Here is a 171216-nt window from a genome sequence, read left to right on the forward strand (position 1 = left end):
GGCCCGGTGTCTCCAGCTTCATCGAGCGCAGCGGGATAGTCACGGCCCTGAGGGCCGATGGGGCCTACTCGATGTCGCTGGACGGTGGGGCGACGTGGTCACCGATCTCGGTCCCGGCGCCGTAGCTTGGCCACTCGGCTCGGAGCAGCGAGGGAGAGGACAGATGTCCAGCGTCATCGCCGGAGTGGACCCGCACAAGCGGTCGGCCACCATCGAGGTCATCGACCTGCGGGAACCTGCCCTGAGCCAGATCCGCCACCGGAGTCGGAAAGTCGGGCCGCCTAGCGAGCTGGTACACCCGCTGGCGGCCTGATGTACATGGCCAACGTTCGGATGTTCGGCTGGTTGACGTCCTTGCCGCGTACGAGCGCCATTTCAACGATCACCGGCCACACCAGAGCGCAGCCGTTTCGCCGCCTCGGCGATGGCGGCTTCGGGGTCGGTTCCGAAGCCGACGGTGATGTCGTAGCCGTTCATCGCGAGGCTCCGGTCGTCGGCAGGGCGAGCAGACGGGCGGCGTTGCCGCCGCGGATCGCGTCGGTGGTGGCGGCGTCGAAGCCGGCGGCTTCCAGGCGGTCGACCGGGTCGTCGACGCCCATGTCGAACGGGTAGTCGCTGCCGAGGGTGACCTGCGTGGCCCCCATTACGGCGACGAGGTGGCGCAGTTGTTCGGGCGTGTAGACCAGTGAGTCGACGAACGTGCGCCGCAGCAGCTGCGACGGCGGCAAAGTGGTGGTACGAGCGTCGGTGCGGTTCGCCCAGGCGTGGTCAGCCCGGACGATGTAGCTGGCCAGGTAGCCTCCGCCGTGCGCCGACCAGAGGCGCAGCCGCGGGTGGCGTTCGAGCACACCGCTGAACAGCAGCCGGGACAGCGCGAGCGCGGTCTCGGTCGGGTTGCCCACGGTGTTGAACAGGTAGTAGGCGTTCAGGCGCGCGCCCAGCGTGCAGCCCCAGGGGTGGATCAGTACGGCCAGATCCAGTTCCTCGGCGGCGGCCCAGAAGTCCGCGAGCGAGGGATCGTCCAGCTCCCGGTCTGGTCCTGCCGCTGTCGAGATCTGCACACCGCGGATGCCCGCGGAGGCGGCCGAGCGAAGCTGTTCGACGGCAAGGTCGGGATGCTGCAACGACACTGTGCCGATCGGGATCAGCCGGTTCGGTTCCTTCGCGCAGTACCCGACGAGGTTCTCGTTGCTGACCGCGACGACCCGGGCCGCCAGCTCCCGGTCCGCCCAGGCGTGCGGCAGCGGTACCGCGCTCACCGCCTGCACGTCCACCCGTGCCGCGTCCATGGCGGCCAGGCGGATCCCGAGGTCGGTCAGCCGGGGTCCCAGTGCGGCGATCTGCCGGACGTTGACGGCGAGTGACGCGGGACCGAGCGCGGCCGCGTCGAGGTGACGCTGCTGTGCCAGACCGGGCAGGCCGACGATCAGCGCGTCGACGGCCGGGATCGCCAGGTGAGCGTGAACGTCGATCGCGGGGACCGGGCTGGAACCGATCGGTGGGCGCGCAACGGTCACGAGTCACTCCCTTCGTCACCGCGACGGCGTTGCCACGGGGTGGTGACAGCATCAGACGACGGCGGCGCCGGGGGAACTCGCCATTTCTTTTACCTGGCATTCAGCGCGTCAATGGCTAATGTCTGCGGCGACGGCGAGCAGCTCCTGGCGCAGCCACACGTGCCCGGGGTCGCGGTCGCGCCGGGAATGCCAGTACGCCGACTGGTGCAGCGGCTGCAGCGGCATCTCGGGTTCGAGGATGCGGATGTCGGCGGCACCGGCGACCCGCCGGGCCAGTCGTTCCGGGAGCACGGCGACCAGCTCGGTGTCGGCCAGCATGAACGGCATGGTCATGAAGCCGCTGGCGGTCGCCACGACGGGCCGCTCGCAGCCGGCGGCGTCGAGCTCGTCCTCGATGATGGAGCGCCGGCCCTCGACGCTGTACATCAGGTAGGGCGAGGACGCCAGCAGTTCGGCGTCCAACCGGTCCTTGCGGGTGGGATGCCCGTTCCACACCGCGCCGACGAAGCGATCGGTGAGCACCCGCAACCGGGAACACTCGGGCAGGCCGTCACCGACGAGCCGGTCCGGCAGCACCGCGATGTCGAGCTCGTCGCGTTGCAGGGCGGTCAGGTAGCTGCTGTCGACCGGCGTCGCGTCCAGCCGCAGACCGGCCGCCACCCCGGCGAGCCGGCCGAGCAGGGGACGCAGCAGCATCACCCCCACGTAGTCGCTGGCGATCACCGTGAACCGCCGGGTGTCGGTCGCCGGGTCGAACACCGGCGGCCGGACGATGGTCTGCTCGATCGTGGCCAGGACTTCCCGCACGGGGTCGATGAGTGCCTGGGCGCGAGGCGTCAGCTCCAGGTGGCGGCCGTGTTTGGTGAGCAGCTGGTCGCCGAGGACCTTGCGCAGCCGGGCCAGGGCCGTGCTGGTGGCCGGCTGGGACAGGTGCAGCCGCTCAGCGGCCCGGGTGACGTTCTTCTCCCGCAGCAGGGCGTCCAGCACGACCAGCAGATTGAGGTCGACCTGTCCGAGTTTCATCGCTTCTCCCAGCACACGCAGTTGATCGTGCGGCGTGTGACTCCAGTCATATCACCGATGAATTGGAGCGATAGCAACCATGCATTTCCGCCCGGCGCGGTCGCTTCCTAGCGTCCTCAACAACACCGAAACACCGCCGACATCGAGGAGACACCATGACCAGCCTCATCGCGAAACTCGGTTACGTCGGCGTCCAGACCCCCCGTTACGAGGAGTTCCGCACCTGGGGACCCGAGGTCCTCGGCTGCATGCTCGGCCCGGACGGGGAGGACGGCGCCGTCCGGTTGAAGATCGACGACGCGGATTACCGTCTGTCGTTCCACCCGGGTGAGGAGTACCGCACCGCCTACGCCGGTTGGGAGGTGCTCAATCACCGGGATCTGGACGCGGCGATCAAGCGGCTGGAGGACAACGGCGCCAAGCCGCGCTACGCCGACGACGCCACCACCAAGGCCCGCGGCGTGCAGCGGCTCGTGCAGTTCGAGGACCCGTTCGGCCTGCCGCTCGAGCTGTTCTGCTACCAGGAGTCGAACTACCACTACTGGCACCCGCCGCGCCCGCACGCCGGATTCGTCACCAAGGAGCAGGGCCTCGGGCACGTCGTCTTCGCCGTCCCGGACGCACGCAAGGCCGTCGACTTCTACATCGACGCGATGGGCTTCATTCCCAGCGAGGTGCTGACGATGAACGAGCCGCTGGGTGAGATGTGGTTCCTGCGGGTCAACCCGCGTCACCACAGCGTCGCGTTCCTGGAGGTGCCGAACTCGGTCGGCCTGCACCACGTCTACCTCGAGTCGGTGGACATCGACGACGTCGGCTACTCGTACTTCGACGTGCTCGGCGGCGACGCCAACCCGGATCTGCAGATGGCGTTCGGGCGGCACATCGGCGACCAGGTCATCTCCTACTACATCCACACCCCCGGCGGCTTCATGATCGAGTACGGCTGGGGTGGCGCGGCCATCGACGAGATGGACAAGCGCTCGCCGAACAACCTCAACTTCCGCAACGGCAAGCGCCAGGAGATGTGGGGTCACAAGTTCCGCTTCCAGCCGAACGAGGCCGTGCACCCCTACCAGGCCTGACGGAGTCCTGCCATGCCCGCAGTGAACAACGTCCTGGTCGTCGGCGCCGGCGCGGCTGGAGCCGCCACCGCCATCCTGCTCGCCGACGCCGGTGTGGCCGTCGACCTCATCGAGATCAAACCCGGCGTCACCGCCCTCGGATCGGGCATCACCCTGCAAGGCAACGCACTGCGTGTGCTGCGCCAACTCGGCGTGCTGGACGACTGCCTCGCCCTCGGCTACCCATTCTCCCAGCTCGTCATCCGTGCGCCGGATGCGTCAGCCACCGTCGTCGCCCAGGTCGACGACATTCCGTTCGGCGGTCCCGACCTGCCGTCCACCATGGGCATGTACCGGCCGGATCTGGCGCGCATCCTGATGGACCGCGCCGAACGCGCCGGCGTCAAGGCGCGATTCTCCACCATCGTCGACGCCGTCGAGCAGGACGGCGACGGCGTGGACGTCCGGTTCTCCGACGGCACGTCGGGCCGCTACGACGTGGTCGTCGGCGCCGACGGAGTCCGGTCAGCGATGCGGCGCACACTGGGTGTCGAACTGACGACCCGGTCCGTGGGGCTGGGCGCCTGGCGCATGTTCGGTCCACGGCCGGCCGGGGTCACCGCCTTCAACGTCGTCTTCGGCGGTGCCTCGCACATGGTCAGCGTATGCCCGACGTCGGCCGACACCGCGTACTGGTCACTGCTGGAAGACGCCCAGGACCGCGCGACGTTGAGCCCGCAGGAGCGGCTGGCCGAATTCCGGAAGCTGATCAGCCACTATCACGGTCCGTGGGACGAGGCCCGCGACGCCCTCACCGACCCGGCGAAGCTGCACTACACCTGGTTCGAGACGCACCTGCTGGACCCGCCGTGGCATCGCGGCCGGGTGGTGCTCATCGGCGACGCCGTGCACGTCTGCCCGCCGACCATCGCGCAGGGCGCGGCAATGGGCCTGGAGGACGCCGTCGTGCTCGCCGAGCTGCTGACCACGGCGGACCGCATCGACGACGCGTTGTGGAGCGCGTTCATGGCCCGCCGCTACGACCGGGTCAAAACCGTCGTCGAAGCCTCCCTGCAGATCGCGCAGTGGAACCTCGACCACGTCCGCGGCGACGTCCCCAGCATCACCCGCAAGGTCGCCGCCATCGTCAGCCAGCCGGCCTGACCCCCCAACACTCGCAGGGAGAAACTACATGGGCGCACGCGTCCTGGTGACCGACGTCGCCTGGCCGACGACCGACGTTGAACGGTCGGTGCTGGCCGGCGCCGGCGCGGAGCTGATCCTGGCGCCGCCCGGCGACACGGCGGCGCTGGCCGCGCTGGCCGTTGACGCCGACGCCATCCTGACCTGTTTCCGCACCGTCTCGGCCGAGGTGCTCGACGCGGCGGTCCGGTGCCGGACGGTGGCCCGCTACGGCGTCGGCGTCGACAACATCGACGTCGGCCACGCGACCCGGCTCGGCATGCTCGTCAGCAACGTGCCGGTCTACTGCGTCGACGAGGTGGCCGACTCGGCACTGCTGGGCATCCTGGCGCTGGCCCGCCGGCTGATCCCGCTCACCCGCGACGTCGCCGCCGGAGGGTGGGGGCGCACCGTACCGGGGTCGGGGAGCCGGCTGCGCGGCAAGATTCTGGGGCTGGTCGGACTCGGCTCGATCGGCAGCGCGCTGGCCGAGCGTGCCCACGCCCTGGGCCTGGACGTGGTGGCTTTCAGCCGGTCACCACGACCGGTGCCCGGCGTCCGCTGGGCCGCCTCGCTGAAAGACCTGCTCGCCGAGGCCGACATGGTGTCGCTGCACATGCCGCTCACCGACCGCACCCGGCAGCTGATCGGCGCAGCCGAGCTGGCCGCCATGAAGCCCACCGCCTGGCTCGTCAACACCGCCCGCGGGCCGCTGGTGGACACCGCCGCCCTGCTCAAAGCACTGGAACACGGCACGATCGCCGGCGCCGCCCTCGACGTCACCGACCCCGAGCCACTACCGGCCGACCATCCGCTGCGCACCCGCGACGACGTGGTCCTCACCCCGCACACGGCGTTCTCCTCCGACGGTTCGCTCGCCGAACTCGCGCGCCGGGCGGCGACCAACGTCGTCGACGTGCTCGCCGGACGGCTACCCGCCACCATCGTCAACCCCGGCGTGCTCACCTCCGCGGCGCTGCGTACCCCGCTGGCGGCGCGATGACCACCGAGGTGGACGACCTGGCCGGACATCTGCACCGGCGAGGACTGACGACGTCACGCGACGTCCAGGTACGGCCGCTCGCCGGAGGCGTCTCCAACGACGTCGTCGCGGTCACCGCCCCCGACCTCGACGCGGTGGTCAAGCGGGCCCTCGGCCGGCTGCGGGTCGCCGAGGAATGGCTGGCCGACCCGGCACGCCTGACCACCGAGGGCCGCGCCCTTCAGACCGCCGGGCGGCTGCTGCCCGGCGCGGTCCCCCGCGTCTACGACCTGGCGGACGGCTACCTGGTGATCGAACGAGCACCGGACACGTGGCGGACCTGGAAACAGGACCTGCTCAACGGGGCGGTCGACACCCGGGTCGCCGCACGCCTGGGCCGGGCGCTGGGAACCTGGCAGCGCCGCACCGCCGGAGACGCCGCGATCGCCCGGGAATTCGCCGACCGCACCGCGTTCGACCAGTTACGCACCGACCCGTTCCACCGCACCGTCGCCGCACGTCATCCCGGCCTGGCCGACGTCGTCAACCACACGACCGCGGTGATGCAGGAGTCGACGGTGTGCCTCGTGCACGGCGACTACACCCCGAAGAACGTTCTCGTCGAACCCGGCGGGGACGGCGCGTGGGTGATCGACTGGGAGGTCGCCCACCTCGGCGACCCCACGTTCGACCCCGCCTGGACCATCGGCCACCTGCTGCTCAAGACCGTGCACCGGCCGGCCGCCACCCAGGGCTACGCGGCAGCGGCCCGCACTTTCCTCGACAGCTGGGCGGCCGAACTGGCCGGCGCGGTCCGCATCGATGCCGCGCAGCTGGTCCGCCAGACCGGCTGCCTGCTGCTCGCCCGCGTCGACGGCAAGAGCCCGGCCGCCTACCTGACCGAAACCGATCGGCAGCGCACCCGGGCCCTCGCCCGCCGGCTGCTGTCCGATCCCCCGCCGACCACGCTCGACGCCTGGGAGCTGATCGCATGAGCGACACCACCATCATCGGCCTGCTCGCCTGGGAGGCCCTGGACTCACGCGGCAAACCCACCGTCGGCTGCGAAGTGCGCCTCGACGGCGGCGCGACCGGCCGGGCCGCCGTCCCGTCCGGCGCCTCCACCGGCCGCCACGAAGCCCGGGAACTGCGCGACGGAGAGGCCCGCTACGCCGGGAACGGGGTACGGCTCGCCGTGGCCAACGTGACCGGTGAGATCGCCGACGCCGTCCGGGGATGCGACGCCACCGATCAGGCCACCCTCGACGGGCTTCTGCGGGACCTGGACGGCACGCCCGATCTGCGGCGGCTGGGCGCCAACGCCGTCCTCGCGGTCTCGGTGGCGGCGGCACTGGCCGGGGCGGCCGCCCGCGCTGTTCCGCTGTACCGGGCTGTCGCCGACGAGGGCGCCGCCCCGCTGTTGCCGCTGCCGATGGTCAACATCATCTCCGGTGGGGCGCACTCCGGCCGCTCGATCGACGTGCAGGACTTCCTCGCCGTACCCGTCGGTGCGCGCTCGTTCGCCGAGGCCATCGAATGGGCGAGCCGGGTGCGCGCCGGCGCCGCCGAGGAACTGACCGGTCGCGGCCTGCCGGTCGCCCTGGTCGCCGACGAGGGCGGCCTCGGGCCGCTGCTGCCCACCAACCGGGCGGCGCTCGACGTGCTCGTCGCGGGCATCCAGCGCGCCGGCCTGCGACCGGGCGACGACGTCGCCATCGCCATCGACGTGGCCGCGACCCAATTCGTACGCGCGGACGGCCGCTACGTGCTGGCCACCGAGAACCGGGAACTGACCGCCGACGGTCTCGTCGACGAACTGGCCGCCTGGTGCGCGTCGTACCCGATCGTGTCGCTGGAGGACGCGCTCGCCGAGGACGACTGGGCCGGCTGGCGCATCGCCACTCAGCGCCTCGCCGGGCGGCAGTTGCTCGGCGACGACCTGTTCGTCACCAACCCGGACCGGCTCGACCGCGGCATCGGCGAGCAGGTCGCCAACGCGGTGCTGGTCAAACCGAACCAGATCGGCACGCTGGACACCGCCCGCTCGGTGGTCCGCCGGGCCCACGCGGCCGGCTACGCCACCGTGCTGTCGGCCCGCTCCGGCGAGACCGAGGACGACTGGCTGGCGGACCTCGCCGTCGGCTGGCGGACCGGCCAGATCAAGGTCGGCTCCACCACCCGCTCCGAACGCACCGCCAAGTGGAACCGGCTGCTGCGTCTGGAGGCCGAGTTGGATGAGCACGCCGAGTACGCCGGCGGCGCGGCACTGGCCCAGGTCAACGGAACGGAGATCGTACGATGACGCGGTTCGTGAACGGCTGGGCGCTGGGCCGCTTCGACGACGGGGCGCGACAGTTCGTGGCGGTGGTGGTGGGCGACCGGGCGATCCCGTTGCAGGACGACGGGCTGACCGCCGGCCCGGCCACGCTGCGGGCCCTGCTCGACAACTGGGCTTACATCCACCCGAGGCTTGCCGAGCTGGCCGGCTCCGCCACGCCGGGCGACGGTGTCCCGCTCGACGTGCTGCGCACGCTCGCCCCGGTGGAACCCCGGCAGATCCTGCAGGCCGGTGCGAACTACCGCACTCACGTCGCCGAGATCATCGTGTCCAGCCGGGCCGCTGACGATCCCCGCTCCGATGACGAGTTGCGCCGCGCGGCGGAGCAGATGATGGACGAGCGTGCGCGTAGCGGCAGCCCGTTCCTGTTCAGCGGCCTTCCGGCGGCGATCTGCGGCCCGGATGACGACGTGCTGCTGCCGGCCGAGGCGAGCCAGGTCGACTGGGAGGCCGAACTCGCTGTGGTCATCGGCGCGCCCGCACGGCGGGTCTCCCGCGAGCAGGCGATGGATTACGTGGCCGGCTACACGGTGTGCAACGACATCAGCGCCCGGGACCTGCAGTTCCCGGCCGAGCACAAGGCCCTCGGCGGCGACTGGCTGCGAGCGAAGAACCGGCCGACGTTCCTGCCGACCGGCCCGTTCCTGGTGCCCGCCGACCAGGTCGGTGACCACCGCAAGCTCGAGATCACCTTCGAGCTCAACGGCGAGCGCCTGCAGCAGGACGTACCCGGCAACATGCTCTTCGACGTGCCCACGCTGATCGCCGAGGCGTCCGCCGCGACCACGCTCTACCCGGGGGACCTGATCCTCACCGGCAGCCCGGCCGGCAACGGCGGGCATTGGAAGCGCTGGTTGCGGGCCGGAGACGTGATGCGTACGGCGATCGCCGGCCTGGGCGAGCAGCGCAACACCTGCGTACCGGAGCAGTGACCGTGCGGCCGCCGGTCGCCGGGCAGCTGGGCCGTGCCCTGCTCGTCCGCGGCCGGCGGCTGGTCGGCCCGGCCACGATCGAGCTGCGGCTGGGGCCTGCCGACGAGGCCGCTCTGCCGCGCTGGGCGCCGGGTGCGCACATCGACCTGGTTCTTCCTGGCGGCCTGGTCCGCCCGTATTCGCTGTGCGGGGACCCCTACGACGCCACCTCCTGGCGGGTGCTGGTGCGCCGTCGAACCGATGGTGGCGCCTCCGCCTACCTGCATGACCGCCTGCGGGTCGGGGACATCGTCCACGCCCGGGGACCGCGTGACCGCTTCGGTCTCGTCGGCGCCGGCCGCTATCTCTTTCTCGCCTCCGGCGTCGGCATAGCGCCGCTGCTGCCGATGGCACGCTGGGTCGACGCCGCCCGCATCTTCCCGTGGACGCTGCTTCACCTCGACCATCGCGATTCGGTGCTGGCGGACGAGGTTCGCTCGCTCGGCGCGGGCGCGGACCTGGCCAGCGACCTGGATGCCGTCGCGGAGGCGGTGATGGCCGCGGCCGACGGCACCGCGGTGTACGCCTGCGGAAGTGCCCGCTTCGTCGACGCGGTCACCGGGCTCACCGCCGGCCGGCCCGGGCTGACACTGCACCGGCAGCAGTTCGACGGCCGGCCGAGCGGGCCGGGTGAGACGCCCGGCTGCGAGCTGGTCCTCGCCCGGCGCGGCGACCGGATCCGGGTGCCGGCGAACACTCCGCTGCTCGAGGCGCTGATCGACGCCGGCGTCGACGTGCCGGCGTCGTGCGGCTCCGGCATCTGCGGCGCGTGCATCGTTCCTGTCCTGCACGGTGCCGTCCGGCACCGCGACTCGGTGCTCACGGACACCGAGCGGGCATCCGGCCGGCACGTGGTCGCCTGCGTCTCGGCTGCGGCCGGCGGGCGGCTCGTCCTGGACCTCTGATCTGCTGATCGTCGGCACGCGCCGATGCGCCGGGGTCCCTTGGCGGAGGGCCCGGCGCACTGGCAGATGCCGGCTGATCAGTCGGTGATGAGGGCGAGCTGCTTGTTGATCTCGGCGGGGTTGGTGTCGCCGACGACCTTCTGCAGGAACGGTGTGCGGTCGAAGATGAAGTCGCGGACCGGCCGCAGCAGTCTCGGGGTGTGGTGGAACATCTGCCCGTTGCGGTAAGCCATCGTGACCTGGAACGCCGTGTGCGGCTTGCGCGGCTCCTCGTACGCCTGCAGCGCCTGCCGGACAGCGGCGAAGTCGGTCAGGTCGACGCCGCGCAGTCGGCGGCCGATGAAGTAGCCGTCCTCGATGGCCATGCCCGCGCCATACGCGGCGTACGGGGAGGTGGCATGTGCCGCGTCCCCGGCGAGCGTGATCCGGCCCTGCGACCACTGCGGCAGGAAACCACGGTCGCGCAGCACCCAGCGCTGGACATGCTGCGCCTCGGTCCGCTCGATCAGCTGCGGCAGCGGGTGCGGGAACGTGCGGCCCAGTTGCTTGGCCCGGGCCAGCAGGTCGGCCGGCGCGGGGGCGTCCGGGTCGCAGGCCTCGAGCACCCACCACTGGTAGCCGTCGCGGCCCTTGTAGCGGATCGACGTCCAGCTGCCCTGCACCTCGCGACCGTGCCCGATGACGCAGTAGCCGGTCTCGCCGCCGATGTCGTCGGCGAAGGTGTAGCCGGCGATCGCGTGCAGACGATGCTCACGCTTGGGGCCGTCACCCCACAGCGTGCGGCGCACGACTGAGTCGATGCCGTCGGCGCCGACCAGCACGTCGGCTTCGTAGGTGCTGCCGTCGGCCAGGTGCAGGGTGACGGCCCGTTCGTCCTGCTCGATCCGGTCGACGCTCTGGTTGGTGCGCAGCACGCCGGGCGGCAGCGCCGCGAGCATCCGCTCGTACAGCTCGGGTCGTAGCAGGCCGATGAAGCCACCGCCGCGACCGTACTGTTTCTCGATCTCGGGGTCGCTCTTGATCGTGGCGCGCACGCGCCCCTTGTCGTTGCGGAACTGCGACAGGCACGGCGCACCCAGGTCGGTCGTGTCCACCCCCATCAGCCCGAGAGCTTTCAGCGGCGGCGGCCACAGGTTCAGAACGTTGCCGGCCGGGCGGGCCTCCCGGTAACGCTCGAAGATCGCCACGTCGTGGCCGGCCTGATGTACGGACAGCGCGGTGGCCATGCCGGCCGGTCCGCCGCCGATGACGGCGACGCGTCCACGTCTCGGGGATGGTGAAGAAGCAGACATCGTTGTTCTCCTCGGTTGCGGATCGGCCGGCACGTCGGCGTCAGTTCCGGAACGGATGCACCGTTCAGCGAGTTCAGGAGCTCTGCCATCAACGGCTACCGCGTCACTGATGTGTGATGTGCATGACGCTAGGAATTAACCCGGGCGAGGGGAAATCCGCGCTGGCTATCGCTCCAATTCACGGCGGCTATGGCCGCGAGGGCGCGGCGATACCGCACGCTTGCCACCCTGACGTCCCGATGTGATTCCCGCGGCATCTAGGGGTATCCGTGGCATATGACTCGGACGAAGGTCGGCCTGTGCGGAGCCAGCATGGCGCTGACGTCCTACTCGCAACGCTTCCGGGTGCTGGAGGTGCAGCAGACGTTCTACGAGCCGCCCCGCGAGGCGACGCTGCGGCGGTGGCGGGCCAGCGTTCCACCGGCGTTCGAGTTCACCATCAAGGCGTGGCAGTTGATCACGCATGAGGCGAAAAGCTCCACATACCGGCGGCTGCGCACCCCACTGACAGCCGAGGAACGCACCCAGGTCGGCGGTTTCCGGTGGACGCCCGTCGTTGCGCGCGCCTGGGAGACCACGCTCGGCTGCGCCGCGATCCTGGAAGCGACCGCGATCCTGCTGCAGTGCCCGGCGAGCTTCCGGCCGACCGAGACCGCCATCGCGCGGCTGCGTGAGTTCTTCGCCAGAGCGCGCCGGCCGGCCGGTGTCCGGCTGTTGTGGGAGCCGCGCGGCCCGTGGCCGGATGAGGTGGTCCGGGGCTTGTGCGAGGAACTCGACCTGACCCACGCCGCCGACCCGTTCCTGCGCCGCAGCCTGACGCCGATGGCCTACTACCGGCTGCACGGCATCACCGGCGCCCGGCACATGTACACGGATGCTGAGCTGGCGCACCTCGCCGACACCGTCGGCGACGGCCCGGCATACGTGATGTTCAACAATCTGCCCCGGGCCGCCGACGCCTGGCGGTTCAGCCAGCTGGTGCGCCGGGATGCGGGCGCCGCCCGACCGACGCTGGTCGACGCCGGCCTCGACTGACCGGCGCCCTTTCCTCTACAGCCGGCGCCGTGCGGGCCGAGAACACATCTACTGGGCGCACGGAGAAGGCTCTGTCAAACCTAGTTGGTGACGGACTCGGCGACGGCCATCTCTTTCTCCGTCGCCGGGCGTGGCGACGGAGAGGCCGGAGACCGGTTCCGTCAGTTCGATACTTGGACCAGGGACCACTGCTGTTCGGTTAGGTTCTGGTCCGGCCATTGGATGACTGGGGCGCCGTCGGCAGCTGAGCCACCGGACACGGTCAGCAGCTTGCCGCTGTGGCGGGCGCGGATCTCGTAGTAGCCGCCGACGGCTTCCAGCGTGTAGGCCTGATCGAATCCGGTGTTGTGCACCCATTGCACCGCTTGTGCCCCGTCGGCGGTGCTCGTCTGCCAGATCGACACGGCCTGACCGCTGTTGCGGTTGAGCAGCGTCCGGTAGCCGCCGCCGATGTCGCTCACGTGCCAGTGCTGGTTGATGCCGCCGTTGTCGGCCCACTGCACCAGGTTCGCGCCGTCGGTCAGGGTGGCGCCGTACGCGTCGAGGACCTTGCCGCTGCGCCGGTTGACCAGCTTGTAGTACGCCCCGGCGGAACGCCCGAAGTCGATGTCGGCGTGCTGGATGTGGCTGGCACCGGAGAGGACCAGCACTCGTCCGGTGCGGGGCACATACGTCAGGTTGCGGCTGTACCCGGCCCCGATGGTGGTGAGCTGGCGCGTCCAGGGACCGGTGCTGCTTCCGGTCGGGTTGACCCACACGTCGCCGCTACCGGCGGCGTTGAACAGCAACCGGCCGTCCGGCAGCCGGATGATCACCGGGCTGCCGCCGGTGGTGAGCGCGGGTGACCCCGCGGTGACCGGCAGGGTGGTGATGTTCGTTCCGGCGGCCCCGCCGACGGCGAAGAACCGCAACGGATCGGACGAGATCTTGTAGCGCGTGTTGTCGCCGCCACCGAAGTACTCGTAGGTCATCATCCAGCGGCCGTCGCTGGTCGGTACCACGTTGGGCATGCCGGGTCGCCCGCCGCCGATCTGGTTGACGCCGCCGACGTTCTGGGTGAGGCCGGCGACGTCGACCACGGGCGCGCTCCACCCGCCGGCGGTGTTGCCGTTCCAGGTCCGGTGGGCGATGACCTGCCCGTGGGAGTCACCAGCGGTGTTGTTGTCGGCACGCATGGCCAGAACACCTGTGGACGCGTCGTAGCCGGTGTAGTCGTTCTCGTCGGAGTAGTAGGCGACGAGCTGGTTGTTGTGAACCATCAGGTACGGCTCCCAGATGGGGTCGACCTGCCGGTACGTGTTGGCCCGGGCGATCCGCTGACCGATGGCGCCGGCGCTGCCGCCCTGCCACCCGCCGGTGGTGATGATGTTCAGGAAGCTCCAGGAGGCGCCCTGGTTCGTGCTGGCGTACAGGGCGATCGCCATGTCGCGGCGATCGCCGTCGTTCGTCGGCACCCAGTTCGGGTCCGCCGCCTTCTGCTCGGTGTAGTACACGTCCTCGCCGGACACCACGGTGGACAGCAGCAGGGTACCCGCGCTCAGGTTGCCGACGTTCTGCGGCAGGACGTAGAAGTACGGGTTGGTCCAGCTGCTGGTGTACCGGGCATGGGCCGGGTCGCCGGATGCGTAGGCCGGGGCGGGAACGTCGGACAGCCACTGCCAGGTGGTGCCGTCGTCGTCACTGCGGTACACCGGGATGACCTGGCCGGCTGCCGTGCCGGTCGGGCCGACGGTGGCCTTCTCGAACGCGGCCACCAGGCGTCCGCCCGGCAGTGCCGCGGCCTTCGGGTACACGCTGCAGTTGCTGAATCCCTTGGTGCACCTGGCGTCGGTGGGAAGTTGGAAGAGGGTCCGCGGCGTCGGGCTTACGGCCTCGGCGGGCAGCGCGGGCCCGGCGAGCGTCAACAGCATGGCGAACAGTACGGCCACGGCACTGCGCAGCGGTCGGCTTCGGGAGCGGTCGTTCATGACATTTCCTTTCCGCCGGGCGCGAGGACGGGGTGCCCGGACGATTCGGGGATGCGGCGTCAGGTTTGCGGCGGCTGCTCGACGAGGACGCGGACGTCCCATGCAGCAAGCTGGAGGTCGTCGCCGGCCGGTAGCGGTTTGCCGGTCAGTACGTCGCGGCAGTCGATCGGCACGGTGACGGTGGCTGGGTCGAAGGACCAGTTGTGCACGAACCGCAGCCGGCTGCCGTCGGCCGCGGTGGCCCCGGTACAGGTGACGGAGGTGGGCAGGTCGCGCCATGCGGAGGTACGCCCGGAGGCTGCCCATCGCAGCAGAGCCTCGCCGAGTGCGAGGTCGGGCACGGTGCCGACGTGGGTGATCCGGCCCCGGCCGGCGGTGCGGGTGGTGACGGCCGGCCATCGGCCGAAGTGCGGGTGCCGGTAGTGGGCGAGAACAGTTGCTCCGTCGACGGTGAGACCGTCCACCCAGCGGGTCGCGGTCGAGCCGTCCGGGATCGGAAACTCTGCGGGATCGGCGGTGGCCACCTCGATCGGGGTGTGGATGGTGCTGAACTCGTCGTACCAGGCTCCGGCCGCGTCAGCGAGCCGGGCCGGCATCCGATCAGTGCGGGCCCGGGCCTGTTGGTCCGCGTATCCGGTGCGCGGCCCGAGGATCAGGTGCCCGCCGGCGTGGGCGTAGTCGCGCAGCCAGTCGAGGGTTTCGTCGTCGGTGAGGTAAAGGCCGGCGGCGATCAGCACCGGGAACTGGCGGACGGCGTCGTCGATGGTCGGGAGCCGGGTGGCGTGGATGATGCGGACCTGGAGTCCGGCATCGAATGCGCCGCGGTAGAACGGCTCGATGAGTCCCTGATAGGCGCGCTCGTCGGGGGTGCCGTCGGGGTGGGACAGGGCCGGATACTTCTGCATGATCCAGCGGGTCGGCATGGAGAACAGCAGGGCGACGTCGGCGTCCGGGGTCAGGCCGGCGACCAGCTCACCGGCCTGCTGGAACTCGGCGCCCAGCTCGGCGAGCTCGGTGTAGGTGCGCCCCGGTTCGCCGCTGTGCGGCAGGATGCCACCCCAGTAGGTCTCGGTACCGAAGTGCAGCGTGTGCCAGTGCCAATAGCCGATCATGCGGGCGCCGCGGGCCACCAGGGCCCACGCGGCCTGGCGCCACTGGCCGTCGTAGGCCGGCCGGCTGTCCCAGGAGAAGCCGATGTGCGACGCATTGGTCTCGGTGACCAGGAACGGCGCCTGCTTCGAGGAGTACATGCGGTCGGCGCTCAGATACAGCGCCCAGGTGCCGTCGGTGGTCCACGTCTGCGTCGGTGTGCGCCGGTCCGGCAGGGCGAGTCCGTCCTGCATGACGTAGTAGGCGTTGCCGGCGGTGACGTCGAGCGCCTCGGTCAGCTGGTCGTCGTCGAAGGCGGGCCGGTCGTAGGCCAGGCAGGTGGTGACGAACTGCTCGGGGCGCGCGTATTCGCGTACGATCTCGGCCTGCCAGCTGATGAACTGCTCGGTCTGGCTTGCCTGGAACCGTCGCCAGGCGATCTCGTATTGGGGTTGGGCGTTGCCGTCGGGCCGCCACAGGTCGGCCCAGGTCGACAGCCGGTGCGACCAGTAGACCAGGCCCCATTGCTCGTTGAGGTTCTCGACGGTGCCGTACTCGTGGCGCAGGTGGTCGGTGAACCGCTGGAAGACCCCGTGGTTGTGCAGCAGTTCCAGGCCGGGCTCGTTGTCGACCTGAAAGCCGATGACCGCCGGGTGCCGGGCGTAGCGGCTGATGACGCGGCGGATGATCCGCTCAGCGTGGAAGCGGAACGCGGGATGGGTGAAGTCGACCTCCTGCCGGGCGCCCCAGCCGATCGGCTCGCCGGAACTGCGCTCGCCGGCGATCTCCGGATACAGCCGGGCCAGCCAGGGCGGGACCGCGTAGGTCGGGGTGCCCAGGATGACGGCGATTCCCCGCCGCTGGGCGCCGTCGAGGACCGGTTGCAGCCAGTCGAGGTCGAACCGGCCCTCCTCCGGTTCCCAGGTCGACCACACCGACTCGCCGACGCGGATGACGGTGAACCCGGCGTCGGCCATCAGGTTCAGGTCGCGTTCCAGGCGGTCGGTGGGCTGGTACTCGTGGTAGTAGGCCGCCCCGAAGAGGACATGGTTCGGCAGCTGAGGCATGTGTCGTGACTCCGATTTCATTCCTTGACGGCGCCGGCGGACAGACCGGACTGCCAGTACCGCTGCAGCAGGAGGAAGGCGGCGATCAGCGGGATGATCGACAGCAGGGAGCCGGTCACCACGGAGGCCAGCAGTTCAGCGTTGGAGCCGTTGCCGCCGACGGCCTGCGCGGACCAGGAGCTGAGGCCGACGGTGATCGGGTAGTAGCTGGGGTCGTTCAGCATGATCAGTGGCAGGAAGTAGTTGTTCCAGGTCGCCACGAGGGTGAACAGCAGCACCGTGACGAAGCCGGGGACCAGGCTGCGCAGGGTGACCTTGAAGAAGATGGTCAGTTCGCCGGCGCCGTCGATGCGGGCGGCTTCCAGGACGCTGTCGGAGACGGCGTCGCGGGCGTAGACCCACATCAGGAACAGGCCGAACGGGCTGACCAGTGACGGCAGGATGATCGCCCACGGGGTGTTGACCAGGTCGACCTTGCTGAACAGCAGGTAGGTGGGGATGGCCAGGGCGGTGGTGGGGACCATGATGGTGCCCAGGATCAGGCCGAGCAGTGGTCCGCGGCCGCGGAAGGTGTAGCGGGCGAAGCCGTAGCCGGCGAACGTCGCGAGCGAGGCCGCGCCGACGGCGCTGACCACCGCGTACACCAGGGTGTTGGCCATCCAGCGGGCGTACTCGCCGTGGTTGTGGGTGAAGGTGGCTTGGATGTTGCTGAACAGGGAGAAGTCCTCACCCAGCCACAGGCCGAAGGTGGAGAACAGGTCGCCGGTGTTCTTGGTGGCGGCGATGACCAGCCAGAACAGGGGGAACAGGAAGTAGACGAGCAGCGCGCCCATACCCAGGGTCAGCAGGTTGCTCCGGCGTTCACTTCGCGGTCGCCGGGCGACATGGCTACCGGCGGCCGTGCGGCGGCGCGAGCGCGGTCGTTCGATGGTGGTGGTCATCGGCGGGGCCTCCTGGTGGTCAGCAGGAGCACCGCGTAGGAAACGACCAGGATCACGAACCCGAGCAGGAAGGAGACCGCGGCCGCGTAGTTCACCTGCTGGGAGGTGAAGGCGAGGCTGTAGGCGTACAGGTTGGGGGTGTACGACGAGTCGATCACCGTCGGGGCGAGGCGCTGGATGAGGTTGGGTTCGGCGAACAGCTGGAAGCTGCCGATGACCGAGAAGATGAGGCAGAGCAGTAGTGCCGGTCGCAATGCCGGGATCTTGATGTGCCAGGCGATCCGCCAGGGGCCGGCGCCGTCGACCGCCGCGGCTTCGTAGCGTTCGACGGGTACGGTGCGCAGCGCCGAAAACAGGATGATCATGTTGTAGCCGGCGAATTCCCAGGTCACGATGTTGCCCAGCGACGCCAGCATCCAGCTGTCGCCCAGCAGCCGCGGTGCGGCGAACCCGAGACGCTCGCCGAGCTGGGTGAGCGGGCCGAAGTCAGGCCCGTACAGGTAGCCCCACATCAGAGCCGCCACGACGCTCGGCACCGCATACGGGATGAACACGCCCAGCCGGAACATGTTCGCCAGGCGCAACAGGCCGCTGTCGACGGCTAGGGCGACGGCGAGCGCGACCAGCAGCATAATCGGCACCTGGATCAGGAAGAACAGGGCCACCCGCAGCACGCCGTCGAGCAGGCGGGCGTCCTGCACGGCGCGCAGATAGTTGTCGAGGCCGACGAACACGGTGCCGCCGACCAGTTGGTCCTTGAAGAGGCTGAGGTATCCGGCGTACGCGAGGGGCAGCAGGAACAGCAGCACGAAGCAGACGAGGAACGGGGTGATGAACAGGTAGGCGCGGTTGCCGGCCTGCGGCCGACGCGGCGCCGCCGCGCTCAGAGGCATGGCGGATTTCCATTCGAGCGGGAGGGGCGCCTCCCGCCGCCGGGCGGCGGGAGGCGAGGTGGCGAGGCCTATCCGGCGCTGACGGTGAAGCCCTGATCCTTGGCGTACGCGGTGAGCCGGGACTGCCACTCGTCGGTGGCCGCGGCGACGTCCCCGGAATCGGTGAGCGCCTTTCCGGCGGTCTCGGTCCAGTCCTTGACCGACTGGTCCAGGAACGGCGGCCACTGCCAGCCGACGTCGACGGTGCCGCTGATCTCGGCGAACAGCTTGTTGACCTGCTGGCCGCCGAAGAACTCGGACTTCTGGCCGGTGAACGCCGGGTCCGCCAGCAGCGACTTGGACGCCGGGAAGAAGTTCTGCACGGTGCTGAACATCGTCGTGGTTTCCGGGTCGGTGTTCAGGAACTCGGCGAACTTGGCCGCGGCGATCGGGTTCTTCGTGCCGGTGATGACCGCCGACGTGGAACCACCCCAGTTACCGGAGACCGGTTTGGCCGCATCCCACTGCGGCAGCGGCGCGGCCCGCCACTTGCCGGCCGTCGACTTGGCGCTGCCGCTGAGGAAGACCGGCCCCCATGCGGCGGTCAGCCAGGTGGCGTACTTGCCGCTGTTGAAGCCCTGGAACCAGTTGTCGGTGAAGTCCGGGTCGGTGGAGACCACGCCCTCCTTGGCCAGCCCGCCCCAGTAGCCGGCCACCTTCCTCGACGCCGCGTCGTTGACGCCGATGCCGACCTCGGTGCCATTGACCGTGTACGCCTTCGACCCGGCCTGCCACATCAGCCCGTGCCAGCCGGCGGCCTCGTTGGCCGCCATGTTGGTCAGGTACACCTTCGGATCGGCCGCGTGCAATTTGCGGGCCGCGTCCGCGAACTCGTCCCAGGTCTTCGGCACCTCGATGCCGTACTTCTCGAACAGGTCGGCCCGGTACAGCATGCCCATCGGGCCGGTGTCCTGCGGGTACGCCAGGATCTCCCCGTTCGGGCCGGTCACCTGTCCCCAGGTCCAGTCCACGAACTTCGACTGGTTCGCCGCGGCACCGTACGGCCGTAGGTCGACCAGGCTCTTGGTGATGGAGAACGTCGGGATGTACTGGTACTCGATCTGAGCTATGTCCGGGGCGCCGGTGCCAGCCTTCAGCGCGGTCCGCAGCTTGGTGTAGGCGTCCAGGCCCTGCCCGGCGTTCACCACCTCGACCTTGATGGCCGGGTACTTCTTCTCGAACAACGCCACCTCCTGGTCGATGTTCGGCACCCAGGTCCAGAAGGTCAGCGTGGTCGGCGTCGTCATCGCCTTGTCGATGTCCGCCTGACTGACCGCCTCGGCCGGAGCGGAGGCCGGGTCCGGTGACGAGCCCGAACAGGCGGCCAGGGTGACGGCCGCGACGGCCGCCGCGGTGACGGTCAGCAACCTTCGACGGTTAAGATGGCGAATGGAAGTCGGCATGGGAGATCGCTCCTCCGTGCTTATCGACGGGCGTTTCGCGCACGTCGGGATGACTCCCGGCAGAGCTGGCAGGCTGTGTGCCGGGAGCAGGATGGCTTCTACGTCGGCCGCATCCGTCACAGGGATGTGGCCGACATTTGTGTCAGGCCCGGTGGGCCTCCTCTCCGGCGGTGGGCGGGCGGGACGTCGAGGCGCGGACCACCAGGTTGTGCACGTGCTTGGGTGGCGGCGCCGGCGGGCTGTCCGGGTTGTTCAGGAAATCGACCAGGTAGGTCAGGCCGACCGTGGCAAGTTCGGCATTGTCGGAACTGACCGTGGTCAACGGCGGCCACACGTGCGCCGCGACCGGGATGTCGTCGAAACCCACCACGCTGACGTCGCCGGGCACTGACCGGCCCGCCTCGTGCAGCGCGTGGATCACCCCGATCGCCATCTCATCGTTGGCCGCGAAGATCGCCGTGACACCGGGATCACGCGCGAGCGCCTTGCCGGCGGCGTATCCCCGCGCCGCCGTCCAATCGCCCTCTACGGCCTGCGGCACCTCGGCGCCCGCCGCGATCAACGTGTCCTGCCAGTTCTGCAGTCTCTCCCGGGCCGCCCACCAGCGCTGAGGCCCGGCAATGTGGTGAACGGTACGGTGGCCGAGCTCCAGCAGATGCCTGGTCACCTCCGCTGCGGCATCGCCGCCCTCGGCCGCCCGCACGGACAGCACCGTCGGCGCGTGCACCACCGGCGCCGCACCGAGCGTCAGCACCGGCACGTCCACCACCAGCGGCTCGTCACCGTCGTCGACCGGCTCGGAGAGGATGACCGCGTCGACGCCCTGGGCCAGCAGATTGTCAACCGCCTCCGCAAGCCCCGAAGGGTCGTCCTCGAAGGAGTTGGCGATACTCAGCGCGTAGTTGATGGTGCGGGCCGCGCGCTCGAGCGCTACCAGCAAGGATGACGGCCCGAAGTGTGAGGTGCCCAGCGCGACGACGCCGAGCCGATGAGTGCGGCCGGTAAGCAGGGCGCGGGCCGCACCGTTCGGCCGGTAGCCGAGTGTCTGCGCGGCGGCCAGCACACGGTCGCGGGTGTCGGCCGAGACGTTCGATTCGCCGTTGAACACGCGCGACACGGTCTTCTGCGAGACACCGGCCAGGCGGGCCACATCATTCCCGCCGGGACGCCGGTCCTGGCGGGTGCGCTTCGACCCTGTATCGCCCACCGAACCTCCGACCCTCACGATGTCTACGTAGTCACAATGTCTACGTAGTCACGGCCGAAGTCAAGAATTTCGGCACTTCTCATTGCGAGCTTGTTGCGGAGTTTGATCCACGCTGGTCCACTCGGCCATTCCCGCAACGCCGGAGCGGGCGATCAGAAGATCGCCCGCTCCTGGACGTGATGCCTATCTGATGGTGATCGTGGTGGATTGGAGCTGGTTGTCGGCGGTGTAGGCGTCACGGTTCGGGTCCGGGTCGGCGCCCGCCTTGAAGATCAGTTTGCCGGCGACCAGATCGTCCTGGGTGACGGTGTAGGTGAAGGTGAAGCGGGTGCTCTGCCGGGGACGTCCGACCGGCACGACCTTGCGGGCCTCGTCGACGGCGGTCCACCCGGCGTTGCCGGCGGCCTTCTCCAGCATGACGCGCACGTTCTCCTCGTAACGGAGGTTCTGCACGTCGGCGTGCACTTGGATCACCTGGCCCACGCTCGCCCGCCTGGGCACCGTCAGCTTGACGATGCCGACATCGTGCGTGCGCACCGGTACCACCTTGGACTCGGTGGCAGTGCGGCCGTCCTCGGTACGCACGGTCAGGCTGACCGGGTAGTCACCGTCGGCTGGCAGCCGGTGCACCGGATTCGCCTCGGTGGAGGTGGTGCCGTTGCCGAAGTCCCACGCGTAGGAGACGATGCCGGCGCCCGCCGGGTCACCGCCGGAGCTGCTGAAACTGATCGGGTTGAGTGAGTCCGGCTGCTCCGGTGAGTGGTAGAAGGTCATCTCCGGCGGCGGCGCCACCTCCAGGTGCAGGGTGTGTTCGTCGTTGCCGTCGGCCAGCACCGCGATCTGGTAGGTGCGGCCGGCCTGCGCGGCGAAGGTGATCGGGGCGTAGCTGTACATGGTGCTGCACTTCTGCAGGCCGAGGCTGCCGAGCGTGGACCCGGTGTAGAGCGCGATGCCGGCGCTGCCCGGATTGGTCCGCAGAGTGACCGAGCCGGTGGTGGCCGGCGTCCAGGTGTACCAGCCGGTGAAGCCGGATGAACACGACACCGGTTCACCCGCTTCCCGGGTGGCGGCGCGGTAGTCGCGGGTGTCGGCGTACGGCAGGCCGGCCGACGGAATGGTGATACGGCTGGCGAAGTCGTCGTGCGCCGGTGCCGCCTCGGCCGCCTGGGCCGGTGCGGGCCCGGACAGCAGGGCGATCACCCCCGCTACGACCACTGTTGATCGCCTCACCCCGTGTCTTACCACTGTGGACTCCCCTCGATCGATAGAGCCCGAAGTCTTGGCCGGGCCGGGTTAAGGCCCGGCTAAGGCAGCGCTAAAGGCACGGATGGATAGAAGTAAATGCGCCGGCGAACGAATCGAGGGGAATCCGCAGCTGTTGGGCAGGCTCCCGCAGGCCCGCCACGAACGCCTTGCCGAGCCGGTGCAGAACCTCGTCGATCTCGGTCACGCCGGGATTGTGTCAGCTGCGCGCGGGCCGAGACAGCTCCGCGTGACCTCGGGAAACCGCCGGTGTAGCGGGGGTTGGTCAGGATGGTCCGGACCGCGCTCTTGGACCAGGCGACGCCACTGCGGTGCTGCCATGGTCTTGCCGTCGGCGACGATGCTCGACCAGCCGCCCGGCTTGGGTGGCACACCATCGGCGTGCCACCCAAAGCCACAATCGGCCGGGTGCTCAGTGGTGGGGTTCTTGCGGTGCCGTGCGGGGCATCAAGGCAACGACCGGGAAACTGAGGACAGTGACGGCCAGAACGACGATAAGACTGACTTTCATCGCATAGGCCAGTCCGGAGGTTGCGGCTTGGAAGAAGATCGACGTGACCGCGGCCGAGCCGATCGCTGAAGCGAGTTGCTGAATCGAGCTGAGCGAACCGCTGGCGCTGCCGGCTTCGTCAGGTTTCGCGTCGCCGAGAGCGACGGTGGGGATCGTGGCGAAGCAGAGGCCGGTACCGATGCCGATGACGAAGAACGCTGGGGCCAGCGCCCAGAGGCTGATGTTCGTCCCGGAGTGATCGACGAGGGCCAGGACCCAACCGCAACCGACGAGGGAGACGGCCAGGCCGATGAAGACGAGCCTGCGACCGAGCTTGGCAACCAGGCCACCCATGGCGCCGAACGCGGCGGCGATGAGCCCCACGGTGAGCGGCACGAGGCCGACCGAGGCGTCCCGCGGGCTGGCGTGCAACCCCTCCTGCAGGAACAGCGACAGCACGAAGAAGAGGCCGGTGCCAGCGGCGAAGACGGCCAGGCCCACAAGCATTCCGGAGGTGAAACCCCGGTTCTGCAAGAGCGAAGGCTTGATGAGCGGGTGGGTTGCGGTGCGCTGACGGTAGGCGAAGGCGGCGAAGAACCCGACGCCGACGGCGATCGAGATGACAGGGATGGCGCTCCAGCCGTTGGTCGAGCCCTCGATCAGGCCGTACAGCAGTCCGAACATGGCTGCGGCAAGCAGGCCGGAGCCCCAACCGTCGACGACGGTGGACCGGTCGCCGTCGTCACGCGGCAGGATTTTGGCGGCTATGACCAGCCCGATGCCGCCAAGGATGATGTTCGCGAGGAAGATCGGGCGCCAGGACAGACCGAACAGATCGGCGCTGATGATGAATCCGGCGAGGACTGGGCCGACGACACTGGAGATACCGAGAACCGGGCCGAACAGTCCGAACGCCTTGGCGAGCATGTCGCGGCTGAACGCTTTCGTCATGATCGCCATGCCTTGCGGGATCAGGAGAGCCCCGAACGCTCCCTGGGCAATCCGGGCGGCGATGAGCAGGGCAGGGTCCGGTGAGAAGCCGATGACTGCCGAGGCCAGGGTGAACCCGCCCATGCCGATCAGGAAGAGCCTGCGTTGGCCGAACTTGTCACCCAGCCGTCCGCCGACCACGAGCAGGACACCCATGGCGAGCATGTACGCCGGCCCCAACCACTTGATCAAACTCTCACCGCCGTTGAGCTCGTTGGCAATGGTGGGGGCCGCGATGTTCGTGATCGTTGCATCGATCACGTCGATAGCGTCGGCAAGCAGCACCAGCCCCAGGATCGCCCACATCCGGCGGCTGGAGCGGCCCGCACTGACGGTGCCCGGCTCCGTCGAGGTAGTCATATAGAACGTCCTTCGCTTACCAGGGCGCCCCTCCTGGGCGGCCTCTCACCCCCACTACGAACACCCCTGACCCGATCCGACACCGCCGCGAGATTTCATCGAGATCTTCCGGCTCGCGTCTGGTGAGCGAACCAACCGCGGTGGTGTGGAGGCACCTACGCACGCTTCTCAGCCGCGTGCGACAGCTATACCTCTTTCTGGGTCGAGGTCTGCGCGCCGGTCCCGCTTCTTCGCCGGTACGCGCAACCGGCGTCCCGCCGAAGCCGACCCGTGCCCGCTCTCCCGGCGCGAGCCCGGCTTCCCCTCACCGCCCGAGCGCGACCGCCGGGAAACAGCATCACCTGGCGGACACGGCGGCGAACGTGGGCAACAGCGGCCCGCCGCCTGGGTACGTGCCGCGGTCGCCACACGGGTTGGCGCACGGCTGAAGTGATGTGGGGTAGCCGGCGTTGGTCGGGTTGCGGGCCCACCGAGCAGTACCGCGCGAGTCGTGGCCGGTCGACGACACGCCGAGTCTCTACGGCCGCCGCATGCCGGCGCCCCGGCATCAAGTGCGCGCTTCAAGCGCGGGCGCTACTGCAGCTGGTCGCGGCGGCGAGTGAGGTAGGCGGTCTCGCCGGTATTGCCGGCCAGCTCGATGGCCCGGTTGTAGGCCGCGCGTGACTGCTGACTTCGGCCCAGCCGGCGCAGCAGGTCGGCGCGGGTGGCGTGGTAGGCGTGATAGCTGGCCAACGCCTCGGCGAGGCGGTTAACGGTGGCCAGTGCCACCTCCGGCCCGTCGAGCTCGGCCACGGCGACGGCCCGGTTGAGGGCGATGATCGGCGAGGGGTCGAGGCGGATGAGCTGGTCGTAGAGGGCGAGAACCTGCGACCAGTCGGTGTCGCGTATGTCGGGGGCGGAGGTGTGCACGGCGTTGATCGCCGCGAGAATCTGGTAGCGGCCCGGAGCCGCCCCGGCGGCGGCAGCGGCGAGGCGCTCGCGCACCAGCCGGTGGCCCTCGGCGATCAGCGCCGCGTCCCAGGCCCCACGGTCCTGCTCGTCGAGGGCGACCAGTTCGCCGTTCGCCGAGACCCGGGCGGCCCGGCGGGCCTCGGTGAGCAGCATCAGCGCCAACAGCCCGGCCACCTCTCCGTCCTCGGGCAGGAGCGCGCGGATCAGACGAGTGAGCCGGATCGCTTCGCTGGTCAGGTCGTGCCGTACGGGGTCGGTGCCGGGGCCGGTGGCCAGGTAGCCCTCGTTGAAGACGAGGAACAGGACGGCGAGGACGCCCGAGACACGAGCCGGCAGATCGTCGGCGGACGGTATCCGATAGGGGATGCACGCCGCTTTGATCTTGGCCTTCGCACGGGTGATGCGCTGCTCCATGGTGGTCGCCTGCACCAGGAAGGCACGGGCGATCTCGGGCACGGTCAGACCGCCGACCATGCGCAGCGTCAGCGCCACGCGGGTCTGCATCGCCAGCGCCGGGTGACAGCAGGTGAAGATCAGCCGGAGCCGGTCGTCGTCGATGGCACCGAGAGGCTCGGGTGGGGTGTTGTCGTGCAGCATCTGAGCCTCCTTGTGCTTGTCGTCGCGTTTGTTCTCGCGCCGGATCCGGTCGATGGCCTTGCGGTTGGCGGTGGTGGTCAGCCAGGCGCCGGGGTTGGGCGGCACGCCGTCGGCCGGCCACCGCTCGACGGCGGTCGCGAATGCCTCGGCCACCGCCTCCTCCGCGATGTCGAGGTCCCCGAAACGCCTGGTCAGGGCTGCGACCATCCGCGCCCACTCCTCGTGGTGGGCCCGGGTGATCGCCTCCTCGACGTCGCTCACCGGAACGGCCGCACCTCGATCTTCCGATCGCAGATCTTCGACGCCTCGGTGGCGAGCTTGAGCGCCACATCCAGATCGGGGGCCTCCCACACCCAGACGCCGGCGAGGTACTCCTTCGACTCCACGTAGGGCCCGTCGCTGAACACCGGCTGCTCGCCTCGGTTGTCGATGACCGTGGCCGCGTCGGTGTCCGCGAGTCCGCCCGCGAAAACCCAGTAGCCCTCGGCGATCAGTCGTTCGTTGAACGCGCTGATGGCGGGCTGCCTATCCGTGCTGCCGGGATTGCTCTTGTCATCGATCACGGAAACCAGGTACTTCATCTGAAGATCATCTCCTGTGGTGTCGGGTACGCGGGGTTCGGTCATCACCCTTCCCCGGGGCCCATCCGCCGCGCTCGAACCCGTTCCCGCGGTCCTCGTCCGACGCGGCGCCGTTTCCCTGCATCACTCCATCGATGGTGACCTGGGTCATGGTCGTCAGCTTCATGATCGCGGTTCCTTTGCCTTGGCGCCGCCCCTTGTCGGCGGTCTTACCCCTGCTACGAACACGCCCCTCCGGATCCGACACGCCTTCCGTACTTCTTTGGCGAACCTTCCGCACGTCGCGGTTGTCGCCGAGGTCGCCGGGCAGGGCTTCGTCCGAGTCGCGCCACCGGCCGGCACCTTCCCCAAACCTCCCGGCGGTGCAGGGCCTCGCGCAGCGCGGTCAGCATGCACAGCTCGTACGGGACACGTTCGATCCGGCCGTCCGCTCCGGTGACCGCTTCCAGCGACGCCTACGGACCATGTCAGCCAGATTTACGGCCGGTGGCTATCGGGCGGTGAACCCACCGTCGACGTAGACGGTGGTTCCGGTCATGGCAACGGCGTCGACAGCGAGGTGGCCGACGGTGAGCGCCACGTCCTTGGGCTCGATCAGCCCTCCGAGCAACATCCGGCCGCTTTCCACTGCGAATGCGCGGTCGGCCAGTTCTGGAGCGGTTCCTTGCCGGTAGGCGTTGACGTAGTCGGCGGTCATAGGTGTACGAGTGCCGCCGGGACTCACGCAGTTCACCCGCACGCGAGGCGCAAGATCGGCGGCCAGGTTGACCGTTAGGCCGAGCAGGGCCGCCTTGCTCGCCCCATAGGGTGCGTGACGGTCGATCCCACGCACTGCGGCGGTGCTGCCGATGAAGACGACACCGGCTCCATCCGCGAAGAACTCCAAGAGTGCCTTGGTGAGCAGGAAAGGTGCCGAGATGTTGGCGTTCCAGAGGTGATCGAGTTCGGCCCGAGTCGTCATGGCCGGCTCGCGTACATGGTCGATGCCGGCCGAGTGAACAAGTGCGGTAACTGGACGTCCGGCGACCGCGGTGGCCACGTCGGCGATGCCGGCGTCGGTGGTGAGGTCGGCCACGACGGATTCGAAGCGGCCGGGGCCGCGGATCTGCGCCCCGGTCTTCTCAAGCGCCATGGCGCGACGGGCAACGCCGAGCACGGTTAGGCCTCGTTCGGCTAAGTGCTGAGCGACGGCGGCGCCGATACCGCTACTCGCCCCGGTGACCACTGCAAGTGTCATAGCGAGCTCCGTCCGATAGATTGACAGGTTCCTGACGAGTATTTGAGTTCGTCAGGAACCTGTCAATGGGGGTTCGGGATGGACGACAGCGAGATCTGCCTTAGCTTCCTCGTGCGCCAAGCCTGGTTGAATATGCGTTCAGCCGTGGACGACGCACTCGCTCCGCACGGTTTATCCGTAGCCCAGTACGCCACGCTCCTCGTGCTCGACGAGCAGCCCGGCGCCTCGATCGCCGACGTCGCCCGCGTTGTCGCCAGTACCCGGCAGTCCGCCAACGAGCTCTTGGCCGGGATGGAGCGCGCCGGACTCGTAGAACGCCGCCCCCACTCGAGGGACCGCCGCACCCAAGAACTCAACCTGACCGCGTTGGGCCGACAGCGGCTGAAGGCCGCCAAGCCATCGGTTCACGCCCGGGAAGGCGAACTCGAGGCGGCTCTCGACGCCAGGGAGCGCGCCGCAGCCCGCACGTGGCTGGCCCACATGGCGAGAGCAGGTCATCTGCCATAGCGAGCAGGACCGCCATGGCTGCCGCGGGATCTGCTGAACTTCCCGATCAGCACGCGATACTGCTCGCATCGTGTCCCGACGATGCCGCGGTCGCCATCACACTGATCACTTCGACAGCTCGGCGTTCACACCCACGGCCTCAATTCAGTTTCCCCACTTCGACGGAGCGCGGTGGTGATCCTCGAGGCGGTGCACGCCCCGATGCGCCCGTGACCGTGAGGACGCCGATCGCATCGTTGGAGGGCCCGGGGGCGAGCCCACCGACCTGACGGCACCTTTCACGACCTGACGGATGTAGTTGCGGAGGGTAATTCGCTGTTGGGTCTCACCGAGCCGAGCCGATCCGAGCCGATCCGGTTCGGCCCGCATAACGCCCCCTCGACCAGGTTGTCGGCTGCGCGTTGCTGCCGTACCGAGTCGTCGGGCGTGTTGCCGAGCACGCTGTTGACCGAGAGCACGACGCTGCGCCGACCATCGGCCGTAACACCGTTGTCGGTGATGTATCCGGCCCAGCCTCCGGTGTGGCTCCAATACGTGCCGCCACAGGGCAGCGGGCGCTGGAAGATACCCAAGCCGTACCGGGCTCCGGGCATGATCGCCTGCACCTCGGGTCCGACCGGGATGGTGCGCTTCATCTCGGCGAGCTGCGCCGGGCGCAGCAGCCGGCCGTCGAACAGCGCCCTGAGGAAGGTGTTGATGTCCCGGGTCGTGGAGATGATGGCCGAGCCTGCGTCCGGGATAATCTGTTCGGTGACGTCGATCGGAGCGCCGGTCCCGAACGGCTGGTATCCCCGGGCGTGTGGGCGCGGCATCGCGGGGGCGGCTCCCGGCCAGGATGTCTGGGTGAGGCCGAGCGGCCGTACGATCCGGCGGTCCACCTCGTCGTACCAGTGCCGACCGGTGATCCGTTCGATGATCATGTCGAGGAGGATGTAGCCGGTGTTGGAGTAGTGCCACACCATGCCCGGCCGGCCGACCGGCCGGTGTGCCATCGCCCGCGTCACCAGCTGTTCCGGCGTGTACACGTCGTACCGGTGGCGCTGGAAGCCGGCCTCGGTGGTGTAGTGCGGGATGTCGTCGTCGATACCACTCGTGTGCTGAAGCAGGTGGCGCACGGTGATTTGTCGGCCGTCATTGCCGTTGCCGCGCACGACACCGGGCAGCCAGCGCTCCACCGCATCGCTCAGGTGCAGCCGCCCTTCCCTGACGAGCTGCAGAACGACGGTGGCCGAGAACGTCTTGCCGGTGCTGGCGATGCGGAAACGTCCGTCCGGCGGCACCGGCAGTCCGGTGCGCAGGTCAGCGACGCCGCTGGTGACCACATGGTGTCGGCCGTCTCCGGCGACGAGGCGGGCCTGCACTCCGACGACGCCGAGCGCGTGGATGACATCGGCATGCCGTTGCAGCCCACCATTGGGCTGCAGCTCACTGGGCGGCGACGAGGCGCAGGCGGCGGTCGTCGAGGCCATCAACGCGGTGCCCACGAGAGCGATGCGGGTGAGGAAAGGTCGCATGCCGACACGCTAGGTCGGACACAGTGGTCGATCCGATACAGCGAACCACCGCATGAAAGGTGCCCCTAGCTGTAGTGCACAAGCCCACGACAGCGTCCGCGCGATCCGCGGCGGCCTCTTCATCTCCCGATTGAGCACACCCGCACAACTGAGGACCTTGACCGCCCGATCGAGAGCGCCCTTACGCCGTAGTGCGTGCTTTGCGGTAGACCAGTAGGCGAATCGACCGCCTGCGGCTCTTGCGGACCAAGCGCCAAAACGTCCGCTCGCTCGCGGCCAACCTCATGGCCACAAGCACCCGGCAGGCTCGACAGCTGCCCCCGCTTGCGCCACATCCTGAGTAACCAATGAAAGGTCGGGACAGACCGCGCAGTGCACAACACGATCAAGCGTGCCCCGCTATCGTCCGCCCGTGAACGGCGCCGGCCAGCAAGCCGAGGTGGGCGCCTGCCAAGGCTGGCCGGTCAGTCCACGGACCGTCCGGCCGACTATCTCGACTGCCCGAGAGTGGACGCAGCCACCCGGCTCCGAAGTATTTGTGCGGTGCCCTCGTCAGCCGGTAGCCACGCCTCCAGATGTAGCTCCGCGAGGGTGACGTCGACCGCTGTCGCGAACGATGTCAACGTTGTGATCAACTGTAGTGGGCCGTCAACCGTGCGAAGGCGCAACGGGACCGCGAAACCAACGTAGTCTTCCGCTGCGGGCACCAAAGCCGGTAGGTAGCCGGACAGTTCGTTGACCAAGTCGTCGAGTTGTGGGTCCGGATGGCGCACGGACTCGGCGCGGAGGCCTTCAACAATGTGCCGACCCCAAACACTGAGGTTATCCACCCGCGCCGCCATACCGCGTGGATGCAGAGCGAGCCGCCAAATGTTGATCGGCTCTGTCACCAGTTCGGACGCGGCCCCCTCGGTGAGCACCTCGACTGCGGTGTTGGCCGCAAGCACCTCGCCATGCCGGCCGGCGACCAATGCCGGATACGGCATGTGCCCGGCGAGCACCTGTCCCAGCGCGTGGCGGACGGGCCGCAGCCGTGGGTCATCGAAGCCGGATTCGGCGAACGCGGGCGCGTAGCCAGCCGCGTCCAGCAGCGCGTTGCGCTCGCGCAGCGAAAGTCCTAGCGACTCGGCGAGGCGCAGCACCAAAGACCGTCCGGGCAACGAACGACCCGTTTCCACGAAGCTCAGATGCCGTTGTGTGGTACCCGCACGGACTGCCAGGTCCAGCTGAGTCATTCGGCGGGCGTCTCGCCAGCGGCGTAGCTCGGTGCCCACCTCTCGAGTCGACGTCGTGATCGTTGGCACGCTCTCTTCATATCTCGCCTTGGTGCCGCGCGGCTATTCCCTGGAGGGAATTGACCGGCTGTCCCAGCCGTCGGAGGCTTGGCGGCATGTTCGATACGGCTGAGGTTATTCGGCGGTTCAATGCCGCCTTCGTTAACCATGACGCGGCGTTGCTCGACGACCTGATCGGCGACGATTGCGTCATGGAGGCGGTGGAGCCGGCTCCCGACGGTGCGCGCACTGTCGGGAGAGAGGCGTGCCTGGCGTTTTGGCGGGCGCTTGCTGACGACCGCACCACACAGTTCGAGCCGGACGAAGTCGTGTTCGCCGGTGACCGCGCCACGATCCGGTGGCGTTACCGGTTCGGCGACGGCCCGCGCGATTACGTCCGGGGCGTGAATCTGATGCTGGTGCGAGACGGATCTATTGTCGAGGCGCTTGGCTACAGCAAGACACCAGGAGTCGGTTCGGCGCAGCTTGCGGCATTGACGGACGACACCGGTGCGTAGCTGGCTTGCCAACAGCGGCGCGGGTTGTGTTTCCAAACTCAGCGGCCAGATACGGACGCCGCGCGATAGCGCCCGTTCGGCAAGGCGCTTCATGGTTCAGGAGCGTGATTTCAGGCCCCGACCGGGCCGGGTCCGGGCGCAATCCCGGTCGCGGCCGCACTCAGAGGGCGGTTCGAGATCCTTGGGGTCGATCTATGTGTTGGGTCCATTGGGAGATCGTTCTGCGGGTTCGCCTTAGATAGTGATCATTCGATGGCGTGAAAGATGAATACCGGTCATGACCGGGTCATTGGCTGCGGCGTTGGGCTGGCATGGGTGATCTTCGGGAGATCGTGAACGCGATCTCCTACCAGAACCGGACGCTCACGGGTCGGCATGCCGGGTCATGTGGTGATACGACCGGACGGCGTCGTTCAATAGGCTGGGCCCCATGGACATCGTCATCGTGCTCTTTGACGGCTTCGAACCGCTCGACGCGATCGGCCCGTACGAAATTTTGGCCTATGTGCCGGGGGCGAAGGTGCGCTTCGTCGGGCCGGAGCCGGGCCTGCTCACCGACGCGTTGGGCGCGCTGACGGTCGACGTGCGCACGCGCTACTCCGACGTCGAGTCGTGTGACGTGCTGCTCATCCCCGGCGGAGGCGGCGCCCACAAGGTGATCGCCGACTCGCAGTTCCTCGATTGGGTGCGCCGGATGCACGCCACCACCCGGTTCACCACCTCGGTCTGCACCGGCTCGCAGGTGCTGGGCGCCGCCGGGCTGCTCGACGGGCTCAGCGCGACCACGCACTGGGAGGCCGTCGCTGACCTGCAGAGCTACGGCGCGGCGTACACGAGCGAGCGGGTGGTCCGGCAGGGCCGGATCATCACCTCGGCCGGGGTCTCCTCGGGCATCGACATGGCCCTGCAGCTGGCGGGTCTGCTCACCGACGACACCACGGCGCAGGCGATCCAGCTCTACACCGAGTACGACCCGCAGCCGCCGTTCGACAGCGGCTCGGTGGCCAAGGCGCCGGCCGCCGTGCTTGAGCGCGCTGGCACCCTCAACCGCGACCGGCTCAGCGGCTGACACCCGTGATGGATCCACGGCTGGGCAGCTGTCCGCCGGTGGGTGGGCAGCAGCAAGACGAACTCGTCGCCGCCGAGGCGCCCGGCGATCCTGCCTGGCCGTGCTGGTCGATGGCCCGGTAGACGTAGCGCCACACGCCGTTGACTTTCGCGTAGGTCTCGTCGACGAACCAGCGGTCACCCGGCGCGTGCCGGGCGAATCGGGCGGCGTCGGCCAGCAAGGGAGTAAAGCGCTGCACCCACCGGTAGATCGTCACGTGATCTACCTCGACCCTAGGTCCGGCGAGCAGCTCCTCCACCTCGCGGTAGGAGAGGCCGTAGCGCAGGTACCAACGCACCGCCGGCAAACGCCGAGCGGGTTGCAGTCCAAGCGCGCGACCGTACAGCATGCTTCACCGGTCAAGCCTGCCCCGGTCCCGTCCGATCGGCGAACGCAGCAGAGCCTCTCCGCGTCCTTGTCCCGGTCGTTGCCCGGCAGCAGCCGCAGCAGTCCGAACGCATTGGTGATGCCCAGGTACGCCAGTCGCAGCAGCATGACGCGGCATCATCGCGCAGTCACCAACGACGTTGAACACGGAAGACGCCGGGGCAGAGCCAAGATTGATTCCACGACCAGAGGGTGCCTCTTACCAGGACGGATGCAGAATCCGGCAGGTACAGCGTCACGGTGTGACCGGCGGGTCGGTACAGGAGAGGTGCTCCGGATCCAGGGCGGCGCTGAGGGCCTCCATCTGCTCTCGGTTCGGTGTCGCGTTCAGCTGCGAGCGCATGTCGTCGACGGTCTGCCGGGACAGGGTCCACCCGAGAGGCGGCTCCGGTCCCGGCTGGCCGTACAGGGCGATGTGGAACCATGACCGGCCCGGCGCCCCGGAAACGGTGACGGTCCGTCCGTCCGCGGAGGTGAGGCTCTGGAACGTGGCGGCGGCGCCCGCCTTCGCGTACCGGTCCCGGCTGGAGATCTGGTTCATGGTGGCGGTGAGTGGCGCGAACACCTCGTTCGGGCGGGCGTCGGCGACCGAGCTGACCGCCGACGACGGCGGCGAGCTGTCGATCTGCAGGAAGAGCGGCACCAGGCAGGAGTTGTGCTGGGCGGCCAGCGGCGCCAGCGCCCGCCACGTGTCGACGGCCGTGCTCGCCCCGGAGTTGTCGAACAGGCCACCGTCGGCGTCGTAGGACAGCGCCGGCGCGCGGACCAGGCCGTTCTCGTCGGCGCAGCCCCGGCGTTCGATGCGGCCGGTCGGAGACACGTACGGGAACCGGGCGGACAGGTGCGCCGCGGTCGACATCGGGACATCCTCACCGGGGCACAGATAGTCGATCAGCTCGTTGGTCGAGGGCAGGATGTCGGCGGCCGCACCGGCCGAGGTGCCGACACTGCGGCACGCCGCGTCGTTGGGCCGGTCGTCGCGGGAGCTGACGTTCCCGCCCGGCTTCCGGGGCAGCGTGAAGTCGACGGCGCTGGTGACCAGGCGGCAATTGTCCTCGACGCTCACCCCGTTGAACGCCAGCACCGGGGCGTGCCATCCGCGGGCGTTGGTGAGCTCCCACGTCGCCCGCATGCCGCGGGAGAGGCCCCGCTCCTCGGGCCACGGCTGTTCCCAGGCGCGTTCCAGCATGGCCGCCCGGTCGTCGCGGTCCCAGGCCAGAAACGTGTGCGGCACGTCGGCGAGGAAGAGCCGGGCGACGTCGGCGGCGACGAAGTCGTGCTGCAGGGCGTCCTCCATCACCAGCGGGGTGTCGCTGGCGGCGCCGTCCTGGAGCAGGTCGGCCCGGCGCGCGGTCCAGGCGGCGAGCCCGACACTTCCGCCCGAGGTGCCGCTCGCCAGGAAGACCGGTGTCGGCTTGCCGGCCTCCACGGCGAGGTCCGTTGTGCGCGGTTCCCCGGTGCCGTGCGCACAGGGTGCCTGCGAACGCACCGGTCCAGGCCCGAACAGGCATTCCATCACCAAGGCGGTCCAGACCGCCGCCCGCAACCCGCCGCCCTGCGCGGCGACGAGGACCACCGGCCGGGGGCCGGTGCCAGAGACCGAGGAGAGGTACGCCTGCCAGGCCGCGCCCAGCGTCGGAGCGGCCGTGGCCGGACCGTACTTGTTCCGGCGTACGTCGTGGTAGCCGCCGGCGTCCAGGAGCGAGACGGCGAGCACCCACACCAGGAGCAGGAGCACCACCGGGAAGCGCTTGAACCGCAGCGCCCGCAGCGCCGGGATCAGCCGGTACTCGGACACCGGTCCCCTGCGCACCGCCGAGGCGAGGAGCGCGAGCAGCCCCACACCCAGGGCGAAACCGGCCAGGAAGATCCCTACCGTCCCGACGTTCTGCGGCCAGCGCACGGCGTTGGCGTCGGGCAGCAGGAACAGCCCACCGCCCAGCAGCGCCAGGGTCACCCAGAACCACAACGACTCGTGGAGCCGGCGGGAACGCCGCAGGCGGTAGGAGACCACGACGACCCCGATGACGGCCATTGCCACGGCCGCCCACACCGGCCACCGGACGACCGGTGCCGGGTCCTCCCGCACGTAAGCGTCGAGGGCGGTCGCGCGGGCGATGGTTGCCACCACCGCGGCGGCCACCACCCCGCCGGCGAACCGGCCGGCCCGGTCACCCCAGAGTGCGATCGCGCCGTTCGCGGGCGTCTGGCGGGTGGGCGGCTCCGGCCGCTTCCAGACACCCCGCGTCCACCAGGCGGCCAGGACGACCAGACCACCGAACGCGCCGAGAACGGCGCCCAGGACGACGACACCGTCCAGCAGGACCGCGGCGACGATGCCGAGCAGGAGCCCGGCCACCGCGGCGCCGAACTGCCGCCAGCCGAGCCGAGCCGGCCGGTCGCTGCCCGGCCGCGGCGGCCACGTGGGCGGCTCGTCGAGCAGGCTGCCGATCAGCCAGAGCACCGCGAGGACGGCTCCCGCGGCGGACAGGCCCCAGCCCCAGCCGAGGATCCGTAGCAACTGCCCGAGGAGGATGAGCAGCACCGCGCCGCCGAGCAGCAGACCCTGGGCACTGCGTCCGGCGTCCGGAGCCACCCGCTCCATCGCCGGGCCGCTGAGATAGCGCGCCACTCCCGCGACGGTGAAACACACCGCCCCACCGGCGAGGACAGCGGCGGCCGCATCCCAGAAGTCCCACGCCCGGATCACGTCGTCGACCTGGGCGGCGCCGATCCCCGCGGAAAGCACCAGCAGGAGCACGCCGACCGCGTAGAGCACACCGCGCATCGAGGCCAGCGCCTTCAGCAGCGTCTTCTGGCGGGCGACGAGGACGACGGCCACGAAGATCGTGGGGAGCAGCACGCCGACGGCAAGCAGCCACTTCGCCAGCGACATCAACGGACCGACCGCGATGTCGAACGGCAGCCGGGCGAGCTCCTCGCCGTACACCAGCGAGCGGTAGAGCTGCCGGTCCTCCACCAGGTCGACCAGGACCAGCAGGCCCAGCACGGCAAGCGCACCGCGCAGCATCCGGTCCCGGCGGTAGCGCTCGGCGTCGGTGCCCATGACCGCGTTGACCCGGCGCAGCGTCACCAGCAGGCCGGTGAGCAGCAGGCCGTACACCAGGACGAAGCACAGGTCGAGCAGCACCAGTTGCCGGGCGATGGTGAACGGGCTGTGCAGCACCGTGCTGGCCGCGACGTCGGTCTCGTAGCCGATCCACGCGGAGCGGGTTGCCAGCAGCGGCTGTTCCGCCGACGAGGTGAGCGCCGCCCAGACGTTGCTCAGCGGGACCGAGAAGCCCAGCCCGCCGCCGGGACGGGTGTCGCCGACGGCCATCTGCTGCAACGCGGAGTCGACCCGGTGCAGGATCGCCCACAGGGCCCAGGCCACGACGGCGAGCAGATACAGCACGGCGGCGAGCGTCACCCTGCGCCACCCGCGAGGCGCGGGATCGTTCTGTACGCGTCCGCGGGCCAGAAGGGCGACCAGCGGCTCCGGCAGGCGCTCGCCGGCGCCGGTCGGGGGCGCCGGCACAGACCGGCGTGGCGCGGGTTCCGGCCGGCTCAGCCAGTGTCTGGGATGCCGGCCCAGCCACGGCCCAACGGCCAGCACCGGGGCGACCAGCGTGGTGAGAGCGAGTTGCAGCACCTGGCCGAACGCATCGATCACATCGATGGGCCGGAGACGCGGATGGCTCATCACACCTCCCGAGCCATGTGTTGTCACTGACGGCGGGCTTCGGGGCCAAGCGCAGCGGTTGGGATATCAGTCTCGCTCGGGTCCTGCTGCCGATGTCGGGTCAGTCCGAGAGTCGACACCGCCGGCGCTCAGAAATGCTCAATGCCGAGCCGCCGGCGGAGGTGGTCGTCGACCAGGTCGTCGTGGACGGCCTGGGCGAAGCGGTCGGCCCGCGGTTCGGCCACGGCATCAGGACTCCGCTGGAACTGAAGGTCCCGTGGTTCGAGCACCGTTTCCCGTACGCGTCCACACTGGCAGGTGTGCACATCGCTTCGACCGGGCACCAGACAGGCCCCGGTCTACGCGGTGGCTGGCCGACCTGGGCCGCGGCCTGGAGCGGTGGCTGATCGGCGTGGCCGCCGGCGGCCTGGATGCGGCCGAGGTAGCCGCGGTCCGGGCCGAACTGGACCGCTGACGTCTGCTCCGGTCCGCTGCAATGGATCCTTCTTGGCGAGCTTCCATTCCGCAGGCCGGCGATCGCCGCGAGCTGGCCGCCGGCTGATTCGCCGAGCGCGGCGAGTCGGGCAGGGTCGATGCGCAGTGCCGGGGCGTGGTGGCGCAGCCAGCGGATGGCCGCGTCGATGTCGGCCTGCTGGGCGGGGTAGGCCGCCTCCATCGCCAGCCGGTAGTTGACGTCCTCTCTGACTCGCCGGTGGTAGATATCGGCTGCCCTGTCACAACCGGAACGGGTTGCTGCCCAGCGCGGCCAGCAGGAACCAGGCCGTCGCGCCGGTGTGCAGGCTGGCGTAGTAGAGGTCGCCGAAGCCGGTGTCCAGGCCGTCGCTGGAGGCCGCCGGAATTCCGCGGCCGTCGCCGTTCGGTGTGGTGGCCTGGGCCCGCCCGATGTTCCAGAGCAGTTTCCTGCCGAGCAGGTGATCGCCCTTGCCGTCGCGTGCGGCGAGGGCGAGCGCCGTGTGCGCGCTGCCCTCCAGCCACACCTTGCTGGTGTCCGTGTTGCTGTAGCTGACGCCGGCCACCCCGGCGTCGTGCGCCGCGAGATTGTCGACGACCCAGCTCACGGCCGCGTCGTAGCGATGGTCCAGGGTGGCGAGGTAAGCCCAGGTCTGCACGTCCTCCGGGATCGGGTTGCGATTGGTCGTCACCCCGTCGGGGTCGGTGCCGGTCCACACGTGACCGCCGGTCCGGTCGTGCATGGCGGCGACGAACGCGTACGCCGCCCGCGCCCGGGCCCGCCAGACCTGCCGGCCGGTCAGCTGGGCGAGCATCGTGAAGAAGGCGCCGACGTCGATGTTGTGCTCGGTCGCCTTGAAGGTGTTCGGCTCGTCCTGCGCGTTGCGCCCGCCGGTGTAACCGTGCGGAGCGCGTACGCCGTCCCAGGTCTTGTCCTGGATCCAATCGGCCTCGCGCAGCGCTGCGTCGAGGAAGCGGCGCTGCCGGGTGCGGGCGTAGAGATGGGCAAAGGCCATGCCCACCCAGGCCTGGTTGCCGGTGTACGCCGCCGGCGAGCCGATGTCCAGGGTGCCGTTCAGGACGGTGAACGAGTCCGGCTGGTAGGAGGCCCGGGTGCGGCCGTCTCCGATCGGGTCGTGCTGCTGGGCGTAGAGCAGCGTGTCGCCCAGGATGGTGGCCCGCCGCACGTCGCCCCGGGTGCCGCGGGCCAGCCAGGCCAGGATGACGAGCGCGTCGTCGTACGCGAACGAGGAGACGTACGTCCAGGTCGGTGTCTCGAAAAAGCCGCCGGTGTAGCTGCGCGGAACGCGCAGTGCGTCGCCCGAGCCGTACTCGTCGAACTTGATGTTGAGGAAGGCGTACGCCTTGCGGATCGAGTCGCGGGGGGGGGGCGCCCCCCCGCGGGGGGGGGCCGCGCGGCGGGCGGGGGCGGCGCCCGGCGCCCCCGGCCCGGGCGCCCGCGGCCGCAGCGGGAGCGGAAACGAGGGTGCCGGTGAGCAGGGCGGTGAACGCGCTGGAGGTGCCGACGAGCAGGCCCCGGCGGCCCAGGTTGAGCGGTCGTTGCGACATGAGTGCCCCCTTCAGGAAGTGCGGATGTTCGCGACCAGTCGCGCAATGTGCTCGGCGCGCTGCTCGCGGGTGACGGGCCGCCCGGGTACGCCGGGGCGGCGCTGCCAGGGCCGGGGTCCGTCGGCGTGCCGGTACTCCACACCCAGCGCGTCCAGGCGGTGCAGGTGTGCGGGGAGCCGGCGTTCGAAGTCGCTGAAGTCGCGTTCGGCCGGGCTCCACAGCGCCTCGGCGATCGCGCACAGCCGGGGGAAGGCGAGGTAGTCGACCGTACGGGGCGAGTCGGCGTGCTCGGTCCAGATGTTGGCCTGGCCGCCCAGGATGTGGCGCGCCTCGCCGGGGGTGAGCTGTGGCGGTACGGGATCGAAGGCGTACACGTCCTCGACGCTGAGCGGGATCGCCACCGGGATCGGCTCGTCCGGCGACTCCGATTGGCGGTAGTCCAGGTAGACCTGGTCATCCGGGCAGGCCACCACGTCATGACCGCGCCGGGCGGCGGCGACCGCACCGGTCATGCCCCGCCAGGAGGCGATCGTCGCGCCGGGCGCCAGCTCCCCTTCGAGGATCTCGTCCCAGCCGAACAGCCGGCGCCCGGCGGCGGTCAGGTGGTCGTCGAGGCGGCGCATGAACCAGGCCTGCAGCCCGGCCTCGTCGCTGACGCCGAGTTCCGCCATCCGCTGCCGGGTACGCGGGTCGGCGCGCCACTGGTCCTTGGGGCACTCGTCGCCGCCGACGCCGATCCAGCGCGACGGGAACAGCTGCATCACCTCGTCCAGCACGCCGGTGAAGAAGTCGACCGTGGATTCCTCGACGTTGAGTACGTTCGGGTTGATGCCCCAGCGGGTGAAGACCTCCAGCGGCCGGCCGCTCACCCCGAGCTGTGGGTAGGCGGCCAGGGCGGCCTGCACGTGGCCGGGCGACTCGATCTCGGGTACGACCGTGATGAAGCGCTGGGCGGCGTACGCGACGATCTCGCGTACGTCGTCCTGGGTGTAGAAACCGCCGTGCGGGCGCCCGTCGGAGGGAGCCTCCTGGACAGCGCCGACCTGGCTCTCGTGCCGCCAGGCGCCGACCTCGGTCAGCCGGGGGTAGCGCAGGATCTCGAGGCGCCAGCCCTGGTCGTCGGTCAGGTGCCAGTGCAGTGTGTTGAGCCGGTGCATCGCCATCAGGTCGATGAAACGCAGCACGTCGTGCTTGGGCATGAAGTGGCGTGCGACGTCGAGCATCACGCCGCGCCAGCCGAAGCGCGGGGCGTCGTAGACGCGTACCGCCGGAAGCGCCCACCGCACGCCGGGCACCGGAGCCCGGCGGTACACCTGCGGTGGCAACAGCTGCACCAGCGCCTGGCAGCCGTAGAAGACGCCGGCCGGACCGCCGCCCCTGACGGTCGCGCTCTCCGCGCGGACCTCCAGTTCGAAGGCCTCGGCACCGAGTTCGTCGGCGAGCGTCAGGGTGATGGTGCCGTGCCCGGCCTGCCGTAATGGCAGGCCGGTGGCGGGACGTAACGCCCCCTGGAGCCAGGCGAGGACGTCGCTCAGCTCGTCAGGGGCCGCCAGCGTGGTACCGGAGTCCAGGACCAGTTCGCCGGTGCCGGGGGTCCACGTAAGCGGGCGGGGAATCATTGAACTTTTTTCAACGTGGCCAGGGCCGCGCGGCCCGGCACCGGCCAGCGGCCTTGATCCCTTCGGCCCGTCGTCAGGTTGAAAAAGGTTCATAGAGCTAGCCCTTCACGGCGCCGGCGGACATGCCGGCGACCAGATTGCGCTGGATGGCGAGGAAGAAGACGATGACCGGGACGGCGAAGATGACCGAGGCGGCCATCTGGCTGCCGTAGTCGGTGCCGGTGTGCGGGTTGGTGAACGAGGCCAGCCACACCGGCAGCGTGTAGCGGCTCTCGTCCTGCATGAACGTGTAGGCGATCAGGTAGTCGTTCCATGCCGCGATGAACGAGAAGATGCCGGTGGCGATGACACCCGGCGCGACCAGCGGGAACAGGACACTGATCAGGGTCCGCCAGTTGCCGGCACCGTCGATGTGGGCGGCCTCCTCGATCTCAGCCGGGATCATGACGAAGAAGCCGCGCATCACCCAGATCGAGAACGGCAGCACGGTCGCCACGTAGGCGAGCACCAGGGCCGCGAAGGTGCCCAGCATGTCCAGGCTGTTGAACATCACGAACATCGGGATCAGCAACGCCGTGGCCGGCAGCATCTGCACCGCCAGGATTACCACCATGATCACGCGGCGGCCGCGGAACCGGAACCGGGACAGCGCGGCGGCGGCGAAGATGCCGAGCACGATCGAGACGATCACGGTCGCGGCGACCACGATCACGCTGTTGCCCAGGTTGGTGAGGAACTGCTTCTGCGACAGTGCCGTGCTGAAGTTGCCCAGGGTGGGATGCCGCGGCCAGAACAGCGGCGTGCTGGTGAAGATCTCTGAGCGTGGCTTGAACGCCGTGTTCACCATCCAGTAGACCGGGAAGGCCCAGACCAGGCAGAACGCCGCCGCCAGCGCTTTCGCTTTCCAGCCTCCGCGCGTCATAGGTCTTCTCCCGACTTGAGCAGGTTGCGGATGTAGACCGCGGTCAGGCCGAGCAGGATCAGCGTGGTGACGACCGAGACCGCCGCACCGTGGCCGATGTGGAACCCGACGAAGGCGGTCTTGTAGGTGAAGACGCCGAGCGTGGAGGTGGCGTCGCCGGGCCCGCCACGGGAGATCAGCCAGATCTGGTTGAAGACGTTGTAGTCCCAGATCACCGACAGGATCGTGACCAGCAGCAGGGTCGGCCGCAGATGGTTGAGCGTGACGATGCGGTAGATCGCGTACTCGCTCGCGCCGTCCAGCCGGGCCGCTTCCAGGTATTCCTTCGGCACCTGCGTCTCGGCGGCGTTCAGGGTCAGCGCGATGAACGGAACGGCCTGCCACACGATGAGCAGCCAGATCGCGATGTAGGCGAGCATGGGGTCCTGCGCCCAGTTGAGGCTGGTGGTATCACCGAAGATGCCCAGCCGGGCGAGTGCCCAGTTGGCGACGCCGTACCCGGGCTGGAAGAGCCAGTTCCACACCAGCGACGAGGCCACGTTCGGCATGGCCCAGGCCACGATCAGCACCACCGTGACGGTGTAGCGCCATCCCCGCCCGAGGCGGGTGAGCAGGTGGGAGACGCCCATGCCGATCAGCACGCTGCCGGCCACCATGGCCGCGGTGAAAATTACCGTACGCAGCAGCGAGGTCCAGAAGTCGTTGTCGGAGAGCAGTTCGGTGTACTGCTGGAGGCCGACGTTCGCGTACTCGCCGGTGAACAGCGTCCGCTGGTTGTAGTCGGTGAACGACGTGGCGACGAGGAAGCCGATCGGGGCCAGCGTCACGACGGCGAGTACCAGGCAGGCTGGGCTGAGGAGCACCAGTGGTGCCAGGTCCCGCCGCCGGCGGCGGGACCTGTGCGCAGGGGCGGGGGAAGGGCCCGGCGGTGCGTCGAGCGCACCGCCGAGCACTGTGCTGGTCCGCACGAGAGGTCACCGGCCGCCGGCGAGGGTGGTGTTCAGATGCTCGTCGAAGCCCTTGGCGGCGTCCGCCGGCGACTTGGCGCCGGAGGCGATGTCGGCGAAGACCTGGTTGATGCTCTTGTCACCCTCGATGGCCGACCACTGCGCCGCGGCGGGGGTCGCCTTGGAGATGAGCGCGGCGGTGAAGAAGGCCTTCTGGTGTTCGTCGAGGCTGCTCTGCGCGGCCTCGATGCCCTGGGTGCTGTTCGGGATCCAGCCGTCGACGCCGAAGACGTTCTTGTCCTGCACGGTCGGGCTGGCGGCGATCTTGACCCACTGCAGGGCCAGGTCGTGTGCGTCGCTCTTGGCGGCGATGCCCCAGTCCGAGCCGCCGAGCATCACCGGCTGGTTCTTGCCCGACTGGCCGGGGAACGGGAAGGTGCCCAGGTCAGCGTCGGTGATCTTCGGGTTGGCCTTCTTGATCAGGCCGATCGCTCCGGCGGTCGCCATGATCGCCGAGGTTTTTCCCTGGGCGAACAGCTGGGTCTGGTCCGGGTTGATGGTGTCGATCGTCTGCGACGCCTTGCTGGAGTACGTGTTCTGGAAGGTCTTGAAGTCGTTCAGGCCCTTCTGGCTCTCCGGCGAGGAGAAGGTGCCCTTCCAGGTACCGCCCTCGTTCTTGGCGATGTCGCCGCCGGCGTCCCACATGAACTGGAAGCCCGCGAACCAGTACTGCCCGGGCAGGTAGTAGGCGGAGAAGTCGGGCGCCGGGTTCTTGGCCTTGATCTTGTCGAGGGCGGCGGTGAGGTCGGCGTACGTCTTCGGGGCCTCGGTGACCCCGGCGGCCGCCCAGGTCTTCTTGTTGTAGATGACCGCGCGGGCGCCGGCGAAGCCCGGCGCGGCGTACAGCTTGCCGTCCACGGTGGCGGGCTCCTCCAGGCCGGCCAGCCAGGTGCGGCCCTGCTGCAGATCAGCCTTGTACGGGGTCAGGTCCAGCAGCGCGCCGTTGGCGGCGAAGGCGGGGACCTGGGTGTTGCCGAGGTCGAGCACGTCCGGCGTGCTCGAGGTGGACAGCGCCGTGCTGACCTTGGTGGTGATGCCTTCCCACTGCTGGATCTGCACGTCCACCTTGGCCCCGGTGGCCTGGGTGAACTCGTCGTTGATCGCCTTCATGGTGGCTTCGGTGTAGTCGCCGTCCATCACCCAGACGGTGAGTGTCTTGCCCTCGCCCTTGACGGCCGGGACCCCGGCCGGGGCGCCGTCACCGGAGGTGGAGGAACCGGAGCTGCCGCACGCACCGGCGGTGAGGATCGCGGTGAGACCCACGGCGACTGCCGCGGTGAAACGATGGTTGCGCATGTGAACTCCCCAAAATAACCGAAAAAGTGTAAAAAATTAGGTTGTACGGGCGCAGAGCAGCGCCCCACCGGGCCTGCCCGGCAGTCGAGGGGTATTCAGTTAGGTGTGCTCTACTTCCGTCCCCGCTTGCGGGTCGGGATCTTCTCGGGCAGCCGGTGGGCGTCGACGGCACGCACGGTGAGTTCGAGCGCCTCCGCCGTACGCTCGTAGGTGCGCTGCGCCACCGCGACGTAGATCAGGTCGAGGACGAGCAGTTGCGAGTGCAGGGCCGCCAGCGCGGCCAGCCGGAACGTCGTCTCCTGCACCGCGGTGGTGAAAACGACGTCGGCCACCTCCGCCAGCGGGGAGCGGCTGTGACTGGTGACGGCCACGGTCAGCGCACCGTGGTCCGCCGCCTCGGCGAGGGTCTCGATGACCTCCCGCGTACGCCCGGAGTGCGACAGGCCGATCGCGACGTCCCCGGGCAGCAGCAGGGCGGCGTTGGTGAGCGCGGTGTGCGAGTCGGTGCGGTGCCAGACCGGTACCCTGATGCGCTCGAGACGGAACGCCATCTCGCGGGCCGAGGTGCCGCTGCTGCCCAGGCCGAAGATCTCGACCCGGTTGGCTTCCGCGATCGCGGCGGCGACACGCTCGACGGCGGCGGTGTCGAGGCCTGCGGCGGTGTCCTGGATGGCCCGCGTGTCGGCGGCCGTCACCACGCTGAGCACGTGGGTGAGCGGGTCCTCCGGGGCGATGTCGCTGCTGATGTCGGTGTCCCAGCGGGCCTGCGCGGCCCGCCCGGTCTCGGTCGCGATGGCGACGCGCAGATTGGCGTAACCTCGGAAACCGAGCGTACGGCTGAACCGGGTCACGGTCGCCGTCGAGGTCCCGGAGCGATCGGCCAGGTCCACGATGCTCGCGTGGGCCGCGGTCTCCGGGTCTTCCAGGATCGTCGCAGCGATCTTTGCCAGAGCCTCCGGCATGCCGGGGCCCTCGACCCGGAGCTTGCCGAGCAGCCCGCCGCTGTCACCCATGCGGTCATCCTTTTCATCTGTCACCGTTGTCGGTGAAAATTACTACCGTCTCGAACCTCCGGTCAACGGGTCATCTCCATCGTTCGATCCGGGCCGCGGTGCCGGCGGCCCGCGAGGGTGGGCACCCAGGCCGCGGATGCCGGATTTCTACCAGGCGAGATATCCCACGCAGGCGCGCGATGCCGGCGGGGTTGATCGCGAACACGGTGGTGGCGATGCTGTGGGCGTGGAGTACGTGTCCAGAGTGCCGCGACCGCCGCTGGACGGGCTGATCGACGACCTCTACTACCTGGAGGGTGCGCCGCCGTACGCCCGGCTGACGCTGCCGCCCGCGCCGTCGGCGCTGCTCATCCTCAACCTCGCGGCGCCGTTCCGCATCCGCGGCGGCACCGACATCGAGACGGCCGAGTACGCCGACGGCTGCGTGATCACCATTCCCACCCGCGCGTGGGAGTTCGGCTACCCACTCCGGACCCGGTCCGTCGGCGTGCACTTCAAGCCGTGGGGGCTGGCGCCGTTCCTGCCGATGCCCGCGGCCGAGCTGTGTGACCGGCCGGTGACGGTAGAGCAGGTTTGGGGTCGGCCCGCCGTTGCCGAGCTGCGAGACCGGCTGGCCACGGCGCCCGGACCGCACGAGATGCTGACGCTGCTCGAGGAGGAGCTGATGCGACGGCTGCGCGAGACCGCCGGACTGGGGCTGGTCCGCCACACGAGCAGCGTCATCGCGGCGACCAGCGGGGCGGTGGCGATCGGCGGCCTGAGCGTGGCAGCCGGTGTCAGCAGCACCCATCTGGCACAGCGGTTCAAGGAGCTCATCGGCGTCACGCCGAAGCGGCTGGCCCGCGGCTACCGCTTCACCGCCACCGTGTTCGCGATCAACCCCGCTGAACCGATCGATTGGGGCGAGCTCGCCGGCGGCGCCGGCTATTTCGACCAGGCCCACTTCGGCCACGAGTTCCGGGAGTTCACTGGGCTCACGCCGACCCGGTACGTCGAAGTCCGGCGGCGGTTCCTGCGCGAACATCCCGGCCACGCGCTGGACGGCTGGCCGCTGCCGGCCGATTGATTTCTTACAAGACCGACAGCTCACGACACGCTAATTTGAGGGGCACCTAGAGCAGAGGAGAGCCCCGTGGGCAAGGTGGTCATGTACAGCTCGGTGTCGGTGGACGGCTTCATCGCGGACGAGAATGACCAGCCCGGACCGCTGTTCGACTGGTTGTCCAGCGGTGACGTCCCGTTGGACGAAAGCGGTATGGTGAAGGTGTCGCAGACCTCCTACGACTACACCCGGCCGTACTGGGATCAGATCGGGGTGACAATCGCCGGCCGCCACGTCTTCGACATGACGGACGGCTGGGACGGGAAGCCTCCGAGCGGGATCGACCACGTCGTCGTCGTGACCCACCGGGGCAGGCCCGAGGGCTGGGACCCCGAGGCGCCGTTTCACTTCGTCGACGGCGTCGAGGCAGCCGTGGCCAAGGCGCAGGAGCTCGCGGGCGACCGCATAGTCGAGGTCGCCGCCGGCGACGTCGGTGGCCAGGCGCTTGCCGCGGGCCTGGTCGACGAGGTGCGCATGGACGTCGTACCCGTCGTGTTCGGGTCCGGCAAGCGCTACTTCGGGTCGGTCCACGCGCAGCACCTGCTGGAGGATCCTGACGTGGTGATCCAGGGCGACCGGGTGCTTCACCTGCGCTATCGGGTGCGCCGTTGAGCTAATTCGGCGGCATCCACTGATAGTGCGTCGAGGTGGTGATCTCATGGAAGCCGCACCGGCGCAGGATGGGCGCGCTGGCCGGGGACGCGTCGACGTGCAGCAGCCGGAAGCCGCGGGCGACGGCCTCCCGGGCCCGGGCGGCGATCATGGCGCGGTAGAGCCCTCTCCCCCGCCAGTCCGGCAGCGTCGCACCGCCGAGCAGCGCGACGAAGTCGGTGCCGGGGCAGTAATCCACCAAGGCGGTGCAGACGAGCCGGTTACCGGCTTCGGCGACCAGAATGGTGATCTGGTCGGGATCAGCCGACACCCGGGCGGCGAGGTCGGCCGCCACCCAGGAACAGTCGAGCCCCAGCACTTCGGTCTGCTGGTCCGCGAAGCGGCGCAGGTCCTCAGTGTCACTGACCCGCCGCAGCACGACGCCGTCGGGCAGGACCGGTTCGGCGGCCACCTCTTCGGCGAAGCCGAGCAGCACCGTCGCCGGCTCCTGAGGTACGAACCCGGCCGCGACCAGTCGCTCAGGAAGATCCGCTGGCAGGTCGTGAGCCCGAAGCTTCCACTCGACGCCCTGGCCACGGGCCTGGAAGTAATCCCGCTGGCGCATGATCAGGCGGTCGAGATCAGCGCCGGTTACGCCGACGTCACGCGGCGCCCGGATCCGACCCACATGCCCACCGACGATCCGCAGGACCGGACCGTCGTACTCGTAGATCATGCCGGACGGGACGGCGCCTGTCGGCAAGCGCATCTGCGCGTCGTAAGCGGCCAGCAGAGCGGCGGTATCAACCATGGTCACACGGTGCCAGACCCGGACGAGGCCACGCGGGCAGGTTCCGGTTGGCCGGGCCTGGCGTCCAGGCCGCCAGGGCGGCGCTCGAACACCACCGCCAGCGGCGCGGCCAGAAACACCGTGGAGTACGTGCCGACGACGATGCCGATGAGTAGCACCAGCGCGAAGTCGACGAGGGAATCCTCCCCGAGCACGGCGAGCGCGGTGAGAATGAAGACCGCGCCCAAACCGGTGTTGACGGTGCGCGGCACGGTCTGCAGGCTGCCGGTGTTGACCAGCCGCGCGAATGGGACACCACGTCTGTTCTTCGCCCGTACCAGCTCCCGGATCCGGTCGAAGTTCACCACCGAGTCGTTGACCGAGTAGCCGATCACGGTCAGCAGGGCGGCCAGGAAGATCCCGTCGATGGGCCGGCCCAGCCAGGCGAACACGCCGACTACCAGCAGGACGTCATGGAACATGGCCAGCACGGCCGCGGTTCCCCACTGCCAGCGGAACCGTATCGCCAGGTAGGCCAGCTGGGCGGCCAGCGCCACGGCGAGTGCGATCAGGGCGTTGCGGCGCAACTCCTCGCCGAGGGTCGGGCCGATCTTCTCGTCCCGCAGCCGCTCGATCTCGCCGCCGCCCGCTTGGACCAGCGCGGACCGTACCTCGGCCTCGGTCGCGTCGCCGAACTCCCCGGCCCGGACGCTGATGTTGCCGTCGCCGGACGTGTTGACAACGGCACGTTCCAGACCCGTCGACTCGACCGCGTCCCGGGCGGCGTCGGCGGACAGCGGGGCGGTGGCGGCGTACTCGACGAGCCGGCCGCCGGTGAACTCCACGCCCAGGTTCAGCCCCCGCACGGCGACACCGGCCAGCGCCAGCACGACCGCTGCGACCGAGATGGCCAGCCATAGCCGCCGGCGGCCCATGATGTCCGGGTTCCGGGTTTCCAGCCTGCGCCGGACCCAACCGATGCCGCCCAGACCGCTCCAGTTCGGGCGGTGTTCCAGCCAGCGGGCGTTGACCAGAGGAGTGGCCAGCGCTCTAGTCAGCACCAGCGCGGTGAACATCGACACCAGCACACCGATCGACAGGGTGACGCCGAAGCCGCGTACCGGGCCGGAGGCGAGGAGGAACAGCAGCCCGCCGGCGAGCAGTGTGGTGACGTTGGAGTCGGCGATCGCCGACCAGGCGTTGGCGAAACCGGCCCGCATGGCGGTGCGCAGGCTCCGCCGAGGGCCGCCGGCGGCGTACTCCTCGCGGGCTCGTTCGAAGACCAGCACGTTCGCGTCAAGCGCCATGCCGATCGCAAGGACGAATCCGGCCAGGCCGGGCAGAGTGAGGGTGGCGCCGATGGCAAGCAACGCGGCGTACGAGATGACGCCGTAACAGAGCAGCGCGACAGCGGCCACCCCGCCGACGAACCGGTACACGGCGACGATGAACAGCATCGTGGCGATCATCCCGAGGACGGCGGCCGTCGCCGACGCGTCGATCGCCGACTCACCCAGGCTCGGGCCGACCGTACGCTGCTCGATGACCTCGACCGGGACCGGCAGCCCGCCGGCGCGGACGAGCAAGGCCAAGTCCTTAGCTTCCGCCTCGGTGAACTCGCCGGTGATCTGGGTGCGGCCGCCGGCGATCCCGGCGCCGCAGGCGACATCCTCATTGACCTGCGGTGACGAGATCACCTCCTGGTCCAGGACGATCGCCACCCGCCGGGACGGGTCACCGGGTGAGGCGCAGGCGGCGTCGGCGGTGAGCTTCCGCCAGGACTCGCCGCCGGAGTCGCGGAAGTCGAGGCTGACCTGCCAGCCGGTGAACTCACCGATCCCCGCGGTGGCGCTGTCGACCTGCTGACCGGTGAGCGCGGCAGGTCCCAGCCGCAGCCTTTCGCCGCTCTCCGACGGCAGCACGATCTCTCCGCCGGGTCTCGGCTCGGCGGCCGCCGGGTCGACACCGAGGACCGGGTGGAACGTCAGCTGGGCGGTACGACCGATGACGCGTACCGCCTCGGCCGGTTCGGTGATGCCGGGCAGTTCGACGATGATGCGGCGCTCGCCGGAGCGGGCCAGCGTCGGCTCGGATACCCCGAGCTCGTCGACGCGGCGGCGCAGCACCTCGAGCGCCTCGTCAGTGGTGGCGGCTGTCGCCTCGGCGAACTCACCGTCACGGGTTTCAAGGACTATCTGGGTTCCGCCGCGCAGGTCAAGCCCGAGCCGGGGCGGGCGGGTGGCCAGCAGCCACCCGGACACCGCCAACACGACCAGAGCGAGAACCACGCGCACGGCAGTAGCGCGCGACATGGGGAATGCTCCTCAACACGGATGAAGCCCGCGAGCGCCGGCGGCGCCACCGCGGGGTGGGGAAGAAAGGGCCTCGACTACGCCGACAGGCGTGGCGGGGCCCGCCCCCTCACCGTGTGCAGATGCAGCGATGGCGTCGCCGAGGAACCCATCCCCGCGGCGGCCCGCCACCGAACGCGTCGCCCGGCGCCGAACAGCAGCGCCACGATCGCGGCCACGAACAAGAACAGCGCCGCTTGCGAGGGCTTGCCGGCCAGCCGGGCGTCCGGCACCACCGGCACGACCGACTGCGGCGCCAAGGTGGACACCACCAGGCGGGGCAGCTCGCCGGCCTTGATCGTCTCACTGCGGCCGACGCCGAGCAGCGCGCCCCAGCAGAACCCAAGCATCAGTACGAGCGGCAGCACGACAGCACGGCACGCCCGCCGTACTCGCTGCTCACCCCACACGCTGGACCTCCTCGTCCCGAAGGCGAGCCTACTCGGCCGGGGCAATTCCGGCCCGCACTGTCCTACCTGGCGGGGTCGCCGTGCATTGCGGTGCGGACCCTGTCGACGACGGCATCGGTGGACAGCCCGTACCGCTCGTGCAGGGTGGGCAGCGCTCCGGCGGCGAGGAACTCGTCGGGCAGGGCGACGGGCACGATGTTCCGGGCCTTCCCGGCGAAGGCGAGGGTGGCGGCAACTGATTCGCCGAGGCCGCCGCGGATGGTGTGGTTCTCGCACGTGACGACGAGCCGGTCGGTGTCGGCGGCGCGCAGGATCGCCGTGGTGTCCAGCGGTTTGATGGTCGGCACGTGCAGCACGGCCACGTCGATGTGGTCGGTCGCGAGGCGGTCAGCGGCGGCCAGGGCCCGCATCGTCATCAAGCCGGTCGAGATCAGTACGACGTCGCGGCCGGTGCGCAGTTCGGCGGCCTTGCCGAGCTGGAAGCGGTAGTCGTACTGGTCGAGGACGGTGGGCACGTTGCCGCGCAACAGGCGCAGGTAGGTGGGGCCGGGGTGGGCGGCGAGTGCGGGCACGCATTGTTCGATGTCGACGGAGTCGCACGGGTCGACGATGGTCAGGTTCGGCATGCCGCGCAGGATCGCCAGATCCTCGGTGGCCTGGTGGCTGGGGCCGTACCCGGTGGTCAGCCCGGGCAGGGCGCCGACCACGTTGACGTTGAGGTTCGGCTCGGCGATGTCCAGGCACAGGAAGTCGTAGGCGCGCCGGGTGGCGAACACCGAGTAGGTGGAGGCGAACGGCACCAGCCCGACCTCGGCCATCCCGGCGGCCGCGCCGAGCAGCACCTGCTCGGCCATGCCCATCTGGAAGAACCGCTGCGGGTGGGCGTCGCGGAACACGTGCATGTCGGTGTACTTGGCCAGGTCGGCGGAGAGTCCGACGATGTCGGGGCGCTGATCGGCGAGCCGGGCGAGCGCGTGCCCGAACGGCGCGCTAGTGGTCTTCTGCCCCGGGTCGGCGAACGACGCGATCATGGCCGAGGTGGTCGGTTTAGGCATGGTGGTAGCCCTCCGAGAGCTGGTCGCGGGCGATCTGCCATTCGTCCGGATCGACGCGCATGAAGTGCGCCTTCTCGCGGTCCTCCAGCAGCGGCACGCCGCAGCCGATCCGGGTGTCGCAAATCAGCACAGCGGGAGAGCCGCGGTGCGTACGCATGTCGTCGAATGCGGCCAGGAGCGCGGCGGGATCGTTGCCGTCCACCCGGGTCGCGTGCCAGCCGAAGGCCCGCCACTTGTCGGTGACCGGCTCGGTGCGCAGCACCCCGGCGGTCGGTCCGTCGGCCTGCAGCGCGTTGACGTCGACGATCGCGGTCACGTTGTCCAGACCGTGGTGGGCGCAGGCCAGCGCGGCTTCCCAGGTGGATCCTTCGTCGAGTTCGCCATCGGAGAGCAGGTTGTAGACCCGGGCCGGGTTGCCCTGATGGCGCAGACCGAGGGCCATCCCGGTGGCGACGGTGAGGCCGTGGCCCAGCGAGCCACCGGAGATCTCCATGCCGGGCGTGTACGACGCCATCCCGGACATCGGCAGGCGGCTGCCGTCCGACCCGTACGTCTCCAGCTCCTCGACCGGGATGAACCCGGCCTCGGCGAGCGCGGCGTAGAGGGCGATCGCGTAGTGACCGATGGACAGCAGGAACCGGTCGCGGCCCGGCCAGTGCGGGTCGTCGGGCCGGTGGTGCAGCTGGTCGGTGTAGGCGACGGCGAGGATGTCGGCGACGCCGAGGGCCTGGCCGATGTAGCCCTGGCCCTGCACCTCGCCCATGTCCAGGGCGTGGCGCCGGATCCGGTACGCGGCCGCGCGTACCCGATCGAGCCGGTCGGTGGTGATCGCGGTGGTCACGGTGTCTCCTCAGACGGAGGTGTCGGCGCGCCGGGCCCAGGAGGCGCGTTGCGGCAGGTGCGGGTTTCGGGCGACCTGTTCGGCGAGCCGGTCGACCTCGGCGCGTTGCGCGGGTCCCCAGGTCTCGCTGGTCAGCAGAGCGGCGACCAGGCCGAGCACGCCGTACCCGATGAACAGCACCGCGGGGCCGGCCCAGCCGAAGCGGTCCAGCAGGGCGGTGGCCAGCAGCGGGGTGAAGCCGGAGACGACCGCGGACATCTGGTACGCCAGGGAGGCGCCGCTGGTGCGGGTCTTGGCGTTGAACAGTTCGGAGAACCAGGCGCCCTGCACACCGGCGAGCGAGTTCTGGCAGACGGCGTAGCTGATGATGAACGCGATGATGATCAGCGCGGTCGATCCGGTGTTGATGCCGAGGAACAGGGGCACTCCCCAGGCCACCGTGACGGCGCAGCCGAACAGATAGACCGGTCGCCGGCCGACCCGGTCGGTCAGGTTTCCCCAGGCGATGGTGGCGGCGATGCCCACCCCGGCCGCGATCAGCAGGGCGGTCAGCGTGACCGGGCGGTCGGCGAGGTCGTTCAGGCTGATGTAGGAGAGCATGAACGTCACCGACACGGCGTAGCCGGCGGTCTCGGTGATGCGCAGGCAGAAGGCGCGCAGGACGTTGCGCCAGTCGTCGCGCAGTACCTCCAGCAGCGGGTTCTTCGAGACCGCGCCCTCGTCCTTGAGCTCCTCGAACTCGGGCGACTCGTCGATCTTCAGCCGGATCATGATGCCGACGACGATGAGTACGGCGCTGAGCAGGAACGGCACCCGCCAGGCCCATTGCGGCCCGAGCGGCACGCTGGCCAGGAAGGCGAGGTTGGCCAGCAGCAGACCGACGGGGAAGCCGGCCTGGGTGATGCCGGTGTAGAGGCCGCGTTTGCGCCAGGGGGCGTGCTCGAAGGTCATCAGGATCGCGCCGCCCCATTCGGCGCCGAACGCGAGGCCCTGGACGACGCGGACCGCGACGAGCAGGACGGCCGCCCAGATGCCGACCATCTGGTAGGTGGGGAGCAGGCCGATGAGGACGGTGGCGATGCCCATCAGCAGCAGGGAGCCGACGAGGACGGGCTTGCGGCCGATGCGGTCGCCGAGGTGGCCGCCGATGATGCCGCCCAGGGGCCGGACGGCGAAGCCGATGCCGAGCGTCGCGAACGACAGCAGGGTGGCGGAGAGCGGGTCGGATTCGGGGAAGAAGACGTCGCCGAAGTACAGCGCGGCCGCGGTGCCGAAGCCGATGAAGTCGTAGGTCTCGATGGTCGCGCCGACTCCGCAGCCGATGGCGACCCGCTTCTTCTCGGGGGTGCCGTCGATGGGGTGCCACTGCGCGACGGTCTGGTTCGGGGGATTCGTCATGAGGACCCCTCACGCCGTGCCGACCGTTGACTGTTAACAGTCGGCTGTTGGGAGTCGATGCTGAGTCGAGGGCGCCGGCGTTGTCAACCCCGCGTTACGAAGAAATGCGGAAGATGTAAATCGATCTATGCGGCCAGGCGTTCGGCGGCCCGCTCCATGTGCTGCTGGAGCACGTCGACGGCGGTACCGGCGTCTCCGGCCTCGATGGCGTCCACGATCGGCGCGTGGTAGCCGCCGGACATCAGCGTGGTTTGCTCCTCGCCCCGCGCCATGACCGTGGTCCGGATGCGGCCGGCGAGCTGCTGCCAGGAGGTGGTCAGCATCGAGTTGCCGGACAACTCGCAGAGAAGCAGGTGGAACGCCATGTCGGCGTCGACGTGGGCGATGAAGTCGCGATGCCGTTCGTCGAGGCGCGCGACGGCGTGGCGCAGCGCGGTCACCGCGGTGTCCCGCTGGGGTGAGGCGATGATCAGGCGGACAGCGAGCCCTTCCAGAGCCGCCCGGACCTGGAACAGCTCACGGATCTCGGTGGAGGTGTAGGCGCGCACCCGCAGCATGCCACGGGCGCTGGGCGTCACGAGGCCTTCCTGCTGCAGGTGGCGCAGCGCCTCGCGGACGGTGCCCCGGCTGACGCCGAGCCGCCCGGCCAGCTCCACTTCGCCGAGATGATCGCCCGGCCGGTACTGCCCCGATGTCACGGCATATCGCAGCGCGTCCAGGGCCCGCTCGCGCAGAGTGCTGCGATCCAGGCTGGTCAGCGGCTCGGTGGCCATGCGTACTCCGTTCGTCGAGGACGTACCGCGATCGTAGAGGTGGAGTCAGCGGCCAACAAACCACTCGTCAACATCAAATCTGTTGACTGTTGACAGTCGGCATCGGGGCGGCTTTCCTGGAGGGACCACCGCTTCTCCTGGAGGGCCGCATGTCCGTCTCCGACAGAACCGCCATCGTCACCGGCGCCGGCTCCCGGCGCGGCATCGGCCGGGCCACCGCGCACGCCCTCGCCGCCGCCGGCTGGAGCGTGGCCATCCTCGACATCGATGAGGCCAGCGCCAAGGACGCCGCCACCGAGATCGCCGAGCGCCATCGTGTGCAAACCCTCGGCGTGAACTGCGACGTCACCGACGAGCGGTCCGTGGAACAGGCACTTGGTGCGCTCGCCGACGCGATGCCGCCCGTCGGAGCCCTGGTCAACAACGCCGGCATCACCTCACCGACACCGTTCCTCCAGGTGACCGGCGAGGAGTGGGACCGGATCTTCGCGGTGAACGTCCGCGGCGCGTACAACATCACCCGCGAGGTCGTGGCCGGCATGGCCGAGCGGGGATTCGGCCGGGTGGTGTTCCTGTCATCGGTCTCGGCCGAGCGTGGCGGCGGCATCTTCGGCGGGGTCGCCTACTCGGCGGCCAAGGCCGCGCAACTCGGCTTTGCCCGAGCCCTGGCCCGCGAGGTCGGTCCCTCGGGAATCACGGTCAACTCGGTGGCTCCCGGCTTCGTCGACACCGACATCACCGCCGGCAAACTGGACCCGCGGCGAAAGGCCGAGCTCGTCGCGGGGATCCCGGTCGGGCGCGCCGGCCAGGTGGACGACGTGGCGGATCTGATCGCCTATCTGTGCCGCGAGGAATCCGGCTACATCACCGGAGCCACCTACGACGTCAACGGCGGAGCGCACATTCACTGACCGCAGCTCGGAGCTCGTCGGCCCAGATCGACGATCTTCATCGATCCGAAACGGCTTCGCCGTCCGTATTCCGTACCGGCGGGACAGGCGTCCCGGCGATCGGAGGTGCCGGGTGGCTGACCAGTCCGACCAGAGGGAATCGGGTCGGCGACGGGCGAATGTCGTATGGCGCTTCCTGTCGCCGGCTCGTCACGGTGCAGCGCCGGAGGCCCCCGAATTCCGTCAACGGCACTTCACCGGCGCCCCGGCCAGCGGTCCGCCATCCGGCCGCCCCACGGTCCCCCTCCCCGGCCGCCGTTCAGCCGCCCCGAACGCAGCCGGCCAACCGGCTGTCCCGCCACCCGCCGCGAGACGCCCGACCTCGCTCGCCGACGCGCCGACCGCCCGCACCCTGCCGCGCCGCCCACCGGCGCTTGACGCGGGACGCGTGGTGCTGATCTATGAGCAGCAGATCCGCAGGCCATGGCGGCTGCTGGGCTTCACGGCGGTCATCGTGTCGTTGACCGTGGGTGTGATCCTGGGCCAGACCGAGGCCTACCAGCCGCCTGCGCCGCGGCCGGCGGCGACCGCGCAGGCCGGCGGCAGCGTCCCGGCACCGCAGCCGTCCGGCGCGATCCCGACGCCGGCACCGCTGACCGCCCCGCTCGGCACGATCAAACAGCGGCGGCTGGAAGTCACCGGCGCGGCCACCGCTCTGCGTATCCGCACGGCGGACCTGGGCGAGGCGCTCTTCTCCGTCACCGCGTTCGACCCGAGCGCCGTACCCCAGGTGGTCGACGCCGCCGGCGGCTCGCTGCTCACCCTGGCCCCCGGCGCGGTCGTCACCGCGGGCGCGGAGGTGGTGCTCAACTCCACGGTCGCCTGGACGCTCAAAGTCACCGACGGGGCGAATGAACTCGACGTGGACTCGCGGGCCGGCGGTCTCGCAGGCCTCGAGATCGCCGGTGCGGTGTCGAGGGGTGTGCTGCACCTGGCCAAGCCCCAGGGGACGGTCAAGCTGGCCGTCACCGGCACGCTGGGTGAGCTGATCGTTCGTACCGAAAAGGATGCTCTCGTCAGGATGCGCCTGGACGAAGGCGCCGGCTCGGCCACCATCAACGGCGCCGCGCGGCGTGACATCAAGGCCGGCGCCACCCTGCGCGACACCGGGTGGGCCGCCGCCACCGGCAAGTACGATGCCCGCTTCACTGCCCAAGTGAAATCCGTCCTGGTCGAACGCCTGACTTCGGACCGTTGACAGCGCCTCGATCGAGCGCCGGGGCGATCGCCGGGTTCGGTACGGTCGCCCGGTGAGCGACGACGACTTCGCCCGGCGGATCGAGCAGCACCGGCGCGAGCTGCGCGTCCACTGTTACCGCATGCTCGGCTCCTACGACGAGGCGGAAGACCTCGTGCAGGAGGCTTTCCTGAAGGCGTGGCGGGCGCGGGACGGGTTCGAGGGCCGGTCGTCGCTGCGCAGGTGGCTCTACCGCATCGCCACCAACGTCTGCCTCGACGCGCTCGACGGGCGCAGGCGGCGGCTGCTGCCCGATCAGGCCAACCCGGACTACCTGCCGGGGCAGCCGGCGGCGACCCTGGTCACCGGCCCGTGGCTGCAGCCGTTCCCCGACGCGCTGCGGGAGCCGGTCGCGCCGCGACAGGACGAGCCCGAGGCGGCGGCCGTGGCCCGGGAGACCCTGGAACTGGCGTTGCTGGCGGCGATGCAGCACCTGCCGCCCCGGCAGCGCGCCGCGGTGATTCTGTGCGACGTGCTCGGCTGGCCGGCGCGGCAGACGGCCGAGGTGCTCGACGGTAGCGTCGCGTCGGTCAACAGCGCACTGCAGCGGGCCCGTGCGACGCTGCGCGAGCACCTCCCGCAGGGCCGGTCGGACTGGGCGCCGGCCGCGCCGCCGACCGAGGAGGACCGGCAGGTGCTGCGGCGATACATGGACGCGGTCGAACGCGGCGATCTCGACGAGGTGGCCGAACTGCTGGCGAAGGACGTGCGGGCCACGATGCCGCCGTACCCGGAGTGGTTCGCCGACCGCGAGTCGGTCCTCGCGGCGCTGGCGGCGACCTGGGACGCGGGCTCCCCCGAGTACATCGGAGCGCTGCGCATGGTCGCCACGAGCGCTAACGGGCAGCTCGCCGCGGCGAGCTATCGGCGCCCTCCGGGGCGGCAGATCTTCGAGCCGTTCGGGATCGGGGTGCTCCGCGTGCGCGACGGCCGGATCGTCGAGATCGTCGCCTTCCACGAGCCGGCGCTCTTCCCGGCGTTCGGGCTGCCGCCGACCCTCGACCGATGAGGTTTCGTCGCGGGTGCCGTCTCTTCTTGTATACGAGCTCTTTTTGTACGAGCGAATCAACGCACCGGGAGGACGGCATGAGCGACTTCGAACCGCAGACCGCGAACGGCAAGGTCCTGTGGCACTTCACCATGTCACTGGACGGGTTCGTGGCCGGGCCGGACCACGACATGGACTGGATGAGCACCGGCATCTCCGAGCGGCCCGGCTTCATCGATCAGTACGTCGAGACGACAGGCGCCGTCCTCGGCGGCCGGCGGGGCTGGGACCATTTCCCCGACGCCGGCGGCGTCTACGGCGGCGCCTGGACCGGGCAGGTCTTCGTGCTGACCCACCACCCCGAGGACGCCAAGCCCGCCGACGGGGTCACCTTCCTCAACTGTGACGTGGCGGAGGCGGTGCGGATCGCGCTGGCGGCGGCCGGTGGCAAGAACGTGGAGGTGCTGTCGGCGGACATCGGCCGCCAGCTCCTCCAGCGTGGACTGATCGACGAGATCGACCTGCACATCGCGCCGGTGCTGCTGGGTGACGGCATCCGGCTCTACGACCACGTCGGCGGTCGCCCGATCTATCTGCACCGCGTCGGAGCCGACGACCCGACGGCCGAGTTGGACGTGCGGTACCGACCGGCGGCCGCGTAGTGCGCCGGAGTCCGGTGGCGGCGAACGCGGCCACCGGACTCACCGGCGACCCGGTGCCGGCCCAGCGCCTAATCTGGCGCTCATGGCCATCGACCTGACCGCCCTGCGGGCGCACTTCCCCGCCCTCGACCACGGCCTCGCCTTCTTCGACGGCCCAGGTGGGACGCAGACCCCGCGCGCGGTCGCCGACGCCATCGCCGCGACACTGACCGGCCCTCTGTCCAACCGCGGAGCGGTCAGCATCTCCGAGCTCAACGCGGAACGTGCCGTCACGAGGTTCCGGGCCGCCTACGCCGACCTGCTCAACGTGCCCGCCGCCGGTGTCGTCCACGGCCGCAGCGCGACCCAGCTGACGTACGACTTCTCCCACCACCTGGCCAAGAACTGGCAGGCCGGCGACGAGATCGTCCTCAGCCGTCTGGATCACGACTGCAACGTACGCCCCTGGATCCAAGCGGCCGAGCGCATGAGCCTGAAAGTGCGCTGGATCGAGATCGACACCAAAACCACAGAGCTGGACCTCGATTCGTACGCACGGGTGCTCTCCCCTCGTACCCGGCTGGTCGCGGTCACGGCCGCCTCGAACGTGCTGGGCACCAAGCCGCCGGTCCGCCGGATCGCCGATCTGGCGCACGAGTGCGGTGCCCTGGTGTTCGTGGACGGCGTGCACTACGCCGCTCACGACCTGGTGGACGTGCCCGCGATGGGCGCGGACGTGTTCGTCTGCTCGCCCTACAAGTTCTTCGGACCGCACTGCGGTGTGCTCGCGGCGGCACCGGAGCTCCTGGAGACCATCCGGCCGGACAAGCTGCTCCCCTCCTCCGACGCCGTGCCGGAGCGCTTCGAGTACGGCACCCTGCCCTACGAGATGCTGGCGGGCGCCTCCGCCGCCGTGGACTTCCTCGCCGCGATGGACCCGGGCCCGCGGCCCGGCCGCCGGGAGAGGCTCGCGCACTCGCTGGGCTCCCTGCATGACCACGAACGGGTGCTGCGCGCGAGGCTGGAGGACGGCCTGCGATCCCTCGGTGATGCCGTCACTCTGCATTCCAAGGCTGCCGACCGCACCCCGACGCTGCTGATGACCCTCGACGGTCGCGATGCCCGCCAGGCCCAACTCCATCTGGCCGCCCGCGACGTCCTGGCCCCCGCCGGGTCCTTCTACGCGTACGAGCCGTTCACCGCATTGCGGCTGACCGGCGCCGCACTGCGGGTCGGCCTGGCGCCCTACAACACCGCCGACGAAGTGGACCGGTTCCTCGACGGTCTCACCGCCTTCCTCGAGCGTTTTCCGCCGGCGGCTCGGTAAGATCCGGCTTCCGCCGGATCAGCCAGAGGAGCCTCGTGAGACGTACGCTGCTCCTCCTGCTCGTCCTCGCGGTCGGCGGCGGCTGGCTGATCCTCGGAGCCGGTCACGACCTGCGCCGGGAGCACGCCGCCTCCGCCGGGGTCCCGCTCGAGGAGGTGCATCCGCCGGCGAGCGGGCCACACCCGGGCGTCGTCGTCGCGCACGGCTTCTCCGGATCCGCGAAGCTGATGGCCTCGTTCGGCGACACCCTGGCGGCCCGCGGCTATGTGGTAGTCCTGCTCGACTTGACCGGCCACGGCGCCAACCCGCAACCGTTGCCGGACGAGGCCGCGGGCTCGTCCGGCTCCACCTCGGCGCTCCAGCGTGACCTGGACGTGGCGGTGGCGCACTTGCGCTCGCTGCCGGACGTCGACCCGGCCCGCATCGCTCTGGTCGGGCACTCGATGGGCGCCGGCGCCGTCACCCGGTACGCGGCCGCCCACCCCGAGGTGACCGCCACCGTGGCGATCTCCCTGCCGGACTCGTCCGTCGCCTCCGCCGAGGGCCCCGCCCGCCTGCTCACCATGGTGGGCGCTCTGGAGTTCCCCGGCTTCCACGCGGCCGCCACCAGCGCCGCCGCCCAGCGCGGCGACCGCGCCGTCCACGTCGTCCGCGGCACCGAACACATCACTGTCCTGTACGCCCCCGAGACCCACCGGGAGACGGTCGCGTGGCTCGACCGTGCGTTCGGCGGACCACGCGACGACAGCGCGATCCCGTTCCCCGGACGGCGCCTGGTCGGCGCGGCGCTGCTGGTGCTGGCGTTGGTGCTCGCTTTCGCTCCGATCGCGGCCCGCCTCGCCGGCTCGGGCGACAGCCCGTGGCCGCTCTTCGCGAGGCCGAAGGCGCCACCGTGGGCGGCGACGATCCGGATCGCGGCGGTGACGGCAGCGGCGGCGGTGGCCGGGGCGGTGACGGCCCGGTTCCTGCCCACGACCGCGCTACCGCTGGCGATCGCCGGCTACGTCATCGGATATGCGGCGGTCACCGGGGCACTGCTTCTCGCGTACGCATCCCGGCGTCCCGGGCACGGGCCCACGATCAGCCGTCCCCGTCTCCTGCTGGCCGTACCCTATGCGGCAGTCGCGATCGCCGTACCGGTGCACCTGGGACTGACGCACGCCCGGCCGGTCGGCGATCGCTGGTGGCTCCTGCTGATCGTCTGGGCGGCTTTCGCCCTGTTGGCATACGCCGCCGAACGCGTCGCCGGTGGCGTCGTACTGCATCTGCTGCTGATCGCGGCGATCTTCGTGATCGTCCTGGCGGCCGCCGCGGTCACCGGGCTGACCCACGGCTTCGTGACCCTGGTGCTGTTCCCGCTGGTCGGCCTGATGCTCTGGCAGGCGGTGTGGAGCGCATTCCTCAACCGGTTCGCCGTGTCCCCGTGGGTGATCGCCCTGACCGGTTCCGTCGTCGTGGCCTGGCCGCTGACGGTCACCCTGCCCCTCGCCGGCCACTGAAGCACCCGTCCGGATCGGTCTTCGGCGCGGGGAGGGGCATCAGGCGTCGGAGGCCGGCTCTTCGAAACGCCGGATGACCGCGCCCGCACTGCGCAGCGCTGAGCGGACCCGGTCGCCCCAGCCCGCGTCGCCGAGCAGGAGAACCGCCTCGCCGCCGAGGAAGGACAGGCCGATCAGCATGGACAGGTCCGCGGGCCGGATCGGCCCGAGTGAGCCGAACCGCTCCTCGGCCTCCCGGGCCACCTCGCCGAGCACGTCGAACCAGCTCTGCAACAGTGCCAGGACCCGGGCGGCGAGTTCGGTGTCGGCCCAGCCGGCGGCGATCATCTCCTGCAGCACGCGTACGTACCCCGAGGCCAGGTCGTCCTCGAGGAAGTCGCAGGCCTGCTCGTAGCGCCGCCACAGCGGGGTGTCCGAACCGTACATCTCGCGCTGGCGGGCGACCAGCTGCCGGTTCTCGTGATCCAGCAACGCCAGGATGACGCCCTGCTTCCCGCGGAAGTGATAGTGGATCTGGCTGAGCGGAACGCCGGCGACCTCGGCCACCCGCCGGGTCGACAGCGCGGCGTAGCCGTCGGCGAGCAGGCAACTGCGGGCGGCCTCGATGATGCGCAGCGGTGTCGGATTCACGGCGCTCCCTGTTCGGTCGATCGACCGAATGGTAGCTTGCAGCTGATTCGGTCGATCGACCGACCGCTCCGCCCGCGGGAGGTGGATGATGTACGCGCGACTGCCCGACAGTGACGGCTTCGTCGACCACGACGGCGTAAAAATCCATTACGAGGTGTACGGCAGCGGCGGGCCGACCATCCTGCTGCTGCCCACCTGGACGATCGTCCACAAGCGGGTCTGGAAGCTGCAGATCGGCTTTCTCGCCCGCCATTTCCGGGTCGTCGTCTACGACGGGCCGGGCAACGGCCGCTCGGACCGGCCACTGACCAGCGAACCGTACGCGCAGGCGGCGCAGGTCGGGTACGCGCTCGCCGTACTCGACGCGACCGGCACCGACCGGGCGGTCCTGGTGGGGCTGTCCCGGGCGGTGAACTGGGCTCTCGAGCTCGCCGCCGAGCACCCCGATCGGGTGCACGGCACGATCACGATCGGCCCGTCGATCGCCCTGCCGCCGAACGCCGCCCGGTCCACCCTGCTCGACATGGACGCGCCGCTGCCGGACCTGACGCCGTCGGCGGTGCCCCGGCTCGGTTCGGACCCGCAACGGCACTGGGCGAAGTACAACCGGGCGTACTGGCTCAACCATTACGAGGACTTCGCCTGGTTCTTCTTCGGCCAGTGCTTCCCGGAGCGCCACTCCACCAAGGCGATCGAGGACGGCGTCGGGTGGGCGCTGGAGACCAGCGGCGCGGTGCTCGTCGCGGAGAGCCAGGCGTACCGGCCCGACCAGGCCACCATCGAACAATGGTGCCGCCAGGTGAAGAGTCCGCTGCTGGCCATCCACGGCACCGAGGACGCGCTCGCCCCGCTCGCGCGCAGCGAGCGGCTGGCCGAGCTGACCGGCGGCACGCTCGCGGTGCTCGACGGCGCCGGGCACATCCCGAACGCCCGGGACGCGGTCCAGGTCAACGAGCTGATCGCCGAGTTCGCCGGGCGCTTCGGCCGGCCCGAGCCGCGCCGCACCTGGCCACGGTGGGACCGGCGCGGCAAGCGGGTGCTCTACCTGTGCTCGCCGATCGGTCTCGGTCACGCACGGCGCGATCTGGCGATCGCCCGGCAACTTCAAGAGCAACACCCGGGCGTACGCGTCGACTGGCTCACCCAGCACCCGGTGACCCGGATGCTGCACGACGCCGGCGAGCGGGTCCACCCGGCGAGCCGCTGGCTGGCCAACGAGTCGGCGCACGTGGAAAGCGAGGCCGGCGAGCACGACCTGCACTGCTTCCAGGCGCTGCGCGACATGGACGAAATCCTGGTCAACAACTTCATGGTGTTCCGCGACGTGGTCAGCGACGAGCGATACGACCTGGTCGTCGGCGACGAGGCCTGGGACGTCGACCACTTCCTCTTCGAGAACCCCGAGCTCAAGCGGTTCGCGTACGCCTGGATGACGGACTTCGTCGGCTTCCTGCCGTTCCCGGACGGTGGCGAGCGCGAAGCGCTCGTCGCCGCGGACCACAACGCCGAGATGATCGCGCATGTCGCCCGGTTCCCGAGGATGCGCGACCGGGCGGTGTTCGTCGGCGACCCGGACGACATCGTCGACGAGCGGTTCGGCGCCGACCTGCCGTTCATCCGCGACTGGACGCAGGCGAACTACACGTTCTCCGGCTACGTCGCCGGGTTCGACCCACTTTCCTACCCCTCCCCCGCGGCCGATCCGGACGAGAAGGTGTGTGTGGTGAGCGTGGGCGGCTCGGGGGTCGGCGGCGATCTGGTACGCCGGGTCATCGACGCGTACCCGCACGCCGCTCACCTCGTGCCGGGGCTGCGGATGGTGGTCGTGACCGGCCCGCGCCTCGATCCGGCTCAGTTCCAGGTGCGGCCGGGCCTGTCCGTGCACGGCTACCTGAGCGACCTGCCCGCCCGCCTGGCCACCGCCGACCTGGCCATCGTGCAGGGCGGGTTGACCACGACGATGGAACTGACCGCGCTCGGCCGGCCGTTCATCTACGTGCCGTTGCGACACCATTTCGAGCAGCAGTTCCATGTCGCACACCGGCTGCGGAGGTACGGCGCCGGGCGGCGGATGGACTACGCCGATCTGGAACCCGAGGTGCTGGCCGAGGCGATCGCGGCGGAGATCGGGCGGAAGGTGGATTACCGCCCGGTGCCGATGGACGGGGCACGGCGGGCGGGTGCGCTGCTGGCAGAGTTGTTGTGATCGGATGTGGTGGCATTCGCCGGATCAGACAGTGAATGTCGCATCGAAGTCGCCGCCGTGGTTGGTGAACCGCACGCGTGCGCCGGTCACCCGGTGATCGACGCCGTCGACCCGGACCTCGTGCGGGTGCGCGCCGCGGATCACCAGGACGAATGCTTCGCGGACGAACTCGGGGTAGCCGTCCCCGCTGGTACGAGCGTGCACGGTCACTACGCGCCCGGTCCGGGTCAGGGTGAAGACCGTACGCCGGACGGCCCCGCCCTCGGCCGCGATGGTGGTGCCGTCGTCCTCGACCAGCACCGAGGTGTGCGTACCGTCGCCGGCCGGCACCACCACGTGCAGCTCCGTGCTGCGCGGCTGGTACCCGTCGGCGTGCTCGGGGGCGTGCGGCCACATCGGGATCACCGCGCCGCCGCGGGCGTACAGCGGGATCCGGTCCATCGGTGTCGCCGCGGTCACGAACCCGGGCCCGGACAGGACGGTCCCGTCATACCAGTCGACCCAGGTGCCCGCCGGCAGGTACACCCGCCGGTCGGTCATCCCGGCGGCCAGCACCGGCGCGACCAGCAGGTCGGGGCCGAACAGGTACTCGTCGTCCACGTCGCGGGCCAGCGGGTCGTCCTGGTGGTCGAACACCAGGGGCCGCTGCACCGGCGCGCCCGTCCGGCTCGCCTCCACGAACGCCGCGTACAGGTACGGAATCAACCGGTACCGCAGCCGGACCGCCTCGCGGACCAGGTTCGCCATCACCGGTCCGAACGACCAGGCGTACTGGTCGACGTGTTGGATCGCCGAGTGGTTGCGGCAGAAGGGTGTCAGCACTCCGTACTGCATCCAGCGCAGGAACAGTTCGGGGTTCGTGTCCCCCATGAACCCACCGACGTCGGCGCCGACGAACGCCTGCCCGCTCAGCCCGAGCCCGGCGGCCATCGGCATGCTCATCGCGAGGTGGTCCCACCGGGAGAGGTTGTCGCCCATCCAGTTGGCGGCATACCGCTGGATCCCGGGAGACCCGGCCCTCGACAACACGAACGGTCGCCGGTCCGGGGCCGCCGTACGCATGCCCTCCACGGTCGCCATCGCCATCAGCAGCGCGTACTGGTTGTGGAACCGCGCGTGCGAGTGCCGGCCGCGACCGAACAGCATCGCTTGCGGGTCGATCGCCCCGGTGGCCGGCTCGTTCATGTCGTTCCAGATTCCCGACACTCCCGAGCGCACCTGCTCGGCGGTCAACTGCCCCCACCACGTCCGGGTCTCCGGCAGAGTGAAGTCGGGAAACGCCGTGTCGCCGGGCCACACCTGACCCACGAACACTCCCCCGCCTTCCGTGCGGCACAGCAGGTCGGCTTCCACCGCCTCGTCGAACACCCGGTATCCGGGGTCGTGCTTGATGCCCGGATCCACGATGGTCACCAACCGATAGCCGGCGTCCGCCAGCCTGCTCAACATGGCCGCCGGGTCGGGGAACCGTTGCGGATCCCAGGTGAACACCCGATAGCCGTCCATGTGTTCGATGTCCAGCCACAGGCCGTCGCAGGGGATCTGTTCCTGCCGGTGCCGGTGAGCCAGCGCCTCGACGTCGGCCTGGCGGTAGGCGAACCACCGGCACTGCTGATATCCCAGCGACCACACCGGGGGGATCGCGATCCGGCCGGTCAGCCACGTGTAGGCGGCCAGGATGTCCGGCATCCGGGGACCGGCGAAGACGTACTCGACGTACTGGCCGCCGTCGAACCGGATCGAGTACTGCTCCGGACCGGAGAAGTCGTACCGGGCGCGATAGGGATTGTCGACGAACGAGCCGGCCATCGTCCCCGACGCGGCGTCCAGGTGATAGAAGAAGGGGATGGACACGTAGTACGGATCGAACTCGGTGCTCGTCGGGTCCGCCCGCGGATCCGTCTGCGCCCGCGCGGCGGCGAACTCGCCCGAGGCACGCGGGTCCAGGACGTCGACGTTCCACAGCGAGTAGTCGCGCCCGCGCCGGTTCAGCGGGCCGGTCTTCTCACCCAGACCGTAGATCGCGTCGGCGCCGCGGCACCTGCGGCGGATGACGAAAGCGTCGTTCAAGATTGCGTACGCCCCGTCGGCACCGACCGCTACCGGGGAACCGTCGGGGCGATGCACGTCCAGCCGGAACGGCGCCATTCCCACCGTGACCACCAGCCCGGACGTTCGCAACCGCACGACACGGCCGTCGTCCCCGGTCGTCTCCTCCACCGTGAACGGCACTGCGGCCGCCAGCGGATCCACGCACACCGCGTGGGAGGGATACTCGTCGAAGACGCCGCCCCGGCTGATCGCGAACCGCACGACGTCGGCACGCACGACATCGACACGCAGTCGCTCGCCGTGCAGTTCGGCCGACAATCCCTGTGCGGTCTTCTCGACGGAGTCGACACGCGTGAAATTACGGAAGTACTGAGCGTCGGACACGCCTGCCCTTTCGACGGTGGGACTCAACCCTTGACGGCGGCGCTGGCCGCCCCGGCCACGAAACGCCTCTGGAAGATCACGTAGACGATGACGACCGGGATGATCGACACCGTCGTGGCCGCGAACAGGCCGCCGTAATCGGTGCTGTACTGCCCGCTGAACGTGGTCAGGCCAACCGCGAGCACCTGTTTGGACGGCGTGGTGATCATCAGGTACGGCCACAGGTAGTCCTCCCAGACCCACAGGAACTGGAAGATGGCCAGCGCCGAGATCGCGTTGACGCTCAACGGGGCGACGATGCGGTGGAAGATGTACAGCTCGGAGGCGCCGTCGATCCGGGCGGCCTCGAGGATCTCGTCCGGCACGTTGTCCATGCTCTGGCGCATCATGAAGATGCCGAAGGAACTGATCGCGGCCGGAATGATGATCGACGCGTAGCTGTCCTGCAGTCCGGCGTCGGTGAACATCGTGTAGCGGGGAATCAGGACGACCGCCCACGGGATCATCGTGGTCGCCAGGACCACCGAGAACAGCAGGCCGCGCCCCCGGAAGCGGTACTTTCCGAACACGTACCCGCCGAGCAGGCTGGTGTAGACGGCGATCGCGGTGATCACCACCGCGAGCAGCAGCGAGTTGCCGAACAGCCGCACCACGTCGAAGTGCTCCTGGATCGACCGGTAGTTCGCCAGGGTCCAGACGCGCGGCAGCAGGTGCTGGTCGACCGCGGCGATCTCGTCGGCGTGCTTGAAGCTCGACAACAGCATCCACACGAACGGGAAGATCGTGACGGCTGCGATGACAAGCAGTCCCACGTTCAGGCAGATGGCGGTGATCCTGAGACGCATCAGTGTGCCTTTCCGCGTAACGGGCCGGTCTGCGCCCGGTACCACAGCATGGTCAGCACCGCGGTGCCGATGAACAGCACGAACGCGGCCGCCGAGGCGTACCCGAAGTTGTAGTTCTCGAATGCCTGCTGATAGATCAGGTACGAGATCAGGCTTGTCGCATCGCCCGGACCGCCGGCCGTCAGGACGAAGACCTGAACGAACGCCTGCAGGTACCCGATGATCGACGTCACCACGACGAACAGGGTCGTCGGGCGCAGCATCGGCCAGATCACCTGGCGAAACCGTGCCCAGGCGCCGGCGCCGTCCACGTCGGCCGCCTCCAGCACGTCCGCGGGCAGGGCGTACAGCCCGGCGAGGTAGAGGATGACCGCGAACCCGAAGTCCTTCCAGATGGTCATCACCATGACGGCGGGCAGGGCGAACCGGCTGTCGTAGAGCCAGTTGACGTCGAGTCCGAGGAACGAGTTCACCGCGCCGAACTGCGGGTTGTACATCAGCCGCCAGACGTACGCCACAGCAACCAGCGGGGTCACGGTGGGCAGGTAGAACAGGGTGCGAAACAGGGTTTTGGTACGGGTCAGCCGCGAGTACACGGCGTAGGCGAGGGCCATCCCGAGGACGACCCGGCCGATGATCGCGCCGGTCATGAAGACGACGGTGTTGACCGACGAGGTCCAGAACACCGGATCAGCGAACAGCCGCCGGTAGTTCGCCAGGCCGACCCACCGGTAGGTGTCGTTGAGCGGGTTCCAGTCGTGCAGGCTGCCCAGCAGCGCGGCCACGATCGGCCAGGCCACCAGGGTGAGGATCGCCACGATGATCGTCGTGACGACGACCAGGCGCAGCGGGCGCTCCCCGCGTGCGGTCGAGGTGCTCCGGCGGCGTCCCGGCGCAGCGACCGGCGGCGCCACAGCGGGCGTGGTTTCGGTGGTGGTCATCAGGCCCGGGCCGGACGGGGCCGCGCGGGGCGCGGCCGGCCGTCCGGCCACCTCCTCTCGGGGGACCGGCCTCAGTTCGAGGGCGCGTACGCGGCGTACGACTGCTCGGCGGACTGGAAGTTCTTGCCCGCCAGATCGGTGGTGATCTTCTGCTGCGCCGCGGCGAGCGCCTTGGCCGGATCGACCTTGTTGTAGAGGATGTCCTGCCACATCTTCGTGAAGTTGTCCTCGAAGGTGGACGGGATGGTGCCCGGCCAGATGTAGCGCTCGATGTCGCCGTAGGCCTGCAGCGCGGGGTCGGCCTTGATGTCGGGGTCGTCGGCGAGCGGCTTGTACGCCGGGAAGACGCCGTAACTCAGGTTGAGCGCTTTCATGTTGGTCTTGTCGGTGAGGTAGAACTTCAGGAAGTCCTGGGCGGCCGCCTGCTGGTCGGCCGGTGCGTTCTTGTTGATCCCCAGGGTCGACTCGCCGTTGTACCGATCGAAGGCGTACGGCGTCGTGCCGGCGGTGGGTACCGGGGTGCGGAAGACCCCGAACTTGATCTTCGGGAAGTCGTTGCGCAGTGTGCCCTCGTACCAGCCCCAGGCGTAGACCATGGCGGTCTGACCCTGCCCGAAGCTGGTGGTGGCCTCGGTGCCGAAGTCCTTCGAACCGCTTCCGTCCGCGTACATCTGCAGGAAGCGCTGGATGACCTGCAGGTTCGCGGGGTTGTCGACGGTCGGCGTCTTGCCGTCGGCGGCGAACATGTTCTGCCCCAGCTGGTAGGCCATGCCGGACTGGAAGGCGCTGAACGAGGCGTTGAAGTTGAACCCGGCCTGCTTGAGCTTCGAACCGTCGCGCACGGTGAGCTTCTTGGCCACCTCGCGGAACTGGTCCCAGGTTTCCGGGATGTCGGCGTCGGTCAGGCCCGCCTTGGCCCACATGTCCTTGTTGTAGTAGATGGCCCCGCTCATCAGCCCCAGGTCGATGTAGTAGACCTTGCCGTCGATCACGTGCGGCTGGACGTTGATGTAGTCCGCCGTCAGCTGGTCGAGCGGGACGTCGTACGGTGCCATGTATTTGATGATGTTGTCGTGCTCGCTGTTGTGAACGTTGAAGATTGCGGGCCCTTTGCTGCCCTGTAATTGCAGCGGCAGTTTCGTCCAGTAGTCCTCCCACGGCTGGTTGACGACGGTGATGTCAACGTTCGGGTGGATCTTCTGGTACGCGTCGGCGAACGCCTGCATCTGCGGGATGTTGCCCCAGGCCCACCAGTCAAGATGGATCGGATTCCCGTCGTTGACCAGCGTGTTCGGGTCGTACTTCAGATTCTCGCCGACGATCGGCAGGCCTTTGGCCGCCGTGGTGTCCTTCACCCCGTCACCGTCGTCGGAGGACTCACCGGAGCATGCCGTCAGCATCAGGACGGCGGTTGTCAGGACAGCGGCCAGTGTGCGCGTGGTTTTCATGGAACCTCCGCAGGAATTGAGTCATCGCCCTCGACAGCTGCTGCTGGAAGGCGGGATCAACGGCCCAAGGAATGCCCGAAGGTCATTCGAATGCGAAACAGGTTTACCGGTATACTCGGGCAACCTAGCCCCGGCGACCGGCGGACGTCAAGATGGTTCGATGTCTGGGTGAGCGCCACCAGGGCGCGGAGAGGACCAGAGATGCCGACGCTGCAGGACGTCGCCCGCGAGGCCGGGGTCTCGAAGATGACGGTCTCCAACGTGCTCAACGGGCGCCGGGACCGGGTCTCCCCCGCCACCATCGCCCGGGTCATGGAGGTCGTCGGCCGGCTCGGTTACGTGCCCAACGCCACGGCCCGATCGCTGAGCGCACGACGGTCGAACATCGTCGCCCTGGCCTTTCCCGGCTGCGACTCCGGCGGGGTCGAGTCCCTGATGAACCCGCACGACTCGGTGTTCCTCGGCGTGGTCGAGTCGCATGTCACCAAGGCCGGCCTCTACCTGATGGCGCACTCGGTGACCAGCGTGGAGTCCACGGCCGACAGCCTGCGCTCCTGGAACGTCGACGGGGCGATCTTCCTGGGCACGCGGGCGGACGAGGTCGCCGCGCTGCAGGCGGCCTACGACGCCCCGATGGTGTTCATCGACAACCACGGGACCTCGCCGCACATCAGCAACGTCGGCATCGAGGACCGGCTCGGCGGGCACCTGGCCGGCCGCCGCCTGATCGAGGCCGGGCACCGGCGGATCGGCTTCGTCGGGCCGAGGTTCGACGAGCCCGGCGTGGTCCGTGAGCGGCACGCCGGTTTCGTACAGGCACTGGCGGAGGCCGGCCTCGAGCTGCGGCCGGAGCACGTGGTGCGGTGCAACGCGAGCTTCGACGCGGCGGTTGCCGTGGCGCAGCAGGTACTGGCGGCACCGCAGCGGCCCACGGCGGTCTTCGCCACCGCGGACATCATCGCCGCGGGCCTGCTCAAGGGCTTCGCCCGGGCGGGGTGCCCGGTGCCGGACGAGATGTCGATCATCGGGTTCGACGACCTGGAGGTCGCCCGGCACGTCACTCCCGAGATCACCACCCTGCACCAGGACATCCCGGGCAAGGCTCGGGCGGCTGTGGAGGTCCTGCTGGCCCAGCTCGCGCAATGGCCCGCGGTGCGCTCCGAGCGGCGGGTGCTGGGCGTCTCGCTGGTCGAGCGCGGGTCGGTCGGCCCGCCGCCGGCATCCGTGCGCTGAGTCCGGCCGCGCGCCTGCTCCTGGTTTACCGATAAATCAGTTTTCTCAAATGGTGTTCACCCGATCGGGTGTCCGACAGTAGGATCGGTCGCTGCTGACGCGGTGGGACGATCGGCGGCATGCAGCCGATCCGCGCCCCCGGGCCGGGGTGTTCGCCGTGACCAGCCAGTTGGCCACCCAGCAAGAGCTGGTGGAGTTCTACCGCGAGGCCGCCCGATCGGATCCCGCGCAGCAGCTGAACCTGGGGGACGCGCTGCAGGACCTGGCGGACATGCTGGCCGACCTCGGCCGCACCGGCGACGCGCTGGAGGTCGTCCGCGAGGCCATCGCCGTCAGGCGCGTCGCGATCGGACCCGACCGCCCCGAGACGATACGGCTGGTGGGCTCGCTTCATCAGGGCGTTCATTTCGCTGCCGAAACCGGCCACGCGTCCGAGTCGGACGCCTACTTCGACGAAGCAACCGGCCTCCTCTGCCGCCTTACCACGCTGCCGGCGCTCGAGGTCATGCCTCACGTCGCCGGCTCATGGGTCCAGCAAGCCGGCGGTTTGATGTCCCTCGGCCGGCTGCGCGCGGCGGAGAGCTTCGGTCGGGCCGCCGTCGCGGCCGGTGAGCGAATACCACCGACGGCCCCGATAGCACAGCGTGCCGCAGCCCTCGGACCCGCCCTCAACGGGCTGGCCTCGGTGCTGTACGCCCAGGAGAGGGCGGGCGAGGCGCTAGATCTGCTTCAGGAGGCCGAGAAACTGTGCCGGGAACTGGTCGCCGTCGACCGTACCGAGGGTTTGAAGGGCCTGACGGCCGTCCTGCGTAACGAGGGCGTCATCTTCATGGAATGCGGCCGGTTGGAGGACGCGTACCGCTGCGCACAGGAGCTGGAACGCCTCTCGGGAACCGGTACGGCTCCGTCGTAGGTTCGGCACTTTGGAGTCTCGATGCGCTATCGCGATCCGTTCGGGCTGATGCGATTCCGGATCCCGTTCGGCTACTTGCCGATTGACGCCGCGTCGTTCATCGGGCACGCGGAACTGGAAAGCTGGACCTGCCCAGGCCGGCGCGCCGTCCTCGCGCTTCAACCCCGGCAGGCGCCCGACACCGCCTCGGCCCGGGAATGGCTCAGCGCCGTGGCGGAAAACCTGCCTCCCCCATGGCGGGACTCAGTCGGCAACTTCACCTTGCGGCGCGATGACAAATCCGCCTGGACAACGTCGTGGACGGCCATCGACGACGTGGAACAGCTCGCTGTCGTCCGGGGCGGGGATCTCGACATGGTCGTCACGCTGTCCGGCGGCACGCAGAGCCTACGGGCGTCGGCCGCCGATCTACGCGAAATCCTGTCGACCGTCCAGGTGCCCTACCCGGCTGCCCCAGATGGCTGGGTGCACGGCGCGCTTCATGCCACCCCTGCCCAGGCAGCTCGTCACCGGTTCCAAGAGGTGTATTGCTCGGGACACGTGCAGGGTTACGAGCTGCTCCGTCTGATCCTCGCCTGTGAGGCGGAGGCAACCGGACCCACCGAGCTCCGGCTGGCCCGCGACGCCGCGGAACGGGGCCTCGACCCTCGATCTTCGATCACCTTGACACCTTCCGAGGCGACGTTCATCGGCCGGATCCGAGACCGCGTCGATGCCGCGCTGACCGAGGCCCTGCGCCCGTACCGGCTGCCGGCCGACGGCCTCGACGCACATACGCAGGGCCTCTTACAGCTGGCCGCGACGCTGCTCGCGGGGCTCGCCGACGCATTCGAGAAGAGTCCGGCCGAGGGCCTCGACAACGGGGAGTCGGCCGTCCAGCTCGTGCTCATGGCAGCGACGGGCCTGCCCGGTCTCGTTGCCGACCTGGCCGTGCGGTACCGGGACGTCTACGCGGTCCGTCCGGAGCCGACGGTCTCGGCTGACGCGCGCAGGGGCAGTCTCCTGCTCGACATGCTCGCCCGCCTCAGCCACAGCCTTGCCCGATACGAGGGTGCCGCCGGCCGTGACGACCGGCGCCGGCAGACGTCGCGGCTGAATCTGGCCTCCCTGGACCTGCTCGACCAGGTTGCCAACGCCGAGATTGTCATCGCGGATATGCCGCTTCCGCACCTTCGCGCGGCGGAGTATCTGCTGGCGGCAAGCGACGCCCTGCCTTCGCTGCACAGCGCGTCGGCGCTGTTCGACAAGGGAGCCCGCCTGTATTCCGCGCTCGGCTCCGATGAGCGGGTGGAAGAGCTCATGGTGCAGGTGAAGGAGCTATTGACAGTCGTACGCGACGTGACGTCCGGGCCGGTTCGACGGGTTGTGCTCCCTGCAGCCGGACTTCGCCGACATCCGGCTCAGCCGGGCGAACTGCCGGACCGGCTCGCCCGGCTGGGCCGGGCCGAACTCGTCGAGATCGAGGCCGAAGAGGTGCAGCGTAGCGGTGGAGCGACCGAGGCGCTGGAGCTCCTGGGCCGGCACGCAAGCGACGCCGCCGCGTGCGGGGTGATCCATCCGATGGTGATGAGATTCCTGCACCTTGCTGCTGGCGCCGCTGTTGCCGCCACGCGACAGGAACGGCTGAACGCCGCGGTGGCGGAGCAGATCGCCGACGGCGCCATCCGAGTCGCGGACGCACTCCGGCTGCGCAACAGGGTCGGCGAGGATCGCCTCCAGCATGCCGATTCGCTGCTGATCGAAGAGGTCTACCTCCGCGGCGCCGGATTCGCGCTGGATCACGACGATGTACCGGGCGCGATCAGCCTGGCGGACCGGGCCAAGGGGCGCGGCACGCTGGAACAGCTGGCCCTCGACGACAGCTCGGCCGACTTCGGCATCGACCTCGTCGACGACCAGGATTGGCCCGATCCCCCGCTGGAGCGGCTGCGGTATCTGACAACCAGGGTCGGAGCTGCGATCGCGGTCGACAGCATGCTGCACCCGGCCACCGAGCCGATCGATGGCGACGGTGTGAGAGCCATGACGATGACCACCTTCGACAACGTCCTGGTGGTGCAGCCGATCGGCGGCAGAGTCGCGTTGATGGTGCTGACGAACGGCTTCGACAGCTCGGTCGTGGAATCACCCGTGCGAGCCGCCGAACTGTCGCGCCTCTGCTATGCCGCCCAACGACAGATGCACATTCACGGCACCCTGCGCGGGGCCGCCGGAGCGAGGCCCGAGCCGACTGACGATCTTGACGGAGCACTCCGCGAGCTTCGGCGTGCCCTCATCACGCCGGTCGAGCACTTGCTGCAACCGGGATTCCAGTTGACTGTCGTGCCGTACCGGGAGCTCACCCTCATCCCGTGGGGTCTGCTTCCGGACGCCGACGGCCGACCGCTGTCCGACGACTTCGCGATCGCCCTCGCGCCGTCGGTGTCGATCCTCGCGGCGCTGCGCGAACGATCACATCTGTTCTCCGGCGGGACACTGCGGGCCTACGTGGCCGCAGACCCCGATCTGAAACCCCGGGATCGCGCCCGTGGCCTCGTCGCGCTGCCACAGGCTCGGCTCGAGGCGAACACGGTGAGCCGATGGGTGAAACAGGTGACAGGGATGGTGGACGTGATCACCCGGGTTGGCGGGGATGCGACGGACCGCTCGTTCCGCACCGAGACGGCCGGCGCATCGCTGCTTCATCTGGCGACGCACGCCGTGCTGAGAGAACCGGCCGTCGACTCGGTCCTGTACTTCACGCCTGCCGCGGGCTCCGCGGGCACGGTGACACCTGCCGACATCGAGCAGCTGCGGCTCGACGACACGATCGTCTTCCTGGCCGCATGCGACACCGGCCAGGGCCGGGTCACGTCCGACGGGATCCTCGGCCTCGGCGACGCCTTCCTGCGGGCGGGTGCTCAGGCGGTCGTGCTCAGTCTGACCAAGGTGTCCGATGCAGCGACCGGGTTGCTCGCCGACGCCTTCTACCGCGCGCTGACCACCCGGGAAGCAAGCGTTGCGCAGGCCTTGCAGGCCGCGAGTGCCGCCACACGCGATCAAGTCCTCGGTCCGGGCTTGATTGAGGACGGCGTACGACTTCCGCCGGACCCCGCCCTGTGGGGCTCCTTTTTCGTCCTCGGCGACGGACACTGCAAGCTTCCGAACCATCCGATGCCGTTGACCTGGAGCCGTATCGGCCAAGCGCGGCGGCCGCGAGACAGGAGCTCCGATGACCACTGATCACTGGCTCGTCGACGACATCCGGCCGCCGGACTCCGAAGACCTGCTCGAGATCGAGCGCGCGGCCGGACACGACCAGTACGTGACCCGCGGCGGGCTGCGAGCTCCCCGAGTCGCACTCACCATCCACGACGTGACCATCCACGACTGCCGCAAGCTCTTCGGCGGCGCCGACATCCGTCTCGATGTCCTGGTCGTCCAGGGCGGCTCGAGCGCCCGCGGAAGCATCTATCACCCCCGCACCTTCCGGTTCCACGATGTCCGCGACGGCGAACGACTGGCTATCGACGAGGGCGGCATGCTGGCCTACCTGGGCGAGCCGCGCTACTTCCTCGACGTCTTCCTGGCCGCCTCCCGTGACCGGGCCGACAGCAAGGATCTCGGAGACCTGCTCAGCGCCGCGGCCGGCGCGCCGCAGCTCGGCCAGGCGATCGACAGCATCACGGCACTGACGCTGGGTGCCACAGCCGGCCTGGTGGGGCCGGCATTGCACGCCGCGACGATGCTCGGAGACCTCGCCTTCAAGGTCGTTGCACAGGCGACGAGCAACAGCATCGGCCTGTACCGGGGTTCGTGGCTGCAGATCCGCGACGGATTCGGAATCGGCCGTCATCCGGAAGGACAGGACGCGTTCCGCGTCAAGGACATGTCCTTCTGGTACCAGATTCTGCTCGAGCAACCGGCCCAGGAACGCATCACCGCCGGGTAGCCGTTGTTCTCGCACGACGGCGAGGGCGTTCCGCGTACCGCTGGTCCTCGGCCGGAGGCCGGGTGTTTTGATCTATCAATGACCGAAGGGGACGGCATCATCGAATACGGCTCGGCCGCATTCCGGGCGGAGAACTGGTCGGTGCGATTCCTCGGCGCGGATGACGGGCGGACGCTCCTGGCGATCGACTCGGGGCGCGTCGATGCGATCGACTTGGGCACGGGTGTGGTGACGACAGGGCCTCAGGTCAAGGCAGTGACCACCCGCGGGGATGTCGTGGCCGTGGCGTACGAGGAAAGGCCGGACACGGTCGCGCTGCTGACGCTGCCGGAGCTGACGCCGCGGGAGGAGATCGACGCCGGTGGCCGGGTGTACCAGCTTGCGATGGGTGGCGGGACGATCGCGGCGCTTACCGCCGAACCGTACGCCTTGGCCCTGATCGTGGACGGCACCACGCAGCGGATCGACCTGCCCACCGAAGCGACGTGCCTTTCCGTTTCGCCTGATGGGACGCTCGTCGCGGTCGGCACGGACCAGGGCCGCGTGGGAAACGTGCTGGTCGTGGACGCGGCGACCGGAACGGTTCGGCACACCCTGACCGGGCCTCGCGCGCCGGTCACCGCGGTGGCTGTCTCCGCGGCACACGACGTGGTTGCGGCGGCGGCCGGGCCGCGCGTGCTCGGCTGGACGCCGAGCGCGAAGAAGCCGAAGGCAACGAGCCTGTGGGTGTCGCCGACGGGAAGCGCGTCGCTGGCCGGGATCACCCCGTCCGGTCGGCTGATCGCCTACGCCCGGGAGGCGGCGACCGTCGCGATCGATCCGGCGACTGGCACCGTCGGCTGGCAGACCGATTCGTACGGTCCGGCCCTGGTCCATGGCGACCGTGTCATATCCGCCCGATTCCACGACTGCCGTGAGCTCGACCCGACGACCGGGGCGGTGCGGCACACCTGGACGCACCGGGGATTCGCGAACTCGTTGTCCGCCGTCGGCGAGACGATCGTCGGAAGCGGCCTCGACTCCCGCCCGATGCTGTTCCGGCCCGGCGCGACCGGCATCCCCGAGTTGGGCGACGGTCATTCCCGGTCCGTCATCGCCGTTTCGTTCGACGGCGACCGGTTCGCCACGACCGGCCAGGACAACCGCGTCTGCGTCTGGGCGCGTGGCCGGCCGTCGCCGCTGTTCACGGCGATGGTCGACGTACCGGGATTCCGTCTCCACCATGGCGTCTCGCTCGACGGCGACACGCTGTTCGTCGGTGACGGCGAGCACCTGCTGCGGTTCACGCTCGATGATCCGACGCCGGCGGCCCGAAGCGAGCAGTTGGACGGCACGGTGGTGGGCGTAGCGTCGCTGGCCGACCGGGGCGAGGTGCTGGTCGCCTGCTCGAAGGGATACCGCAACGGCGTGCTCTACCGGCTCGACGCGCTGACGCTGGAGGTCCGTGCGCGGGCCAAGGCGCCGTACGTCATCGGGTCGATCGCGTACACGCCGGGTTCCGCGACGTTCGACCTGGGCTGGGCGACCGGATTCCAGACGTACGAGATCAAGGGATTCAAGGACATCGGAGGGTACGTCTATCCCGCTAGCCGCTCGCAGGTCTACCTCACCCCGGACCACGCGCTGGCAGTCTCCGTGGACGACCACGGAAAGACATCGGCGCTGCGTGTCCTCGACATCGCCGCGCGTGCACCGCTGCACGACGCGATCACCATCCCGGCCGTGATCGGCGAATCGTGCATGTCCTCCGGCGGTCTGCTGGCGACCGTGCACGCGGACGCGATCCACTTGTGGGACGTCCGTTCCGGCACGCTCGCCGGTCAGCTGCCGTTGCATACCTCCCCGGACCGGGGCTCCGTCCTGCGCTGGACGCCCGGCGACACGGCGATCCTGGTCGCCCATCCGTCGGGCGGCCTGCAAGAGGTGCCGTCGTGACGCGCGATCGGAATGACGAGGCACCGCGTGGGCAGATGAACGGCTCCGGCGTAGGTCAGGGTCACTCGTGCGGCGAAGCCTCACACTGTCGGCAGCCTGGCCGGGCGAGATCAGCTCCGCCCGCCGCACGGCCCGGCTCAGGATCCGGCCAGGGCCGCCCGCAACAGGTCGGCCAGGTACGCCTCCTCAAGCACTCCGACGCCGAGCCGATTGTTGGTCATGTGCAGGTAGGAGTGCAGTAGCCGCTCCGGCATCGCGCCGGCGGGCGTACCCGGTGGGGGCTCCAGCCTGTCGGCCGCCGTCAGCGACGCAACGCGCTGCCGGAGCAGCCGGCAGTGGGCCGGCCATCCGCCCGGCGCCGGCCGATCCCCTCCGGCGGCCCGCAGCGTCGCCTGGATCTGCTCCGCCCGGCGGCGCAGTGGGTCGGCGTGGGTCGAGTAAGCGGCCCGGGACATCCGGCGCAGGTCGGCGCCGGCCGGACCGTACGCGTTCGCCCAGAAGTCCCGGTACCGGCCCAGGAAGCGGGCGGCCCGGGCACCGTCGCCGAGGAACGTGAGACAGAGGATGAGCCCGAGCTGCGCGGACAGCCCCAACCGGGCACGGCGCTGCGGGCTGCGACCTGCGAGCAGCCGCAGGACGAGATCGCTGGACGCCTCGAAATGCCACTCGGCCAGCTCGATCCCGGCCGGCCCGCCGTAGCGCCGGTACTCCGGGACGTACTCCTCGCGCCGCACGGTGTTGTTGTGCCGCACCGGCATGTGGCCGTCCCTCCCGTACCGCCGGTCCCAGGACGCCTGGTCGTACTCGGCGAGGAACATCGAACGGTAGGTGGCGGGCCGCGGCCGGACCGGCGGGTCCGCGGACGGGTGCCGGGCCAGGTAGTCCGCCATCCGGGTCTCCGCCTCGGTTGCCAGGTCCCCGGCGGGAACGCCGGCCGCGGGCCGCAGGCGCAGCCGCACGTGTGGCCCCTCCAGCCAGTAGCGGATGAAGAAGTACCGGTCGATCAGCCGGCGTTCGCGCAGGGATCGGATCAGCGGTGCGACGCAGTCGACCAGGAGCCGGTCCTCGTCGGCGGCGTAGAAGGCGTGCAGGCTCAGCCAGTCCGTGCGTTCAGCGGAGGTGGTGGACGAAGTCGGCGCCGCCATCCCGCTCACCTCCGATCAGCAGGCAGAGCACCGTGCGTTCGCCGGTGCCGGGGAAACCGAGCACGTCGTCGACGGCCGGGTGGTCCAGATTGAGCACGGCGCCGCAGCCGATGCCGATCGCGGCCGCGGCGAGACAGCCGGCTTGCGCCACGGTGCCGACCTCGGCGTTGAGCAGCCGATATCCGCGCGGGCCGTAGGCGTCCAGCATGGCGTCGGGCCGGCCGGAAATGACCAGCACCGCCGCGGTCTCGCCCAGGTCGTAGTTGGTCAGGTCGGCGCCGATGGCGGCGAGCACGTCGGCCCAGGCCCGGCCGGAGCGGGCCGGATGCAGCGTCGCGGTCGGCGGCTCGTACCGGTAGCCGCCGGCGGGCAGGCCCGCGACGTGGTTGGCCAGCACCGACAGGCGGGTCCATCCGGTACGCACGCCGTCGGCCACCGTGTCGCCGCGGTACCCTCCGGTGCGGGTGATCAGCCGCAGGAGCGCGCCGAGCTGATCCATCCCGAGGGCCGTCCCGGCGAACTGCCCGAAGCTGGAACGCCGCCGGGGCAGGAGCTCGCCGACCGGCTGAGCGGACCACGGTCCGGCCGGCTCGGGCAGGGCGATTCCAGCACCTGCCGCCGTACCGATCATCGCTGGTGGTTCCACGCCCTGGTCGGATGGTGGCGCGACGCCGAGCATCGTGGCGCGGTGCACCTGGGCGGCCCACGCGAACCGCAGCACCGTCCGGGACCGTTCATAGGCCGGCGGCCGGATGGCGGGTGGCGTGTCCTGGGGCGCGAGTGGCGGTGGCGCGTGTTCCCACGGCAGGGGCACGACCGCCAGGACGCCCTCCTCGGCCGGGTCGACGCCCAGCACGGCCTCGATCATCCGGTCGTCGAACCACAGCAGCCGGCGTACCGGCAGGCCGAGCGCGGCGCCCAGTTGGCCGAGTGAGCCCAGCAGCGCGCCGGCGTCCAGTGTGGCGATGTGGTAGCCGAGGCTGGCGTACTTGAACGCGTTGCGCCAGAACCGGTGCGAGATCAGCAGGAAGTGGCCGGTGGCGGCGCTGCCGGGGTAGCGGAGGGCCGCGCGGATCCGAGCGGAGGGATCCGCCGCGGACAGCCGTTCCAGGCCGTGGTGCGCGGGGGCGTAATGGTAGACGCCGGGCCGGACCGGGCCGTCCCGCCCGGCCGCCCAGTAGATCTCCAGCGGGTAGAGACCACCGCCGCTGATCGCGCCGCGGCGCCAGTCCGCGGTCGGGTACTCGTCGAGCTCGTCCGAACGGATCGAGTCGATGCGCAGCCGCCGGGAGAGCAGACCATAGGACAGGCGCAGGAGCCAGCTCAGCGCCGGCAGCGTGTAGCGCCCGTCCTCGGCGCCGGGGCCGGTGCCGAACGGCCGCTGCCCGCTCGGAGAGTGCTCCGGCAGCGGCAGGAACGGGGCTTGCGGGTACGCCGTGTACGCGGCGGGGCGGTCCGTCCAGTCGGGACGGAAACCGGCGGGCTCCGGCCGGGTCCGGACCAGGCGGTGCATGGCGGCCGCGTACCCGGCGACCAGGGCGCGCGGCCCGCCGGCCGGCGCCGGTGGCAGGTCGGCGACGAGCCGGACCGTGGTGGCGGCCCGGGCGGTGAGCACCGGCGCCGTGTCGGCCGCTGCCCCGGTTCGGCACACCGGACACCCGTCGGCCGTACGGATCCGCAGCGTTTGCAGAGTGCGCAGCCGTTGCGCCACGGCCGGCCGTTCCGGATCCTCCGGCAGGACGCCGGTGAGCAGCCGGAACGCGTCGTAGGCGAGCGCGCCGCCGAGCATCCGGGCCACGGTGCGGGTCAGCGCCCCGGCCGGGTCCGCGGGCCGTGCCGGATCGAGGCCGAGCCGTACCACCGCGCACCACCAGCAGCCCTCCGGACCGGGACCGGTGACCGGACCCAGCACCGCCCAGCCGTCGATCACGGCCGCGGTCAGCAGCGGCGGCCCACCCGCCCGGGCCGCACGGGCCAACGCGGTGATCTCCGTGGGATCGGCCCGGTCGGCGCAGTACAGCACCGCGTCATGGCCGGATGGCCGCGCTTCCCGGGCCGGCCGGGACGCCACCACGTGGCCGGCACCGTTGGCCGCCAGGACCGTCAGCGCGGCCTGCCGGATGACCCCGTCCCCGGCCACCAGGATCCGGGCTCCGCGCCATGCCGGGAACGCCGGGGCGCCGCCGAGATGGGCCAGGTACTCGTGCTGGTCCCGGAAGAGGGCACCGTCCGGCGGGCCGGCGTCGATGACGGCGCCGCGATCGATCAGCGCGTGGATCAGGGCGGCGACCGTCGCCCGTCGCCCGTCGCGGACCCCGGCGCAGATGTCGTGCAGCGAACGCTCGCCGGTCAGATGCGGCCGTAACCGGCGCAGCAGCCGGTACGCGTCCGGTCCGGCCAGCCGGAGGGTGTCACCGCCGGTGCGGACCAGCACCGCGCCGGGCAGCCGGTGCAGCACCGTGTCCCGCCGCATCCGCGGCCGGATCGAGGCGTCGCCGGGTGTCATCACGGTCTCCCGTCGTGCGGGTCAGGGGAAGGGGTGCGGGTGCAACGGCAGGTCGGCGTATTCGCGTACCGGCGCTCGCCCCAGCCGGTGCGGCACCTCCAGCAGGCGTGGCAGGCCGATCGTGCGGTGATGCACATGGCCGAAGGTCATTGGCAGCGTGCCGGGCACGATCACCTTGACGGCGTGCAGACCGAGCCGGTCCCGCAGTCCCGGATCGGTCTGGTTCACCACGATCGTCTCCAGGCCGAGCGTGCCGAGGCCGTCCACCAGCGCGGTGAGCAGGGCGGTGAGGTCGGTGACGGGTGGCGGCTGCTCCGGCCACAGGTCGCGCCAATCCGCCGGGGCGGGACCGTCGAGCAGGAACGCGTACCGGGGCCGGGCCTCCGGCATGGTGTACAGCCGGACGTGATCCTCCAGGTCCCGGACGTCGGTGGGGTCGGCCAGCATGCGCAGCGTGCGGGCACGGTCGAGCACGGTGTCCCCGTGCCGCCGCGCCGCCCCGGCGAACAACCCGACCGCCGCCTCGATCGCTGCGGAGCGCACCGCGATCCGCGGGTCCGGGTGTGCGCCTGCGGCGAAGTAGGCGCTCGGCGCCACCGGGTCCGGCTCCCGCCGCAGCGCGAGCGAGGCCACCACCGGTACGCCCAGATCGTTGGTGGCGTCGAACAGCAGCAGGTCGTACCCGGCCTGGTCGAGATGGTCGCGGAGATGCCCGCTGAGATCGTCGCCGTCCGGGATCGCGACCCGGCGCAGTGCGGTGCCCGCATACCAGGCCATCAGGAAAGCGTCCCGTTCGACGACCTCGAACAACCCGTAGAGGATCGCCTCCTCGACGCTGTTGCCCAGGCCGCAGCCGTTCGAGCATTCGTAGAGGAAGTGCGGCGCGTCCGGGGTGGCCTCGACTCCGTAGTAGGCGACGTGCTCCGGAACCGCCACCGCCCGCTGCCGGGTCAACGACCATCCGTGCACCCAGCGGGTCCGCAGGTCCGGCCGGTACGGGGTCAGCCGTGACGCCGGATGCCCGGCGTACCGCGGATCCGGCAGTCCCAGGGTGGCCGGATCCACCGCCCGGTCCGCGCCGAGTTCGGCGAACGACGCCCGCAGTACGGTGCGGTGCCCGTGCGGCCGCATCCCGAGCCGCCGCTCGACGGCCTCGAACAGCGCCGTACGCCGAGCCTCCTCGACGGTCTCCCCCCGGCCGTAGCCGTGGTCGAGGGTTCCGCCGATCCCGATGAGCGCGGATGCCAGCGGAAGCGGGAGCCCGTCGGCGTGCCGCAGCCGGACGACCGGGCCGAGCGCTCCGTCGAGCAGCGCCGCGGCGAGCCGGTCCCCCGCGGTGGCCGGGTTGTCCTGCCGCCACTGTCCCGGTCCCGGCACCAGCCGCCGGGCCAGGCCGATCCGGGCCTGTGCGGGCCCGTCCGTGCTCATCCGCCCGCAGTCCGGGCAGTCCGGGAGGGTGACGTAGCGGTTCGCTGAGACGGTGCCGCCGGCCGCGTCGATGGTCCAGACGGTCCGCGTGGCCGTCTCCGGGTCGTCCGCCGCCGCTGCGGCCAGTGCGGCGACCATCGGCCGGAACGCCGGCGCGAGCGGCCCGCCGAACGCCGTGCCGGCCGGGTCGCCGGGCAGTGCCAGCTGCCGCAGCCGCGCCTGCTCGGCGCAGTTCACACAGCCCGCGGCGGCGCCGACCAGCGGGCCGACCAGGGTGAGTGCGCCGTCCTGACGTACCGGAAGGATCTCCCGCCGCTGCGCGACCGCTCCGCGGCCCAGTTCGGCGAGCGACTCCGCGGTCCAGTCGGCCAGCGCGACCACCTCGACCCCGCCGATCCTCTCCCCCGCCGTGATCATGGCGTCTCCTGGACGGCGAATCCGGTGGTGTGCAGCGCCGTCCAGAGGTCTCCGGCACGGATCCGGGCCGGTCGCGGCCACCGCGCGGGCCGGACGATCCGGCGCAGGCTGTCCTGCAGTTCCGGCTCGCCGATCCGGCCCGGCGACGCTCCGGCGTGTGTCTCCGCTCCGTCGCCGACACCGGCCAACCGTCCTTGACGAACGGCGACGGCCCGCTGCGCGGCCATCGCCATCGCGGTTCCCGCGCCGCCCTCCACCGCCCAGGCCAGCTCGCGGCCGTACACCTCGACCCGGGCCACGAAGACACCGCCTGCCAGCTGGGCCACGACTCCGTGAGCCTCCGCTCCGTAGCCGGCGGTGAGCGCCGACCACCAGCGCCGGGCAGTCGGATCGCCGCGCCAGCCGGGGTCCTCCACGCCGGCGGCGACCGCGGCCCGGCCGGCCACCCGGTACGCGACCCGGCGCAGCAGCACCCCGGCGGCGTGCCGGTCGTCGACGCCGACGGCCAGCCGTCCCGCGGCGTGCGGATCGAGCGCCCGCCCGGCACAGCGCAGTACGGCGTCGAGCCGGGCCGCGCCGGTCGTGGCGCCGGTGCCCAGCAAGGATCGGCCGCCGAGGTCGCAGACCGCCAGGGCGGCCGGGATCTGGGGCAGGTCCTCGTACCGTGCCGCGGGCAGAACCCCGAGGTCGCGGTCGCACAGGGCGTCCATCCGCCGCAGCGTCCGGTCGACGTCGCCGTCGTTCTCCGGGAAGCCGGCGTGCGGTGGCCCGTCCAGCAGCCAGGGCCGGAATCCGGCGGCGAGCGGTTCGGCCCGGGCGACCAGGACCGACGGCCAGCCGTCCACCTGCACGCCCGGGTCGGGCAGGCCGGCCACCGCGCGGAGCAGGCGCTCGGCGGCCATGCCGCCCAGCACCGCAGCCAGCGGCCCGGAGACCGATGTCGACGCGGGAACGGCACCGGCCAAGCGGCGGGCGATGCGGTCCCCGGTCGCGGCAGCGGTCGCCGGCGGCATCGGGTACGTGACGAAACCGGCCGCCCCGGCGACCACCGTCACCGGCCCGGCGGTAAGGGCGACCAGCCCCGGCCGGGACGCGGCCAGGCCCGGCCCGGACGACCGGGCCACGCCTGCTGCGGCAAGCGCCGAACGGGCGGCGCCGGCCACGGCCGGTCCGCTGTCCGCACCGGACACCCGTACGACGGCGCCCCTGAGCCGGCGCCAGGCGTCCGCCGGGTCGGCGGCGAGCTGTTCCAGCCAGTCCGCGACCGGACCGGACGGCGTGCCGTCGCCGGTCCGCCATCCGGCCGGCACCGCCACCGTCATGTCGTGCTGCGCCAGGGCGCGGAGCAGCCGCCGGACGGCGTCCGCGGGTGCGGGCCGCGCCGCGGCCGCGGCAAGCCGCTCGGGCGTCACACCGAGCCGTAACGCCGGTTCCAGCCGCTGCCACAGCAGCCAGAGACCGGGGCCCCCACTGACGGTGAAGGCAGCGGACCAGCCACGGACGTGGACACCGTCCGCAGTGGGTGACGCCCGCACCGAGGGACGCAGGCGCAGCACCGTACCGGCCGGGCGCGTGGGTCCAGCGGTCATCACGACGCCCCTGCCGGATCCACGACCGCTTCCCGCCAGCTACGGCCGGTGAGCCGCTGCGCGGCGGCACAGACCATGCTCGTGGCCAGGTAACGCTCGGTGGGGGTGACGTCGGCTACCGCCAGCAGCAGGTACAGCACGTTGTTGCAGAACCGTTCGATCTCGAACAGCCGCTGCTCGGCCGGCTCCCGCCGCCTTTCCCCGGCCAGCCGGTGGAACAGACTGTGACCGTCCCGGACGTACGCGGCCACCAACTCCGCGTCGCCGAACGCGTCGAACCGCCGTTGCCCGTCCTGCGGGCTCGCCGACCGCAGCACCCCGCGGTCGTACGCCCCCGCCGCGATCCGGCGTGCCGTGGTGCCCCACGCGTACCAGGCGGCGCTGAGCGGCTCAAGGCCGCCGGCCGCCGTGCTGCGCCGCACCAGGGCGGTGGTGGCGTCGCCGTGCCGTCGCCAGACGTCGTCGTGCACCGCCCGGATCCGCCCGGTCCGGTCGTGGTGGTGCAGGTGCAGCTCCAGATGCGACTGGTAGGACAGGTAATTGCCGCGCAGCCGCCACGGCCCGGCCGCGGCGTGCGCGGCCAACGCCACGATCACCGACCGGACCCGTGCCCCGTCGGTGTCGCCGCGCATCCCGGTCTCGGTCAGGGTCGCGGACAGTGCGGGGAGGCCCGCGCGCAGCAGTGCGGCGCGCACCGCCGCGGTACGGGGCCCACCGGGCACCCGTGCCACAGCGGCGGCGTCCGGCCCGCACACCAGCACCGAGTTGTCCGCCGCGAACGGCTCGTACGGCGCAGGGACGAGCTCTGCGCGCCCGGCGGCGGTCGACGCCGCCAGCAGTTCGGTGTGGGACAGGCGAACCCGGGACGGCCGGATGGCCAGGTAGCCGCGCACCGCGGCGGCGATGCCGGCGGCCGTGGGCCACACCGTGTCGTCCGGCCCGGCCAAGCGCATCCGGATGTGCGGCCCGTGCAGCCAACCCCGCTCCAGGTGCACGCCGACGCCCGGCGGCACCGCGTCCAGCGCGGGCAGGATCGCTTCGCGCAGCAGCGGCGCCTTCACCGGGTCGTGGTAGTGCACGACGACGTCCCGCCAGATCATCGGTGTGCCCCCTTCTGCCGGTACGTCTCGACGATGAGCTCCGTCGCGTGCCGGCCGAGCGGTCCCTCGCCCGGTACGGGCAGCGCCTCGGTGAGCCGCACCAGTCCGCTGTGTCCGCTGAGCAGCCGCGCCAGGCAGCGCAGGTGCAGGGCACTGCCCAGATCCACGAACTGCGGCTTCGGGTCGGTGAGGTAGGCGCGCACCGCCTCCGGGTCAGCGAACGCGAACGGCCGGCCGGACACGAACACGGACTCCGGGAGGCCGAGGCCGGCCGCCCAGCGCGCCGCCGCGGCGTACGGCACGTCGCCGCCGGCCCGCAGGTCGGCGACGAGCGCGGCGACGGCGGGTGGCGGCAGCGTCCAGCAGGCGCGGGACAGTACCAGCGAGCGGTACCGCAGCCGCCGGCTCCACTCGGTCGCGAACCCGGCCACCGACGCCGGACGGGCCGGCGCCAGGTGGCTCAGCTGTGCGCTGGCGCCACCCAGGTCGAGAGTCAGCGGCGCGACCCGGTCCGGCAGGATCGGCTGCATCAGGAATCCGAGGTAGAGCACGTCGAGCTGTTCGCCGGTGGCGGCGATCCGCAGCCGCACCACGTCGTCCCGCGGATCGTGCACGACCTCCAGATCGTCAAGGGCGAGTGTGGCCCACGCCGGATCCTCACCGATCTCGTCGCCGGTCAGGAGTGGGTGCAGGTTGGGGTTGAAGCCGGACAGCGGGCGGAACTGGGCGAGCCGTCCGCCGCGGAACACCGCCGCCAGCTGCGCCGCCACGGACGCGGGCGGCTCCGGCCCGAGCATGCCGAGGAAGCGGCTGGTGTACCGGCCCCACCCGTCGCCCACGGTGTTGACGCACCAGCCGGTGCGGGCGCCGTCGCGGAACGGCTGCACGAACCAGGAGTAGGAGGCGGGCCGCCGCATGAGCCAGTCCGGCAGCGCGGCGGCCGCCTCGTCGATCAGGTCGCCGGTCAGCTCCAGCTCGTCGCCGCGCTGCGGGCAGGCGTGGGCGGCTGCCGTGATCTGCCGGCGCAGGGCGGCCAGCTCGGCGACGTCCGCGGGGATGGTGTCCGTCCCGTCGAGGACGGTGCCGTCGGGCGTGATCGCGGCGGCCGCGGACCACAGTTGCGCGGCGTCGGTCATCAACTCCGGCAGCCGGCAGCGGCCGCCCGGTCCGGCCCGGTCCAGCAGCCGCCGGCGCAGCAGCGCCCGCGTGACGACGGCGTTGTCGAACAGTTCGGCCAGCGGCGCGACCCGGCTCAGGTCGGCGCGGCAGTCCGCACCGGCGCGCCGGCCCAGGCTGGACACACCTGGTAGCACGACGTCCTCGCGTACCACCGGCACGGACGGCATCGGCTGCCCGATCGCGGCGAACGCCCACTGCCATTCCGCGGTGAGCCGGCGCAGGACCGGCGGGCGCTCGGCGGCGCTCAGCCCGCTGAACCGGCGGGTGTCGGCGCCGACCCGGCGCAGCGTCCCGGCGAGTTCCGCGTCGCCGTGGCCGGCCAGCCAGCCGGCCAGGGCGGGAAGCGGGTCGGGGGTCTGCGGATCGATCGGCGGGATCGGCAGCAGCAGACGCTCGTCGGCGAGCCGCTCGACGTACCGGAGCGCGGCCGTGTCCGGGGCTCCGGCGGGCAGCCGGACGGCGAGAGCCGCGGCGAGTTGCTCGGCGGTACGCCCGGCCGGTCCGGCCCGCCGCAGTTCAGCGAGGACCACGTCGAGAGCCGGCGTATGCGGCAACCGCACTTGGTGCTGCGCGTACATGCTGTACAGCACCTCGCCGGCGGGCTCGTCGCGCTGAAACTCCACCTGGCCGGCGCCGGCCCTCAGCGCCGGCGCCGATCGGTACGCGGTGCCGCGCCGGTGTTGCGGCATGGCGAGCAGGCCGCGCAGCAGCGACGTGACCATGGCGTGGTTGGGGAGGCTGATCGCCGTGGGCTCGAGACGGTGCGGACCGGCGCCGCCGGGCTGCCACCGGCCCCACCCGACCGGGGTGAACCACGACCAGGGACTCGTCTTGGTGGTGGCGCGCAGCGCGTAACGCAGGATCTTCGGTTCGGCCTTGCGGCCGCGGGCGTCGGCTGTGCCGCCGTGCGCCGCGGCCCGCTCCAGGCCGGACAGCAGCGTGGGGCTGGACAGCGCGGCCGCCCGGCGTACCCACTCGTCGGCGCAGATCACGGCGGTGGCGGCCCGGTCGTCGGTGAGCGCGGGTCCGGCGGCGGCCGCCAGCGCGGCCCGCAGCCGGAGGCGCTCGTCCACGGTACGCAGCCACGCGTCCAGCAGCGGCATCCGCACGGGGAGGTCGCCGAGCGCGCGACGGACAGCCGCTGTGGGATCGCGCCGGTTGTGCACATCGCGGCGCAACGGCAGCACCACGGTCCGGTGGAAGTCTTCGGAGTGGTCCGGGCGGCTGGCGTACAGGTCGGCGGAGAGCGGCTCGGCCAGTGCGATCAGGTCGCGTTCGCAGGCCACCGCCGCCGCGAACAGCCGGCCGTACTGCCGCGCAGCCGGGCCGCGCCGGGGGTACGGCAGCACGGACAACCGGACCAGGGCGTACGGCGCGACCTCGACCGGGATCGTTCCCGGAACCAGGGCTGTGCCGGCGGAGAGGGTCATCGCTACCTCCTGCGCAACGGGACGGAGCGGTGGCCCGGTCCGGCGAGGACGGACCGGGCCACCTGGAGGAAAAGCCGATCAGGTCGGCTTGGAGCAGGAGCCGCTGCTGGTGAACGAGCCACTGCAGGAGGCGGCCGTCTCCGGCAGCGCCACCGTGTCCCGCAGCGACGTCACGTCGATCTCGTCCAGTTCCAGGTCGTCGAGCTCGATCAGGTCGAGCTCGACCACGTCGAGCTTGGTGTCCTTCATGATGTGGACCTTCCTGTCCGATGGAGGTTCGCGGACGGTCTTGGGACCGCCCGGGCGGCTGCCCCGGTGCTGGGCCCCGCACCGGTCATCCGCCGAGTCCACTGTCGTCGCCGGCGACGGCCCCGGAATCGGTAGCGGCCTCCCAGGTTGGCGGGCCCGGCCACCCAACTTCGGCCGCCAACCCCAGCTGCCGGGCGGCCGCGGCGGCAGCTCGCCGAGAGCCGACGGCCAGCTTGGCGAGCACAGCCGCGACGTGGTGCTCGACGGTGCGTACCGACAGGGTCAGCCGGTCGGCGATCTCCGCGTTGCTCAGCCCACCGGCGAGCAGGACCAGCACCTCCACCTGCCGGCCGGTGAGCCCGGCCGGGTTGGCGACCGTCGCCGGGCGCGGTCCCCGGGGCACCCGCGGCAGGCCGAGCCCGCGCAGGCGGCGGCGCAGCGAGCGGGCGGCCAGGTGCGCGCCGAGGGCGTCGAACAGTTCCAGCGCGGTCAGGGCCGCGTCCGGATCACCGCCGGACGCGAGCGCGTCGGCCTGCTCGTACGGGTGCCCGGCGTCCGCCCATGACTGCGCCGCCTGCCGCCAGTCGCCGGCCAGCAGCAGCCGGTACGGCTCGGCGTACCAGGGATGCACCGGCGGGTCCGCCCCGGCGCGCCGGAGCCACCAGGCCAGCTCCCCGCAGTGCCAGGGATGGCGTGACCGGTTGGCCGCCGCGAGCACCCGGCGCAGCTCGGCCACGTCCGGCGCCCCGCCGGTCAGCCAGGCGTGCTCCGCCCGGGTGGCCGCGACCAGGACCTGCCACCACAATTCGCCGGTCAGGCCGGCGGTTTCCGGCGCCGTGTCCAGGGCTGCCGGGTCGCCCCGGCGGGCCCGCAGCCTGGCCAGCACAGCGAGCGCCGCGGCCCGGGCGAGCTCCGGCCCGCCGGGCGCCTCGGCCGCGGCCACGGCGTCGTCCTGGGCGCCCGGCCAGTCGCCGCGGAGCAGGCGCAGCCAGGCCCGCACGGCGGTCAGATGCCGGACGATGCCGCACAGCTCGTGGCCGGCGGCGAATCGCAGCGCCTCGTCGACGTCGTCGGCGGCCCGGCGGTCACGCCACTCGGCCGTACGCACGGCCAGGCTGGCAAGCGCGTACCCGGCGTCCGCGCGCAACCCGCGGTCGAGGGCGAGCGCGTGCGCCCGGCCCAGGTCGTCGCGTCCCCCGGCCCGGCCGGCGGCCAGGCGCGCAGCGCCGAGCCCGATCAGAGCGTGGGCCGAGACGGCGGGATCGCCGAGGCGTTCGGCCATGCCGTGCGCCCGCAATGCCCACCGGGTCGCCGAACCGGCCCGCCCGGCAAGCACATCGATCTCCGCGCGGTGGCTGTAGGCGAGCGCGAGCTGCCGGCCCGGCACGCCGCGTTCCAGCAGGTGCACGGCCCGCACGGCGGCCCGCCGCGCGTCCCCGGGCCGGCCGTTCCACCAGTGCAGCCGCGACAGCCAGCGCAGATTCTCCGCGGTCCGTACGGTGTGCCCGGCCTCCTCCCGGATCGCCAGCGCAGCCTCGCGGGCGCTCAGCGCCCGGACGGTGTCGCCGGACCAGAAGGCGTGCAGCGCGAACGCTTCGAGAAGCTCAGCACGCTCTGGGTCGGGAAGCCGCTCGGCGTAGCCCAGGGCGCCCTCGAAGAACGCGGCGGCCTCATGATGTTCGTGTGCCGCCGCGGCCCGCCGGCCGGCCTCCGGCGCGTAGCGCAGGGCCGCCTCGGCATCGCCGGACCACAGCGCATGGCGAGCCAACCGGACCGGATCACCGTCGCGGGCGGCCACCACCCGCAGCACGGTACGGTGCACCGCCCGCCGCTCGTGGGCGGGCAGCGCGTCGTGCACGGCCCGGCGGACCACCTCGTGCCGGAACCGCAGCCGGTCGCCGTCCGTGACCAGAAGACCGGTGGCCATGCTCTCGGCCGGCACGGACGGATCGTCGCCGGACACCGCCGCCCACAGCCACGGCTCGGCGCCGTCCGGGCAGGCCGCGACCAGCCGGACCACCGCCAGCGCCGCCGGGCTCAGGCCGGACAGCCCGGCCTGGGCCAGCGCGTGCACCCGGGGCGGTATGCCGTCGTCGCCGGCCGCCAGCACCTCGGTGATCAGCAGCGGATTGCCCCCCGTCAGCGCGTGCAGACCGGCTGCGGGCCGCCCGGCGCGCACGGCGAGCGCCTCGACCGCGGCCGGCGAGAGCGGCCGCAACCGCACCCGGTGCACCAACTCCGGGGGCAGGCCGGCGAGCACCGTGTGCAGGGCGTGCCCGGCGCCGAGCTCGTCGTCCCGGTACGTGAGCACGACCAGCACCGGCACCCGGTCGAGCCGGCGCCCCAGGAAGGTGAGCAGGTCGAGGGTGGCCGGATCGGCCCAGTGCACGTCCTCGAAGATGACCACGGTGTGCTCACGGCGGCGCAGTTCGTCGAGGAACGCGGCGAACACGTCCGAGTGATGGCCCCGTTCGGCCAGCGCCTCGGTGAACCGCTCGCCCAGGTCGCCGGCCATGTCGTAGAGCGGTCCGAGGACACGCGCGCGAGCCAGCGGGTCGCACAGCCCGAGAACCGCCGGGTGCCGTCGCGCGAAGTGCCGGACCAGCGCCGAGCGGCCGATCCCGGTCTCGCCGGTGACCAGCACGATCTGCCCGGCCGTGGTGGTGTGGCGCAAGGCCAGGTCCATCGCGCCGAGCGCCGTGGAGCGTTCCAGCGGCTCGTCCGGCCCGGCGGCCACCGGGTCAGTGGACATCGCGGGCGAACATCCGGCCGGTCCAGGCCAGCGCGGCGACGGCCAGCACGGCCAGCAGGGCGAGCGTCCACCAGACCCGCGGGTCGGCGTACTCGCCGGCGAACAGCGAGCGCACGGCGTCGACGGTCCAGGAGGCCGGGTTCGCCCGGGACAGCATCAGCAGCCATACCGGCGCGGTGGCGGCGGTGATCGGCAACAGGATGCCGGAGAGCAGCAGCACCGGTTGTGTGACGGCGTTCAGTACCGGGCCGAGCGCGTCCTCGCTGCGCAGGCGCAGGGCTGCCGCGTACGACAGCGCCGACATCGCCAGAGCCACCAGGGTGAGGACCAGATAGACCAGCAGCAGCTCGCCGATCCCCACGGACAGGCCGAACGGCAGCGCGAGCAGCACGATGACGGTCGCCTGGAAGAGCAGCGAGATCACCTCGCGGAGGCAGCGTCCCAGCAGCAGCGCCTGCCGGCTCACCGGTGTGACCCGGCACCGTTCCAGCACGCCGGCCCGCTCCTCGCCGATCAGCGCGAACCCGGCGAACAGCGCCCCGAACACGACCAGCATCACCAGCAGGCCGGGTACGAACGTGCGGTACGCCTCCGCGGTGGACCGCGCGTCCAGGGCCGTCTTCAGTAGCGGGCCGAACAGGACCAGGTACAGCACCGGCTGCAGGACCCCGGTGATCAGCCAGGCGGGGCCCCGCAGCAGCAGGGTCATCTGCCGGTGCAGGATCAGCCAGGTGTCGCGGATCAGCTTCACGTTCCCACCCCCGAATTCGTTCGATCAGTCGCGCAGTGAGCGGCCGGTCTTCGCCAGGAAGACGTCGTCCAGGCTGGGCCGGTGCAACTCGACGGAGGCCGGCTGGAGACCGGCGTGTTCCAAGGTGCGCAGGATGAGTGGCACCGCGCCGGCGGCCGCGTCCACATAGAGCCGCAGCCGGTCGCCGCCGGTCTCCACGCGGCGCACGTAGGGCTGGCCGTCCAGCAGGCCCGCGGCCGCCTGCGCGGCGCCGTTCAGGCCGACGCTGACGACCTCGCCGGAGATGGCCCGCTTGAGCTCCGCGGGACTGCCGTCGGCCACGATCCGGCCGTGGTCGATGATCGCCACCCGGTCGCAGAGGGCGTCGGCCTCCTCCAGATAGTGGGTAGTGAGCAGCACCGTCATGCCCTCGGCCCGCAGCCGGCGCACCTCGTCCCACATCCGGGCCCGGCTCTGCGGGTCCAAGCCGGTGGTGGGCTCGTCGAGGAAGAGCAACTGTGGCCGGTGGATGACACCCAGGGCGACGTCCACCCGCCGGCGCTGCCCTCCCGAGTAGGTCTTGCACCTGCGGTCCGCGCAGTCGGTGAGCTCGAACGCCTCGATGGCCGCGGCCGCCCGGCCGGCCGCCTCTGCCCGCGGGTACCCGTACAGCCGGGACTGAAGGATCAGTTCCTCCCGGCCGGTCGCTTCGTACCAGGTGCTTCCGCCCTGGGCCACGTATCCGATCCGGCGGCGGACACCGGCCGGGTCGGCGCCGAGGTCGAGGCCGGCCACCAGAGCCGTCCCGGCGTCCGGGCGCAGCAGCGTGGCCAGCATGCGCAGGGTGGTGGTCTTGCCTGCGCCGTTAGGTCCGAGGAAGCCGACGATCTCACCGGGCTCGACCAACAGGTCCAGCCCGTCCACCGCGTTCCGGGCCGTCTTGCCGGAGCGATAGGTCTTGCGCAGGCCACGGGCGTCGACAGCCGCGTCTCGGGGCATGGCTCCTCCGAAGAATTCCGGTTCCGCCCCCGGAGAGAGTCCGGATGGCGTCACGGGACATTCGCGCCGTGCGATGCGCCGGATGGGGAAGGAACGTGCCAAATGCGGAGGGCGAACGGGACCGCGCCTGCGCCGCGACAGCAACGCCCCGGCCGATGTCCGCGTCCTGTGGATCTACGTCAATCCGGGCACCGTCGACATCGACAACGTCCGCGCCGAGTAACCGGCTGCCAGGCGGATCACCTCGACCTGGCCGTCGAGGTGGAGCGGCCCGGCGGCGTACGGAACGAGTAATGTGTCGCCTCGCCGTACCCGAAGGTCGTCCTTCTCGCCGGTCAGCCGGCCCTGGCCGGCGACCACGACCAGCACGCTGAAACCCTGATCCAGCCGGCCGCCGCCGCGCAAGCGGCGGGCGGTGAAGAACTCGTCCGCGGCGGCCGGCAGCAGGCGGTCCTCACCACGCAGCCCGGCGATGCGCTGCGGCGTCCACGCGCCGCGGTCGACGCATTGCAGGGCCAGGTCGTAGCCCAGTCCCAGGTGGCCGTCGGTGAGGCCGAATCCCTCGTACTCGAGCAGGACGGAGAAGTCGGTCGGCTCCTGGACCTCGACCAGCAGGATGCCGTCGCCGATCGCGTGGGGCAGGCCGGCCGGGCAGAGGATCGCGTCGCCGGCCGCCACCGGCACCTTGTTGGTGGCCTCGAGCATCGGCCCGGTCTGCTGCCCGCTCACCCAGCCGGCCAGTTCGTCGGACGTCACGTCGCGGGCGAAGCCGAGATGGACGTACGCGCCCGGTCGCGCCGAAACGATCACCCATGCTTCGGTCTTGCCGTAGGGCGAGGCCAGGTGAGCGTTCGCGAAGCGGCGGTCCGGGTGGACGTGCAACGGCAGCCGCTGGCCGGCGTCGAGCAGCTTCACCAGTACGCCGGTGTCGGTGCGCTCCGGTCCCAGCCACCAGCGCGGGTCGGCGGCGATCGCCTCGGCCAGCACGCGTCCGTCCGCGAGCGTGGACAGCCCGGACGGGGCGAGCCCGAACCGGGTGGTCACCGAGCCCACCCAGTCCTCGGGGCGATCCGGCAGCGCCGGTACGGTGCGGAACCCGGCGATCCGGCCGGCGCCCCGGTAGAACGTCTCGGGCTGGTTGGCGGGCAGCGCTTCGACGGTCACTGGGTTCTCCCTCGGAGCTAGGGCGGCGAGCGGGCTACCCGTCCGGCTCGATGTCCTGGTCGAGACGCACCTGCCGGCGCAGTTGCGGGAAGACGTGGGACACCTTGTTGATCAGGTAGTCGCCGTACGTACCGGTGAATGCCTGAAGGTCTTGTCCGTCTCAGCGCGGGTGGCTCGTCGTCCGGCGCGGCAGCGGCGGAACCTCGGCGGTGAAGTCCGGGTCGAAGAAGAACGGGAAGGACAGCCGGTCGCGGCCGCTGAGGTTGCGGACCCGGTGTGGCGTCGAGCGGTAATAGCCGCCGGTCAACCGGTCGAGCATGTCGCCGATGTTGCAGACGAACGCTTCGGGAATCGGCGGGGCGTCGATCCAGCCGTCGGCGGAGCGTACCTGGAGGCCGCCGTTGGCGTCCTGGGCCAGCAGGGTGAGCAGGCCGTAGTCGGTGTGCTCGCCGACTCCCCAGTCGTCGCTGTCCGGCGGTGCGGGTGGATAGTGGAAGATCCGGAACAGTACGGTCGGACGTGCCGTGTAGCCGTTGGCGAAGTAGCCGGCATCGAGGTCCAGGCTGAGCGCGACGCCGCGCAGCACCGCCTGCGCGGTCGCGGTGAGCGCCTCGAGATAGTCCAGCACCGCGTCCCGCAGCTCCGGCACCTGACGGGGGAACAGGTTGCGACCGTGCAGCGGCAGCCCGGCACGCACCCGAGGGTCGTCGTCGCCGAGTTCCTCGCCGAAGTAGAGGCCCTCCTTGCGGTCCGGCCGGCCGGAGGTCAGCTCGGCACCGACCGGGAAGAAGCCCCGCCACGCCGTACCGCCGTGCCGCATGGCGATCTCCATCTTGTCGGCCTCAGGCAGGCCGAAGAATCGCCGGCCGGCGGTGTCGAGCCGGTTCAGCAGCTCGGCCGGCACACCGTGGCCGACGACGTAGAAGAAGCCGTTGTCCCGGCAGGCACGCCCGATCTCACCGGCGAGCCGGCGCGCCGGTGAGGACAGGTCGACGACTGGCAGCACGGCTCAGGGGTGGGCCGGCTTCGACGGCGTGTAGAGCCATGCGGTGAACAGTGCGCCGAGGTCACGGCCGGAGACGCGCTCGGCGTGGGCGATGAACTCGTGCGTGGTCACGTTGCCGTTGCGGTGGATCTGAGCCCAGGAACGCAGGATCCGGAAGAACTTCTGGTCGCCGACGGTCAGCCGCAGAGCGTGTAGCGTCATCGCACCGCGGTCGTAGACGGCGCCGATGAACAGGTTGGGCGGGCCGGGGTCGGCGACCTTCGACTGCCACAGCGACGAGGTGGCCGGGGTCGCGTACAGCTGCTCGAAGGTTTCCTGGGCGGTGCCCAGGCCCTCGTGTTCGCTCCAGAGCCACTCGGCGTAGGAGGCGAAGCCCTCGTTGAGCCAGATGTCGCGCCAGCGGTCCAGGGCGACGCTGTCTCCGTACCACTGGTGGGCCAGCTCGTGAACGACGATGCTGTCGCCGTCCTCCTGCGTCTCGAAGTCCTGCGGCGTGTAGATCGGGCGGCCCTGAGTCTCCAGCGCGTACCCCCATCCACCCTCGGCGTCCACGACGCCTCCGGCCGCACGGAACGGGTACGGCCCGAAATAGCCGGACAGGAACTGGAGGATCTCCGGCTGGCGGGCGAACGACTTGGCCGCCCGGGCGTACGTCTCCGCGGGCAACGCCGGATCGATCGCGTCCAGGAACTGGATGCCGTCCTTGCGGTAGGACGTCACGTCGAACCTGCCGATCGCCGCCATGGCGAGGTACGTCGTCATCGGCTCGCGCTGCTCCCAGCGCCACGTGGTCCAGCCCTTGGCGGTCGACCGGCCGGCCGGGACGCCGTTGGAGATCGCCTGCAAGTCCTTCGGGACGGTCAGCGCGATCGAGAAGGACGCCTTGTCGCTCGGGTGGTCGTTGGACGGGAACCACGCCTGGGCGACATCCGGCTCGCCCAGGATGACCACGCCGTCGTCGGTGGTGAAGGCGCCGCCGTCGCCGAGGTCCGGGTCCTGGATCACCTTGGGTACGCCGTCGTAGACGATCCTCGTGTCGAAGGCGTGCCCCCGGCTCAGCGATCGGCGCGGTGTCACGGTCACCTCGGTGCCGTCGCGGGACCACTTCGCCGGCCGGCCGTCCACGGTGACCGACCGGATCGTCAGGCCGTCGAGGTCGAGGTTGAACGCCGACAGTCGCTGAGTCGCCCGAGCCCGGATCGTCACCGTGCCGGCCAGCGCGTCGGAGGCGGGCGCGTACCTGATCGCGAGGTCGTAGTGCTTGACGTCGTAACCGCCGTTGCCGTCCAGCGGATAGTAGGGATCACCCGCGCCGGCCGATCCCGGCGTCCCGGGATCGAAGGCGGCACCGGCGGGCGGACCCGCCAGCACGACGGACGTCGACATCGCGAGGATCAGAGCGAAGGGCAGCTTGCGCACCATGGGGACCAAGCTATCGGTCGCGGCCGATCGTTGACACCAGGAAAATCGGCTGGTCCTTGACGAATCCCGGCCCGTCCTCAATAGTTAGGCGCGTGCCTAAGTATCACGACGAACTCGACGCCGTGCTCCGCGCTCTCGCGGATCCGACACGCCGGGCCGTCGTGGAACGGCTGGCGAAGTCCCCGGCCGTCGTGTCCGAACTCGCGGCGCCGTTCTCGATGGCGTTGCCGTCGCTCATGCAGCACCTGCGCGTCCTCGAGGACGCGGGACTGGTGACGTCGCAGAAGCACGGACGCGTCCGCACCGTGAGCCTGCGGCCCGGCGCTCTCGACGTCCTGCACCTGTGGCTCGACGAGCAGCGCACCCCCGCCGAACGCCAAGCCGACCGGCTCGGCATCCACCTGGCCCGCTTCAACCCTAAGGAAACCTGACATGACCCGCGTTCGCATCGACATGTTCCTCTCGCTGGACGGCTACGCCTCGACGACCGGCGGCACCCCCGACAATCCGATGGGCGAGGATTGGGGGCGCCTCACGGCGGCCTACGCCGCGACCCGCACGTTCCGCGAGCGCGTCTTCGGCGACACCAGCGGCGCCGGCACGACCGGCATCGACGACTCCTACGCCGCCGCGCACTTCGAGGGCATCGGCGCCGAGATCATGGGCGCGGCCATGTTCGGCCTGCACGCGTTCCCCGACGATCCGGACTGGAAAGGTTGGTGGGGTGACCAGCCGCCGTTCGGCACCCCGGTCTACGTCCTCACCCACACCGCACCGCGCCCGTCGATCCCGATGCGGGGCGGGACGACGTTCCACTTCCGCAACACCGCGATCGAGGACGTGCTCGCCGAGGCGACCGAGGCCGCCGGCGGCCTGGACGTACGCGTCGGCGGCGGGGTCAACACCGCACGTGCCTTCCTGCGCGCCGGCCTGGTCGACCACCTGCACGTCATGATCGCTCCGATCGTGCTCGGCCGGGGCACCCGGCTCTGGGACGATCTGCGCGGCCTCGACCTCACTCACAAGGTGACGACGGAAGTGGCCGAAAGCGGCACGATCCACGTCACCTTCACGCGATAGGACACGCAGATGACGATCGAACGCCGACTCGCCCGCGCCGGGTTCACCCTGACCCGCGACTACCCCGCTCCCCTCGAGCGCCTCTGGGACGCGTTCGCCGACGAGCAGCAGAAGCTGGCCTGGTGGGGCGCCGGCGACACCATCGAGCCCGGCGAGTGGGTGTTCGACTTCCGCGTCGGCGGACGCGACGTCGCCGAAGCGAAGTTCCACGAGGGCCCGGTCTCGCGGTACGAGGGCACGTACACCGACATCGTCGAGCACGTCCGCATCGTCACGACGTACGACATGTGGCTGGACGGGGTCCACATGTCGACGTCGGTGGCGTCGTTCGAATTCGAGCCGATCGACGAGGGCAGCCGGTTCACGCACGTCGAGCACGGCGTCTTCTTCGACCAGTTCTGGGCCGACGGGCCGAACCGCGAGGAAGGCAGCCGTGGCCTGCTCGACGCTCTGGGCAACTACCTCGCGGCACGTCGCGGTGCTGGTGACTAAGATCGACAAGCAAGCACCGCGGACGAGAAGGAGCCCTTCGTGCAACCGGCGGCGTTCCTGCTCGAGAGCCTGCATCGGGCGGGGATCCGCGATGTCGTCACGGTAGAGCCGGCGACGGGCGGTCTCGCGGCGCTCGCGGGCATAGCATCCCGCCAGGACGCACCGCCGGTCTTCGTCAAGGCGTTCGCCGACACCCCGGACGACGACGTCTTCGCCGCGGAGGCCGAAGGACTGGCCGCGCTGCGCGAGATCGGCGGCGTGGCGACACCCGACGTGATCCTGGCGGACCGAAAGCTGCTCGTGTTGTCGGTACTGCGGCCGAGACCTCGCAACGAGACCTTCTGGGAACAGTTCGCACACGCCCTCGCCGGCCTGCATCAGAGCACGACCAATCCTCGTTTCGGATGGCACCGCGACAACTGGCTGGGCCGCCGCCGACAAATCAACACCTGGCAAGACGACGGCTTCGCCTTCTTCGCCGAGCACCGGCTGCTCCGGTGGCTCGGGGAGCCTCGCGTCGAGGCGGCGCTCGACGCCGGCGACCGGGCGGCGCTGGAGCTGCTGTGTCACCGTCTGCCCGAACTGCTGCCGCAGCGACCGGCCTGTCTGACCCACGGCGATCTTTGGACAGAAAACCTTCTCGCCACCCCGGACGGCCGGCCTGCGCTGATCGACCCGGCCGTGTCCTACATGTGGCCCGACGTCGACCTTGCCCACGTGTGGTCGACCTCGCCGCCGCCCGAGGCGCGGCGGTTCTTCGCGGTTTATGCGGAGCTGACTTCCCTTGACGGCGACTGGCAGGCGCGGATGCCGATCATCCAGTTGCGACAGCACCTCGCTGTGCTGGCCCAGTTCGACGATGACTGGGGGGCGGGCGAACAGGTCCGTGCCACCCTTGCCCCGTTTCGGACATCTTCCCCGCCGAGATCGACCTGAGCGATAGGCGGCCCGGAGTCCGAAGCCGATCTGAAGCCGCCGCCCGCTTGAATCGTACGAGTCTGGCCGCGGCAGTAGCGAGAGTCCGCGTTGACGCAGAGATGTGCACCCGCCCGCAAGGACCGCCGTGCGCTACGGCAGACAGGCTCGGTCCATAGCGTCCGCAACAGATGAGGGAAGCTCATGCGCAATCTACGAAGAACCCGGGTCCTGGCGTTAGGGGCCTCGATCGTCGCGCTGCTCACCGCCGGCGCGTCCCCGGCCTGGGGAAACACCACACTGGAGGTCAGACCGGGACTCAGCCCGTTCTGGCCCGACGGCAAGAACGGCAGCGGGCCGCGGGAGTACGTGACCCGCAACCTGGACACCGAGGCCCGGAACCTGTATCTGCGCAACTGCATGGTGGGCTATTCCTGCTATGCCGTGGGAGAGGGCGACGGTCAGCACACCTTCTTCGAGCTCTATTACTGCGACCGGCGGAGCCTCACGAACTTCCTGGGCCGCGGAGCCGCCGTCAATCACCAGACGGACGACGCGGTCGCGGAACTCCGCGACCGTGGCGGCTGGTTGGAGCAGACGATCAACCCGGACAACAGGCCGGTCTCCGTCAACTGGGACCCGGTCTGGTACATCGACCCATGCTGACCCGATAGGCGGGCGCGGAACCTCAGAAACGTGCTGACGAGGCGGCGTCATGGCCTTGCTCCTCAACGATCAGAGGACGTAGCTCTGCCCGTCGGCACGAGATCGACATGGCGTGCGAGCGTGGTCAGACGGACAGCCGGGTGCCGCACGGCGTGAGCCGCGACGCCGTTCAGAGCCACGAGCTGCCTCCCGCACCGCTCGACGATCTCCCGAACCGCCTCCGGCTCGGCGGCGACCCGCTCGGCGCCGAGCCGGACCGTCAGCAGCCGCACCGCCTCCTGCGGCGTGAGGATGTCCAGCTCGAGCGGCCGCGCCCCGTCGTGCGCGACCAGGCCGACAAGCTCGTCGCGGCTGGTGACGACGACCATGCAGCCGCCGGCACCGGGCAGCAGCGGGCGGATCTGGTGCGAGTCGCGGGCGTCGTCGAAGACGAGGAGCATCCGTTTGCCCGCCACCAGCGTGCGGTAAAGCCCGGCTCGCGCGTCCAGGTCTCCGGGGACGGGGTACGGGGCCATGCCGAGCGCGTCCAGACAGTGCCGGATCGCGGTGGCCGGTAGCAGCGGCGTACCGGCCGGGTCGGAGCCTCGCAGGTTCACATACAGTTGCCCGTCCGGGAAGTGGCCGGTCACGCGATGAGCCCAGTGCACGGCCAGTGCCGTCTTGCCGGTGCCGGCCACGCCGGTGATGGCCACGGTCACCGGCGCTCCGTCCCCATCGGCGGGCAGGTACGCGTCCAGGCGGGCGAGGGCGCCGCCACGGCCGACGAAGTGATTGACGGTGGGCGGCAGTTGCCGCGGCGACGGCGAGTCCGGCACCCGAGCGTCCGTCGGCGGATCGGATGCCGGCTCACCGTTGAGAATCCGGCGGTGCAGCTCGCGCAGGGGTCGGCTGGGCTCGATGCCCAGTTCCTCGGCGAGCAGGCGGTACAACCGCTGATACGTCTCCAGTGCGTCGGCACGCCGGCCGGCGTACGCCAGTGCGGTCATCAGAAAACCCCAGTACTGCTCCCTGAGCGGGTAGCCGGCAGTCAGCTTCTCGATCTCCGCTACGAGGCCGGCGGTTCGCCGGGTGGCCAGGTCGATTTCGATCCGCCGTTCCAGCGCGGCCAGCCGCCGAGCCGACAGGCGTGGAGCCTCCACACCTTCGAGCCAAGCGGACCGCACACCGTCGAACGGCTCGCCCCTCCACAGGGCCAGCGCCTCCACCAGCATCGCCCGCTCGACATTGATGTCCGCGGCGCGTTCTGCGGCGTTGAGCAGCCAGCCGAACCGGACAGCGTCTACCAGCTCCGGCTTCGTCGCCAGAACGTATCCATCGGGAACCGTCCGGATCAGCTCGCCCCTGAGCAGCTGCCGCAACCGCGTGACGTGGAGCTGAAGCGCGCGGCGGGCATCCTTCGGCTGGTTCTCCCCCCACACCGCGGTCGCCAGCCGGTCGTACAGCACCGGTTCACCGACCGAGAGGGCCAGCACCGCCAGTAACGTGCGCAGCCTCGGCGACCAGACCGGCACCGCGTGCCCGTCGAGCCAGACCGCCAGCGGACCGAGGACCCCGACCCGCAACCCGGAGCTACCGCCATCGGGGGCCACGATCAGGTCTCGTACTCGTCGAGCACCAGGCGGCGATCTCCGCGTACGGGGCGTGTGAGACGGCTGTCAGCGACCACCGCGGTGTTGCCGATGTCCAGGTCGGGCGGGATCATGAAGCCGGCGGCAAGCCACTCCTTGCGGGAGACCAGCGCGGGCAGGTTACCCATCATCGTCGTCTCAGCTTCTTCCCATCCGTCGCAGTTCATCGACCGGTCCACTGGCCGGCTTCGTCGACCGGCTAGGCAGGACGACGGCGGACATGTCCACATTGATCGATGCTTGCGATCTGGCCGGGGCGCGTCGAGGCGGTTGCGGCGAGATGTCCGGAAACTTGGTCCGCGTGTCCGCCAGAACCCGGTCACCGGCCCCGCCGCCGCGCGGTGCCGGGACGAGTCCCGGATCTACGGCGGCCAACACGCTGATGGCGGCGTTGACGCGGCCACACGCCGAGCACATCCGGGTGGCCGGGAAGAACCGGTCCACCCGGCCGAAGGCGGGGGAGCTGCCGCAGCGAACATCGCTGCTGCTCCGGGCAGCCGGGTGCGGCCAGGAACGGCCGAACGGCCGCTCCTGGCCTGGCGCGGGTTTCAGCGGCGCCCGAACTGGCGGGCGAGGACGGCGCGGGCGACGGTCTCGCCGAGCTGGTCGCCGTGGTCGACGGCGGTGCGGTAGTGCACCCCGGCCCAGATCCTGGCCTGGTTCAGCTCCGCCGTGGCGGCGGCGAGGCTGCGGTAGTGCCGCACGGTGCCGGAGTCGGCGCTGTAGGCGCTGAACGCGACGTCGTCACGGCCGAAGAACGCGCGCAGCGCGGTCATGGTGGACGACGTGAAGCAGGCGTGCCCCGACGGGTACTCGGTGGATGGTGCCGTGACCCGCAGCGGCGTCCAAGCGGGGTCGGCCGTGGTGGCCGGGTTGCCGTCCGTGCCGGCCAGCGGGATCGCGGTCACCGGGCGCCAGAAGCTCCAGTGTTTCTTTGCCCGATAGCAGGCGATCAGCGCGTCGGCGGCGGCCAGGTCGGCCATCGCGAACAGCCGGGCGGCGTCCAGCGTGCCGAGCCGCTGGGTGGTGGCGACATCGCGCAGGATTGCCCACTCCACCAGCCGCGGATCGTCCCACCAGATCGCCGCTTCGGTCTGGTCCGGCGTGCGTACCGTGCTGGTGGCCGAACCGACGGCCTTGACCTCGTTGAGGTCGCGTGCCCAGACGGCGCTGGTCAGCGCCGGCGGGCCGGGCGTGCGGAATCGGCCGGGGTCCAGCACGACGAACGGCTTGAGGGTGGCGAACCACGCGCCGACCTGGAGGAAGCCGGGCGGGGTAGGCCGCCACTGACCCGGCTCAGTGCCGACCCGCCATTTCGCGTCGGAGAACGCCCCGTCGTTCACCCTGGAGGCGATCATGGCGGCGGCCGCGGGCGCCCCCGCCGCGCGCGCCCCCCGACGGGCGAGGCCCGCACGCAGGCGCGCGAGGCGCCCCGTGGTGCACCCGGGTGGCGAACCGGGCGGCGGCCGGGGCCTCGCCGGGGGCGCGGCCGCCGCTCTTCGAGCGGCCGTCGGGAATCGCGGCGAGCGCCTCGTCGTACCGGGCACGCAGGGCGTCGGCTTGGGCCGGAAAGAGCGACTGGAGTACGCCGTGCGCGGCCGCGGCGACGGCAGCGGATGCCGAGTCCCCGGGCCGGGCGCGCGGCGCGACCAGATACGGCTGGTACGGCGCGCCGGCGACCGCGTTCACCGCGTCGTACACGGCACCCTGCACCATCGCGAAACTGCGCGCCGTCGTGGTCGGTGACTGACGCGCGACCTCATAGATGGCTGTCTGCGCATATGAGTTCCACATGACCACCGCGTTCACCGTGGTGCCCGGCCCGGCCTGCGCCGTAACGGGCGCGAACATCACCGGGGAGAGCAGCCCGAGCGCCGCCGTCACCGTCACGACGCGCAGCCTGCCCCACAAGATCTTCGTCATCGCTGTTTCTCCCCGTGCTCCGTCGTTCAGATCACGGGAATCGTGTCAACCGTCGACTTCAGATCGGCTTCGTCAGGGCCCAGTCAGGCTCCCTGCCATCCCTCAGGGATACGCCGACCAGACACACATCGACCGGCTCGTAGGTCGCCGCCGGGTTTCAGCGGTTCGCCACCCCTCCCGCGGAGACCGGCTGGACCCGCTCGAACCGCACCCGGCTCAGGAATCCCGGGAAGTCGCTGAGCACGTACAGCTCGCCGTGCACGTCGGCGCCGATCGCGGTCGGCTGGGTGGGGAAGTTACCGATCGTGGCGGTCTCGTAGCCGCCGTCGCGCTTGGGCCGCACGGCGTACACACGGGGCGCGCAGTAGTCGCTCGCGACGTAGGTCCCCCACGCCTCGGGGGTACGGGACCCTCGGTACACCACGCCGCCGATGACCGAGCAGCTCTCCGTGAGGAAGTGTTCGTACTCGAAGACCGGGTCGACGTACCGTACGCCCGGCCGGCATTGCTCCGGGTCGAACACCGGGGTGCCTTCCTTGCAGGACCAGCCGAGGTTCGCCCCGCCCTGCCACGGGCGGATGTGGTTGATCTCCTCGATCAGGCCCTGGCCGACGTCACCGATCCACAGCGAGTTGTCGATGTCGACGGAGAACCGCCACGGGTTGCGCAGCCCGTAGAGCCAGATCTCCGGCCGCGCGCCCGGCGTCCGGACGAACGGGTTGCTGGAGGGTACGCAGTAGGGCTTCGCCCCGCAGGCGCGGTTGACGTCGATCCGCACGATCTTGCCGAGCAGGGTGCCGAGGTCCTGACCGGCCTTGAACGGATCGTTCGCGTGTCCGCCGTCGCCGGTGGACCAGTAGAGGTAACCGTCGCGGCCGAACGCCACCTGTCCGCCGTTGTGGTTGCCGTACTCGGCGTGCTCCTGGGTGAGCAGCACCTGCAGCCGTTCCGGGGCGCTGATGGGCAGTCGCGCCAGGGTCAGCGCGCCGGCCGGCAGGCTCGTGTAGGCCACGTAGAGCATCCCGGTCCTCGCGAAGTTCGGCGCGGGCGTGATGCCGAGCAGGCCTCGCTCGTTGTCCGACGCGTCGATCCGGGCGGTCAGGTCGAGCACCGGCTCTGCTGCCAGGCCGGTGTCCGGGTGGTAGGCGCGGACGGTGCCGTTCTTCTCCGCGATCAGCATCCGGCCGTCCGGCAGCCCGGTGATCGCGATCGGACGCTGCAGACCGTAAGCCACCTGTTCGGACACCACGGTCAGCTCACTGAGTGGCACCGCGCGGCTGGGGGATGCGCCGGCCGCGGCGGTGCCTGACCCGGGCACCCAGGTCAACAGGAGCGCGGACAGGACCAGAACGAGCAGGCCGGCCAGCATGGTGGCCGGGCGACAATGCAGTCGCGACATGTTCAGCTCCTCGAGCAGAGTGGCCGACGCGGGGGTGGGAGCGCTCCCACTCTACATCGAAGATTGGCGATATTTAACCCCGCATCGGCAGCTGGTCGACTACTCCCCCGGCCGCTCCAGCCCGTCGATCAGCGCCGGCTGGTCCGGATCGTCGGCAGTCACCGGCTTGAGGGTGAGCCGCAGCGTCTGCGTGTCGGAGAACTTGCGATCCCGATTGGCGCCGATGCCGAGGACCCAGAACTTGGCCTCGGCATTGCCGCCTTGCCCGCGCTCAACGCCAACAGCGAGCTCAAGTTCCACGGTTTCGGCGCGGAAACGGAGTTCTTTGTGCTCGCCGCCCCACATGGCCCGGATCAACTCGCCGCGCAGCTGCCAGATGAGATCGGACAGTTCGATGGTGTTGTCGTTGGACACGGTTCTCCTCTGTGCTCAGGACGTCGGATACCGACCAGTGAAGCAACCCGTGCAAAGGTCCGCCATCTCCTGCCCGGTGCAAGCAGCCATGTCGTCGAGAAGGCTGTAAGCCAGGGAATCCGCGCCGATGGATCGGCGTACGTCGTCAACAGCCAGGCCAGCCGAGATCAGTTCCGTCCGTTCGGCGATGTCTACACCGTAGAAGCACGGCCACGTGATCGGCGGCGAGGACACCCGTACGTGGACCTCCAGTGCTGCCGCCTCGCGCAAGATGCGCACCAGCCGCCGCTGGGTTGTGCCGCGCACGATGGAGTCGTCGACCATCACCACGCGTTTTCCTCTGACGACGTCTCTGATCGCGCTCAGTTTGACTCTCAACGCCGTGTGGCGGTTGGCGTCGTCCGGCTCGATGAAGGCGCGGCCGACGAACTCGTTGCGGACAAGTCCCCATGCCCACGGTATTCCCGACTCCTCCGCATAACCGATGGACGCCGGCTCACCGGACGCGGGGATCCCGATGACGAGGTCGGCCTCGACCGGATGGCGGCGGGCGAGCCGCCTCCCCATGTCGACCCGCGCTTCATAGACCTGCCGCCCGCTCAGCACCGAGTCCGGGCGGGCAAGGTAGATGAACTCGAAAACGCATGCCGCGCGCTGCTGTGCCGCGAAGCGCGTGCTCGAAATTCCCCCGCTGTCGATACGGAGCAGTTCCCCGGGCTCCACGTCACGCTCCCAGGTGGCTCCGAGCGTGTCGAAGGCCGCCGTTTCACTGGCGATGACCCACCCTTCGGGGAGACGGCCGAGTGCCAGCGGACGAAGTCCGTGGACATCCCGCGCGGCGCACAGACCGTGTTCATCGGCGAAGACGAGGCTGAAACCGCCGCGAACCCGCGGGAGCACCGCCTGAGCGGCATCGAAGATGGACCGGCCGGCGGCGGTTCTCGCCAGTAGTACCGCCAGCTGATGTGAGTCGCTTGAATCCCGATCGGGCTCCTCGTTCAATTCCGCCAGATTGACGATGTTTCCGTTGTGCGCGAGTACGAATGTCAAGCCTTCGGAGCCCGCCATCACCGGCTGAACATTTTCCCAGCGAGGTTTTCCAGAGGTGCCGTATCGACAGTGACCGACCGCGACATGCCCAGGGGACAGCGAATCCAGAATCCTTTCGTCGAAGACCTGACCAACGAGCCCCAAGTCCTTGTAGACGACGAAGCCGTTCCCGTCGCCGACGGCGATGCCGGCACCCTCGTGGCCCCGATGTTGCAGGGCTACGAGGCCCGCATACGCCAGACTCGACACATCCGTGCCGGGCGCCCAGATCCCGATCAGCCCGCATGCGTCGCGCGGGCGGGGATCATCGGCCCACGGTTCATGCGTCAACTGCCCATCACCACGCACCATTCGACCAGTTTGGCAGAGCATGCGTAGCGCTTCCCATCGCCTACACTGGCCCGCACCATGCGATCGAGTGCCTCGGCTCCAGTCCCCGCACAGGTAGTACAGCTGGTCACCACGGTTCACGAGAAGCGACGGCTGAGTTCCGGCTATCTGGTCGGTGACAATCTGGTGCTCACCGTCGCGCATTCGGTCAAGGCGGCGGCGCGTCCGGATGACGTCACCGTCCGTTTCCACGCGGGAGCGCCACAGGAACGCACCGTGACTGCGGAGCGCCTCATCGTCGCGGATGATGTCGACCTGGCTCTGGTGATTCTGTCGTCAGCCCCGGTGGAGTGCCGCGGTCCCGTTCGTTTCGGGGCGGCACCACGACAGGGGCAGCCGCTGGAGTTCCAGGCGGTCGGACACCCGGGATGGAAGTTGCGGACCCTCTCAGGTCGCAGATCCCGGGTGACGTACCAAGCCGCGGGCTCGCTGGCGCCGATGTCCAACGCGGGCACCGGAACTCTCGAACTGACGCTGGCCGGTCCACCGCCGGACGGCATACGCGACGGCATGAACCCCTGGGAGGGATATTCCGGTTCAGCGGTCTGGGTCGATGATCATCTGATCGGTGTGGTGGCCGAGCAGAATCCCGCGGAAAGTTACGGCCGGCTCGTCGCCATCCGATTGGAACGGGTATACGCGGTAAAAGACGAGTCGAAACGCGCGGCTCTCATCACCGTGCTCGGCCTTCCCCCCGAAGGGGAACTGCCTGTCGTTCCGGTCCGAAGCGAATCCACCCTGCTGCTGCATCAGCTTTCCGCCCGGGAAATCGGTCCGAAGAAACTGCGTGACCGGGAGGATGAGCTGGCCGAACTGGAAGACTTCTGCCGTACGCCGGAGCGGTACGGGTGGTGGGTGGCTCCCCCGTGGTCGGGCAAGACGGCGCTGGCGGCATGGTTCGCCTCCCGGCCGCCACCTGATCTGGACGTCGTCTCGTTCTTCGTCACCGCACGGATTCGCGGGCAATCGACCAGTCCCGACTTCCTGGACACTGTCTTGCGTCAGCTGGCCGACCTGGCCGCGGAGCCGACACCCGCACTCACCGATACCCAATCCTGGGTCGGCACCTTTCACCGGCTGCTGGCCGCCGCAGCCCGCAGGAGCGAGCACCGAAGCCGTGTTCTCGTGCTGCTGATCGATGGCCTCGACGAGGACCTGGGCGCCCATCCCCACTCCGGCCTGCCCAGTATCGCCTCGTTGCTTCCGCGAGAACCGCCGCCCAACCTCCGGATCATTCTGACCAGCCGGACCAATCCCGGCGTTCCCTCCGATGTCGCCGACATGCACCCGCTGCACAACACACCGTGGCGCGAGCTACGTCCGTCCCCTCACGCCCAAGGCACCCGAAGAGCCGCGCAGCGAGAGCTACTGGCACAACTTTCGGGCGAGGCCGTCAATCAGCAGATCGTCGGTCTGCTGGCGGCCGCTGGTGGCGGTCTAACCCTCGACGACCTGCATGGATTGCTCCGTCTGCACCGTGGCGAGCCGGTCGGACGGCTCACCTTGGAGGCGCTTCTGGGCAGCGCGTTCGCCCGGAGTCTCCAAGCACGTCGCCGTACGAGCGTGGGCGCGGATCGGATTTACCTTCTTGCTCACGAGGAACTGCAGTCGATCGCCGAGACTGAGCTGGGCGACGCGCTCGAGGACTATCTGAGGACCATCCACCGGTGGGCGGACGGTTACCGGCGACAACAGTGGCCCGAGAACACGCCGACGTATCTGCTACGGCCCTACGGTGACCTGCTCGCGCACCGGGGCGAGATCGTTCGGCTGAGCAGCCTCGCGCTGGACCAACACCGGCATGAGCGGCTGTGGGCCGCCAGCCATTCAGACCTCGATGCCATCAACGAGAACGCCGCCGCACGTCGTCTGATGGCTGCCTCATCCGATGGGGACATCGTCGTCCTGACGGAACTCGCGATCTGGGGTGACCGGCTGACCGCACGCAACGGCGACGTGCCGCCGGAGTTGCCGAGCGTCTGGATCGCACTGGACCGTCCCGAAGTGGCGTTGACCCTGGCACGGGGCATCAAGGATCGGGTCGCCCGCTGCGGTGCCATGGCAGAGGCCGCGGTCATCGCCACCGGCGCGCTCGCTGAGCAGTTGATGCAGGAAGCCGTGGCAGCACTGAACGTGATGGACGAGAACGCCGATCGCCCTGACATCGCCGTACGCATCGCGGTCAACCTGGCGCGAGCCGGCTCCACCGATGCCGGCGTGCGGCTGGTGGAATCGCTCAGCCACCCGGTTGCCAGGTCGGTCGGTCTCCTGGAACTGGTCCGGTTGATCAGAGAAGACGGGCGAGACGACGACGCTGCCGAGTTGTCGACCCGGATCGAAGACGGACATGTGCGCGCCCTTCTGGACGGTCCCGAGGCGCGTACGCGAATCAGAGAGGCGGTGGACCGGCAGGATGCCGGTTTGCCGCCGCCCGCGACAGCCGCGGTCGCCGCGGAGGTGCAGCGGCTGGACATGGCGTCCGCACGCCGGCTTCTCGAACTTGCTGTCGCGGCCGCACGGACCCACGGGGTTGGTATCGGGCCGTCGCTGGCACTCGCGGGCGTCGCTGCGCTCTGGCGTGCCCGCGACAGCGACACCGCGGACATGCTGGTCTCGGAGGCACTCGAACGGATCCCACCTGCCTCCACCGCTCAGGATCGATATAACGCGTTGTCCGCGATCGCTCGGAGCATGAACGACCCGTGGCGTGCGGCAGTGCGGCACCAGGCCGAAGTTCTGCGACGTGGTGTCCCACCGAACGTGCGGCCGCACGCTGACCGTATCCCTGGACTGCAGCCGTCGATCTCGACCGAACTCACGTACAGCGTGGGGCAGTACGCGCGGGTCGTCGTCGATGTGCTGATCGACGGGCGCCTGGACGAGGAAGCGCTTCAGCAGCTACGCCACGAGCTGGACAGGCTGACACAGCCACAGGTGTTCGGTCCACCGCGGCCCGCAGCGCTGGTGAGCGTCATAGCGGACCTGGTGCACATCGATACCGGGCTGAGCCGGCGCCTCGCCGATCATGCGTACCCGCCGCAATGGCAGCCGGAGATGCGCGCCGTTCTCGGCATCGCGTCGTCCGCGCGCCGCGACAATCTGCCACGGCTTCGACGCCGTGCGTTGGCCGGCGATCTGGACGCGCTTCGCGCCATGGAGGGCGATCCGGTGACACAGGCAGAACTCATCCGGCTCTGCGCTTTGTCCGGCTCGATCGACAACGAGTTGTTGCGGCCGTGGGCCGATCGGCTCACCACGCGGGAAATCGACAGTGATCAGGTTGATGTCGTAGCTGCGCTGCTGTCGAGTTCGGGGCTACGCGCTGAAGCGTCGCACATACCGGGCGTAGATCAAGTTACCGTGGCCAGCAGCGTCGGTCGGCAGACCGGCGAATTGCTGTGGGCCAAAGATGTATTGCTGCCGCTACAGGGCGAGGAGCGCGACTGGACGTTGTTGCGTATCGCCGGCGATCTCGCAGCCGTCGGCCAGCATGCAGCCGTCGCCGAGATCAATCCGAAGCTGCCGCCGGCGCACCGCGCCATGCTGGACGCTGCCGGCATGCCCACTGCCCAACCCGAGCCCCTGTTGTCCTGGGCGATCGCGGCGCAGGCCCAGCGGAACTCGATGGACCGGATCGGCGAAACGGCAGACCTGGTCGAGCGTATCGGCGATCCGGTACTGCGCGCCGACACGCTTCGCTTGCTGGCCCGGCGCCTCAGGGCGCACGATCCGGACCACGCTGATCGATTGCTCGCGGAGGCGATCGATGCCTGGAGGGAGCTGTCGCCCGGTCCCGCCCGAACGCGTATGGCTTTCGCCATCATCGATGACTGTGAAAGCAGTCAAGCGCTCGGTATCGCCCGGGGCTATACACCTGCGCCCGACTCGCCCGGCGTGCTGGCGCGGATCGCCGGCAAGCTGGTTCGGCAGGGGGCCAATGACACCGGGATCCGGCTTTACGAGACAGCACTCGACCACCTCGATCAGCTCGCCGGAGTGGACCTGGCAGTGGCGCAGGCCAACCTGGCGACCTCGCTGATCTCTTGGGGCCGGGCTCAAGCCGTCTGGCACGCGGCCGAAGCCGAGGCACGCGTCGCCGCACTGGGTGACAGCGTCGAACGATCACGTGGGCTCGCCGCGCTGGCGGTGACCCTTCGAGGGCTCGACCCGGCGCGCTCGTGCGCGACCGCCCGGCAAGCGCTGGATGCCGCAGCTCAGCCCGTAGCACCGTGGCGCTGGGTGCTCGGGTACGCCGAAGTAGGTGCCGTTCTCCACGACATCGAGCCGGGTCTCGCCGCACACGCGTTCGCTTCCGCTCTGTCCGCGGCCGCGAACACCGGCAACACCGCGGAGCGTTGCCGCCTGCAGCTGATCCTCGCCGCGCGCATGCAGGCGGTGGCTCCGTTGCGAGCCGCGGCCTTGTGGCACTCGGCCGAGACGACGCTTGCGCGGGCTGCCGGCACGCGAGAGCGCGCCGGGGCACTGGCCCGCGTCGCGCGCGACGTGGTGGATCTCGACCGGAACCGTGCCATGCAGCTCGCGAACCAGTCCGAGGCGCTTTGCCGAATGAACGAGACGACCGAGCCCGATCCTGACTGGCAAGAGAGCATCGCCAAGGGGTTCGCCAACGTCGGTGAATTCGAAACCGCCGCCATGATCGCAGACGCACTGCCGCCACAGCGACGACCGTTCATGGCTTTCGCGGTCGCCGCTGCCCGTGCTGGTGCGCTCTCGGAGTCCACTTCGCTGGCGCGTCACTGTCCGTTACGGCGACAGCGAGAGGTGGCCAGGGAGGCCCAGGTGGCTGCGCTTGCGCAGCGGGGTGGCATCGGCGAAGCGCAACAGCTGGCCGGCCAGCTGCACACGTCGAGCTCGGGCTGGCGGGTTCTTACCGAGAACCTTGGACGCATGGATGCTCGCGTACAGCAGGCCGTGCTCGACCGGGCTCAGTCGGACTTCGCTCGGTCACGGTCGTTGAACACTGCCGACGCCTTTACCGCGATCTGTGTTCTTCTGGCTGAAATCAATGCGGGTGAGGCCGCGTTGTCGCTCTACCAGACGATGCCGCGAGGACCTGATCGCAGTGCGGCACTGGCCCGTCTCGCGTACGCCCTGGCAGCTCACGGTAAAGAGGAACTCGCTCACGCCGTCGTCAGGGACACCACGGCCGACCAGGCGGAGACGGCCGAGGCGGAGGCCGCCATCGCGGTGGGCCTCGGGTATCGGGGCAGCTCGGACGCCGGCCATCTCCGACGGCTGTTGAAGGGCATTCATTGGGCTCGTGCACTCGAGGCCATCGCGTTTTTCAGACCGGATGCGCTGAGGCGTATCGCTGCGGCGATGAATGTTCGAATCCCGGAGTGAGCGTTCGAGGGGACCCAAAAGCCGGATCAGGGCAATTCGTAGTCGAACCAGATGTGGTGGGTGCCGTCCTCGTCGATTGCCAAACCGCCTGCGCCGCGGATGCCGGCCAAGTCGCCGGTCCCGCTGGTGGGAACAATCGTCAGGAACTCGGCCTGCCGGTCCGAGCCTGTCGTGGTGGCGGAGTGAACGAAGTTGAAGGCGCCCGCGCGGCCGGCGACGCTGCCCTCGAAGGACTCCATCGCGACGTACGTCCCGGTGTTGCTGCCCGGATCGAAGGCGGCCGTGAACAGGGTCTCGGAGCGGCCGTCGATCTCGCCGGTGAACGTCTTGCGCATGGTGGCGAAGCCGACCGGTAGGGCGGTCTTGATCTCGGAAGCCGGCACCGGCGCCGGAGTGAAGTCCGCTACGTCGAAAGTTCCCGTTGCTCGCATGTCCTGCACAGTACGAGCCATGACTGACAACCTCAGTCAGGCATTGCGGATCGGGGCCGCCTGCTCCAGGGGCGCCGATCTTGGCCTCGCGTACTGGGCGGCCACGGCGCGGCGATCTCCGCAAGCACGCTCCTGGCGACAGGGTGGGCGCCTCAGCGAAGCCCATGGGCGCCAGCGGCGGCAAGAACCACGGGACCACTTTTGCCAGATACCAAAAAAGTTACCGACGTCTATCCAAAAGTAATGGACAGGACCATCCAGAAGTTCCTACGGTGACCAGGTGTGCCCATCGAATTGCGACGATGGAGGTGCCGATGGAAACGACCGGCGTGTGGCTGATCGGGGCTCGCGGATCCGTAGCGGTGACCAGCGTGGTGGGAGCTCTCACCCTGCGCGCCGGGCTCGCCGAGCCACTGGGCTGCGTCACCGAGCTGCCCGAACTCTCCAGCCCGGCGGTGCCGGGCCTCGCCGACCTGACGTTCGGCGGCCACGACGTCAGCGACCTCACGCTGGATAAGAAGGCGGAGAGCCTCGTCGCGGCCGGGGTTCTGCCGAGCCGGGCCGCGGAGGCGGTCGGCGCCGAGCTGGCCGCGGTGCAACGCGAACTACGACCGGTGCCCGAGGCCGGCACCCAGCTCGGGGTGGCCCGGCTGATCGCCGCGGACATCGACGACTTCCGCCGGCGGCGAAACCTGGAGCGGGTGGTGGTAATCAACGTCTCCTCGACCGAACCGGCCGTCGCCCCTCATCCCGCGCATCAGAGACTGGGCCTGCTGGACGAGGCGCTGGCCGGGCCGGACCGCGTTCTGCCGCCGAGCTCGCTCTACGCGTACGCCGCCTTCACGGCTGACTGTTCCTACGTCGACTTCACGCCGTCGACCGGCGCCCGGCTGCCGGCGTTGGCGGAGCTGGCCGCTCGCCACGGTTCGCCGTACGCCGGGCACGACGGCAAGACCGGCGAGACGCTCGTCAAGTCGGTGCTGGCGCCCATGTTCGCCATGCGGCACCTGCGGGTGCGTACCTGGTCCGGCACCAATCTGCTGGGCGGCGGTGACGGCGCCAACCTGGCCGACCCGGACACGAACGCCGCCAAGGCCGGCAGCAAACAGCGGGTGCTGGCCGAAACGCTCGGCTACCAGCCGCAGGGCAGCAGCCACATCGAGTACGTCGACGACATCGGCGACTTCAAGACCGCCTGGGATCTGATCACCTTCAGCGGCTTCCTGGGCACCCCGATGCGGATGGAGTTCTCCTGGCACGGCTGCGACTCGGCCCTGGCCGCGCCGCTCGTACTCGATCTGGCTCGCCTCACGGCGGCCGCGCACGCCGCCGGGCGCAGCGGGCCGCTCACCGACCTCGCGTTCTTCTTCAAGGACCCGATCGGTGACGTGCCGCACGCGCTGCCCGACCAGTGGGCCGCGCTCGTCGCGTTCGTCAGGGGCCTCCATGCGCCTTCGTGACCTGGCCGAGCTGGTGCGCGCCCCCGCTGCGCTCTCGGTTCCCGGTGACGCCGTGGCCGGCGCCGCGGCCGCCGGCGCTCCGGGTCGCGCGACCCCCGGTCTGGTGGCCGCCTCGGTCTGCCTCTACTGGGGCGGGATGGCCGCCAACGACTGGGCCGACCGCGAGCTGGACGCGCGCGAGCGCCCGGAACGGCCGATCCCCTCGGGGCGGGTCAGCGCCCGCCAGGCGCTGCTGACCGCCGCGGGTCTGACCGGCGCCGGTGTCCTGATCGCCGGGCTGGCCGGCGGCCGGCGCGCCGCCGGCGTCGCGGCGCCGCTGGCCGGCGCCGTCTGGGCCTACGACCTGTGGGCCAAGAACACGGCCGCCGGTCCGGCCATGATGGCCGCCTGCCGCGGGCTCGACGTGCTGCTGGGCGCGAGTGGCGGACGGGTACGCCGGGCGCTGCCGACCGCGCTGGCCATCGCGGCTCACACGTACACGGTCACCGCGCTGTCCCGCTTCGAGGTGTCCGGCGCGGCGCCCGCGCTGCCGGCCGCGACCCTCGCCGGCACGCTCGCGCTGGCCGCCACCACGGCCGGCCGGCGCCCGGGACCGGCCGGGCTTCTCGCCGCCTGGTACGCGGCCGGCTACGGCGCCGCGCAGGTCCGGGCGTTCGCCGACCCCGGCGCGGTCCGGGTGCGCGCGGCCGTCGGCGCGGGCATCACCGGCCTGCCACTTCTGCAGGGTGCGCTGACCGCGCGGTCGGGCCGGCCGGCGTACGGGGTCGCTGTCGCCCTGGCCGCCCCACTCGCCCGGCGCCTGGCACGAAGGGTGTCTCCGACATGAGATTCGGTTACGGCACCAACGGCTTCACCAACCATCGGCTGCCCGAGGCGCTGCGGGTGATCGCGGACCTCGGCTACGACGGGGTCGCGCTGACGCTGGACACCAACCACCTCGACCCGTTCGGCGCCGATTTGGCCCGCCGCACCGCCGCCGTGGCCTCCGACCTCGAACGGCTGGGCCTGGCCGTGGTCATCGAGACCGGCGCCCGCTATCTGCTCGACCCGTGGCTCAAGCACTCCCCCACGCTGATGGACGACGATCCGGCCCGGCGGCTCGACTACCTTCGCCGCGCCGTCCGGGTCGGCGCCGATCTCGGGGCCGAGGCGGTCTCGTTCTGGGCCGGCATCGGCCCGGCGCACGCCTGGGACCGCCTGGTCGACGGCTGCCGCCAGGTCGTCGACACCGCCGCGGAGGCCCGCGTGACGCTGGGCTTCGAGCCCGAGCCGGGCATGCTGGTGAACGACATCGCGGACTGGCGCCGCCTGTACGCCGACCTCGGCCGGCCGCCGGGCTTCGGTATCACTCTCGACATCGGACACTGTCGCTGCCTGGAGCCCCAGCCGGTGCCCGACTGCGTCCTGGCAGTAGCCGACCACCTCGTCAACGTACAGATCGACGACATGCGGCGGGGCGTGCACGAACACCTCGAGTTCGGCGCCGGCGAGATCGACTTTCCACCGGTGCTCGCCGCGCTGGACGCGGCCGGCTACCGCGGCCTGGTCTCGGTGGAACTGCCCCGCCACTCGCATGCGGCGCCGGCCGTGGCCGCGCAGTCGCTGGACTTCCTGCGAAAGGCCGCCGATGAGCACGCTTGACTCGCTGCGGCGAGAACTCGGCGACCGGATCGCCGGCGACCTGGACCGGGTGGCCGCGAACCCGGAGGCCGCGGCCACGCTGTTTCCCGCCGCAGGCCGCCGCTATGGGCGCGAGCCGCTGGTGGGCGACTGGACCACCGACGAGGCGGCCCGTGCGGTGCTGCTGTCCGTCCTGCCACCCGAGCACATCCACGAGATCTACCGCTACGGCGACACTGCCGAGAAGCTGGCCGTGCTGAAGGCCCTGCCGTTGCTGCCGATCGGTGACAGCGCGGTGCCCCTGCTCGAGGACGCGTTACGGACCAACGACACCCGCTTGGTGGCGGCGGCGCTCGGCGGCTACGCGGACCATCTCGAGCCGCAAGCCTGGCGCCAGGCCGTACTGAAATGCGTCTTCATGGGTGTGCCGCTCGCCTGCGTGCATCGGCTGGCCGAGCGCGCCGACCCCGAGCTGGGCGCCATGCTGCGCGCCTTCGCCGACGAACGCCGCGCCGCCGGCCGGGACATGCCGCCCGACGCGCTCGCCCTGCTGGAACAGCTGAAGGAGGCGTGATGCGCATCTTCGACCCGCACATCCACATGACCTCACGCACGACCGACGACTACCAGCGGATGGCCGAGGCCGGCGTACGCGCGGTGGTCGAGCCCGCGTTCTGGCTCGGCCAGCCACGCACCAATCCCGGCTCGTTCACCGACTACTTCGACTCGCTGATCGGATGGGAACCGTTCCGGGCCGCGCAGTTCGGCATCCGCCATCACGCCACCATCGCGCTGAACCCGAAGGAGGCCAACGACCCGCGCTGCCGCCCGGTGCTCGACCTGCTCCCCCGCTACCTGGCCAAGGACGGCGTCGTCGCGGTCGGCGAGATCGGCTACGACTCGATGACCCCGGCCGAGGACGAGGTGTTCACGGCGCAGCTGGCCCTCGCGATCGACCACGACCTGCCGGCGCTGATCCACACCCCGCACCGGGACAAGGCCCGCGGCACCGCCCGCAGCCTCGACGTGGTGAAGGAATCCGGGATCGCGCCGGGCCGGGTGCTGCTCGACCACCTCAACGAGGTCACCGTGGAGGCGGCCCGGGACGCCGGGGTGTGGCTCGGCTTCTCCATCTATCCGGACACCAAGATGTCGCCCGAGCGGATGGTGGCGATCCTGCACCGGTACGGCCCGGAGCGGGTGCTGGTGAACTCGGCCGCCGACTGGGGCCGCTCCGATCCGCTGCTCACCCTGCGAACCGCGCAGGCGATGCTGGCCGGCGGCTTCGACGCGGACGCGGTCGACCTGGTGTTCTGGCGTAATCCGGTCGAGTTCTACGGGCAGTCGAAACGCCTCGACCTGTCCGCCCTCCCGGAGACCGACGCGACGTTCGCCGGCAACTCCATCCTGCGCGGAGGCAGCTGATGCACCTGAGCTACTGCACCAACGTGCACCCGGCCGAGGACCTGGCCGGCATCATCGCCCAGCTGGACACGTACGCCCTGCCGATCCGGCGGCGGCTGGACACCGGCGTGCTGGGGCTGGGACTGTGGCTGGCGGCGCCGGCGGCGGCCGAACTCGCCGCCTCAGCCGCCGACCGCCGCCGGTTGCGGCGCGAACTCGACGTCCGCGGCCTGGAAGTGGTCACTCTCAACGGCTTCCCGTTCGCGTCGTTCCAGGCGCCGGTGGTCAAGCACGCCGTCTACCTCCCCGACTGGACCTCACCGGAGCGCCTCGACTACACCTTGAACCTGGCCGCCGTCCTGACCGATCTGATGCCGGACTCCGCGTCCTACGGCTCGATCTCGACGCTGCCGCTGGCCTGGCGCACGCCGTGGGACCCCACCCGGGCCGCGGCTGCGCGCAAGCACCTCGACGAGCTGGCCCAAGGGCTGGACCGGCTCGCCGTCTCGACCGGCCGGACGGTCCGCGTCGGCTTCGAACCCGAACCCGGGTGCCTGATCGAGAACACGACGCAGGCCGCGGAGCTGTTGGCGGACGTGGACACCAGGTGGCTGGGCGTCTGCCTGGACCTGGCTCACCTGGCATGTGCCTGGGAGGAGCCCGCGGCGGCGCTGCAGCGACTGCGAGCGGCGGGTGTGCCCGTGGTCAAGGTGCAGGTGTCTGCTGCGCTCCAGGCCGACGATCCGGGCGCGGCCGCGCAGGTCCTCCGGTCGTACGCCGAACCGAGGTTCCTGCATCAGACCCGTTCCCGCCTCGGCCCGGCCACCGACGACCTGGACGAAGCCCTCGACCGGCAGCTGCCCGGCCCGTGGCGCATCCACTATCACGTGCCCCTGCACGCCGCGCCGGCCGCGCCGCTCACCTCGACGATCCCGGTGCTGCGCGAGGCGATCCACGAACTGGTCACCGAGTGCGAGCACTTCGACGTGGAGACGTACACCTGGAATGTGCTGCCGCCGGATCAGCGGCCGGTTGACGCGGCCGGGCTGGCCGACGGCATCGCCGCCGAACTCGCCTTCGCCCGCGACCTGCTAGCCGCCGAGGCGGCCGTCCGATGACCGCGCTGGTGGTGCTCGACGTCGTGGGGCTGACCCCGCGGCTGCTCGCGCACATGCCGCGGCTGCGGGCGGTCGCCGAGCGCGGGTTCCAGGCGCCGCTGGGCACGGTGCTGCCGGCCGTGACCTGCTCGGTGCAGTCCACCTTCCTCACCGGGCTCACCCCGGCCGAGCACGGCATCGTCGGCAACGGCTGGTATTTCCGCGACCTGGGCGAGGTGCTGTTCTGGCGCCAGCACAACGCCCTGGTCGGCGGCGAGAAGATCTGGGACGCGGCCCGCAAGCGCCGGCCCGGCTTCACCGTCGCCAACGTGTGCTGGTGGTACGCGATGGGCGCACAAGTGGACTGGACCATCACGCCCCGGCCGATCTACCGGGCCGACGGGCGCAAGGAACCGGACTGCTACACGTGGCCGCCCGAGCTGCACGACGAACTGCCGACCTTCCCGCTGTTCACCTATTGGGGTCCGGGCGCCGGGCTGCCGTCGTCGCAGTGGATCGTGCGCGCCGCCCAGCACCTGCTCGACACCCGGCACCCGGACCTGACCCTCGTCTACGTACCGCACCTGGACTACGACCTGCAGCGTTTCGGCCCGTCCAGCCCGCAGGCCGCCACGGCGGCCGCCGAGCTGGATGAGGTGCTGGCACCGCTGCTCGACCGGCCGGACGTCACGGTGGTGGCGCTCTCCGAGTACGGCATCACCGACGTACGCCGGCCGGTCGGCGTCAACCGGCTGTTGCGCACCGAGGGCCTGCTCTCGGTGCACACCCAGGACGGCATGGAGTACCTCGATCCATGGATGTCCAGGGCCTTCGCGGTCGCTGACCACCAGGTGGCGCACGTCTATGTGCGCGACCACGGCGACATCCCGGCCGTGGCCAAGCTCTGCGCCGCCCTGCCCGGCGTGGCCGAGGTCCTGGACGACGCGGGCAAAGCAGCGTACGGCCTGCACCATGCCCGCTCCGGGGAACTCGTGCTCATCGCCGAGCCGGACGCCTGGTTCACCTACTACTACTGGCTCGACGACGCGGCCGCCCCTGACTTCGCCCGCTGCGTCGAGATCCACCGCAAGCCGGGCTACGACCCGGCCGAGCTGTTCTTCGACCCGGCCGGCCCCGGCGCCGCCCGCCGGCGCGCGATCACCGCGGTGGCCCGCAAGAAGATCGGCCTGCGCTACCTGATGAACGTGGTCGGGCTCGACGCGGGCGCTCAGGCGGTCCGCGGCTCGCACGGCCGGCTGCCGAGCGACCCGGCCGACGCTCCGGTGCTCATCTGCTCAGATCCGTCAGCGGTACGAGATCAGGTCGCCGCCACCGAGGTGAAAGCTCTGCTGCTGGAGCTGTCGTCATGACACTGCAAGCGACCCGCCAGCCGTTGCGGGAGCGGTTCAACGCCGCGCTCACCGGCTTCATCGACCGTCAGAACGCGGCATGGCCGGACGGCGCCCCGCGCGGCGCGCTGGACTCGCTGCGCCGCTTCATCCTGGCCGGCGGCAAACGCATCCGTCCCGCCTTCTGCTACTGGGGTTGGCGCGGCGGTGGCGGCGACGACTGCCCCGCGGTGATCAACGCGGCGGCGGCGCTGGAGCTGTTCCACGCCTTCGCCCTCATCCACGACGACATCATCGACGGCAGCGACAGCCGCCGCGGCCAGCCCTCGATGCACCGCCGCTTCGCCACCTTGCACGACCGGCACGCCTGGCGCGGCGACTCGCTCGCGTTCGGCCGCAACACCGCCCTGCTCTGCGGCGATCTGTGCGCGGCCTGGGCCGAGCAGATGTTCCATGAGTGCGGTTTGCCGCCGGCACAGATCCATCAGGGGTACGCGGCGTTCGCGCTGATGCGTACCGAGGTGATCGCCGGCCAGTACCTGGATCTGGTGTCCACCGTCGGCGACGACTCGGTGGCGAACGCGCTGACCGTGATCCGGATGAAGACCGCCCGGTACACGGTCACCCGCCCGTTGCAGATCGGCGCCCGGCTCGCCGGTGCGCCGGAGTCGCTGTGCACGGCGTTCGCCGAGTTCGGTGACCCGCTGGGCGACGCGTTCCAACTGCGCGACGACGTACTGGGGGTGTTCGGCGACCCGGCCGTGACCGGCAAACCGGCCCTGGACGACCTGCGCGAGGGCAAGCCGACGGTGATGATGGTGCTGGCCCGCGACGCCGCCGACCGCGCCCAGGCCGCCGGCCTGGCGTCGCTGTTCGGCAACCCGGCGCTCGACGAGGCGGGCGCGGAGGAGCTGCGCGACATCATCCGTGCGACCGGTGCGCACGAGCAGATCGAGCGGATGATCCGGGTACGCACCGACACCTGCCTCGCCGCCCTCGCCCGGGCCCAGCTGCCACCGGCGGTGCGCGCCGCCCTCACCGAGCTGGCCGGCGCGGCGGTCAACCGCACGCATTGATCACGTCTGCTCCGGTCGCTGTTCGTCGCCACCGGGGACCGAGCTCACCGCTAAGTCCGACGCCTTCGGCGCACGATCGGCGACTGACGCGCCCGAGCCAGCAGCGGCTCGGAGATCCGGTCGTTATGGACGGTCGGCGATATGCTCCGACGAGATGGTTCCGGACAACCGTTGGGCTGACGGCATGAGCGGTGACGCAGCGATCTCCATTAGTCAATCGGTGATGCGAACGGTCATCGGTCTTTGGGCCGGCCCGTTGGCCGGCGTGGCAGAGAACGCCAGCGACGCGCTGTTCGCGAAAGCGAAGGACCGCCTCCAAGAGCGGAAGATCCGCCGATTCTACGAAGAATGCGCCGACGTCGTCGCGGAGAGAATCGGAAAGTTCGTTGACTCGTACGGTGGAAAGCTACCCGCCAATCAACGCGAGGCAGCGGTTCATGCAGTCACCGAGACCCTCGATCGTGCGGGAGTCACGACCACGTCCGTCATGGATGTGGATCTTGACGCGGCACGCCTGGAACGACTGGTGGAGCCCGCAGCGTCAGCAGCTCTGGAAGCGGCTTCTCTGAGCGAGGCCGGGCAGCACTTTTACCGGATCCTGCTCCGCGAGTCGTGCGCCTACATCGTCGAGACCGTCCGGACCTTCCCGGCGTTTCACGACGATTTCATGGTGACGATGCTGCAACGCTCGACCGCCATCATGGAGACGCTCACCACGGTCTTCGACCGCATGCCGGCCGGCCGCGACATTGACGATCATGATGGATTCGCGCGGATGTACCGGCGGAGCGTGGTACTGAAGTTCGATCACCTGGAACTGTTCGGCACCGCGCTGTCCAACGAGACCTCGCGACGCTACTCGCTGTCCATCGCGTACCTCGGGCTCTCCGCACTGAACCTTGGACCGGCCCGAGAAGGCAGACCACCGAACGACCGCCGAGGAACGCGCCTTGAGGATCTGCTCGCCCGCGGCTCACGGCATCTGCTGATCGGCGAGGCGGGTTCCGGCAAGACGACGTGCATGCAATGGCTGGCGATCAACGCCGCACGGCAGAGCTTCTCGCAGCCCATCGGGAAGTGGAACGAAAGCGTCCCGTTCCTGATCCCCCTGCGGCGGTACGCGGCCAGCCCTTTCCCACGACCGGGTGAATTTCTCGACGAAGCCGGACGCAACATCAGCGAGGTGATGCCGTCCGCCTGGGTGCATCAACATCTGCGAGCGGGCCGCGCCCTGCTGCTGATCGACGGTGTCGACGAGTTGCCCGACGCGAGGCGAACCGAGGCCGTTCAGTGGCTGATGGATCTCGTGCGGGAGTTCCCCGAGTGCCGGTACGTCGTCACTTCACGTCCGGGGGCGATCACCGAGGACTGGGGCCAGCTGACTGCCTTCAACTATGCCCGGCTCGAGGACATGAGACCGGAGGAAATCCGAGCCTTCGTCGACCGGTGGCATGACGCCGTCCGGCACGGGGCACGCGACCGCGCCGAGCAGGAACGGCTCGACGGTGACCGCAACGCGCTGTTGGCCCTGATCGACTCCGACCGGCACATGCGCGCCTTGTGCATCAACCCACTGCTGTGCGCTTTGCTGTGCGCGCTCAATCGGGAACACAACCGCGCACTTCCGCGTAACCGGATGGGGGTCTACCAAGCCGCCCTGCGGATGCTCCTGGTCCTGCGCGATGAGCGCCGTGGCGTACTTTCCGACGACACCGGGCTCACCTACGAACAAAAGGTAGCCGTCCTGCAGGACCTGGCCTTCTATTTCTTCCTCAACGGTTTGGCGGACGCACCCGTGGACCAGGCCGTCGAGCAGGTCGGCAATGCGATGCGACAGTTGCCCGCCTCGCGCATGCAACCCGGCGAACTGCTCGCGGCTCTCGTGAACCGCAGCGGCCTGCTACGTCATCCGGTGGAGGACCGCGTGGACTTCATTCACCGGACCTTCCAGGAATACCTCGTCGGCAAGGCCGCCGTCGAGGAGAACCACATCGGTTACCTGGTCAAGCACGCCCGCGACGATCAGTTCCGGGAGGTCATCGTGATGACCGCAGCCCACGCACAGCCGCGCCAGCGCGCCGAGTTACTTCACGGCATCCTGAGTCAGATCAAGGCGCGCGGCAAGGATACCGACCTCAAGCTCTTGCTGCTGTCGTGCCTGCAGATCGCTCCTCAGGTCGATCCGGATCAACGGGCCCGCATCGAGGAGATGGCCAAAGATCTTGTTCCGCCGGACGGTGTTGCCAACATCGCAGCGCTGGCCGCTGCTGGCCCGGTCGTCCTGGACCTGCTGACCGAGCGGCCGCCGCTCCACCACAGTCAGGCCTTCGCCTCCATCAGACTCGCCGCAGCCGTCGGCGGCCCGGAGTCGATCCGGGTCATCGCGGGCATCGCGGCCCGCTTCCAAGGCTTGGAGCGCGAACTCGTCCGAGCCTGGGCGAGCCAGGTCAGCGCAGGCGAGAAAGAGGCTTTCGCGAAGGAGGTCATGACGCCGTTCGGCAAAGCACTCCCAGCCGAGAAGCGCAGGCTCGTGCTGGACGACGGCTCCCTCTTGAAGTCCTTGCCCGCCTTGATGTGGCTGGAGGATCTGACCCTTATCGTTCCCAGCCTGACCACCCTGACGAGGCTTCCCAAGCAGCCACACGCCTTGCGCACTCTGCGCGTCGAGGAGCACCGCCTGACGGACTATGTAGGGATCGAACGCTGGACCCGGCTCACCCACCTGCACATCAACGTGGGCGGCCAATGGATTGACACCGATCCGCTGCTCGAGCTCACAGAATTGCGCTTCCTGCGTCTGCGCTATCTGGGCAGCAGCGTGCTCGACCTGTCTTTTCTCAAGCAACTGCCATTTCTGGAACAGGCCGAGATCATCCAGCCCAACGCCCGGACGGCCGCACAGAGATCCCGCGTCTGGTCGAGGCCCACGACTTCGTGACAACCGTAGTCACGCGCCTGACTATCCCGTGCGTCGCCGAGCTGACACACGTCGGCTTCCCGCCAAACCCCGTCCACGATGACGTACACATCGGCAATCTGCTGCTGTGCTCCATGCCCGTCCGTCCGGCACGACCCGACGGCGCTCAGCTGAGACCCGGATGCGCTCTGCCAAGGCCGACGAGAATGGGACTACAACGCCTGTCCGCCGGATTGAGACGATCGGCCTGCGAGCGGACAGGTCAGGCTCACCCCCCACAACGCGATCGTCTGCACGAACGCCGCCAAGGTCGTTGTCGAGTGCGCGGCACTACACGAGACCCCCGGGCCTCAGTTTGGGTCCAATGAATTCGCGGCGCGGGCCCTCACTGTCGACACCGAGATCTGGCCGCCCCAAAGCGGCAAGCGCATCGGCGGTCCAGGCACCAGCATCGCGACAGGCAATTTCTACTTTCCTGAGTCCTAGCCAACTGATTCGGTCCTACGGCGGCTGAGGCGCGCAGCACGGCGGGTCGGCTTGTTTACAGTCGGTGACCGTCTGCTTGCGGGCTCTTGACGACGGGCGTCGCAGGCCGGAACGGTGAGTCACAAGGGCTGAAAGGACTCGGCGATGGACCACGACGATTCATCCAGGCCGGACCGGACCGAATCCCGGCGAGCGATGCGACCCACCTTCGGCGAGCTTCGACGGCAACTCGCCGAGAACGGTGACCCCTGGACGATCGACCCGCTGATCAGTGACGACGAGCCGCTGCCGGAGTATCCGCTGGGCGGCATGCCGGAGGATGCCGGAGAGCGCATACCATCCGCGCTGATCGACCCGCAGGTCGATGTCCGGACCATCATCGCGGAGCTGCCGCCGAACGACCCGGGACTGCGCGAGCGCTGGGCGGAAGTCGGCGTGCCGCTGGACGGGGTCCCGCCTGAGGCCACCAGCGACCGCCCGGACGACTCCGGGAACCGCTGATGAACGTCGACTGGCGCAACCGCAACGGCCGGAACTTCGTCACCAGCGTGCGGAGCCAGGGCAACGCCCCGAACTGCTGGGCCTTCGCTATGACGGCGCTCTATGAGTCGATGATCCGGATCGAGCACAGCCTCTGGACCAGGCGGTCGGAGAGCGACGTGGCACGCGGCGCCGGGAAGCAGGCGTGGGACTGGGGGAACGCAGGTGAGGCGCACATCTTCGTGGAGCGGTACGGGCTAGCCGACCCGGGCTGCTTTCCGTGGTCGGAGGCGGCGGCGCTGTACACAGCCAAGCCGCACGGGCCGGCGCTCAGCGCCTTGCCGATGTCGCCGACGCCCGACCGCCCGGGCCGCACGATGCGGATCCGTCCCGGCACATTCGTCGGCCTGACCACGGACCAACAGAAGAAGGACTGGCTCGACCTGGTCGGCCCGATGGTCGTGCAGGTGCCGGTGCGTTGGGACTTCTCCGCCGTCGGATCACAGATCTACACACCCAACCCGAACTCACCGATCCGCGGCGATCACCTCATGCTCGTCATCGGCTTCAACGACACCGACAAGTGTTGGATCGTCAAGAATTCGTGGGGACCCAACTGGGGCGACGGCGGGTTCGCACGGATCGCGTACGCCGGAAACATGCTCGAGCCGCGGGCATTTGTGGGCGTCCGGGGCACGAATCCCGACCCGTGGGCGAAACGGCGGCAGCGAACCGGTGCACTGGTTCAGGGCGGAAACGGCGGAAGCAACAACAACTTCGAACTGTTCGTGCTAGTCGGTGGCAACATCGAGCACTGGTACCGGGAGAACTCCAACTGGCAGATGCCGTGGAACCAGCTCGGCCCGCTCCAGTCGGCCGATCCGTGGCGGCCTCTGCCCGCAGACGCGGTCGACGTTCCGGCGGTGGTGCAGAGTTCGTTCAACCGCAACTACGAGCTGCTGTACCGGTGCTCGGAGAGCGGGCTGCACCACGCCTACTTCGACCAGGCCTCGGCTGGTGGTTCGACGCCCGGGTCATCGGCGACCAGGGCAACGCCCTCCGGTACCCCATCGGGATACCAGGATTCATCCAGAGCGACCGGGGCGCACCTGGTGACTTCGAAGTGGTCGCCGTGACCCGCTCCGGAGTCGCCGAGCACTGGACCAAGCACAACAGCTGGCCATGGACCGCACCCCCCGGCACCTGGTATCGGCAGGAGGTGTTCGGCGCCGGGTTCGGGTACTCCGGGCCGTCGCTGGTGCAGAGCCGGCTCGGAACTAAGGGCTTTCCGGAGAACGGGCTTGGCGAACTGCATTATGTGGGGGCGACGTCCTCCGGGGCGATGCAGCACTGGCGGCGGGTAACCGGCGGAATGTGGGAGTACGTCACGACCTTCGGGGCAGGCGTGACCAGCGGTCCGGCGCTCATCGAGGGCACCTACGGCGCGGGTAACGAGGCCGGGATCGGCAACTTCGAGCTCTGCGTAGCGGTCGGCGAGCAGATCCAGCACTGGTGGCGGCACAACAGCAGCGGTGGACCGTGGACGCTCGGTGCTGAGTTCGGCAATGCCGCGAGCCGGGTCGTGGGTCTGCTGCAGGGCACCTACGGCACCAACCTAGAGATCATCGTGCAGCGGACCGACGGACGCTATCAACACTACTGGCGCGACGGTGCGGGATGGCACGCCGGCGTGATCATGGTGTGAGCTACGCGCACCGGCCGCCACGAAGGCCGGTCGCTCCCGGTTGCCGGGCGGCGCGACGGTCGCGGCGAGCCATCCGCGACCTCACCCCCGCACGAACGCACCGCTGCCTCCGTCGGGCTCGGGCCTCCAGACTGGTCGCACAGGGCGACTCGCGGCTATGAGAGTGAAGCCGATCATGGAGCGCTACTTGGCTCCGAGCCATTGACGCATGAAGGTGAGGGCGGCATCGGTGAGGCCTGCGAACGGATCCACGCGGTGCAAGATAGTACGGCCGTGATGGCCTCGTGCTCATGACAAGAATGGTCGGGGTTCGCCCCATGGTGGCGGATCCGAAAGGAGCTCATCATCTAGCGGTTCATTCGTCGACGGCCGTTCAGCGTGGGTGCCGTTCTGTCTGAGACGTGGTTCAAGCAAGGTCGCCGATGGGACTCGCGACCACGTCATTTCGTTGTCCGGCACGGGGTCCTCGTCGTCGATCCGCCGCCACTGCCTCCCATTTGCATCCCGGAAAATTAACACGACGCTCAAAAAGTTGGCCTCAAGAACTTTGCGAGTCACCAGTTTATGTTCGGGGAAATTGAAAATGACCCCACGCCGCTGGTAGCGGCCAGGCACGAGTTCGAGATCGGGCGTCAGCGTGCCATAAACGTGCCAGTCGGTCATCGGTTTACCGCCTGGAAAAACAACTCTTGCGGTAACATCTGTTACTGTAGCAGGACTGAAATTATGCAAATCTAATTCCATGCTGCTGACAAATATCCTGTCTGCGCCGCCCTGTTCTGGCGGACCTTCAGCCGGGTAGTATGTCACCATCGGTCCCCAGGCAAAAACCAGGCGCGCGAACCGCTTGTGCTGGTCCTCACGGTCGCGGACCAGCACCATTCGATCATCGGCCGCCTCGGCACGCTCCTGCGCCGCATCCTCGCGTGCACGGCGCGCTTCGGTCATCTCGTGCACGAGGAGGAGGGCCGTGAACAATGCCGCGCCCAGGCCGGCGATGACGGCAAAGATACTGGCCCAAGCCTGCATCCAGTCGGTGATTTTCGCTGGCTCCACGCCCCGAGGTGTGACATAACCGCGCGAAAGGATAACCATCAAGCTGACCGCCGCGACACAAACGATCAAAGCAATATAGGCAGTAAGCCAACGGACAAGTCGCATACGGACATTGTGTAAAGCCCCGCACATCGCAGAAAGATTTGGGTCTCCATTCGCACCGTTACGTCCGGTCCGCGAATATGTGCGCGAATCGGTGACACTTGAAGTGACGCGGTGACCCGGCGACGACGGTTCAGGTGCGCCACGAAGTGGCCTGGACACGCAACTGGCATGCGCTCGGACGCGAGATGACTGTCGAAGCCACACATGACGCCCGCAGCTACGTCACCCTGCAGATCGCCATCCGAGCGCACGGAAGGTTGTACGCCACCGACGCCTGGTCGGCGACCATCGTCCTCACCTTGGCAGCCGGCGAACAGATGACTGCCCTGGTCTGCGATGTGCGAGTGCTGCTGACCTCGCCGCGCGCTGCCACAAGTTGATCACCTCAAACGTTAGCCTCTGCTGGGTCGCGGTTTTGCAGCGCGCGGATGACACTTTCCCAGTCCAGTGACGGGTTGGCGGCGTCTGCGGCCAGTTCCGCGTCGTCGAGTAAGGCGGTGAGCCGGTCGCCTGGTAGGCGTGGGCATCGGGCCATCGCTTTGCGGACGCACGGATGCGGGTCGGTAGTGAAGTGGGCGATCACCGACGGATCCACGTCGGGGTCGCGGGCGACCAGAAGTCGCACGTATCCCAGGCAGGCCCGCCGGCCGCGGCCGGCGGATTCGGGCCGTGCCCGCGTGAGCTGCGGGTCGAGGCGTTGATACCGACCGTCCGGTTGAAGGGTCTGTCCGCGAGAGTGTCACAACAATTCGGCTGCACCCTGCGGAACGGGATCGCCGGACCCCGGGCGGGATGGACCGCCGGTCGAGGCAGCGCCGCGCAGCGCCGCCTCGACCCGGCGGTTGCTGGTCATGGTCGTCGTGACGGCGGTCATGGTGAGCAGGAGGCCGGCGGCGGCGTAAAGCGGGGTGCGCACGTCGAACGTGGAGGCTAGCCAGCCGCCGAGGAGGGCGCCGAACGGGGCGGCGCACATGGCGAGCATGCGGGAGGTGGAGGTGACCCGGCCCATCAGGTGTGCGGGGACGATCGCCTGCCGCAGGGAGGGGGCGAGCACCATCGTGGCGCCCATGCCCGCTCCGCAGACGGCGAGCGCGGCACCGGCGACGTACGGATTCGGGGCGGCGGCAAGTCCGAGGATGGCAAGCCCTTCGACCGCGGCCGTGCAGGTCAGTGCGGTCCCGGTGCCGAGTCGTCGGCCGAGGAAGGAAGCGATGCCCGCGCCGAGCAGGCCGCCGGTGGCCTCCGCCGTGAGGAGCAGTCCGAAGCCGAAGGTGGCGAGGCCGAGACGGTCGTGCGCGAAGAGGGCGAGTACGGTCTCCACGGCGACGAAGGCGATGTTCCCGACCGCCGGGCGCAGCGCGAGCCCAAGCAGCAACCGGTCCCGGAAGACGTACGTGGCGCCGGCCCGCGCCTGCCGCAGCAGCGACTCACGAGCCTGCGATCCGGGCCGGGGCGTGGCGGGCAGCGACCGTACGAGCAGCGCGGAGAGTGCGAACGATACCGCGTCGGCGAGCAGCGGAACCGCCCGCCCGAACGCGAGCAGGGCGCTGCCCGCAGGCGGCCCCGCGAAGCCGGACGCGGCGGTCTGGGTGCCGCGCAGGCGGGCGTTGGCGCGCTCCAGCAGCGCGGGGTCGCGGCCGAGCAGATCCGGCAGATAGGCCGTGGCGGCCGTGTCGAAGAAGAGTCCGCCGAGGCCGAGCAGGAAGGCGACGGCCGCGAGCAGTGGAATGCTCAGTACGTCGAGCGCGGCCGCCACCACCGGTATCGCCAGCAGCACCGCACGCGCCGCGTCCGTGACCCACATCGTGCGCCGACGGTCCCAGCGGTCCACCAGCGCACCGCCGAGCACCCCGAACAGCAGCCACGGTAGCGTCCCGGCGGCCGTGACAACGGCAAGCCCCATCGGATCCCGTGTCAACGTCAACGCGAGCAGCGGCAGCGCGGCATGCGTCACCCCGTCACCGAGCGAGGAGATCGTCTGCGCAGTCCACAGCCGTCCGAACCCGGTCGGCAACTTCCGAGCGTCCGAGGTCATTTCGCGTCCCCTTCGACCCGCTCAGGCTGCGCCGGCCGGAACAGCGCGAAGACGAGTGACACGTCCGGCAGCGACGAATCGGACAGCTCCCGGTACTCGTCCGCCAAGGCCTGCAACCGCGCACCCAGCTCCGCGAACTGCTCCTCGGTGAGCCGCAGATGCGCCATCCGTACGTGCCGCTCGCCATCCATCGGCGCGGCCTCCAGGTCTGCCACCGCATGCCGCATCAGCACATCGGGGCCGCCCTCGCCCGGATCCGGCAGCTCAATGGACCGCGCGGCCATCGCGTAGTACCGCTCGGTGACCCCCCGGACTTTCCGCGTTCGGACCACCTTCACCAAGCCGGCCCGTTCGAGCAGCCGTACGTGGTAGCTCGAACTTCCCTTCGCGAGGCCCATTCGCTCGGCGATCTGCGTGATCGTCGCGGGCTCGAAGCGCAGCACGGCCATGATCCGGTGGCGCGTGAGGTTGGAGACGGCGCGGAGCTGCTCGTCAGTGGTGACGTGGAACGTCTCGGGAAGATCATCGGCAGGCATGCGCTCAATGGTCAACGTTCCTTGACCATTGAGCAAGGGCATTTCCGTACGACCTCCGCGCGGGAGATCCCGGACGCGGTGTGAAATGACCTCATATCGCCCTCGTCGCGGAACAACCACCGAAGGCCATCTGGCGCTCAGCAGATCCCAGACCCGCGGCCGTCACTCTCGGCGCGCGACGTTCTTGCCGCGCTTAACCGACCAGCGGCGCGAATTCGCCGCACCAGCGGGTGCCGACCGCCGCCGCGTTCACGGTGAAGTCCAGTCCGATCAGGTCGGGATGGTGGTGAGCTGTCACCGGCGGGGACTTGCCGCGCACGCCGTCGGGCGCATCAGCCAGGCCACGAGACGCGTATACGGCCGTGCCGCAGTCCGGCGTCGGCAAGTTCGGCGTGGATACGCGGCGCCCGCGTAGGTGCCGTTCGACGCCGTGTGCACCGCCCGGATCCGGGCGGTCAGCTGCTCGTCCTACGAGGCCGCGCGCAGCGTTCGTCGCGCTGGTAGTAGGCGGACCGGGAGACCTTCAACAGCACGCACGTTCAGACGTCCAGAACTCACGATGGCGACTTCAGAACGAGAAGCGGCGTCGCGCCCTATTCGGTGACGAGCCACAATCCCTCGTGGTCACTCAGTTAAAGCCCTAGTCGTTGCCGGACCTGCTCCAGCTCGGATGCGAGCGAGCGGAGCGCCACGTTCGCTGCCTGTGCCCCGCTGTCCGCCATGACCTCAGCGAGCCTGTCGGTGTCCACGTCGGCCTGCTCTTCGGTCAGGTCACCGACCGCCTCACGCAATCCCACAAGCGCTCCACCGAGCGCGATGTCGAGCAGCGCGCTGCCGTCGACCCAGTCAAGGCGTGCGGGCTGGTCGTCACGGTCGCCCCGGCCACGCCAGGGGTCCACGTCCGGGATGAGGTCGGGCAGGGCACGCTCGAGGACGATATCGAGCACCAGCCGCAAGGTCTGGCACTGGCTCGCGGTTCGCCCTAAGACGTCCCGCGCATGAATTCCAATGAGGCGAAGCGCGAACGGGGAGACCTCGCCCGCCCGGGCCTGTGTTGTGCTCAGCACGGCTTCCAGCACCCGGCCGTCGAAAATCGCCTCGAGAGCCAGGCGGATGTTGATGCACCGGATTCGTTCCGGCCGTGTGCACCACACGACGACATTGCGGTAGTAGGCACGAATGGCCTCCAGGTGCATACGGCCTGCCTCAGTGCCGAGGAAACCCTTGTCAAAGGCGGCTGCGCTCGGGTTGACCATGCCCACTAGATTGACGTTGACGAAGTGGTGCCAGGTGGCGTCAGTGACCGCCCGGCCGACTCCGGCACGGTGGCCGTCGTAGGCGCAGATTCCGCCGAACACCTGGCTATGGGTCGGTTGCTTAGCGCCGCCGGTGGTCTTCGCCTCATTGCCGGATGGGACCGTGCTCGTGGAGATCACCTCTGGCAGTGGCCGGGGCCCGCCATCGATCGCCGGCGGATACTCCGCACCGCCGAACGGCAGCTTGAGCGACGTGTCGGTCGGCTCGACGCACTCCCCCTCGTGAGGATGGTCGGGCATGACAGTGATTACGCCCCGGGGGCCGCATAGCAGCGGGTGAGGATAACTCGCCCGGATGATGACGCCCGCGGCGTACATCTTGGGGTTGATCACCTGAGGAACAGCGTCGGACTGGTTGTCGAAGAGGTTTCCACGGTTCGTGTCGTTGCGGCGCGGCCCTCCCATCGAAACCTGGTCGAACTCCTCCTGGGGCGCGGTGGAAGCCCACAGGCGCATGTTTCTCACCCGTGGCACCGCTGAACTCAGCGCCCGTCCGAGCGCACCGTGGTCACCGGTCGCGAAGAGGCCACCGCCGCCTTCCATGAATGCCGTCAGCGCACGGAGCTCCGGGTCGGCGAGCCGGTCGAAGGGATAGGCATTGCCGTCTGATGCCGTCCCACGACCCGCGTAGACGGTCGCGATCCCGAACAGCATGACAACGTCGTACATGTCCGGCGCAAACGAACTCGAGTCGTCGAACTTGAACGAGGGAATACGGCGGGCAATGCGTGGCTCTGCCGCCATGAGCTGGCTACCGGAGGCCGCCCCGATGTGGGCAAGGGTGATCTCGTGCCGGACGTGTCGGCCCGGCGTGTCCAGCAGGGTCCGGACGAACACGCTCAAGCCGAAGTCACCCTCTGAGAAGTCCAGGCCCCCGTCGGCCACGAGGAGCACCCGGTTGCGGCAGGGCCGGAAGAACGGGGGGAACAAAGTCGGCTCGAGCTGACGCTCCCGCAGAAACTGCTGCCTTAACAACCGCTCCCGCAAGGCCCAAGGCGGGTGGGTCGAAACCAGGTCAGCGATATCAAGATTCTCCAAGGCGGTCATGCATCGACTCCCTTCCCAAGACCGAATGGCGGGAGGCGCGAATCCCTGAAGAGCAATGTGAAACGCTGCGCCGGTGGAACAACCCATGTTTTTCAGGAGTACTCCCTGACATCATTCATCGCCGGCCCAGGCAGAACGGACGGTAGGTCGTTGATCCGACATCCAGTCGCGAGCAACGCGACGGGCACTACTCGTGAACCGCCGGCATCGCCAGACCCGCTGCAATTATCTCTTTCGGCCGCGCCTGATCGGCGAGTCTCGCCCCTGGAAGATATGAGCATTCGAGGCGTCGGATCGCTCGGCGGAACACCGGCCGCTAGCCATCCGAGTGTCCAAGAACCCGCTGCTTGATCTGCACCGTCACAATAAAATGGCTCAGCAGAGAGGGCAGCAACGATGACCTCGTGCATCGCCGTGAAATCGGCGCCGCTGACCAACACCAAGCGGAATGGGCAAGAAGGCAGCACCCCGCCGTCGGTTCCGGCGAGGCGGGGCGACACATTTGGCCGATGCGCCGCTGGCGCTGCGTAATGGCGCCGTAAGTCCGCATAGTCAACCCTTCGGCGACCACGAAATGGGTCTGGTGATCGGCTGAGGGATCAAAGCGAAGAATCCGTAATGAAAACGCACCTCGTGCGATGCATGGCTCCGGGGTGATCGACGCGGCGATCGTTCACGAGCCGGCCCGAGATCGCGAATGATCGGTCGGCGCCGCCACCAGTCGCCGCGCCCGCGGCGCGGTCCTTCCGGAACGGGGCCAGCGGTCGGCACGGCGACAAATGAGTTCCCCGTCGTGGTCGGCCCTCGCGAAACTGATGGCAGCGATTTGGCTGACGGTTCGTGGTGAACTCGCCCGTGCGCCGCGGCCGCAGGAAGCAGCGGAGCCAGGCCGGCCTCAGGTTGGGCGGATCTCGGCCCACAACTGCTCGTAGCAGATGGCTGCGCGGCTGCGCGGTGCGAACGCCGGCACGGGAGCACGCCGCTCCGCCATCTGCTCGATGATCGAGAGTGCCGGCACGATCGTCCGGGCGACGTGGGGATGGTCGGCAGAGAGCGTGGCGATGACCTGCCGATGCAGCCGCTTGCGGCGGTCGGCCATCGAGAAGAAGGCTTTCACCTGCGGCTGGTTGCCGCCCGCGTCCGCGACGAAGCCCGTCAGCTGGTCGAGTGTTCGCAGCGAGAGGGTCGCCGGGATGAGCGGTACGACGAGCAGGTCGGACGCGCGCATCACATTCTCCGACACCAGAGAGATGCTGGGCGGGCAGTCCAGGAACACCATGTCGTAGTCGCCGGAGAGGGTGCTGATCAGCTGGCCGAGCTTTCTCGTCCTCTTCTTGGTGTCGTCGAGTTCGAGGTCCATGTTGCGGTAGCTGAAGTCGGCCGGAAGCAGGTCGAGGCCCTCGAAGTCGGTCTCCTTCAGCGCTGCCGCGAGCGGCCGTCCGCGGGTGAGCAGGGCGCGGCTTCCACCTTTCACCCGGGGGCGTACCCGGAACAAGAAGGTCGCCGCCGCCTGCGGATCGAGGTCCCACAGCAGTGTCCGCTGCCCCTCCCGGGCTGCCAGGTAGGCCAGGTTGACCGCGGTGGTCGTCTTCCCGACGCCACCCTTGATGTTGTACATCGCGAGGACCTTCATCGGCCCACCCTCAGCAGGCGTATCCGGGTCCGGCCGGCCGGCCGGCTGAACCGGGCGAACGCCCGGTCGAACTCGCCGCGGGCCCGTTGCTGGTCGGCGTCCAGATGGGAGACGAGCTCGCCCATCGCGAGCAGCGCCTTGGTGGGCGCGTGGGCCTCTCGCATCTGCTCGGCGAACCGGTAAAGCGTCTGTTTCTGCACGTCGGCGTCCTGGAACCGGCCGAGGACGTCCTGCAGGTCCTTGAGATCGGCGACCACGCGTTTGCGGGCGGCTCGGTCGCTGATCGGCGCGAACAGCTCCAGGGCGTAGCGCAGCTCCTTGCACCTCTTCCGGAGTGAGTGCAGGGCCTCCGCCGGCGTACCCTGATCGATGTCGGCACCGCCGCGCACCACGCGTCGATAGGCCCGTCCGATGCTGCGGTTCGCCAGCTCACCGACGGTCAGCCCGCTCGCCTGCCCAGGTGGCGGACCGGCAAGGTCTGCCAACACGTCCGCCCAGCCGGACAGGACGTTGCGGAATCGAGCGGACCGCAGCCCGCGAACCAGAGTTCGTCGGGCGGCCGACCGATGGCGACGCAGCTGAACGGCGAAGGTCTGCAGGTCGGCGGGGCCGGCCGCCTTCAGCCAGCCGGCCATCTCGGGCAGGCCCAATTCGTAGACATCGAGGTCGCGGACCGGAGTCGTCAAGTCGCCCAGCCACTTGAGATCCGGTTCCCATCGATCGGACACATCCTTCGGCAGCGCGGCGCGACCGAGTTTCAAGATCGATCGGGTACGCCGAAGCGCCACCCGGAAGTCGTGCAGGAACTCGGTGTCCACGTCGTCGAGCACCCCCGGGAGGTTGGCGCGCATCACGGCGAGGTGTTCGGACCACGCGGCGACCAGCAGCGTGATCGCGGGCGCGGACCGTTCGATCCGGACCTGCCGCACACCGGTGTCGTTGCGTGTCAGGGCAACCTGAACCGGCCTGATCGGAGGAAACCCGGCCGCGGTGAGGAGGCGAACCGCTCGCCGGGTGTCGCCGCCGTACCCGCGCAGGGGGTTCACGCTCAGCCAAGCCGGCGCGTCCGCGGCTTGCTCAATCAGCTGCAGCCTCGCGAGGATCTTCTGATCCTCGTTCCGCAACTCTCCGTGGCGTATCCGGTGATCCCGCTCGTCGAGCACCATCAAAGCGCGGATCGTCACCAACGGCGCCAGTTCATCGCGAACCGCACCAGCGGGCAGTGCGGTCACGAGTGCGGGCCAGTGAGCGTTCGTGACCGGCATCGTCAACGGCGCGTGTGCCCCCGGAGGGATCAGCACGAGCTGTTGACCCGCCGGATCGGACAGGTGATGCAGGGAGAATCCGGCCGCGCCCAGCCGTCGGTCGAAGGTGTCGAGATCGGCGCCGTGGACGACCGACGGAGGACCGAATTCGATGGCGAAATCGTCGGTGAGGGCAGCAGCGAGGGCCTCCACAGTGAGTGGACTCTCGTCCGCTTCCGGGAAGCCGAGCAGTTGTCCCTGGCCTACTACGAGGTAGGGCGGAAAGGATGATCGACGCATTCGAGGCCTTCGCGTTCGCTGAGTTCGCGCAGCTCTCCGCGCCGCGAGTTTGTGGTGAACGCCGGCCTCTCTCGTCAGCCGGCCACCGCAGTAGCCTGGGCAAGGTGGGTGGGCGCTGCGCGTCGATGCTGCGGCACGAGACCGGCGTTTGACGCGACCCGCGCCGCTGGCATCAACCGAACGCCCATCCGACTGCCAGCGAAACGAAATGCTATTTCTTCTTGGCGCTCTTCTTGTTCTTGTCCTTCTTGCCCTTCTTCGACTTCTTGGCCATCTGTCGCCTCCCTTCCCCTCGCACCCGATCCCCTGGCGCTCGTCCGCGAGCCAAACCGCTTCCCGGTCGCCAGCTATGCCTCACCATGCCGGGCGGGATCCGACATTCCTTCACCCGCTACGGGTGAATTGGGCAGTGAGCCACATTGACATCGGCTCCTCCGCAGCCGCCCGGCACAACGCGCCGCGCTCGGCGATCACATCGGTTGGCTCGCCATGACCGCCCGTTGCAGGTCAGGCGCCCGCCTCGCTCCCCGCCTCACTCGTGAGGGCGATGGCGACGCCGAGCGCCTCGGTGATGGCGGCCGCGGCCCGCAGGACGCGCGGCGCTCCGACGATCGGTGCGACGGCGACGAGGAGATCCTGAACGTCGTCGAGTTTGACCCCGGACTCCACCGCTGGAGCCACATGCAGCAGGTAGGAGGCCGGAGGCGCGTCGACCGCGACCAGGGCGGCGATGCGGACCATGAGCAGCGTGGCGGGGTCGAGTTCGACCCTGGCCAGCGACACCGCGTTGATATCGGTCAGGGCCTCGAGGACGGGTGCTTGTCCGGTTGCCATCGACGTTCTCCTTCCGGGGCGGACGTGAGTCGTCCGTTCGCGCAGCTACAGGTTCGCTCGACGGTGTGGGGTCTTCCTCATCCGACGGGGATGAAGCGCCGGAAGCCACGCGCCTTGCCGGGCGAGAACCGCCGAGCCCGGCAAGGCGCGTGCCGTACTTCGGTCAGATCACTTCGTCGGCGACGCCGGCGCGGCCGCGGAGGGCGCCGCCGAGCGTTGCTTCAGGGCGCGTTCGACAGCGGCGATCGTGGCCGCGTCCACGGTGCCGGTGGGCTCGACGGCCAGGGCGGCCTGAGCAGACTTCAGCGCCTCGGTCAGCGCCGCAGTCCACGTGCCATCCACCGGACCGGTCCAGAAGCCGGCCAGCTTCAACGTCTGCTGCACCGCGGCGGTAGCCGCGATGGCCTCATCGGCGGCCGCGCCGCCACTGGCCCGCAACTCTGCCTGCAGCGCCGCGTCGGTGGCCTTGTCAACGGTTCCGGTCTCCGGCAGATCGTGCGCCTTCTGCAGAGCCTGGACGGCGGCCACCGTCGCCGGGCCGTACATGCCGTCGACCTCTTTCTGGTAGTAGCCGGCCTGGGCGAGGGACTTCTGAATGGCCGAGGTGTAGTCGCTGGCCCGCTCTTGCTGGTCCTCGCTCAGGCAGCCGGCTTCGGTGAGCAGTCGCAGCCATGACATCTCCAGCGCGACGGCCGCGGCGTTGAACTGCTCCGACGCCTGCCTCAGCGGCGTCTGGTCGGTGATGCCCTCCTGCTTGTCCGACACCTGCTGTTCGGCCCTTCGCAGCTGGCCGTCGCCGTCCCCGCCGCCGCACCCGGCCACCGCGAGCGTCACCGCGACCAGCAGGACTTCGACGCGGGCCGGCATCTCAGCGGCGGCCGTTGCGCCGGCGAAGCAGAACGACGATGCCCGCGACCACCAGCAGCAGGGGGAGGATGAGTCCCCACATCAACCATCCGTTCATGAGAGCCTCTCCCTACGCGGCGCCTTCGGCCCGACCAGAGTCCCAACCCGGTGGACCGCGGCGGCTCATCCGCGCCGGGTGAACAACCTCGCGTGATCCGCAAGCAGGTCCGACGGGTGTACAGCAGCCGAGAAGCCGGTAGGAGTGCCAAAAAAAAATCGGCTCATCCTTGACGGAGGGGTCGGGTACGCGGTCGCCGCACGACAATGGCGGCGTGGCGGAAGCGGGCTGGCGGGAGCGGCGAATCGAGGTCCAGGGACGTTCGGTGTTCGTACGCATGGGTCCCGACGTGCCCGGCTCGATCCCGCTCGTCCACGTGCACGGCTTCGCGGTGTCCGGAAGCTACCTGTTGCCGACCGCCCGCGCGCTGGCCCGGCGGGCGACGACGCTCATACCGGATCTGCCCGGCTATGGCCGCAGCGCGGCCTGGGGCCACGCGCTCGGAATCCCCTCGCTGGCCTGGGCGCTGCGGGAAGTTCTCGACGCGCTGGGTCTCGAGAAGGTCGTCCTGATCGGCAACTCGATGGGTGGGCCGGTGTCGCTGGAGGTCGCCCACAGCGCACCCGACCGGGTGGCCGGAATCGTGCTCGCCTCCCCCGCGGGCGGCATGCACAACCAGCCGCTCGGCCGGGCTCTGCTGCAACTCGCCCGCGACGTACGCCGCGAAAGCCCGCGGATGATCCCCGTCGTGCTGCCCGACTATCTGCGATTCGGCCCGCTCAACGGCCTGCACCTGTTCAGCGAGCTGGTGCGGTTTCCCTCACTGGAACGCCTGCTGCGTACGCCGGTGCCCACGCTCGCCGTACTAGGCAGCCGCGACCCGCTGATGCCGCCGATGGCGCGGGTACGCGAGCTCGGTCGGCTGGCGCCCCCGCATCTGACCGTGGTCGTGATCGACGGCGCGGCACACGCGATGAACTACAGCCACCCGGGCGAACTCGCTCACGTGATCGGCTGCTGGCTCGACGGCAGCGACATCACCGACGACCCTGGCCAGCCGGGCGTCGCGCGGGTCCTGCCGATCAGTCGGGAAGACGTGTGACGGCGCCGGGCCGTCAGAGCAGGCCGTGGTCGCGGGCCCAGACGACGGCGTCGCTGCGCCGGGCCACCCCGGACTTGCGGTAGATCGCCCGCTGGTGCGCCCGGACGGTGTTGACCGAGATGCCCAGCTCGGCGGCGATCTGCCCAGCGGTCAGGTTGGTGGGCAGGAATCGCAGCACCTCCTTCTCCCGATCACTGAGCCCTTCGACACTGCCGGCGTTGTCCACCGCGCGCATGGCGGGGCGCAGCGCGTCGACTGTTGCGGTGGTGTCCTGATTGACCAGCTGCAGGCGGTGCAGAAGTTCTTCCAGCCGGCCGCCGGCGTGGATGCGGAACGGTCGTCGGATTCCTTCCCGTCCGGCCAGGGTGACCGCCTTGTTCAGGAACTCGGCCGCCCGGCTGGCCTGTCCCCTGCTGTCGGCGATCAGGGCCTGGATGACGCCGGCCTCCACCGCGGCCGCGGTGTGCGGCAGCACGGCCGGGCCGGTCACGGTGAGAAGTCGTTCGGCGAGAGGCAGATCCCGTACGGCCAGGGCAGCTCGGGCGCGGATGACCCGTTGCGGCAGGTCCTCGGACGGGTCGGCGGGGCGCTCCGAGATCCGTTCCGGGCGGTCGGCAGCCAATTCCATCTCGTCGCCGGCAAGCGACAGCCACTGGTCGAGGGCCGGCACCCGCAACCGGGCGTTCCGGTCCGCGCGCGCCGCATGCAGGTGATACCGGGCGGTCACGGCGTCATCGTTCGCCAACGCGAGACGGGCTCGGACACCGTGCAGCACGATCCGTTGAGCGGCTTCGGGATCGCTGTCATGCGCCTGTGTCCCGGCCCGGACGGCTTCCTCCGCCGCGTCGAGGTCATGGCGTTCCAGGTGAACCAGCGCCTGGGCCAGATGGGCGGCGACCGACTGGATGGTGTTGCGCCAGCCACCGCGTTCGATGAGGTCACAAGCGCTGGCAGCGAGCCCGCCGGCTTCCTGGACCGAGCCGTGCATGACCTGGAGCAGGGCCAGATGGCCGACAGCGTTGATCTCGGCCAGGTCGAGACCGGCGGCCCGTGCGGCGCTGGCCGCGGCCCACATCACGCGCCGCGGCCTCAGGCCGCCCCAACCAGAGCTGTGCGAGGCCCCGGTTGTTCAAGGCGATGGCCCGGTGCTGGGTGATCGCGGCGCCCTCGCGGCTATCGGAACCGGTCGAACGCGGTCTCCCGCGCGGTGACCGCGGCGGCCAGCCCGAGAAGCGCCACCACCGTCAGATACCCCGGGATGGCCCACGCCGACTCGGCACCGGCGAGCAGGGTGGCGACCAGGGGCGCTGTGCCGCCGAAGATGGCCGTGGAGAGGCCGTAGGTGACGGCCACTCCAGTGGCCCGCACCTCGGTCGGGAAGAGTTCTGCGACGAACGCGGTCACCACGAGCGTTCCGAGCAAACCGGCGAGCAGGACATCCGCCAGCAGCAAGCCGGCGATGGCCCGGCCGGCGAGTGCGAAGCCGGGAACAGCGAAAACGGCGATGGCGAGTGTGCCGGTGATCAGCACCGGACGCCGCCCGAGACGGTCGGAGAGCCGGCCCATGACGGGGGCCGTCACGGCCGCGGTGAGGAGCCCGATGACACCGCTGCCAAGGGCCGCTCCGAGCGGGATCGTGGCCTCAGCCGCCACGTAGCCGGGGAGGAAGACGAACCACAGGTTGAACGCGACGGACAACGTGGTCACGAGCAGGAAGCCGCGTCCGATCGCGCCGGCCCTGCCCCGTACGACGTCGGCGATCACGCGTGGCTTCGCCGGCGCGGCGACCGCCTCGAACATCGGCGTCTCGTCGAGGCGACGGCGAATGTAGCGGGCCACCAGGCCCAGCGGTAACGCGCTGAGGAACGCGAGCCGCCAACCCCAGTCCATCAAGACGTCGTCCGGGAAGGCCGCGGACAGCAGCGCAGCGACGGCGTAACCCGCCGACAGGCCGATCGCGATGCTGGCCGTGTGCCAGCCTCCGAACCGCCCTCGCGATCCGGCCGGCGCCGACTCGGACAGGAAGGCCACCGAACTGGCGACCTCACCCCCGACCGAGAACCCCTGCGTCAGGCGCAGAAGAAGAAGCAGAGCCGGAGCCAGAACACCGATCACCGACCAGGACGGAATCAGCGCGATCGCTGCGGTCGCACCGGTCATCACCGCGATCATCCGGCTCAGCACCGGGCGCCGTCCGCGCTGATCCGAACGCCGGCCGACCAGCATGGCGCCGATCGGCCGGGCGACGAACGAGGTAGCGAAGATGGCGAACGTTGCTGCAAGCGCCGCCTGCTCACCCGGCGGGAAGAACACTTGGGCGAGTACGGTGGCGAAGGCGCCGTAGATCGCGAAGTCGTACCACTCCACGGCGTTGCCCACGCAGGCGCCCACCAGTGCTCGCCGCGTGCCGGCCGACCTACGGGCCGTCGGTCGAGTCACCCCGGTAACTTATCGATCAGGCCGGAACTCCCCCGAAGGCGCGCCCGCAAATCCTCTGGCGAAGACCAGGGATCGGCCGCTGAAAGCTCTTGCAACATTTGCCGACATGTTGCGCGGCACCGATACGTGACCGCGCCCACATTGCTCCTGAATGAAGTTTTTGAACTCGCCTGACCTCTATCGAACCGCTTGCGTGCATCACTTCTCGGCGGATTCGATCACCCCGCGTAATGATTGCGGTTGACCGGTGCTGCAAGTACTTGCAGGCTCTGCTCTGGCGTCGCGGCAAGCGCGGCGCCTCACCAGCGATCTGTGAGAAGGAACTGCGATGCATCGCAACATTGGGATCAACGCGAGACGGCACACCATGGCAGGCATCGCCCGCATCCTCGTCCTGAGCGCGGCCGCCCTGATCACCCTGGCAGCGCCGGCCGAAGCCGCGACCGTCACCACCGCCGACACGCCCGTGCTGCGCTTCACGGCCGACGGGACCGACCGGATCGACGGAACCCTGGAGGCCAACCGGCCCGTCCTGGTCGACTACGACCTGACACGACTCTCGAAGTGCCGCAGCCAGTACGCCGGCGGGGACGCCTGGAGCATCGGCGTCTACTACCGCATCGACGGCGGCCCGATCAAAACCCAGGCGGTCACCCGGCTCGACGAGAACCGGCACAACGTCAAGGCGCCGGCAACCATCGACCTGCCGCTCGGTGGGCATGACCTGGAGCTGTGGTTCCACGTCGGCGACCGGACCGGCTGCAGCGAATACGACTCCCGGTCCGGCGCCAACTATCACTACACGATCGAGCAGCCGGCGGTCGCCACGTTCCGCGCCGACTGGTCCGAGTCGGTCACCGGCCCGATCCGCGCCGGCCACGGCCTCGCCGTCCAGTACGACACCGCCCGCCTCCCGCAGTGCCGGGAGACCCACAACGGCGTACCGGCCTGGCGCATCGACGTCTTCTACCGCTTCGACGGCGGTCCGGCGCAGTCGCGGGCCCTGACCGGCGACAACGGCGAGCCCGTTCCGGCGACCGTCGACATCGCGCACGGCAGCCAGCGGGTGGAGCTCTGGTTCCAGGTCACCGGGCAGCGCAGCGGATGCACCGCCTACGACTCCGACTTCGGCGCCAACTACGCGTACGCCATCGCCTGACCCACCGGGAGTCGTCGCGCCGGACTTCGCCCCGGTACTGCCGGGGCATCGGCGCGGCGACGCCCAGCTTGCGGCACTCCCGGCGATGCGCGGGTATCCCCACCTTCCGGGGTCCTCCGTACGGCCGCTTACGGCGTCGCTTACGCGACGAACCACTCCCGACCAACCAGGAGCGCCAGGGAAGCTGGCCGTTTCAGGAGGTCGCCATGCCTGTGCGACACACGAGTACGACAGCTCTCATCCTTGCGGTCATCGCCGCCACCGCCGGATGCGTCAGTCCAGCCAAGACGAATAGCGCAGTAGACACCTACGTGTGCACGCTAGGCGCGGACACGATAGCGCAGACGATCAGCGGACACGGGGTGTTCCTCAAGGTGGGCGAGACATCCACCCGAACGCTTGCCATCACCGTCGACCCGCGATCGCACGCACGAACCTACACAGCAACCCTGATCTACGAACTGGAAGGCGGCGCGGGCGTCAACCCCAGGCTCAACGCCCAGGTCGGGCAGTGGGCCGGCGGCCTCGCACCCTCCGCCAGAGCTGCCATTGAGGGCACCGCCGGGATGGGCTTCACCTACGAGCGAACCGACAGCGAAGAAGCCGAGGACCTGCTCAGTGAAAAGTGGCCGCCCGACCGGTGGAGCCGCATGATCATCACCCTCGGTGCACGAGCCACCGGGCAGACACAGGCTCTCACATCCGACCTGGCCGGCAAGGTCTCGGTGGGATCCGACGCCAAAGCCTTCCTCACCCTCTTCTCCGACGGCGGCTTCAGCATCACACGATCATGAACCGCCACCCTCGAGGGAAAAGCACCGAGCTGGCTCCTGAACCGTTTCGGGGTGAAGAGCGACAAGGTGTCCGCTGAATGGCGCGGCCGGCTCGCTATCGCCTACGAGGTCCTCTTCGACGCGACCGGCCGCCCGATACGACTCAGCACCGTCGTCGACACCGAACAGGACAAACGAATCAGGCAGGCTACCCGCGTGGTCAACCTGCGCAAGAAGCGCAGTGAGAGGGCTATCCGCAAAGCTATCGGCCACGTACTGACGGACCCGTTCATCTCCGCGGTCACCGCGGATCGGATCTTCCTCGTCGAATCCAAGAAATCGAAGGGACTGTGGAAGGAACTGGACAAGGCCGAGACGACCGTCAGCGCCACCTACGAGGTCGACACGAAGGCCGCAGAATATCCCGTGGACATCGGTCAGTTCGGCATCGCCTACCGCAACGTGAAGATAAGCCGCAAGCTTGTCGACTCCCATATTCGAAGCGGCGGCGGTGAGCAGCGAATGTCGTGCACCGGTCAACCGGAAGCACCGAAGCCACCGGACAAGACCAACAAGTACCGCGAGATACCCACCGACAGGATCCCGTCCCCGCAGCCCGACCCATCGGTCATTCCAAGCACCACGGTGGATCCTTCCCCGTCCGATTCCGCGGTGCCGTCGATCGGCCCAAGCGCCGAGGTCACCGAGTCCACCTCCCCGCAACCCACCGCGACCACGGGAGAACTCCCCGAAGCTCCCCTGCCCGTCCCGGGCGAGATCTGAGGGGGACTGTGCACCGTGAGTGCTAGAAACGGCTCCGCCGCTCGACAGCGGATGCCTCACCGATCGTACGCACGCCGAGCCGCCATTGCCGGTTGGCGAGTTGGATGTTGCCCAGGCTACGCAGGGCAACCACGAGGTCGGCGTTGAGGTCCAATTGCCGGTAGAGCGCAACCGCCAGTTCGGCCGGCTCGACTGCTTCCTTGGTGCGGCGCGCCTGGGCCAGGCAGACCGAGTATCCCTGCAGAGTGTGCGCCAAGAGCTCGAGATCTCCGGTGCCTCGGGCGATCCGCACGACGTGCTGGAGCGTGGCGACCGCCTCCGCCCGGCGTTTCGTCGCGCTGTAGAGGCGGCCGAGTGCGTCGATCACGGTGACCATGCCGGCCGGGCCGCTTCGGTATTGGCGCACCGCCTGCTCGAACTCGGCGGCGGCCGCCTGATGGCGGCCGCGGACGCGGTACAGCCGGCCAATACGCTGCAGGGCGGTGATGTACGCGGATTCCGCCCCGGGATTACGCTCGTACATCTGCCCGTGTACCGCCACCGCCTCCTCGGCCGCGCGCATCGCCTCGCGTATCCGGCCGGCCTTCTCGTACATGCCGGAGAGGTTCTCCAGCACGTGGGCCAGGGTCGGGTCGATCGGGCCCGGCCCCGTCGCCTTGGCCAGGTGCCGGCCGGTGTCGACGCCCCGCTCGGCTATGCCCAGCGCCTCCTTCGGGTGGCCCATCGCGTCGATGTACACGGCCATCGCTGACAACGCCGCGAGCAGCCCGGGACCGTACCTGCCCGGATGTGACTCGGTCAGCTCGAAGTAGATCCAGATGGCCTCCTGCAAGTCCTCCTTGGCCCCCTGCAGGTCGCCGTCGAGGTACCTCTCCCGGCTCCGGTTGTGCAGCGTGATCGCCAGCTCAGGACGGTACGCGTCCGGGTCGGTGGCGGCGAGATCGCGGAAAGCCTCCAAGACCTCGGCCGAACCGCTCTGCCCGCCGAGCTTGGCCTGGTAGACCGTGAGGTTCCCCAGCTCGCTGGCGAACTGCGGCCGGTGTGCGTCCGGATTGACGTCGGAATGGCGGCGGGACAGCTCCAGGGCCTCGACCGCGGTCGCGTGGGCCTGCCGCGTCTGCCCGAGATCGTCCTGGATGGACGCGAGGTTGTACAACGTTCGCCCCAGCGTAGGCCCGTAGGCGTCCGGCTCTGACTCGGCCAGCGGCCGGAGCCGGTCGACCGCCTCGGTCGCCGCTTCGAGGGCTTGCGGGGCGCGGCCCAGCGACTGCAGCGCGGCTGCGAGGTTGGCCAGCGCGTCCGGCAGCGCGCTGCTCAGCGCCGCGGGAGCATCGGGCGGCATCTCGGACCGAAGCGCCTCGATGACGTCGGTCAGCGTGTCTACCGCGTCCGCATAGCGACCGGCTCGCACGTACGCACAGCCGAGGTTGTTCATCGCCTCCAGGAGCAGCAGCCCGGCCGCGCCCATGTTCGACTCGCCGTGCGTCAGGAGGATCTGAACGGCCTCCTCGAGTTGGAGGATGCCCTCGTCCGGGCGGCCGGACTCGGTGAGCCGGGCGCCCGACATCATCAGCGTGACCGCGACACCGAGGATCTCCTCCGGGCGACCGGAGGAAGCCTGCCGCTGCACCTCCAGGGAGCGGGCCGCCGCGGCCAGCGCCTCGGACCGGCGGCCGGCGTTGCCCATCCGCAGCGAATGCACCAACTGGATGCCCGCCTCGGCGGGGGTACCCGCGTGTTCGGCCAGCCGGTGCCGGGTGAGATGGCTGGTGATCACCGCCCCGGCCACGTCCAGATCGACGTGCGGGGTGGCCGGCAGCAGCGGCTCGACCGCCTCAAGCAGCGCGCGATCGACGTGCGCCGGGGTGGTGAGCGCGGCGAGCGCGGTCCCGCCGGCGGCGACCGCGACGTCCGGATGCTCGGTCAGGTGCCGGTACAGGAAGCTCCTCCCGACGTGCGGCCAACGCGACGCGGCGGCGCCCAGGAACGTGACCGTACGCGCGAGGTGCGGGGACTCCGGGGCGAGAAGAGCAATCGCGTACGCGGTCGCCCAGTCCTTGGCCGGATAGTCGCTCTCGTGACCGGGGATCGTCAGCGCGAGGAAGTCCTCGGCGAGCCGGTCCGGGTAGAGCGGTTCGAGCACGGCGCCCGCGTGCTCCGGCGGATAGCAGATCGCGTGATCGGCGAGCACCCGGGACGGATCCGGCGCGGCATCCAGCCGGGTGAGCAACGCGACGCCGTCGGGGCCGGGCATCGCGCCGGTCAGCGCGGCCACGAACACTGCCCGGGCCAGCGGGTCCCGCGGGGTCGTCACGGTCCGATCCCAGCCGAGTTGCTCGCGGTTGAGCAGATAGCGGGTGAGCGCGTCGGTGCCCTGCGGCGCGATCCTGCCCTCGGCAGCAGCGTCGACCGCGACCAGCGCGGCCATGTGCACGGCCAGCGTGAGCCCGTCGAGGTCGCTGATCGGGGCGATCCGAGCCGGGTCCAGCTGATAGAGCGCGGCGAACCCGTCCCGGGCCGCGGCGAACATGTCACGGCGATCCGGGCCGGCGGCCAGGTCGGGCAGTCGCTGGTGTGAGGTGCCGGCCAGGTGGGTGTCGAGGATCGCGCTGACCGCAGGCCAGGCGTCGAGCGTACGGCCGATCAGCAGCACCCGGGTGGGCACGCCGTCGCGGTGCAGGAGCGCGTTCTTCAGCAGCCAGGTCAGATTGCTGAGCAACCACCGGTCCGCGTAGTCGACGATCAGCAGCAGACCGGCGTAACCGTCGAGGGTCAGGTCGTGGCTGCCGGGCGCGGGTGGGTCGGCGTCCGGGCCGTGCAGCGCGGTGGCCACTCGCCAGCCGGCCGCCTCGCACTCGTTCGCGAATCGGGCCGCCAGCCGGGTCTTGCCCTGTCCGCCCGGACCGTGCAGCCAGCGCGCGGCCAGCCGATCCGGGGAGTCTCGCCAGTCCCGCAGCTCGGCCAGCTCAGCCTCGCGGCCGGTGAACGGCACGACTTCGCGGCGCGCGTTCAGCATCCGGCTGGGCATCTGGAGCAGCCAGCGTTCCGGGTACGGCGCGGACGGAGCCCAGCCGGCCAGCAGATACAAAGGAGCGCCGTTGCTGAACACATGCAGATCGGCGTTGATCACCCCGTACGCGAATCCGCCGACCGCCGTGACGGTCTGCTGGATCATCCGTCACTGGGGGGTGTCTGGTGCACGATGACGTTGCCGCCCAGCGAGGCGAACACCTGCCCGTGATCCCGCGCGGTGTTGTGTTGCACCCACTTCGATTCCGGCAGCTGGGGCGCCAGCGCCTCGACCAGCCCGTGCAGCTCCTGCGCCGCCGCCGGATCGTCCTCGACCAGATCGCCGAGCCGGACCAGCCAGCCCTCCCGGAGGCGCTGACGCAATTCGTCGCGCTCGTCGGCGGGCGCCTGCTCGATCGCCTCGGCCAGCACGTCCAGCCGGGCGATCTCGGCGGACTCCCGCCTGGCGTCACCACGCCCGAGCAAGCGGCCGAACCCCGACCGGGCCAGTCTCCACGCATCGGTCGCCGCCGCCGACACCACCGTCGTCGCCCCCGCGGCAAGTAACGCCGCCAGTTCCGGGGTCATCTCAACCTCCTCGCTAGCGTCCGTGTCCAGCCTGGACCAGGCACGCAAGGAAAGCCATTGATCCGCACGGCGAATTTGATACGCCGTGCAGCGGCGCCCCTTCGACGATCAGCTCCGTTCCGACTTGCACCGGACGGCCGCCCTCGGTGTACGGTTTTCCGTACACCGAGGGAGGATCATGGACGTCAAGGGGCAGCCCGATGGCACGGTGGTTGTGGTGCCGACCAGCGAGGAGGCCGCCGCCCTAGGCGCTGACTTGGGCCAGATGCTCGGCATGTTCGCGACGGCGTTGACTGCTCTCGCGCATCTGCGCAACGGCTCAACCGACGACTTCGATCGCACGACCTGGCAGTACTTTCTGCGCGAACTCGAACATAACCTGCCGCTGCGCCTGGACGGAGTCCGCAACGCCTTGATCCGTGCGCACACCGGTGCGGGCGGAACCTATGGCGAGCTGTCGGATGCCATGGGCGTACGGCGCTCCACCGCGCAGTATCGGCGCAAGCGGATCACCTCCGTCCCGCCTGATCAATGGGAGGAGTGGGCGGTGGGCGGCGCACCGCCCACTTCGCCTACGCCACCCAGGGACGGGGCTGGTTGACGATCTCGGCGCGCAGGAACACGTCGTACTTGCCCTCGCCCTTGCCGTCGATCCAGAACTTGTGCGTGTACGGCTCGTTGGTGCCCGGCACGGTGCCCTGGACCTGCGGCGGGGCGTACCCCCGGGCGAACAACGTCTCGCCGTGCTCGCCCACGTAGTCATCGGCCAGGCCGAGACCTTCGACCAGCCCGCCGGCGATCAGCGCGCCGATCGGACCGCCGGTCACCATGCCGGCGATGGTGGCCGCCGGGGTAAGCCCGCTGCCCGGCGCCGCGGCGCTGGCCAGGTCGTAGATCGCAGCACCCTGCGCGGCAGCCGCGGCGGCCTTCTGCATGGCCGCGTCCACCTTCTTGCGGGCGTCCGACGGTGAACCCTCGTCGTTCTCCATCACCGCCACGTGCAGCACGCTGGTGACCACCGGCTGGTTGTCGGCGACCACGGCTGGCGTCACCCGGACGTCGCCCTTGTCCACGTCGGTGAACTTGAACATCGAAGTGGCGGAGCGGCCGAGCCCGCCCCAGGAGACGATGAAGTACGGCTCGTCGCTGCCGGACAGTTCGGTGGACTCGCCCCAGCACTTGAAGCCGACGAACCAGATCCGCAGGTGCTGGTCGATGATGATCTCCGGATTGCCGGCCGCGGTGGTGGTGATGTGCCCACCGGTCATCCGCCAGCGGCCCTGCCCGGCGGCGACGCTCACCGCCCCGGTCGGCAGGCCCAGCGGGCTGGTCACGCCGCCGGTCCGGTCGTACGCCTCGAGCGCCTTGCGGACCACGATGTCGCTGCGGTCCACGAGCGGGGTCAGCGACTGGAGACGCCAGCCCTGGTTCCACAGCTCGTCGTAGCGCTTGCGGTACTGCTCGTACGTCGCCCCGTACAGCTGGAACTCACCGGTGGTGGCGGGACGCCAGACCGCGGTGTAACGGGTGCGCCCGCCCACCACGTACGGCTGAAGCAGTTTGAGGCGCCAGCCCTGCTTCCACAGCTCGTCGTACTTCGCCCGGTACGCCTCGTAGTTCACGTCGTAGATCTGAATCTCGCCCTCGGTCGACGGCCGCCACACCGCGGTGTACCGGACCTGATCGCCCGGCAGCACGAACGGTTGCAGCGCCTTGAGCCGCCAGCCCTGCTTCCACAACTCGTCGTACTTCTTGCGGAAGTCGGCGTACGTCCACCCGTACACCTGCATCTCGCCCTCTTTCGAGGGCTGCCAGACGGCGGTGTAGCGGACCTGGCCGGCCACCACGTACGGCTGGATGAGCTTCAGGCGCCAGCCTTGCTTCCACAGTTCGTCGTACTTGGCGCGGTACGTCTCGTACGGAGCGTCGTAGATCTGGATCTCGCCCTCGGTCGACGGCCGCCACACCGCGGTGTACCGGACCTGGTCGCCGGAGAGCACGAACGGTTGCAGCGCCTTGAGCCGCCAGCCCTGCTTCCACAGCTCGTCGTACTTCTTGCGATAGTCGGCGTACGTCCACCCGTACACCTGAATCTCACCCTCGGTCGACGGTCGCCAGACCGCCGAATAACGGATTTCGTCGTTCGCCATCTCGGTGTTCTCTCCGCATGTGCTCGGGTTCATTGACGAGCCCAGAGCACCATCCGGGACGGGCGGGCGGCCATACGCAGTTCTGCGCATCCCCGTCAGCGCAACCGTCTGGCGGCCGACAGTTCCGGCGCCGCGACGGCGGTGGGATGGGACGGGTGAACACACCCTCATCCACCGACCTGCGGCGCCTCCTCGACCTGGTCTACGACCTGGACGGCGATGCGGAAAGCCATCTGGCCCGGATGGGTGCCATCGTGGGCAGCGACATGACGTCGCTGAGCACCGTGGACCACGTCGAGCAACGGCTGGTCGCCGCCCACAGCGTCCCCGACGAGTCCAACCTGAGCCGGGTCTCCTCGTTCCACCGCGTCTTCACGCTGCACCCGGGCTTCACCGCCTTCCGGGCCGGCACCCTGCACCGCGGCAGGCCCGCCGCCTGGTCCGACGTGAACACGCTGCGCCAGCTGCGGCGCAACCCGCTCTACGTGGACTTCTTCGCCCCGCGCGGCACCCACGACCAGCTGCTGTGCGTGGTCCGGCTGAACCGCCGCGAGGGTCATCTGCTCGCCTTCAACCGATCCCGCCGCGGCTGGACCGGCCGGGACCGCGCCGTGGTCGAGCTGATGTCCGCCCACCTCGGCCGCGCTCAAGCCCGCCGCGCCGAGACCACTCGGCTGCGCCGGGCCCTGACCCGCCGCGAAGCCCTGGACGCGGCAGCGGATCGGCTGGCGGCGCTGACACCGCGCGAGCGCGAGGTGGTGGGCGAGCTGGGCCGCGGCGCCTCGGACCGGGACATCGCGCGCTCGCTGGGCGTCCGCGAACGAACCGTCCACAAGCATCTGGAACAGGCGTACCGCAAGCTGGGCGTCAACTCCCGCACCCAGGCGGCAGCTCTGCTCCACGGCTGACGGCCGGCAGCCGCCCTGACGCATGAGTGGTCAATGTGCCGGCGGGACGAGGGCGGCCAGGGCCCGGGCGGTCCAGTCCCGATAGCGCTCGATCGTCCACCCGCGCCCGTGGACCAGCAGCCCGTACTGCAACGGGGATCCGACCGTCCACAGCACATCCTGCATGTAGGCGACGGCCGCCGGGTCGGCGACGCCGAGGCGGTCGGCCAGCGTGGCCGCCAGTTGCCCGGCGCCGGTGAGGCGCTGTGCCTCCAGCAGGCGTTCCAGCTCGGCGATCTCCGGATCGGCGTCCGCGGCGCGGTGCACCACCGTGTAGATGCCGTAGGCGCGCTGCACGATCTCCGCGTAGGCGTCCGCGAGCCGTTCGAAGGCCTCGTGTGCGGTGGCAGCCTGGTGCACTCGTTGCATGGCCGACCGCATGGCGAGCGGAACATCGTCGGAGTCGCCGACGATCGCGGTGTCCACGGCCTGCTTCAGCAGATTGATCTTGGCCGTGAAGCCGGCGAAGACGGTACGGCCGGACACCCCGGCCTGCGCGGCGATCTGCTCGACCGACGTGCCCGCGTATCCCTGCTCGACGAAGAGCCGCCGAGCGACCTCCACGATGCGGTCCCGAGTCTGCTGCGCCTGCAACTGTCGGCTTCTGGCGTCATAGCGGCGACGGTCTAGCCGCGGTGCTGTCATTCGCCTACCTTAACGAGTATTGAACTCAGTTCGAGTGCAGCGAAAGGAGATCGTGATGCATCTCGACTACCGGACCGCCGGCGCCGGTCCCCCGGTCCTGCTCATTCACGGAGGTGCCGAGGACGCTGGAATGCTCACCGGCCAGGCCGACGCCCTCGCCGCGACCCGGCGGGTCATCTGGTACGACCGGCGCGGCACGGGTGCCAGCACCCGCGACGACTGGCCGGGATCCGGCGCTGATCAGCACGCCGACGACGCCGCCATGCTGCTGCGCGAACTCGGCGCGGTGCCGGCAACAGTGCTGGGGTTCAGCTCCGGCGGCATCGTGGCCTTGGCCCTGGCCGCCCGCCACCCCGAGCTGGTGACCGAAGCCATCGCCTGGGAACCCCCAGCCGTGGCCATGCTGCCCGACGGCGAGCAGATGCGTACGGCGTTGCATGAGCCGTACGAGGAGCATCTGCGCCGCCGGCCCGGTGACTGGCGAGGGGCGTACCACGTGCTGTTGCGCACTCTGTCGCAAGGCCGCGCCGACCTGGACTCGCCGATCGTCAAGCTCGCCGAGGCGAACGCCGAGGCGGTGCTACGCGACGACGGCCCGCTCATCACCGCGCGCACGTTCCGCCCCGGCGAACTGCCGCCCGGCAAGGTGATCATCGCCCTGAGCGAGACGCCGAACCCCTTGCACGAGGCGATCGGAATCCGTCTCGGCGAACTGACCGGCCAGGCGCCGCTGACCGTCAAGGGCGCCGACAGCCACGAGGTGTACCTGGAAAAGCCCCAGGTGATCGCCGACTTCCTGGAATCCCGGAAGGACATGTCATGAAGCGTCTTCCCGTCATACTCCTGATCGCCCTCGGCATTCTGGCCTGCGCCCAGCCGGCCTCCGCCGATCCGCCGCACACCTTTGAAAGATTCCTGACCCGGTATGAGGCCGCCAACACCGCCTTCGTCAACGGCGACCCGTCCCGCTGGCTGGCGATCACCGCCGGCCGGGATCCGGTGTCGATCTTCGGCGGATTCGGCGGCCGGGGAGAAGCCGGCACCGCCGAGGTGCACCAGCGGTACCTGCTCGCTGCCGGCGCGTTCCAGCCCAGCGGCGCCACCGTCGACTTCGACTACCTGGTCAAGGACGTCCGCGGCCGGATCGCGTACACGGTGGCCATCGAGACGGCCGACGTGCTCTACACCGGGAGCACCACGCCGCACCGGCAGGTCCTGCGAGTCACCATGATCTTCCGCTTCGACAACGGCGCCTGGAAGATCGCCCACCGGCACGCGGACACGATGATCGACTTGCAGCTGCCCGAACGCTCAAGGTGAGCCGTCCATTTGCGTAGGCGGTCAGGAGCTGAGCGAGTAGATCGTGAGGATGTTCCCGTCGGGATCGCGCATCCACGCGACTCGCAGGCCCGCCTGGTCCGTGGACACGCCGTCGCCGTCAAGGCTGAAGGGGATGTCGTCCGGGCCGAGGAACGGCACATCGCGGGATCGCAACTCGCGGACGGTGGCGGACACGTCGTCAACTCGGAAGGTAGCGACCGGCCAGCCTGCTGAGCCGGCGTCGGGAATCTCCGGAAGTAGGTTAATCACGGTCCCGTAGTCGCCGGACACGGTCCAACCGCCGGGGGTAGCGGCGCCGTCCAACCCCAGTTGGCCCTCGTAGAATTTGCGCGAGCGCTCCAGATCGCTCACCGCTACCACGGGCGCGATATGAACCGGCGATGGTCGCCCAGACCCAGTCATCAGCATCTCCCTTCGGCAGGCGGCCGCTGTCCTACGCTGCCCGATCCGGCCTACCGACAAACCCGGCCCTTCCCCACCAATACGTGCCGGTAGCCGGCTCCCCGCACCGGTCGGCGTCCAACGGCTTGCAGCGTCCACCGACTAAGCCCCGTTTACTTGGCATTGCTCTAGTTCGCGCCATCCGGCAGGCGGCGGTAGAACGCCTTTTCCGGGCCGGAAGCGGGTCACCGGGAAAGGCGGCCGCCCCTAAAGTGTCGATCGAGACATCGACACTAATTCACGGGGGCAAACCATGATTCTGTCTCGTTCCCGAAGGCTGTTCGCCGTTCTGGCGGCAACCCTCCTCACTGCGGCCGGCTTGCTCGTCAGCCCGGCGCCCGCGCTGGCCGCGATCACCACGTACGTCAGCGTCAAGAAGCCCGACGGGGCCACCAGCGTCAAGGTGCTCGACATGCGCGAGTACTCCAGGGACAACTACGGCCGCGCTCAGCTCTGGGCGCTGCGCAAGACCGGCGAGGTCCGCAACCAGCGATGGACCATCACCCGGGTGGCCAGCGACGAGTGGGGCCAGGGCATCTACACGCTCCGGAACTCGCTCTCGCAGAAGTGCCTCGACCAGCCCGGCGGTGGCGGCAACGGCACCCCGGTAGTCCAGATGACCTGCGACAGGAACAGCACCAGCCAGCAGTGGGTCTTCGAGGACATCTTCGGCGACGGCACCGCCTGGCAGCCGCTCTCGAACAACCGCTCGGGCCTCTGCCTGGACGTGACCAATGTCAGCTACAACGACGGCGCCCTGCTGCAGGTCTGGCGCTGCGTCGGCGACTGGAACCAGCGCTGGAACATCTCCTGAGACCCGCCGGCCGCCCCGGCCACGGCCGGGGCGGCTGGCCTACGCCGGAAGGCGCATGATCGGCTCGTGCCTCCATCGCTTCAAGACGTCACGCTGACCAACAGCGCCTGACCGGCAGCTAGATCAGTGCGTCGAATCGCCCGTTGAAATGAGGTGCCCTGGGCGGCACCCGTAGCTATCGTCCGGGGACGCTTCCGAGTGAGGGGCGTACCGAATGTCCGTTACGGCGTCGGTCGGCACTCCGGGGAGCCGACGGTGGAAGCGTCATTAGCGCATGAGAACCGCGTGGTGCTTGATCTCGTCCAGGCCGCGCTCGGTCTGATCACTCGTGAGATGCGTGCCATCTCGGTTCGCACGGAGCCGGGCCGGATCATCTTGTACATAGCTGTACATGAACGCAGTGCGCAGATTCAGGAAGACATCGACGACTTGGTATTCGAGCGGGCAACGCCGCCCGGTACGGGGCGTAGTTTGCGACCCGTCCGCGCGACGCGCTCGTAGCCGTAGTCAACGAGACGCCCGGTCCGCTTCCGCGTTCCGGGCGTTCGTCCGTTCGCTGCTAATCCCAGTTGGTGCCGGTCGTGATGGTCGTCGCTGACTGAGTCTGTGACGTGTCGTGGGACGTTGCGGCAGCGGCCGGCTGCGCAGCCAGCAGCATGGCGGCCAGCGCAGCCGCGGCCGCGGCCGCGCCGATGATCCTGAGCTTCGTCATTGTGTCCCCCGTTCCCCAGTGTGATGCCGTACGGCCTATGAGCTCTCTGCCCTGCAGGGTAGGAGTTCGTCGGGCTCGGGTCGCTCGGACCAAGAACGGCGGGTGAATGGAGCGACAATGGACAAAGGTGGCACGGCATCGAAGGAATTTCGGCGCGTTCCCGAGCTGCGGGCATGATCAGGGGCCACGACTCGCAATCCGGACCGCCGTCGCCGCCGCAGCGGCCTGCTCCGGCGACATTTGCCGCCCGCCATCCTCAGTCTTCTTCCGTGGCTCACGACGTTCGATGGCATCACTCACGGCGCCCATCCCGCCAGGCTTCAACCCGGCGCGTTGAGCCGGAAACACCGCTCCTGGCACAGTCCCGATTCCGGCCGATCTCCGAGCATCGGGTTCATTCGGATTCTGGAGCGGCGACATGCCGACGAACTGCTGGTCGAGGATCGCGTCGGCGATCGCGGTGGCTGTCGGGAGCGACACGCAGCCAGGTGCTGCACATCATCGGCGCGGAGGCCGTACTCGTCACCGCGCTCGGGGCGGTGTTGGCCGCGGTCGCCGTGGTGCCCGCCGTCGCCGGTCTCGCGCTCGCGGTGCGAGATAAGAACCCGCAGGTGCTCATCGTGTTGCCGTGGTGGCCGGAGTCGCCGGCGCCTGCCTCGTCATCGCGCTAGCCGCGAGCCTGGTCCCGGCGGGCGTACTGGTGCGCCAGCGACCTGCCGGCCCGGCGAACACCTGGGAGTAGCGGCAGACAGCGGAAATGCCGCCTGCGGTGGCGGCATGACTTGCCGGACGTGGGCAGAGCCCGGCCGTTGCTCGCCGAGCCGCTGAAGCGGGATGGCACCTCACGTTTTCTGGCGAGCCACAGCGCACGATCAGCGGCTAGATCTGCGTGTCTACCGGCTGTTGTCTTCAGCTCGGCTTGATCTGTCTTCCGCCATCATGGATGACTACCGCCTGGTCGTCGCGGACAGGGACGAAGTCGTACCGGTCTCCATGTTCGGCGATGATCTGCGCGTAGAGCTCCTCACGACCACGGTTGGCATGCGACAGCGGGTAGAACGACACGAGCCCAAGACCCGCAGAGTCGGTCACCTGCCCGGGATCGTCATCGTTTCTGTACCTCGCAAGGTCCGGCGCTGCGAGCGCCGCTCCGGAAGACATTCCCGCATAGGCGAACTGTCCTGAGGCGACGCCCTGTCTGACGGCGTGGAGGAAGCCGGTTCGCTGAGCATGCTGGAGTAGAAAGATCGGATAGCCACCGGTGACGAATACCAGGTCCGCATCGGCCAGAACCGCGGATACCTCCTCGGGCGTCGCGGGCTCGAGATCGAGGCGCCGCACCGACAGCCCTTCACGAGTCATCGCCGCTTCGGCCACATCAACCCACGGCGTCGCGGGCAACGGATTGCCCGCCGTCGGAACCAGAACCGCCCGCCTGGGCCGGGGGGCGAGGGTGTCGAGCCAGGCTCCAAAAGCACCAAGCCCTTGACTGCCGAGGAAGAGGTCCATCGCGACAGTATGGTCCGTCATGTACGCCGGACGACGACTACATGTACGCATCCGCTCTTCGGCAGATCCGGTTGGTGGTCAGGCTCGATGCGCGACCTTTGCTGCGGCAAGGCCGAGGATGTGGCTGCTCCACCCGAACGCGGGTGCGGTGTGCCGGGCCGGGCGCTCACCGGCCAGGGCCGTCGCGCCTCGCGTCGCAGCGAATCACGGCAGCGCGATGGCACTGTGATCCCGACGGGCCGGTCGTGGTCTTGCCGGGGGCGGCCGGCATCCGAGCCGGGCCGCCGGCCGGGCTGGCGCGGAGCTTGCCCGCTCCGCGCCAGCCTCTTCCGGATCACTCGGGCAGCGATGCAAGTCGGCGTCATGCTGCTGCCGTCGCGGCCCGGAAGCTGCGCACCCCGCCCTCGGCCAGCAGGTGAGGTGATTTCGGGAGGGCAGGGTCGAATGAATCGCCGGGATGTCCGGTGCGTTTGTTTTCAACCGAAGGTTGGGGTGGTTCTGAAGCCGCGCTTCGACGTCCAAGACATTGCCAGATTGTGGCAAGTTTATCAAGTGATATCTGTCAATGCATTGCCCAAACGTCCCACGCAACGCGTTCATCGAGAAATTAGGAGTGGACGCGAAAAAATCATTAAGGATTCTGTTATCGGGAGTGGTAGCCGGATGGTCGTCTCACTGTGGCCGGCAGAGCCGGCGAGACGGGGAACAATGCGAGACCCGCGGTCAGCCGCTCGAGAGGGCTCAGCCCGCCGGCGGCCCGAGCGCAAACCGAACAGCATCGGGTATGCCGCATGATGCGCTTGCGCCACAGCACGCTCGGACGGCCGCTCCAGCCGTCCAATGCGACGGTCAACCGTGCGCATCGGGGACTGGCCTCCAGGACGGCGACCAGTGACCGGCAAAGATCGAGCTGGTTGCGCATCCGCTGGAGGCGCACACCGGCATGAGCAGCGCTCGTTGCCAGCGTATCGGCCAGCTCGGCCCTGGTCAGCCGGCCCGCCGCCTCGAGCCACCACAGCGATAGCACCACCCGATCACCCCGATCGAGCCACCGGCTTGCGCGCACCACCTGCCGGCGGTCCTGGGACAGCTCAACGCATGCCAGGACCAGGCTCTCCGCATCCGCGTGCGGCGGATCGGCCACCTCCTCGAGAGGTACGGCACGCTCGGCGTCCACCTGCCGCCGGTGAAGATGACTGCTGATCTGGCGAGTCGCGATCGCCGCCAGCCATGGCCGGAAGCTCTCCGGGGTACGCAGGCTGCGCAATTCCCGCACTGCCCGCAACATGGTGTCCTGCACGACGTCGTCGACCTCCGGGAGCCCACCCAACGCCCTGCGGGCGATGGTGTACACCAGCGGCAGGCTGACTCTGGCCAGATCCTCGAGCGCCCTCCGGTCGCCGGCCTCCGCGGCGACGACCAGGCTCCGTTCGTCGGCGACGCCGGTCCCCATCAGGTCAGCATTCGGGTAGCTCGCGGCGACTCGGCGCACACCGGCGCGGCACGCGGCCTGCGCACCTGACGGCCAATTGCCGTCGCGATTCCAGGATTGGCCTTCGCCACCGTGCCGGTGCCGACGAAAGCATTACTGGTGGCGGTGTGACGCTTCGAAGCCTCGTCGAAATACAGCCCGTAATGACCGTTGGCCCGCGCGACAACTCTCGCTGATGAACGCATCCCGAGTGCGATTGCCGGCGAGGAGTCGGCCAGACGTGATGGTGGGCCTGGCACACCGGACCTGACATTTATATAGGTCTCGGCTGGTGCAGTAATCGCCGGCGGCTGGCCGCAATCGGTCGGCATGGGGCCGTCGAGGCGGGTGGTGGTGGCTTCAGCCAGCAGTCGCCCGCGCGCCGCGAAAGGCGAAGATGGGACCACGTTGTCTCCTCATGGCGGCCTCCGAACGCACCTCCCCGGGGGACACCCCGGAAGGCTTAAATTCATATGACGTATGACGTCATGACCCACACGTTAAGTGACCGCTAACATCCGGTCAAGTGATCGATATCGATTTGCTCGAGGGTGGCACGCAGGAAGGACAACCCGTCGCGAGCAAGTGCGTCCTGCGACGGGGCGAGCGGCCGCCAGATCGCGGCGGCGGTGGCGATCGCCTCGTTGCGCGCGGTGAACGACTCGATGCAGACCGGGCCTCGGTAGCCGGTCGCGGCCAGAGCGGCGAGGAACCGAGGCCAGTCGAAGTGATCCCTGCCCGGTGCGCCGCGGTTCGTGCCGCTCACCTGGACGTGCTTGATGTACGGGCCGGCGAACGCCAGAGCCGCGCAGGGATCGTTCTCCTCGATGTTCATGTGATAGGTATCGATCATGAGACCGACACTCGGCGGCAGGCCGTCGATCATTTCCACCGCCTGCTCCACGGTGTTGACGACGCTCGTCTCGTAACGGTTGAGGGCTTCCACGCCGATGCTCACGCCCCGCTCCCCCGCATGGTCGGCCACCGGCCGCAGAGCGCGGCGGACGTCCGCGTAGCAGGTCGCGCGGGCCGTGGCGGACATGTGCCAGGTCCGTCCGACCGCGGCGTAGACCGGTCCGCCGACACAGGCAGCGCCGACGGCAGCGGCGTGGTCGACGCAGGACTTCAGATACGCCACGGTGGAGGCGACCGTCTCTGGCGGGGCGTTGACGAGGTCGCGTCCGGGCGAGGTGACGGCGCAGACGCCGGCCGCGGTCAGGCCGTACGCCGCCAGCAGATCCCGGGTACGCGCCGGCTCCCAGTCGCCGAGTCGCTCGATCGGCAACTCGACCGCGTCGAAGCCGAATCCGGCGATCCGCGGGATCAGCTCGGCCAGGGCCGCGTCGTCGACCGGTGAGGTCCACACCCACGGGTTGACACCGATGGCGCGCACGGAACTACTTCCACCGATCCGGGTAACCGGGAAGGTCGGTGCAGCCGCACATCGCGTAGTGCAGCGGGGGCATGTCCGGGTCGGCGTACTGGGCGAGGTTTTCCTGGGTGATGGTCGGCTGCGGCAGCTTCCACGGGCTCGGCACCTGCTCGCCGTCCAAAATCTTCAACGCGGCGATGACGGGGGTACGCCACTGATATGTCGGATACGTCGGCGCGATGGCCGTGAGCTTCCGGTCCTTCCACAGCTTGAGGAAATCGAGCTGATCCTCGCCGTTGATCGGGGGCACGGGCTGCCCGGCATCCAGGAACGCCTCGACCGCCGCGACCGCAACCGCCCCCGCGTCCATCCAGACGCCGTCGATCGTGCCGTACCGCTGAAGATAGTCGTTGACGATCTTCTTGGTCTTGGCCGGGTCACCGTCGGTGAACTCGACACCGACCACGTTCACACCCGCCTTGTCGAACGCGACCTTCGCGGCCGACCAGCGCGTCTCCAGGACGTCGACGCCGGGCAGGATGCGCAGGGCGAGCACCTTGCCACCCGGCTTCATATTCCCGCTGACGAACTCCGCCGCAACATGACCGAAACCGTAGCCGCCGATCGGATTGACGAAGGTCACCGGACACGTGGTATCGACGCCCCGGTCGAAAACGATGACCGGCAGGCCCTTCTTGCAGGCGCTCTCCACGGCCGGGGTGAGCGTGGCAGTGGTGTTCGGTGAGACGATGAGCGCGTCACAGCCCTTGCCGAGCAGGTCATTGATGTCCGCGATCTGCTTCTGGTCCTTGCCTTCGGCATCGATGTGAACGAACTGCTCGATACGGCTCCGCTGCGCATCGACCTCGGCCTGCATGGTCTTGAAGCCCACCTGGCGCCACGGGTTGTTCAACCCGGCGTTGGAAAAGCAGATCTTGTGCGGTCCCGCCTTCTTGAACTTCGCGGTATCCACCATTGTCGGCTGGAGAGCCTGCTCCCACGGCTTTCCGTCCGGCCCGGCGGGCGTGGCGTCGAGGAGGGCGAGCTCCCTGTCGTAGTCCGCCTGTACGAAGAACTTGGACTGCTCGCCCGTGCCCGACCCGGCGGGCCCGGAAGCGGCGGCCGATGGCGCGGTGGCCGGTTCGTCGGTCGCACAGCCGGTGAGCACCAGCAGGGTCCCTACAGCCAGGACAGTTATGGTGCGTCGCACGGAATCCCCCTACCTCGATGTGGAACGAACAGACGAGACCGCCACAGCGAGCAGGATGATCGCGCCCTGGACGGTGGACTTGAGGGCGCCGGAGACGCCGTAGAAATTCAGCAGGGCGAACAGCATCTCCAGGGTCAGCGCGCCGAGCATCGCGCCGAACACCGAGCCGCGGCCACCGCCCAGAGCGACACCACCGAGAACCACCGCCGTGATCGCAGCGAACTCCAAGCCTGCGCCCGCCTGGAACGAGACGCCGCTGTACCCGCCGAGCAGAATCGCCGCCAGCGCCGCCGCGAGGCCGCTGAGGACGAACGCGATGGTCTTGGCGCGCCACACCCGCACGCCGCTCAGTTCCGCTGTTCGCGGGTTGCCGCCGACGGCCACCAGGGTGCGACCGAAGTCGGAACGACTCAGCAGCACGGCCGCAGTGGCCACAGCCAGCAGAACGAGCAGCGCGTACTGCACCCGGCCCAGGCCGGGAACGTCCTCGAACGCCCGCCGGCCGAACCGGCGGAACTCCTCCGAGAGTCCACCCTTCGGGGCGCCGTCGGACCACAGGTAAACGGCGCCGACGAGGATCAGGAACATGCCGAGGGTGGTGATGAACGACGGCACCCGCAGCCGGGTCGTGACGAGACCGTTGATGAGACCGACGAGGATGCCGAACGTGAGCAGCAGCGCCACAACCGGCCAGGTACGCGACGGCTCGCTGTCGATGAGCCGGGCCGCGACGACGACCTGCGCGGTGACCAGGGAGCCGACGGAGAGATCGAACTCGCCTGAGACGATCACGAAGTACTGACCGGCGGCGAGCAGGATGATCGGCGTGGAACGGCCGAGGAACGACAGCAGGGACGGCGGGGCAAGGAAGTTGGGCTGGCGGACAGCGATCAGCACGAGCAATACCGCGAGGAGCATGACGATCGGAACCAGGCTTCCGGCGCGGAACCGCCGGAGCCGCAGCGGAAGCGGGCGACGCTCAGCGATCTCCATGGCTAGGGCGCCGCCCTTCCCCGGACCCGCTGGGCGTAGACGGCGACCGCCGCAATGATGATCACGCCACGGATGACCTGTTTGAAGAACGCGTCGACCTCGAGCTGGTTGAAGATCGCATCGATGCCGGCGAGCAGCAGCACTCCGCCGACAGTGCCGGCGACCCCGCCGATACCCCCGGCCAGGGCGGTGCCGCCGAGGACCACCGCGGCGATCGACTCGAGGTCGTACAGGCCTTCGGTGCCCACCCGCGGAGCGCCCGAGCCGAGCCGGCTGGCGAGGTAGATACCGGCGAGGCCGGCGCAGAGCGAGCACAGCACGTGCGCGGTGACGAGGACCCGGCTGTTGCGCACCCCGGAGAGCCTGGCGACCTCCGGGTCACCGCCGACGGCGATCAGGTGGTGACCGAAGCGGGTACGCGCCAGGGCGAACCAGGCTGCGCCCGCGACGCCGAGCAGCAGGAGGAACGACAGCGGTACGGGCCCGATCCGCTGGTACCCGAGGGTCTGCACGAGAGCGGGTGCGGTCCTTCCGGCCGGGCCGTCGTAGCCGTTGTCGAGGTAGCCCTTCAGCAGCAGCCCGACGCCGACGGTCGCGATGAACGGATTGATCTTCACCTTGGTGACCAGCAGGCCGTTGCACAGGCCGATGCCGGCACTGACCGCAAGGGCCAGGCCGATTCCGGGCAGCAACGCCGCGTCGTCGCCGCCCATGGTCTCGGCCGCAACCAGAGTGCTGAGGCTGATGACGTACGCCACCGAGAGGTCGAGTGAGCCACCGATGACGACCAGGGTCTGGCCCACCGCGACCAACCCCAGGCCGGCTGCCACGTGCAGCAAGCTCACCGTCGTCGGCACGCTGAACAACTGGCCGCCGTCGATCGCGACCACCAGCCAGCCGATGGCCAGGGTCAGGACCAACGCCACGAACACTCCCGGCGAGGCCCGCCGGGCCGGCATGGACAGCGCGCTACTCATCCGACCGACTCCCGCGTGGTGCCGACGGCCAGCGCGACGACATCCTCCTCGCTCGACCCGGCGGGCAGTTCGCCGGCGATCCGGCCGTCGCGCATGACGATGAGCCGGTCGCTCAGGCCCAGCAGCTCGGGCAGCTCGGACGAGACCACAAGCACGGCTGCGCCCGCCCGAGCGAGTCTGCGGACGAGGTCGTGGATGGCCGACTTGGAGCCCACGTCGATGCCCCGGGTCGGCTCGTCGAACAGCAGGACCCGCGGACCGAGAGCGAGCCACCTGGCGAGCACGACCTTCTGCTGGTTGCCGCCGGACAGAAAACGAATGTCCTGGTCCTCCCCCGCGGCACGCAGCTCGACGGCCGCGAGCAGGTCCCGGATCCGTGCCGCGCGGGCACCGCGGCCGGCCCACCCCGGGCGGACGGCACGACTGGCCAGCAGCGCGTTGTCCAGCACCGACAGCCCGGCCACGATGCCCTCGCCCTTGCGGTCCTCGGTGACGTACGCGATCCCGGCTCGCATCGCGGCGCGTGGCGAGCGCAACCGCACCGGCTCTCCGTCGATCGTCACCGCACCGGTGGTGAACGGTGAGACCCCGAACAGCGATCGGGCCAGCGCGGACCGTCCGGCGCCGCGCAGCCCGCCGACGCCGAGCACCTCGCCGGCGCGCAGCTGGAGGTTGATGTCGCGCAGTATCCGGTTCCCGCCGGCACGGACCGCCAGCCGGACCGGGCCCCGCTCGTCCGGCTTCGCGCGCTCGGCGTAGTAACCGGACAGTTCGCGCCCGACCATGTGCCGGACCAACTGGTCGGCGGTGACCTCGTCCGTATTCACCGTGGTCACTCGGCGGCCGTCCTTCAGCACGGTGATCCGGCTGGACAGATCGAAGACCTCGGCGAGCCGGTGGGACACGTACAGCACGCCTATGTGGTGCTGCTGGAGCCGCCGGACGAGAGCGCGGAGCTGGCCGACCTCATGATCGGCCAGGGCCGCGGTGGGCTCGTCCATGATGATCAACCGAGCGTCGAGGGCCAGCGCCTTGACGATCTCCACAACCTGCTGCTGGGCCACACCCAGTCGTCCCACGCGGGTATCGGGCGGCAGCGAGCCCTCCCCGACCGAGGCGAGGAGCTCCGCGGCGCGGCCCAGCATCGCCCGCCGGTCGACGAGCCCGCGCCGCCGGGGCTCCCGGCCCAGGAATACGTTCTCCGCGACGGTACGCTGCGGCAGCAGGTTGAATTCCTGGTGGACGATGCCGATGCCGGCCCGCTGGGCATCCCTCGGACCGGAAAAGTGCCGCTGTGCGCCGGCGAACTCGATGGTGCCCTCGTCGGGCGGGTACACCCCGGACACGATCTTCATGAGGGTGGACTTGCCGGCGCCGTTCTCCCCCACGACAGCGTGCACCTCGCCCGGCCGGACCTCGAGATCGACACCCCCGAGCACTCGCACGCCGAGGAACGACTTACCGATGCCCTGGAGTGCGAGCAGCGGGTCGGACATCAAAACCCCTACGTTCAGTAGTTGACAGCACGGGATCGCGGTCGGGCGAAGATCTGGCCGACGCTCGAGTCATAAGACGTCATACCTTCGACATGTCCCGACCTTAGGCGCCACATTGGACCTTGGCAATCCCTGCTGGGAGCGCTCCAACCCGAGATCAGCAAATCCGGACTCGGAAAAATTTGTTACGAGAACGGCGCCAACGGGTCGCATTGACATCTAGCGATATGCGGTCGCATGCTGCCGAGCAGACCGCGGGATGAAGTAGCGCCAGGTGTGACAATGCGTTACTTCCCGAGGGACCGTGATTGCCGTCGCGGCGGACGGCATGGCGACCTGATGGCACATACAGCTGCGCACCCCCAACCAGGAGGTGCGGGTGGCGCGCGCCCGTGGTCGGCATTGTTGACCGCCGAATAGGAGACGGCATGCGTCGCAGCACATTGATCTTCGGGGCCGTCGTCGGCCTGTTACTGTCCCTCGCGATCGTCCGCCCGGCGTCAGCGGCGCCGGCCTTCCGCGCCCTACTCTTCACCAAGACGGCCGGTTTCCGGCACGACTCGATCCCCGCCGGCATCCAGATGTTCCGCGAGCAGGCGGCCGCCGAGAACTTCGAGGTGGTGCAGACCGAGGATGCCGGCGTCTTCACCCCGGCCAACCTCGCCACCTTCGACGTTCTGATCATGTTCCAGACGTCGGGCATGGTGTGGACCACGGCGGCTCAGCGTCAGGCCGTGGAGGGCTTCCTCGCCGGCGGCAAGGGCATCGTCGCGGTCCACAACGCCACGGACATGGGCATCGAGAACGAATACCCGTGGTGGGACGAGACCATCAACGGGGGCGCCCACATGCCCGAGCACTCCCCCGGTGTCCTCTCCGGCACCGCGATCGTCGCCGACAAGAAGCATCCGTCGACGGCGGCGCTCCCCGACCGGTGGAACCGTGCCGAGGAGTGGTACAACTTCGACGCCAACCCGCGCGGCAAGGTGCACGTTCTGGCGACCGCCGACGAGCGGACATACAACCCCGGCTCCCGGGCGATGGGGCCGGATCACCCGATCTCCTGGTGCCGCAATGCCGCCGGTGGCCGGGTCTGGGCCACCGCCATGGGCCACGCGGCCGCGTCCTACAGCGAAACCCCGTTCCGCAACCACGTCCTCGGCGGCGTCAAGTGGGCCGCCGGCGCCGCAGCCGGGGACTGCGGCGGCACCGTCTGGAACAACTTCGAGAAGCGGACCCTCGACGACAACACCCTCGACCCGATGGCACTGGCCGTCGCCCCGGACGGGCGGGTGCTCTACGTCCAGCGGGCGGGACAGGTGAAGATCTTCAAGCCGACCACGAACACCACAGTCACCGCGGGAACGCTCAGCGTCTACACCGGCGGCGAGGACGGGCTCACCGGGATCGCGCTCGACCCGAACTTCGCCGCCAACGGCTACGTCTACCTGTATCACTCGCCGGCGAACAGCGCGACCGACATCAACCGGGTCTCGCGTTTCACGCTCACCGGCGACACGCTGACCATGTCCAGCCAGGTGACCGTCATCGACGTCCCGGCCTCTCGCGACCGCACCGCCCCCGAGCCCGGGCACACCGGCGGCTACATCGCGTTCGGCCCGGACGGGAACCTCTACATCGGGACCGGCGACGACGTCCCGCCCAATCTCGACCCGGCGTGGCAGGGCTACGCCCCGCTCGACTGGCGATCCGGCAGAGCCCACCTGGACGCGGCCCGCACCGCGGGCAACACCAACGACCTACGCGGCAAGCTGCTCCGCATCCGGCCGTCCGCCGCAGGCGGGTACACCGTTCCGACCGGAAACCTCTATCCGCAGGGAACGGCCCAGACCCGTCCGGAGATCTACGCGATGGGCTTCCGCAACCCGTTCCGCTTCTCGATCGACCCGGCCACCGGCTGGGTCTACCTCGCCGACTACGGCCCGGACCGGGGCGGCCCGGCCACCAACCGCGGCCCCGAGGGCCTGGTCGAGCTGAACGTCATCAAGTCCGCCGGCAACTACGGATGGCCGTTCTGCCACGGCGACAACCAGCCGTACGCACCGTACAACCCGAGCACCGGCGCCGTGGGCGCGAAGTTCAACTGCGCCGCACCGGTCAACAACTCGCCGAACAACACGGGGCTGACCAGCCTCAAGCCGATCGTCGCCCCGAACATGTGGTACGGCTACGGCGCGTCGCCCACCTTCCCGGAGCTCGGCACCGGCGGATCGGCTCCGATGGCGGGACCGGTCTACCGCTACAACGCGGCGAACCCGTCGGAGACCAAGTTCCCGCCCTACTACGACGGCGTGCACTTCTTCTACGAATGGGAGCGCAAGTACGTCAAAGAGGTGCACTTCGACTCGGCGTCAGCCGTCACGCGGACCAATCCGTTCCTGCCCGGTGGCAACTTCAACAAGCCGATGGACATGACGTTCGGGCCGGACGGCTCGCTCTACCTGCTCGAGTGGGGCGCGAACTTCGGTGGGGGCAACAACGACTCCGGCCTCTACCGGATCAGCTACGTGCACGGCGGCCGCGCACCGGTCGCCAAGGCCACCGGCACACCCACGAGCGGTGCCGCGCCGCTGACCGTCCAGTTCAGCAGCGCGGGATCGGCGGACCCGGACCCGGGCAACACGCTCAGCTACCTGTGGACCTTCGGCGACGGCGTCACCTCCACCGCGGCCAACCCCGCACACACCTACACCGCCAACGGCAGCTACACGGCGCAGTTGAAGATCACCGACAACACCGGCAAGACCGGCTTCGCCAATGTGCAGATCACCGTCGGCAACGCCGCGCCGGTGGTCACCATCACCGTGCCACCCGACGGGGGCATGCTGAACTTCGGTGACAAGGTGTCGTACACGGTCAGCGTCTCCGACCCGGACGGCGGCCCGATCGACTGCACCAAGGTCTTCGTCAACCCCGCACTCGGCCACGACGACCACCAGCACGAGACCACGGACTACCCCGGTTGCTCGGGCACCATTTCGACCGACCTGCTAGGCGGTCACCCCGACGGTGCGAACCTCTACTACGTCCTCAACGCCCGCTACACCGACAACGGCGGCGCCGGCGGTGCGGCGCCGCTCACCGGCTACGCCAAGGCGATCCTCCAACCCAAGGACAAGCAGGCCGAGTTCTACTCCAGCCAGTCCGGGGTACGCATCGTCGAGCAGGCCGGCGCCCAGGGCGGCAAGCGGATCGGCGACATCTCCCCCAACGACTGGGTGGCATTCAGCCCGATAAGCCTGTCGGGCATCGCCAACGTCAGCTACCGGCTGTCGTCGCCCGGCGGAGGGGGATCGATCGAGCTGCGCGCCGACTCGCCCACCGGCACCCTGCTGGCCACCACCCCGGTGGTCAACACGGGCGGATGGGACAGCTACCAGTCCACACCCGCGGTGAACGTCGCCGCCCTGTCCGGCAGCCACACGCTCTACCTGGTGTTCAAGGGCAGCTCGGCCAACTGGTTCGACCTGGACGCGATCACCTTCGGTGGCGCCGGAGTCGGCGTCCCCGGCGCGGGTGGCATCGCCGGTCGCACCTGGACCGTGGCCGCCCAGCACAGCAACAAGCTCATGGACGTCAGCGGCGCCTCCACCGCCGACGGCGCCCAGGTGGTCCAGTGGACGGCGACCGGGGGCAACAACCAGAGGTGGCAGGCTTCCGACGCCGGCGGGGGCGCCGTCTACCTGAAGGCCGGGCACAGCGGCAAATGCCTCGAGGTGATCGGTGGCTCCACCGCCCAGGGCGCGTTCCTCCAGCAGGCGTCGTGCACCAATGGCAACCAGCAGAAGTTCCTTGTCACGTCCACCGGCACGAGCGGTGTGTACACCGTGAAGAGCGTCCCGAGCGGGCTGTGCATCGACGTGAACGGTGGCGCCACGACCGACGGTGCACGGCTGCTGCAGTGGAGCTGCCACGGCGCCACCAACCAGCAGTGGCGCTTCACACCGGTGTAGCGGCATCGCCTTCACCGCCGGGACCGACCGCTCCGGGTCGGTCCCGGCCCTGGCACTAGCCATTCGAGGAGACACCATGATCTCTGTCCTCCGACGCAGTCCTCGCCGCAGACCGCTCCGGCTCGCCACCGCGGCGTGGATCGCGATGGTCACCGCCGCCGCGGTCGTCGTGCCCCAGGCCGCAGCGGCGGCCGTGGTCATCCAGCCGGGGCAAACGGCGCCGATCGTGGGAGTGGCGTCCAGCCGGTGCCTGGAGATGCCCGGGGCCACCACCGCCAACGGCGCCCAGATCCAGCTGGGCGACTGCACCGGCGCGGCGAACCAGGCATGGACCTACACGGCCGGCAGGCAGCTGACGGTCCACGGCACCAAGTGCCTGGACGCCAGCGGTCAAGGCACCGGCAACGGCACTGCCGTCATCGTCTGGGACTGCCACGGCGGCGCGAACCAGCAGTGGAACACCAACACCGACGGCACCATCCGGGGCGCCCAGTCCGGCCTGTGCCTGGACGCCAACGGCGCCGGCACCGCCAGCGGCACGAAGCTCATCCTCTGGTCCTGTCACGCGGGCGCCAACCAGAGATGGGACTCGCCGCCGACCACACCGCCCACCGGTGCCGGCCCGTGCGAGATCTACGCGTCCGGCGGCACGCCTTGCATAGCGGCGCACAGCACGGTCCGGGCGCTCTACGGCTCGTACGCCGGAAACCTTTACCAGGTACGGCGCTCCTCCGACAACACGACCAGAAACATCAGCGTACGCACCGCGGGCGGCACCGCCGACGCGTCCGCTCAGGACTCCTTCTGCGCCGGCACCACCTGCGTCATCACCGTGGTCTACGACCAGTCCGGGCGCGGGAACGACCTGTGGTACCAGGGATCCAGCGTGGTCCCCGGCTCCACCCAGAGCCGGCCGGCAACGGCGACCTCCGAGGCACTGACGATCGGCGGTGGCAAGGCCTACTCGCTCTACATCAACCCCGGCAACAGCTATTGGCGGGACGGCCACCTGACCGGGGTGCCGACCGGCAGCGCGCCCGAGGGCATGTACATGGTGACCAGCGGCACCCACGTCAACGGAGGCTGCTGCTTCGATTACGGCAACAGCGAGACCACCAGATCAGCCGACGCCGCCGGGGCGATGGACGCCATCAACTTCAGCACCCAGTGCTGGTTCGGCGGGTGCGCCGGCACCGGTCCGTGGGTCCAGGCGGACCTGGAGTGGGGACTGTTTCCCGGCGGAAGCCAGTCCTGGAACCCGAACCAGCGTGCCTTCACCAGCAAGTTCGTGACAGCGATGCTGAAGAACAACGGGACGACCCGCTTCGCGCTCAAAGGCGGCAACGCCCAGACAGGTGGCCTGACCACGCTCTGGGACGGCGCGCTCCCTCCCGGATACAGCCCCATGAAGAAACAGGGCGCCATCATCCTCGGCAGCGGGGGCGACTGCTGCAAGCCGGGCGGCGGCGCGAACCTCAGCGCCGGCACCTTCTACGAAGGGGCAATGGTCTCCGGCTACCCGTCCGAGGCAACCGAGAACGCGGTCCAGGCCAACGTCATCGCCGCCGGATACCGCTGATCCGCTGTCCCCCACGGAATGGAGAAATACGATGCGACAAGGCACTGACCGCCGCCGATGGCCCACGCTCGTCGCCGCCACGGCCACCAGTGTGCTGCTCACCGTCGCCGGGGTCACCGGCATCCGGCTGGCAGCCGCCGACGTCGTCCCACTCGCGGCGACGCCCGGATGCGGCAAGGCCCCCACTCTCACCAGCGGAACCCATTCGCTGCAGAGCAGCGGCAAGACTCGCGGCTTCGTCCTGCGGATCCCCGCCAACTACAACAGCAACACCCAGTACCGGCTGATCTTCGCCTTCCACTGGCGGGGCGGCACCATGAACGACGTCGCCTCGGGCGGCAGCAGCGGGGCATCGTGGGCCTACTACGGGATGCAGGAACAGTCGAACAACACCGCGATCCTCGTCTCGCCCCAGGGCCTCGGCAACGGCTGGGCCAACTCCGGCGGTGAGGACGTCACCTTCGTCGACGACATGGTGAGGCGGATCGAGAACGACCTCTGCGTCGACACGGCGCAGCGCTTCGCTCTCGGCTTCAGTTACGGCGGCGGCATGAGCTATGCGCTCGCCTGCGCCCGGGCCAACGTCTTCCGGGCCGTCGCCGTCTACGCCGGCGCGCAGCTGAGCGGATGCAGCGGCGGAAGCCAGCCGATCGCGTACTTCGGCCTGCACGGCATCTCGGACAACGTCCTCAACATCTCGGCGGGCCGAACACTGCGGGACACGTTCGTCCGCAACAACGGCTGCACCGCTCAAAGCCCGCGCGAGCCGGGCCCGGGCAGCCGGACGCACATCACTACCGCGTACTCGGGATGCCGCGCCGGCTACCCGGTGCAGTGGGCGGCGTTCGACGGAGGTCACGGTCCCGGTCCCGTGGACGGGTGCAGCGGCTGTGAGGACGGCACCAGGACGTGGACCAAGGTCGAGGTATGGCGGTTCTTCGCGCAGTTCCAGGGAACACCGCCGTCGTCCGGCCCGACCAACCCGACCGCTTTCCGGCTGCGCAGCGAGGCCTCCGGCCGCTGCCTGGACATCAGCGGCGCGAACTCGGCCAACGGCACCCCGGCACAGATCTGGGACTGCCACTCCAACGCCAACCAGCAGTTCAGCCAGAACGGGGCGGCGCTGCAGGTGATGGGCAAGTGCCTGGACGCTCCCGCCAACGCCGCCGCCCGGGTGCAGATCTGGGACTGCAACGGCGGCACGAACCAGCAGTGGACGATCAACAGCAACGGTACGGTCAGCAACCAGGCCGGGCTGTGCCTGGACGTCAACGGCAACGCCACGGGCAACGGCACCGCGGTGATCCTGTGGAACTGCACCGCAGCCGCCAACCAACGCTGGACGCGAGCGTAGAAATACGACGAGAGACGGCCACCCGATCAGCGGACCGGGTGGCCGTCTCGTGTGCTCAGTCGCCGAGCGCGAGGCTCAGGGAAGGGTCCATTTCTGGTTCGCGCCGCCGTGGCAGCTCCATAGGTGCACCAGCGTGCCGTCCGCGGAACCGCCGCCCGACACGTCCAGGCACTTGCCCGACTGCGGGTTGCGCACCGACCCGTCCGCAGCCGCCTGCCAGTTCTGGTTGGCGCCACCGTTACAGCCCCACAACTGCACCCGCGCCCCGTTCGCCGTGCTGTTCCCGCTCACGTCCAGGCACTTGCCCAACGCCCTGATCGTCGAGCCCGGCGTCACCGTCCACCGCTGCCCCGCCGTACCGTTGCACGACGCGATCTGCACCTGCGTCCCATCCACCGAACTACCGTTACGCACATCCAGGCACTTACCGGCGATGCCCACGATCGGACCCGTTCCACCGGGCTGTGTCCCACCCAGTTCCTTGATCCGGATGTTGCGGAACGAGACGTCGTCGCCCGTACCGTGATTCTGGATACCGACGTGGCCGGCGAGCGACCGGGCCGGGTCGGGGTTGGTGAAGTCGTTGATTTTTACGCTGTTGAGGAACACCTGGAGCCGCTCGCCCTCCACCAGGATCTCGAACGTGTTCCATTCGCCCGGCGGGTTGAGCGCCGCGTCCCGGACCGCGGTGTCCGGGGCCTTGATCGCATAGATCGAGCCGGTGGTGCGGTCGATCGCGTCGGTGGCGTCGATCTGCACCTCGTAGCCGTTGTTCAACGCCGAGGTGGGATCGCTCGGCGGCGGGAACCCGACGATGACCCCGGAGTTGTCGTCGCCGAGCAGCCGCCAGTCCAGCTTGAGCGAGTAGTTGGTGAACTGCCGCGCGCTGTACCAGAGCATGCCCATGCCACCGTTCGAGCTGAGGGTGGCGTCGGTATTGGTGAAACCGCCCGGACCGGACTGGGACCAGCCGGTGGTCGAGCCGTTGTAAAGGGCTGTGTAGCCAATCTCGGGCCGGCAGTCGGCCCTGGTCAGGCCGGCCGCATACCGGATGCCGCCGAGCAGGTGCGCCCGGAACGCCGGCTCGGCGTACGCCGATTGGCTGTGCCCGCCACCGGTGTAGAAGGACCGGCCGCCGGCCGCGGTCTTGCACCATGCGTGCGGGTGGTCGGCGCCCATTGAGCCGCCCGAGTACGACGACTCGTCCAGTGTCGCGAGCACGTGAGCGGTGGCGCGGGGGTTGGTCCGGAAGTTGTACCACTCGTCGGTGCGGTTCCACGCCTGCGGCAAGTGGGCGGTCGCCGCGTGCGCCCGGTCCTCCACCCTGACGGTGGCCGGCTGGATCGCCGGATGCGAGGCGAAGTAGGCACCGACCAGGTTGCCGTAGAAGGGCCAGTCGTATTCGGTGTCCGCGGCCGAGTGGACGCCGACGAACCCACCACCCGAGCCGATGTACGACTCGAACGCCGTCTGCTGCGTACCGTTCAGGACGTCACCGGTCGTGTTCAGGAAGATCACCGCCCGGTAGCGGCTCAGGTTGGCGGTGGTGAATTGGTTGGCGTCCTCCGTGGCGGTCACCGTGAAGCTGTTCGCCGCACCGAGGTCGCGGATGGCTTGAACGCCGGCCGGGATCGCGTCGTGCCGGAACCCCGCGGTCTTGGAGAAGACCAGGACGTTGTACGGCGGGTCGGCAGCGGCCGCCGGGCTGGGCGCGGCGACGCAGGCCAGGGCGAGTGTCACGGCCGCCGTGCCGAGCAGGCTACGGGATCTTCTGCGCATGTCATGTCCCTCTTTTCGGATGGCCGGAGATCAGGGAAGGGTCCATTTCTGGTTCGCACCGCCGTTGCACGTCCACAAGGTCACGACCGTGCCGTCCGCGGAACCGCCGCCCGACACGTCCAGGCACTTGCCCGACTGCGGATTGCGCACCGACCCGTCCGCAGCCGCCTGCCAGTTCTGGTTGGCGCCACCGTTACAGCCCCACAACTGCACCCGCGCCCCGTTCGCCGTGCTGTTCCCGCTCACGTCCAGGCACTTGCCCAACGCCCTGATCGTCGAGCCCGGCGTCACCGTCCACCGCTGCCCCGCCGTACCGTTGCACGACGCGATCTGCACCTGCGTCCCATCCACCGAACTACCGTTACGCACATCCAGGCACTTACCG

Annotated in this window: 145 protein-coding genes and 3 pseudogenes; 60 read left to right on the plus strand and 88 right to left on the minus strand. The window is 69.7% G+C overall.

Annotated elements, in window-relative coordinates; all coding sequences use genetic code 11:
- Positions 1-163: 163 nt before the first annotated feature.
- Complete coding sequence (locus I4J89_RS36485) at positions 164-313, plus strand: hypothetical protein (protein ID WP_196418741.1); 150 nt, start codon at positions 164-166, stop codon at positions 311-313.
- A 160-nt stretch (positions 314-473) separates the two neighbouring features.
- On the opposite strand, the gene I4J89_RS36490 is transcribed toward I4J89_RS36485, so the two are convergent.
- Entirely contained in the window at positions 474-1517 is a 1044-nt protein-coding gene (locus tag I4J89_RS36490) for an amidohydrolase family protein (RefSeq protein ID WP_309238620.1), read from the minus strand.
- A 108-nt stretch (positions 1518-1625) separates the two neighbouring features.
- Entirely contained in the window at positions 1626-2540 is a 915-nt protein-coding gene (locus I4J89_RS36495) for a LysR family transcriptional regulator (protein ID WP_196418742.1), read from the minus strand.
- A gap of 155 nt (positions 2541-2695) precedes the next feature.
- Here I4J89_RS36495 and I4J89_RS36500 point away from each other — a divergent pair, with 155 nt between their 5' ends.
- The 7 genes from I4J89_RS36500 to I4J89_RS36530 are packed head-to-tail and all read left to right on the plus strand — an operon-like array spanning position 2696 to position 9982.
- On the plus strand, positions 2696-3625 hold the full coding sequence (locus tag I4J89_RS36500; RefSeq protein WP_196418743.1) for a VOC family protein: 930 nt from the start codon (positions 2696-2698) through the stop codon (positions 3623-3625).
- Between the two features lie 12 nt (positions 3626-3637).
- On the plus strand, positions 3638-4768 hold the full coding sequence (locus tag I4J89_RS36505) for an FAD-dependent monooxygenase (RefSeq protein ID WP_196418744.1): 1131 nt from the start codon (positions 3638-3640) through the stop codon (positions 4766-4768).
- Positions 4769-4796: 28 nt separating this feature from the next.
- Entirely contained in the window at positions 4797-5789 is a 993-nt protein-coding gene (locus I4J89_RS36510) for a C-terminal binding protein (protein WP_196418745.1), read from the plus strand.
- On the plus strand, positions 5786-6763 hold the full coding sequence (locus I4J89_RS36515; protein WP_196418746.1) for a phosphotransferase family protein: 978 nt from the start codon (positions 5786-5788) through the stop codon (positions 6761-6763). The genes I4J89_RS36510 and I4J89_RS36515 overlap by 4 nt, the downstream gene beginning before the upstream one ends.
- Complete coding sequence (gene eno, locus I4J89_RS36520) at positions 6760-8070, plus strand: phosphopyruvate hydratase (RefSeq protein ID WP_196418747.1); 1311 nt, start codon at positions 6760-6762, stop codon at positions 8068-8070. The genes I4J89_RS36515 and eno overlap by 4 nt, the downstream gene beginning before the upstream one ends.
- Positions 8067-9038: a fumarylacetoacetate hydrolase family protein gene (locus tag I4J89_RS36525; protein ID WP_196418748.1), complete on the plus strand. Its 972-nt coding sequence runs from the start codon at positions 8067-8069 to the stop codon at positions 9036-9038. The genes eno and I4J89_RS36525 overlap by 4 nt, the downstream gene beginning before the upstream one ends.
- Positions 9039-9040: 2 nt before the next feature.
- Positions 9041-9982, plus strand: coding sequence for a PDR/VanB family oxidoreductase (locus I4J89_RS36530; RefSeq protein WP_196418749.1), 942 nt, complete (start codon positions 9041-9043; stop codon positions 9980-9982).
- 77 nt (positions 9983-10059) lie between these two features.
- On the opposite strand, the gene I4J89_RS36535 is transcribed toward I4J89_RS36530, so the two are convergent.
- Positions 10060-11274 (minus strand): FAD-dependent oxidoreductase, encoded by a 1215-nt coding sequence (locus I4J89_RS36535; RefSeq protein ID WP_196418750.1) that lies wholly within the window; start codon positions 11272-11274, stop codon positions 10060-10062.
- 312 nt (positions 11275-11586) lie between these two features.
- Here I4J89_RS36535 and I4J89_RS36540 point away from each other — a divergent pair, with 312 nt between their 5' ends.
- A complete protein-coding gene (locus tag I4J89_RS36540; protein ID WP_230860206.1) occupies positions 11587-12309 on the plus strand; it encodes a DUF72 domain-containing protein in 723 nt (240 codons plus the stop codon).
- Between the two features lie 161 nt (positions 12310-12470).
- Here the strand turns inward: I4J89_RS36540 and I4J89_RS36545 are convergent, their stop codons facing one another.
- The 13 genes and pseudogenes from I4J89_RS36545 to I4J89_RS36600 form a co-directional block, all read right to left on the minus strand.
- Complete coding sequence (locus I4J89_RS36545; protein ID WP_230860207.1) at positions 12471-14276, minus strand: RICIN domain-containing protein; 1806 nt, start codon at positions 14274-14276, stop codon at positions 12471-12473.
- A 59-nt stretch (positions 14277-14335) separates the two neighbouring features.
- Positions 14336-16432 carry a beta-galactosidase gene (locus tag I4J89_RS36550; protein WP_196418752.1) on the minus strand — a complete coding sequence of 699 codons (2097 nt, stop codon included), beginning with the start codon at positions 16430-16432 and terminating at the stop codon, positions 14336-14338.
- Between the two features lie 17 nt (positions 16433-16449).
- Positions 16450-17373 carry a carbohydrate ABC transporter permease gene (locus tag I4J89_RS36555; protein WP_196418753.1) on the minus strand — a complete coding sequence of 308 codons (924 nt, stop codon included), beginning with the start codon at positions 17371-17373 and terminating at the stop codon, positions 16450-16452.
- Positions 17370-18266 carry a carbohydrate ABC transporter permease gene (locus I4J89_RS36560; RefSeq protein ID WP_196418754.1) on the minus strand — a complete coding sequence of 299 codons (897 nt, stop codon included), beginning with the start codon at positions 18264-18266 and terminating at the stop codon, positions 17370-17372. The genes I4J89_RS36555 and I4J89_RS36560 overlap by 4 nt, the downstream gene beginning before the upstream one ends.
- Positions 18267-18334: 68 nt before the next feature.
- Positions 18335-19672 carry an ABC transporter substrate-binding protein gene (locus tag I4J89_RS36565; RefSeq protein ID WP_230860208.1) on the minus strand — a complete coding sequence of 446 codons (1338 nt, stop codon included), beginning with the start codon at positions 19670-19672 and terminating at the stop codon, positions 18335-18337.
- 178 nt (positions 19673-19850) lie between these two features.
- On the minus strand, positions 19851-20915 hold the full coding sequence (locus I4J89_RS36570; protein ID WP_196418756.1) for a LacI family DNA-binding transcriptional regulator: 1065 nt from the start codon (positions 20913-20915) through the stop codon (positions 19851-19853).
- A gap of 183 nt (positions 20916-21098) precedes the next feature.
- Complete coding sequence (locus tag I4J89_RS51730; RefSeq protein ID WP_309238621.1) at positions 21099-22130, minus strand: PKD domain-containing protein; 1032 nt, start codon at positions 22128-22130, stop codon at positions 21099-21101.
- 100 nt (positions 22131-22230) lie between these two features.
- Positions 22231-22365 carry a hypothetical protein gene (locus I4J89_RS51100; protein WP_255521902.1) on the minus strand — a complete coding sequence of 45 codons (135 nt, stop codon included), beginning with the start codon at positions 22363-22365 and terminating at the stop codon, positions 22231-22233.
- Between the two features lie 22 nt (positions 22366-22387).
- Positions 22388-22555 (minus strand): annotated as a pseudogene (locus I4J89_RS52075) (recombinase family protein); the annotation flags it as partial.
- 35 nt (positions 22556-22590) lie between these two features.
- The gene (locus tag I4J89_RS36585) at positions 22591-24018 is read right to left on the minus strand and encodes an MFS transporter (protein ID WP_196418757.1); all 1428 of its coding nucleotides are present in this window, start codon (positions 24016-24018) and stop codon (positions 22591-22593) included.
- Positions 24019-24591: 573 nt separating this feature from the next.
- On the minus strand, positions 24592-25773 hold the full coding sequence (locus I4J89_RS36590) for an RNA polymerase sigma factor (RefSeq protein ID WP_230860220.1): 1182 nt from the start codon (positions 25771-25773) through the stop codon (positions 24592-24594).
- Positions 25774-25823: 50 nt separating this feature from the next.
- Positions 25824-26147, minus strand: a complete 324-nt coding sequence (locus tag I4J89_RS36595; RefSeq protein ID WP_196418759.1) for a YciI family protein — start codon at positions 26145-26147, stop codon at positions 25824-25826.
- A gap of 490 nt (positions 26148-26637) precedes the next feature.
- Entirely contained in the window at positions 26638-27384 is a 747-nt protein-coding gene (locus I4J89_RS36600; RefSeq protein WP_196418760.1) for an SDR family NAD(P)-dependent oxidoreductase, read from the minus strand.
- Positions 27385-27462: 78 nt separating this feature from the next.
- On the opposite strand from I4J89_RS36600, the gene I4J89_RS36605 reads away from it, so the two are divergent.
- Positions 27463-27891: a MarR family winged helix-turn-helix transcriptional regulator gene (locus tag I4J89_RS36605; RefSeq protein ID WP_196418761.1), complete on the plus strand. Its 429-nt coding sequence runs from the start codon at positions 27463-27465 to the stop codon at positions 27889-27891.
- Between the two features lie 278 nt (positions 27892-28169).
- Here I4J89_RS36605 and I4J89_RS36610 read toward each other — a convergent pair whose 3' ends face one another.
- Complete coding sequence (locus I4J89_RS36610; RefSeq protein ID WP_230860209.1) at positions 28170-29405, minus strand: serine hydrolase domain-containing protein; 1236 nt, start codon at positions 29403-29405, stop codon at positions 28170-28172.
- A gap of 488 nt (positions 29406-29893) precedes the next feature.
- On the minus strand, positions 29894-30709 hold the full coding sequence (locus I4J89_RS36615; RefSeq protein ID WP_309238622.1) for a helix-turn-helix domain-containing protein: 816 nt from the start codon (positions 30707-30709) through the stop codon (positions 29894-29896).
- Between the two features lie 86 nt (positions 30710-30795).
- On the opposite strand from I4J89_RS36615, the gene I4J89_RS36620 reads away from it, so the two are divergent.
- Positions 30796-31197 carry a nuclear transport factor 2 family protein gene (locus I4J89_RS36620; RefSeq protein WP_196418763.1) on the plus strand — a complete coding sequence of 134 codons (402 nt, stop codon included), beginning with the start codon at positions 30796-30798 and terminating at the stop codon, positions 31195-31197.
- Between the two features lie 430 nt (positions 31198-31627).
- Entirely contained in the window at positions 31628-32266 is a 639-nt protein-coding gene (locus I4J89_RS36625) for a DJ-1/PfpI family protein (protein WP_196418764.1), read from the plus strand.
- 94 nt (positions 32267-32360) lie between these two features.
- On the opposite strand, the pseudogene I4J89_RS36630 reads toward I4J89_RS36625, so the two are convergent.
- A pseudogene (locus tag I4J89_RS36630) lies at positions 32361-32654 on the minus strand (DDE-type integrase/transposase/recombinase); the annotation flags it as partial.
- Between the two features lie 273 nt (positions 32655-32927).
- Entirely contained in the window at positions 32928-36395 is a 3468-nt protein-coding gene (locus tag I4J89_RS36635; RefSeq protein WP_196418765.1) for a hypothetical protein, read from the minus strand.
- A gap of 134 nt (positions 36396-36529) precedes the next feature.
- Here I4J89_RS36635 and I4J89_RS36640 point away from each other — a divergent pair, with 134 nt between their 5' ends.
- Positions 36530-36781: a hypothetical protein gene (locus tag I4J89_RS36640; protein ID WP_196418766.1), complete on the plus strand. Its 252-nt coding sequence runs from the start codon at positions 36530-36532 to the stop codon at positions 36779-36781.
- A 167-nt stretch (positions 36782-36948) separates the two neighbouring features.
- Here I4J89_RS36640 and I4J89_RS52080 read toward each other — a convergent pair.
- The 7 genes and pseudogenes from I4J89_RS52080 to I4J89_RS36675 form a co-directional block, all read right to left on the minus strand.
- Positions 36949-37050 (minus strand): annotated as a pseudogene (locus I4J89_RS52080) (alpha/beta hydrolase); the annotation flags it as partial.
- Between the two features lie 58 nt (positions 37051-37108).
- The gene (locus tag I4J89_RS36650) at positions 37109-38032 is read right to left on the minus strand and encodes a hypothetical protein (RefSeq protein WP_196418767.1); all 924 of its coding nucleotides are present in this window, start codon (positions 38030-38032) and stop codon (positions 37109-37111) included.
- Positions 38033-38425: 393 nt separating this feature from the next.
- Positions 38426-40033, minus strand: a complete 1608-nt coding sequence (locus I4J89_RS36655; protein WP_196418768.1) for a beta-N-acetylhexosaminidase — start codon at positions 40031-40033, stop codon at positions 38426-38428.
- 97 nt (positions 40034-40130) lie between these two features.
- On the minus strand, positions 40131-40955 hold the full coding sequence (locus I4J89_RS36660) for a carbohydrate ABC transporter permease (protein ID WP_196418769.1): 825 nt from the start codon (positions 40953-40955) through the stop codon (positions 40131-40133).
- Positions 40952-41923, minus strand: a complete 972-nt coding sequence (locus I4J89_RS36665; protein WP_309238623.1) for a carbohydrate ABC transporter permease — start codon at positions 41921-41923, stop codon at positions 40952-40954. The genes I4J89_RS36660 and I4J89_RS36665 overlap by 4 nt, the downstream gene beginning before the upstream one ends.
- A gap of 6 nt (positions 41924-41929) precedes the next feature.
- Entirely contained in the window at positions 41930-43258 is a 1329-nt protein-coding gene (locus tag I4J89_RS36670; RefSeq protein ID WP_196418770.1) for an extracellular solute-binding protein, read from the minus strand.
- A gap of 110 nt (positions 43259-43368) precedes the next feature.
- Complete coding sequence (locus I4J89_RS36675) at positions 43369-44271, minus strand: MurR/RpiR family transcriptional regulator (RefSeq protein WP_196418771.1); 903 nt, start codon at positions 44269-44271, stop codon at positions 43369-43371.
- A gap of 226 nt (positions 44272-44497) precedes the next feature.
- Between I4J89_RS36675 and I4J89_RS36680 the strand changes: the two genes are divergently transcribed.
- Positions 44498-45337, plus strand: a complete 840-nt coding sequence (locus I4J89_RS36680; protein WP_309238624.1) for a helix-turn-helix domain-containing protein — start codon at positions 44498-44500, stop codon at positions 45335-45337.
- A gap of 66 nt (positions 45338-45403) precedes the next feature.
- Positions 45404-45985, plus strand: a complete 582-nt coding sequence (locus I4J89_RS36685) for a dihydrofolate reductase family protein (protein ID WP_196418772.1) — start codon at positions 45404-45406, stop codon at positions 45983-45985.
- A gap of 1 nt (position 45986) precedes the next feature.
- On the opposite strand, the gene I4J89_RS36690 is transcribed toward I4J89_RS36685, so the two are convergent.
- From I4J89_RS36690 to I4J89_RS36720, 7 genes are all read right to left on the minus strand, one after another.
- Positions 45987-46775: a GNAT family N-acetyltransferase gene (locus I4J89_RS36690; RefSeq protein ID WP_196418773.1), complete on the minus strand. Its 789-nt coding sequence runs from the start codon at positions 46773-46775 to the stop codon at positions 45987-45989.
- A gap of 2 nt (positions 46776-46777) precedes the next feature.
- Entirely contained in the window at positions 46778-49066 is a 2289-nt protein-coding gene (gene secD / locus I4J89_RS36695) for a protein translocase subunit SecD (RefSeq protein ID WP_196418774.1), read from the minus strand.
- A 77-nt stretch (positions 49067-49143) separates the two neighbouring features.
- Positions 49144-49473: a hypothetical protein gene (locus I4J89_RS36700; RefSeq protein ID WP_196418775.1), complete on the minus strand. Its 330-nt coding sequence runs from the start codon at positions 49471-49473 to the stop codon at positions 49144-49146.
- 104 nt (positions 49474-49577) lie between these two features.
- Entirely contained in the window at positions 49578-50570 is a 993-nt protein-coding gene (locus I4J89_RS36705; RefSeq protein WP_196418776.1) for a transketolase family protein, read from the minus strand.
- Positions 50563-51411: a transketolase gene (locus I4J89_RS36710; protein ID WP_196418777.1), complete on the minus strand. Its 849-nt coding sequence runs from the start codon at positions 51409-51411 to the stop codon at positions 50563-50565. The genes I4J89_RS36705 and I4J89_RS36710 overlap by 8 nt, the downstream gene beginning before the upstream one ends.
- 9 nt (positions 51412-51420) lie before the next feature.
- Complete coding sequence (locus I4J89_RS36715; RefSeq protein ID WP_196418778.1) at positions 51421-52809, minus strand: MFS transporter; 1389 nt, start codon at positions 52807-52809, stop codon at positions 51421-51423.
- 125 nt (positions 52810-52934) lie between these two features.
- Positions 52935-53582, minus strand: coding sequence for a GntR family transcriptional regulator (locus I4J89_RS36720; RefSeq protein WP_196418779.1), 648 nt, complete (start codon positions 53580-53582; stop codon positions 52935-52937).
- Between the two features lie 149 nt (positions 53583-53731).
- Here I4J89_RS36720 and I4J89_RS36725 point away from each other — a divergent pair, with 149 nt between their 5' ends.
- From I4J89_RS36725 to I4J89_RS36750, 6 genes are all read left to right on the plus strand, one after another.
- Positions 53732-54493 (plus strand): SDR family NAD(P)-dependent oxidoreductase, encoded by a 762-nt coding sequence (locus I4J89_RS36725; RefSeq protein ID WP_196418780.1) that lies wholly within the window; start codon positions 53732-53734, stop codon positions 54491-54493.
- 430 nt (positions 54494-54923) lie between these two features.
- Positions 54924-55730 carry a hypothetical protein gene (locus I4J89_RS36730; protein WP_196418781.1) on the plus strand — a complete coding sequence of 269 codons (807 nt, stop codon included), beginning with the start codon at positions 54924-54926 and terminating at the stop codon, positions 55728-55730.
- 52 nt (positions 55731-55782) lie between these two features.
- Complete coding sequence (locus I4J89_RS36735; protein WP_196418782.1) at positions 55783-56778, plus strand: sigma-70 family RNA polymerase sigma factor; 996 nt, start codon at positions 55783-55785, stop codon at positions 56776-56778.
- 77 nt (positions 56779-56855) lie between these two features.
- Entirely contained in the window at positions 56856-57419 is a 564-nt protein-coding gene (locus tag I4J89_RS36740) for a dihydrofolate reductase family protein (RefSeq protein ID WP_196418783.1), read from the plus strand.
- Between the two features lie 82 nt (positions 57420-57501).
- Entirely contained in the window at positions 57502-58725 is a 1224-nt protein-coding gene (locus tag I4J89_RS36745; RefSeq protein ID WP_196418784.1) for a cysteine desulfurase-like protein, read from the plus strand.
- A 35-nt stretch (positions 58726-58760) separates the two neighbouring features.
- A complete protein-coding gene (locus I4J89_RS36750; protein ID WP_196418785.1) occupies positions 58761-60224 on the plus strand; it encodes a dienelactone hydrolase family protein in 1464 nt (487 codons plus the stop codon).
- A gap of 39 nt (positions 60225-60263) precedes the next feature.
- Here I4J89_RS36750 and I4J89_RS36755 read toward each other — a convergent pair whose 3' ends face one another.
- Entirely contained in the window at positions 60264-60854 is a 591-nt protein-coding gene (locus I4J89_RS36755; RefSeq protein WP_196418786.1) for a TetR/AcrR family transcriptional regulator, read from the minus strand.
- Positions 60855-60939: 85 nt separating this feature from the next.
- Between I4J89_RS36755 and I4J89_RS36760 the strand changes: the two genes are divergently transcribed.
- Positions 60940-63060 carry an alpha/beta hydrolase gene (locus I4J89_RS36760; RefSeq protein ID WP_230860210.1) on the plus strand — a complete coding sequence of 707 codons (2121 nt, stop codon included), beginning with the start codon at positions 60940-60942 and terminating at the stop codon, positions 63058-63060.
- Between the two features lie 24 nt (positions 63061-63084).
- On the opposite strand, the gene I4J89_RS36765 is transcribed toward I4J89_RS36760, so the two are convergent.
- From I4J89_RS36765 to I4J89_RS36780, 4 genes are all read right to left on the minus strand, one after another.
- Positions 63085-65496, minus strand: coding sequence for a glycoside hydrolase family 31 protein (locus tag I4J89_RS36765; protein ID WP_309238625.1), 2412 nt, complete (start codon positions 65494-65496; stop codon positions 63085-63087).
- Between the two features lie 23 nt (positions 65497-65519).
- Complete coding sequence (locus I4J89_RS36770) at positions 65520-66341, minus strand: carbohydrate ABC transporter permease (RefSeq protein ID WP_196418788.1); 822 nt, start codon at positions 66339-66341, stop codon at positions 65520-65522.
- Complete coding sequence (locus tag I4J89_RS36775; protein WP_196418789.1) at positions 66341-67282, minus strand: carbohydrate ABC transporter permease; 942 nt, start codon at positions 67280-67282, stop codon at positions 66341-66343. Before I4J89_RS36775 ends, I4J89_RS36770 begins: the two co-directional genes overlap by 1 nt.
- A gap of 71 nt (positions 67283-67353) precedes the next feature.
- Positions 67354-68730: an ABC transporter substrate-binding protein gene (locus I4J89_RS36780; protein ID WP_196418790.1), complete on the minus strand. Its 1377-nt coding sequence runs from the start codon at positions 68728-68730 to the stop codon at positions 67354-67356.
- Between the two features lie 201 nt (positions 68731-68931).
- Here I4J89_RS36780 and I4J89_RS36785 point away from each other — a divergent pair, with 201 nt between their 5' ends.
- The 5 genes from I4J89_RS36785 to I4J89_RS36805 all read left to right on the plus strand — a co-directional run bounded on the left by I4J89_RS36785 (position 68932) and on the right by I4J89_RS36805 (position 76742).
- Complete coding sequence (locus tag I4J89_RS36785) at positions 68932-69963, plus strand: LacI family DNA-binding transcriptional regulator (RefSeq protein WP_196418791.1); 1032 nt, start codon at positions 68932-68934, stop codon at positions 69961-69963.
- A gap of 157 nt (positions 69964-70120) precedes the next feature.
- Complete coding sequence (locus tag I4J89_RS36790) at positions 70121-70876, plus strand: tetratricopeptide repeat protein (RefSeq protein WP_196418792.1); 756 nt, start codon at positions 70121-70123, stop codon at positions 70874-70876.
- 21 nt (positions 70877-70897) lie between these two features.
- Positions 70898-74098, plus strand: coding sequence for a CHAT domain-containing protein (locus I4J89_RS36795; RefSeq protein ID WP_196418793.1), 3201 nt, complete (start codon positions 70898-70900; stop codon positions 74096-74098).
- Positions 74088-74807 (plus strand): hypothetical protein, encoded by a 720-nt coding sequence (locus tag I4J89_RS36800; RefSeq protein WP_196418794.1) that lies wholly within the window; start codon positions 74088-74090, stop codon positions 74805-74807. Before I4J89_RS36795 ends, I4J89_RS36800 begins: the two co-directional genes overlap by 11 nt.
- 3 nt (positions 74808-74810) lie before the next feature.
- Positions 74811-76742 carry a WD40 repeat domain-containing protein gene (locus I4J89_RS36805; RefSeq protein WP_196418795.1) on the plus strand — a complete coding sequence of 644 codons (1932 nt, stop codon included), beginning with the start codon at positions 74811-74813 and terminating at the stop codon, positions 76740-76742.
- Positions 76743-76879: 137 nt separating this feature from the next.
- Here the strand turns inward: I4J89_RS36805 and I4J89_RS36810 are convergent, their stop codons facing one another.
- The 13 genes from I4J89_RS36810 to I4J89_RS36870 all read right to left on the minus strand — a co-directional run bounded on the left by I4J89_RS36810 (position 76880) and on the right by I4J89_RS36870 (position 95858).
- Positions 76880-77887: a thiopeptide-type bacteriocin biosynthesis protein gene (locus I4J89_RS36810; RefSeq protein WP_196418796.1), complete on the minus strand. Its 1008-nt coding sequence runs from the start codon at positions 77885-77887 to the stop codon at positions 76880-76882.
- Positions 77853-80393 (minus strand): SagB family peptide dehydrogenase, encoded by a 2541-nt coding sequence (locus I4J89_RS36815; RefSeq protein ID WP_196418797.1) that lies wholly within the window; start codon positions 80391-80393, stop codon positions 77853-77855. Before I4J89_RS36815 ends, I4J89_RS36810 begins: the two co-directional genes overlap by 35 nt.
- Before the next feature lie 21 nt (positions 80394-80414).
- Entirely contained in the window at positions 80415-82238 is a 1824-nt protein-coding gene (locus I4J89_RS36820) for a TOMM precursor leader peptide-binding protein (protein WP_196418798.1), read from the minus strand.
- Positions 82235-83827 carry a hypothetical protein gene (locus I4J89_RS36825; protein WP_196418799.1) on the minus strand — a complete coding sequence of 531 codons (1593 nt, stop codon included), beginning with the start codon at positions 83825-83827 and terminating at the stop codon, positions 82235-82237. Before I4J89_RS36825 ends, I4J89_RS36820 begins: the two co-directional genes overlap by 4 nt.
- Complete coding sequence (locus tag I4J89_RS36830; RefSeq protein WP_196418800.1) at positions 83827-84927, minus strand: lantibiotic dehydratase C-terminal domain-containing protein; 1101 nt, start codon at positions 84925-84927, stop codon at positions 83827-83829. The genes I4J89_RS36825 and I4J89_RS36830 overlap by 1 nt, the downstream gene beginning before the upstream one ends.
- On the minus strand, positions 84924-87536 hold the full coding sequence (locus tag I4J89_RS36835) for a lantibiotic dehydratase (RefSeq protein ID WP_196418801.1): 2613 nt from the start codon (positions 87534-87536) through the stop codon (positions 84924-84926). The genes I4J89_RS36830 and I4J89_RS36835 overlap by 4 nt, the downstream gene beginning before the upstream one ends.
- A gap of 78 nt (positions 87537-87614) precedes the next feature.
- Positions 87615-87785 carry a thiazolylpeptide-type bacteriocin gene (locus tag I4J89_RS36840; RefSeq protein ID WP_196418802.1) on the minus strand — a complete coding sequence of 57 codons (171 nt, stop codon included), beginning with the start codon at positions 87783-87785 and terminating at the stop codon, positions 87615-87617.
- A gap of 85 nt (positions 87786-87870) precedes the next feature.
- Entirely contained in the window at positions 87871-90537 is a 2667-nt protein-coding gene (locus I4J89_RS36845; protein WP_196418803.1) for an ATP-binding protein, read from the minus strand.
- On the minus strand, positions 90527-91288 hold the full coding sequence (locus tag I4J89_RS36850) for an ABC transporter permease (RefSeq protein ID WP_196418804.1): 762 nt from the start codon (positions 91286-91288) through the stop codon (positions 90527-90529). The genes I4J89_RS36845 and I4J89_RS36850 overlap by 11 nt, the downstream gene beginning before the upstream one ends.
- 24 nt (positions 91289-91312) lie before the next feature.
- Complete coding sequence (locus tag I4J89_RS36855) at positions 91313-92266, minus strand: ATP-binding cassette domain-containing protein (RefSeq protein ID WP_196418805.1); 954 nt, start codon at positions 92264-92266, stop codon at positions 91313-91315.
- Between the two features lie 174 nt (positions 92267-92440).
- Positions 92441-93430, minus strand: coding sequence for a class I mannose-6-phosphate isomerase (locus tag I4J89_RS36860; protein ID WP_196418806.1), 990 nt, complete (start codon positions 93428-93430; stop codon positions 92441-92443).
- Positions 93431-93590: 160 nt separating this feature from the next.
- On the minus strand, positions 93591-94436 hold the full coding sequence (locus I4J89_RS36865) for an isopenicillin N synthase family dioxygenase (RefSeq protein WP_309238626.1): 846 nt from the start codon (positions 94434-94436) through the stop codon (positions 93591-93593).
- A gap of 3 nt (positions 94437-94439) precedes the next feature.
- Positions 94440-95858 carry a M1 family metallopeptidase gene (locus I4J89_RS36870; RefSeq protein WP_196418807.1) on the minus strand — a complete coding sequence of 473 codons (1419 nt, stop codon included), beginning with the start codon at positions 95856-95858 and terminating at the stop codon, positions 94440-94442.
- A gap of 92 nt (positions 95859-95950) precedes the next feature.
- Here I4J89_RS36870 and I4J89_RS36875 point away from each other — a divergent pair, with 92 nt between their 5' ends.
- The 5 genes from I4J89_RS36875 (at position 95951) to I4J89_RS36895 (ending at position 99011) form a co-directional block, all read left to right on the plus strand.
- Positions 95951-96289: an ArsR/SmtB family transcription factor gene (locus tag I4J89_RS36875; RefSeq protein WP_196418808.1), complete on the plus strand. Its 339-nt coding sequence runs from the start codon at positions 95951-95953 to the stop codon at positions 96287-96289.
- A gap of 1 nt (position 96290) precedes the next feature.
- A complete protein-coding gene (locus tag I4J89_RS36880) occupies positions 96291-96938 on the plus strand; it encodes a dihydrofolate reductase family protein (protein ID WP_196418809.1) in 648 nt (215 codons plus the stop codon).
- A 9-nt stretch (positions 96939-96947) separates the two neighbouring features.
- Positions 96948-97430, plus strand: a complete 483-nt coding sequence (locus tag I4J89_RS36885; protein ID WP_196418810.1) for an SRPBCC domain-containing protein — start codon at positions 96948-96950, stop codon at positions 97428-97430.
- 39 nt (positions 97431-97469) lie between these two features.
- Complete coding sequence (locus I4J89_RS36890; RefSeq protein ID WP_196418811.1) at positions 97470-98366, plus strand: fructosamine kinase family protein; 897 nt, start codon at positions 97470-97472, stop codon at positions 98364-98366.
- A gap of 183 nt (positions 98367-98549) precedes the next feature.
- The gene (locus I4J89_RS36895; protein ID WP_196418812.1) at positions 98550-99011 is read left to right on the plus strand and encodes a hypothetical protein; all 462 of its coding nucleotides are present in this window, start codon (positions 98550-98552) and stop codon (positions 99009-99011) included.
- A gap of 62 nt (positions 99012-99073) precedes the next feature.
- Here I4J89_RS36895 and I4J89_RS36900 read toward each other — a convergent pair whose 3' ends face one another.
- The 7 genes from I4J89_RS36900 to purF all read right to left on the minus strand — a co-directional run bounded on the left by I4J89_RS36900 (position 99074) and on the right by purF (position 105776).
- Positions 99074-100600 carry an AfsR/SARP family transcriptional regulator gene (locus tag I4J89_RS36900; RefSeq protein WP_196418813.1) on the minus strand — a complete coding sequence of 509 codons (1527 nt, stop codon included), beginning with the start codon at positions 100598-100600 and terminating at the stop codon, positions 99074-99076.
- A gap of 2 nt (positions 100601-100602) precedes the next feature.
- On the minus strand, positions 100603-100770 hold the full coding sequence (locus I4J89_RS36905; protein WP_196418814.1) for a hypothetical protein: 168 nt from the start codon (positions 100768-100770) through the stop codon (positions 100603-100605).
- Between the two features lie 417 nt (positions 100771-101187).
- Entirely contained in the window at positions 101188-101997 is an 810-nt protein-coding gene (locus I4J89_RS50225) for a vanadium-dependent haloperoxidase (protein ID WP_230860212.1), read from the minus strand.
- Positions 101936-102562: a hypothetical protein gene (locus I4J89_RS50230; RefSeq protein WP_230860213.1), complete on the minus strand. Its 627-nt coding sequence runs from the start codon at positions 102560-102562 to the stop codon at positions 101936-101938. The genes I4J89_RS50225 and I4J89_RS50230 overlap by 62 nt, the downstream gene beginning before the upstream one ends.
- Before the next feature lie 157 nt (positions 102563-102719).
- Complete coding sequence (locus I4J89_RS36915) at positions 102720-103961, minus strand: PQQ-dependent sugar dehydrogenase (protein WP_196418815.1); 1242 nt, start codon at positions 103959-103961, stop codon at positions 102720-102722.
- A 99-nt stretch (positions 103962-104060) separates the two neighbouring features.
- Positions 104061-104375 carry a trypco2 family protein gene (locus I4J89_RS36920; protein WP_196418816.1) on the minus strand — a complete coding sequence of 105 codons (315 nt, stop codon included), beginning with the start codon at positions 104373-104375 and terminating at the stop codon, positions 104061-104063.
- A 15-nt stretch (positions 104376-104390) separates the two neighbouring features.
- Positions 104391-105776, minus strand: coding sequence for an amidophosphoribosyltransferase (gene purF / locus I4J89_RS36925; RefSeq protein WP_196418817.1), 1386 nt, complete (start codon positions 105774-105776; stop codon positions 104391-104393).
- Positions 105777-105833: 57 nt separating this feature from the next.
- Between purF and I4J89_RS36930 the strand changes: the two genes are divergently transcribed.
- Entirely contained in the window at positions 105834-111179 is a 5346-nt protein-coding gene (locus I4J89_RS36930) for a P-loop domain-containing protein (RefSeq protein WP_196418818.1), read from the plus strand.
- 26 nt (positions 111180-111205) lie between these two features.
- Here the strand turns inward: I4J89_RS36930 and I4J89_RS36935 are convergent, their stop codons facing one another.
- Entirely contained in the window at positions 111206-111610 is a 405-nt protein-coding gene (locus I4J89_RS36935; RefSeq protein WP_196418819.1) for a DUF3224 domain-containing protein, read from the minus strand.
- A 314-nt stretch (positions 111611-111924) separates the two neighbouring features.
- On the opposite strand from I4J89_RS36935, the gene I4J89_RS36940 reads away from it, so the two are divergent.
- The 12 genes from I4J89_RS36940 (at position 111925) to I4J89_RS36995 (ending at position 125204) form a co-directional block, all read left to right on the plus strand.
- The gene (locus I4J89_RS36940; RefSeq protein WP_196418820.1) at positions 111925-113070 is read left to right on the plus strand and encodes an inositol-3-phosphate synthase; all 1146 of its coding nucleotides are present in this window, start codon (positions 111925-111927) and stop codon (positions 113068-113070) included.
- Positions 113057-113896: an SCO3242 family prenyltransferase gene (locus tag I4J89_RS36945; RefSeq protein WP_196418821.1), complete on the plus strand. Its 840-nt coding sequence runs from the start codon at positions 113057-113059 to the stop codon at positions 113894-113896. The genes I4J89_RS36940 and I4J89_RS36945 overlap by 14 nt, the downstream gene beginning before the upstream one ends.
- On the plus strand, positions 113893-114711 hold the full coding sequence (locus tag I4J89_RS36950; protein WP_196418822.1) for a sugar phosphate isomerase/epimerase family protein: 819 nt from the start codon (positions 113893-113895) through the stop codon (positions 114709-114711). Before I4J89_RS36945 ends, I4J89_RS36950 begins: the two co-directional genes overlap by 4 nt.
- Positions 114698-115264 (plus strand): EboA domain-containing protein, encoded by a 567-nt coding sequence (locus I4J89_RS36955; protein ID WP_196418823.1) that lies wholly within the window; start codon positions 114698-114700, stop codon positions 115262-115264. The genes I4J89_RS36950 and I4J89_RS36955 overlap by 14 nt, the downstream gene beginning before the upstream one ends.
- A complete protein-coding gene (locus I4J89_RS36960) occupies positions 115264-116115 on the plus strand; it encodes a TatD family hydrolase (protein WP_196418824.1) in 852 nt (283 codons plus the stop codon). Before I4J89_RS36955 ends, I4J89_RS36960 begins: the two co-directional genes overlap by 1 nt.
- On the plus strand, positions 116115-117212 hold the full coding sequence (gene eboE / locus I4J89_RS36965; RefSeq protein WP_196418825.1) for a metabolite traffic protein EboE: 1098 nt from the start codon (positions 116115-116117) through the stop codon (positions 117210-117212). The genes I4J89_RS36960 and eboE overlap by 1 nt, the downstream gene beginning before the upstream one ends.
- Entirely contained in the window at positions 117209-118561 is a 1353-nt protein-coding gene (locus I4J89_RS36970) for an alkaline phosphatase family protein (RefSeq protein ID WP_196418826.1), read from the plus strand. Before eboE ends, I4J89_RS36970 begins: the two co-directional genes overlap by 4 nt.
- On the plus strand, positions 118558-119616 hold the full coding sequence (locus I4J89_RS36975) for a polyprenyl synthetase family protein (protein ID WP_196418827.1): 1059 nt from the start codon (positions 118558-118560) through the stop codon (positions 119614-119616). The genes I4J89_RS36970 and I4J89_RS36975 overlap by 4 nt, the downstream gene beginning before the upstream one ends.
- A gap of 154 nt (positions 119617-119770) precedes the next feature.
- Entirely contained in the window at positions 119771-122554 is a 2784-nt protein-coding gene (locus I4J89_RS36980) for an NACHT domain-containing protein (RefSeq protein WP_196418828.1), read from the plus strand.
- A gap of 609 nt (positions 122555-123163) precedes the next feature.
- Positions 123164-123520, plus strand: coding sequence for a hypothetical protein (locus I4J89_RS36985; RefSeq protein WP_196418829.1), 357 nt, complete (start codon positions 123164-123166; stop codon positions 123518-123520).
- On the plus strand, positions 123520-124635 hold the full coding sequence (locus I4J89_RS36990) for a C1 family peptidase (RefSeq protein WP_196418830.1): 1116 nt from the start codon (positions 123520-123522) through the stop codon (positions 124633-124635). Before I4J89_RS36985 ends, I4J89_RS36990 begins: the two co-directional genes overlap by 1 nt.
- A complete protein-coding gene (locus I4J89_RS36995; protein ID WP_196418831.1) occupies positions 124632-125204 on the plus strand; it encodes a hypothetical protein in 573 nt (190 codons plus the stop codon). The genes I4J89_RS36990 and I4J89_RS36995 overlap by 4 nt, the downstream gene beginning before the upstream one ends.
- Positions 125205-125492: 288 nt before the next feature.
- Here I4J89_RS36995 and I4J89_RS37000 read toward each other — a convergent pair whose 3' ends face one another.
- On the minus strand, positions 125493-126365 hold the full coding sequence (locus tag I4J89_RS37000) for a hypothetical protein (RefSeq protein WP_196418832.1): 873 nt from the start codon (positions 126363-126365) through the stop codon (positions 125493-125495).
- A 146-nt stretch (positions 126366-126511) separates the two neighbouring features.
- On the opposite strand from I4J89_RS37000, the gene I4J89_RS37005 reads away from it, so the two are divergent.
- Positions 126512-126745 (plus strand): DUF6228 family protein, encoded by a 234-nt coding sequence (locus I4J89_RS37005; RefSeq protein WP_309238630.1) that lies wholly within the window; start codon positions 126512-126514, stop codon positions 126743-126745.
- A 5-nt stretch (positions 126746-126750) separates the two neighbouring features.
- Here the strand turns inward: I4J89_RS37005 and I4J89_RS37010 are convergent, their stop codons facing one another.
- The 9 genes from I4J89_RS37010 to I4J89_RS37050 form a co-directional block, all read right to left on the minus strand.
- Positions 126751-126990, minus strand: coding sequence for a hypothetical protein (locus I4J89_RS37010; RefSeq protein ID WP_196418834.1), 240 nt, complete (start codon positions 126988-126990; stop codon positions 126751-126753).
- Between the two features lie 114 nt (positions 126991-127104).
- Positions 127105-128400, minus strand: coding sequence for an MFS transporter (locus I4J89_RS37015; protein ID WP_196418835.1), 1296 nt, complete (start codon positions 128398-128400; stop codon positions 127105-127107).
- Positions 128397-128978, minus strand: coding sequence for an ArsR/SmtB family transcription factor (locus I4J89_RS37020; protein WP_230860214.1), 582 nt, complete (start codon positions 128976-128978; stop codon positions 128397-128399). The genes I4J89_RS37015 and I4J89_RS37020 overlap by 4 nt, the downstream gene beginning before the upstream one ends.
- A gap of 151 nt (positions 128979-129129) precedes the next feature.
- Complete coding sequence (locus tag I4J89_RS37025) at positions 129130-129321, minus strand: hypothetical protein (protein ID WP_196418836.1); 192 nt, start codon at positions 129319-129321, stop codon at positions 129130-129132.
- A 247-nt stretch (positions 129322-129568) separates the two neighbouring features.
- Complete coding sequence (locus I4J89_RS37030; protein ID WP_196418837.1) at positions 129569-131299, minus strand: hypothetical protein; 1731 nt, start codon at positions 131297-131299, stop codon at positions 129569-129571.
- Between the two features lie 895 nt (positions 131300-132194).
- Positions 132195-132932: a ParA family protein gene (locus tag I4J89_RS37035; protein ID WP_196418838.1), complete on the minus strand. Its 738-nt coding sequence runs from the start codon at positions 132930-132932 to the stop codon at positions 132195-132197.
- The gene (locus I4J89_RS37040) at positions 132929-134476 is read right to left on the minus strand and encodes a CHAD domain-containing protein (RefSeq protein WP_196418839.1); all 1548 of its coding nucleotides are present in this window, start codon (positions 134474-134476) and stop codon (positions 132929-132931) included. Before I4J89_RS37040 ends, I4J89_RS37035 begins: the two co-directional genes overlap by 4 nt.
- A 507-nt stretch (positions 134477-134983) precedes the next feature.
- Positions 134984-135310, minus strand: a complete 327-nt coding sequence (locus tag I4J89_RS37045) for a carboxymuconolactone decarboxylase family protein (RefSeq protein ID WP_196418840.1) — start codon at positions 135308-135310, stop codon at positions 134984-134986.
- A gap of 168 nt (positions 135311-135478) precedes the next feature.
- Positions 135479-136177: a peptidoglycan-binding domain-containing protein gene (locus tag I4J89_RS37050; RefSeq protein WP_196418841.1), complete on the minus strand. Its 699-nt coding sequence runs from the start codon at positions 136175-136177 to the stop codon at positions 135479-135481.
- Between the two features lie 311 nt (positions 136178-136488).
- Here I4J89_RS37050 and I4J89_RS37055 point away from each other — a divergent pair, with 311 nt between their 5' ends.
- Positions 136489-137316, plus strand: a complete 828-nt coding sequence (locus I4J89_RS37055; RefSeq protein ID WP_309238627.1) for an alpha/beta fold hydrolase — start codon at positions 136489-136491, stop codon at positions 137314-137316.
- Positions 137317-137329: 13 nt separating this feature from the next.
- Here the strand turns inward: I4J89_RS37055 and I4J89_RS37060 are convergent, their stop codons facing one another.
- Together I4J89_RS37060 and I4J89_RS37065 are read right to left on the minus strand one after the other, a co-directional pair.
- Positions 137330-138391, minus strand: coding sequence for a LuxR C-terminal-related transcriptional regulator (locus I4J89_RS37060; RefSeq protein WP_230860244.1), 1062 nt, complete (start codon positions 138389-138391; stop codon positions 137330-137332).
- A 98-nt stretch (positions 138392-138489) separates the two neighbouring features.
- Positions 138490-139755, minus strand: coding sequence for an MFS transporter (locus I4J89_RS37065; RefSeq protein WP_196418843.1), 1266 nt, complete (start codon positions 139753-139755; stop codon positions 138490-138492).
- A 328-nt stretch (positions 139756-140083) separates the two neighbouring features.
- Here I4J89_RS37065 and I4J89_RS37070 point away from each other — a divergent pair, with 328 nt between their 5' ends.
- The 3 genes from I4J89_RS37070 (at position 140084) to I4J89_RS37080 (ending at position 142470) form a co-directional block, all read left to right on the plus strand.
- Positions 140084-140914 carry a DUF6209 family protein gene (locus I4J89_RS37070; RefSeq protein WP_196418844.1) on the plus strand — a complete coding sequence of 277 codons (831 nt, stop codon included), beginning with the start codon at positions 140084-140086 and terminating at the stop codon, positions 140912-140914.
- A gap of 362 nt (positions 140915-141276) precedes the next feature.
- Positions 141277-141708, plus strand: coding sequence for a hypothetical protein (locus I4J89_RS37075; RefSeq protein WP_196418845.1), 432 nt, complete (start codon positions 141277-141279; stop codon positions 141706-141708).
- A gap of 51 nt (positions 141709-141759) precedes the next feature.
- The gene (locus tag I4J89_RS37080) at positions 141760-142470 is read left to right on the plus strand and encodes a hypothetical protein (protein WP_196418846.1); all 711 of its coding nucleotides are present in this window, start codon (positions 141760-141762) and stop codon (positions 142468-142470) included.
- Positions 142471-142492: 22 nt separating this feature from the next.
- Here the strand turns inward: I4J89_RS37080 and I4J89_RS37085 are convergent, their stop codons facing one another.
- Positions 142493-145645 (minus strand): tetratricopeptide repeat protein, encoded by a 3153-nt coding sequence (locus I4J89_RS37085; RefSeq protein WP_196418847.1) that lies wholly within the window; start codon positions 145643-145645, stop codon positions 142493-142495.
- Positions 145642-146067: a hypothetical protein gene (locus I4J89_RS37090; protein WP_196418848.1), complete on the minus strand. Its 426-nt coding sequence runs from the start codon at positions 146065-146067 to the stop codon at positions 145642-145644. Before I4J89_RS37090 ends, I4J89_RS37085 begins: the two co-directional genes overlap by 4 nt.
- A 178-nt stretch (positions 146068-146245) precedes the next feature.
- Here I4J89_RS37090 and I4J89_RS37095 point away from each other — a divergent pair, with 178 nt between their 5' ends.
- Positions 146246-146668: a hypothetical protein gene (locus I4J89_RS37095; protein WP_196418849.1), complete on the plus strand. Its 423-nt coding sequence runs from the start codon at positions 146246-146248 to the stop codon at positions 146666-146668.
- Here I4J89_RS37095 and I4J89_RS37100 read toward each other — a convergent pair.
- Positions 146640-148217: a hypothetical protein gene (locus I4J89_RS37100; RefSeq protein WP_196418850.1), complete on the minus strand. Its 1578-nt coding sequence runs from the start codon at positions 148215-148217 to the stop codon at positions 146640-146642. The genes I4J89_RS37095 and I4J89_RS37100 overlap by 29 nt on opposite strands.
- A 155-nt stretch (positions 148218-148372) precedes the next feature.
- Here I4J89_RS37100 and I4J89_RS37105 point away from each other — a divergent pair, with 155 nt between their 5' ends.
- The gene (locus I4J89_RS37105; protein WP_196418851.1) at positions 148373-149125 is read left to right on the plus strand and encodes a helix-turn-helix transcriptional regulator; all 753 of its coding nucleotides are present in this window, start codon (positions 148373-148375) and stop codon (positions 149123-149125) included.
- Positions 149126-149155: 30 nt separating this feature from the next.
- On the opposite strand, the gene I4J89_RS37110 is transcribed toward I4J89_RS37105, so the two are convergent.
- Complete coding sequence (locus tag I4J89_RS37110; RefSeq protein WP_196418852.1) at positions 149156-149728, minus strand: TetR/AcrR family transcriptional regulator; 573 nt, start codon at positions 149726-149728, stop codon at positions 149156-149158.
- A 136-nt stretch (positions 149729-149864) separates the two neighbouring features.
- Here I4J89_RS37110 and I4J89_RS37115 point away from each other — a divergent pair, with 136 nt between their 5' ends.
- Together I4J89_RS37115 and I4J89_RS37120 are read left to right on the plus strand one after the other, a co-directional pair.
- Positions 149865-150632: an alpha/beta fold hydrolase gene (locus I4J89_RS37115; RefSeq protein ID WP_196418853.1), complete on the plus strand. Its 768-nt coding sequence runs from the start codon at positions 149865-149867 to the stop codon at positions 150630-150632.
- Complete coding sequence (locus tag I4J89_RS37120; RefSeq protein ID WP_196418854.1) at positions 150629-151129, plus strand: nuclear transport factor 2 family protein; 501 nt, start codon at positions 150629-150631, stop codon at positions 151127-151129. Before I4J89_RS37115 ends, I4J89_RS37120 begins: the two co-directional genes overlap by 4 nt.
- A 21-nt stretch (positions 151130-151150) precedes the next feature.
- Here I4J89_RS37120 and I4J89_RS37125 read toward each other — a convergent pair whose 3' ends face one another.
- On the minus strand, positions 151151-151558 hold the full coding sequence (locus I4J89_RS37125; RefSeq protein WP_309238628.1) for a VOC family protein: 408 nt from the start codon (positions 151556-151558) through the stop codon (positions 151151-151153).
- 286 nt (positions 151559-151844) lie between these two features.
- On the opposite strand from I4J89_RS37125, the gene I4J89_RS37130 reads away from it, so the two are divergent.
- Both I4J89_RS37130 and I4J89_RS37135 read left to right on the plus strand, forming a co-directional pair.
- Positions 151845-152405 (plus strand): RICIN domain-containing protein, encoded by a 561-nt coding sequence (locus I4J89_RS37130; protein WP_196418856.1) that lies wholly within the window; start codon positions 151845-151847, stop codon positions 152403-152405.
- 255 nt (positions 152406-152660) lie between these two features.
- Complete coding sequence (locus tag I4J89_RS37135; protein ID WP_196418857.1) at positions 152661-152906, plus strand: hypothetical protein; 246 nt, start codon at positions 152661-152663, stop codon at positions 152904-152906.
- Between the two features lie 58 nt (positions 152907-152964).
- Here the strand turns inward: I4J89_RS37135 and I4J89_RS37140 are convergent, their stop codons facing one another.
- Positions 152965-153117: a hypothetical protein gene (locus I4J89_RS37140; protein ID WP_196418858.1), complete on the minus strand. Its 153-nt coding sequence runs from the start codon at positions 153115-153117 to the stop codon at positions 152965-152967.
- Between the two features lie 488 nt (positions 153118-153605).
- On the opposite strand from I4J89_RS37140, the gene I4J89_RS37145 reads away from it, so the two are divergent.
- Positions 153606-153788, plus strand: a complete 183-nt coding sequence (locus I4J89_RS37145; RefSeq protein WP_196418859.1) for a hypothetical protein — start codon at positions 153606-153608, stop codon at positions 153786-153788.
- Positions 153789-154026: 238 nt separating this feature from the next.
- Here I4J89_RS37145 and I4J89_RS37150 read toward each other — a convergent pair whose 3' ends face one another.
- The 8 genes from I4J89_RS37150 to I4J89_RS37185 all read right to left on the minus strand — a co-directional run bounded on the left by I4J89_RS37150 (position 154027) and on the right by I4J89_RS37185 (position 162145).
- Positions 154027-154626 carry a Type 1 glutamine amidotransferase-like domain-containing protein gene (locus I4J89_RS37150; RefSeq protein WP_196418860.1) on the minus strand — a complete coding sequence of 200 codons (600 nt, stop codon included), beginning with the start codon at positions 154624-154626 and terminating at the stop codon, positions 154027-154029.
- A 643-nt stretch (positions 154627-155269) separates the two neighbouring features.
- Positions 155270-156079, minus strand: a complete 810-nt coding sequence (locus I4J89_RS37155) for an RNA polymerase sigma factor (RefSeq protein ID WP_196418861.1) — start codon at positions 156077-156079, stop codon at positions 155270-155272.
- Positions 156079-156504, minus strand: coding sequence for a hypothetical protein (locus tag I4J89_RS37160; RefSeq protein ID WP_196418862.1), 426 nt, complete (start codon positions 156502-156504; stop codon positions 156079-156081). The genes I4J89_RS37155 and I4J89_RS37160 overlap by 1 nt, the downstream gene beginning before the upstream one ends.
- A gap of 104 nt (positions 156505-156608) precedes the next feature.
- On the minus strand, positions 156609-157490 hold the full coding sequence (locus I4J89_RS37165) for a sugar phosphate isomerase/epimerase family protein (RefSeq protein WP_196418863.1): 882 nt from the start codon (positions 157488-157490) through the stop codon (positions 156609-156611).
- 4 nt (positions 157491-157494) lie between these two features.
- Positions 157495-158679, minus strand: a complete 1185-nt coding sequence (locus I4J89_RS37170) for an ABC transporter substrate-binding protein (RefSeq protein WP_309238629.1) — start codon at positions 158677-158679, stop codon at positions 157495-157497.
- Positions 158680-158688: 9 nt separating this feature from the next.
- Positions 158689-159672: an ABC transporter permease gene (locus tag I4J89_RS37175; RefSeq protein WP_196418864.1), complete on the minus strand. Its 984-nt coding sequence runs from the start codon at positions 159670-159672 to the stop codon at positions 158689-158691.
- 2 nt (positions 159673-159674) lie between these two features.
- A complete protein-coding gene (locus I4J89_RS37180) occupies positions 159675-160649 on the minus strand; it encodes an ABC transporter permease (RefSeq protein WP_196418865.1) in 975 nt (324 codons plus the stop codon).
- Positions 160646-162145 carry a sugar ABC transporter ATP-binding protein gene (locus I4J89_RS37185; protein WP_196418866.1) on the minus strand — a complete coding sequence of 500 codons (1500 nt, stop codon included), beginning with the start codon at positions 162143-162145 and terminating at the stop codon, positions 160646-160648. Before I4J89_RS37185 ends, I4J89_RS37180 begins: the two co-directional genes overlap by 4 nt.
- A gap of 428 nt (positions 162146-162573) precedes the next feature.
- Here I4J89_RS37185 and I4J89_RS37190 point away from each other — a divergent pair, with 428 nt between their 5' ends.
- The 3 genes from I4J89_RS37190 (at position 162574) to I4J89_RS37200 (ending at position 169052) form a co-directional block, all read left to right on the plus strand.
- Positions 162574-166119: a ThuA domain-containing protein gene (locus tag I4J89_RS37190; protein WP_196418867.1), complete on the plus strand. Its 3546-nt coding sequence runs from the start codon at positions 162574-162576 to the stop codon at positions 166117-166119.
- 76 nt (positions 166120-166195) lie between these two features.
- Positions 166196-167698, plus strand: a complete 1503-nt coding sequence (locus tag I4J89_RS37195; RefSeq protein ID WP_196418868.1) for an arabinofuranosidase catalytic domain-containing protein — start codon at positions 166196-166198, stop codon at positions 167696-167698.
- A gap of 31 nt (positions 167699-167729) precedes the next feature.
- Positions 167730-169052 (plus strand): ricin-type beta-trefoil lectin domain protein, encoded by a 1323-nt coding sequence (locus tag I4J89_RS37200; RefSeq protein ID WP_196418869.1) that lies wholly within the window; start codon positions 167730-167732, stop codon positions 169050-169052.
- Between the two features lie 75 nt (positions 169053-169127).
- Here the strand turns inward: I4J89_RS37200 and I4J89_RS37205 are convergent, their stop codons facing one another.
- Both I4J89_RS37205 and I4J89_RS37210 read right to left on the minus strand, forming a co-directional pair.
- Entirely contained in the window at positions 169128-170831 is a 1704-nt protein-coding gene (locus I4J89_RS37205; RefSeq protein WP_196418870.1) for a lectin, read from the minus strand.
- A gap of 30 nt (positions 170832-170861) precedes the next feature.
- A partial coding sequence (locus tag I4J89_RS37210) for a lectin (protein WP_196418871.1) occupies positions 170862-171216 on the minus strand: 355 nt, incomplete at its 5' end.

The organism is Actinoplanes aureus, assembly GCF_015704865.1.
In the GTDB taxonomy this organism is placed as follows: domain Bacteria; phylum Actinomycetota; class Actinomycetes; order Mycobacteriales; family Micromonosporaceae; genus Actinoplanes; species Actinoplanes aureus.

Bases quoted from the DNA above. Each gene is read 5' to 3' on its own strand.
- I4J89_RS36485 (WP_196418741.1), top strand. From the start codon at position 164: ATGTCCAGCGTCATCGCCGGAGTGGACCCGCACAAGCGGTCGGCCACC.
- I4J89_RS36495 (WP_196418742.1), bottom strand. From the start codon at position 2,540: ATGAAACTCGGACAGGTCGACCTCAATCTGCTGGTCGTGCTGGACGCC.
- I4J89_RS36500 (WP_196418743.1), top strand. From the start codon at position 2,696: ATGACCAGCCTCATCGCGAAACTCGGTTACGTCGGCGTCCAGACCCCC.
- I4J89_RS36505 (WP_196418744.1), top strand. From the start codon at position 3,638: ATGCCCGCAGTGAACAACGTCCTGGTCGTCGGCGCCGGCGCGGCTGGA.
- I4J89_RS36510 (WP_196418745.1), top strand. From the start codon at position 4,797: ATGGGCGCACGCGTCCTGGTGACCGACGTCGCCTGGCCGACGACCGAC.
- I4J89_RS36515 (WP_196418746.1), top strand. From the start codon at position 5,786: ATGACCACCGAGGTGGACGACCTGGCCGGACATCTGCACCGGCGAGGA.
- eno (WP_196418747.1), top strand. From the start codon at position 6,760: ATGAGCGACACCACCATCATCGGCCTGCTCGCCTGGGAGGCCCTGGAC.
- I4J89_RS36525 (WP_196418748.1), top strand. From the start codon at position 8,067: ATGACGCGGTTCGTGAACGGCTGGGCGCTGGGCCGCTTCGACGACGGG.
- I4J89_RS36535 (WP_196418750.1), bottom strand. From the start codon at position 11,274: ATGTCTGCTTCTTCACCATCCCCGAGACGTGGACGCGTCGCCGTCATC.
- I4J89_RS36540 (WP_230860206.1), top strand. From the start codon at position 11,587: ATGGCGCTGACGTCCTACTCGCAACGCTTCCGGGTGCTGGAGGTGCAG.
- I4J89_RS36545 (WP_230860207.1), bottom strand. From the start codon at position 14,276: ATGAACGACCGCTCCCGAAGCCGACCGCTGCGCAGTGCCGTGGCCGTA.
- I4J89_RS36550 (WP_196418752.1), bottom strand. From the start codon at position 16,432: ATGCCTCAGCTGCCGAACCATGTCCTCTTCGGGGCGGCCTACTACCAC.
- I4J89_RS36555 (WP_196418753.1), bottom strand. From the start codon at position 17,373: ATGACCACCACCATCGAACGACCGCGCTCGCGCCGCCGCACGGCCGCC.
- I4J89_RS36560 (WP_196418754.1), bottom strand. From the start codon at position 18,266: ATGCCTCTGAGCGCGGCGGCGCCGCGTCGGCCGCAGGCCGGCAACCGC.
- I4J89_RS36585 (WP_196418757.1), bottom strand. From the start codon at position 24,018: ATGACTACCTCGACGGAGCCGGGCACCGTCAGTGCGGGCCGCTCCAGC.
- I4J89_RS36590 (WP_230860220.1), bottom strand. From the start codon at position 25,773: ATGGTCGCAGCCCTGACCAGGCGTTTCGGGGACCTCGACATCGCGGAG.
- I4J89_RS36595 (WP_196418759.1), bottom strand. From the start codon at position 26,147: ATGAAGTACCTGGTTTCCGTGATCGATGACAAGAGCAATCCCGGCAGC.
- I4J89_RS36600 (WP_196418760.1), bottom strand. From the start codon at position 27,384: ATGACACTTGCAGTGGTCACCGGGGCGAGTAGCGGTATCGGCGCCGCC.
- I4J89_RS36605 (WP_196418761.1), top strand. From the start codon at position 27,463: ATGGACGACAGCGAGATCTGCCTTAGCTTCCTCGTGCGCCAAGCCTGG.
- I4J89_RS36610 (WP_230860209.1), bottom strand. From the start codon at position 29,405: ATGCGACCTTTCCTCACCCGCATCGCTCTCGTGGGCACCGCGTTGATG.
- I4J89_RS36620 (WP_196418763.1), top strand. From the start codon at position 30,796: ATGTTCGATACGGCTGAGGTTATTCGGCGGTTCAATGCCGCCTTCGTT.
- I4J89_RS36625 (WP_196418764.1), top strand. From the start codon at position 31,628: ATGGACATCGTCATCGTGCTCTTTGACGGCTTCGAACCGCTCGACGCG.
- I4J89_RS36635 (WP_196418765.1), bottom strand. From the start codon at position 36,395: ATGAGCCATCCGCGTCTCCGGCCCATCGATGTGATCGATGCGTTCGGC.
- I4J89_RS36640 (WP_196418766.1), top strand. From the start codon at position 36,530: ATGCTCAATGCCGAGCCGCCGGCGGAGGTGGTCGTCGACCAGGTCGTC.
- I4J89_RS36655 (WP_196418768.1), bottom strand. From the start codon at position 40,033: ATGATTCCCCGCCCGCTTACGTGGACCCCCGGCACCGGCGAACTGGTC.
- I4J89_RS36660 (WP_196418769.1), bottom strand. From the start codon at position 40,955: ATGACGCGCGGAGGCTGGAAAGCGAAAGCGCTGGCGGCGGCGTTCTGC.
- I4J89_RS36670 (WP_196418770.1), bottom strand. From the start codon at position 43,258: ATGCGCAACCATCGTTTCACCGCGGCAGTCGCCGTGGGTCTCACCGCG.
- I4J89_RS36675 (WP_196418771.1), bottom strand. From the start codon at position 44,271: ATGGGTGACAGCGGCGGGCTGCTCGGCAAGCTCCGGGTCGAGGGCCCC.
- I4J89_RS36690 (WP_196418773.1), bottom strand. From the start codon at position 46,775: ATGGTTGATACCGCCGCTCTGCTGGCCGCTTACGACGCGCAGATGCGC.
- secD (WP_196418774.1), bottom strand. From the start codon at position 49,066: ATGTCGCGCGCTACTGCCGTGCGCGTGGTTCTCGCTCTGGTCGTGTTG.
- I4J89_RS36705 (WP_196418776.1), bottom strand. From the start codon at position 50,570: ATGCCTAAACCGACCACCTCGGCCATGATCGCGTCGTTCGCCGACCCG.
- I4J89_RS36715 (WP_196418778.1), bottom strand. From the start codon at position 52,809: ATGACGAATCCCCCGAACCAGACCGTCGCGCAGTGGCACCCCATCGAC.
- I4J89_RS36720 (WP_196418779.1), bottom strand. From the start codon at position 53,582: ATGGCCACCGAGCCGCTGACCAGCCTGGATCGCAGCACTCTGCGCGAG.
- I4J89_RS36725 (WP_196418780.1), top strand. From the start codon at position 53,732: ATGTCCGTCTCCGACAGAACCGCCATCGTCACCGGCGCCGGCTCCCGG.
- I4J89_RS36740 (WP_196418783.1), top strand. From the start codon at position 56,856: ATGAGCGACTTCGAACCGCAGACCGCGAACGGCAAGGTCCTGTGGCAC.
- I4J89_RS36745 (WP_196418784.1), top strand. From the start codon at position 57,502: ATGGCCATCGACCTGACCGCCCTGCGGGCGCACTTCCCCGCCCTCGAC.
- I4J89_RS36760 (WP_230860210.1), top strand. From the start codon at position 60,940: ATGATGTACGCGCGACTGCCCGACAGTGACGGCTTCGTCGACCACGAC.
- I4J89_RS36770 (WP_196418788.1), bottom strand. From the start codon at position 66,341: ATGCGTCTCAGGATCACCGCCATCTGCCTGAACGTGGGACTGCTTGTC.
- I4J89_RS36775 (WP_196418789.1), bottom strand. From the start codon at position 67,282: ATGACCACCACCGAAACCACGCCCGCTGTGGCGCCGCCGGTCGCTGCG.
- I4J89_RS36780 (WP_196418790.1), bottom strand. From the start codon at position 68,730: ATGAAAACCACGCGCACACTGGCCGCTGTCCTGACAACCGCCGTCCTG.
- I4J89_RS36785 (WP_196418791.1), top strand. From the start codon at position 68,932: ATGCCGACGCTGCAGGACGTCGCCCGCGAGGCCGGGGTCTCGAAGATG.
- I4J89_RS36795 (WP_196418793.1), top strand. From the start codon at position 70,898: ATGCGCTATCGCGATCCGTTCGGGCTGATGCGATTCCGGATCCCGTTC.
- I4J89_RS36800 (WP_196418794.1), top strand. From the start codon at position 74,088: ATGACCACTGATCACTGGCTCGTCGACGACATCCGGCCGCCGGACTCC.
- I4J89_RS36810 (WP_196418796.1), bottom strand. From the start codon at position 77,887: ATGGCGGCGCCGACTTCGTCCACCACCTCCGCTGAACGCACGGACTGG.
- I4J89_RS36815 (WP_196418797.1), bottom strand. From the start codon at position 80,393: ATGACACCCGGCGACGCCTCGATCCGGCCGCGGATGCGGCGGGACACG.
- I4J89_RS36820 (WP_196418798.1), bottom strand. From the start codon at position 82,238: ATGATCACGGCGGGGGAGAGGATCGGCGGGGTCGAGGTGGTCGCGCTG.
- I4J89_RS36825 (WP_196418799.1), bottom strand. From the start codon at position 83,827: ATGACCGCTGGACCCACGCGCCCGGCCGGTACGGTGCTGCGCCTGCGT.
- I4J89_RS36830 (WP_196418800.1), bottom strand. From the start codon at position 84,927: ATGATCTGGCGGGACGTCGTCGTGCACTACCACGACCCGGTGAAGGCG.
- I4J89_RS36835 (WP_196418801.1), bottom strand. From the start codon at position 87,536: ATGACCCTCTCCGCCGGCACAGCCCTGGTTCCGGGAACGATCCCGGTC.
- I4J89_RS36840 (WP_196418802.1), bottom strand. From the start codon at position 87,785: ATGAAGGACACCAAGCTCGACGTGGTCGAGCTCGACCTGATCGAGCTC.
- I4J89_RS36845 (WP_196418803.1), bottom strand. From the start codon at position 90,537: ATGTCCACTGACCCGGTGGCCGCCGGGCCGGACGAGCCGCTGGAACGC.
- I4J89_RS36855 (WP_196418805.1), bottom strand. From the start codon at position 92,266: ATGCCCCGAGACGCGGCTGTCGACGCCCGTGGCCTGCGCAAGACCTAT.
- I4J89_RS36870 (WP_196418807.1), bottom strand. From the start codon at position 95,858: ATGGTGCGCAAGCTGCCCTTCGCTCTGATCCTCGCGATGTCGACGTCC.
- I4J89_RS36880 (WP_196418809.1), top strand. From the start codon at position 96,291: ATGACCCGCGTTCGCATCGACATGTTCCTCTCGCTGGACGGCTACGCC.
- I4J89_RS36885 (WP_196418810.1), top strand. From the start codon at position 96,948: ATGACGATCGAACGCCGACTCGCCCGCGCCGGGTTCACCCTGACCCGC.
- I4J89_RS36895 (WP_196418812.1), top strand. From the start codon at position 98,550: ATGCGCAATCTACGAAGAACCCGGGTCCTGGCGTTAGGGGCCTCGATC.
- I4J89_RS36905 (WP_196418814.1), bottom strand. From the start codon at position 100,770: ATGATGGGTAACCTGCCCGCGCTGGTCTCCCGCAAGGAGTGGCTTGCC.
- I4J89_RS50225 (WP_230860212.1), bottom strand. From the start codon at position 101,997: ATGATCGCCTCCAGGGTGAACGACGGGGCGTTCTCCGACGCGAAATGG.
- I4J89_RS50230 (WP_230860213.1), bottom strand. From the start codon at position 102,562: ATGACGAAGATCTTGTGGGGCAGGCTGCGCGTCGTGACGGTGACGGCG.
- I4J89_RS36915 (WP_196418815.1), bottom strand. From the start codon at position 103,961: ATGTCGCGACTGCATTGTCGCCCGGCCACCATGCTGGCCGGCCTGCTC.
- purF (WP_196418817.1), bottom strand. From the start codon at position 105,776: ATGGTGCGTGGTGATGGGCAGTTGACGCATGAACCGTGGGCCGATGAT.
- I4J89_RS36930 (WP_196418818.1), top strand. From the start codon at position 105,834: ATGCGATCGAGTGCCTCGGCTCCAGTCCCCGCACAGGTAGTACAGCTG.
- I4J89_RS36935 (WP_196418819.1), bottom strand. From the start codon at position 111,610: ATGCGAGCAACGGGAACTTTCGACGTAGCGGACTTCACTCCGGCGCCG.
- I4J89_RS36940 (WP_196418820.1), top strand. From the start codon at position 111,925: ATGGAAACGACCGGCGTGTGGCTGATCGGGGCTCGCGGATCCGTAGCG.
- I4J89_RS36945 (WP_196418821.1), top strand. From the start codon at position 113,057: ATGCGCCTTCGTGACCTGGCCGAGCTGGTGCGCGCCCCCGCTGCGCTC.
- I4J89_RS36950 (WP_196418822.1), top strand. From the start codon at position 113,893: ATGAGATTCGGTTACGGCACCAACGGCTTCACCAACCATCGGCTGCCC.
- I4J89_RS36955 (WP_196418823.1), top strand. From the start codon at position 114,698: ATGAGCACGCTTGACTCGCTGCGGCGAGAACTCGGCGACCGGATCGCC.
- I4J89_RS36960 (WP_196418824.1), top strand. From the start codon at position 115,264: ATGCGCATCTTCGACCCGCACATCCACATGACCTCACGCACGACCGAC.
- eboE (WP_196418825.1), top strand. From the start codon at position 116,115: ATGCACCTGAGCTACTGCACCAACGTGCACCCGGCCGAGGACCTGGCC.
- I4J89_RS36970 (WP_196418826.1), top strand. From the start codon at position 117,209: ATGACCGCGCTGGTGGTGCTCGACGTCGTGGGGCTGACCCCGCGGCTG.
- I4J89_RS36975 (WP_196418827.1), top strand. From the start codon at position 118,558: ATGACACTGCAAGCGACCCGCCAGCCGTTGCGGGAGCGGTTCAACGCC.
- I4J89_RS36980 (WP_196418828.1), top strand. From the start codon at position 119,771: ATGGTTCCGGACAACCGTTGGGCTGACGGCATGAGCGGTGACGCAGCG.
- I4J89_RS36985 (WP_196418829.1), top strand. From the start codon at position 123,164: ATGGACCACGACGATTCATCCAGGCCGGACCGGACCGAATCCCGGCGA.
- I4J89_RS36990 (WP_196418830.1), top strand. From the start codon at position 123,520: ATGAACGTCGACTGGCGCAACCGCAACGGCCGGAACTTCGTCACCAGC.
- I4J89_RS37000 (WP_196418832.1), bottom strand. From the start codon at position 126,365: ATGCGACTTGTCCGTTGGCTTACTGCCTATATTGCTTTGATCGTTTGT.
- I4J89_RS37015 (WP_196418835.1), bottom strand. From the start codon at position 128,400: ATGACCTCGGACGCTCGGAAGTTGCCGACCGGGTTCGGACGGCTGTGG.
- I4J89_RS37020 (WP_230860214.1), bottom strand. From the start codon at position 128,978: ATGCCCTTGCTCAATGGTCAAGGAACGTTGACCATTGAGCGCATGCCT.
- I4J89_RS37030 (WP_196418837.1), bottom strand. From the start codon at position 131,299: ATGACCGCCTTGGAGAATCTTGATATCGCTGACCTGGTTTCGACCCAC.
- I4J89_RS37035 (WP_196418838.1), bottom strand. From the start codon at position 132,932: ATGAAGGTCCTCGCGATGTACAACATCAAGGGTGGCGTCGGGAAGACG.
- I4J89_RS37040 (WP_196418839.1), bottom strand. From the start codon at position 134,476: ATGCGTCGATCATCCTTTCCGCCCTACCTCGTAGTAGGCCAGGGACAA.
- I4J89_RS37045 (WP_196418840.1), bottom strand. From the start codon at position 135,310: ATGGCAACCGGACAAGCACCCGTCCTCGAGGCCCTGACCGATATCAAC.
- I4J89_RS37050 (WP_196418841.1), bottom strand. From the start codon at position 136,177: ATGCCGGCCCGCGTCGAAGTCCTGCTGGTCGCGGTGACGCTCGCGGTG.
- I4J89_RS37060 (WP_230860244.1), bottom strand. From the start codon at position 138,391: ATGTGGGCCGCGGCCAGCGCCGCACGGGCCGCCGGTCTCGACCTGGCC.
- I4J89_RS37070 (WP_196418844.1), top strand. From the start codon at position 140,084: ATGCATCGCAACATTGGGATCAACGCGAGACGGCACACCATGGCAGGC.
- I4J89_RS37085 (WP_196418847.1), bottom strand. From the start codon at position 145,645: ATGATCCAGCAGACCGTCACGGCGGTCGGCGGATTCGCGTACGGGGTG.
- I4J89_RS37090 (WP_196418848.1), bottom strand. From the start codon at position 146,067: ATGACCCCGGAACTGGCGGCGTTACTTGCCGCGGGGGCGACGACGGTG.
- I4J89_RS37095 (WP_196418849.1), top strand. From the start codon at position 146,246: ATGGACGTCAAGGGGCAGCCCGATGGCACGGTGGTTGTGGTGCCGACC.
- I4J89_RS37100 (WP_196418850.1), bottom strand. From the start codon at position 148,217: ATGGCGAACGACGAAATCCGTTATTCGGCGGTCTGGCGACCGTCGACC.
- I4J89_RS37115 (WP_196418853.1), top strand. From the start codon at position 149,865: ATGCATCTCGACTACCGGACCGCCGGCGCCGGTCCCCCGGTCCTGCTC.
- I4J89_RS37120 (WP_196418854.1), top strand. From the start codon at position 150,629: ATGAAGCGTCTTCCCGTCATACTCCTGATCGCCCTCGGCATTCTGGCC.
- I4J89_RS37125 (WP_309238628.1), bottom strand. From the start codon at position 151,558: ATGCTGATGACTGGGTCTGGGCGACCATCGCCGGTTCATATCGCGCCC.
- I4J89_RS37130 (WP_196418856.1), top strand. From the start codon at position 151,845: ATGATTCTGTCTCGTTCCCGAAGGCTGTTCGCCGTTCTGGCGGCAACC.
- I4J89_RS37140 (WP_196418858.1), bottom strand. From the start codon at position 153,117: ATGACGAAGCTCAGGATCATCGGCGCGGCCGCGGCCGCGGCTGCGCTG.
- I4J89_RS37150 (WP_196418860.1), bottom strand. From the start codon at position 154,626: ATGGACCTCTTCCTCGGCAGTCAAGGGCTTGGTGCTTTTGGAGCCTGG.
- I4J89_RS37155 (WP_196418861.1), bottom strand. From the start codon at position 156,079: ATGGGGACCGGCGTCGCCGACGAACGGAGCCTGGTCGTCGCCGCGGAG.
- I4J89_RS37175 (WP_196418864.1), bottom strand. From the start codon at position 159,672: ATGGAGATCGCTGAGCGTCGCCCGCTTCCGCTGCGGCTCCGGCGGTTC.
- I4J89_RS37180 (WP_196418865.1), bottom strand. From the start codon at position 160,649: ATGAGTAGCGCGCTGTCCATGCCGGCCCGGCGGGCCTCGCCGGGAGTG.
- I4J89_RS37185 (WP_196418866.1), bottom strand. From the start codon at position 162,145: ATGTCCGACCCGCTGCTCGCACTCCAGGGCATCGGTAAGTCGTTCCTC.
- I4J89_RS37190 (WP_196418867.1), top strand. From the start codon at position 162,574: ATGCGTCGCAGCACATTGATCTTCGGGGCCGTCGTCGGCCTGTTACTG.
- I4J89_RS37195 (WP_196418868.1), top strand. From the start codon at position 166,196: ATGATCTCTGTCCTCCGACGCAGTCCTCGCCGCAGACCGCTCCGGCTC.
- I4J89_RS37200 (WP_196418869.1), top strand. From the start codon at position 167,730: ATGCGACAAGGCACTGACCGCCGCCGATGGCCCACGCTCGTCGCCGCC.
- I4J89_RS37205 (WP_196418870.1), bottom strand. From the start codon at position 170,831: ATGCGCAGAAGATCCCGTAGCCTGCTCGGCACGGCGGCCGTGACACTC.